This is a genomic window from Marinococcus salis, from assembly GCF_054971365.1.
Map to the genome: position 1 here is coordinate 1 of NZ_JBQOJB010000005.1, position 212,564 is coordinate 212,564.

The 212,564-nt window shown below is 47.6% G+C and carries 211 protein-coding genes, 7 tRNA genes, 1 pseudogene and 2 riboswitches; of the genes and pseudogenes, 64 read left to right on the forward strand and 155 right to left on the reverse strand.

The genetic code is table 11. From position 1 onward, the window contains the following. Positions 1-314 precede the first annotated feature (314 nt). Positions 315-1,064: a GNAT family N-acetyltransferase gene (locus ACTTK6_RS06065; protein ID WP_462832952.1), complete on the forward strand. Its 750-nt coding sequence runs from the start codon at positions 315-317 to the stop codon at positions 1,062-1,064. A gap of 47 nt (positions 1,065-1,111) precedes the next feature. On the opposite strand, the gene ACTTK6_RS06070 is transcribed toward ACTTK6_RS06065, so the two are convergent. From ACTTK6_RS06070 to ACTTK6_RS06090, 5 genes are read right to left on the reverse strand one after another with little or no spacing between them, the layout of a single operon-like run. Continuing rightward, on the reverse strand, positions 1,112-2,578 hold the full coding sequence (locus tag ACTTK6_RS06070; RefSeq protein ID WP_462832953.1) for a YjiH family protein: 1,467 nt from the start codon (positions 2,576-2,578) through the stop codon (positions 1,112-1,114). 42 nt (positions 2,579-2,620) lie between these two features. Beyond that, positions 2,621-4,360: an allophanate hydrolase gene (atzF, locus tag ACTTK6_RS06075; protein ID WP_462832954.1), complete on the reverse strand. Its 1,740-nt coding sequence runs from the start codon at positions 4,358-4,360 to the stop codon at positions 2,621-2,623. Further along, positions 4,357-7,989, reverse strand: a complete 3,633-nt coding sequence (uca, locus tag ACTTK6_RS06080) for an urea carboxylase (protein ID WP_462832955.1) — start codon at positions 7,987-7,989, stop codon at positions 4,357-4,359. The genes atzF and uca overlap by 4 nt, the downstream gene beginning before the upstream one ends. Positions 7,990-8,012: 23 nt before the next feature. After that, positions 8,013-8,657: an urea amidolyase associated protein UAAP2 gene (locus tag ACTTK6_RS06085; RefSeq protein ID WP_462833067.1), complete on the reverse strand. Its 645-nt coding sequence runs from the start codon at positions 8,655-8,657 to the stop codon at positions 8,013-8,015. A 19-nt stretch (positions 8,658-8,676) separates the two neighbouring features. Beyond that, complete coding sequence (locus ACTTK6_RS06090) at positions 8,677-9,381, reverse strand: urea amidolyase associated protein UAAP1 (protein WP_462832956.1); 705 nt, start codon at positions 9,379-9,381, stop codon at positions 8,677-8,679. Between the two features lie 62 nt (positions 9,382-9,443). Beyond that, a riboswitch (guanidine-I (ykkC/yxkD leader) is annotated at positions 9,444-9,550 on the reverse strand. Between the two features lie 231 nt (positions 9,551-9,781). Between ACTTK6_RS06090 and ACTTK6_RS06095 the strand changes: the two genes are divergently transcribed. Then, positions 9,782-10,099: a DUF3243 family protein gene (locus tag ACTTK6_RS06095; protein ID WP_079475368.1), complete on the forward strand. Its 318-nt coding sequence runs from the start codon at positions 9,782-9,784 to the stop codon at positions 10,097-10,099. A 66-nt stretch (positions 10,100-10,165) separates the two neighbouring features. Here ACTTK6_RS06095 and ACTTK6_RS06100 read toward each other — a convergent pair whose 3' ends face one another. The 4 genes from ACTTK6_RS06100 to ACTTK6_RS06115 all read right to left on the reverse strand — a co-directional run bounded on the left by ACTTK6_RS06100 (position 10,166) and on the right by ACTTK6_RS06115 (position 12,388). Next, positions 10,166-10,312, reverse strand: coding sequence for a hypothetical protein (locus ACTTK6_RS06100; RefSeq protein ID WP_158219098.1), 147 nt, complete (start codon positions 10,310-10,312; stop codon positions 10,166-10,168). A 182-nt stretch (positions 10,313-10,494) separates the two neighbouring features. Beyond that, a complete protein-coding gene (locus ACTTK6_RS06105; RefSeq protein ID WP_079475367.1) occupies positions 10,495-11,010 on the reverse strand; it encodes a DoxX family protein in 516 nt (171 codons plus the stop codon). A gap of 668 nt (positions 11,011-11,678) precedes the next feature. Then, positions 11,679-11,873 carry a hypothetical protein gene (locus ACTTK6_RS06110; RefSeq protein ID WP_462832957.1) on the reverse strand — a complete coding sequence of 65 codons (195 nt, stop codon included), beginning with the start codon at positions 11,871-11,873 and terminating at the stop codon, positions 11,679-11,681. A 248-nt stretch (positions 11,874-12,121) separates the two neighbouring features. Next, positions 12,122-12,388 (reverse strand): hypothetical protein, encoded by a 267-nt coding sequence (locus ACTTK6_RS06115; protein WP_462832958.1) that lies wholly within the window; start codon positions 12,386-12,388, stop codon positions 12,122-12,124. A 213-nt stretch (positions 12,389-12,601) separates the two neighbouring features. On the opposite strand from ACTTK6_RS06115, the gene ACTTK6_RS06120 reads away from it, so the two are divergent. Next, entirely contained in the window at positions 12,602-13,726 is a 1,125-nt protein-coding gene (locus tag ACTTK6_RS06120; protein ID WP_462832959.1) for an NADH-dependent flavin oxidoreductase, read from the forward strand. 149 nt (positions 13,727-13,875) lie between these two features. Here the strand turns inward: ACTTK6_RS06120 and ACTTK6_RS06125 are convergent, their stop codons facing one another. Together ACTTK6_RS06125 and ACTTK6_RS06130 are read right to left on the reverse strand one after the other, a co-directional pair. Next, positions 13,876-14,277: a type II toxin-antitoxin system death-on-curing family toxin gene (locus ACTTK6_RS06125; RefSeq protein WP_462832960.1), complete on the reverse strand. Its 402-nt coding sequence runs from the start codon at positions 14,275-14,277 to the stop codon at positions 13,876-13,878. After that, positions 14,278-14,487 (reverse strand): hypothetical protein, encoded by a 210-nt coding sequence (locus ACTTK6_RS06130; RefSeq protein WP_462832961.1) that lies wholly within the window; start codon positions 14,485-14,487, stop codon positions 14,278-14,280. 117 nt (positions 14,488-14,604) lie between these two features. Here ACTTK6_RS06130 and ACTTK6_RS06135 point away from each other — a divergent pair, with 117 nt between their 5' ends. After that, positions 14,605-14,880, forward strand: coding sequence for a hypothetical protein (locus tag ACTTK6_RS06135; protein ID WP_462832962.1), 276 nt, complete (start codon positions 14,605-14,607; stop codon positions 14,878-14,880). Between the two features lie 37 nt (positions 14,881-14,917). Here the strand turns inward: ACTTK6_RS06135 and ACTTK6_RS06140 are convergent, their stop codons facing one another. The 4 genes from ACTTK6_RS06140 to ACTTK6_RS06155 form a co-directional block, all read right to left on the reverse strand. Then, positions 14,918-16,024: a pyridoxal-phosphate dependent enzyme gene (locus ACTTK6_RS06140; protein ID WP_462832963.1), complete on the reverse strand. Its 1,107-nt coding sequence runs from the start codon at positions 16,022-16,024 to the stop codon at positions 14,918-14,920. A gap of 276 nt (positions 16,025-16,300) precedes the next feature. Continuing rightward, positions 16,301-17,818 (reverse strand): succinate CoA transferase, encoded by a 1,518-nt coding sequence (locus ACTTK6_RS06145; protein ID WP_462832964.1) that lies wholly within the window; start codon positions 17,816-17,818, stop codon positions 16,301-16,303. Between the two features lie 110 nt (positions 17,819-17,928). Next, complete coding sequence (locus ACTTK6_RS06150) at positions 17,929-18,579, reverse strand: LytTR family DNA-binding domain-containing protein (RefSeq protein WP_462832965.1); 651 nt, start codon at positions 18,577-18,579, stop codon at positions 17,929-17,931. A 108-nt stretch (positions 18,580-18,687) separates the two neighbouring features. Next, positions 18,688-19,836, reverse strand: coding sequence for a M14 family metallopeptidase (locus ACTTK6_RS06155; protein WP_462832966.1), 1,149 nt, complete (start codon positions 19,834-19,836; stop codon positions 18,688-18,690). 104 nt (positions 19,837-19,940) lie between these two features. Here ACTTK6_RS06155 and ACTTK6_RS06160 point away from each other — a divergent pair, with 104 nt between their 5' ends. Further along, complete coding sequence (locus tag ACTTK6_RS06160; protein ID WP_462832967.1) at positions 19,941-20,567, forward strand: uracil-DNA glycosylase; 627 nt, start codon at positions 19,941-19,943, stop codon at positions 20,565-20,567. 45 nt (positions 20,568-20,612) lie between these two features. Here the strand turns inward: ACTTK6_RS06160 and ACTTK6_RS06165 are convergent, their stop codons facing one another. From ACTTK6_RS06165 to ACTTK6_RS06185, 5 genes are all read right to left on the reverse strand, one after another. Further along, complete coding sequence (locus ACTTK6_RS06165) at positions 20,613-21,212, reverse strand: short chain dehydrogenase (RefSeq protein WP_079475356.1); 600 nt, start codon at positions 21,210-21,212, stop codon at positions 20,613-20,615. 82 nt (positions 21,213-21,294) lie between these two features. Beyond that, positions 21,295-22,734, reverse strand: coding sequence for a glycoside hydrolase family 32 protein (locus ACTTK6_RS06170; protein WP_462832968.1), 1,440 nt, complete (start codon positions 22,732-22,734; stop codon positions 21,295-21,297). A gap of 10 nt (positions 22,735-22,744) precedes the next feature. Then, positions 22,745-24,184, reverse strand: a complete 1,440-nt coding sequence (locus ACTTK6_RS06175; RefSeq protein WP_462832969.1) for a sucrose-specific PTS transporter subunit IIBC — start codon at positions 24,182-24,184, stop codon at positions 22,745-22,747. A gap of 207 nt (positions 24,185-24,391) precedes the next feature. Beyond that, complete coding sequence (locus tag ACTTK6_RS06180) at positions 24,392-25,228, reverse strand: PRD domain-containing protein (protein WP_079475353.1); 837 nt, start codon at positions 25,226-25,228, stop codon at positions 24,392-24,394. Positions 25,229-25,368: 140 nt separating this feature from the next. Beyond that, positions 25,369-26,487 (reverse strand): glycerol dehydrogenase, encoded by a 1,119-nt coding sequence (locus tag ACTTK6_RS06185; RefSeq protein ID WP_079475352.1) that lies wholly within the window; start codon positions 26,485-26,487, stop codon positions 25,369-25,371. Between the two features lie 157 nt (positions 26,488-26,644). Between ACTTK6_RS06185 and ACTTK6_RS06190 the strand changes: the two genes are divergently transcribed. From ACTTK6_RS06190 to fdhD, 3 genes are all read left to right on the forward strand, one after another. Continuing rightward, positions 26,645-27,163 (forward strand): sigma-70 family RNA polymerase sigma factor, encoded by a 519-nt coding sequence (locus ACTTK6_RS06190; RefSeq protein WP_094908197.1) that lies wholly within the window; start codon positions 26,645-26,647, stop codon positions 27,161-27,163. Positions 27,164-27,275: 112 nt separating this feature from the next. Next, positions 27,276-28,715, forward strand: a complete 1,440-nt coding sequence (locus ACTTK6_RS06195; RefSeq protein ID WP_462832971.1) for an alanine/glycine:cation symporter family protein — start codon at positions 27,276-27,278, stop codon at positions 28,713-28,715. Positions 28,716-28,855: 140 nt separating this feature from the next. Next, positions 28,856-29,665, forward strand: a complete 810-nt coding sequence (gene fdhD / locus ACTTK6_RS06200; RefSeq protein WP_462832972.1) for a formate dehydrogenase accessory sulfurtransferase FdhD — start codon at positions 28,856-28,858, stop codon at positions 29,663-29,665. Positions 29,666-29,681: 16 nt separating this feature from the next. Here fdhD and ACTTK6_RS06205 read toward each other — a convergent pair whose 3' ends face one another. The 9 genes from ACTTK6_RS06205 to ACTTK6_RS06245 form a co-directional block, all read right to left on the reverse strand. Continuing rightward, entirely contained in the window at positions 29,682-30,338 is a 657-nt protein-coding gene (locus ACTTK6_RS06205) for an MOSC domain-containing protein (protein WP_462832973.1), read from the reverse strand. Positions 30,339-30,405: 67 nt separating this feature from the next. Then, a complete protein-coding gene (locus ACTTK6_RS06210; RefSeq protein WP_079475347.1) occupies positions 30,406-31,326 on the reverse strand; it encodes a DMT family transporter in 921 nt (306 codons plus the stop codon). Positions 31,327-31,441: 115 nt separating this feature from the next. Further along, positions 31,442-32,086 carry a DUF4396 domain-containing protein gene (locus ACTTK6_RS06215; protein ID WP_079475346.1) on the reverse strand — a complete coding sequence of 215 codons (645 nt, stop codon included), beginning with the start codon at positions 32,084-32,086 and terminating at the stop codon, positions 31,442-31,444. A 110-nt stretch (positions 32,087-32,196) separates the two neighbouring features. After that, a complete protein-coding gene (locus tag ACTTK6_RS06220) occupies positions 32,197-33,429 on the reverse strand; it encodes a CynX/NimT family MFS transporter (RefSeq protein ID WP_094908201.1) in 1,233 nt (410 codons plus the stop codon). Positions 33,430-33,554: 125 nt separating this feature from the next. Continuing rightward, complete coding sequence (locus tag ACTTK6_RS06225) at positions 33,555-34,079, reverse strand: 5' nucleotidase, NT5C type (protein ID WP_079475344.1); 525 nt, start codon at positions 34,077-34,079, stop codon at positions 33,555-33,557. Positions 34,080-34,138: 59 nt separating this feature from the next. Next, positions 34,139-35,230, reverse strand: a complete 1,092-nt coding sequence (locus tag ACTTK6_RS06230) for an NAD(P)-dependent alcohol dehydrogenase (RefSeq protein WP_079475343.1) — start codon at positions 35,228-35,230, stop codon at positions 34,139-34,141. 53 nt (positions 35,231-35,283) lie between these two features. After that, complete coding sequence (locus ACTTK6_RS06235) at positions 35,284-36,507, reverse strand: dicarboxylate/amino acid:cation symporter (RefSeq protein WP_462832974.1); 1,224 nt, start codon at positions 36,505-36,507, stop codon at positions 35,284-35,286. A gap of 86 nt (positions 36,508-36,593) precedes the next feature. After that, the gene (locus tag ACTTK6_RS06240) at positions 36,594-37,112 is read right to left on the reverse strand and encodes a GNAT family N-acetyltransferase (protein WP_079475341.1); all 519 of its coding nucleotides are present in this window, start codon (positions 37,110-37,112) and stop codon (positions 36,594-36,596) included. Between the two features lie 5 nt (positions 37,113-37,117). Continuing rightward, positions 37,118-37,891 (reverse strand): NAD-dependent epimerase/dehydratase family protein, encoded by a 774-nt coding sequence (locus ACTTK6_RS06245; protein WP_094908203.1) that lies wholly within the window; start codon positions 37,889-37,891, stop codon positions 37,118-37,120. A 140-nt stretch (positions 37,892-38,031) separates the two neighbouring features. Between ACTTK6_RS06245 and ACTTK6_RS06250 the strand changes: the two genes are divergently transcribed. After that, the gene (locus ACTTK6_RS06250; RefSeq protein WP_462832975.1) at positions 38,032-38,493 is read left to right on the forward strand and encodes an OsmC family protein; all 462 of its coding nucleotides are present in this window, start codon (positions 38,032-38,034) and stop codon (positions 38,491-38,493) included. Between the two features lie 27 nt (positions 38,494-38,520). Here the strand turns inward: ACTTK6_RS06250 and ACTTK6_RS06255 are convergent, their stop codons facing one another. The 23 genes from ACTTK6_RS06255 to ACTTK6_RS06365 all read right to left on the reverse strand — a co-directional run bounded on the left by ACTTK6_RS06255 (position 38,521) and on the right by ACTTK6_RS06365 (position 64,334). Then, positions 38,521-39,093, reverse strand: coding sequence for a thioredoxin family protein (locus ACTTK6_RS06255; protein ID WP_079475338.1), 573 nt, complete (start codon positions 39,091-39,093; stop codon positions 38,521-38,523). Between the two features lie 45 nt (positions 39,094-39,138). Continuing rightward, on the reverse strand, positions 39,139-39,888 hold the full coding sequence (locus ACTTK6_RS06260) for a sugar phosphate isomerase/epimerase family protein (RefSeq protein ID WP_079475337.1): 750 nt from the start codon (positions 39,886-39,888) through the stop codon (positions 39,139-39,141). A 103-nt stretch (positions 39,889-39,991) separates the two neighbouring features. Further along, the gene (locus ACTTK6_RS06265; RefSeq protein ID WP_462832976.1) at positions 39,992-41,482 is read right to left on the reverse strand and encodes a rhamnulokinase; all 1,491 of its coding nucleotides are present in this window, start codon (positions 41,480-41,482) and stop codon (positions 39,992-39,994) included. Further along, entirely contained in the window at positions 41,479-42,699 is a 1,221-nt protein-coding gene (rhaI, locus tag ACTTK6_RS06270) for an L-rhamnose isomerase (protein WP_079475335.1), read from the reverse strand. Before rhaI ends, ACTTK6_RS06265 begins: the two co-directional genes overlap by 4 nt. A 124-nt stretch (positions 42,700-42,823) precedes the next feature. Next, positions 42,824-44,911 (reverse strand): bifunctional aldolase/short-chain dehydrogenase, encoded by a 2,088-nt coding sequence (locus ACTTK6_RS06275; RefSeq protein ID WP_079475334.1) that lies wholly within the window; start codon positions 44,909-44,911, stop codon positions 42,824-42,826. Between the two features lie 130 nt (positions 44,912-45,041). Continuing rightward, positions 45,042-47,078 carry a beta-galactosidase gene (locus ACTTK6_RS06280; RefSeq protein ID WP_079475333.1) on the reverse strand — a complete coding sequence of 679 codons (2,037 nt, stop codon included), beginning with the start codon at positions 47,076-47,078 and terminating at the stop codon, positions 45,042-45,044. A gap of 18 nt (positions 47,079-47,096) precedes the next feature. Then, the gene (locus tag ACTTK6_RS06285; RefSeq protein WP_179124058.1) at positions 47,097-47,921 is read right to left on the reverse strand and encodes a carbohydrate ABC transporter permease; all 825 of its coding nucleotides are present in this window, start codon (positions 47,919-47,921) and stop codon (positions 47,097-47,099) included. Next, positions 47,918-48,868, reverse strand: coding sequence for a carbohydrate ABC transporter permease (locus tag ACTTK6_RS06290; protein WP_079475332.1), 951 nt, complete (start codon positions 48,866-48,868; stop codon positions 47,918-47,920). The genes ACTTK6_RS06285 and ACTTK6_RS06290 overlap by 4 nt, the downstream gene beginning before the upstream one ends. An 18-nt stretch (positions 48,869-48,886) precedes the next feature. Beyond that, on the reverse strand, positions 48,887-50,224 hold the full coding sequence (locus ACTTK6_RS06295) for an ABC transporter substrate-binding protein (RefSeq protein ID WP_462832977.1): 1,338 nt from the start codon (positions 50,222-50,224) through the stop codon (positions 48,887-48,889). Then, entirely contained in the window at positions 50,208-50,864 is a 657-nt protein-coding gene (locus ACTTK6_RS06300; protein WP_462832979.1) for a YesL family protein, read from the reverse strand. The genes ACTTK6_RS06295 and ACTTK6_RS06300 overlap by 17 nt, the downstream gene beginning before the upstream one ends. Positions 50,865-51,077: 213 nt before the next feature. Beyond that, positions 51,078-52,385, reverse strand: coding sequence for a TRAP transporter large permease (locus tag ACTTK6_RS06305; RefSeq protein ID WP_079475329.1), 1,308 nt, complete (start codon positions 52,383-52,385; stop codon positions 51,078-51,080). After that, positions 52,376-52,882 carry a TRAP transporter small permease gene (locus ACTTK6_RS06310; protein ID WP_079475328.1) on the reverse strand — a complete coding sequence of 169 codons (507 nt, stop codon included), beginning with the start codon at positions 52,880-52,882 and terminating at the stop codon, positions 52,376-52,378. Before ACTTK6_RS06310 ends, ACTTK6_RS06305 begins: the two co-directional genes overlap by 10 nt. Positions 52,883-52,905: 23 nt before the next feature. Next, on the reverse strand, positions 52,906-53,946 hold the full coding sequence (locus ACTTK6_RS06315; RefSeq protein WP_079475327.1) for a TRAP transporter substrate-binding protein: 1,041 nt from the start codon (positions 53,944-53,946) through the stop codon (positions 52,906-52,908). A gap of 188 nt (positions 53,947-54,134) precedes the next feature. Then, positions 54,135-55,166: an aldose epimerase family protein gene (locus ACTTK6_RS06320; protein ID WP_462832981.1), complete on the reverse strand. Its 1,032-nt coding sequence runs from the start codon at positions 55,164-55,166 to the stop codon at positions 54,135-54,137. Positions 55,167-55,192: 26 nt separating this feature from the next. Continuing rightward, positions 55,193-56,383 (reverse strand): Gfo/Idh/MocA family protein, encoded by a 1,191-nt coding sequence (locus ACTTK6_RS06325; protein ID WP_462832982.1) that lies wholly within the window; start codon positions 56,381-56,383, stop codon positions 55,193-55,195. A 16-nt stretch (positions 56,384-56,399) separates the two neighbouring features. After that, positions 56,400-57,479 (reverse strand): Gfo/Idh/MocA family protein, encoded by a 1,080-nt coding sequence (locus ACTTK6_RS06330; RefSeq protein WP_079475324.1) that lies wholly within the window; start codon positions 57,477-57,479, stop codon positions 56,400-56,402. A gap of 71 nt (positions 57,480-57,550) precedes the next feature. Continuing rightward, positions 57,551-58,369 (reverse strand): sugar phosphate isomerase/epimerase family protein, encoded by an 819-nt coding sequence (locus ACTTK6_RS06335; RefSeq protein ID WP_079475323.1) that lies wholly within the window; start codon positions 58,367-58,369, stop codon positions 57,551-57,553. Continuing rightward, positions 58,369-59,553 (reverse strand): dihydrodipicolinate synthase family protein, encoded by a 1,185-nt coding sequence (locus tag ACTTK6_RS06340; protein WP_462832984.1) that lies wholly within the window; start codon positions 59,551-59,553, stop codon positions 58,369-58,371. The genes ACTTK6_RS06335 and ACTTK6_RS06340 overlap by 1 nt, the downstream gene beginning before the upstream one ends. A 14-nt stretch (positions 59,554-59,567) precedes the next feature. Then, on the reverse strand, positions 59,568-60,719 hold the full coding sequence (locus ACTTK6_RS06345; RefSeq protein WP_079475321.1) for a Gfo/Idh/MocA family protein: 1,152 nt from the start codon (positions 60,717-60,719) through the stop codon (positions 59,568-59,570). Positions 60,720-60,828: 109 nt separating this feature from the next. Further along, positions 60,829-61,650 carry an AraC family transcriptional regulator gene (locus ACTTK6_RS06350; protein WP_079475320.1) on the reverse strand — a complete coding sequence of 274 codons (822 nt, stop codon included), beginning with the start codon at positions 61,648-61,650 and terminating at the stop codon, positions 60,829-60,831. A gap of 132 nt (positions 61,651-61,782) precedes the next feature. Next, a complete protein-coding gene (locus ACTTK6_RS06355; RefSeq protein WP_079475319.1) occupies positions 61,783-62,157 on the reverse strand; it encodes a PH domain-containing protein in 375 nt (124 codons plus the stop codon). A gap of 61 nt (positions 62,158-62,218) precedes the next feature. Continuing rightward, the gene (locus ACTTK6_RS06360) at positions 62,219-63,445 is read right to left on the reverse strand and encodes an ABC transporter permease (protein ID WP_462832985.1); all 1,227 of its coding nucleotides are present in this window, start codon (positions 63,443-63,445) and stop codon (positions 62,219-62,221) included. Next, complete coding sequence (locus ACTTK6_RS06365; protein WP_462832986.1) at positions 63,438-64,334, reverse strand: ABC transporter ATP-binding protein; 897 nt, start codon at positions 64,332-64,334, stop codon at positions 63,438-63,440. The genes ACTTK6_RS06360 and ACTTK6_RS06365 overlap by 8 nt, the downstream gene beginning before the upstream one ends. A 249-nt stretch (positions 64,335-64,583) precedes the next feature. Here ACTTK6_RS06365 and ACTTK6_RS06370 point away from each other — a divergent pair, with 249 nt between their 5' ends. Continuing rightward, a complete protein-coding gene (locus tag ACTTK6_RS06370) occupies positions 64,584-65,771 on the forward strand; it encodes an MFS transporter (RefSeq protein WP_462832987.1) in 1,188 nt (395 codons plus the stop codon). Positions 65,772-65,807: 36 nt separating this feature from the next. Here the strand turns inward: ACTTK6_RS06370 and ACTTK6_RS06375 are convergent, their stop codons facing one another. Both ACTTK6_RS06375 and crcB read right to left on the reverse strand, forming a co-directional pair. Further along, positions 65,808-66,158 (reverse strand): fluoride efflux transporter FluC, encoded by a 351-nt coding sequence (locus ACTTK6_RS06375; RefSeq protein WP_079475315.1) that lies wholly within the window; start codon positions 66,156-66,158, stop codon positions 65,808-65,810. Then, on the reverse strand, positions 66,158-66,532 hold the full coding sequence (gene crcB, locus ACTTK6_RS06380) for a fluoride efflux transporter CrcB (protein WP_079475314.1): 375 nt from the start codon (positions 66,530-66,532) through the stop codon (positions 66,158-66,160). The genes ACTTK6_RS06375 and crcB overlap by 1 nt, the downstream gene beginning before the upstream one ends. Positions 66,533-66,582: 50 nt before the next feature. After that, positions 66,583-66,646, reverse strand: a riboswitch (Fluoride riboswitch). Between the two features lie 71 nt (positions 66,647-66,717). On the opposite strand from crcB, the gene ACTTK6_RS06385 reads away from it, so the two are divergent. Beyond that, entirely contained in the window at positions 66,718-67,008 is a 291-nt protein-coding gene (locus tag ACTTK6_RS06385; protein ID WP_462832989.1) for a hypothetical protein, read from the forward strand. A gap of 19 nt (positions 67,009-67,027) precedes the next feature. Further along, positions 67,028-67,399, forward strand: a complete 372-nt coding sequence (locus tag ACTTK6_RS06390; protein WP_462832990.1) for a DoxX family protein — start codon at positions 67,028-67,030, stop codon at positions 67,397-67,399. 46 nt (positions 67,400-67,445) lie between these two features. Here the strand turns inward: ACTTK6_RS06390 and ACTTK6_RS06395 are convergent, their stop codons facing one another. From ACTTK6_RS06395 to ACTTK6_RS06410, 4 genes are all read right to left on the reverse strand, one after another. Next, entirely contained in the window at positions 67,446-68,054 is a 609-nt protein-coding gene (locus tag ACTTK6_RS06395; protein WP_079475311.1) for a VanZ family protein, read from the reverse strand. Between the two features lie 121 nt (positions 68,055-68,175). After that, on the reverse strand, positions 68,176-70,161 hold the full coding sequence (locus ACTTK6_RS06400) for a penicillin-binding transpeptidase domain-containing protein (RefSeq protein WP_462832991.1): 1,986 nt from the start codon (positions 70,159-70,161) through the stop codon (positions 68,176-68,178). 68 nt (positions 70,162-70,229) lie between these two features. After that, on the reverse strand, positions 70,230-70,550 hold the full coding sequence (locus ACTTK6_RS06405; RefSeq protein ID WP_079475309.1) for a YrhK family protein: 321 nt from the start codon (positions 70,548-70,550) through the stop codon (positions 70,230-70,232). A gap of 339 nt (positions 70,551-70,889) precedes the next feature. Continuing rightward, positions 70,890-71,630: an alpha/beta hydrolase gene (locus tag ACTTK6_RS06410; RefSeq protein WP_094908222.1), complete on the reverse strand. Its 741-nt coding sequence runs from the start codon at positions 71,628-71,630 to the stop codon at positions 70,890-70,892. 231 nt (positions 71,631-71,861) lie between these two features. On the opposite strand from ACTTK6_RS06410, the gene ACTTK6_RS06415 reads away from it, so the two are divergent. Beyond that, positions 71,862-72,629 (forward strand): alpha/beta fold hydrolase, encoded by a 768-nt coding sequence (locus tag ACTTK6_RS06415; RefSeq protein ID WP_462832993.1) that lies wholly within the window; start codon positions 71,862-71,864, stop codon positions 72,627-72,629. 47 nt (positions 72,630-72,676) lie between these two features. Here the strand turns inward: ACTTK6_RS06415 and ACTTK6_RS06420 are convergent, their stop codons facing one another. Together ACTTK6_RS06420 and ACTTK6_RS06425 are read right to left on the reverse strand one after the other, a co-directional pair. Next, on the reverse strand, positions 72,677-73,531 hold the full coding sequence (locus tag ACTTK6_RS06420) for an NmrA family NAD(P)-binding protein (RefSeq protein ID WP_462832994.1): 855 nt from the start codon (positions 73,529-73,531) through the stop codon (positions 72,677-72,679). A 12-nt stretch (positions 73,532-73,543) separates the two neighbouring features. Then, positions 73,544-73,873, reverse strand: a complete 330-nt coding sequence (locus ACTTK6_RS06425) for a tRNA-binding protein (RefSeq protein WP_079475304.1) — start codon at positions 73,871-73,873, stop codon at positions 73,544-73,546. Positions 73,874-74,036: 163 nt separating this feature from the next. Here ACTTK6_RS06425 and ACTTK6_RS06430 point away from each other — a divergent pair, with 163 nt between their 5' ends. Beyond that, positions 74,037-74,372 (forward strand): hypothetical protein, encoded by a 336-nt coding sequence (locus ACTTK6_RS06430; protein WP_462832995.1) that lies wholly within the window; start codon positions 74,037-74,039, stop codon positions 74,370-74,372. 240 nt (positions 74,373-74,612) lie between these two features. Continuing rightward, positions 74,613-75,353 carry an SDR family oxidoreductase gene (locus ACTTK6_RS06435; protein WP_022793291.1) on the forward strand — a complete coding sequence of 247 codons (741 nt, stop codon included), beginning with the start codon at positions 74,613-74,615 and terminating at the stop codon, positions 75,351-75,353. A gap of 46 nt (positions 75,354-75,399) precedes the next feature. Here ACTTK6_RS06435 and ACTTK6_RS06440 read toward each other — a convergent pair whose 3' ends face one another. Continuing rightward, entirely contained in the window at positions 75,400-76,044 is a 645-nt protein-coding gene (locus tag ACTTK6_RS06440) for a YqjF family protein (RefSeq protein ID WP_462832996.1), read from the reverse strand. Positions 76,045-76,257: 213 nt separating this feature from the next. Here ACTTK6_RS06440 and ACTTK6_RS06445 point away from each other — a divergent pair, with 213 nt between their 5' ends. After that, a complete protein-coding gene (locus ACTTK6_RS06445; RefSeq protein WP_079475300.1) occupies positions 76,258-76,551 on the forward strand; it encodes a hypothetical protein in 294 nt (97 codons plus the stop codon). A gap of 53 nt (positions 76,552-76,604) precedes the next feature. Here ACTTK6_RS06445 and ACTTK6_RS06450 read toward each other — a convergent pair whose 3' ends face one another. From ACTTK6_RS06450 to ACTTK6_RS06470, 5 genes are all read right to left on the reverse strand, one after another. Beyond that, complete coding sequence (locus ACTTK6_RS06450) at positions 76,605-77,354, reverse strand: hypothetical protein (RefSeq protein WP_462832997.1); 750 nt, start codon at positions 77,352-77,354, stop codon at positions 76,605-76,607. A gap of 99 nt (positions 77,355-77,453) precedes the next feature. Further along, positions 77,454-80,042: a YfhO family protein gene (locus ACTTK6_RS06455; protein ID WP_462832999.1), complete on the reverse strand. Its 2,589-nt coding sequence runs from the start codon at positions 80,040-80,042 to the stop codon at positions 77,454-77,456. A 15-nt stretch (positions 80,043-80,057) separates the two neighbouring features. Then, positions 80,058-80,432, reverse strand: a complete 375-nt coding sequence (locus ACTTK6_RS06460) for a GtrA family protein (RefSeq protein WP_462833001.1) — start codon at positions 80,430-80,432, stop codon at positions 80,058-80,060. Continuing rightward, positions 80,429-81,364, reverse strand: a complete 936-nt coding sequence (locus tag ACTTK6_RS06465) for a glycosyltransferase family 2 protein (RefSeq protein ID WP_094908226.1) — start codon at positions 81,362-81,364, stop codon at positions 80,429-80,431. Before ACTTK6_RS06465 ends, ACTTK6_RS06460 begins: the two co-directional genes overlap by 4 nt. Before the next feature lie 103 nt (positions 81,365-81,467). Continuing rightward, positions 81,468-82,151: a spermine/spermidine synthase domain-containing protein gene (locus ACTTK6_RS06470; protein WP_462833003.1), complete on the reverse strand. Its 684-nt coding sequence runs from the start codon at positions 82,149-82,151 to the stop codon at positions 81,468-81,470. 162 nt (positions 82,152-82,313) lie between these two features. Between ACTTK6_RS06470 and ACTTK6_RS06475 the strand changes: the two genes are divergently transcribed. The 3 genes from ACTTK6_RS06475 (at position 82,314) to ACTTK6_RS06485 (ending at position 84,997) form a co-directional block, all read left to right on the forward strand. Further along, positions 82,314-83,195: an ROK family protein gene (locus tag ACTTK6_RS06475; RefSeq protein ID WP_094908228.1), complete on the forward strand. Its 882-nt coding sequence runs from the start codon at positions 82,314-82,316 to the stop codon at positions 83,193-83,195. Between the two features lie 76 nt (positions 83,196-83,271). Further along, complete coding sequence (locus ACTTK6_RS06480; RefSeq protein ID WP_244897359.1) at positions 83,272-83,814, forward strand: M15 family metallopeptidase; 543 nt, start codon at positions 83,272-83,274, stop codon at positions 83,812-83,814. 115 nt (positions 83,815-83,929) lie between these two features. Continuing rightward, entirely contained in the window at positions 83,930-84,997 is a 1,068-nt protein-coding gene (locus tag ACTTK6_RS06485) for an SDR family oxidoreductase (protein WP_462833004.1), read from the forward strand. Positions 84,998-85,048: 51 nt separating this feature from the next. Here ACTTK6_RS06485 and ACTTK6_RS06490 read toward each other — a convergent pair whose 3' ends face one another. After that, positions 85,049-85,987, reverse strand: coding sequence for an alpha/beta hydrolase (locus tag ACTTK6_RS06490; RefSeq protein ID WP_462833005.1), 939 nt, complete (start codon positions 85,985-85,987; stop codon positions 85,049-85,051). Between the two features lie 155 nt (positions 85,988-86,142). Between ACTTK6_RS06490 and ACTTK6_RS06495 the strand changes: the two genes are divergently transcribed. Further along, the gene (locus tag ACTTK6_RS06495; RefSeq protein ID WP_094908231.1) at positions 86,143-87,075 is read left to right on the forward strand and encodes an ATP-binding cassette domain-containing protein; all 933 of its coding nucleotides are present in this window, start codon (positions 86,143-86,145) and stop codon (positions 87,073-87,075) included. Positions 87,076-87,092: 17 nt separating this feature from the next. Next, a complete protein-coding gene (locus tag ACTTK6_RS06500) occupies positions 87,093-87,917 on the forward strand; it encodes an ABC transporter permease (protein WP_079475290.1) in 825 nt (274 codons plus the stop codon). 8 nt (positions 87,918-87,925) lie between these two features. On the opposite strand, the gene ACTTK6_RS06505 is transcribed toward ACTTK6_RS06500, so the two are convergent. The 11 genes from ACTTK6_RS06505 to ACTTK6_RS06555 form a co-directional block, all read right to left on the reverse strand. Next, on the reverse strand, positions 87,926-88,789 hold the full coding sequence (locus ACTTK6_RS06505) for an alpha/beta fold hydrolase (RefSeq protein WP_462833007.1): 864 nt from the start codon (positions 88,787-88,789) through the stop codon (positions 87,926-87,928). Between the two features lie 16 nt (positions 88,790-88,805). After that, positions 88,806-89,669 (reverse strand): alpha/beta fold hydrolase, encoded by an 864-nt coding sequence (locus ACTTK6_RS06510; protein WP_462833008.1) that lies wholly within the window; start codon positions 89,667-89,669, stop codon positions 88,806-88,808. A 117-nt stretch (positions 89,670-89,786) separates the two neighbouring features. Continuing rightward, a complete protein-coding gene (locus tag ACTTK6_RS06515) occupies positions 89,787-90,527 on the reverse strand; it encodes an SDR family oxidoreductase (RefSeq protein ID WP_079475287.1) in 741 nt (246 codons plus the stop codon). Between the two features lie 121 nt (positions 90,528-90,648). Further along, complete coding sequence (locus ACTTK6_RS06520; protein ID WP_462833010.1) at positions 90,649-91,635, reverse strand: beta-ketoacyl-ACP synthase 3; 987 nt, start codon at positions 91,633-91,635, stop codon at positions 90,649-90,651. A 173-nt stretch (positions 91,636-91,808) separates the two neighbouring features. Then, positions 91,809-93,311 carry a phytoene desaturase family protein gene (locus ACTTK6_RS06525; protein ID WP_094908236.1) on the reverse strand — a complete coding sequence of 501 codons (1,503 nt, stop codon included), beginning with the start codon at positions 93,309-93,311 and terminating at the stop codon, positions 91,809-91,811. An 18-nt stretch (positions 93,312-93,329) separates the two neighbouring features. After that, positions 93,330-93,890, reverse strand: a complete 561-nt coding sequence (locus tag ACTTK6_RS06530; protein WP_094908237.1) for a methyltransferase family protein — start codon at positions 93,888-93,890, stop codon at positions 93,330-93,332. Positions 93,891-93,995: 105 nt separating this feature from the next. Beyond that, the gene (locus tag ACTTK6_RS06535) at positions 93,996-95,303 is read right to left on the reverse strand and encodes a (Fe-S)-binding protein (RefSeq protein WP_462833011.1); all 1,308 of its coding nucleotides are present in this window, start codon (positions 95,301-95,303) and stop codon (positions 93,996-93,998) included. Beyond that, complete coding sequence (locus ACTTK6_RS06540; protein ID WP_079475282.1) at positions 95,296-96,699, reverse strand: FAD-binding oxidoreductase; 1,404 nt, start codon at positions 96,697-96,699, stop codon at positions 95,296-95,298. Before ACTTK6_RS06540 ends, ACTTK6_RS06535 begins: the two co-directional genes overlap by 8 nt. A 119-nt stretch (positions 96,700-96,818) precedes the next feature. After that, positions 96,819-97,208, reverse strand: coding sequence for a tautomerase family protein (locus ACTTK6_RS06545; RefSeq protein WP_094908239.1), 390 nt, complete (start codon positions 97,206-97,208; stop codon positions 96,819-96,821). 22 nt (positions 97,209-97,230) lie between these two features. Beyond that, positions 97,231-98,097, reverse strand: coding sequence for a class II fructose-bisphosphate aldolase (locus ACTTK6_RS06550; RefSeq protein WP_462833012.1), 867 nt, complete (start codon positions 98,095-98,097; stop codon positions 97,231-97,233). 160 nt (positions 98,098-98,257) lie between these two features. Then, entirely contained in the window at positions 98,258-98,833 is a 576-nt protein-coding gene (locus ACTTK6_RS06555; RefSeq protein ID WP_094908241.1) for a hypothetical protein, read from the reverse strand. A gap of 196 nt (positions 98,834-99,029) precedes the next feature. Between ACTTK6_RS06555 and ACTTK6_RS06560 the strand changes: the two genes are divergently transcribed. After that, complete coding sequence (locus ACTTK6_RS06560) at positions 99,030-99,965, forward strand: aldo/keto reductase (RefSeq protein ID WP_462833068.1); 936 nt, start codon at positions 99,030-99,032, stop codon at positions 99,963-99,965. 46 nt (positions 99,966-100,011) lie between these two features. Here the strand turns inward: ACTTK6_RS06560 and ACTTK6_RS06565 are convergent, their stop codons facing one another. The 5 genes from ACTTK6_RS06565 to ACTTK6_RS06585 form a co-directional block, all read right to left on the reverse strand. After that, positions 100,012-100,290 carry a peptidoglycan-binding domain-containing protein gene (locus ACTTK6_RS06565; RefSeq protein WP_158219103.1) on the reverse strand — a complete coding sequence of 93 codons (279 nt, stop codon included), beginning with the start codon at positions 100,288-100,290 and terminating at the stop codon, positions 100,012-100,014. A 187-nt stretch (positions 100,291-100,477) separates the two neighbouring features. Beyond that, positions 100,478-101,713: a C40 family peptidase gene (locus ACTTK6_RS06570; protein WP_462833013.1), complete on the reverse strand. Its 1,236-nt coding sequence runs from the start codon at positions 101,711-101,713 to the stop codon at positions 100,478-100,480. Positions 101,714-102,022: 309 nt separating this feature from the next. Then, positions 102,023-103,096 (reverse strand): tartrate dehydrogenase, encoded by a 1,074-nt coding sequence (locus ACTTK6_RS06575; protein WP_462833015.1) that lies wholly within the window; start codon positions 103,094-103,096, stop codon positions 102,023-102,025. Positions 103,097-103,295: 199 nt separating this feature from the next. Continuing rightward, complete coding sequence (locus ACTTK6_RS06580; protein WP_462833016.1) at positions 103,296-105,785, reverse strand: rhamnogalacturonan lyase; 2,490 nt, start codon at positions 105,783-105,785, stop codon at positions 103,296-103,298. 165 nt (positions 105,786-105,950) lie between these two features. Further along, on the reverse strand, positions 105,951-106,970 hold the full coding sequence (locus ACTTK6_RS06585; RefSeq protein WP_462833017.1) for a hypothetical protein: 1,020 nt from the start codon (positions 106,968-106,970) through the stop codon (positions 105,951-105,953). Between the two features lie 81 nt (positions 106,971-107,051). Here ACTTK6_RS06585 and ACTTK6_RS06590 point away from each other — a divergent pair, with 81 nt between their 5' ends. After that, complete coding sequence (locus tag ACTTK6_RS06590; protein WP_079475269.1) at positions 107,052-107,285, forward strand: hypothetical protein; 234 nt, start codon at positions 107,052-107,054, stop codon at positions 107,283-107,285. 157 nt (positions 107,286-107,442) lie between these two features. Next, positions 107,443-108,474, forward strand: coding sequence for an LLM class flavin-dependent oxidoreductase (locus tag ACTTK6_RS06595; RefSeq protein WP_079475268.1), 1,032 nt, complete (start codon positions 107,443-107,445; stop codon positions 108,472-108,474). A gap of 46 nt (positions 108,475-108,520) precedes the next feature. Here ACTTK6_RS06595 and ACTTK6_RS06600 read toward each other — a convergent pair whose 3' ends face one another. Next, the gene (locus ACTTK6_RS06600; protein ID WP_079475267.1) at positions 108,521-109,138 is read right to left on the reverse strand and encodes a flavin reductase family protein; all 618 of its coding nucleotides are present in this window, start codon (positions 109,136-109,138) and stop codon (positions 108,521-108,523) included. Between the two features lie 142 nt (positions 109,139-109,280). Between ACTTK6_RS06600 and ACTTK6_RS06605 the strand changes: the two genes are divergently transcribed. Beyond that, complete coding sequence (locus ACTTK6_RS06605) at positions 109,281-109,643, forward strand: VOC family protein (RefSeq protein ID WP_462833018.1); 363 nt, start codon at positions 109,281-109,283, stop codon at positions 109,641-109,643. Positions 109,644-109,673: 30 nt separating this feature from the next. Here the strand turns inward: ACTTK6_RS06605 and ACTTK6_RS06610 are convergent, their stop codons facing one another. Together ACTTK6_RS06610 and ACTTK6_RS06615 are read right to left on the reverse strand one after the other, a co-directional pair. Then, a complete protein-coding gene (locus tag ACTTK6_RS06610) occupies positions 109,674-110,210 on the reverse strand; it encodes a GNAT family N-acetyltransferase (protein WP_462833019.1) in 537 nt (178 codons plus the stop codon). A 14-nt stretch (positions 110,211-110,224) separates the two neighbouring features. Beyond that, on the reverse strand, positions 110,225-111,235 hold the full coding sequence (locus ACTTK6_RS06615; protein WP_079475264.1) for a S66 family peptidase: 1,011 nt from the start codon (positions 111,233-111,235) through the stop codon (positions 110,225-110,227). A gap of 129 nt (positions 111,236-111,364) precedes the next feature. Between ACTTK6_RS06615 and ACTTK6_RS06620 the strand changes: the two genes are divergently transcribed. Continuing rightward, entirely contained in the window at positions 111,365-112,309 is a 945-nt protein-coding gene (locus ACTTK6_RS06620; protein ID WP_462833020.1) for a DMT family transporter, read from the forward strand. Between the two features lie 35 nt (positions 112,310-112,344). Here ACTTK6_RS06620 and ACTTK6_RS06625 read toward each other — a convergent pair whose 3' ends face one another. From ACTTK6_RS06625 to ACTTK6_RS06645, 5 genes are all read right to left on the reverse strand, one after another. Further along, entirely contained in the window at positions 112,345-113,178 is an 834-nt protein-coding gene (locus ACTTK6_RS06625; protein ID WP_094908247.1) for a 1,4-dihydroxy-6-naphthoate synthase, read from the reverse strand. Next, positions 113,175-113,831 carry a futalosine hydrolase gene (locus ACTTK6_RS06630; RefSeq protein ID WP_462833021.1) on the reverse strand — a complete coding sequence of 219 codons (657 nt, stop codon included), beginning with the start codon at positions 113,829-113,831 and terminating at the stop codon, positions 113,175-113,177. The genes ACTTK6_RS06625 and ACTTK6_RS06630 overlap by 4 nt, the downstream gene beginning before the upstream one ends. Positions 113,832-113,968: 137 nt before the next feature. Further along, positions 113,969-114,505 (reverse strand): GNAT family N-acetyltransferase, encoded by a 537-nt coding sequence (locus ACTTK6_RS06635; protein ID WP_079476974.1) that lies wholly within the window; start codon positions 114,503-114,505, stop codon positions 113,969-113,971. A 119-nt stretch (positions 114,506-114,624) separates the two neighbouring features. Next, entirely contained in the window at positions 114,625-115,467 is an 843-nt protein-coding gene (locus tag ACTTK6_RS06640; protein ID WP_462833022.1) for an arylamine N-acetyltransferase, read from the reverse strand. Between the two features lie 256 nt (positions 115,468-115,723). Then, positions 115,724-116,902: an MFS transporter gene (locus ACTTK6_RS06645; RefSeq protein WP_462833023.1), complete on the reverse strand. Its 1,179-nt coding sequence runs from the start codon at positions 116,900-116,902 to the stop codon at positions 115,724-115,726. Between the two features lie 101 nt (positions 116,903-117,003). On the opposite strand from ACTTK6_RS06645, the gene ACTTK6_RS06650 reads away from it, so the two are divergent. Beyond that, positions 117,004-118,341 (forward strand): dihydrolipoyl dehydrogenase family protein, encoded by a 1,338-nt coding sequence (locus ACTTK6_RS06650; protein ID WP_462833024.1) that lies wholly within the window; start codon positions 117,004-117,006, stop codon positions 118,339-118,341. Here the strand turns inward: ACTTK6_RS06650 and ACTTK6_RS06655 are convergent. From ACTTK6_RS06655 to ACTTK6_RS06695, 9 genes are all read right to left on the reverse strand, one after another. Continuing rightward, positions 118,326-118,838, reverse strand: a complete 513-nt coding sequence (locus ACTTK6_RS06655; RefSeq protein WP_462833025.1) for a metallophosphoesterase family protein — start codon at positions 118,836-118,838, stop codon at positions 118,326-118,328. The two genes, ACTTK6_RS06650 and ACTTK6_RS06655, sit on opposite strands and share 16 nt — an antisense overlap. 50 nt (positions 118,839-118,888) lie before the next feature. Beyond that, entirely contained in the window at positions 118,889-119,332 is a 444-nt protein-coding gene (locus ACTTK6_RS06660; protein WP_079475256.1) for a DUF4064 domain-containing protein, read from the reverse strand. Between the two features lie 72 nt (positions 119,333-119,404). Next, positions 119,405-120,364, reverse strand: a complete 960-nt coding sequence (locus ACTTK6_RS06665; RefSeq protein WP_079475255.1) for an ABC transporter permease — start codon at positions 120,362-120,364, stop codon at positions 119,405-119,407. Continuing rightward, positions 120,361-121,287, reverse strand: a complete 927-nt coding sequence (locus ACTTK6_RS06670; protein ID WP_094908253.1) for an ABC transporter ATP-binding protein — start codon at positions 121,285-121,287, stop codon at positions 120,361-120,363. Before ACTTK6_RS06670 ends, ACTTK6_RS06665 begins: the two co-directional genes overlap by 4 nt. 150 nt (positions 121,288-121,437) lie before the next feature. Next, on the reverse strand, positions 121,438-123,147 hold the full coding sequence (locus ACTTK6_RS06675; protein WP_462833026.1) for an FAD-dependent oxidoreductase: 1,710 nt from the start codon (positions 123,145-123,147) through the stop codon (positions 121,438-121,440). A gap of 19 nt (positions 123,148-123,166) precedes the next feature. After that, positions 123,167-123,628 (reverse strand): GNAT family N-acetyltransferase, encoded by a 462-nt coding sequence (locus ACTTK6_RS06680; protein WP_462833027.1) that lies wholly within the window; start codon positions 123,626-123,628, stop codon positions 123,167-123,169. A 560-nt stretch (positions 123,629-124,188) separates the two neighbouring features. Beyond that, a complete protein-coding gene (locus ACTTK6_RS06685; RefSeq protein WP_462833028.1) occupies positions 124,189-125,652 on the reverse strand; it encodes a catalase in 1,464 nt (487 codons plus the stop codon). Positions 125,653-125,924: 272 nt separating this feature from the next. Next, positions 125,925-126,701 carry an alpha/beta fold hydrolase gene (locus ACTTK6_RS06690; RefSeq protein WP_094908300.1) on the reverse strand — a complete coding sequence of 259 codons (777 nt, stop codon included), beginning with the start codon at positions 126,699-126,701 and terminating at the stop codon, positions 125,925-125,927. A gap of 77 nt (positions 126,702-126,778) precedes the next feature. Beyond that, the gene (locus tag ACTTK6_RS06695) at positions 126,779-127,048 is read right to left on the reverse strand and encodes a hypothetical protein (protein ID WP_462833029.1); all 270 of its coding nucleotides are present in this window, start codon (positions 127,046-127,048) and stop codon (positions 126,779-126,781) included. A gap of 53 nt (positions 127,049-127,101) precedes the next feature. Between ACTTK6_RS06695 and ACTTK6_RS06700 the strand changes: the two genes are divergently transcribed. Further along, positions 127,102-127,737: a YIP1 family protein gene (locus ACTTK6_RS06700; protein ID WP_462833030.1), complete on the forward strand. Its 636-nt coding sequence runs from the start codon at positions 127,102-127,104 to the stop codon at positions 127,735-127,737. A gap of 18 nt (positions 127,738-127,755) precedes the next feature. On the opposite strand, the gene dinB is transcribed toward ACTTK6_RS06700, so the two are convergent. Then, positions 127,756-128,874 carry a DNA polymerase IV gene (gene dinB, locus ACTTK6_RS06705; protein WP_462833031.1) on the reverse strand — a complete coding sequence of 373 codons (1,119 nt, stop codon included), beginning with the start codon at positions 128,872-128,874 and terminating at the stop codon, positions 127,756-127,758. A gap of 219 nt (positions 128,875-129,093) precedes the next feature. On the opposite strand from dinB, the gene ACTTK6_RS06710 reads away from it, so the two are divergent. Beyond that, entirely contained in the window at positions 129,094-129,363 is a 270-nt protein-coding gene (locus ACTTK6_RS06710) for a glutaredoxin family protein (RefSeq protein WP_158219110.1), read from the forward strand. A gap of 307 nt (positions 129,364-129,670) precedes the next feature. Here ACTTK6_RS06710 and ACTTK6_RS06715 read toward each other — a convergent pair whose 3' ends face one another. The 5 genes from ACTTK6_RS06715 to aroD all read right to left on the reverse strand — a co-directional run bounded on the left by ACTTK6_RS06715 (position 129,671) and on the right by aroD (position 132,553). After that, positions 129,671-130,111, reverse strand: a complete 441-nt coding sequence (locus ACTTK6_RS06715; protein ID WP_179124049.1) for a PH domain-containing protein — start codon at positions 130,109-130,111, stop codon at positions 129,671-129,673. Positions 130,112-130,124: 13 nt separating this feature from the next. Then, the gene (locus ACTTK6_RS06720) at positions 130,125-130,487 is read right to left on the reverse strand and encodes a hypothetical protein (RefSeq protein WP_143745409.1); all 363 of its coding nucleotides are present in this window, start codon (positions 130,485-130,487) and stop codon (positions 130,125-130,127) included. Between the two features lie 111 nt (positions 130,488-130,598). Continuing rightward, complete coding sequence (locus ACTTK6_RS06725; RefSeq protein WP_462833032.1) at positions 130,599-131,213, reverse strand: hypothetical protein; 615 nt, start codon at positions 131,211-131,213, stop codon at positions 130,599-130,601. A 61-nt stretch (positions 131,214-131,274) separates the two neighbouring features. Continuing rightward, positions 131,275-131,619, reverse strand: a complete 345-nt coding sequence (locus ACTTK6_RS06730; RefSeq protein ID WP_158219112.1) for a nuclear transport factor 2 family protein — start codon at positions 131,617-131,619, stop codon at positions 131,275-131,277. Positions 131,620-131,776: 157 nt separating this feature from the next. After that, entirely contained in the window at positions 131,777-132,553 is a 777-nt protein-coding gene (gene aroD, locus ACTTK6_RS06735) for a type I 3-dehydroquinate dehydratase (protein WP_094908263.1), read from the reverse strand. Positions 132,554-132,658: 105 nt separating this feature from the next. On the opposite strand from aroD, the gene ACTTK6_RS06740 reads away from it, so the two are divergent. Both ACTTK6_RS06740 and ACTTK6_RS06745 read left to right on the forward strand, forming a co-directional pair. Next, complete coding sequence (locus ACTTK6_RS06740) at positions 132,659-134,008, forward strand: hypothetical protein (protein ID WP_462833033.1); 1,350 nt, start codon at positions 132,659-132,661, stop codon at positions 134,006-134,008. A 90-nt stretch (positions 134,009-134,098) separates the two neighbouring features. Next, positions 134,099-134,647: a shikimate kinase gene (locus ACTTK6_RS06745; protein ID WP_079475241.1), complete on the forward strand. Its 549-nt coding sequence runs from the start codon at positions 134,099-134,101 to the stop codon at positions 134,645-134,647. A 51-nt stretch (positions 134,648-134,698) separates the two neighbouring features. Here ACTTK6_RS06745 and ACTTK6_RS06750 read toward each other — a convergent pair whose 3' ends face one another. The 14 genes from ACTTK6_RS06750 to ACTTK6_RS06815 all read right to left on the reverse strand — a co-directional run bounded on the left by ACTTK6_RS06750 (position 134,699) and on the right by ACTTK6_RS06815 (position 142,662). Continuing rightward, positions 134,699-135,154: a YkvA family protein gene (locus ACTTK6_RS06750; protein WP_079475240.1), complete on the reverse strand. Its 456-nt coding sequence runs from the start codon at positions 135,152-135,154 to the stop codon at positions 134,699-134,701. A 97-nt stretch (positions 135,155-135,251) separates the two neighbouring features. Beyond that, positions 135,252-135,479, reverse strand: coding sequence for a hypothetical protein (locus ACTTK6_RS06755; protein ID WP_462833034.1), 228 nt, complete (start codon positions 135,477-135,479; stop codon positions 135,252-135,254). Positions 135,480-135,490: 11 nt separating this feature from the next. Further along, on the reverse strand, positions 135,491-135,817 hold the full coding sequence (locus tag ACTTK6_RS06760; RefSeq protein ID WP_198951236.1) for a gas vesicle protein: 327 nt from the start codon (positions 135,815-135,817) through the stop codon (positions 135,491-135,493). 73 nt (positions 135,818-135,890) lie between these two features. Then, positions 135,891-136,196, reverse strand: a complete 306-nt coding sequence (locus ACTTK6_RS06765; RefSeq protein ID WP_079475237.1) for a gas vesicle protein K — start codon at positions 136,194-136,196, stop codon at positions 135,891-135,893. A gap of 16 nt (positions 136,197-136,212) precedes the next feature. Next, on the reverse strand, positions 136,213-136,446 hold the full coding sequence (locus ACTTK6_RS06770; protein WP_079475236.1) for a gas vesicle protein: 234 nt from the start codon (positions 136,444-136,446) through the stop codon (positions 136,213-136,215). Next, positions 136,427-137,287, reverse strand: a complete 861-nt coding sequence (locus tag ACTTK6_RS06775) for a GvpL/GvpF family gas vesicle protein (RefSeq protein WP_079475235.1) — start codon at positions 137,285-137,287, stop codon at positions 136,427-136,429. Before ACTTK6_RS06775 ends, ACTTK6_RS06770 begins: the two co-directional genes overlap by 20 nt. Positions 137,288-137,302: 15 nt before the next feature. Continuing rightward, on the reverse strand, positions 137,303-137,560 hold the full coding sequence (locus tag ACTTK6_RS06780) for a gas vesicle protein GvpG (protein ID WP_079475234.1): 258 nt from the start codon (positions 137,558-137,560) through the stop codon (positions 137,303-137,305). Next, positions 137,557-138,306 (reverse strand): GvpL/GvpF family gas vesicle protein, encoded by a 750-nt coding sequence (locus ACTTK6_RS06785; RefSeq protein WP_233133271.1) that lies wholly within the window; start codon positions 138,304-138,306, stop codon positions 137,557-137,559. Before ACTTK6_RS06785 ends, ACTTK6_RS06780 begins: the two co-directional genes overlap by 4 nt. Positions 138,307-138,320: 14 nt before the next feature. Continuing rightward, complete coding sequence (gene gvpN / locus ACTTK6_RS06790; protein ID WP_079475233.1) at positions 138,321-139,397, reverse strand: gas vesicle protein GvpN; 1,077 nt, start codon at positions 139,395-139,397, stop codon at positions 138,321-138,323. A gap of 5 nt (positions 139,398-139,402) precedes the next feature. Further along, positions 139,403-140,014 (reverse strand): gas vesicle protein GvpO, encoded by a 612-nt coding sequence (gvpO, locus tag ACTTK6_RS06795; protein ID WP_462833035.1) that lies wholly within the window; start codon positions 140,012-140,014, stop codon positions 139,403-139,405. A gap of 6 nt (positions 140,015-140,020) precedes the next feature. Next, positions 140,021-140,335, reverse strand: a complete 315-nt coding sequence (gene gvpO / locus ACTTK6_RS06800) for a gas vesicle protein GvpO (RefSeq protein ID WP_307725195.1) — start codon at positions 140,333-140,335, stop codon at positions 140,021-140,023. A 27-nt stretch (positions 140,336-140,362) separates the two neighbouring features. After that, a complete protein-coding gene (gvpA, locus tag ACTTK6_RS06805; RefSeq protein WP_022794406.1) occupies positions 140,363-140,632 on the reverse strand; it encodes a gas vesicle structural protein GvpA in 270 nt (89 codons plus the stop codon). A gap of 13 nt (positions 140,633-140,645) precedes the next feature. After that, positions 140,646-141,638, reverse strand: a complete 993-nt coding sequence (locus tag ACTTK6_RS06810) for a hypothetical protein (RefSeq protein ID WP_462833036.1) — start codon at positions 141,636-141,638, stop codon at positions 140,646-140,648. Positions 141,639-141,663: 25 nt separating this feature from the next. After that, positions 141,664-142,662: a hypothetical protein gene (locus ACTTK6_RS06815; RefSeq protein WP_094908270.1), complete on the reverse strand. Its 999-nt coding sequence runs from the start codon at positions 142,660-142,662 to the stop codon at positions 141,664-141,666. A gap of 635 nt (positions 142,663-143,297) precedes the next feature. Between ACTTK6_RS06815 and cobA the strand changes: the two genes are divergently transcribed. The 4 genes from cobA (at position 143,298) to ACTTK6_RS06835 (ending at position 148,954) form a co-directional block, all read left to right on the forward strand. After that, positions 143,298-144,473 (forward strand): uroporphyrinogen-III C-methyltransferase, encoded by a 1,176-nt coding sequence (gene cobA / locus ACTTK6_RS06820; RefSeq protein ID WP_079475228.1) that lies wholly within the window; start codon positions 143,298-143,300, stop codon positions 144,471-144,473. Positions 144,474-144,524: 51 nt separating this feature from the next. Further along, on the forward strand, positions 144,525-146,954 hold the full coding sequence (gene nirB / locus ACTTK6_RS06825; protein WP_462833037.1) for a nitrite reductase large subunit NirB: 2,430 nt from the start codon (positions 144,525-144,527) through the stop codon (positions 146,952-146,954). A gap of 18 nt (positions 146,955-146,972) precedes the next feature. Continuing rightward, positions 146,973-147,299 carry a nitrite reductase small subunit NirD gene (gene nirD / locus ACTTK6_RS06830; protein WP_462833038.1) on the forward strand — a complete coding sequence of 109 codons (327 nt, stop codon included), beginning with the start codon at positions 146,973-146,975 and terminating at the stop codon, positions 147,297-147,299. 113 nt (positions 147,300-147,412) lie between these two features. Further along, a complete protein-coding gene (locus ACTTK6_RS06835; protein WP_462833039.1) occupies positions 147,413-148,954 on the forward strand; it encodes an MFS transporter in 1,542 nt (513 codons plus the stop codon). 187 nt (positions 148,955-149,141) lie between these two features. Here the strand turns inward: ACTTK6_RS06835 and nasC are convergent, their stop codons facing one another. Together nasC and nirB (ACTTK6_RS06845) are read right to left on the reverse strand one after the other, a co-directional pair. Then, positions 149,142-151,295 (reverse strand): assimilatory nitrate reductase catalytic subunit NasC, encoded by a 2,154-nt coding sequence (nasC, locus tag ACTTK6_RS06840; protein ID WP_462833040.1) that lies wholly within the window; start codon positions 151,293-151,295, stop codon positions 149,142-149,144. Then, complete coding sequence (gene nirB, locus ACTTK6_RS06845) at positions 151,288-153,651, reverse strand: nitrite reductase large subunit NirB (protein ID WP_462833041.1); 2,364 nt, start codon at positions 153,649-153,651, stop codon at positions 151,288-151,290. Before nirB (ACTTK6_RS06845) ends, nasC begins: the two co-directional genes overlap by 8 nt. A gap of 238 nt (positions 153,652-153,889) precedes the next feature. On the opposite strand from nirB (ACTTK6_RS06845), the gene ACTTK6_RS06850 reads away from it, so the two are divergent. From ACTTK6_RS06850 to ACTTK6_RS06885, 8 genes are all read left to right on the forward strand, one after another. Further along, positions 153,890-154,765, forward strand: a complete 876-nt coding sequence (locus tag ACTTK6_RS06850; RefSeq protein ID WP_462833042.1) for a Cof-type HAD-IIB family hydrolase — start codon at positions 153,890-153,892, stop codon at positions 154,763-154,765. A gap of 298 nt (positions 154,766-155,063) precedes the next feature. Then, on the forward strand, positions 155,064-156,002 hold the full coding sequence (gene cyoE, locus ACTTK6_RS06855; RefSeq protein WP_094908276.1) for a heme o synthase: 939 nt from the start codon (positions 155,064-155,066) through the stop codon (positions 156,000-156,002). Positions 156,003-156,162: 160 nt separating this feature from the next. Continuing rightward, a complete protein-coding gene (locus tag ACTTK6_RS06860; RefSeq protein WP_094908277.1) occupies positions 156,163-157,011 on the forward strand; it encodes a DegV family protein in 849 nt (282 codons plus the stop codon). 77 nt (positions 157,012-157,088) lie between these two features. Beyond that, positions 157,089-157,922, forward strand: a complete 834-nt coding sequence (locus ACTTK6_RS06865; protein ID WP_079475219.1) for an STAS domain-containing protein — start codon at positions 157,089-157,091, stop codon at positions 157,920-157,922. A 238-nt stretch (positions 157,923-158,160) separates the two neighbouring features. Beyond that, on the forward strand, positions 158,161-159,210 hold the full coding sequence (desA, locus tag ACTTK6_RS06870; protein ID WP_094908278.1) for a Delta(5) desaturase DesA: 1,050 nt from the start codon (positions 158,161-158,163) through the stop codon (positions 159,208-159,210). 83 nt (positions 159,211-159,293) lie between these two features. Next, positions 159,294-160,415: a sensor histidine kinase gene (locus ACTTK6_RS06875; protein ID WP_094908279.1), complete on the forward strand. Its 1,122-nt coding sequence runs from the start codon at positions 159,294-159,296 to the stop codon at positions 160,413-160,415. Positions 160,416-160,429: 14 nt separating this feature from the next. Further along, positions 160,430-161,023 carry a response regulator transcription factor gene (locus tag ACTTK6_RS06880; RefSeq protein ID WP_079475216.1) on the forward strand — a complete coding sequence of 198 codons (594 nt, stop codon included), beginning with the start codon at positions 160,430-160,432 and terminating at the stop codon, positions 161,021-161,023. Positions 161,024-161,124: 101 nt separating this feature from the next. After that, the gene (locus ACTTK6_RS06885) at positions 161,125-161,337 is read left to right on the forward strand and encodes a DUF896 domain-containing protein (RefSeq protein WP_079475215.1); all 213 of its coding nucleotides are present in this window, start codon (positions 161,125-161,127) and stop codon (positions 161,335-161,337) included. A gap of 54 nt (positions 161,338-161,391) precedes the next feature. Here ACTTK6_RS06885 and ACTTK6_RS06890 read toward each other — a convergent pair whose 3' ends face one another. Together ACTTK6_RS06890 and ACTTK6_RS06895 are read right to left on the reverse strand one after the other, a co-directional pair. After that, complete coding sequence (locus tag ACTTK6_RS06890) at positions 161,392-162,594, reverse strand: Bcr/CflA family efflux MFS transporter (protein WP_079475214.1); 1,203 nt, start codon at positions 162,592-162,594, stop codon at positions 161,392-161,394. Positions 162,595-162,763: 169 nt separating this feature from the next. Then, entirely contained in the window at positions 162,764-163,138 is a 375-nt protein-coding gene (locus ACTTK6_RS06895) for a DUF1516 family protein (RefSeq protein ID WP_462833043.1), read from the reverse strand. Between the two features lie 176 nt (positions 163,139-163,314). On the opposite strand from ACTTK6_RS06895, the gene ACTTK6_RS06900 reads away from it, so the two are divergent. Continuing rightward, positions 163,315-165,495 carry a malate synthase G gene (locus ACTTK6_RS06900; protein WP_462833044.1) on the forward strand — a complete coding sequence of 727 codons (2,181 nt, stop codon included), beginning with the start codon at positions 163,315-163,317 and terminating at the stop codon, positions 165,493-165,495. 142 nt (positions 165,496-165,637) lie between these two features. On the opposite strand, the gene ACTTK6_RS06905 is transcribed toward ACTTK6_RS06900, so the two are convergent. Together ACTTK6_RS06905 and aceA are read right to left on the reverse strand one after the other, a co-directional pair. Next, on the reverse strand, positions 165,638-165,772 hold the full coding sequence (locus ACTTK6_RS06905) for a protein YhfH (RefSeq protein WP_462833045.1): 135 nt from the start codon (positions 165,770-165,772) through the stop codon (positions 165,638-165,640). 29 nt (positions 165,773-165,801) lie between these two features. Next, the gene (aceA, locus tag ACTTK6_RS06910; protein WP_079475211.1) at positions 165,802-167,085 is read right to left on the reverse strand and encodes an isocitrate lyase; all 1,284 of its coding nucleotides are present in this window, start codon (positions 167,083-167,085) and stop codon (positions 165,802-165,804) included. 450 nt (positions 167,086-167,535) lie between these two features. Here aceA and ACTTK6_RS06915 point away from each other — a divergent pair, with 450 nt between their 5' ends. The 6 genes and pseudogenes from ACTTK6_RS06915 (at position 167,536) to ACTTK6_RS06940 (ending at position 174,143) form a co-directional block, all read left to right on the forward strand. Further along, positions 167,536-169,110: a BCCT family transporter gene (locus ACTTK6_RS06915; protein WP_462833046.1), complete on the forward strand. Its 1,575-nt coding sequence runs from the start codon at positions 167,536-167,538 to the stop codon at positions 169,108-169,110. A gap of 80 nt (positions 169,111-169,190) precedes the next feature. Next, a complete protein-coding gene (locus tag ACTTK6_RS06920) occupies positions 169,191-170,240 on the forward strand; it encodes an EAL domain-containing protein (RefSeq protein ID WP_462833047.1) in 1,050 nt (349 codons plus the stop codon). A gap of 351 nt (positions 170,241-170,591) precedes the next feature. After that, positions 170,592-170,714, forward strand: coding sequence for a hypothetical protein (locus tag ACTTK6_RS06925; RefSeq protein ID WP_425320079.1), 123 nt, complete (start codon positions 170,592-170,594; stop codon positions 170,712-170,714). A gap of 77 nt (positions 170,715-170,791) precedes the next feature. Next, positions 170,792-171,164 (forward strand): annotated as a pseudogene (locus ACTTK6_RS06930) (aminotransferase class III-fold pyridoxal phosphate-dependent enzyme); the annotation flags it as partial. A 17-nt stretch (positions 171,165-171,181) separates the two neighbouring features. Next, complete coding sequence (gene pruA, locus ACTTK6_RS06935) at positions 171,182-172,729, forward strand: L-glutamate gamma-semialdehyde dehydrogenase (RefSeq protein ID WP_462833048.1); 1,548 nt, start codon at positions 171,182-171,184, stop codon at positions 172,727-172,729. Between the two features lie 181 nt (positions 172,730-172,910). Continuing rightward, entirely contained in the window at positions 172,911-174,143 is a 1,233-nt protein-coding gene (locus tag ACTTK6_RS06940) for a dicarboxylate/amino acid:cation symporter (RefSeq protein ID WP_462833049.1), read from the forward strand. 39 nt (positions 174,144-174,182) lie between these two features. Here the strand turns inward: ACTTK6_RS06940 and ACTTK6_RS06945 are convergent, their stop codons facing one another. The 3 genes from ACTTK6_RS06945 to ACTTK6_RS06955 all read right to left on the reverse strand — a co-directional run bounded on the left by ACTTK6_RS06945 (position 174,183) and on the right by ACTTK6_RS06955 (position 175,519). Beyond that, positions 174,183-174,506: a 2Fe-2S iron-sulfur cluster-binding protein gene (locus tag ACTTK6_RS06945; RefSeq protein WP_079475207.1), complete on the reverse strand. Its 324-nt coding sequence runs from the start codon at positions 174,504-174,506 to the stop codon at positions 174,183-174,185. 105 nt (positions 174,507-174,611) lie between these two features. After that, the gene (locus ACTTK6_RS06950; RefSeq protein ID WP_079475206.1) at positions 174,612-174,917 is read right to left on the reverse strand and encodes a hypothetical protein; all 306 of its coding nucleotides are present in this window, start codon (positions 174,915-174,917) and stop codon (positions 174,612-174,614) included. 11 nt (positions 174,918-174,928) lie between these two features. Beyond that, a complete protein-coding gene (locus ACTTK6_RS06955; protein WP_462833050.1) occupies positions 174,929-175,519 on the reverse strand; it encodes a protein-L-isoaspartate(D-aspartate) O-methyltransferase in 591 nt (196 codons plus the stop codon). A gap of 201 nt (positions 175,520-175,720) precedes the next feature. Here ACTTK6_RS06955 and trxA point away from each other — a divergent pair, with 201 nt between their 5' ends. Beyond that, positions 175,721-176,035, forward strand: coding sequence for a thioredoxin (gene trxA, locus ACTTK6_RS06960; protein WP_022794304.1), 315 nt, complete (start codon positions 175,721-175,723; stop codon positions 176,033-176,035). Positions 176,036-176,086: 51 nt separating this feature from the next. Here trxA and ACTTK6_RS06965 read toward each other — a convergent pair whose 3' ends face one another. Beyond that, positions 176,087-177,049 carry a bile acid:sodium symporter family protein gene (locus tag ACTTK6_RS06965; RefSeq protein WP_079475204.1) on the reverse strand — a complete coding sequence of 321 codons (963 nt, stop codon included), beginning with the start codon at positions 177,047-177,049 and terminating at the stop codon, positions 176,087-176,089. Positions 177,050-177,288: 239 nt separating this feature from the next. On the opposite strand from ACTTK6_RS06965, the gene ACTTK6_RS06970 reads away from it, so the two are divergent. Continuing rightward, a complete protein-coding gene (locus tag ACTTK6_RS06970; RefSeq protein ID WP_462833051.1) occupies positions 177,289-178,107 on the forward strand; it encodes a YwaF family protein in 819 nt (272 codons plus the stop codon). A 154-nt stretch (positions 178,108-178,261) separates the two neighbouring features. On the opposite strand, the gene ACTTK6_RS06975 is transcribed toward ACTTK6_RS06970, so the two are convergent. After that, the gene (locus ACTTK6_RS06975; protein ID WP_462833052.1) at positions 178,262-179,563 is read right to left on the reverse strand and encodes a phospholipase D family protein; all 1,302 of its coding nucleotides are present in this window, start codon (positions 179,561-179,563) and stop codon (positions 178,262-178,264) included. A gap of 757 nt (positions 179,564-180,320) precedes the next feature. Here ACTTK6_RS06975 and ACTTK6_RS06980 point away from each other — a divergent pair. Next, positions 180,321-181,304, forward strand: a complete 984-nt coding sequence (locus tag ACTTK6_RS06980) for a C40 family peptidase (RefSeq protein ID WP_462833053.1) — start codon at positions 180,321-180,323, stop codon at positions 181,302-181,304. Positions 181,305-181,380: 76 nt separating this feature from the next. On the opposite strand, the gene ACTTK6_RS06985 is transcribed toward ACTTK6_RS06980, so the two are convergent. Next, positions 181,381-182,229, reverse strand: coding sequence for a Cof-type HAD-IIB family hydrolase (locus ACTTK6_RS06985; protein ID WP_079475200.1), 849 nt, complete (start codon positions 182,227-182,229; stop codon positions 181,381-181,383). A gap of 181 nt (positions 182,230-182,410) precedes the next feature. On the opposite strand from ACTTK6_RS06985, the gene ACTTK6_RS06990 reads away from it, so the two are divergent. Then, on the forward strand, positions 182,411-182,854 hold the full coding sequence (locus tag ACTTK6_RS06990) for an ASCH domain-containing protein (protein WP_094908288.1): 444 nt from the start codon (positions 182,411-182,413) through the stop codon (positions 182,852-182,854). A 45-nt stretch (positions 182,855-182,899) separates the two neighbouring features. Here the strand turns inward: ACTTK6_RS06990 and ACTTK6_RS06995 are convergent, their stop codons facing one another. Then, a complete protein-coding gene (locus ACTTK6_RS06995) occupies positions 182,900-183,187 on the reverse strand; it encodes a putative quinol monooxygenase (protein WP_079475198.1) in 288 nt (95 codons plus the stop codon). A 175-nt stretch (positions 183,188-183,362) separates the two neighbouring features. On the opposite strand from ACTTK6_RS06995, the gene ACTTK6_RS07000 reads away from it, so the two are divergent. After that, positions 183,363-185,036, forward strand: a complete 1,674-nt coding sequence (locus ACTTK6_RS07000) for a M20/M25/M40 family metallo-hydrolase (RefSeq protein ID WP_462833054.1) — start codon at positions 183,363-183,365, stop codon at positions 185,034-185,036. Positions 185,037-185,121: 85 nt separating this feature from the next. Beyond that, a complete protein-coding gene (locus ACTTK6_RS07005; protein ID WP_462833055.1) occupies positions 185,122-185,586 on the forward strand; it encodes a VOC family protein in 465 nt (154 codons plus the stop codon). Between the two features lie 79 nt (positions 185,587-185,665). Here the strand turns inward: ACTTK6_RS07005 and ACTTK6_RS07010 are convergent, their stop codons facing one another. From ACTTK6_RS07010 to sigW, 11 genes are all read right to left on the reverse strand, one after another. Continuing rightward, positions 185,666-187,366, reverse strand: a complete 1,701-nt coding sequence (locus ACTTK6_RS07010) for a methyl-accepting chemotaxis protein (protein ID WP_462833056.1) — start codon at positions 187,364-187,366, stop codon at positions 185,666-185,668. A 144-nt stretch (positions 187,367-187,510) separates the two neighbouring features. Then, entirely contained in the window at positions 187,511-188,038 is a 528-nt protein-coding gene (locus ACTTK6_RS07015; RefSeq protein ID WP_094908292.1) for a cupin domain-containing protein, read from the reverse strand. A gap of 19 nt (positions 188,039-188,057) precedes the next feature. Beyond that, positions 188,058-188,927, reverse strand: coding sequence for an SDR family oxidoreductase (locus tag ACTTK6_RS07020; RefSeq protein WP_079475195.1), 870 nt, complete (start codon positions 188,925-188,927; stop codon positions 188,058-188,060). A gap of 142 nt (positions 188,928-189,069) precedes the next feature. Next, positions 189,070-190,026: a calcium/sodium antiporter gene (locus ACTTK6_RS07025; protein WP_462833057.1), complete on the reverse strand. Its 957-nt coding sequence runs from the start codon at positions 190,024-190,026 to the stop codon at positions 189,070-189,072. A 90-nt stretch (positions 190,027-190,116) separates the two neighbouring features. Then, positions 190,117-190,848, reverse strand: a complete 732-nt coding sequence (locus ACTTK6_RS07030; RefSeq protein WP_462833058.1) for a hypothetical protein — start codon at positions 190,846-190,848, stop codon at positions 190,117-190,119. A 385-nt stretch (positions 190,849-191,233) separates the two neighbouring features. Further along, positions 191,234-193,036 (reverse strand): glutamine--fructose-6-phosphate transaminase (isomerizing), encoded by a 1,803-nt coding sequence (glmS, locus tag ACTTK6_RS07035; protein WP_079475192.1) that lies wholly within the window; start codon positions 193,034-193,036, stop codon positions 191,234-191,236. Positions 193,037-193,585: 549 nt separating this feature from the next. After that, positions 193,586-194,932: a phosphoglucosamine mutase gene (glmM, locus tag ACTTK6_RS07040; protein WP_462833059.1), complete on the reverse strand. Its 1,347-nt coding sequence runs from the start codon at positions 194,930-194,932 to the stop codon at positions 193,586-193,588. 46 nt (positions 194,933-194,978) lie between these two features. Next, positions 194,979-196,541: a CdaR family protein gene (locus ACTTK6_RS07045; RefSeq protein ID WP_462833060.1), complete on the reverse strand. Its 1,563-nt coding sequence runs from the start codon at positions 196,539-196,541 to the stop codon at positions 194,979-194,981. Further along, positions 196,534-197,352, reverse strand: a complete 819-nt coding sequence (gene cdaA / locus ACTTK6_RS07050) for a diadenylate cyclase CdaA (protein ID WP_022794289.1) — start codon at positions 197,350-197,352, stop codon at positions 196,534-196,536. Before cdaA ends, ACTTK6_RS07045 begins: the two co-directional genes overlap by 8 nt. 186 nt (positions 197,353-197,538) lie before the next feature. Beyond that, the gene (locus ACTTK6_RS07055; RefSeq protein ID WP_079475189.1) at positions 197,539-198,180 is read right to left on the reverse strand and encodes an anti-sigma factor family protein; all 642 of its coding nucleotides are present in this window, start codon (positions 198,178-198,180) and stop codon (positions 197,539-197,541) included. Positions 198,181-198,195: 15 nt separating this feature from the next. Further along, the gene (sigW, locus tag ACTTK6_RS07060) at positions 198,196-198,762 is read right to left on the reverse strand and encodes an RNA polymerase sigma factor SigW (RefSeq protein WP_079475188.1); all 567 of its coding nucleotides are present in this window, start codon (positions 198,760-198,762) and stop codon (positions 198,196-198,198) included. A gap of 232 nt (positions 198,763-198,994) precedes the next feature. On the opposite strand from sigW, the gene ACTTK6_RS07065 reads away from it, so the two are divergent. Further along, entirely contained in the window at positions 198,995-199,219 is a 225-nt protein-coding gene (locus tag ACTTK6_RS07065; RefSeq protein WP_462833061.1) for an aspartyl-phosphate phosphatase Spo0E family protein, read from the forward strand. A 129-nt stretch (positions 199,220-199,348) separates the two neighbouring features. Here the strand turns inward: ACTTK6_RS07065 and ACTTK6_RS07070 are convergent. From ACTTK6_RS07070 to ACTTK6_RS07115, 10 genes are all read right to left on the reverse strand, one after another. Further along, positions 199,349-199,424, reverse strand: a tRNA-Ala gene (locus ACTTK6_RS07070). 25 nt (positions 199,425-199,449) lie between these two features. Next, positions 199,450-199,523: transfer RNA gene (locus ACTTK6_RS07075), tRNA-Gly, on the reverse strand. A gap of 61 nt (positions 199,524-199,584) precedes the next feature. Continuing rightward, positions 199,585-199,659 (reverse strand) — tRNA-Gly (locus tag ACTTK6_RS07080). A gap of 24 nt (positions 199,660-199,683) precedes the next feature. Further along, a tRNA-Lys gene (locus tag ACTTK6_RS07085) sits at positions 199,684-199,759 on the reverse strand. An 8-nt stretch (positions 199,760-199,767) separates the two neighbouring features. Continuing rightward, positions 199,768-199,852, reverse strand: a tRNA-Tyr gene (locus ACTTK6_RS07090). A gap of 3 nt (positions 199,853-199,855) precedes the next feature. Continuing rightward, positions 199,856-199,931: transfer RNA gene (locus tag ACTTK6_RS07095), tRNA-Thr, on the reverse strand. 44 nt (positions 199,932-199,975) lie between these two features. After that, positions 199,976-200,050 (reverse strand) — tRNA-Glu (locus tag ACTTK6_RS07100). A gap of 165 nt (positions 200,051-200,215) precedes the next feature. After that, a complete protein-coding gene (locus tag ACTTK6_RS07105) occupies positions 200,216-201,427 on the reverse strand; it encodes a D-alanine--D-alanine ligase family protein (RefSeq protein ID WP_079475186.1) in 1,212 nt (403 codons plus the stop codon). Between the two features lie 20 nt (positions 201,428-201,447). After that, on the reverse strand, positions 201,448-203,040 hold the full coding sequence (locus ACTTK6_RS07110; protein ID WP_462833062.1) for a Mur ligase family protein: 1,593 nt from the start codon (positions 203,038-203,040) through the stop codon (positions 201,448-201,450). Beyond that, entirely contained in the window at positions 203,033-203,815 is a 783-nt protein-coding gene (locus tag ACTTK6_RS07115; protein ID WP_462833063.1) for an alpha/beta fold hydrolase, read from the reverse strand. The genes ACTTK6_RS07110 and ACTTK6_RS07115 overlap by 8 nt, the downstream gene beginning before the upstream one ends. A gap of 321 nt (positions 203,816-204,136) precedes the next feature. Between ACTTK6_RS07115 and ACTTK6_RS07120 the strand changes: the two genes are divergently transcribed. From ACTTK6_RS07120 to prpB, 5 genes are all read left to right on the forward strand, one after another. Next, positions 204,137-205,522, forward strand: a complete 1,386-nt coding sequence (locus ACTTK6_RS07120; protein ID WP_462833064.1) for an MFS transporter — start codon at positions 204,137-204,139, stop codon at positions 205,520-205,522. A gap of 83 nt (positions 205,523-205,605) precedes the next feature. Then, on the forward strand, positions 205,606-206,262 hold the full coding sequence (locus ACTTK6_RS07125) for a GntR family transcriptional regulator (protein ID WP_079475182.1): 657 nt from the start codon (positions 205,606-205,608) through the stop codon (positions 206,260-206,262). A gap of 115 nt (positions 206,263-206,377) precedes the next feature. After that, positions 206,378-207,496: a citrate synthase gene (mmgD, locus tag ACTTK6_RS07130; protein WP_462833065.1), complete on the forward strand. Its 1,119-nt coding sequence runs from the start codon at positions 206,378-206,380 to the stop codon at positions 207,494-207,496. Between the two features lie 14 nt (positions 207,497-207,510). Further along, positions 207,511-208,938 carry a bifunctional 2-methylcitrate dehydratase/aconitate hydratase gene (locus tag ACTTK6_RS07135; RefSeq protein ID WP_079475180.1) on the forward strand — a complete coding sequence of 476 codons (1,428 nt, stop codon included), beginning with the start codon at positions 207,511-207,513 and terminating at the stop codon, positions 208,936-208,938. A 14-nt stretch (positions 208,939-208,952) separates the two neighbouring features. Further along, the gene (prpB, locus tag ACTTK6_RS07140) at positions 208,953-209,870 is read left to right on the forward strand and encodes a methylisocitrate lyase (protein WP_462833066.1); all 918 of its coding nucleotides are present in this window, start codon (positions 208,953-208,955) and stop codon (positions 209,868-209,870) included. A 25-nt stretch (positions 209,871-209,895) separates the two neighbouring features. On the opposite strand, the gene ACTTK6_RS07145 is transcribed toward prpB, so the two are convergent. Further along, positions 209,896-210,720 carry a M15 family metallopeptidase gene (locus tag ACTTK6_RS07145; RefSeq protein WP_233133493.1) on the reverse strand — a complete coding sequence of 275 codons (825 nt, stop codon included), beginning with the start codon at positions 210,718-210,720 and terminating at the stop codon, positions 209,896-209,898. Positions 210,721-210,891: 171 nt separating this feature from the next. Here ACTTK6_RS07145 and motA point away from each other — a divergent pair, with 171 nt between their 5' ends. Together motA and motB are read left to right on the forward strand one after the other, a co-directional pair. Next, positions 210,892-211,704: a flagellar motor stator protein MotA gene (motA, locus tag ACTTK6_RS07150; RefSeq protein ID WP_094909040.1), complete on the forward strand. Its 813-nt coding sequence runs from the start codon at positions 210,892-210,894 to the stop codon at positions 211,702-211,704. Further along, entirely contained in the window at positions 211,697-212,455 is a 759-nt protein-coding gene (gene motB / locus ACTTK6_RS07155; RefSeq protein ID WP_079475176.1) for a flagellar motor protein MotB, read from the forward strand. Before motA ends, motB begins: the two co-directional genes overlap by 8 nt. The last annotated feature ends 109 nt before the right edge of the window (positions 212,456-212,564 follow it).

Consider the following 212,564-nt stretch of genomic DNA (forward strand, 5'->3'; position numbering starts at 1 on the left):
GGTTGGATGATATTGGATATAATTTCCAATATTTACTTCTATGACCAACATTTGTTTTCAAACCTGCAACTTAAAAGTAACAATAAAGTAAATTCCATTTATTGACACATTAACCGAACAAAGCGAACGGGAATTCGGGGAAATAAGCAGCAAAAGCAGAGCGCGAGCTCGAAAAAAATATTCATGGAGGGAAACTTGTGGAAGGTACATTTACCGACTGGAATTTTGCCAAGGACAAAAGTACAATAATTACCGTAACAGCTCCCGTAAAATAGTATCTTTTCTTTATTATATTACTGAAAGGCCTGATACCATTGCTTCCTATTACGTTTCACTATGTCCATACCCCGGGACGGCTCATCGAGGACCGCAATGAGTTTCGCCACTACCATTCTTTAGAATGGAAGCATCATTTCGACAGCAATTTTATTTCCTTTAAACAAATGCCGACGACTGATTACTTTCAGAAAATCGAAGCCCGTCTACGCGACTTTCACAGAGTCCGCGGCCAAAATCACTTAAAATTTCATTTTCCGCCAAATACAGAACTCCCGCAGGCGTTAAACCAGTACCTGCACAGCTCCCTCTACGATGTGAGCGTTATGGAGCTGTATGCCATCCAGCCCGCTGAATTTCCCCGGGAGGTGCTACCTGAGGGATGCAGCATCCAGCGCGTTGATGTGGAGAGCCTTCCCGCTTTTCTCGCTATGCAGCTTGAACAGGACCTTCCTTTCGGAGAAGCATACGCTGCCCAAAAACAACAAATGCTCGAGCAGCAGTTTTATGACGCTTCATTTATTCAACTGATCGCTTATTACCACGGCCGCCCTGCCGGCTTTGTTGAACTGATTGCCAGCGGTCACGCTGTGGAAATGGATAATCTGTTCGTCCATGATGATTTGCAGCGCAAAGGCATTGGCCATGCCCTGCAGCAATTCACCATGAATCTGTTCCCCGATAAGGCAGTCTTTCTCGTGGCAGACCAGGAAGATACACCGCGCGATATGTACCGGAAACAGAACTATGAGCGCCTTGGCTTTCAGTACACCGCTATTTTCCAATAAATACGGTCCTATGCAAAAAGACGCCCGCGAAAGGCGTCTTTTTTTAATCAGTACATCATATGCATAAACAAAGCAATAATGGGAATGGCGATTAAGGTACGCTGAAAAAAACATACAACCAATTCCCAGAGTTTTACTGGCATTCTCGTTGCTTTAATAACAACAATCGATTCAGAAAAGAACACAATTTGTACTAACGAGAGCGTCGTTACAAAATAAACCGCTCCTGCTTCAAGTGCTGCTAAATCTCCTGCAATCAAAAGAACCGGCAGAAACATTTCGGCAATACCTACGGGGATCGATGGTGCAATCATTGCCGCATTAGGCACGCCGAGAATATTTAAAAGCGGGATGAATGGCATGCCCAGCCAGTTAAACAACGGAGTATACTCAGCGACAATCAGGCCGGTAATACCAATAGAAGCAAGCATTGCCACTACCCGCGGAAGCACACCGAGTGCCCCCGTCACACTCGCCTTCACTTCTGAGCCAAGCGGCCGGGCTGTTTCAGCTCTTTTGGCCGCACGCTGGAAGCCACGAGGAACAATGCCAAGCTCAAACTTTGTCTCCCCCTGTCTTTCTTCTTCTGTCTGCTCCCGTCCGTCAAAATAAACGTCTGGCTGCTTCGACAGAGGTGGAATCCGAATCATAAAGAAAGAAATAATAAACGCAATCAGCATACCGGAAAAATATACCTGCAGAAAATCCTGACTCAGTCCTGCTGTGTTAATGACCAGCACGGCAAACCCGACACTGACTGCACTAAAGCTTGTAGCAATAGCCACGGCTTCGCGTTTTGTGTAAACATTCATGCGATACAAACTGCTTGTAATCAAAATAGCTACAGACGAAGCACTGACAAACGAAGAAATAGCATCGATTGTGCTTTTACCGGGCACTTTAAACAACGGACGCATAACCGGCTCCAGTATCGACCCGATAAAATCAAGTGCTCCGTAATTTAAAAGCAGCGGCATAAACACAGCGGCCAGCGGAATGATCCAGCCAACGGTAAGCACAATCGAAGGGATAATCGTGCCGCCTGTATCCGGACCGACCATCCACTCCGGACCGGTGAATCCAGCCAAGCTGTCGTGAAGAGCGTAGACTGACATAAAGACTGCACCCAGCACGTAAAAGAAAATGTGTACGCCCGTGTCTCCCCCGTAATAGTTTAACAGTCGCCCGCTTCTTTCCGGAAACAACTTCACGTATATACTCATGACGGCATTAGCGAGTACCATTACCGTAAAAAGCCACAAACTAAAAGGCACAGAAAGGTTCAAAAGAAAGTTATACAAGTAGCCAAAAACGACATCAGTTTCCCCGTCCACTACTACCGGAACAAAGAAAACAATTACAGCAATGGAGGTCAGCAGAAATGATTTGATCAATCCTTTTCTCAGCTGTCCCCGGCTGATTTTCTGTTTATCCAGTTCCTTCCCCTCGAGCGGTGCTGTGTCTCCAGGATTTTTTTCCATATGGTCCAAATCCTCGTCAGCTATATTCTTCATTTACATACTCCTTCCTGCGAAACATTTTACCTGATTAGCTTTTTACATCGTTGATTTGGCCGCCTCTGCGCTTTTCCATCCTTTAAAGGAGCTGATGTCTTCTCCTTTAGCACTGCTTTCGCAAATAAACCCCATCACGTCGCGTCCATCGTTTAGCTTGATCGTGCCGATTCCTAACGGAGCAGGAATCTTTGCGGCAAACTTTCCTATCTCTTCGATTGGCATCTGCCATAGTTCAACGTCGATTTCTTCTCCCGCCTCTTCCCGTATTAAGCCGGGCTTGGCCGGTTCGCTGTTTAGGCGTATCAGTTTATATTCCGGAGCCGTCGATGCTTCTTCCACGAATTCAGCACGATGTTCGGTCATCTGTTTTTCAAGTGGAAAACCTCTCATGTGAAGCCCGCATACGGCGATCAGCTTTTCGGCTGGTTCTTCCGGCAGAGAAAGCTTTTTCCGCTGCCAGCTTTCTGCTGCCCCCATTAGCAGGTTTTCGGCATCTGAACGGCTGAACAGCGTTACGCCAAAAGGCACCTCTGGTGCTGCTTGCCCGGCTGGCAGCGCGATTGCACTCATATCAAGCAAATTGCAGTGATTCGTATATTTGCCCATATCGCTGTTTGTCTGTACCGGGTCTTTTTGGACCTCTTCTCTTGTCCACGTTCCTCCGCATGTCGGAAGCACGAGCACATTATTTTCGAGCCACCGGCCGGTGTGGTGCTTAATTTCCTGCAGCCGGTGCATCGCTTCAAACAGCTCTGCTGCCCCGTATGCTCTGCCCTCTCCTTTAGAAAGTACTTTTTCGGTTACCGGGAATACGTCGCCGCGGTGCTTTTCTACAAATGAGCCGAGTGCCGCCCAGCGTTCAGCAATCCAGGGGCCATCGTACAGCACCGATGCCGCTTCACTTAGTATGGACGTATTTACATAGGACACTTCCTCTGGCCCTTGTTCAAGTTGCTCGACTGTTTTTTTCCATGCCTGCCGGTACTCCTCTTCATATGGCCCATAAAATTCCGGTTCTTCTTCCGGCAGCAGCCATTTTTTCGGCTTTTGCTTTTGTAAACTTTTAAACGGCTTCGACCAGGGATCACCTGGGTCCACGCCCCGGGCTATCCGATCCACCAGGTGAATATCATTTATCTCCCAGGTGAATACTGTCACACAATCCAGACTTTCACATGCCGGCACGACGCCGCTGATCGGCCAGGCACCAAGCGAGGGTTTCCACCCGATCAGTCCATGCAGCGCAGCCGGGACCCGCCCGGAGCCTGCAGTATCTGTACCGAGGGAAAAAGCAGACAGACCGCACGCTACCGCTACGGCAGAGCCTGCACTCGACCCACCGCTGATCAGTTCATCCTTGTGTGCGTTATGCGTTTCTCCATAAGGGCTCCGCGTACCGACGAGCCCTGTTGCAAACTGATCCAGGTTCGTTTTCCCAACCGGTATGGCGCCGGCGTCGACGAGACGCTCCACTACGGAGGCGTGCTTGTCCGGGGTATAGGTGTATGCTTCGCACCCAGCCGTCGTCGGCCATCCCGCTACGTCGATATTGTCCTTCACGGCGAATGGTACGCCCCACAGCGGCAGCTCCTCCGGCGAAAACGCAGCCAGCCGGTCAATATACGGCTGGATCCGCTCCTTGGAAGGAGGGTAGAGCCAAATGTTTTTGTGTTTATATTTCACGGCCCTTTCGAGAATGCTGTCTACCACTTCTTCGGGGTCTATACTTTTGCTTCGGTAAGCCGTTAACAGCTCCTGCACTGTCAAATGCTCTATCATGTAACCGACACCCCGCTTTCTTTCTCTGCACGCAGGCCGACGATCAACTGACCGGCCTGCACTTCATCTCCGGGCTCCACATGTATGGAAGCCACATAACCCTCTTCCGGAGCCTGCTGCGGAAATTCCATTTTCATACTTTCTTCAATGACCAGCACGTCGCCCTTTTTCACGTACTGTCCCTCTGTCACTTCGACCTTCCATACACTTCCCGGCATGGAACAGCGAACAGCCGTCTCATCTGTTGGCAGCTTTTCTTCAGGCGCCCCGGCATTTCCGTTGTCATCCTCTATATGCTCTGCAATGCCCTGCTCTTTCCAACGTTCACGCTCTGCCTGAAAGGCTGCCTGCTGATTTTCTTTAAACGCTGCGGCACTTTCCTGAATCGATTCTTGAAATGCCAGGTATTCGCCCAGATCGAAGGTGGTTTCTGTAATGTCTGCTTCAAACCGGCCGCGCAGGAAATCCTCCCGCAGTTCCGTCAGTTCTTCATGCGAAACCGCGTAATATTGAATCTGGTCAAAAAAGCGAAGCAGCCACGGTTTTCCAGGTTCAAAACTTTCCGTTGCCTGCAGCCGGTTCCACATCTGGATCGTCCGGCCGACGAACTGATAGCCTCCCGGCCCTTCCATGCCGTACACGCACATATACGCTCCGCCTATGCCTACAGCGTTCTCCGGCGTCCATGTCCGTGCCGGGTTGTATTTGGTCGTGACAAGCCGGTGTCTCGGATCTGTCGGTGTGGCAAGCGGCGCCCCGAGGTACACATCGCCAAGGCCAAGCACCAGGTAATTTGCGTCGAATACTATCTGTTTTACGTCGTCAATACTTTCCAGACCATTGATTCGCCGGATAAATTCCAGATTATCCGGGCACCACGGAGCATCCGGCCGCACGTTTTGCTGGTAACGTTCGGTGGCAAGCTGCACAGACGGGTCGTTCCATGAGAGCGGCAGCTTTACAATACGGGAAGGCACCTGTATCGACTCCAGCGGCGGAAGATTCTCATCAATGCGAAGTACATGATCCGAAGCCTCCTGGACTGTCATCTGCAGCGGATCAATATGAATCTGCAGAGACCGCACCCCTGGAGTCATTTCAATAACCGGGAGCACGCCTTCTTTTTCAATCGCCTCCATGAGCACCTGAACCTGAAAACGAAGCTTTAGATCCAGTTCCATTTCGCCGTATTCCACTAGCAGATACTCATCCCCGCTCATGCGGACTGTGATAGGAAAACGGCGGCCCTGTCGTTCATTGACGAGTAACGGATATTCCGGATCCAGCACATCATTTTCCTTTGGCAGCGTAATGGCTTCTGCTTCCCGTCCCGCTCTTACACTTTCGATCAGCCGCTCCTGCGTTTTTCGAAGATCATTAGCTTGCTCAATCGTCAGCAGCTGAAAATGCACCTTGTCCCCGGGCTGCAGCTGGCCGATTTTCCAAAATTCTGCAGAAGCAGTTGTCACCGGGCAGACAAAACCTCCCAGGCTTGGCCCGTCCGGACCGAGCAGAATTGGCATATCGCCTGTCAAATCAAGCGTTCCAACTGCATAAGCGTTATCATGAATATTGGATGGGTGCAGGCCTGCTTCTCCCCCGTCTTCACGGGTCCAGGATGGTGCAGGTCCAATCAGGCGCACCCCAGTCCGGGAGCTGTTAAAATGCACTTCCCATTCTGCTTCTGCCAGCTGCTGCAAATATTCCGGCTGCAAATATTCCGGCGTGCAGTGCGGGCCGGGGATCATGCCAATTGTCCACTCGCTCTTTAATTCCGGGCGCGTATCCGCAGCAAGCGACTGCTGCTTTTGGCTATCCGAACTTCCGCGGACACCGAGGATGTCTCCCGGGCGCAGAGCTCTTCCGGCATGGCCGCCAAATTCTCCAAGGGTAAACGTGGAGGAACTTCCGAGCACCTTCGGTTTGTCAAATCCCCCTTCAACCAGCAGGTAGGTTCTCATGCCTTCGGTGGTTTTTCCAAACGTCAGTGTCTGTCCTTTCTTTGCTTTCACCGTTTCGTATAAGGCCACGGCTTCTCCTTCAAGAGCAGCGCCCATGTCACTGCCAGTGATACAGAACATGAGATCATCCCGGAAAATGTAGGACCCTCCCTGCAGGGTCAGCTCCAGACCGCTCGCGTCTTCCGCATTGTTCAGAAGTGCATTGCCAAGCCTGAAAGCGAAAGGGTCCATCGGGCCGCAGGGCGGAACGCCGACGTCCCAGTGACCGGTTCTTCCCGGCACGTCCTGCACAGTCGTCTGGATCCCTCCGTCCAGCACCTCCAGTGCTTTTTCCGCTGGGTCAAAATCATTCAGCAGACGGGTGAAAACATGTCCTTCCCGTACACGGGAATCCTGCAGAAGCCTACGGACGTACTGACGGTTTGTGGTGACTCCGTAAAAACGGGTTTCTCCAAGCGCCTCATACAGCTTATCAAGCGCAGCCTCCCGGCTGCCGGCGTGCACAATGATTTTGGCAAGCATCGGATCATACAGCGTCGTCGTCTCCACGCCGTTTTGAATCCATGTCTCATTTCTTGCGTTATTCGACAGCAACACGTGGTCGATATGGCCGGCGCTCGGGCGAAAATCGCGGCCGCAGTCTTCAGCGTACACCCGGGCCTGAATGCTGTGGCCTGACGATGCCGGCACTTTCGCCGCGAGGTTCTGCCAGCTGCCGGCCGCTTCTTTTACCATCCATTCCACCAGGTCAATGCCGAGCACTTCCTCTGTTACTCCGTGCTCCACCTGAAGCCGCGTATTTACTTCCAAAAAGTAAAATGTACATTCGTCCGGATCATATAAGAATTCGACCGTGCCGGCACTTCTGTATCCTGAGGTTTCTGCAAGACGTTCGGCTGCCTGCCACATCGCTTTTCTTGTTTCCTCCGTAATATTTGGGGCGGGCGTTTCTTCCACCACTTTTTGATTTCTCCGCTGCAGCGAGCAGTCCCGCTCCCCTAATGCGACAACCTCCCCGCTTTCATTGCCAAAGATCTGAACTTCAATGTGACGGGCGCTTGGAATGTATTTTTCCAGAAACATACCGCCATCGTTAAAGTTTGCCTCTGCCAAATGCTTGACGTTTTCATACGCTTCATGAAGCGACTCTTCATTTTCACAGATCCGCATGCCGATGCCACCACCGCCGGCCGTACTTTTTAAAATGACCGGGTAGCCGATACCCGCTGCCTCTGCCATCGCTTCCTCCCGGCTATCCAACAGATCTGTGCCCGGAAGCAGAGGGACGCCCGCTTCTTTCGCAGCAGCACGGGCCGTGTGCTTCAGTCCGAACAGCTCCATCTGCTCCGGCTCCGGGCCAATAAACGTAATGTTCTGCTTCGCACATTCACGCGCAAAATCAGCATTTTCACTCAAAAAGCCGTACCCCGGGTGGATGGCATCTGCTCCTTTCTCAAGCGCTGTTTCCAGGATCTTTTGTTCATTCAGATAGCTCTCCTGCGGTGCCCCTTCACCGATATTTACTGCTTCATCGGCGTATGCCACGTGCAGACTATCGCGATCCGCCTTCGTGTATACAGCCACAGACGGAATATTTAATTTATTTAATGTTCTTTCAATTCTGACAGCAATCGCTCCACGATTTGCAATGAGTACCTTTTGAAACATTCAGCCTCTCTCCTTTTAGTAATCTATTTATCCCAGATGAGTACACGAAGTGGCGTTGGATTAAAACCGCTGCACGGATTATTCAACTGCGGGCAGTTGCTTATGAGTGCAGTCACTGCGCACTTGGCTGTCATTTCCACATAGCAGCCGGGCCCTGAAATTCCGTCATCAAAATCCAGGCCGCCCTCCGGCGTAACCGGCACATTCATGAAGAAATTGATATTCGGCGCTATGTCGCGCTTACTGTAATCATGACCATATTTGGCCAGCTGGTACATGAAGGTGTCACGACAGTTGTGCATCGACTCCCGGTCATGGGCGTAGCGGACCGTGTTGCTTTGAGACGAGCAGGCTCCCCCAAGCGTGTCGTGCCGCCCGACCGTGTCGGCTGTGATTTCAAGTAAATCCTTTCCGGATTCGGCTTTTAGTACTGAACCAGTCGTTAAATAAATATTGTTTTGTGCATTAATAGTGTTAATCGCACTGTAATGATCTTCCGGGTGCTGCGTATCAAAAAAGAGTGTATCAGCTGCTTCGTTTCCCTCCACGTCTTCAATCCGGAACACTTGGCCGGGCTGCAGTTCTTTGATCCAGCCTTCGCCGGCCGGAATCAGCTGTTCATATACGGCTGTGTCCGCGGTTCTTTCACTTTGTACCTTTGCTAGCATATTCATGTTAAACTCCCCTTCATACTAGTAATGAATGATATTCCCATGTATTTTCGAACGCCCGTCTGTTTTCCGGATGATAGTTAACGCAATAGTCCTGCCCGTCTGCTTCCTTCACGTCATATACTTCCATTTTCACCGGTACTGACGGAAAGTCTGTTGCCGGATCCTGAGGGTTTGGCGTATTTGAGATGATCATTAAGCTGTTCATTTCCAGACGGATCACTATCGTGTCCCCCGCTTTGGCATGCTCCGGATCAAAATGCATACTGCCGGCTTCGTCGGCATAGATCTTTGAAAATAAATTGATGTTTGGCACCAGGTCTCTTTTTGTTAAGCCGTGACGCATCAGCTCCTTGACGAAGTTTTCTTCACTGCTCCGGTAATAATCGTTCAACAGCTTTTGAAACGTGGTTTCACCGTACCGGCTGTCGGTCCCTGCTCTTGTTGAATAACCGCCGATAGGATCATGCCATCCGGAGCTGTCTTCAATAATGCTTGCCATGGCACGGCCGTTATCAGTCATCAGAATGTTTCCTTTCGTAAATTTCGATGTGTGCTGCGCTTTTAACGAATCGGGCATATTGTAACGGTCTGTTGTATTTTTGGCGTTATACAGCAGAAGTGAAATGTTAGCCCCGTCTTCAAGTGCGGTAAACCGGACTGCTTTTCCCTTTGCCAACACATTCGACCATTTGCTTCCTGCTTCAATTATTTTTTCCATCATGGAGCCTCCTTTAGTAATATAAGCACCTAAAATAAATAAAAAGCCCGGAAGAGTTTTCACTCTCCCGGGCTTTTGTCCCTCCGTGTATACAGGCAACAATGCCTGTACCGCTTTCTCTCGGACCTGCCCTTCTTTTTCAAGAAGCGGAACCCTAGAAAGCATTAGCGTTTCCAGCTGGCGGAAACCTATATACTGTTTTTGCTGTTGATTTGTAGTCTAATCAACATTCCAGCAGAAAACAATCTTCACGTAAGCTTATCTAACATATTAATTTTCAGATTTATTTTTAATTGCATCTTTCACCTGTGAATTATGACTTATCTTTTTTCATTTTTGTTTACTTTATCTTTGAAAAAGGAAACCCTTTACTATTACTCAATCTAAAGGAGAGATACTAATGGCGGAAGATCCAAAAAAAGCAGAACAGTACGTCGATAAGCTGGACCAGGAAGACAAAGACCAGATCATGCAGAACTTTAATACATTTAAAAATTATCTGGGCGACCAGGTGAAAAAAGGCGAAAGCATTGGTCTCGGAGAAAAAGGACTGGCGAAAGCAACCAAGCGTGTGGCCGAACACCTTTCCAAGCATGAAGAGCCTCGCAACCGGGAAGAAAAAGTATTAAACGAGCTTTGGCAGAATGCCGAAAAAGATGAAAAAGACGCTATTGCCAAAGCGCTTGTCCGCATGGTCGATCAAACGAACAAAGACTAAAAAGAAGCACAAAAAATCCCGCTTTTTCAGCGGGTGCTGAAAAGCGGGATTTTCATTTAATCATTGTCATCCGCCCTGTATGGCGTTATAAATAAAGTAAGCAATCACAAGTACTATGGCCACCGGCAGGATAAACTTAAAGAAACAGCCGGCCATACGAATAACCAGGAAAACGAATACGATGAGCAGCAGAATACCTATAATAAATTCCATGAATGCAGCCTCCCTTCCAACCACAGCTATCTATCAAACATTATTAAATAATTTCTGCTTTAATACTGCTAACATATATCTTTCCACCGCTCCTGTTTCGTAAACGTTTCTCCGTATTATTTCGATATTATTACATATTCGTACAAGCAAAAAGCCCTCCTGTAAGGGCTTTTTATTTACTACTATGCGGCTTTGGGCGTTTCATGCGCTTTTGGTTTACGGCCGATTTTTTCTGTTACAGCTGGAACGAAGCGATCAAGTCCGATTTTACCGGCGTTGCCTTTTCCAACCAGGATGAGAATTGCAAGAATAAGCATGATCGGATTAGTCGACACTGTACCTGCCAGCAGAAATGCCATGTTCATCGTTCCTCCGAAGAAGGCGGCAGTGGTGGTAAACAAGCCAACAATTAAGCCGGCACCTACCAGTACTTCCCCCCACATGACGAGAAAACCAAACAGTCCGGCATTTGGAATAGCGACGTTTTCCAGGAAAGCAGTGTACCAGGGATAAGCTGCTGCCGTTTCCCCGCCCTGCATAACCGGTTCAGCGACAGCTCCCTGCAGAAACCCGCCGGGGTTGAAGCCTTCTGTAATTTTTCCCAGTCCTGAGGTGAGCCATGCCCAACCTAAGTACATACGAGCCAGCAGAAACACTACCGCCGCAATCGTCGACTCCTTCAAGAAACGAATAATCATTTTGACCCCTCCTTTTTGTGAATCTATTCACATATTTCTTATCTTTAGTATACCGCATTTTAAATTATTGTGAATATTTTCACATGAATGGACACAAAGTATTCATAAACGTTAAAGAGAAGTCTTCAAAAATAAAAAAGAAAATAAATTTCAAACGTTCGCTTGTGGCGTCTTCCACTATTCAAAAGCATAATATACTATGATTTCTTTTAGGGCTTAGGCTTTGGTATAATAGGATTTATCGCCTGTTCACCTTCTGGCGAAATGTGTCAGAAGGGAGGTGAAAAAATGGTAGCAGAACTTTTATTAACGCACTTTCTTTTTCCTTTCGCATCTACCGTGTTAGGAATCGTATTTGCTGATATGTTGCTAAAGCTAATACGTAAGAAATGCAGGAACAGGCGATGAAAGCAACAAAAAGAGCCTGGATGTCACCAGCATCCAGGCTCTTCCTTTTGGTGAAAAAATGATAGAGAACTTTTATATGCTTATCTTATCATGGCATATACCTCATGTAAACGTTATATGCACTAAGGGCGAAAGACTTTGAAATAAGTAATAAGCAGTCAGGATAGTCTAAAGTTCTTTCAATCTTTTACTGACTTCAGTGAAGTATATCAAACCGTTATCAGAGACCTTCCTCTTAGGCTTTTATTTAGCAATAAAATTTATGGCCTTGGCGGAAAGAAGAAGTAATACATACCGATGCAGCCGCTGGAAAAAATAATTAGATTAACAATATAACCCAGGATATACCATTCACCATTTCTAATACCTACTGCTATAAACACGATCGTAAGAATAATAAAAATACTTCCTACTACACGTTTCATTACTTTTTTCATCGTCTCTCTATCTTTCATAGTTCCCTCCTCAATTAGTTTTTTACAGGAAATGTCCAGGAAACCAAATCATAATTCCAGGGAACAGCCCCAGTCCTACACCGTTTTCAGTGCGCCCGGTCCACTGGTGCCAAAACGCCTGTTCAGTTATTAAGTTTTTCACTCCGTTGATCCATTAGCTGAAGAACGATGGTCAGTATCCATATAACGATACCTGCACCGCTCATAACTTACAGCCTTCTCAGCCGCTCTCATTCCTAACCTTTCAGTTATGATATCAGATGAAACGAACTTATTAGGATGATAATTCCTGCTCCCAACAGTAACCGCCAATAAAATGTGGGAATCCCATCGCTCCATTCCAGCACTGCACGGGCAATGAGCTGAACTCCTACTCCGTAAAAAAGGAGAAGCAGCCCAACGCGGGTGTAGTAGTCCAGGGCAAGCATAACAAGCACGGCGGCCATCAGCAGCACCCCTGAGGCTGCTAATGAATATAGCTTTGATTTCGATAACGTTGTTTGCTGAGTTTTCATTACTATTCTTCCTTTTACCCCTGATTAGTAACAAATATTTCCTTTATTGGTATACCCTTAGGTTCAACTTTACATGTATTCGTTCGTATTAAAAGTAATATCATTCTCTTTACTCCCTCTGTTGAAAATTTTAACTGTATAACGCTAAGCAACATTTTCGCGAAGACCTTTTGGATCGTGCTATAGTTTATTGGCAGAAGGAGGGCTTATGCAATGAATGAAAAATATAATCCACTATTTCAACCATTAACATTACCGAATGGTACAATATTGAGAAATCGCTTTGTGTTAGCGCCGTTAACCCATGTTTCCTCCAATGAGGATGGCACTATATCTGACCGCGAACTTCCATATATTGAAAAACGCTCGGAGGATGTCGGCCTGGCTATTACGGCAGCAAGCAATGTGACAGCTTTAGGGAAAGCATTCCCCGGACAGCCGTCCATCGCCAGAGACTCGGATATCGAAGGCCTGCGCCAGCAAGCTGCTGTCATGAAAAAGAACGGGGCAAAAGCCGTCGCCCAGATTCACCACGGCGGAGCCCAGTCTCTGCCTAAATTGACTCCCGGGGGCGATGTAGCCGCGCCAAGTGAAATTGAACTGGCAAGCTTTGGCGAGCCACAAAAGCATCAGGCTCGTCCTATTTCAAAAGAAGAAATCGAAGAAACAATTCGGGCGTTCGGGGAAGCGACGAGACGTGCGGCCCAGGCAGGCTTTGACGGCGTGGAAATTCACGGGGCCAACCACTATCTCATTCAACAGTTTGTGTCTCCGTACTATAATCGCCGGGATGACGAGTGGGCCGATCCATTCAAGTTTCCACTGGCTGTTGTTGAGGAGGTAACCGCCGCAGCCAGAGAATATGGCGGCGATGATTTTATTGTAGGTTACCGCTTTTCCCCGGAAGAAGCCGAATCTCCAGGGATTACGATGGAGTTGACGAAGGAATTGATTGATAAGCTGGCTGATCAGCCGCTGGATTATTTCCATGTGTCCCTGATGGATATTCATTCCAAAACGCGGGAAGGTCCGTATTATGGACAGAAACGGATTCAACTGATCCATGATTGGATTGACGGCCGTGCTCCGCTAGTCGGCATCGGCTCCATTTTCACGGCAGATGATGCCTTGAGTGCTTTGGAGACGGGCACGGAATTGGTCTGCCTCGGACGGGAGCTGCTGCTCGATTATCAGTTTGTGCGAAAAATTCAGGAGGGTCGCGAGCACGAGATCAATGCCACGTTTGACCCTGAAGAGCCGACGAAATACCATCTTCCAGAGCCGCTATGGCAGCAGCTCTACAACGGATTCTATCCGCTTCCCAGAAATGATGGCTGATATCGTTTAACAGCTAGAAAAGAGAAAGCAATCAAAAGAAAAAGATTAAATTGGAAACCTCAGCCGGATACGTGCTTAAGGTAGTTTTCAAACTCTATATAATAACCAAAGGCCTCCGATGTCGATTCTCGGAGGCCTTTCTCTATCGTTTAACGTTTTCTGCTATGATTGACTATCCATTCAGCTATCTCTTCTACGGTCATTGCTGGCTTCCCGGCAACCATTTGAACCGTAAAGTCTTCAGCTACTTGCTCACCTGCCTCTAGTACATAACCGTTCAAGCCTAAAAACACGTACATTGCCAGGAAAGCTGTTCTTTTATTAGCATTATGGAAAGCGTGATTAAGAGCCAGACTTTGAAACAGGGATGCTGCTTTTAATTCAATAGTTGGATAAGCATCTTCGCCAAATACTGAGTGCTTTGGTCTGTTCACTGCACTGGCAAGCATGTGGTGATCTTTAACTCCCGAAATTTCTTTAGGAGAGTAGCGCTTTATTACCTGTTTGTTCAATTCTGTCACTTGATGGACGGATAAATAATTGACGCTCATCTAACGATCAACCAAGTTTTTGAACGTGTTATCATATTTATTAAAAGCTTCATTTATGAGCGTATTCATTTCATCCTTCGAATCAATTTGAACAGTAACATTTTCTTCTTCATGCAGATCTTTTGTTTCTTCTTGATTGGTAAGAGCTATCATCTTAACACCATCTACAATTACGACCTTACCTTTATATTCTTTGATCTTCTCACTCATAAACTAACACCTCCGTTCGTTAAATTGATTGTAGCCAATACTTATAATATTAGCAAACTGCTGTACTTTTACAGCATGGTATTCTATTCCCGGAAAAATTTAAAGGAGCTGAAATAGATGCTCACCAAAATTGGTTACTTTTTCAACTGGCTTCTCATTCTTGCCGGAGTGATGGTGCTGCTCCCTCTTATTTTCTCAATTGATTTCTGGCAGGCATATTATCCGTATAAAACAGGATTTGGGATCCTTGGACTCTCCGCTTCGGCTCCGATTTTCAGCCTGTTGGCACTGTTTTTAGCTATCGCTCTACAAATTGAACATCTTGTCATTATCGCTGCCTGCGTAACAATCCCTCCCTTACTGCCTGCCGCTTATTGGGCATTGTTTGCCTGAACTTCTCTACCAACAGAAACATTTCACATATATTCTACTACGAAGATTTGATCCCTGCTCCGCAGAGAGGAATAATTACGGTTTCGTTTTTTCTGCGCTTATACTGCAGATATCCCGCGTAGTTTATAGCTGAAGTAATTTCTACGTAAAATCCTTTGCCGGCCAGGGCCTCCCTTGCATGCAATATTTCTTCTTCCGGAATCCGGATGAACGTGCCGTCGGTTTGACGAACAGCCTCTAAAATTTGTGCCGAGCGCGCTGGAGCAGCAATTGCGATACCTTCTGCAAGTGTTGGTTCCATGGCCGCTGATGCCGCTGTTTCAGCTCCCTTTTCATACGCCTGGGCCAGCGGTGCACAGTTGTCGGCCTGCACTGCCACAATTTTTGGCATATGGCTAATCAAATTGTTAACGAGCAGCCCCTGAAAACCATAGTAAATTCCCAAAAGAAGCGTCCCGTTCCCTACCGGAACAATTACGTTTTCAGGTGCACCTCCGAGCTGTTCATATGTTTCATACGCATACGATTTTGTGCCTTCAAAAAAATACGGGTTATACACATGACTTGCGTAAAACACCTGCTCCTGTTCGACTGCGCGCTGGGCGGCTGCCGCTACATCCCCCCTCGTCCCCTGGATTTTCTGAATTCCGGCTCCGTGTGCTTGAATTTGATCTATCTTTTTCGGTGACGTCTTCGCGCTGACGTATACGTCGCAGGCAATACCTGCCCGTGCAGCATAGGCAGCTATGGCGGTGCCGGCGTTCCCGCTGCTGTCCGCGATCACTTTCTCTGCGCCCAGCTCCTTTGCTTTTGTTATCAATGCCGCTGCTCCGCGATCTTTAAACGATAACGTCGGCATCATGTAATCTACTTTAACGTATACTTCAGGATCCTCCGGAAATAATGGAATCAAAGGAGTCTGGCCTTCTCCCATGGACACGGCTTCCCATGGTCGTGCTTCCTCATCAAAAGGCATCGTTTCCGCATACCGCCAGACGGAAAACGGGTAGTCCTTCCACGATTCTGGATTTACGGAAGGCGTTTCTTTTAAAAGATCCAGCACTCCTCCGCATACCGGGCATTTCCAGATAGCCAGGGTAATCGGATGAATCTCTCTGCACTCACTGCAAATATATTGGTACATCACTTCCGCACTCCTTTCGAACGCTTTAATGATGTTCAAACTGCTTTTCATTACTTTCCCACACTTAAACGAAATTGCCAATACCAAAAGCAAAAGCTGAAGCCGGAGCAACCGCCCCGGCTTCAGTTAAATTAATGTTTACAACTCTTCCCCTTTTGTCTGAATCACGTTCTGGTACCAGTAGAAGCTGTCTTTTTTGCTGCACTTATTGAAACCCTCTACGTAATCACCCGGCCCACTTACACAAAGCCGATGTTTAGGCTGCGCTTTCTGACTCTAGATTTTCGTCGCAGCTTCCCGCATTGTCCCTTCCTTCTGCATCTGTACGTGCCAGGTGAGGGCTTCTTCCAGAAGATGCGGTGTCTGGCCGCCGGCTTCCTCACAGGCGCGCTGAAAATAACTCCACAACTGCTCCTTATACAGCGGATGCACACATTGCTGAATAATTTCTGCAGCTCTCTCCCGCGGCGCAAGCCCCCGGAGGTCGGCATAGCCCTGCTCTGTCACTAGAATATCAACGTCGTGCTCCGTATGATCCACATGGGAGACAAACGGCACCACGCTGGAAATGTCACCGTTTTTGGCAATTGATTTAGTTACGAAAATGGCTGTGCGGGCGTTGCGGGCGAAGTCTCCGGAGCCGCCAATGCCATTCATCATATTTGTGCCATTTACGTGAGTGGAATTAACATTGCCGTAGATGTCTGCTTCGAGGGCCGTATTAATGGAAATCAGGCCGAGGCGCCGGATGATTTCCGGGTGATTGGATAGTTCCTGCGGACGCAGGACCAGCTGATCCCGGTAGTCTTCAAGCTTTGGAAAAACTTCGTTCATTTTCTCTCCGGAAAGAGTAATCGAACAGCCTGACGCAAACCGGACTTTGCCGGCGTCCATCAAATCGAACACGGCGTCCTGGAGCACCTCGGAGTACACCTCCAGATTCGTGAATTCCGAATCCAATAGCCCGTGAAACACAGCGTTCGCTACTGTGCCGATGCCGGACTGCAGCGGAGGGAGCTCTTTTTCAGCATTTCCGTGAGCGTATTCATTTTTCAAGAAATCGATCAGGTGTCCGGCCATCGCCTTTGTTGTTTCATCCGGGCTTGTAACGGTCGACGGTGAATCCAGCTCCTTCGTGACGATAATCCCCTGGATTTTTTCCGGATTAACTGGAATGGCGGTAGTGCCAATACGGTCCTCTACGTCCCTTAACGGGATCGGCCCTCTTTCTCCCTGCCGGCCCATATGGTAGATGTCGTGCATCCCTTCCAGATCGGCAGGCTGGGCCATGTTCAGTTCCACAATAATCATATCAGCCTCTTCTGCAAAAACTGCCGAATTGCCTACCGAGGTGGAAGGCACGATCCATCCTTCTTCGGTGATTGCCACTGCTTCTATGATCGCTGCATCAATACGGTTGAGCGACCCGTTCCTTACACTTTCTGCCGTGTGGGACAGATGCTGGTCAATAAACGAAATATTTCCCTGGTTGATCTCTTCCCGCATCCGCTGGTCCACCTGAAAAGGTAATCGCTTACAAACAATGCCGGCATCAGTCATGATCTGGTCAGTATCCGAACCAAGCGAAGCCCCGGTATAAACGTCAAGACAGAACTCTTCCTGCTTCGCTTTTTCTACGAGAGCCCCGGGCATAGCTTTCACGTCTCCTGCTCGTGTAAAACCGCTCAGGCCCACAGTCATTCCGTCCTTGATCCATCCTGCTGCTGTTTCACTGTCCACGATGCGTTCCTTTAAACCGTTGTGCCGGAGCATCTGCTGGAGTTTATTGTTCACGGTAAACCCTCATTTCTTTTTGTACAGCGTAGCAGGATGTGTCATAAGATTCTTTCAATTATGCACAAACGACCGGTATTCATGAATAAACCAGCATATTTGCGGATGAATCAGAATTGCAGCCGCCACCGGAAGGTGCTCGCATACGTCTGGCCAACCGGCACCCGGGACCCTTCATCCATAATGAGCATAAAGGTGGAATGCGAATCCGGCTGAATGTCCCGGATTTTGTTTATATTCACGATAAATGAACGGTGGCAGCGGATGAATGTATCCTCCGGCAGCAGCCATTCCAGCTGATGCAGCGTGAATTTGTTTGTGCCCCTTCCTGCACTCGTCTGCATCCACGTTTTCCGTTCGTATGCTTCCATGTAAGAAACGTCGCTGTAGGGAACAGGTTTCCAGCCATTTTCATGCTCCATCGTTAATATTTTAAGCTCTTCCGGAGCTTCGCCGGGCACGGTAATTGCGGTCAGACAGCCGACAAGTTCATTTTTTTGAATAATTGGCACCGACGTTCCGTAGTAAGGGATACCGAAGACGTGTCTGCTCACGTGCCGGGACGTTTTCTTCTTGCTGGCCAAAGAATGGTAGCTGACCGTATCCTGTACCACCCTGTCGCCCGGGGTAATTGACAGGTCGACCGACCGGCTCGGCTTATAGTAAATGAACGCATCTGTACTTGCAGCAGCGAATGAGGTCTCCTTCGGGAATAATTCTTTAAAGCTGTCGATCAACGGCGCAATAGATGATTGATCCATACTTTTCCTCCTTTTGTTTAAAAATTCCCTTCTTATATTATACAGCCGGCTGCTGCCGCAAATGATTCTGTTTTCGAATACGCTGCATGCTCTACTTCTATGCCAAGGTTATTTTTTAACGATTTGCACGCCCGCTTCTTTTTCAAGCACAAGATTGAAACCGGCCTTGCCCTTCTTCAGCACGGCCTGTCTCCAGCTTTCCTCAGGCGGGTCGAACAGCTGATGAAATTCCTTCTGCAGCTCTTTAGCATCTTTTTCTTTCTTTGCTCCGTACCAGTAATACTGGTTTTCATGTACCACTATATCGAGCGCCCTCATCTGGTCAGGCAGCCGGTTGCCGATCGTGCCAAACTCGAGCAGACAGGAGAAGATGTACTTGTCCGGATGCTTCCGGCTGTAGACGTCCTTCACGTATTCTGCATCCTCGCCTTTAATTTCCCGTACGTCTGTCTTTTGCACGTCGTTGACCTCCGGATGGCCGAACTGCTTTCGGAGCTGCTTTTCTTTCCTTGGATCTGAATGCGGTACCTGCAGCCACAGCTGTTCGGCAGGACCAAGTCCGGTATGAATATCAATATGGACGACCGTTTCGTACTCCTTTACCCATTCATCCATGTGCGCCAGAAGCTTTTCCACCGGCTCTTCATGAGCTGCGCCGCCGTAAAAAATACCGGTCGGATACTGATACTGTCCCATCGTTGCTGCTTTTTCCAACCCGGATACGCCGCGTTTAAACACCTTTGCCCCAAGTGCTCCCAAAAGATTTTTCCGCTGTTTTTTCCAGCTTTTCACTGGCCCCTCCGGCAAAAAGTGCTTTTTTTCTTTTTCAAACCGTTCGTTCAATGAAGCAGGTACGCTGTTCCAGTCTTTGATAAAATTACGATTCAGGTCAACATTGTTTTCACTCACCCGCCGCCGGTTTTTCATTCCCCACGGATTTACCGCATGAACGAGCCGTAGGCCAGTCGTATTTGGATTCAGCTGCGTCAGATATTCATCGATAAACAGCTGCAGAAGCGCCGACCCTGCATATCCTTCAATTCCGTGTACGCCGGTGGTGACTACAATCAGCGTGTTTGAATGGTATTTGGCGTCCGCTGCAATAATATCGGTGGTGTTATTGTTTTCCGGTTTTCCAACAGCGTACTGGGTCAGCGAAGCCTCAGGCCAGACCGCCGCTACGTCGGTGCTTCTTTTCCGGAAGGCTCTTCTTGCTTCCTCGTAGGTCGGGAAAAAGTATTGATCTGACGGTTTCATATTGCTTCCTCCTTCATCAAAATTACTCTTACGCTCATTATTCCTCGCCATTTCGGGTACAAACCTATTAGCGGCAAAAAGAAACTACAAAAAGGATGATAATTATGCAGCTGCCTTCTTCTTTAGTACACCTAGCCAACGAACGGATTGAACCTTTCGATTGTGAAGGGTTTCTGCCGGGCGCCGGGCCGGCCGATGCCACGATCATGTTTGTTGGGGAAGCCCCGGGCGAAACTGAAATTCACAATGGCATTCCCTTCAGCGGCAGAGCAGGAGTCATTTTCGACTCGTATCTCGACGATTTGAACATCAAACGAGAAGACATTTATGTCACCAGTGCCGTGCGCAGCCGCCCCTATAAATGGGGACAGACCAGGGCCGGTGTGCGCCGGAAATACAACCGGACCCCGAACCAGAAGGAAATCCTCGCCCACGCGCCCGTATTGGATTACGAAATAAACCGGGTGCAGCCGCAGTGGATCGTGCCGATGGGAAAAATCGCTTACTGGCGGCTTCTTGGGACCAGCCCCAGACTGGGTGACGTTACTGGCAGAATACAGACGCATCCGATCCGACAGTGGGAGGAAGCGAACGAAGCGTACATTTGGACTGCCAGAAACTATAATATTTTTCCGATTTACCACCCAGCCGCGATTTTGTATAACCGCAGCCTCGAGCAAACGATGAAGGAATACCTGAACACGCTCGCCGCCCATGCGCTTCATATCTAAAAAGCTCCGGAGTACAGACATTTGCCTGTGTTCCGGAGCTTTGCATTAATAGACTTCGTATGTCTGGCCGGTCTGCTGCCCTTCGACACTTTTTTGATATGCCAGGGAAACCTTATCTCCCGGTACGGGATCGAAACCGCGGAAAAAGCTGCCAAGCTTATCTGCCGATTCGGCCAGCAGGTTCGGACTGATGTTGTTAATACGGATGTCTCTTGGCAGCTCAATGGCTGCAGAGGTGACAAAGCCTTTCACGGCGCCATTTGCCATCGCAGCGGAAGTCCCCTGAGGGATCGGGTCATCCATCATGATTCCGGATGTAAGCGTGAAGCTGCCGCCGTCGTTTACATATGGAATACCGAGCAGCACCAGGTTGATCTGGCCCTTCATTTTACTGTTGATGGCCGTCTGGTTCTTTTCCGGAGTGAGCTCGGTGAGCGGAGCAAAACCGGCGCTCCCGGAGGCCGTAATAACTGCGTCCACACGGCCGGTAGATTCATACATTTGACGGATACTTTCTTCATCTGTAATATCCACCTGCACGTCTCTTCCGTTTCTCCCGGCACAAAGAATGTCGTGGTCATCCTTTAAGCGTTCATATACCGCACTTCCGATCGTGCCTGAAGCTCCAACTAATAATATGCGCATGAAAATCTTCCTTTCTGTTTGCAAAATTCTCTACGCTATATTGTTCCTCTTTTTTCCGGCTTACAAACACCAGCACGTTCCATCATGCCCATTGCAGAGAATGAAGCTCCCACGCATCGACATGAAAAACAGCCGGCTGTTCTGCTGAAAATTGAAGCTCTCCTTCTTCCTGCTCCGGAAACAGGCGGGAGGTAGAAACGTATTCCCCGTCATTTACGAAAACTTCTGCAGAAGAGCAGTCAAACAGGCAGCGAAGCGAACGCACACCGTTTACCCGGCTGGTTCGGCGCACCGACCCGCCAGTGACCAAATCCGGCCGTTCAAAGGTAAGCGTCTGATCATCGGCGTCATAGGAAATATGAAAATAACGGCGCCAGGAGACGGTCCAGCTTTTATCTTTCTCCACTTCCAGATAAATTTCTGCTACTGGGGCATCCCACGACTGCCATACCAACGCCTCATCATTTACAGCAACGACCGCCGAGGCGTTCCTCCTGCGCAGCTGCCGGCACTCTTCAATCGGCTGCTGGTACAGATGTCCGTTTTGCATCGTCAGCTCCCGGGGGACCGTCAGACAGTGAACCCAGCCATCGGCAATCGTCGGATGCGCCTGTTCCTGCTGGTCCGGGACGCCCATCCAGCCAATCAGCAGACGCCGGCCCTGCTCATCCAGAAACGACTGCGGGGCGTAAAATTCAAAGCCCAGGTCAATTTCACGAAACTCCCCGTGGGAAAATGTGCCCGCTTCCGGGGCGAATTCACCGGTAAAAATGCCGGTCTGATACTGATTCTGGTACCGGTACGCTTCTGCTTCAAGTCCCTGTGGAGACACAAGCAGCACCCGGGAGCCACCCAGCTCGAAAAAGTCCGGGCATTCCCACATATAGCCAAAGGAAGCACTCAGCGTAACGTCCTTTCCGGCTAGCGGCCCGAGAAACTCCCATTCCCGCAGGTCCCTCGAGCGGTAAAGCAGCACCTGTCCTTCCAGGTCAAGACGCTGGGCACCGATTACAAGCCACCACACTCCGGCTTCAAACCATACTTTTGGATCGCGGACGTGAGCGGTATAGCCTTCCGGCTGATAAATCACCGGACCGTGCTTTTCAAACTCCACTCCGTCGCTTGAAACCGCAAGACACTGGTAGCTCGTCCGGTTCCCGTGTTCATCCTTGACGTTTCCGGTATAAAACAAGTATAGAAAACCCTCATGTGCTACCGCGCTGCCGGAATAGCAGCCGTTTTTTTCAAAATCATATACCGGTGCGAGCGCTGGGGGCAGAAGCTCCCAATGAACCCAATCCCGGGTCACCGCGTGTCCCCACCATTTGCTGCCGTGACCGGTATGAAACGGCATCCACTGGTAAAACACATGATTCACTCCCTGCCACTGCACAAGTCCATTCGGATCATTCATTAAGCCTGCTGGAGGCATCAGGTGAAACTGCTGTCGAAAGGGACCTGCCGCTTCGACCGTTTGCACTATTTGGTCTGCTTCTTTTCGAAGAGCGTGCTCCTCTTTCATTGCTTCCTCCCTATACAGCTTTTTCTTCACTGTCTTTTTCTGTTTTTGTCTCTTCTTTCTTCGGCTGCTGTTCTTCTTCCTGCCAGCCGAGCAGCCACGCTGCTGTAAACGCGCCGCCCACAGCAACCAATATACCGATGGCATAGTTAATTGGGTCATTTGCGATCGCAAACATTGGAAGCCCGGTCACCCCGATACCGTTTGCTGTAACGTTTGTAATCGTCACGTACGCACCACCAAGAGCGCCACCAATTGCAGCACCGATAAACGGACGGCGGTAGCGGAGGTTAACCCCGAAGATGACCGGCTCCGTGATGCCCAGAAAGGCCGCGAATGCTGACGGACCAGCAATTTCCTTCATTTTTTTGCTCTTCGTCTTCACCCATACGGCAAGACCGGCTCCGCCTTGGGCGACGTTAGCCATCGCCCATATAGGGAGGAGGTAGTTAAAGCCGACCTGGCCGAGAATTTCTGCTTCGATCGCGTGAAAGCTGTGGTGCACGCCGGTTAAAACGATGAGCGAATACAGGCCGCCAAACACGAGACCGGCAAAACCGGCACCAGAATCATATAAAAACGACAGCGACGTGGTTACACCTTCACCGAGCAGACGGCCAACCGGACCGACGACCATCAATGCTACAAAGCCGGTGGTCATGATTGTTAAAAAAGGTGTCACAAGCAGGTCGACCATATTCGGAACAACCTTGCGGAACAGCCTTTCGAGCCAGCACATCACGTACACCGTCAGGAGCACTGGTATAACCGTTCCCTGATAGCCAAGCAGCTCGATATTCATGCCCGCAAAATTGAGCATTTCCGGCTCGACGCCGCCTTCCTGAAGTCCCCACGGATTCAAAAGAGTCGGGTGGGTCATAATCCCGCCGACCACAGCTCCTAAATACGTATTCCCGCCGAATTCACGTGCAGCGCTGTAGCCGATCAAAATCGGTAGAATAATAAAGGCAGCTGAGGAAAACATATCAAGCAGAATGTATAGGGAACTGTCTCCATCCGCCCACCCGAATCGGTTCATAAGATTTAAAAGGCCCATCAGCATGCCAGCGGCGACAATCGCCGGAATAATTGGTACAAAAATATTGGAAAGTACTTTCGCAAATCGTGAGACCGGATTCATTTTCTTTTTTACAGCTTCATTATGATCCATTTGCTTTTGTTTATGCTCTGCGGACTCGTCATCAAGGCCAATTTCTTCGGCAAATGGCTGAAATACCTTATTAACCGTGCCGGTCCCAAAGATAATCTGAAATTGGCCGGAGCTTGAAAAGGCTCCTTTTACGCCCTCCAGATCTTCAATTTCCTGCTTATTGATTTTGCTCTCATCGTCAATAACCAGCCGGAGCCTCGTGGCGCAGTGGCTGGCACTGATAATATTATCTTTTCCGCCAAGGAGCGGTACCAGTTCTTTTGCTATTTGTTTATGATCCATCAGGAAACTCCCTCCGCTAAACTAACGGAAGCTGTTTTTAGACATAAAAAAGACCCAAAACGAGAAGGGTCAACGTGTGCCTAGGATACACGTGTCCTGTTCTCATTTTGGGTCTTGCCTGCCCGTAGCAGTAACAACTCCCGATATGTGTAATGTACAGAAAGTATACAAAAAGAAAAGATTCATGTCAACGCTTTCTTTTCATTTCTATGAAATCGACTGGTTCGATAAAATTCGCTGAATATGAAGCGCAATATAGCCGATTTCCGGCAGAGGAAACGGCAGTCCCGCCTCTTGTTTAACGTAATCAGCCAGCTCGTATGCAACAGCATAGGCTTTTTCATATTTCGTCTGGATCAGCTCGAGCATTTCGGGATCCATATCATCAAACACTTTGCCGTCCTCTGCTCTTGAGAGTGCGAAGTTTAAATGAACGACGAGCCGGTGATACGACATACCCCGATCCGCAAGCTCGAGTCCGGCACGGTCTTCTACAATTTGAATCAGCTCCTGGATCAGTGAGGTTCTGTGCATCGTCTCCTCCATCGATCCGGTCTGCAGCTTCGCCGTATGCAGATGCAGCGCAATGTGCCCTGCTTCATCCTCCGGCAGCTCGACTCCCAGATCTTTTTTGATCTTCTGAATGGCCCAGACACCGATGCTGTATTCTTCCTGATAAAGAGCCTTAATTTCATGGAGGAGCTTATTTTCTATAGTAAACCCTTGCTTAATACGCTCGAGTGCAAACGCCAGGTGATCAATGATGGAAATATGAATATGGTCACTGAGCGGCAGATGCATTACCCCTTCCGCGTAGCTGATAATTTCTTCCCCAACTTCAATAACTTCAATTGGCAGAGTCTTCAAAAGCTGCTCAAATTTTGGCGTCTCTTCTTCCATACTGAAAATCTTTTCAATCTTCTTTTGATTAACGGGATCATTTTTGCCTTTTTGAAATCCAATCCCCGGACCGAAAATGATCTTCTCCCGGTCACCGTGATGGACGACTACCGCATTGTTGTTCAGTACACGCAGGATCTTCATGCACCGGCCTCCTTTCCTTCGATACTATATCACCCTCCGGCCGAGATTTCACGCGGGGGACATACGTCTTTCCCGGAAAAGTTAACACAAAAAGCCGCCGGACGTATAACCCGGCGGCTTTTAGGACTATGCAGATACATTTATTTTAAGCCGTGCTCTTTTTTGTACGCTTTCGCGTATTGGTCGGCTGCCTGCATGGCGCTTACAACGTCATAAGGCGTTAGCGCAAACGGCATATTGTGGCTGCTTTCCCCTTCAGTTAAAGCCGCTTCCGCCACTTTCATTAATTCATCCTCCGAGGCATCTCCGAGGTGCAGATCCTCAAGCGTAATCGGCAGCTCCAGTTGGTAATACAGATCCACATACTTTTCAAACTCTTCTTTCGAACGGTTCTCAAGGGTCAGCTGGCTCAGGGTGCCAAAGGCTACCTTTTCCCCGTGCGTCATATGATGCACCTCTCCGTCGAGAACGGTAAATCCATTGTGAATCGCATGCGCAAGCGCAAGGCCCCCGCTTTCAAAACCAAGGCCGCTCAACAGCGTATTTGCTTCAACAATCTGCTCAAGGGCATGGGTAACAATCTGTCTTTTGTTGGATTCATATGCAAGAAGTCCATACTGAAACAGCGTTTCTTCACATTTTTCTGCGATTGCTGCGCCGGCAATCGTGGAAAGCCCACCGGACATGGCATTGGCGTTTGCCTGAATAGCCATGCGCGCTTCCACCCATGTAGCCATCGCGTCCGCTATACCGGAGGCGAGAAAACGAGGGGGTGCGCCGGCAATGATTTTGGAATCCATTACAATCAAATCCGGATTTTTTGAGTAAAAGCGGTACGATTCAAATACGCCTTCATCCGAGTAAATGACAGAAAGGGCGCTCGTCGGAGCATCGGTAGAAGCCGTCGTCGGAACAATGACGCAGTAAGCATCCGGAATCTGGTCGCGCACCCCTTTGGCCGTGTCGAGCGTTTTGCCGCCGCCGACAGCAACGATCATTTCTGCCCCAGCCGATTTGGCTTCCTCAGTAATCCGGTTGATTTCCCCAGTGGACGCTTCACCGTTAAAGGTAATGTTTACAGCGTCGATGCTTTGTTGCTTGAGGCTTTCCACCACACGGTTACCAGCCAGATCCCATACAAATTCATCTGCAATAACAACTGCTTTACTGCCCATTCCTTTTACATAGGAGCCTACTTCATCGACTACGTCGACGCCCTGCACGTATTTATTTGGACTGATAAATACTTTATTTCCCATTTTGGATTCCTCCAGTTTTAATTTTTTATTCACTCGTTGTCTTCCCTAATACGCGTTATTTTACGCATCAATATTTAAGAACTTATGTTCGATTAAAGGTTGTCATTTTTTACATTAACTGCCTTTTGTACATACGATCTACAAGGAGGTATGCGCATTGACAATAGCATTTCATCAGCAAAAGCTCATTCAGCATTTTTTTGACTCCCCTGACCATCAATACCTGTGGAGTAACGGCGACACACATCAACTCGACGAGGCATTCCGCGACTTTTTTCTGGATGTTAAAAAGCGGGTCTTCATGCAGAAAACGATTTACTGGGCGGCCGTGCACTATGATAAACGGGAGAGAAAGCACCGGGAGCGGTTTCCGCTGGCTGTAGATAACGATGAGGAAGCGTCCGCCACACCTCTTCCAGCTGTTTCTTTCACAGACCAGTACCGCAGCCGTTCACGGGAGCTTGCCGGCCATATTGAAAATCCGGAGCTTTATGACATTATTCAGCAGAGGCCGGAAAAGGAACAAGCCGTATTATACGCCTTATTTATTGAAGGCCGTACAATAACAGAAACAGCCAGGGCAATGAGCATATCCCAGCAGGCCGTTTCGAAAATTAAACAAAAATCTCTCCGCATCCTGAAAACTCAGCTCGAAACCATTCGTAGCTTCCCTTGATAAGTAAATCTTGTTTGTTCTTATCTCTATTTACAGGAATTCCTTGAAAACAGTGTCGGACAGGCCCTGAAAAATGTATAATAGATACAACCTTACTTGAAGGAGGATACATATGGGAAATTGGTTAACAACTGATACATGGTTTTATAACCTTGTAGGCTCTCTCAGTGACGTTATCTGGAGTTATTTGTTAATCGCACTTTTACTTATTTTAGGCGTTTATTTTACCATCCGCACCGGCTTTGTCCAGTTCCGGATGCTTAAAGAAATGTTCGTGCTTTTATTCAAGGAAGGAACCGACCGTTCCGGCTTTAAAGACAGAAAGGGCACGAGTGCTTTTCAGGCATTTGCGATCAGTACCTCTGCCCGTGTCGGCACCGGAAACCTCGCCGGGGTGGCCCTTGCCATCAGTGCCGGCGGACCGGGCGCCATTTTCTGGATGTGGGTCATCGCTATTATCGGTGCCGCTACCGGATTCGTGGAAAGCACGCTTGCACAAATGTATAAAGTAAAGGATAAGGACGGGTTCCGCGGCGGTCCGGCCTATTACATGGAACAGGCGTTGAATGCCCGCTGGCTCGGCATTGTCTTCGCTGTTTTGATTACGCTCTGTTTTGGATTTATTTTCAACGGCGTACAGACTAACACGATCGCCCAGGCGTTCAATGGTGCTTATAATATCCCATCAGTTTACGTCGGGATTGCCATTATGCTTTTGATTGGTGTCATTATTTATGGCGGCATTCGTCGTATTGCTGTAGTAGCTGAAATTATCGTTCCAATTTTTGCTTCGCTTTACGTTATTGCGGCCGTTGTCATTATGATCATTAACATTGCAGATGTCCCACAGGTATTTGGGCTTATTTTCGGCCAGGCCTTCGGGATTCGTGAAGTCGCCGGCGGTACTATTGGGGGCGCTCTCATGCTCGGCATTCAGCGCGGCCTCTTTTCCAACGAAGCCGGTATGGGTAGCGCGCCGAACGCAGCAGCCACTGCTTACGTTAGCCACCCGGTCAAACAGGGGCTCGTCCAGTCCCTTGGGGTTCTCACAGACACGCTGATTATATGCAGCGCGACAGCATTTATTATTCTGCTTTCTGGTACGTATGCGGACGCCGGGGCAAATATTGAAGGGATACAGCTGACTCAGGATGCTCTTGCCTTCCATCTGGGCGGCTGGGCACAAACCTTCGTCTCCCTTGCTATTTTCTTTTTTGCCTTCAGCTCCCTTCTCGGGAATTATTACTACGGCGAAGTAAACGTGGAGTTTATCTCTCCAAAGCGCATTTACGTCCAAATTTTCCGTGTCTGTTTCCTGCTGTTTGTTCTTCTTGGAGCAGCAAGCGGCCTCGAGCTTGTATGGGCCATGGCAGATCTGTTTATGGGCTTAATGGCGGTCGTCAACTTAATTGCGATTGCACTGCTCGGCCACATAGCTGCTGCCGCACTCAAAAACTACCTGGATCAGCGCAAACAAGGCATCGATCCAGTATTTTACAACGACAGTATCCCGGGATTGAAAAACTTAAAAGCCTGGGGCAAAAAACGATAATTACGCAATATCCGGCCTGCATTTCCTTTAGAGGATGCAGGCTTTTTGTGCATTTTTTTCTATCTCAGCCGCTTCTCATGATAAGATAAAAGTACAATTACACTCCCGTGCCGGGCACGGATTTTGAAAGGAGTCCCACTATGCCGGACCGCTCCACCGCCATTCAGCCCATCGTCTCCTATTCACCTGAACAGGGCCTTTATGCCGCAGAAGACCAGGTGGCCCTGGAAAAACCAATGACGATTGTCGTAAACGAGGAAGAATTCGCAACGCTTGTATGCACTCCCACGCATGTTGAAGAACTTGTTGTTGGATTCCTCGCATCCGAGGGCGTTATTTTATTCCGCCGGGAAATTGAATCAATTTCGCTCGACGATGATCTAGGCTTTGCTTACGTTTCCATCAATTCCAACCGGGTCAAGGAAGCTTCTTTTTACTCAAAACGCGTGATCGGCTCCTGTTGCGGAAAAAGCCGCCAGTTTTATTTTCAGAGCGACGTCCAGACAGCTAAAACAGCTGTTACGAAACGCACGCTGACACCGGAGCAGTGCCTCGGATTTATGAAGGAGATGCAGGATAACAGTCTCGTATTTAAAAATACCGGCGGCGTTCATAACGCTGCCATCTGCGATACAGACGGCATTATCGTTGACCGCTCTGATATCGGCCGTCATAACGCTCTCGATAAGCTGTACGGATACTGTTTAATGAACGGCATCCAGGTGCGCGACAAGGTGCTCGTTTTCAGTGGACGTTTAAGCTCTGAGGTACTGACAAAGGCAGCTAAAATGGGCATGGGGATTATTTTATCCAAGTCCGCTCCGACCAACCTTGCGATCCGCCTCGCAGATGACTTAAATATCACCGCCGTCGGTTTTATCCGTGGCTCCACCTTCAACGTTTATGCTCACGCCGAACGTATCAGCGCTGACGTTCCTGTCACAAAATAAGCACCGGCCCTACGGGTCAGTGCTTATTATTTAACTTATTCAGCTTTTTATGCAGAGAACTTTTCCATTCCTCCGATAGAGCTGCACACTCCAGCGCTTCTTCAATCTCCCCCGGGTCTTCCGAATGGTATGTGATCCGGTTCACTTCCGCAACACTCAAAGATGTCGTTCTCGCTTCGAGACGAAGCGGCTGGTTTTTTTCCACGATACCCGCCTGCCGTACCCGCAGATAGTAGCCGGAATAGCCGGTTTCCCGAACGTAGAGGGGCAGCTTTTTAATGCCGTGGCGTTTTGCAATCTTATAGCAGGGCTCCCGGGGCTGGCTTATTTCCACGACTGCTTTTCCCCAACGGAAAACATCGCCGACCATTACGTCCTCCTCCACCCCGCTCTGCACTGTCAGGTTTTCCCCAAAACTGCCGTGCGGCAGCGGTTCCTCAAGCGTCCTGCTCCAGTACGCATAATGCTCCCACGGATAGACACAGACCGCTTTCTCTGCTCCCCCGTGATTTTTCTGATCTCCCTGTTCATCCCCTTCCAGGCCTGTCTCCGACAAATACAGGGACTCCTCCCGGCGCTTTGTTTTATTAATAGCCGAAAATATGGGCTTTTCTTTTTCAGCTGATATGTCTTCGGGCCTTCCCGTAAACCATTCCATTACGCGAATATTCATATGCCCCCTCCTTTTCTCCAGTGTACCGGGGGGCACCCGTTCTGCCAATACGCTCTCTGATTATTATTTATGACTGACGGTTCAAGGACGTTTTTCCGAGCAATTTGCCAAGCAGCGTATCACCGTATACTGTAGCAATAATGGCTGCAAAGACGAGCACAATGCCAAAAGTCTGCCAGAGTGTAAAGGAATCCCCGAAAACAGCTACGCCGATCACGATCGCCACCACCGGCTCGATGATGGAAAGGATCGATGCACGCGAGGATTCCACGTGGGTCAGGCCGGCTGTATATGCTACGTAAGCGACCGTGGTCGCTGCTACCGCAAGCCCGATACCGTTCCACCATACTCCCGGCTCTGTAAAAGCTTCTGCTTTTTCCCACAGGCGGCTTGTAGGCAGTAAAAACAGGCCGCCAAGGATCATGGAATATGTCGTAATCGTCAGCGGATGATACCTTCCGCTTAAAAATTTTCCAAAAATGCTGTAGAGCGCGTAAAAGAAACCAGAAGCGATGCCAAATAGGACAGCCGCTGCTGCGACACTGTCTGATCCGAGCGGGATCAGCCCGACCGCGTACATGCATCCGGTAATCATAATGACGAGTGCCGCTATCTTTCCTGCCGTCAGCGTTTCCTTGAAAATAAATTTGGCAATAATAGCCACAAATAACGGACCCGTGTAAAGCATCACCACTGCCAGAGAAATTCCGGACACCTCCATGACAGAAAAGAAGAAGAAATTAAAAAAAGCAATGCTGATAATACCAGTGCCGACGAACAGCGGCAAATCCTGCCAGCGGATGCGCAGCAGGCTTCTCTCCACAATACTTAAAAACAGGGTAATAATAACCGCCGAAAAAAGCAGGCGAATGCCTACGACCTCCCACGGCGTAAAACCATATGTATATAAATTTTGCACAAACAGCCCTGTCGTGCCCCAAAGAGCTGCTCCCGCCAAAACAAGCAGATACGCTAACCGTGCCGGCATGATTCTCTCTCCTTTTCGCGCTTTACTGTATTATTTATACAAATTAAGCTTATCATACCTCTCAGCCCAACTAACAAAATCTGCATAAAAAACAGAAGACCATATGGCCTTCTGCTTACATCGCGTGCTTAATGCCTTTGTCGACAAGCCACCAGTTTACCGGATAGCTGGTTAAAAATCCGATCACCATCGCGATCTGCATCATAAACCAGAAAGTCGGGCCGGCCGGACTCGGCGGAGTAGCAAAGAACACAAAATGAACAAGCGCCATAAAACCAAACATGCCGACCTGGTAAGCCACAAGGGACAGCGTGTCCGCCTTGGCGGCCTGTTTGACCGCATGGCTTTTACTCATGTGTTCATGCATCGGCAGGATGGATGCCAGCTGAAAGAAAATCCCAAACGTATAGGCGAGGATAAATTCTACGATATAGTCGGCAAACAGTCGCGTGCCTGCAATCGTCCAGCCAAGCGCTACGACAATCGGAATGCCTACCATATCCCCAAGTGCACACCCGGCGCCGCAGTGGCTGGTCGAAGCGACGGTCGACTGCCACATCGGCTTGTCGCCGTGCCCCTTCCGGCCGATATAATAATAGAAAAACAGGCCGAGCGGCCCGGAGTACAACACGGTGAGCGGCCAGACAATATTCATGACCATCATCGGCTGGGGGTTTCTTCGCACATCTACAATAACGATCGCCGTAGAAAGAAATGCGGCTGCCAGGGAAACGACCGCAATAATAGAAATCGTGTCCATCGTATCCTCCTTTTCTTTTTATTCCACTAATAGCGATACCCCGTATCCGTATATTTTACACCTCCCCTATACATTAAAGAAGACTTCCCCCGGCGGAAAGTCTTCTCTATTTATACCTCTTTATTCCGGCCGGCGCCCATACCGGCTACTACCTGAAGCACTGAAACTATCATCAAAATAAGCAGTGCCGGCATCCATGTCTCCCAGGCGTCAAAGGAAGCGCCTACGAGGATTGGCCCGAGCGCAGCCATAAAATAACCTACTGACTGGGCCATTCCGGACAAATCCGCAGCCCGCTGCGGCGTCGAAGCACGTATGCTTAACAGTGCGAGCGCCAGGCTGATGCTTCCACCTTGAGCAAGTCCGATAAACAGCACCGCAATAGTGAGCATAAACGGCGATGTGTTTGTCATGAGCAGCAGCAGACCAAGCACAGCAACTACGCCAATCGCAGCAATTATGCCACGTTGGTGGTGGAACCTGCCGGCAAGAATTGGTGTGAAGAATGTAGCCGGGAGGCTTGCGACCTGCATTAATGCTACAAGCCAGCCTGCAGCTGCAAGCGGCATATTCCCAAGATTATTTAAAATATCCGGCAGCCAGGTGATGGTCACATAAAATCCGATGGACTGCAGACCCATAAACAGTGTGACCTGCCAGGCAAGCGGGGACCTCCAGATCGACCCTTCCGGCTTGCTGCGCTCCACTGCTTTCACGCGGCCGGGCATTTGCAGCTGCCGGTTTTTCAACACAAAACCCCAGCAGGCCATCGCCGCAATTGCCGGCACGATCCAGAACAGAAGCGACCATTGCCATCCCAGCCCGGCACCGGAGGCAAGCGGTACTGAGACCCCTGACCCGACTGCAGCCATTAATACCATCGTGGTCGTATAAATACTGGTCATCACACCGACATTATGTGGAAACGATTCTTTTATAACCCCGGGCAGGAGCACGTTGAGCATCGCAATGCCCGCTCCTACAAGCAGGCTCCCGGCAAACAGAAATACAGCTTCCGGTATATAGCGCATGGCAATACCCGCAATGAGTACCACTACCCCCACCATTAAAGCCCGCTGGTGTCCAATCTTCGCCCCGATCTTCGGAGCCGCTGGCGAAACCGCTGCAAATGTCAGCAGCGACAGAGTCGTAATTAACCCCGCCGTCCCCCTTGTGAGGGAAATATCTTCCCGGATTAACGGGATGAGTGGCCCAACGCTTGTTAGCGCCGGCCTGAGATTGACTGCGAGCATAATGATACCGGCAAACAGAAGGGCAAGCTGCGCTGTTGATAAATGCTGGCCCCGCTTTCGCAGTCGTTCTCCAGTTTGTTCATTCTGCATACTTCTCTCTCCTACGAACGCTTTTCATATTGATTTACTTTACATTCTTTTTTATTGTACAACAACCTTTCTCCCCTATTCTTCCTGTCAGCGCCAAGATTCTCAATTTCAGAACAAAGAAGCGTTTACGTTAAAAAATAACGCCGAATGTCGTCCCAGTGATCGACTCTTGTATAAACTGTATCGTAAATATTGTGCGGGGCGGTGTACAAAATCCCTTTGCCGGAAAAGCGCTCGAAATGTCTGGCATTATCATCGATTAAATAATCCGCATGAATAATACTTTTATCTCCGCAGAACACAAAATTCATATCTCCCAGAAAGGAAAGATGTTCCTTCAGCCATTCATATTTCGCAGCAAACGAGGGTGGAAATTCCATCGCAGCTGTGGTGATAAATACTTCGTATTCACCGGCAAGCTGCTCAATCACTTCAGGAGCTCCGTCCATGACCTTTAGATGCCGAAAAAAAGCCGGCTCATAGAAATAAGCTTTAATCTCGTCATGAAGCTCCGGGTGCAGTGCTTCAAGCTTCATACCTTTGAGATCTTCCGCAGTCACTTTATGCCCGTAATCCCTGTTAAACCTATGTAACAGCGTTGGAAGCGTATTTACCGTCACTTCATCCATATCAATCGCTATTCGTTCCATGTGAAACCTCCTTTTTCAAAGTAAGAAGAAGCCGCGCATATTTGCGCAGCTTCTACCCGCTATTCAAATGTAATTACTGGCTTGATCGTTTTGCCGGCTTTCATGTCTTCGAGGGCCTGCTCCAGTTCTTCAAAGGGATACGTCGTAATTAATTTATCAAAAGGAAATTTGCCCTGTTTATAGTATTCCACAAGCATTGGAATGAAGAGCTTCGGTACAACATCTCCCTCTACGACACCTGACATGGTAGCGTTTGGCACGATGAAATTCTGGTGCACGTGAAATTCGGTGTCCGCACCGGCGCCGACGACTGCCGACTCCCCTTTATAGCGGAGCACGTCCATCGCCTGCTTTGCCAGGGCAGCCACTCCCGTGGATTCAATCGCAAAATCTGCCCCGCCGCCGGTCCACTCTTTTACTTTTTCAACGGCATCTTCGTTTTTGCCATTGATGGTATGGGTCGCTCCGAGCTCTTTTGCCATTTCCAGACGCTCTTCGTTAACGTCTACTGCGATGACCTGCAGAGCGCCAGCAAGATGTGCGGCCATAACGGCGCTCATTCCGACCCCTCCGCAGCCAAATATGACTATCGTATCACCGACGCCTACGTTCAAACGGCTGAGAACCGTGCCTGCCCCGGTCTGGACTCCGCAGGCCAAAGGGCCGAGCATACGAATATCTACGTCATTGCGGACTTTTACCACATTATTAACGGGGGTGACAGCGTATGTGGCAAGCGATCCTTGTCCGAATAAAGAAGAGACTTCCGTGCCGTCACTTTGCAGACGGTGGGTGCCGTCGTTCATGGTACCTCCGAAATTTAAGGCATTAAAATTTTCGCATGCTCCGGGATGCCCTTCCCGGCAGTTGCGGCAGGTGCCGCAGTGTGAAAATGTGATAACCACATGATCGCCGGGTTCGACGTCCTGGACACCGTCACCGACCTTTTCCACCACGCCTGCTCCTTCGTGGCCCAGCGCAATTGGAAGAGGTGTCGGAATTTCCTGCTGCTGCACCCCGAGATCAGTGTGGCAAATACCGGCTGCAGCAACTTTCACCCTCACCTCTCCTGTTTTCGGTTCGTCGAGTTCTGCTTCTGTATGCTGAATGGCGCCAGCTTTTTCACTGACTACCGCCGCCTGGATTTTCATTGTTATCCCTCCTGCTTCGTTCTTCCCTATAAAATAAAAGGGAAAACCGAGAACTAGAAGTGAACGTTCATCCAATTCCTTCCTTCCAGAAATCTCGCCACAAGCATACTCGAAACATTGTCTCCTGCCACGTTTACAGTTGTCGCCGGAGGATCAACAACAATTCCAATAGCAGTAATAATAGGCAAAGCTTCGATAGGCAGACCGTAAAGCGTAACAATCATGATTTCTCCAATAAACCCTCCTCCGGGGACCCCGCTCATCACCATTCCGCTGAGCAACGCGATTCCAATAGCAGTTAAGTATGTATCTAACCCGGTAAATTCCATTTGGAACACCCCGAAGACAAAAGCTATTTTTAATATGGCTGAGAGACAGGAACCGTCCATATGAATGGTCGCTCCAATAGGAAGTATTGTTTCCCTTATGTCTTTAGGAACACCAGCATTTCTGGCTGCGTTTAAATTCACTGGCAGAGATGCCACGCTGCTGGCTGTACCAAGTGAAGTTACCGCCGGCGCAAAGATATTTTTCCAAAAGCGGCTGAACCCCTGCTTCCCTCCAGCTATCCAGGCATAAAAAGAAAAACCAAAAACAAAATATAAAATAGCTACCGGGTAATAAACTGCTACTGCTTTAGCATATTCCCCGATCAATTGAGGGCCGTATTCTCCTACCAGAGCTGCAAAATAAGCGCCCAGCCCGATTGGTGCATAATAAAGAACCAGAGCCACTATTTTCATGAATACTTCCGAGCCGCTCTGTAAAAAGCTGGCGAATGGCTTTCCCGCTTCTCCTGATAAGCCTGTAGCTACGCCGACAAGCATTGCAAAAACAATTAAAGCAAGCATATTCTCAGTAGAGAAGATATCTATAAAATCAGACACGGTAAACGTTTCTACAAGCTGATCGGCAAACGAGCCTTGTTCTTCCTGCTGGGCGGGCTGCTCTTCGTTTACGCTTACGTTTTCTGCAGGCGGAAAGGCTATAACAGCCGCCAGCATCAGGCAGGAAGAAATAATGCCGGTTACAATAAAAACGATCATCATTGAACCCAGAATATGGCCGAGCCGCTTTACTGAATCCATAACCGCTACCGCTGAAGCAATAGAGAAAAACACAAGCGGCACTACAATAGTAAACATCATATTTAAAAATAAATCACCGAGAGGCTGGACCGCCATGGCATCCTCGCCCCAAATAAAACCCGCTATGCTACCAATAATGATAGCAGCAAGCATAATGACTGGAAACCGGTACGCTTTCCAGGATCCCATGCTTTCACTTCCCTTCCTTTTAACTTTTAAGATAATAAATATTATTATTTATTATACGGAAAGTTGAAGTGGAAAACTATGGAACTTTAAACATTTTTCAAGAAACGAACCATCCAGTGCTCGTCGTTGTAGCCGTCCGCTGTTTTCATCGCTTCTTTTTCTGTCGAAAAAATAGAAAAGCCGCAGGCTTTGTACAGGTGGAGCGCATGCTTGTTTTCACTCACGACGGTTAACTGCACCTGTTCGATCCCGTTTTTATCTGCCTGCTTCAATGCAGCTTCTACGAGTCTGCCTCCAAACCCGCATCCCCTGAATGCAGGCTTTACATACATAGCCAGAATTGTCGCTTTGTGCTGAAGCTTCTGCATCTGCATAGGGAGCAGGGTGATGACACCCGCAAGCTCGTTTCCGGCTTCGATGCCCCATGTAAAAGACTGGCTTCCCTCCAGTCTTTCTTTATATTTTCGGACCAGACCTGAATTCTGTCTTTCCTCCTCCAAGGTTGAAGCAAAAGCCTCCGGGCTCTCCTCCAAAGCCTGCATCCTAAGCTCTTTGTAAGCTTCAGCATCTTCGCCTCCTAAAATCTTCAGCTCCGCTTCCTGCATACGTTTCACCGCCCGTTTTCTTTTCCAAAGTCTTTCGCCGTAAACTCTCCTCCTTTTTTCGGAGAGCCTCCTCCCTCCACTTCACCGGCGTAATCTTCTGCATTATCCTGTGGCTCGTATCCAATCTCTTTTGCCCGGGTGTTTTTAAATTTTGCCCGGGTGTTGTTTGAAATACCGTAAACAATCAGGTACTCGGGCACCGCACAGGTGAGCGCTGCTTCAAATAAGCGCTCTGCATCACGGGGACTGAACCAGTTTTCTAAATCGTATCCGGACGCCGGCCGCTCCTGAAAATTACAAATGCGCACCCCGATGCCTTTTAACCCAAATTTATCGTGATAATAACGTCCGAGCGCTTCCCCGTATGCCTTACTGACTCCATACAGCGTGTCAGGCCGCACTGGTGAGGCTTCGTCCACCCATTCGTCCGCCGGATAAAAGCCGACAGCATGGATACTGCTTGCAAAAATCAATCGTTCCACGCCTGCCTCGGCTGCTGCCTCCATCATATGAAACGTACCTGTTATGTTCACCTGCTCAATTGATTCAAAGTCCGTCTCAACCGGGATACCTCCCAGATGAATAACCGCATCCACCCCGTGCATCAGCTCGCGGACCTCCGCTTTGCTTGTAATATCTGCTTCCATGAATGTTTCTTCATTTGTTAAACCCTCTGGAGCTTTCGTGTCTGTCAGCACGAGTTTAAATCGTTTCGACAGATAGCTTCTGAGCACGGTGCCGATTGTGCCCGCCGCTCCCGTTAGTAATACTGTCTGCATGTGTAAACCTCCCGTTTTATAGCATACTCTTCCATAGACCTTTTTCTTGTATTTGAAACGTGCTGCAGGCACTTTTTTTGCTTTTCGTTCCTTTATTTTTTATCCTCAGGGAAAGACTTTATATAAAGAAGGGATCCCTTATGGCTATTGAACATTTTCATTTAACGGCAGAATGGCCCGGTGGCCGCAATGCCGTCGGCTCTATTGATGCCGGACAGCTGAAAACAAATATTTCAATTCCGCAAGAAATGGACGGCCCGGGCATTGGCACAAATCCTGATGAAATGCTTCTCGGTGCCGCAGCCACGTGCTATATTATTACGCTCGGTGCCATGCTTGAGCGGGCGGAGCTTCCCGTTGCCTCCATGGAGCATACAAGCGAAGGCCGTGTAGATGTCACAAACGGCGTGTTTACGTACAAAGAAATTATTCATCGTCCGGTAATCACCCTGGAGAAGGACGCATCTGAAAAGCAAATAGAAAAAGCACAAAAGCTGATCGAAAAAGCGGAAACGGCCTGCATGATTTCCCGGGCCATCCAGGGGAATGTGGCTCTTACCCTGGAGCCAACACTCCGCCGCACAGAGAAAGCCCGCACCTGAAAAAGGCGCGGGCTTTTTTGATAGCCGTCAGCTCTGCTCCAGCAGATTAGTCAGTTCATAAACGACCAACCGCTGATAGTCTGCATCGTCTCCGTATCTGGAAAAAATATTTTCATATGCTGCCGAGCGTTCATCTGCATACGATTCATCATTTTCTGTGAGCCCAAGGCTTTTAAAATGCTTCATTGGCTCCTGCACAAAAGCAGGCCTTGGTCCCCAGCTGAAATAAACCTTTCCGTGTTCATCAGAAACGATCACTTTCGGCACTGAAGTGCCGCCAAGGGTGCGGAATTGATCGATAAAATCGGGATGGTCTTCCTGAATAAACACTTCCACCGGAATACCGGCTTTTCGCATTACTTCCACGATCACCGGGAAATTTCGGTGCACATCCCCGCACCAGTCGGATGCGAGGATAGAGCAGTGCAGATCCTCCCGCGACTGCAGGGCGAGCAGCTTGTCTTCCGGGTGATGGTTCCAGGAGAAAGCGGCCTGCCACGGCTCCATTTTCTCCCGGTACGTTGGGCGCATGCGTTCAACAAAATCGTCTACGGCCAGACCCTGGCCTGTTTTATCTGAAATATCAAAAGCGGATGGCATAATTATCGTCCTCCTTGATAGTTCTCTTCCTCAGCTGCCGTTTCTTTAAACAAACGTATTCTGAATGTAATCCATGCTTATACGGACGCTTTCCAGCGGCTTCCGCCGCGAAGCATCCTGCTCCACAATCTGCCAGGAAGCCCCGGACTCCTCTGCTTTTTTCATAATCGCCTTAATATCCATTTTTCCTTCACCGAGTTCTGCAAAAAATTCCTCGCCGTCTGCAGTCATATCTTTAATATGCACAAGTGAAAGCCGGTCCCTGAGCCGGTCCATCCAGGCAAAAGGGTCTTCCCCCGCCTTCTGTACCCAGTATGTATCAAGCTCCACCTGCACGTGCTCCGGTTTCATTTCCTCAAGCATCACTTCAAACGGCAGTCGCCCTTCGAGCGGGAGCAGTTCAAAATCATGGTTATGATACGAAAATGTGATGCCTTCCTTCCGGCACGTTTTTCCAATCCTGTTTAGTTCCTTTGCCGTCTGCTTATAGGCCTTCAGACTCGAACGTCTCTCTTCATCGAGGTAGGGGCAGACAATGTGGCGGCATCCAAGTGCCAGATGCTTTTCTATTACCCCGCCCAGGTCATCCTGCAGCTCCTCCAACGGCACATGGCTCGATACTGCCTGAAGGCCAATATTCTTCATAGTCCCTGCGAGCTCCTCCGTACCGAAGCCGCCGTTCTGGCCGGCCAGCTCCACCGCTTTGTACCCCATGGTCCTCACCTGCTGGAGCGTGCCAATAAAATCCTCTTCAAGCTCGTTTCGAAGCGTGTAAAGCTGCAGCGCAATATTCATAGCTTCATCCCCTTTTGGTAAACGTTTACATATAGTATAAACGTTTTTACTGCTCTATACAAAAATGACCCCCGGGGTGAGCACCCGGAGGCCATTTGTTTCACTATGCTCTTTTAGCTTTGGACAAACCGTTTCCAAGCCCTGTCTTTTCACAGAATGACTCATACTCCGTGTTCCAGGAGGTATGTTCTTCTGGAGAAAAGGCGCTTACTTCTACTGCTTCGCGAATATACCTGCGTGCTTCGTGCCGGTCTTTGATTTTCCCGGCAGCGGTCAGCTGTACTGTAATATTGCCAAGAGCACTCGCTTCCTTCGGCCCTGTCCATACGTTACGCCCAAGGGCATTTGCCGTAAACTGGGAAAGGTACGTATTTTTAATACCGCCCCCGACCATATACAATCCGGAAAAAGACTGGCCGGAAAGCTGTTCCGTACGCTCGAGAACGTGCCGGTATTTCATGGCCAGACTTTCCATGATACACCGCACAATCTCCCCTTTTGTTTCAGGAACCTTCTGTCCGCTCTCCCGGCAATACTGCTGAATTTGGGCAGGCATATCCACCGGGTGCAGGAACTGGAGGTCGTCCGGATCAATATATGACTGAAAAGCCGGCGCTTCTTCCATTTGCGCAAGCAGCGCTTCATGGGAGACATTATCGCCGCGCCAGGCACGTCGGCACTCCTCGAAAATCCAAAGCCCCATAATGTTTTTCAGCAGTCGGAAGGTCCGTTCTACACCGCCTTCGTTCGTGAAATTCCATTCAAACGCTTCTGGAGTGGTATTGGGTTCTTCAATTTCCGTCCCCATCAGCGACCACGTGCCACAGCTCAAATAGGCAAAGGAAGAAGATGCTGCCGGGACGCCGGCCACTGCTGCTCCTGTATCATGCTCGGCGCTGGTGTAGACAGGAACCGCCGGCACCTGCAGCTCCTGCTGCAGATCCTGACGCAGCTCTCCTACCCGGGTACCCGGCATCACGACATCAGCCATCCACTCCCGTGGGACTCCAATCGCCTTCAACAGTTCTCCGTCCCAATCCATCGTTCGCGGATTAAACAGCTGAGTGGTAGTTGCATTTGTAAATTCGCTTTTCATTTCTCCCGTTAAAAAATAGCGCAGCAGATCGGGAATCATTAAGAGTGTCCGTGTTTCCTTTAAAACCGGGGAATCAGCTTTTACCATAGCTTCTAGCTGATAGATTGTGTTAAACGGCAGAAACTGGATACCTGTGCGTTCAAAAATAAATTTTTTGCCGATACGCTCCGTTACCTGCTCCATTACTCCATCTGTGTGAGCATCACGGTAATGGTACGGATGACGCAGCAGTTCCCCGTCCTGGCCCACACAGCCGAAATCGACTGCCCAGCTGTCGATGGCGATGCTTTCAATGTCCTGGCGCTCTTCGTAAGCTGCACGAATGCCTTCCTTCAACTCATGAAAAATGCGGTAGATATCCCAGTGAAATCGTCCGTTCACCCGTACTGGTTCATTTTTAAAGCGGTGCACGTCCATCGTTTCGAGCCTCCCGGCTTCGATCCAGCCAAGCACGGCTCTTCCGCTGCCTGCCCCTAAATCGAACGCGAGTACACTCACCAGCTGGCACCGCCTTTGCCGCGGGAAAGAATTTTCTCTCCATAGCCGCTGGAATAGTAAGCGTCCATCGGCTTCACGGAAGCGCCCGTTTCTTCCCGGAAAGCTTCAAGAAGCGGCGTAACGTCCGCCTCAAAAGCGGAACGGATTGCACGCTCTGCTCCGAGAACATCCTGTTTTTCCTGAGCAGTCCGAAGCTCTTCCAAATTCACCAGGCACGCTTTAGCGTACATTGTCTGAACGTTTTCAATCGAGCGGATCATAGCTGGAATTTTCGGCTCCAGATTGTGGCACTGGTCGAGCATATAAGCAATATTTTCGGCATTTTTGCGAACTGCCGGATCCGGATCTTCCTCCGCCTGTACAATCTGCTGAAGAATCAAAAATACTTCATACGGATCGTGGGCGCCGACAATAAGGTCATCGTCTGCATACTTGCGGCTGTTAAAGTGAAATCCGCCGAGCTTCTGTTCATCAAGCAGATACGCCACAATATGCTCGATGTTAGTCGCCTGTGGATGATGGCCGGTATCTACCAGTACTTCCGCTTGACTGCCGAGCTTGTTGGCTGCGTTAAAAGCCATCCCCCAGTCTGCAAAATCAGTGTGATAAAATCCTGGTTCAAAAAACTTGTATTCAATCAGCATGCGCATCGAATCGTCCAACGCGTCATACATGCTTTTCAGCCCTTCAAACATCCAGTTTTTCCGTTTTCGAAAGTCTGCCTGTCCCGGGTAATTGGTGCCATCGGCAAACCAGAGGCTTAATACATTGGAGTCAACTTTCCTCGCAATATCAATGCATTCAAGCAGGTGGTCAAGCGCCTTCCGGCGGATCGCCGGGTCCGTATTGGTTAAGCTGCCAAATTTATAATCATCATCCTGAAACAGGTTCGGATTCACTGCTCCTATACTCACTCCGAGACTTTCCGCATGCGCTTTCAAATCGTTGTAATTATCAACTTTATCCCACGGGATGTGAATCGCCACTGCTGGACTTGAACCCGTATGCTTGTGCACCTGGGCCGCATCCTCCAGCTTTTCAAAGGGATCCCGCGGTATGCCTTCTTGCTGGAATACTTTAAAACGGGTGCCGGAATCGCCAAAGCCCCAGGAAGGTGTTTCAACCTGCAGCTTCTGCAATTTCTTTTTTACCGCTTCAAGGTCAATACCCCTTGCCTGCTGCTGTTCTTCGAATAATGTATAATGACGGTCGCTCATGTGTCATCCTCCTATCTCTATTTCCAACGCGGTCCGCACCAAGGCAGTTCCGCTGGCTCTCTGCTTTGTTCAGGAGGGGCAGGCCCGCCGGTACCTACCGGCAGGCAGCTCCTTGTTTATTTACTTAGCGTGTAAAGGCCGCTGGTACACCACCGTCTACGGTCAGCATGCATCCGGTCGTTTTTTCTGATTTCGTTGAAGCGAAGAAAGCGATCGCTTCCGCAATATCCTCCGGATAAATATTAACGAGAAGCGTTGTACGCTTACGGTAGTGCTCATCCAGCTCGTCGGGGTCAATTCCGTAGGCTGCCGCCCGTTCTTCCTTCCACGAAGATGACCAGATTTTCGATCCCTGCAGCACGGCGTCCGGCAGAACAGAGTTCACACGGATGCCGTACTCGCCGCCTTCTGCTGCGATGCAGCGTGCAAGATGGGTTTCAAGCGCCTTTGCCGAGCTGTAGGCCGCTGCATTTTTTCCGGCATATACCGAGTTTTTAGATCCCACAAAAACCATGTTTCCTCCCGTTCCCTGTGCTTTCATCTGCGTGAATGCTTCACGCGCCACCAGGAAGTAGCCGGTACCAAGTACGTCCATGTTCAGCTGCCACTGCTTCAGCGTCGTTTCGTCGAGCGGGCTTGAAGAAGCCAGGCCGGCGTTATTCACGATGATGTCCACGCCTCCGTACTGCAGCGCTGCTTCCTTGAAAGCAGCTGCGACAGCTTCTTCAGAAGTGACATCCATTGCCACGTCATATGCCCGTTCTTCTCCGTAGGCTTGCGTATATTCGTCGGCTTTTTCTTTTGCTCCGTCGGCGTTTAAGTCGGCAATTACGACATGAGCGCCGTCCCCGAGCAATTCACGGCAGGCCGCCGAACCGATCCCGCCGGCTCCTCCGGTAATAAATGCAACCTGTCTCGAGAATTCTGCTTCCGGCGGAGCAAGAGAAAGCTTATACAGCTCGAGCGGCCAGTACTCCACATTGTACGATTCGTTCTCTGACAGGGAAACAAATGATCCAAGAGCCGTGCTTCCTTTCATGACAGCAATCGCACGGTGATAAAGCGCTCCACTTACGTTGGCCATCCGTTTGTCCTTACCGGTATTGACCATGCCTACACCTGGAATCAAAATAACGCGGGGCGCCGGCTCAAACATCGTGTCGCCTTCATTCTTGTTTCGTTCAAAGTACTGGGTATATTCCTGCTTGTATGTCTCCACCCCTGTTTTTATTTTTTCAATCAGGGCGTCTTTACCTTCCGATGGTTTCCAATCAACAAACAGAGGCGTTCTTTTCGTGTGCACAAGGTGGTCAGGGCAGGCAGCGCCCACCTGGGACAGTTCAGGTGCGTCTTTACTGTTCACAAATTCAAGCACCGCTTCGTCATCGGAATAAGAGAGAATCATTTTTTTATGATCACTCACCGCTCCCCGGATAACCGGCATAACTTCGGCAAGCAGTTCCTTGCGTTCTTCTTCCGGCAGCGCCTTTGTATCTTCCCCTCCAAAAACGGTTTGTTGGCTTTCCTGTGTTTTTACAATATAGTCTTCTGCTTCCTGAATTACCTCAATGGTCTGGTCATAGCTTTCTTTCGATGTTTCTCCCCATGTAACCAGGCCGTGTTTTTCCATCAACACCATTTCTGCTTTTGGATTCTCCTGTACACCTTCAGCAATCATTTTCGAAAGAGTGAATCCAGGGCGGACGTACGGTACCCAGACAAAACGGTCCCCGAATATTTCCCGGGCAATATCTTTACCGTTGTCTGCGCAGCAGATACTAATAATGGCATCCGGGTGGGTATGATCTACATGTTTAAAAGGCAGAAAAGCGTGCAGAAGTGTTTCAATGGACGAACGTGGATGACCCGGGTCGATCATGCAGTGACGCAGGTATGCCACCATTTCCTCATCCGGCATCTCTTCACGTTCCATTAACGGACGAATATCCTCCATGCTCAAAGCAGTAAAGTGTTTTTCTTCCATAGTCGCAAGGTCCGAACCGCTTCCTTTCACCCACATTACTTCGATGTCCCTGCCCCGGAAGTCTTTTTCTGTGGTCTTTAATGACGTATTCCCACCGCCCCAGTTGCATACGGAGCGGTCCTGCCCCAGCAGGTTGGAACGATAGCGAAGCTGCTCTACGCCGGTTTTGAACTTGGATGCTTCGTTCTCATTCCAGAGGTTTTTCACCTTTTTAACGTTTGTAATCATTATTCACCCTCCATTTAATCTTCTTTAAGCGTTTTCATACACCTATCCTATCATAAATAACAGCAAAAACAAACATAAAACAAAATAAAACAAATGAAATTCACTATTATTTTCCTTGCCGCCTTCGGCTTTACTCTTTGTGCTCTTTGCGGAGAATACGAGCGTCATTTTTTTCTAAATTACAATGGAAAGCAAGCAATTCATCTGTTAGCAGATCCGTATATCTTCCGTTCAGTTCCGCCTGCGCCGGCACCCTAGAGTGATTCAGCAAAAATAAGTACTGCTCTCCGTTTTTAACTCTTTCGGCTGCTTCCACACCCTCAGAAGCCCACGGGACCAAAGGGGAAATATTTTTTCCCTCTGTGATTGTTGCAATTAAATCATGCAGAGCCTGGGATTCCATATGGGAAGCGATGTACCAGGCCTCGCCTTTACCGAATTGGTTTTTCGTTATCACAGGCATGCCGGCGTAAAAATCATTTTCGTAGACCGCTACCACTTCCGCCCCTTCAGAATGAAGCAGATCAAACAAATACCGGCATTCATACGCCCCTTTCAGCTGGCCGACAGGGAGCGTAACAGCCGCTGTGTTCGTATAAGCTGGCGGCAGTGCGTCGATTTCTTCCACCCATATCCCGAGCACCTTTCGAAGCGGACCCGGGTAGCCTCCCAGGTGCACCCGATCCGATTCGTCCGCGACGCCGCTGAAATACGTGGTCACAAAGGCGCCTCCCTGAGCCGTGAAGCTTTCCACCCGTTTGGCCCATGCTTCTTTAACCATATACATCATTGGGGCAATGACAATGTCGTAGCCGCTCCAGTCCTGCTCCGGGTGCACTATATCCACCGGAATATGCTGGTCAAAGAAGGCCCGGTAATAGGCATGAACTTCCCGCACATAATCAATCTCCACCGACGGCCCACTGGAAAGTTCAGCCGCCCACCGGGTTTCCCAGTCATAAAGAATTGCAGCACGGGCGCGGCTCGTGCTGTCTGTCAACACGTCCCCGAGCTTTTGAAGCTCCTCTCCGAGCGCAGCTGACTCCCGAAAGACACGTGTATGTTCATGGCCGGCGTGCTCAATAATAGCGCCGTGAAACTTTTCAGTCGCTCCAGGCGAACGCCGCAGCTGAAAGAACTGTACTGTATCTGCCCCGTGGGCCACGGCCTGGTAGCTCCACATCCGCATTACGCCCGGACGTTTTAAAGAATTATACGGCTGCCAGTTTTGCTGGCTCGGGGTCTGCTCCATCAGCATAAACGGCTGCCCCTGCTTCAAGCCCCGCATCAGGTCATGGGTCATGGCGGTTTCGCTCGGAGGTGTTTCCATCCCGGGATAGTTATCCCAGGACACCACATCCAGGTAAGGCGCCCACTGAAAATAATCAATCCCTTCGTATGTCCCCATGAAATTAGTGGTGACCGGAAGATTCGGTGTATAGGTTTTAATCGCTTCGTATTCCTTATAGTAGCAGGCCAGCAGCTGATCACTCATGAACCGTCGGTAATCCAGCGAAATCCCCTGATTGTCCGTTTCTCCTCCTTCCCGCTCTTCGCTCAGCGCATTCGGGACCACGATTTCGTCCCACTCATAAAACGTATGGCCCCAGAATGCAGTGTTCCATGCATGGTTGAGGGCATTCAACGTGCCGTATTTTTGCTGCAGCCATTCACGAAAGGCCTGTTCACAAAGGCTGCAGTAGCATCGCCCCCCGTATTCATTAGACACATGCCAGGCAAGCACTGCCGGGTGGCCCTGGTACCGATCCGCCAGAAAGGCAGCCATACGCCCCGCGTATTCCCGGTAGACCGGACTGCTCGGACAAGAATTATGGCGGCCGCCGAATTTTCGTTTCCGTCCGTAAAAGTCCACCCGCAGTACTTCCGGGTACTTTTTGGCCATCCACGCCGGGTGCGCCCCGGTCCCTGTTGCCAAGCACGTATAAATGCCGGCTTCATATAAACGGTCAATCAAACGATCCAGCCACTCTGCTTCATAGCTGTGATCATCGACCTGAATTTTTTCCCAGGAAAAGACGTTTAAGGTCACCACATCAATGCCCGCCAGCTGAAACATCCGAATATCTTCCTCTATCGTCTCATCCGGCCACTGTTCCGGATTGTAATCCCCGCCGTACCAAATTTTCGGTAAACTTTCATGAATCATCTTAATTCCCCCGTTCGGTTATTCTTTTACGGAACCACCAATAATTCCGGAAATAAAGTATCTTTGTAAAAATAAGAAAATAATAAATATAGGCAGAATCGAAATAGCGGCTCCCGTCATTAACACCCCGTAGTCAATCGAACGCTGGCCGGCAATTGTAGCGAGAGCCACCGGCAGTGTGTACATGTCTTCAGAAATCAAAGCAATCAACGGCCATAAAAAGTTGTTCCACTGGTGCGTGAATAAAAAGATGGACACTGCTGCAATGGCCGGTATCATGGTCGGAAGAGCGATCCGGAAGAAAATATACAACTCGCCCGCCCCATCTACTCTTGATGCTTCAATCAGAGAATCCGGTATCGACTGCATGTTCTGCCGCATAAGGAAAATCGCAAATGGATAGGCCAGCTGGGGCAGTATAATCGCCGCGTACGTATCGAGCAGGCTAAATGAAGCAAACAGTTCAAACTGCGGAATGACGAGAGCCTGGTAAGGCACCATCATCGACAGAAGAAAAATGCCGAAAATGAGCTCTTTTCCCTTGAATTGATATTTTGCGAAAGCAAATCCGGCAGCCGCACTGATAACTCCGCCAAGTACTGTGTAAACGATCGTAATAAATGCTGAATTAAACAATGCCTGCCATATGTCAATCTGGCTTAATAAGCTTTGAATATTTTCAATCAAGTGTCCACCCGGAATGAAGTTAGGGGGAATACTCAGTGTCTCTCCCGACGGGTTAGTGGCGCCGACAATCATCCAATAAAACGGCCCTACGGTTAAGATGACCCCGAACGTGAGTACAATATAGAAAGCTATTTTTTGCAGTTTCACTTCTGTCATTTTCGTTCACCGCCCAATCTGAACTGCAGGAATGAAAGAATTGCTATGATAACTACGACTACGTAGGCAATCGCAGAAGCGTATTCAAAGTCAAAATACTCAAACCCGTTTTCATACAAGTACATGGTAATAGTAGTTGTCGCATTCACCGGCCCTCCGCCTGTCAGGGTGTACGGCTCGTCAAACAGCTGCAGCGTACCAATTGTAGAAATGATGGCTGCAAATAAAATCACCGGACGAAGCTGCGGTATAGTAATGGAAAAAAACTGTCGTACCTTTCCTGCGCCATCGATACGTGCCGCTTCGTATAAATCGTTGGAAATATTCTGCAGTCCGGCGAGGAGAATGATCATGTTGTAGCCGGTCCACCGCCACAGCATCACGAGTACTAACGATACCTTAGCCCAAAACGGATTGTTCAGCCATCCTACGGGTTCAAGTCCTACCGTCGTCAGCAAGTAGTTGATAAGCCCATAATCCGGATTCAACAGCAGCAGAAAAATTACAGATGCTGCTACCAGGGAAGTAACTGCCGGCGTGAAGAAAGCCACCCGGAAAAACCCTTTCATTTTCAAAAACGCTGAATTCATCAACACCGCTAAAATAACTGCCAAAAAAATCATAATCGGCACCTGCAGCACAAGTAACAACAGCGTGTTTCCTAAAGCCTGGTAGAAAATTGGGTCCTGAAATAAACGTACATAGTTGTTCAGGCCGACAAATACGCGCTCCCCGGCCTCCGTTGTTTGAAAGCTCAGCCAGAATGAAGCAATAATCGGATAAGCCGTAAAAATTAAAAACAAAAGCACAGCTGGGAGTAAAAGCACGTATGGAGCTGTTTTTACTGTAAACCATGTTCTTTTCACCGGTCTCCCTCCAGGGTCCGGTGAAGACCCTTTTTCCTCCGTTTCTGTCTCCCAGTTCGTTTCTTCGGATGGATAACTCATATTTACCGCCCCCTTTGTTTATTCTTTCTCTGTCTCTGCCACATCTCTTCCTGTACCTGCCTTCAGCCGTTGTTCAATTCTGTCTACAACGTTTTCGGGGTCTTCATCGTACAAATACATGGAAACAATCTCTTCGTTAAAAGTGTTGTCGGCTCTAGCATAGTCACTCGTATACGTTACTTCCGGTATTTGTGTAGCAATATCAGCAAAGTCGGCATAAACTGACTGGCCATCGAAGTATTCCTGGCCTTCCTGAAAAATAGGGGCATCATATGCTTCAGTCAGCGACGGAAACAGCCCCTGGCTTTCCAATCCCTCCAGTTGGGCCTCCAGGTTTGTTGAAACAAACTCACCAAATAAATAAGCTGCTTCTTTCTGGTCGGAAACTTGAGGGATTGCATAGCTTGAACCACCGCTGTTTGCTGCACGGACGCCCTGCTCTTCAAACTTTGGAAGTGGGAACATTCCCCATGACCCTGACAGCTCCGGCATCTGGTCCACCATTGTTCCGTACCACCAGACCGCATTCGGAAGCGTAGCCACTTCACCATTTTTCAGGCCAGCCACCCGGCCATCCCAGTTCGTAACATTCGACATAATATCTTTATCTTCAAATTCCTTCATCAAATCTGCAGCCCGTCTGGTTTCTTCCGATCCAACAGTCAGCTCCCCGTCACTGTTAAAATAAAAGGCATCCTGTTGATGAATCATAAAGCGGTTTAACGGAACAGACTCGTTCAAGGTCAGGCCGAGCATATCGGCTCCGGTTTCATCTTTAATAGTCTCCCCAGCTTCTACGTAATCGCTCCAGGTTTCAATGGACTCTGCCTCTACACCTGCTTCTTCAAAGATATCTTTTCGGTAAAATACGCCCACCGGGCCAACGTCCCTTGGAAAAGCAATTACATTACCGTCTTCATCTTTGATGGATTCTTCCTTGGTCGGAGTAAAGGAGCCCATATGTTCTTCAAAGCCCGATTCCGAAAGGTTCACAAATGTATTTGGAAAATCATTTTGAAATGACGGAAGCCTTTGGTCCTCTACCTGTACCAGGTCCGGAAGCTGCCCGCCCTCCCCAGCTGCAAGGCCTGTAATCAGCCTTTGATATACCTGATCCGGGCCTTGTTTATTAATGTTTACCTCTATATTCGGGTATTTCTCATTAAAAACAGGCACCATTGTTTCCAAAAAATCTGCTTCAAGTGCCCAGGCCCATACGGTGATTGAACCTGAAACACTCTCCGGGTCTTCCGGCTTTTGTACTTGGTCTGTGGAAGCTGTATTTCCGCCGCATGCGGAAAGAATTAATGAACTGCCAAGCAGAAGCGCAGCTGAAGCTTTAAGGATTCTTTTCATATATGCCCCCGTCCTTTCTGTTTTGGACTGTTTTATTTATTTTTATATTATCCTGCACCCCCTGGTGCAGGCGCTGATACCAATGGGCCAGCCAGACAAAGTAGAAGATTGGTACACTCGCCCCGAAAAACAATGTAAGTCCTGGTACGAGCCATACTAAGTACAGCCAAACCCCGCCTCCAGCAATAAACCCGATTGACAAAGGAAGTCTGCCAATACTAAGCAGGAACGCCTGTCCAAGTTCACGCGAGAGCGGACGCGGAAGAGCTTCGCTGAATATCAATAAGTATATGAGCATGACTGTCATTACAAATGCCGCTGTTCCCGCCAGGCCAATAATCAGAGTCTGGAAACCGTCTCCAAGGCTTTGCAGCATTAACGGCTGCATACCTGCTGCTGTCATAAAAACTAATATGCCAGTGGCCCTCAGGTTCATTTTCCAGAAAAATTGTTTATAAAATTTAAAGTACATACGCAGCGAAGTACACTCCTGGGCCAGCTCCTTTTTCCATATTTCTGAAACGGCTGCGGTGGCCGGCGCCCATCCAAATATGACCCCTCCCGCCACCGTGCCTGCCAGCCAATAAAGGTTTAACCTGGCCGCCCTCACTACCCACTCCATCAATCGGAGCACTTTCATCTTTTTGCCTCCTTTTAATTGAAGTAAAAATTTAAGTAAAATGTTAACGTTTTCATTTTATCTTAGGCTGTTTTCCTTTCAACGTCTTATCAAAAGCAGAACTCTCTTACTACATTTGGAACAAAGAATCCATCTCATTCTCATTTTGTTTACGGCGTTTCTATTGAGCGTAAAAAAGCAGCTCTGCTTTACGCAGAACTGCTTTACACGCTGTTATTCCACCAGGCCAAACAGCCTTGGCAGAAACAAGCTGATTTCCGGAATAAATGCCACTAATACCAGTGCTGCGACAAGCGGCACATAAAACATCATCAGCTTTGGTATAATCTTTTCAATTGATACTTTGCTGACACTGCTGCCGATAAACAGCACAGTCCCGATTGGAGGCGTCGTGACCCCGATGGCAAGCGCCATGGCCATAATCATCCCAAAATGTACCGGATGGATCCCCATTTCTGTAGCCACCGGGAACATGATAGGCGTGAAAATCAGCAGGGCCGGCGCGACATCCATAAACGTGCCGACGACTAACAGAATCAAAAGCATTATAAGTAATAAAATAATAGTGTTATTGGTCACGGACAGCATCGCATTAGTGATTGACTGCGGAATCTCCGCATAGGCAAGCACCCAGCTCATCGCCGTCGACGCCCCAATCAACAGCAGAATAATGCCCGAATAGGAGACAGTTTCCTTTAAAATCTTTGGAAAATCAGAAAGTGAAAGACTACGGTAAATTAAGCAAAGCAAAAGCGCATAGAATACTGCTACTGCAGCACCTTCTGTGGCTGTAAATATTCCCCCGGCAATACCGCCGATGACGACTACAATTAAAAACAAACTCGGAATAGCCTGCCAGACGATTTTCACCGCTTCGCCGCCTCCGGTTTTATCAGCGACAGGATACTTCGCCCGTTTGGCAAGAATATAAGCCACAATTATCAGCAGTCCGACCATCAGAAGTCCCGGCAGATACCCGGCGATAAATAAAGCACCGATAGATGTGCCTCCTGTTAACAGGGAGTAAATAATTGGCATACCGCTTGGCGGGATAATCAACCCAGTCGGTGCCGAAGCAATATTAACCGCGGCGGAATAAGAAGAAGAGTAGCCTTCTTTTTCCTGTTGGGGATGCATGATTCTTCCCATCGAAGCCGCAGCGGCAATTGCCGAGCCCGAAATGGCCCCAAACATTGTGTTACCGATAATATTTGTATGAGCAAGCGCTCCGGACATTCGTCCGCCGATCAGCTTTGCCAGGTTAATCAGCCGGAGAGCAATTCCCCCATTATTCATAATGCTTCCCGCAAGCATAAAGAAAACGAGTGCCAGAAGCACAGTGCTGTCCACGCCTGTAAGCAGCTGCTGTGATACTGCCAGAAGCGAAGCGTCAACTGATAAAACCAGCAGCGCAGCGGCAAATGTCGCTGCCGCGATACTTACCGCGATCGGCACGCCGATAAATAAGAATAAGAAAAACAACCCAAATAATATTATGCCTGTCCAAACTGCTACATCCATTTATGATCCCCCTTTTCTTCAACACGGGGCGTTTCCACTTCCCGGCGGTGCATCATATTATAAATCTGATAGAAAATAACGATAACACCGCTGACCGGAAGTATGCCGTAAATCAATCCCATTGGAATTCTTAAAATAGGCGAGAGTTCAGCCATCGTTGCGCTTGCGATCGTATAGCCGCCAATCACAAGAACAAATAATGCAAAACCGATGACGATCAGGTCAATCAACCACCGGAGCCCGAGGTGGGCTTTTCCAGTAAGTTTGTCCCTTAAAAAGGCAATGGCCAGATGCTCGTCCTGGCCAAACGCATAGGCGCCGCCTAAAAAGGCAATCCATATCAATGAAAAACGGAGTACTTCTTCTGTAATAATACTCGGATCTCCAAGCACAAACCTCGTAAATACCTGCCATATCGCTGCTACAGTCAAAAATATAACCAGGGCGCTCGTAATAACTAAAAGCACCATATCGATACTCTTTTTTACTGCCTGCATGTTCTCACCCCTCACCTGTCCACTTATTCTTCCATTGCTTCAATTTCGCTGATTACCTTATCAACATCCGGGTTTTCCGACCGTCGTTCTTCGATAAGAGGCTCTACTTTTTCCCGGAATGGTTCCTGATCAGGATAAGAGAATTCTACGCCCATTTCCTCTTCTGCCTGCTGCATACTTTCTTCAATCATTTCGTCCCAGCGTTCGTTGTGCGTTTCTGTTGTCTCTGCCCCAGCTTCCTGAACTGCAGCTTGCTCTTCTTCACTTAACTCCTGCCACGTGTTGTCACTCATAATAAGAAAGTCCGGTATACGCGTATGCTCGTCAAAGGAAAACTGCTTTGCCACTTCACCATGATTGGCGTCTGTTAAGGCAATTGGGCTGCTTTCCGCCCCGTCAATGACTCCCTGTTGCAGAGAGGTGTAAACTTCAGTTGCTGAAAGCGGTGTTGGCGAGGCACCGAGCATTTCCATTGTCTCAATCGAAGTTACGTTGGTCATTGTCCGGATTTTCATTCCCTGGAGATCTTCCGGGCTTTCTATTTTTGTATTTCGTGTATAGAAGCTCCGTGCCCCGGCATCGTAATAAGTAATTCCGCGGAGCTGAGCCTCTGATAAATCGTTATACATATTATCAATTGTATCCGTTTCCATAAATGAACGGAATTGTTCGTTGCTCGAAAATATATACGGCAGGCTGAAGACAGAGAACTGCTGATCAAAGCTTTCCACGACCCCGCCGTTCACTTTGGCGAAATCAATAACCCCGTTCTGCACAAGCTCCATTACTTTTGTTTCCCCACCAAGCACCCCTTCAGCGTAAATATCAACCTGAACGCTTCCATCGGTTTTTTCTTCGACTTTATCAGCGAAGTCTTCAAGACTTTGATATACAGGACTCGCATCATTGTGAATGTGTGCGAGGGTAAGTGTCTGCGTTTCCTCTGCGCTTGCTTCTGTTGTTTCCGGTGAAGAACTTTCGTTTCCACCACAGCCGGCAAGTGTTAACAGTACCGAAGAAGTTACTGCTACCGTTCCGGCCCGGGCCCATTTCCACTTTTTCATATAAGAAACCCCTTTCTATTTTTTCAGCAATGAAACATCTGATCTCTACTGCTTTGTTACTATTTTAAGCGCTTTCAAATCGTAAGTCTTATTAAATTAAGAAATTCACTCTCAATTTCAGAATAAACCAAAAATACTATGCTTAAATTCAGTAAAAAACAACTCCAGGAGAGTTGTTTTTTTCTTGATTATTGGGTGTTCAAACGAAAAGTAGTAGAACTTTGGAAATATGTTTCTGCATTTAAATATGCTGTCGTCTTTCCTAAATGGGAAAAATCGACCGGCAGCTGCTGGGTTTCGATGCAGATACCACGGTGCTTTTCTTTAGGTCCTGCTTCGAAATCCTGCTCAGGAATGTTGTTCGATGTGTACACGACCGCACCGGGGGCGCTCGTGATGATATCAAGGCTTCGTCCGGAAGCCTCGTCCCACACCCTTGCCTGTGGCCCTTCAGATTCTTTGAGAATAAAGAAGTGGTCAATGCCGCCTGCCACCTCAAGCACCTGCTCATGCGAACTGTCGATATGGCTGCCGAGCGGCTTGCTTCCGTTTAGTTCAAAAGGCGTTCCTGCTGTTGGGATCAGCTTTCCTGTCGGAATCAGCTCCCTATCGAGCTCCAGAACTTGCTCCGCCTGGACTTTGGCATACTGTTCAGTGATTGGGCGTTGGTTGTTTCCGCTCAGGTTTATGTACATATGCTGGGTCGGACTGAACCAGGTATCGGTGTCTGACTGCCCTCTGTATTCAACCTTGAAATCACCCCCGGCTTCCACTATGTACGTGACAGACGCCTCCACTTCTCCAGGATAGCCGTCAGTACCGTTCTTTCTATGAGTAGAATACCGCACCCAGGCCTGCTGGTCATTTTCGCCGGCAGCTGCTTCCCAGTACACATTGCTAAAACCGCCGCTTCCCCCGTGCAAATGATGCCTGCCTTCATTTGCAGTCAAGGAATACTCTGTACCGGCTGCTGTCAGGCGTCCCCGGGGAATACGGCCGGCTACCGGGCCGACGACTGCACCGAGAAAAATGCTGTCGCGCTCGTACTGCTCCGGCCCTGCGTAGCTAAGCAGAATATTTTCTTCGATGCCGTTACGGTCCTTTGCCCATATCCGCTGTATTCTTGCCCCGAAGTTTAACAGTTCCACCCGCGGGCTTTCTCCTTTTTGAATTATCCATTTTTGCATCTTTTCGTGCTTTAGTTTTTCTTCCTGAAGCATGCTTCTCCTCCTCACACTACTTGTGATCAATACGGATAGCGGCTGTCGTCAATACTCGTCCTTTTCGTCCCCCGTGCCCAGGAGGCTGTCGTTTCCCCGGGAAGCTTCCGCTCAGCGTAACAGGTTTCAAGCACCTCTGCGAGCCCGGGAATGTATGTTAAGCCAAGGGAAGCGTCCACCTGCTTTTCTTCTTCCCCAAACACATAGCTTTCTGGAAACATCTGATGCACGCTTTCGATGGTTAATAAATGGGAGTAAGACGCTTCGATACCGCAGCGGATATCCTGGGAATGCCCGAGCACCGCATCGATACACACGTTGAGTTTATGCATATGTTCGCTCTCAGGATCATTATAGCTTTTTTCGGTCCCGTTGTGCCACACTGCTTTCATCGGCTTCCCCCATTCGTAGGAAACCACTGCCTCTTCAAATTCCATATAAAAAGAAGGATTTACTTCTTTTTCAACCGCATGTGAAGCAAAAAATGCCAGATCCACTCCTCTGTCGGTTATTGCCCGTAGTGCACACGTATCAAATGTTTCAATCGGATTGGCACGGTACACTTCCATTTCCAGAGTGTCTATTTTTGCGCTTTCGTTTTTCGTGTCCCCGAGCACGTAAAACAAATTATGCATAAAGTGAGCCGTCGCGTTATTTGCTACGCTGTCAAAAATCGGTGCGCCGCCTGCGCCAAGCTTTTTACCTGCCCAGCTGGAGCGGGCATAATAAGCATCGTTCCGGGGCCAGAGCACCAGGGCACTGCCGTGAAGCGGCCGGCCGAATCTTCCTGCCTGGATATCCTCCTTGAACTCGAGCACGGCGTTACTAAACGACCAGTTAAAGCCTATCGCTAAAAATTTTCCGGTTTCATCGCGAACCCGGCGCATTTCTTCCGCTTCCTCCCACGATGCTGACGCTGGTTTTTCGCAGAGCACGTTGCTTCCCGCTTTCATCGCTGTTACCGCCTGCCCGGCGTGCAGATGGATAGGAGTAGCAATAACTGCCAGCTCCGCTTCCCTTTCAGCATAAAAAGCCTCCATCGATTCGTATACCGGAACGCCTGCTGCCTGAATATCCTGGTAAAAAGAGCTTTTTTCCGGGAAAATGTCGATTACGCCCTCAAGCCAGGAAAGACGATTTTGTTCTTTTAATGTCTGCAAATATAGTTCTCCGTAGCCTGCTGTTCCTGCCAAAACTATCCGGCATGACTGTTCCATTACTGCCAACCTCCTGCTACCGTTTAATATTCACTGCCTGGTCTTGTGCTTTCAGGCTTAATTCCGCCGCTTTAAATGCATGCCTTTGCGGCATGGCTGTCGCTGTGCCGTGCACTACGTCCTTTGCCAGCCGGAAAAAGTAGGGGAAGCCTACCTTGCCTTCTACATCGTATTTTCTTTCGCCTCCCTGGTTAACCAGGTAAAGCCGCTCGCCGCGCGAGCTGTCTGTAAGATCCACATATTTTCTGAGCTCTATATACCCTTCCGTGCCCAGGATTATTGTCCGGCCGTCCCCCCAATTACTTAGTCCGTCCGGCGTAAACCAGTCCACGCGAAAATAGTGTACCGCTCCGTTGTCTCCCCGGAAGTGGGCGTCGCCGTAGTCTTCAAATTCCGGATGCTCCGGGTGCGCCATATTCGCCGCGGTACTGCTGAGCACCTCGGCATCCTGCGCTCCGCTGAACCAGAGAAACTGTTCAATCTGGTGGCTCCCGATGTCGCACACAATGCCCCCGGTCGGCTCCTGTTGAAAAAACCATTCCGGACGCGAATCTATATTCAATCGATGCGGCCCGGTGCCAAGCACCTGAATCACTTCGCCAATCGCTCCCTGTTCGATCAACTGTTCTGCGAAGCCGGCGCACTCCACCTGCAGCCGTTCGCTGTAAAAAACAGCCCAATGCAGCCCGGTGGCTGCTGCTTTCTCTTCCGCTTTCTGCAGTTGCTCAAGGGTAGTAAACGGGGCCTTGGCGGAAAAGTAATGTTTCCCATGATCCATCACTTCAAGCCCAAGCGGACCTCGCTCCACCGGTATGGCGGCACTAGCCACGAGCTGAACCTCTTCGTCCCGCAGCACCTGCGAAAGCGAACCTGCGGCCTTTGCCTCCGGAAAGTTCTGCTGAAACACGCGCACCTTTTCCGGATCGCTGTCCCATACCCATTTCACTGTAGCACCGGCGCTTTTCATCCCGTGGCACATAGCGTAAATATGTCCGTGTTCGAGACCAACGGCTGCCATTGTGAGTGTTCCTTTTTCTACGGCAGACTCTTCGTGGTGCACCGGTTCAAAATTTGTGTGTTCGGACGGCTTCGGCATTAAAACATCGCTCCTTTTGTTTCTTAACATACGACAATAGCGGCAAGCCTTCCGGCCCCGCTATTATCTGTTTAAACGTGTATATGATAAGCTTCTTTCATTTGCTTTAAGGTCTGGTCCCCAGGCTGATCCCAAATAGCCTGGTTGATAATCTCCACCTCTATCGGGCCATTGTAGCCCTGTTTCTCGACTGCGCCGCGGATACGCGGAATATCAATCACGCCTTCTCCCATCATACTGCGGCCTTTAAACATATCCGGCAGCGGCACACTCCAGTCTGATACGTGAAAGCCCAGAATGGTGTCTCCGGCGTGTTCAATTTCCCTGTACAAAAATGGGTCCCACCAGACGTGAAACACATCCACGACGACGCCAAGATGGCTGCTCCCCACCTGCTGCTGCAGCTGATTGGCTTCTCCAAGGGTGGTAATCACCGAACGGTCTGCTGCATACATGGGATGGAGCGGTTCAATACCAAGCTTTACTCCGTGCTGCTCTGCAAATGGGAGTACTGCTTCAATGCCTTCGCGCACCCATTCCCTGCTACGAATAAGATCCTTATCAGGTGATGGGCCGCATACGAGTACAAGTACGTCTGTGCCTAGTTCTGCAGCTTCTTCTACTGCCCGTTTGTTATCATCGATGCGCCGGAGGCGTTCTTCTTTATCGACGGCCGGAAACATGCCGCCCCGGCAAACACTCGAAACCTTCAGCCCGTTGGCGTCGATGATTTTTTTACTTTCCTTTAAGCCAATTTCTTCAATTTTATGCCGCCATACAGAGATCCATGGAATGTCCTGCGCTGAGCACCCCTCGGCAGCCTCCTTAAGAGACCAGTTTTCGGTAGTGATCTGATTCAGGCTTAGAAGGTTCATATCAGGAGAAGCCATTATTTATAAACCTCCTTTGCCTGCAGGCCGGCAAGTTCAAGCATCGGCTTCATGCGTGCTGCAGCAAGCTCGGGGTCCCGGAATACGTTGGCTTCATCGGCCAGACGGAATAATTCGCTGAAATGGAGCACGGAGCGGGCGCTTTCGGCGCCTGCAATCATGCGGAAATGCGGCTGATGGCCGTTCAAATAGGCGAGAAACACTACACCGGTTTTATACGCAAACGTCGGGTGCTGGAAAATATGACGGGCAAGCGGCACCGTCGGGTCCATAATGTCATGGTACTTCTGCATATTGCCTGCATCCAATTCTTTTAGGCCAGCGGCAGCCGCCGGAGCGATCGCATCAAAGATGCCCAGAAGCGCGTGGCTGTACCCCTGCTCATCCCCTTCAATCAAATCTGGGTAGTTAAAATCGTCACCTGTATACATTCTAACGCTTTCCGGCAATCTGCGCCGCATCTCGATTTCTTTTTGGTCATCCAAAAGCGAAATTTTGATGCCTTCAATTTTATCAGCGTGCTTATGAAGAACACGCAGGCAGACTTCCATCGCCTCATCGACGTCGTTTGAGCCCCAATAGCCGGCAAGGTTCGGGTCAAACATATCTCCCAGCCAGTGCAGTATGACCGGTTCCTTCACCTGGTTCAGAATTTTACCGTACACATATTCATAATCCTCTGCCGAGGATGCAGCTTTGGCAAGGGCCCGGCTTGCCATCATAATGATTTTACTTCCGGCCTGCTCCACGAAGGAGCACTGCTCCTCGTACGCCTGCACAACGTCTTCAATGGTTACCTCCGGTCCAGGTTCCAGATGATCGGTTCCGGCGCCGCTCGCGATATTGCCGTTAACGCTTTTGGCTTCCCGGACTGAACGGGTGATCAGCTCTTTCGCATCCTCCCATACCAGACCCATGCCCCTCTGGGCAGTGTCCATTGCCTCTGCAACCGACAGGCCAAGAGACCACAGGTAATGGCGGTACTCCATCGTTTTGTCCCAGTCGATAGCGGGACGGCGGACGGGATCACTGCTGCCAAATGGGTCCGCTGTCACGTGAACGGCAGAATAAGCTACCCTTGAGGTAAATTCGCTTTTCGAAGGAGCCGGGAGCGCTTCTGTCTGCGTCAATTCATACCTGTACATACTTCCGTCTGCGTTCGGTAAATAAATAAAGTTTGTCATCAGCTGCGCCCTCCTTATATATTCAGTTCCGGCACGTCCAGCCAGCGGCGTTCTTGGGATGACTGCAGGCCAAGATCAGCCAGCTGCATGCCTTTTGCTCCTTCGAGCAGATCCCACGGGAAAGCTTCGTCCTGATGCACGTGCTTTAAAAACATTTCCCACTGGATTTTGAATGCATTTTCAAACAGCTGATTGTCCGGCACTTCCTCCCATTGGTTCTGAAAGTCAATCGTGTTTTCAAGGTCCGGATTCCACACAGGCTTTGGCGTATTCACCCGGTGCTGGGTCTTGCAGTTTCTAAGGCCGGCTACAGCACTTCCCTCTGTTCCATCGACCTGGATCGTCAGCAGATCATCGCGGTCCACCCGTACCGCCCAGGAAGAGTTAATTTGGGCTGTAATGCCTCCTTCAAGCTCCATCGTCGCATATGCAGCATCATCTGCCGTTGCTTTATACGTGTTCCCTGCCTCGTCCACACGCTCTGGAATATGCGTTTTCACCGAAGCCGAGACCGATTGCACAGAACCGAACAATTCATCAAGCACATAGCGCCAGTGCGGGAACATATCCACAACAATACCGCCGTCTTCTTCTTTTTTATAGTTCCAGGACGGGCGCTGGGACTCCTGCCAGCCGCCTTCAAACACCCAATAGCCAAACTCCATGCGGACCGAAAGTATTTCCCCGAAAAATCCGGCGTTGATCAGTCTTTTCAGCTTCAACACCCCTGGAAGAAACAGTTTGTCCTGTACGACCCCGTTTTTAACCCCTGCTTCTTTAGCAAGACGTGCTAATTCAAGCGCTCCTTCCATCGATGTGGCTGTCGGCTTTTCACAATAGATATGCTTGCCTGCTTCTATTGCTCGTTTTATGCCTTCGGCGCGCCTTGATGTTGTCTGGGAATCAAAATAAATCACATTATGTTTGTCCGCGAGAGCTTCTTCAAGACTGGTTGTCCAACGGGAAATATCATGGTCATTCGCAAGCGCTTTCAATTTTTCTTCATTTCTGCCTACTAAAATAGGATCTGGCATAATGTATTCACCCTTGTCGATCTCGACGCCTCCCTGCGCACGGATAGCTGCAATCGAGCGGATAAGGTGCTGCCTCGTTCCCATTCTTCCAGTTACCCCGTTCATAATAATTCCAATAGTATGTTCTGCCACCTTTATCCTGCTCCTCTCTAAACTGATTACTCCCAAGTCTAGAGAGAAATGTATGCGCTGTCTTATTAGTTACAGTCGTTTATTCTCATATTCGGAAATGATTTAGTGGTTATTCTGATGCCCCGTCTCGATTTCTTTGTGTCGTCCGGTACATATTTGGCGGCACCCCAACGTGTTTTTTAAACAAACGGTAAAACGTGGATAATGATTCAAACCCTACCTCAAAGCAGATGGAGACGATGTCTTTATCGCTTTCTACAAGCAGCTGTTTAACGAGCCCAAGACGGACTTCGGTCAAATACTGCATCGGTGTACGCTCATAGTATTCTTTGAAAATTGTCTGCATGTATCGTTTACTCATGCCCATACGCACTGCAATATCCTCTGCACTCTCAATGTCATAATAACGTGTCTCGATGTATTGCCGAAGGCGATCGACCCGTAGTTTGTTTGTATCTCCCGGGCCAATTTCCTGATTTGAACGGGCTAGCGTACACAGGAGTTCAGCAATATGAATCTTAAGCGCCATCCGCCACAGCTGATCGCCATGCGACTGCTCGTAAAGCATCTTCCGCATAATCTGTCGGAGTTCACTGCTGTCAATAGCACTGAAGGACTGCACACGGGCGGCACCGAAAACATTTGGGATCAGCTGTGTACGCACGTCCTGGCTCAGTTTCCCGGCATCGAATTCGAGCACCAGGACTGTCATGTGGGAATCCGCACGAATCGAATGCCTGGTCTGTGGAGGCACAATAAGAAAAGAATCTGTTGTAATATCATACACACTTTCAGCAAGTTCGCAGGCGCCGTCACCGTCAAGGACGTATAACAGTTGATGGGTTTCATGAGCATGCGTGGCAACGGTATCCTTTTCTTTATGCTTGCTTTCATACAAAGAGATAACTGCCGAGTGTTCCTTATTCTGCATCGTAGCCTTCCACCCCTGTGAAATTTTTGGTATTGTTCGACTCATGTGGATTTACTTTTGTTCATCATAGCATATGTATTCTTCTGTTTTAAAAAGAATCCGGATACCTGAAACGGTATCCGGAAAATTTTATCAAAGCACATACTTGCTTAGCGCGCGCTGTACGTCAAAAATGTTGTCATCGTTGCGAAAGGTTTTGGAAACAGGCTCTGCCGTGCTACTGACCCATATTTTTAATTCGCTGTCCAAATCAAACGTACCGGCGGTTTCTACGCTGTAATGAGTGATGCTTCGGTACGGAACCGTATGATATTCCACTTTCTTTCCAGTCACGCCCTGCTTGTCGAGCATAATCAGCCGTTTGTTCGTAAATACCATTAAATCCCGGTACAGCTTAAATGCACTTTCCACCTGTTCTCCTGCCGTTAACCATTCCCGCATCTCTTCTTCTACTTTTTTTGGATCTGCTTCTGAAGCGTTCCCCATCAATGAATCAAACAGTCCCATAGTGCGATCGTCTCCTTCTGCTTATGAGCATAAGCTAAATAGATGGTTCAGCTTTAGTTTATCATTTTTTGCGGGCAAGTTCCCGTGCCTGCTTGACCCTTCTGCTAAATGAATCACCGCTGTAAACGAGGACACTGCCCCGGTAAAGACGGACGCTGAACCAGGCTGCTGCTGCCACCAAGGCCAGAGTCAGGCCAATGCTTATACCTATCTGCCACCACGGCACGTCGAGGGCGTTCGTTCGTACAAACATCGTAAAAGGAGTGAAGAATGGAATAAAAGAACTTGCAGTTACAAAAATATTTCCCGGCGCTGCCAGGCCGAAGTTCGACAAAATAAACGCCCCCACCAGCAGAAACGTAAGCGGCTGGCTGAAGTTCTGGACTTCCTCCGTTTTGGCTGCCATCGATCCGACCATGGCATATAGCGTGCCGTAAAGCACAATTCCCAGGAGCAGAAACACTACAGCATATATCCAGGTGGAGACAGCGGCCCCGCCAGTCGCACTGATAAGCGAAGTAATATTATCCAGCCCGGTAACATTCACGTATATTACCGCTGTTACTGCTACCAGAGCCATTTGGAAAAGCCAGATGGCGGACACTCCAAACGCCCGGCCAAACAAATGCTGGACAGGAGAGGCGCTCGAAATCAGAATTTCCATTACCCGCTGCTCCTTGTCCTTGGCAATCTGCATGGCAATCATAATTCCGCACATCAGCGAATAAATATAAATCACAAAGACAACTGCATAGGAAAGAAGATTAAATCCTTCTTCAGTGGAAGAACCCCCGCTCCCTTCAGCTTCTTCTGTGCTTTCCGCTATTTGTACAGGAGCGGTAATGTTTTGCACTTCTTCCCCGCTGATCCCAAGCTCTTCTGCGTATTGAGAAACATGGGTCTGCTGAATACCAGCTGAAAGGGCCTGAACCGTCTCTCCCGCTTCTTCATCGGTATATAAACTTCCGAGGTATTCACTCCCGTTGTTTTCAAATAGCAGATAACCATCTGTTTCTCCGCTATTCCAGGCTTTTTCTGCCTGATCCTCCCGGGCATACGTATGAAGCTCTATACCGGCTGCCTCTTCCGGAAGCTGCAGTGATTCACTCTGATTGACAACAGCCAGGCTGTTGATATCAGCTTCACCGCTTCCAAAAAAGTCAATAATTCTAGGCAGGCTGAGCGCAGCAAGCACAACTATTAGCATGATAGCCGTTGACACAATAAATGATTTTGCTCCCGCACGTACCCGGAATGTATGGGCAAAAATTCTCCACATATTACGCATGGGCCTCACCTATTTTCTCTTTGAAAATTTCTTCGAGTGACGGAGGTTCCATTCGAAATATACGGACATCTCCATATGTAAAAAGCTGCTGCAAAATGTCCCTGGACCTTGCTTTTGTATCCGTATAGATATGTAGTCGTTCTCCAGCCTCGCGTACTTCCTGCACTCCCTCCCATGTTCTGATATCTTCCGGCGGGCAGGAAGCTTCGGCAACAATCCGGTTGCGATCCATGCGTGTCTTGATTTCCCCGAGACGTCCGCTCAAAATGTTTTTGCCGTTTTTAAGCATAACGAGCTTGTCGCAGATTTCTTCCACGTGCTCCATGCGATGACTTGAAAAAATAATGGTCACTCCTTCCCTGCGCAGATTTTGGATAGCTTCCTTCAAAATGTCCGTATTCACCGGATCAAGCCCGCTGAATGGCTCGTCAAGAATAAGAAAATCCGGACGGTGAACGAGCGCCGCAATCAATTGGATTTTTTGCTGATTGCCCTTGGAAAGTGTGTTTAATTTCTGCTTTTTTTCCTTTTCAAGCTCAAACACGTCGAGCCAGTAAGCCATCGAAGCTTTAGCTTCTTTTTTATTCATGTTTTTCAGCCCTGCAAGAAACAGCAGCTGCTGTTCCACCTGCTCTTCTGCAAATAAGCCCCGCTCTTCCGGCAGGTAGCCTACCCGGTCAAGCGGCAGATGATGGGCTTTTCGCCCCTGCCATTCTATCGTTCCGGCTGTACGCTCCATTAGGCCGAGCAGCATGCGGAATGTGGTCGTTTTCCCGGCCCCATTCTGGCCGATCAAACCGAGACTTTCTCCAGGCTGAATCGAAAATGAAAGCTCATCGACAGCCTGCTTTTCTAAAAAACGCTTTGACAAATGATCTACTTCAAGCATATACAGCCTCCTCCCCAAAAATAAAAATCCTCTTCCATGATAAACATTATAGCATCCATTTTATACCATAAACCCCTCTTATTTTAATGGAAGCCACCGGCCTTAAAATATTCGAAAACAAAAGCCCAAACCCTTTTCCGCATTTGACGGAATTAAAGGTAAGCGCTTATCTTTTGGAAAGAATTAGTTTATGATGGATACATCTGCTTTTTATCTCAATAATTGATTTTCTACATAAGGATGATAGCTATGAAAATTACAAAACGTGATCATGCCCTGTTTTTAACCGCTGTTTTTTGTTTTTGGTTCGCCACCTACGTGTACGTGCCGGTATTTAGCCTGTATTTGGAAAACAGCAGCTTCACCTATACCGCGATCGGCGTTATTCTCGGTGCCTACGGGGCTACGCAGGTGCTTCTGCGTTATCCGCTCGGCATTCTTTCTGATGCTTTGAAGGGCTTGTTGAAAAAACTGCTGATTGCGGGATTTGTCAGCGGATTCATCAGTGGTGTGCTGCTCGTCTTCTCAGATTCTTTTGCGGCGGTTTTTACTGCCCGGCTGCTTGCCGGGGTAACCGCCTCGATGTGGGTAATGGCGACGATTATGTATTCCCGCTACTTTGCTGCCGACCAATCCTCGAGAGCAATGGGCATCCTGCAGTTATTAACAGTTTTCACTCAGTTTATCAGTATGATGTTCAGCGGCTATCTCGCTGACCTGTTCGGGTTTGAAGCGCTGTTCTGGATCGCCGCCGCCTTTTCTCTCATAGGCATTGGGTTTACGCTCTTCACAAAAGAAATACCGGTGCAGACGAAAGCAGAGCCATTGAAAATTCGTTCGTTAATCACACGCACTTTACGGCTGCATGACCTGCGCTGGCTTACGTGTGCTAGCTTTATCGGCCATTCTATTATTTTCATGACCATTTTCGGATTCACCCCGCTGTACGCATCTTCAATCGGCGCTACCGAGCGGACATTAGTCGTCATTTTCATTGCCTTTTTTGTTCCGCACCTTCTGGCCTCTTTGTTTTTATCGTTTTATACCGTATCGGTCCGTCTGCACAAACCTCTTCTTTACGGTTCCTTTCTTACCGGAGCAGCAGCGCTTGTATGGATGCCGTCGACTGCTTCTTTATGGGAGCTGAGCCTGAACCAGGCGGTACTCGGACTCGCTCTTGGCATTGTGCTTCCGCTGCTTTTAGGAATGGTCGTGCAGGTGAGCCCCGGGCCGCTGAAGGCAAGCGCAATGGGATTTTATCAGTCGTTTTATGCTGCAGGGATCCTGCTCGGCCCGGTCGTCGCCGGCTCTGTCGCCGAACAGGTTTCCCTCCCCAGTGTTTTTTATTTCGGTGCACTGCTTTCCCTCACCGGGCTTTTGATTACTTGGCTGATTCGTTTTCATGTTCAGACTGACGGAGAGAATTCTCCGGGGTAAATAAAAAGCTGTTTCCTAATCCCGGGAAACGGCTTTTTACCCCCAAAAATACCCGGCTGCTGCTGCTAAAATACCCAGGGTATAGCTTCCGCCCCCATACAATAAAGCATGTCTTCCTTCGCCGGCTTCAATTTTTTGAATGATTTCCATATTAAAGGTCGAAAAGGTGGTGAAGGCACCTAAAAAGCCGATGCCAATGCCCACTGTTTCTGTCATGCCGGCCCCCCGCGCCACGACCAGGCCGAGCATAAACGATCCCAATACATTTACAAACAGCGTGCCAAAAGGCAGCACCCGGTGCCAGCCATTCTCTTTGGACCATGACACCAGCGCCGCACGGGCAGCAGCCCCGAAGGCACCGCCAAGAGCGACAAGCAGCCATGTCATCAGTTTTTCCTCCTTCCTGCACGGTAACCAATGCCCGCAGTTACAAGTCCGCCGGCAGCACTGACTAAAACATATATCCCTGCTGCAGGCAGAGCACCGTTTTCGATTAACTGAATGGTTTCCATACTAAAAGTGGAAAAGGTGGTGAAAGCACCAATAACCCCCGTGCCTACTACGGCCTCCCACATGGACGGCCACGCTTTACGCTGTATAACCCTCGAGGTAAACCATCCAAGTAAAAAACATCCAGCAATGTTTGCCGTCATCGTTCCCCATGGAAACACTCCGGGAGCTGCTGCAAACGCCCGGTCGACAAGGTAACGCAGCAGGCTGCCGAGCGCTCCGCCGACTGCCATCCATACATATAGTTTCATTTTTCTCCTCCTTGTTGAACGCAAAAATCCTGTCTGCACACGTATCCCGTGAACAGACAGGAGTCATCAGCTCTATTTAGAGCGGTTCCGGCGAACTCCATCGCCAGCTATTCTTCGCCCAGTATACCATAATCTTACACCCAGGATTGACTTTTTTATGAACAGGGAACACAGGAGGGAGGAGCGTGGTGGCTATGTTTATTGTTTTTCAGCTCATTTTAGTTTTTCCTTTTCTGCTGCTTTTGTTTGTAGCATTAATGATCAGCCTGAAAGAAGACGTTCATACGCTAACCTTTACCAGGCAGCAGGTAGAAGAAGACACTTCCGGCATCATGTTTGTCTTTCATAAGTTTGAAAAACAGGTGCACCGTTGGACAAGCAGCCTGTCGCCTATATGGCGGAATATCCTTCGCCGCCTCGTTTTTCTTTTATTCGCTCTTCTTTGTGCAGCATGTATATATTTCATTTTATTTTAATACAGAAAGGACACTTATCATGAAACGATGGTTTCTCGCAGCAATTCTTTTTCCTGCCGGGATCCTGCATTTTATTTCTCCGGCTAAATTTGAACGAATCCTGCCGCCCTGGGCTCCGTGGAGACGGGCCGCCGTATATATTTCCGGAGCAGCAGAACTGCTTTTAGGTATTGCGTTTGCCGTACGTCAATGGAGCAGCTATGCCGGTAAGCCGGCAGCCGCCTTTTTCGTACTTGTTTTCCCGGCTAACATTTACATGGCTGTCAAAAAGATCCCTTTACGCCCAAACGGCCGGGCCTATCCGCTTTTATACTGGCTGCGCCTCCCGTTGCAGCTGCCGCTCATTCAATGGGCGCTTGAATGCAGCAGAAATTCAGCAAATGCACGCTGATATATAGAAGAAGCCGCCGTCTCCTTATAGGAGACGGCGGCTTTATTTACAATTTTGTAGCCGTTGCTGAGCGGTCTCTCGGAGCAATAGCAGCCGGCAGCACTGGTTTATTCTGCTTGCGCCGTGACTTGCGGTAATACTTAAAGATGGCATAGCCGATCATCGCGCCGATCGTATTCAAAATAATTGAATCAATGTCGGCCACTCTCGTCGGGTAGCCAATAATTAAGTTAATCCCAAACTCCATCAGCTGTATGGAAAAGGATAAAAGCGTACCGATAGCAAAAGCCCAGATAAAGTGAATATCGTCACTGACCAATATGCCAAAAAAGATCGGCAACAGCAGGTATAGTCCAATCTGTCCTACTACCACGCTGAGCCATGTGCCCTCCTGGAACGATTCTACAATCGTGTAGAAAGGAAGAAATTGATAGTACTCCCCAAGCTGAAGACCTGGACCAAGCGAACCTTCATAAGGTGCCGGAATCAACGTGAAACGAACGATCGTCGCCAGGTAGATCATAAATACCGCGGCAAGTATTTTCCGTCCAAGTGGGTCATGACTGCGCCGGAACCAGAAAAACAAAAATGTTATTACAATCAAAATTAAACCAATCGTGATCCATAAAAACGGATCAATAAACAGTCCTGTCATTCTCTCACCCCCTCATCTGACATACAAAGAATCCTTTTCTATACATACCCGTAATTCACCGGATGTATGAGAAAACAACTAAATTTTTTCTTTGCACTCCGATGACAATTCAGTGAAAAGGTTACTCTTCAAACAGCGGCTTTGTCTGTTCTACCACGTAGCTGCTGCCGCCACGCTCTTCGACGTTCTGGATCATCGACGCGATCAGTAAATCCTCGTCTTCATTATCATAAGCCACAAACCAACCGTTTTCTGTACCTTCTTCTTCTCCGGCCTGCTTCAGTTCAGCCGTCCCGGTTTTGCCTGAAATCGAGATGTTTTCGTTCACTGGCTCATATGCCGAACCACGTTCGTCCTCCACGACCCCTTCAAGGCCTGCCTCAATTGCTGAGATTCCGCTTTCCGGCACGACATTTTCCTCCCACACCTCCCGGTCAGAAGAAGCGAGAAGCTGCGGAGCCAGCATATCTCCTTCATTTACAAAGGCTGTAAAAGCTGAGGCCAGATGAACCGGAGACATTTGCATCTGCCCCTGTCCATAGCCGGTATCAGCAAGCAGCACCTCGGAGTCCAGGCCGTCCGAGGCGATGGAGGAATTCTCTATAGGAAAATCATACGGCATTTCCTGATTGAAGCCGAAGCTTTCCAAACCAGCTGTGAAGTCTTCCGCACCGGTGTTTAGCGCCGTCCGTGCAAAGTAAATATTATCCGACGTAATTAACGCCTCGCGCAGATTAACCTCGCTTAACTCATCATCTACCCGGGTTACCGAATAACCGCCCCAGGAGCTGTCGGGCTGCCACTCGAGGCCTTCGATCGTCATTTCCTCATCCGGGGTGATCGCTTCGTTGCTCAGCCCGATCGAAGCAGTGATAGGCTTCACTGTCGAACCCGGGGCATAGGTGCTGTTAAATTTAGCAGCGCGCGGACGATTGTCGCTTTCATTAAATTCATTCAATTCGTCTTCCGGCCAGCCGTAAATATAATTATTCGGGTCATAGGACGGAGCGCTTACCAGTGCCAGCGTGTTCCCGTTCTGCGGATTCAGCGCCACGGTTGCTCCTGTGTCCTCCTGTATTTGCTCATAGGCACGCTCCTGCAGCGAAATATCGATCGTCGTCTGCACATCTTCACCAGCAACCGCTTCTTGTTCTGCAACCACATCATCCTCTGACGTGGAGATCAGCATGCCGGGCTCACCGCGCAGCCTCTCTTCATAAACATATTCAAGTCCCGCTTTGCCGATTTGGGAGGACTGCGTATATGTGCCGCCCCGTTCTTCAAGCTCCTCCCCAGAAATATTTCCGATATATCCCGTTAAATGAGCAGCGGCCTCTTGTTCCGGGTAATACCGCTGGTTTCCGACTTCAGAAAGCTGTACGCCTGGTAGATCCTCTACCTCTGAAGCTGCTGCTTCTTCGTCAGGAGAGAGTGTTTTCACCGGCACCGCACTTTCGTCTGTAACCCAGTCCTGGTCGAGCGCTTCATCAATATCCTCTTCCGGTATATTCAACTCATCTGCGATTGTGGAAATTGTGTCCTCCCTCTCTTCCCCCAAACTGCCGGGCACGAGGCTCACCCTCGTTGTTTCCATATTCGTCGCAAGCGGCTCGCCCCCCTCTGCCAGAATTTCTCCACGTGCCGGCTTCGTCCGTTCGACGTTTATAGTCTCTTCCCAGCCCAATTCTTCAAATATGTATGAAGGAGACCAGTCCAGCTGCCATTCCTCCCCATCCTCTGTCTCTTCGAGCACCCAGGCAGCTTCCTGCTCAAAAGAAACATCGCCGGCGCTCGTGGTCATGCTTACTGAGAACGGAAGCGCCGTTTCTTCTTCACCCTCATTATTTTCATCGGTTTCGCCTGTTTGAATCGTCAGGTCTTCAGCATTTGTGTCTTCATAAATTGTTTCGTGCCGGTTGATAAATGTTTCCTTGTTGATCTGCGCTCGTGTATCGGAGCTTAAATACCCGTACATTTCTTCAAAGTTTTGGTTGTTCCATGCCTCCGTAAATTCCTGCATTTTGTCTTCCGCGCTTTCCCGGTTGTTGCAGGCGCTGAGCCCCCCGATCAGTGCTATAGCTCCTGCTGCTGCAGCCGTTTTTTTCATGCTTCCCCTCCGTTCTCCATTTCTTCAGCCATATTTTAACATAAGTACGTTTCGCGCGCCGGGTCTCGCTACAGCTTATAGGACTGGCTCCCTTTCCGGACACGGACAGCCCGGGCACCCCGCTTTCTGGCATTTTCCTTTCTCTGCTTTCTTACTTTGCCCACGTGAATCTGATGCGTCATTGCTATTATGGGACGGATGAACATCTGCAGGCTTCCGATCACAAACAGCCACGTACCGTAAAACGTAGTAGTTTCCGAAAAAAATAAAAAACTGCCAATTAAAAATATAAGGGCTAGCAGCAGATCATTTATATGGTAAATCAATTGGTACACCTTTGTGATGCGCAGTTCATAGCCCCCAAATACGAGATCGATATTTTTCCCCAACTTTTATCCTCTCCTTTGTCTCACTTTATCTGATACTCATCTTTAATCCGCTTAGACGACATAAAAATCACCTGCAGTCTTGCAGGTGATTAAATATAGAGCGAGAGAAACCATATAAAAGCAAGAAAACCTGTTAACACAAACCCATTACGAATTATTTTTGCCTGCCGTGCATTTTTATTTTCACTTCGGCTGAACTTTCCTCTTTGATGCATCCAAAGAAGCATCAAATAAAAAATCAGGCAGAAAATAATTACTGCCGGCATAAGTATGGACCGAAAGAAAAACTCTGCTTCCATTCTATACTCCTCCGTATGTGCCATATCTATTACTATACCGCTAATGCAGGGGCGGAAACAACCACGTGCAGGCGGCAGGGAACTGAGAAACGAAATACTTTCTCTCATGCATCGCCTTTGGTTTTATATGAAGTGCCACCTGGTTTTCGAGCTGCTTTCGAAGCATATCATACATTAACTGTGTTCTTGGCACCATGTAGGGTTCGATAAACGGCTGACCGTTCCCTTCCCATTCTCCTACATACAAATATACGTAATGGCGCAGGGTAAGCGAGAGCCGGTCTTTAATAAAAGTGTCCATTCCTTTATACCACAGCGAAGCAGAAAGCAAGCCAATTTTATGAAACACATGGGGATACAGATCAGCAATATAAATGGAAACAAGCCCTCCAAGTGACGCACCAATCAATCCGGTATGGGAGGCCTCTGTTCTTACCCGGTATTTTTCATTGATATAGGGACGGATGCCGTTGGTCAGTATATATGCATACTCTGTGCCAAGGCCTTTAAAATCCGGCAAGTGCAAAGAAATTGCTTTTGACGGCCACGGGGTGTACTCATGAATACGGCTTTTGGGCTCCACTCCGACCATCACTACCGGCTGCATATATCCGGCTTCCATCAAATCCTCCCACACACTGCTCGAATCCCGGAACAAATAAGCTCCGTCCTGGACATAAATAACAGGATAGCGTTTCTGAGTGCTCCGGCTGTAATTTGGAGGCAGGTATACATATACGTCCCGGTCCATAATCTGGTGATGGATGATTGTGCCTTTCATAGCCTGGCTCCTTTTTACTGCATTGTCTCAATTATTTCTTTTTCTTCAATGTCTTTAGTCTCATCAGCAACAGATTAATTGAAAAAGATTATCATTGTCAAATAAAGCGCCCAGAGTTTATCGCAAAGCAAACAAGGGTAAACTAAATATTCTAAATACTATATTTATTAGTGGGGAGGATTTACCTATATGGGGCATTATGTTGCTGTAGAAGAAGACGTGCATCTCTAAGTGGAGGATATCGGTGAAGGGAAGCCAGTTGTATTCATACACGGCTGGCCGGTAAACCACAAAATGTACGAGTACCAATTCAATGAGCTTCCAAAGCACGGGTACCGGTTTATCGGCATCGACCTCCGCGGCTACGGACAGTCCGACAAGCCATGGAGCGGATATGATTATAATCAAATGGCAGACGATGTTAAAGGAGTCGTTGACGCCATGGAGCTGGACAATTTTGTCCTCGCCGGTTTTTCCATGGGAGGCCCGATCGCTCTTCGGTATATGGCCCGTCATAAGCAGCAGGGAGTTTCTAAATTACTTTTGCTCGCACCGGCAGCTCCAAGCTTCACGCAACGGGAAAACTTCCCATACGGCATGGAGAAAAAAGACGTCGACGGAATTATTGACAACCTGAATACCGATCGCCCTAAAATGCTCGAGGATTTCGGTGGCATGTTTTTTGGCAGTGATGATGTTTCCGATGTATTTAAAACGTGGTTCCATGGCCTCGGCATGGAAGCCGGAAGCTATTCGACCATCCATTCAGCGGAAGCGCTCCGGGACGAGGACTCCTTTGAAGACCTCTCCTCTATTACAGTTCCGGTAGAAAGCTTTCACGGGAAAAACGATCAGATCTGCCCATACGAATTTTCCGGGGAGCTTCAAAAAGGAATCAACGGCTTAAAGGTCGTTCCTTTTGAAAACAGCGGCCATGGCCTGTTTGTTGATGAAAAAGAAAAGTTCAACCAGGAACTTCTACGTTTTCTCGGAGAGTAATGAGGCAATAACGATTAAAGGACACGCATGCCAGCGTGTCCTTTTTTCTATAATAGATGCCGTTCGAGGTATGACCGCAGCATTTCCGGCGGTTTTCCTGTAAGTTTTTCCACGTCTGGAGTGACCTCGCCCATCAGTCCCATGGAGACTGCTTCATACAAAGATGCATTCACCCTGCCGAAGCCGGAGCCATCATCGTAGGCCCGGGCAAATTCCTGGACTTCCATCGGTTCATAACGAATGCGTTCTCCCATAATATTGGAAAGCAGCTCACCCAATTCCTCCATCGTATAAGCCTGCATCCCTGTCAGCGTATAGAGACCCCCGTGCCTGTCAGGCCCAGCAGCCACAGCGGCTATGGCCTTAGCCAGGTCTCTTCGCGTAATAAAAGAAACAGCGCCTCTTCCTGCCGGGTAAGGCAGCCTTTTAGTCCGGACCAGCTCCTCCGTATAAGGAATCAGCGGGTCCGCATATACTCCGTTGCGAATAATAGTGCCAGACATCGAACTCATTGCAATACGCCGGACAGCATAGCCGAAAAACGGGCTCATATGAAAGGGGTTGTTCCAATGGTCCGCCGTAAAACCGATAAAAATAAAGTGTTTGACGCCAACCCCCTCTGCCGCTTCAACTGAGGTTCTAAATTCCGTGATTCGCTGTTCAGATGGGTGCGTAATGCTTGGAATGTAAAGCACCACGTCTGCTCCCCGAAAGACTGCCGTCTGCTCATCAAACGAATAGTAATCCATTTTTTCTATGTGAACATTCTGCTCTTTGAACACCGCCGCTTTTTCAGGGCTGCGCACGCCAAGGGTCACCTGTTCTTTGGGGACGAGTTCAAGCAGTTCCTCTGTTACCTTTTTTCCAAGATGGCCTGTAGCGCCCGTAATAACGTATTTCATATATTCACCCTCTCAGCCGATTCTTTCCCCGATTTTCGTTTCGTGGTCTGTTTGCAGAAGAGTCACTCCTTCATCAGTATATACGCCTAAAATCAAGCATTCTGAAGTGAACGATGCAATTTTCATTGGAGGAAGGTTCACAATGCCAATCACTGTTTTACCCTCCAACTCACCTTTTTCATACAACTCAGTAATCTGGGCGCTGGACTGCTTTACTCCCACTTCTTCTCCAAAATCCACCCACGCCTGATACGCAGGCTTTTTTGCCTCCGGAAACTCTTGTATCTGTACAATCTTTCCTACTCTAATATCCAGGTTGTGAAAGTTTTCAATAGAAGCCATCGAAATACCCTTCCTTTCTCTACTTTGATTATGTATCATCGTATCATAAGCGCTTATATTATTTGTAATATCCTGGTACCTTTTTGGCCGGGAAACTCATTTGAGGTGAATTGACGTGCGGCGTTTTCTAACATTTTTGCTCGGAATTATTTTAGGTGCCGCCATGAATATACCTATTATCAGCATTGCCCGCTTTTCTGCCGAGTTATTTATCGGGCAGGGGTACTGGTTAATCGGCATCGGGGCCCCGCTTGTGCTTTGGCTTGTATTTAACCTTCCATTCATTCAATGGTTTGCCGCATTTGCTGTGCGCTGGAGATGGATGAACCGTATCGGCATCGGCCTGCTGATGATCGGGGTAGTTACTATGTTTCAGTTAAACAGCGGCGAACTGTTCTGGTATTATATAGAAATCGGTATCATTATGGCCGCTTCTCTCTGCCTTCTGGTGCAGATTATTCTCACTCCTAAAAAACGTCCCCCGCATGTAAAATCATAAACTTCCGGCGTGAATCCGGGAGTTTTTTAGTTTCCGGACAACCAGCTTAAAAAATTTTGTTCGCGGGCCCACGCGCTATCCCCGCCATATAAGCATTTCTATTAAATTCTTCCCTTTTAGCAAAAATTGGATGATTGAATTAAGTCACAAAGGGTATCATACACCCCGATGCCACTTATTATTTTAAAGTAACTAACGTTATGGCATAAATAGCTTACAGAAAAAGGAGCGATACACGTCATGACAGAACTTCAAGGCAAAACGTTTATTATTACAGGAGCAAGCAGCGGCATTGGGAGAGCCACCGCTAAAAAACTCGTCGAAAACGGCGCTAACGTAGCACTTGCCGCCCGCCGTCTCGAACGCCTGAACGAAATTAAAGAAGAGCTTTCCGATCAGCCTGGCGAAATTATCGTCAAAGAGACCGACGTTACTTCCCGTGAACAGATGGAAGAACTCGGACGCGAAGCAGTCAATCACTTTGGCAAAGTATACGGCCTTTTTAACAACGCCGGCTTAATGCCGCTATCATTACTGAAAAATCAAAAGGTCGATGAGTGGGACCAGATGGTGGATGTGAACATTAAAGGTGTTCTGTACGGCATCAATGCCATCCTTCCGCATATGATCGAAAATAATGATGGCCATATTATTTCCACTTCCTCTGTTGCTGCCCACCAAATCTTCCCTGGCAGTTCCGTATACAGTGGTACGAAATTTGCCGTAAAGGCAATTATGATGGGCCTCGAACAAGAAGTAGCCCAGACTAACATTCGTACGACTGCCATTTCTCCAGGCGTGGTGAATACAGAGCTGACTGAAACCATTACGGATAAAGAAGTAATGGAACAATTCGATTCCGTATTGAATGTGCAGCAGCTGAATTCAGAAGATATTGCAGAAGCAGTATACTATGCACTTACCCAGCCGGCACACGTGGACGTCAATGAAATTGTTGTTCGTCCGGTGGATCAGCCATAAATGCCGAACGTATTTAAGCCTCTGCTCCGTATCCGGGAGCAGAGGCTTATTTTTTTCGTAGTCTTACAGCCCCCACATCCACGCCCGGGCTGACCATAACATGAACGGGGCGTCCGTCTGAATGGTTGAAACCGCCTGCTGCGAGTAGTCCGTTTTCTTCCTCTGCATACTCACCGCGATACAGCTTCCACGGCTTATGTATGACATCTCCGTACCATATCTGTCCATCTTTGGCTGTGTAAAAACGGTATCTTTCTGCAAGCCAGTTTTCGAGCGATCCTTCTGCAGCCGGCAGCTGTTCTCCTGTCGTCCGGTACTTTGCACGAAAACGAACGTTTCCGGACCTCCGGTGGTGATTCCAATACGTCCAGCTTTGATAATGGCGGATCGAAAAGCGTGCCTGATAATACGGAATAGCAAAATTCCGTCGCGCAATCCATACACCAAGCGGAGAAGAAGCATCTAAATTATAAAAATAAATCCCCGGTTCCCCGTCCACGCAGACATATGTACGCAGATTCAATTCCGGAAAATGCAGGCCTGTCTGTTTTGGAAAAAAAGACGGACGGATGTCGTGCATTGAAAACGAAACTACTCCTACATACGCTCTCCCCTGAAACGTATCTACCTCCATATGCTCCGGCAGGCTGCGAGCTACTTCCCCAGGAGTTTTTTCCCAATGTGCAAACAACGCGTTTCTTCATTTCATGCGTATCAGCTGCCGCTCTCTCATCTCTGCTCCCTCTTCCTCAGTGTTTTATCCCAACCAATATACTACGATTTTCAACTGCTTTAAACTTAAATGGCTTCGAATATACTATTTTTTCCTGCTTCTTATTTTCCTCTTCAATAAGGTTTGTGATACATTGAAGAAAGGTTATTCTTCGCAAAGGAGCTCATATATATGGAAGACGCCAGAATGAAAATGTTCAGCAGTATGCTTTTAGCCATCTCCCTGTTACTCGTCATTACCACTGATATTCTTCTGATTGTGACAGCCATCGTAGTGGGCGGCGGTATTTCATTATACGTCTATGCCGGTCTTGTAATTACCGCTCTGTGGGGTGTCGGGCTGGCAGCTCATTTTAAAGCCCAGAGCCGGATAAGCTTTATTATCTTTTTTATTTTAACAGTGCTTCTTTTGATCAACTTGTTCAGCGGCATTTTAACCGGGCCGGCAGTAGAATTTTCATCCTAAAAAGAAGGCCGTACGCACGGCCTTCTTTTATTTCCCGGGAAATGTACGAACAGCTAATCCGGTCTATCATCCGGCTTTAAACTCAGGATAATACCGTAGGCAAATGCACTGCCTACAAGCAGGACACCGGCAATAAGATTGTATGGAAATGGCAAAAGATCCACCGCAGAAATCACCAGCCATACCGCAATCAATAAACCAATAATTGCTGCGTACGCTGGTAAAAAGTCCTTCTGGAAAACCCAAACCGCCAGGGCAGTGGCCATGATTGCTACAGGCACAAACCACCACTTAAATGCTGAGGAAAAAATCAGGCTCCCCTCGGGAACATTTGTTATGAGATCACGAACGGGAATGACCAGAACAAACATTGCCGCTTGAGGAAGATACTTCAGGTTCTGCTTTATCGAACTTGAACGAAAGGCCTGAAGGGGTTTGCCGTAAATCATTAAAAAACTGACTATTAAGGCCCCTGGACCTAAAATGCCAAAATACCAGAAAGAAAAATTTGTCACACCCCGCAGCAAATCCCACAACCATAAAGCTAAAAATAGAACCCAGGCGACCAGCAATAAAAATGATAGATGCCCTCCTATAGCAGGAGGTACCTTGTGTTTGATTGCTCCACTATATACCTTCGGATCCTTCGGCATAATTTCATACATAGATCCTCCAGCTTTTTCCCGGGCCTCTACCTTTTCTTTATCCCCCTGGATGTAAAACTCCGTTTCTCTTTTCTTTCTGCCATGTAAATAAAGATAATCCCCGACCTCCTGAAAATAATCTTCTGCTTGTTTGGACAAAGACATAGGCTCTCCTTTCATCCTTATTTTTCCATTCCATTATTTCCATTGTCAATCCATATAAAAAGCCTGTCCCGACGAACGGAACAGGCTCTGTCACTATTTTTTTCTTCTTTTAACGCCCCATAACACTGCTGCCAGCAGCGAGAGCACCGAAATCCCAGTCATCCACCAGAAATACGGAGGATAGTACGTAAGAGAAAGGTTGTTTTCCCCATTCTCAAGCGGCACAGCGGTAAACGCTCCGTTTGCTTTCTCTATTGGCACCCGTTCACCATTCACCTTGGCTCTCCACCCTTTTTCATATGGAACAGGCATGACAGCGTATGCGTCTCCTGCGTCGTTTTCAACGACAGTATCGACTTCATTGCCGTCCACTTCTACATTCCGGGTAATATCCTTTGCCTGTTCGCTGGCTTCATTTAATTGTTCATACGTTTCCCCGTATACAGCCAGATCCTCAAGATGGTACTCTCCTTCAGGCAGCCGGATTTCTATAACATTATCCGCTGGATTTTCCACCCGGATCGTTAAATCATTTTCGTTCGTGCGGTACAGCGAGTCTCTCGCTTTTCGCGTTGTCTCAAATTCGTTCACGTTCATCCGGAAATAGCCGACACCGGGCTCCTGGCGGAGGAGAAAGTCTACGTAATAGTCCTCCACGTCTTCATCCCCGGGCACTGTAATATTGAGTCCGCCCTCTTCTCCGGTAACCGTAAGCATCCCGTTGTCGTAAGTCCCGTTTACGGCTTCAACATCCTCTCCGGTAGTGACCGAATTTTCCTGTGGAAAATCGGCCGCTGTCTCTGGATTTTCGAGGATTACACCGTTTAGCATCGCATGCTCCTTCGCGAGCGGCGCGGCTTCTTCAGCATCTTCATAGGCGTATATTTGATTGGTGGTCCGTACAAACGGCAGCACGTTTTCATTTTGATAAATAATATAATTATCATTTTCTACAAATGGAGTAAACCCGTACGGCACGTTTTCATCCCCGTCTTTTTCAAACATGGCGTACTCTCCGCGCAGCAGGCTGTAGATATTTGCCCTACGGCCGAAATCTGAATACCGGCTAATGCTTTCCCGGCCCAGATCGATCTGAAGGTCATTGTAATAAAACATGAGTATCTCTTCATTCAAAATGCTTGAATAGGCGCCAGCCCCGTAAAAATCCAAATACAGCGGCGTATTTGTACGCTGCGGGTCCTTAACCCAGGTCGTGCGGGATAGAGCATCGGGATCTTCCTGAGCCACTTCATTTAACAATTCAATCTGATCGGCATCCATGTAATCCTCACTCATGAGAAATTCCTGCGTGGTTTCGCTGATGCTCCCGCGTTCAAACAGCTTTGCATACTGATACTGATTAGCAATTACCACGCTGGTCATAATGGCAAAAACGGCAGTGATAATCCTTTTCCCGCGTACATCTGTAAGCGTGGTGATGACAAAGGCTCCCAGGGAAATAACAATCATGCCCGGCGTCAGCCAGCCGCTCCAGTGATCAATGGAAAAATCGTCATCTAATAGGTAAAACAGGATGTACATGCCTGTTGCAAAAACAAGTGAAGGCACCAGTTCCCGCCAGTCGAGCTTTCGGATATGCTGAATGCCCGCTGCCACTGCGCCGGCGAGTAGAAAAGCAGCGATGTACTCAAAACGGTTCCTTGGCGCAGAAAAGCCGTTAAATGCGCTTCCTACCAACGGGCTATAATGAAATACAATGAATAAAAGCGACAGAATCGTAAAAAGCACAAACCGCGGATCCCTGTACAGCTGCTTCCAGGCTGCAAACACTAAAAAGATGGTCGGCACAATGAGAAAGCGGCTGTCGAGCAGGATATTGCTTGTACTATCAAATAACACGATCTCCTGTTCAAAGTCTGGCCGGTAATTGTTAAAGTAGCCGTACACGCCAGCGAAAAAGCCGGTCAGGCCGAGGCCGAACCCGAGCAGGGAGCTGCCCCCAAAATAAAGTATCTGCTTTCCTATTTTTGTTTCCTGAGGCACAAGACGGATCAGCCATCTGGCTAATATATAAATACCGATAAAAATAAGCACGATATAAGAAAAGTAGAAGTTGGAAAATACGGTTGCTGCAAGCGCAAAAATAAACAGCAGCGGTTTTTTCTCCCGGATAATTTTTTCTACTCCGTACACGAGCAGCGGAAGCCAAATGAAAGCGTCTGCGAAAAATTCCCAAAATGCCGCGTGACGAAAATACATTACACACGTGGCATATAAAAGTGCCCCGGTCAGAGCAGGCAAACGGTCTAGCTTCATGTAGCGGAAGCAGGCGTACGTCAAAAAGGAAACGAGCGTCATACGGGCCATGCTGATAAAAATGACAGCCTCGGTCCAAAAGGCTGCGTCGGGCTCACGAACCAGCCCCACAAGCTCCAGTATATAAACGACTAACATCTGAAGGTAGAAGAACAGGTTTGTCGAGTAATAGTATCCGAGCTGGGTAAGCATACTGCCGCCAAGCCCCAGTTGAAAGGAATAAAAAAATTCTCCGCTCGTATAATGATCGTACAGCAGCTGCTTAAACGGCCCCATCTGGTTCAATCCGTCATTCGGACCTGCCATATACGTATCATTGGTCCATTGGTAGAAGAAAAATGCGTGTGCTGCAATGACAGACAGAATGATTGCTGCCGCAATTCCCCATATATGCTTGTGTTTCAATATTCTCTCCCCACGCTATCTTTTTAATATTTTCCCAGTGACAATGAATGTGATCGGTATGGTAAAAATCACCGCTCCCAGAGGGGCGATAGTGCTGTTAACGTCCAGCCATTCCACAAATATATAAGCAAAAACAGATGAAGCCCCTACGTTTACCACCTGGGTCAACGGAAATTGGAAGAATTTTTTCCATGTCGGCCGCACCTGGTAGGTAAAGTATGTATTTAAAAAGAAAGAAATGACAAAGCTGATAAAAAAACCGGTGATATGGGCAACCATATAGGGCACCGAAAGTACAACGTGAAGCAGTAAGTAGGCGGCATAGTAGTTCAACGTATTCATACCGCCTACTAAAACAAATCTAGTAAACTCATTATCCAACTGTTTCATGCATCTCGCCTTTTCGTATTAGATTCCTGCACTAAATAATGCGGGCGCCTTTTCGTTTCATAGTAGATGCGGCCAATATATTCCCCAAGCACGCCGAGGCTTAACAACTGCACGCCTCCTAAAAACAGGATAGCAGAAATTGTCGTAAAGTAGCCCGGCACTTCTATTCCCATCCGCAGAATCTGGACAAATGTAATACCAATGTAAATCAGCGCAAGCAGCATAACAGCAAGGCCGGTATACAGACAAACACGCAGCGGACGGTTATTAAAAGAAATCATGCCGTCCACGCCGTAATTCAACAAGCTCGAAAACGACCACTTGGTTTCGCCTTCCTGGCGCTGCACATTTTCATAGTAAACCGTTTTGGAAGGAAAGCCGATCCATGAAAAAAGCCCCTTCGAGAATCGGTTGGCTTCACTTAACGACAGCAGGGCATCGAGCGCCCTCCGGCTTAACAGGCGGAAATCGCCGACACCGTCTTCAAGCTTTACATCCACCATTTTATTAATAAATTTATAATACATCGTCGCCATACCCGAACGGAATTTTGAATCCCCTTCCCGGTTCCTCTTCGCGATAACCTGGTCGTAGCCTTCTTCGTAGCCTTCAATTAATTCTAAAATGACTTCGGAGGGGTGCTGCAGATCAGCATCAATAATCACTACAGCATCACCGTCCGCATGGTGCAGCCCAGCAATGAGTGCTGCTTCTTTTCCGAAGTTACGGGTAAACGATACATAGCTCACATTTTCATGCATCCGGGCAAGCTCTCTCATCTTCGCAAGCGTCTGGTCCGAGCTTCCGTCATCTATATACAGTGCTTCTATTTCATAGGGCAGATGCCCTAAATGATTCTGCAGTGATTCATATACAGAGAAAATGTTGTCCTCTTCATTGAACGAAGGGATGACGATTGTTATCTTTTTCATTTTATTTCCCCCCTGGCCCCTTTATCTCCCATTGTTTACACAGTACTTTCATATCGTACCCTTCTCTATATCATTTGTATCACTGTACAGAGGTGAAAAATTCTCAAAAATTGTGGGATGGATGCGTGCCTGCCGCTTTCCGGGCATAAAAAATAACGTCCGGGCCGCCTCGTCCAACCTCCACTTCCTCGGTCCATACAGCATCGAATATCGCTTCGAGGCTGCTTTTGAAAGCCGTAGAATAAGAAGCACTCCAAAAAGCAGCCACACCTCCGCTGCGGAGTACGTTATAAACCACCTGCAGACCTCCCGTTTCATACATATGGGAATTCCCTTCCCGGACGAGCCAATCAGGCCCGTTATCGGTATCCATACATACAGCATCCCAGCGTGCGCTTGTTTCTTTCTCTAAAAATGCTAGAAGATCCGCCTCAATGATTCGTGCTTTCTCATTCTCGGGAGCCCGTCGGTTCCATTCCTTAAAATAGGAACGGTTCCACTCAATAATATGCTTCTCTAATTCTACAACAGTTACGTGCACTGTATCTGCATGATTTACCGCTTCATCGAGTGAAAAACCGACACCAAGACCTCCAATCAGCACCGACTCTGCTGAAAAAGCATGTTGCAGCGCAGTCTTTACCATTCGCCGCTCTGAATCTCCATTATGGGTAGCCATTAAAAACGTTCCATTACTAATAACTTCATAATGCCCGTCGCGCCGCTGAAGCTGCAGCTCCCCGCTTTTTCCCTGAACCTTTTTTATTACTTCCCTGTCACTGTTCATTCAAGACCACTCCTTTCCTGTACGGCAAGTATATTTCATATTTGCAAAACCAGAAAAAAAAGGTACGATTAAAAAGTATGCAGAATTTTATCAACATGAGTATGTTTATTTATTTTATAATATTTTGTTAACTATTTTAGAAAAGACCAGGAGGTTGTTTATATGCTCGGCGCCATTGAAGCAGGAGGGACCAAATTTGTCTGCGCGGTCAGTGAAAACGGCCGTGATATTAAAGAACGCGTTTCTATTCCAACTACGACGCCCGCAGAAACCATGCAGCAGGTGTACGATTTTTTCCGTTCCTTTTCTATCGAAGCCGTGGGCATTGGCTCTTTTGGACCGATTGATATTAATACAAAAAATGATACATACGGCTACATCACTACCACGCCAAAAACAGCATGGCAAAACTTTAACATTCTTGGCGACGTGCAAAAACATCTGGGGGTGCCGGCAGGCTTTACAACCGACGTCAATGCAGCAGCGCTAGGAGAATGGAAACACGGTGCCGGCGCCGGAAAAACGAGCTGCCTGTACATGACAGTTGGCACTGGTATCGGCGTGGGAGCCGTGATTAATAATCATATTCTCGAGGGGCTGAACCATCCCGAAGCCGGACATATTATTGTCCGCCGGCATCCCGAGGATGATTTTAAAGGCACATGCCCTTACCATAGCGACTGCCTCGAGGGACTTGCTTCAGGGCCGGCTGTGGAAAAGCGCTGGGGAGAAAAAGGCAGCGAGCTGACTGCCCGCCCTGAGGTATGGGAGCTTGAATCCTATTACCTCGCTCAGGCCATGATGAATTACATTCTAATTCTCACTCCCGAGCGGATTATTATCGGCGGCGGCGTCAGCAAACAGCCTTCCCTGCTCGCAAAAGTACACGAAAAAACACAGCAGCTTCTGCAGGGGTACGTCCAGGACTCAATGATCACTCAACACATTGACCAGTATATCACCACCCCGGGTCTTTATGATGATGCCGGCATCACCGGAGGCTTTGTTCTCGCTGCCCGGACTCTCGAGGATACCCCCAACTAAAAGCAGGCGCAGCCTCAAAACACCTACTCGTTTACAACTCCTGGGCGCAGGTAAAAAAAGAAAGGAAATCAGCTGAGTGAAAAGACATGTCTTGTTACTGATGACCGGTTTACTTCTCATTCTCGTTGTACTGGGGTGGAACAGCAGGCAAAATCCGCTCCCCCAGGTGGAAGCAAGCGAAGTCGTCGCACAAAACGCCCTCCACCCTGTCGTAGAAGAACGAAAAAATGAATGGATCCAACGTGCAGAACAGCAGGGAATCCAGGTTGTTGTAACGGATGGATACCGTTCTGTGGAGGAGCAGAATGCTTTATACGCCCAAGGACGGACCACGCAGGGAGAAATTGTAACGCAGGCAAGAGGCGGCGAATCGTATCATAATTACGGCCTTGCCATTGACTTTGCTTTACGCACACCGGACGGAGAGCTCGTCTGGGATATGGAACGCGATGACAATGGGAACGGTAAAGCAGATTGGACGGAGGCCGTAGAGATCGCTAAAGAACTCGGTTTCAACTGGGGCGGGGACTGGCCCGGTTTTAAAGACTATCCCCATCTCGAGATGACCTTTGGCCTCAGCCTTGAAGAGCTCCAAGCTGCGGAACAGCAGAATACCTAACTACCAGCGTCCGGCTAGTTATCCGGACGTTTTTCTTTCCCACGGCGAGGTTAAGCTTCTGGCAGTTTGTGGTATACAGCTGTAGTACCCTCTATTGTGAAAGGAGTCCTCTTTAATGACTAAAACAGCCCTGGTGGTAGGAGCTACCGGTATTATAGGCAGCAGCATTCTAAAACATATTGCATCTCTGGAGGATTGGGAGGCTGTGGGCATTTCCCGGCACCAGCCGGAAGACACCCACGGAGCTGATTATTACGTAGAGGCAGACCTCTTAAACGAGGAAGAAATCACTAAAGCCCTCCATGACGTGCCCGCAGTCACGCACATCTTTTATGCCGCCTATCAGGATTATGATCCCCTTTCCAAGGAACAAATTACGGTTAATACTACCATGCTTCAAAGCGCTGTCCAGGCTGTGGAAGCGACGTCCAGCCAGCTCCAGCGCGTGGTGTTGATGCAGGGGGCTAAAGTGTACGGAGCCCATATCAGCGCCTTTAAAACACCGGCACGGGAAAGCGATCCGCGCCATATGCCACCAAACTTTTATTACAACCAGGAGGATTACCTTCGTAACCACCAGGCGGGGAAAAACTGGTCTTGGACCATTTTGCGCCCTGATGTCGTGTGCGGCTATTCGGTAGGCACTCCGATGAATTTGAGCATGGTCATTGCTGTCTATGCCTCTATCTCTAAAGAACTCGGCCTTCCACTTCGTTTCCCGGGAAAAGAAGTAACCTACCGGTCGCTCGCCCAGGTTACCGATGCCGGCCTGCTCGCCCGCTGTTCGGTCTGGGCTGCCCTGCATGAGCCATGTGCATTTGAAACGTTCAATATTACTAACGGGGATTTCTTTCGCTGGGAGCACATGTGGCCGGTTATCGCCGAGGCATTCCAAATGGACACCGGGCCGGTGCAGACGATCACACTTTCTGATTTTATGCCGCTGCAGAAGGGGCTCTGGGAGGAAATGCAGGAAAAATACAGCCTCCAGGCTATCCCTTTCGATAAATTAGCTGCCTGGCCGTTCGGTGACTTTATTTTTAATGTAGAATACGATGTGATGTCTGACACTAATAAGGTAAAACAGTTTGGTTTTACTGAAGTGGTAAACAGTGATGACATGTTTCGGCAGCTGCTTCGCGAATTTCAGGAACAGCGGTTGATTCCAAAATTCTCAGGCTGATTCCGCACACATCCGAAACACCCATTCAGCTTCTGCCAGATGGGTGTTTTGTTATTTTCCAATATGCTTGTGTACAAATGCCCGCATGTAGTGCATCGCTTCCTGGCCGTCCTCTTCAAGCGGAAACTGGTTGATAAACCCGTGAATTGTCCCATCCACCTGATGATGATGAACGTCTGCATTTGCTTCTTTCATCTGTCTTGCCAGCTCCTCGCCTTCATCACGCAGTACATCATATTCCGCTGTAATAATAAGGGTCGGAGGATTTTCCCGTTTATCCGTATCCCGCATCGGCACAGCCAGTGGATCCCTGCGTTCATCCCATGAAGACAAATAATGCGCCCAGAAGTCACCTACGTTTTTAGCCGTCAGTCCATAGCCTTCACTAAAACGATGATAGGATACGTAGGCGGGGTCTTCGTCCCGGTTATAAAAATCAGCAACAGGGTACAAAAGCATCTGCCCCTCAAGGTATGTCTGTTCCTTTCGAAGCAGCGTAGAAGCTGCGTATACAATATTTGCGCCGGCGCTGTCCCCGCATAGATAAAACCGGTCCTCTGTGTTTGCCCAGTCCCGGTATTCAGAAAGCACCCAGCGCACAGCATCCAGGCAATCGTATACCCCGGATGGAAACGGATATTTCGGGGCAAGCCGGTAATCCACTGCTACAACGTATGCCTCCAGTTCATTGGCCAGCACCCGGCAGAAAGCATCGTGGGTTTCAAGGCTGCCAACGGCAAACCCGCCTCCGTGAAAGAAAATCACGGTGGGAAGCGGCTCTTCGGATATGGGCTTATATCGTCGAACAGTTAACGTGCGTCCATCTAAATCGATATCTTTATCCAGCACTTCAGCTACTGCCGGGCGAGCTGAAGGCTCCGGCGCCATTTCGTTTCTTCGTCTCCGCTCATCGACTACTTCCTCCACCGTTTCCACTTCGAAGGATATATTTTGGTTTAGGTATTCCTTTACATGGTCTCGAAGTTCCATTGTTCCTTCCCCCTTCTATCTATTAATCCATACCCTCAATTTTGCCCGGTTACCCTTCATTCCACTCTGACCTGCTTCGTATACATTGACGTTAACTCTCTGAAGTTATATAGTTACGCTAACATAACGACTATGGCTAAAGTAGGGGTAAACATATGGAATCTATCATTCAAGTGCACGAACTGCGAAAATCGTTTAAAGATATGGAAGCGGTCAAAGGCATTCATTTTGACGTCGCCCAGGGAGAAATATTCGGCTTTCTCGGCCCGAACGGGGCAGGAAAAAGCACAACTATCAACATGATCTGCACGATGCTCGCGCCCACTTCCGGAAGCGTTACCATTAACGGCTATGATGCGTTTAAGCAGAAAGCAAAAGTCCGGGAGAGCATTGGTATCATTTTTCAGGAAAATACGCTCGATGAAAAATTAAGCGCCCTTGAAAACTTGAAGCTTCACTGCCGATTTTACCGGGTCCCTAAACATAAACGAACGGAGCGCATTCAAGAGGTTCTTGAAATCGTAGACTTAACCGACAACCAAAAGAAAAAAGTGGAAGAATTCTCCGGCGGGATGAAACGAAGGCTTGAAATCGCCCGGGGGCTCCTTCACTATCCGAAGGTACTGTTTCTGGATGAACCGACAGTCGGCCTTGATCCTCAGACCCGCGCGCATATTTGGGAATATATTCTCCGTCTGAAGGAAAAAGAAAATATAACCATTTTTCTAACTACGCATTACCTGGACGAGGCGGAAATCAGCCACCGCATTGCCATTATGGATAAAGGCAGCATTATTGCCCTCGATACACCCAAACGGCTGAAGCAGCAGGTTGGCGGGGACGTGATTGAACTCGGCACCGAGGATAATAATGCAGTAGCCACGCAGCTGCAGCATGATATGCCGGAGGCAGAAATACAGGAGGAAGCAGGTGTTCTGCGCATTAAGGTACCAAGCAGCGACCAGTTTATTTCTACGTTTCTCCAACAGATCCGCATACCTATTACGAGCCTCAACATACGCCGGCCGACGCTTAACGACGTGTTTTTATCCTACACAGGACGCAATATTAAAGCCGGCCCCGCTTAAGAAAGGAGAACACACATATGGAAGGTATTTTTGCTATCTGGCAGCGGGATTTAATGAAATTCATCCGGGACCGCGCCCGGCTTCTCGGCTCATTTGCGATGCCTATTTTATTTTTAATTATTTTTGGCGGCGGGTTCAGCGGCACGATGGAAAACCTGGTAATGAATCAAACCTCTGAAATCGAGAATTTTAATTATCTTACCTTCATTTTCCCGGGCATTGTAGCCATGACCCTTTTAATGACTTCAATTTTTTCATCCTTGTCAGTCATCCAGGACAAAGAATTCGGCTATATGAAAGAAATCCTCGTTTCGCCGGTGTCCCGGGTGAATATTGCGATCGGCAAAATGCTCGGGGCCTCCACAGTTGCTTTTATGCAGGGAGTACTGATGTTTATCCTTATTCCGGTCCTCGGCGTAACCTACGAATGGAGCAACGTCCTGGCCGTGCTGCCGATTATGTTTCTGCTTTCGTGCACCCTTGCTTCCCTTGGCCTGCTAATAGCAAGCCTGCTTCGGTCGACACAGGGATTCCAGCTGATTGTGCAGGTTCTCGTGTTCCCCATGGTCTTTCTTTCAGGAGCTTTGTTTCCAGTAACAAACATGCCAGCCTGGATGGATATCCTTGTTAAAGTTAATCCTGTCACCTACGGTGTAGACGCTATGAAAAAAGTAATGACCGGCGCCGGAGACCTGCCCGTCGCTGCCCAGAACGCGCTCGGGCTCAACCTGCAGCTGTTCGGGCGTACAGTGACGGTGGCGGAGGAGCTGCTGTTTTTAATTATTTTTACTTCCATTTTGATCGCCCTTGCCACCGTGAGCTTCCGAAGAGCCAACGCCTAAGCAACCGGTCACGTTTTTTCCATAAATTCTGTGACCAGCCGCTCCACAATATCCGGCTGCTCATGAACGACCCAATGCGTCGCATCAGACACAAAAATCAATTCTCCATCGCGACAGTATTCAAGGCTCGTCCGGGCGGAAGCCTTCGACAGAAAGGCGTCCCCAACACCCCAGATGATTCGTACCGGCGGAGTCACATAGCTTGATTCCACAATATCCTTCGGCCCTTTTCTCATTCCTCTGTACCAATTGATCATGGTCGTGACCGCATTCGGCTGAGACCATGCTTCTTTGTATCTTTCTACATCTTCTTCAGTAAACGTTCCAGGTTTGCTTGTTTTTACGAGACCATTGGCAAACTCTTCAAAGTCATTATAGGCAAGCAGTTTTTCCGGAAGTCCGGGAAGCTGAAAAAACAGCATGTATGAGCTTCTTAGAAGCTGGGTCGGATCTTTTTTCATGCTTGCCGGCATAGCCGGCAGATGCGGAATATTAATGGCAACAAATTTTTCCACGTATTCAGGCCTCGAAGCTGCCGTGTACCACCCTACTGCTCCGCCCCAGTCATGACCAATGATTACTGCTTTTTCCCGTCCCATCGCTTTGATCAGCTCCGTTACATCATTACGCAGTTCATCCAGAGCGTATGCTTCAATCTCAGGCGGCTTGCTGCTTTGATTGTAGCCGCGCTGGTCCGGAGCCGCCACCCGGTAGCCCCGCGCTGCAAGCGGGCCGATCAAATGCCTCCACTCGTACCAAAATTCCGGAAAACCGTGTAACAGTATGACCAGTGGCCCGTTCTCCGGACCAGCCAATGCGGTGTGTAAAGAAATTCCGTTGACTGTTATCGTTTCAAAGCTGATATCCTGCATATCTGGTGCCTCCTAGTTATTTTTCCTGAATGAAATTTTTAATGGACTGTGTGACAAGCTCCGGCTGCTCATGATGCACCCAATGCGTCGCTTCTTCAATAAAAATTCCGTCTCCGTCGCTGCAGTATTTCAGACTTTCCTTAGCAGCTGCCCTGCCTAAAAACCAGTCATGCATCCCCCAGATCATGCGTACAGGCACATTGATTGTTTCCGTGCTCATCGCTTCCGCCGGCCCGAATGGGATGGCCCGAAACCAATTGAACATAGCCGTTACGCTGCCGGGCTGTGACCAGGCAAACCGGTACTGCTCCAGCTCTGACTTTGTAAACGTGCCTGGGCAGCTCGTTACAGACAGATGGGCCTTTAATGCGGCGTACTGGAACATCGCAGCCGCTTTATCCGGAAGGCCGGGGAGCTGAAAAGCCGCCATATAATATCCTTTTATTATGTCCATAGGATGCATGAGCATCGTCTTTGGCATGGCGGTTAAGTGCGGCATATTCACCGGGATAAACAAAGAAACGTATTCCGGCCGCGTAAGTGCCAGATACCAGCCTACAGCCCCGCCCCAGTCATGGCCGGCAACTACAGCCTTCTCTCTTTTAAAGTGAAAAATCAGCCCGGTGATATCATCCCGGAGAGCATCCATGGAATAAGATGCTTTTTCAGGAGGCTTCGAGCTCAGATGATACCCCCGTTGGTCAGGCGCTACTACAAAATAGCCTTCCTCCGCAAGGGCATGCAGCTGCTTCTCCCAGGCACGCCAAAATTCCGGAAAGCCATGCAGGAGTATGACCATCTCCCCTTCCTTTGGTCCTGCGGTGGCCACATGAAGGCGGAGGCCATTCACGTGCACATATTTAAATGATAGTTCTGCCATCGAAAACCTCCTCGGTTCTGTTAGTTTCTTTTACCCGGAAATGGCCTGCTTCAATGATGAATTTCCACAGCAGCTAAAAATAACAGCACCTATCCATGTGGACAGGTGCCGTTTCTTTTACATTTGTGCTGTCGGACGAACGACGATTTCATTAACCGATACTTCCGCCGGTTCTTCAATCGCGTAACGGATCGTGCGGGCAATACTTTCTGAAGAAATTGCGTTTTGATACAGCTCATCCACGCGTTCTTTCACCTGATCGTCCGATATAGTCTCGGTAAGCTCCGATTCAACAGCCCCCGGCGATATAATCGTTGATCGAATATTGTTTTCCGGTGACTCTTCTTTGCGGAGCCCTTCCGAGATCGCGCGCACCGCATATTTCGTTCCGCTGTAGACAGCTCCGCCCGGAGATACCTGATGGCCTGCCACCGAGGAAACATTAATAATGTGCCCTTCTTTTCTTTCCCTCATGTAGGGGAGAACGGAACCAATACCATAAAGCACGCCTTTAATGTTCACATCGATCATCTGGTTCCAGTCTTCGAACTGCCGGTTCCGCAGCATCGAGAGCGGCATCAATCCGGCATTGTTTACTATAACGTCAATTTGGCCGTACGTTTCATTGGCAAACTGGGCGAGTTCGTCCATCTGCTCCTGGGAGGTGACATCCACTACTTTATAGGCAGCCGTACCGCCGACCTGTTCAATGTCTTTTTGAAGCTGCTGCAGACGCTCCTCCCGGCGGGCAGCCAGCACTACTTTAGCCCCTTTGCCAGCTAATTCTTTAGCTGCTGCTTCACCAATACCACTTGAAGCACCAGTCAGTATAACTACTTTTCCTTCAACTTCTGCCATGTTATATCCTCCAATGCTGTTCTGAATTGATTACGTACTCTCTATACCCGCCGCACTATAATCATAACCTTTGCTGCTCATCAAAAAAGAGCCCCCTGCTCCGGGAGCTCTTTCAATTCAATTATTCTGCATGCCAGCGGACTAATAACGCAGACTGCGCCAGACCGCCGCCAAATCCGTAAATAAGCACGAGGTCGCCGTTGCTTAAACGGCCGTCCTTCTGCGCTTCCCGGAGAGATAACGGAATTGTAGCGGATGATGTGTTGCCGTAATATTCGAGACTCGTCAGCGTTTTTTCCACTGGAATGCCGGTACGCTCGCAGATCGATTCGATCATTCTCATGTTCGCACTGTGCGGGGCAAACCAATCGATGTCCTCAATTGCCACTCCTGCATCATCCAAAAGCTTGTCGATCCCCTGAGGAACTGTTTTGACTGCCCATTTGTAAACTTCCCGGCCGTTTTGCACAACATAGCCGTCTGAATCCACTTCCTGTCCGCCAATTTGGTTGGACAGATCGGTGCAGTAAAGGTATTCGCCCTTTTTCCCGTCTGAATCCGTGAAAGCGGCCAGAAAAGATGGATTGCTTTCGTCTGCTTCTACTAGAGCTGCGCCTGCGCCGTCCCCGAACAAAATACATGTCGCCCGGTCCGTATAATCCGTAATTTTAGAGAGCGTTTCAGCGCCGATCACAAGCACTTTACGATGAAGACCGGAACTGATCATGCCGTCTGCCACGTGCAGCCCGTAGGAAAAGCCGGCGCAAGCAGCGTTTAAATCAAAAGCTCCAGCCCCGGAAATACCAAGGCTGGCCTGCACCAAAGAGGCGACGCTTGGTGTTTTGTGGTCGGGCGTCAGCGTGCACACAATGATAAGGTCCACGTCTTCAAGCGTTTTTCCACTTACCTGCTGCAGCTCCTCCGCTGCTTTTACGCAGATCGTGCTGGTGAATTCGTCATCTGCTGTAATCCGTCGTTCTTTAATGCCGGTACGGGACGTAATCCACTCATCGTTTGTTTCCACCATTTTTTCTAAATCATCATTTGTCAGCCGCTTCTCCGGAACAAAGGACCCTAATGCTGTAATTGAAGCTTTTGATTGTACCATCGGTATGTAACCCCCGTTTTATGTATAATTATCGCCTATGCGCTTTGATTTTCGTTGAATCTCATACTTATTTATATTATCACAAAATAAAGGGTTATGCTTCCTTTGCTTTACGCATATCAAAAGTACCGGAGCAGGCAAAAACCCTTCCCGGGCCGGGAAGGGCTGTTAAGTTATTTTTTCATATCTGCCTGCTCGTGTTTTTGAATCAGATCTGCCGTCAGTTGGCCGGACAGTGTAACCATTGGCACACCACCGCCAGGATGCGTGGAACCGCCGGCAAAATAAAGGTTATCGTATATTCGGCTTTTTGCCGGCACTTTAAATCCTCCGTTTACTTTCTGGTCGGAGGCCACTCCGTAAATCGAGCCTCCGTTGGCGCCGTAAAGTTCCTCAAGTCCTTCCGGAGTAAAACGGTACTCAAACTCGATTGACTCCCGCAGGCCCTCCATTCCGTTTCTCTCTAATTTATCCAGAATCGCCTCCTGGTATTTATCCCAGTCAAAAGATTTTTTCTGTTTAGCATCCATTGGCGGCACGTGTGTCAGTACGAATAAATTGTCTTTACCTGCCGGCGCCTGGGTTTCGTCCGACCGGGCCGAGATACCAATATACACGGTCGGGTCGTCGGCTGGAACCTTTTCCTCGAATACCTGCTTAAACTCAAGCTCAGGATCCTCAGAGAAAAAGAAGTTATGGTGATGAAGCCCCTCGAATTTTTTATTCACCCCAAGCAGCAGCACGACGCCCGAAACTGTCGGAATAAACGTTTTATTTAGTTTCTTGGCTTCTTTTTTCGCCTTCGTTTCCGGAGGGGCAATCGTATTGTAGGCCGGGATGGCCTCAAGGTTCGATACGATAACATCTGCCTGGTGCGTTTCCCCACTCTCTGTTTCCACTCCGGTCACCCGGTCGTTTTCTACGAGCAGACGGCTGACGGGGCTGTTCAGATGAACGTCGACCCGAAGCTCCTCCATCAGCCGCTGCATGCCCTCGGCAATTTTGTACATGCCGCCCTTCACGTAATGAATACCGAGCCCGAGCTGTACATAGACGAGCTGGTTTAAAATGGCCGGGGCGGCGTACGGATTGGATCCAACGTACATAATGAAAAAGTTGAACATCTGCTCGAGGTATTTATTGTCAAACTGCTTATGGGTCGCCTTCGCCACTGTGTTCAACGGATCCATCTTCATTAAATCGCCTAACGTATGGTGGCTTTTTAAGTCTTTCAGATCTTCGATGCTGTATTTATAAAAGCTTTTCATGCACAGTTCATACATTTCTTCTGTATAGGATAAAAACTCCGTAATTTTACGGCTCGGCTGATCCGTAACTTTCGCCGCTTCTTCAATCATGCCGGGCAGATCGCTCGTCACGTTCAGCGAGGTTCCGTCCTCGAAAAATGTTTTCCACTGCGGTTCCACCCGTTCTACCTGTATGTAATCATCAAGGTAGCGGTTTGCGCTGTGAAACAGCTGTTCAAGCACCCATGGCATCGTCAGAATAGATGGGCCGGTGTCGAAGGTGAACCCTTTCCCGCTGCGGCGGTTCAATTTTCCGCCAAGATTTTCATTTTTCTCCAGTAACGTTACCTCATATCCATCCGTCTGCAGCCGGATCGCTGCGGACATGCCTCCAAGGCCTCCGCCAATGACAATTGCTTTTTTCTTCAAATAGCACACCTCCGTGAATTAGTACAAAAATGGGATTAGCCGGTTTCTTCGCTGGCACCATATACGATACGTTTCTCCGTGTGTCTGGCGCAGCATTTCTTCTTCAATACGGATACGGTAAAGAAGTGCCGGCACCATGACTCCTGTACTTATGACTGCTGCCCCGGGGCTATTCATGAATAAGCAAAAGCCAAGTACAATAAAAAGTAAAGCGGTATAAAGCGGATGGCACAAACGACGGTACGGTCCGCTGCTTACGAGGCGGTCGCCGTTCCGGACAGACACGTCCCTGCTGAACTGGTCCCGTAAATGAAGAATCCCCCAATACCTCAGGCCAATACCGGCTCCGTACAGGCAAAGACCGGCGATCTGAAGCCGGGCTGAAGAGAGGCTGAGGAAACCGCTCTCGCCAAATACCACTGCGGTTCCCATCGACAGAATGACAGCTGCCAGTATCCAGCGGAACGAGCGGCTCTCCGTACGCTCCGGTTCCTTCGAGGGAGCTTTCTGCCTGAATAAAAAAAATTCAGCGATCCAGAAGAAGGTAACCACCACAAATATTGTATCAATCAACACCATGGTTTTACCTTCTCCCTTCATGCCTCATTTCTTTTTACACTCGTTACCAATTCCCCCATCTATGCTGCCGCTAAACCAAAAGCCCTCCCTGTTTTTTATTATCTTTTACGCCTCCACCGCTTTTATAGCCACCGGCTTTGCTTTCATTAAAAGATCCACAATATGCACCGTATCAATTTCTTCTTCGAGGTCTTCCCGCTGTACGCCCAATTTCATTTGGAGCATACAGCCCGGGTTGGTCGTAACAATACCTTCCGGGCACTGCCGCTTAACGTCTTCCATTTTCACATCCAGAATATCCATGGCATCTTCATGCTGTGTAATATTGTAAATACCTGCTGAACCACAGCAGAAGTCGGGCCGGTCAAGCTCTTTAAGCGTCACTCCGGGCACAGAGCGAATCAGCTGCAGCGGCGGTTCTTTTACCTTCTGTACATTTGTCATATGACAGGAAGGCTGATACGTATAAGTTTCTTCCACCCTTTCGGTAAACTCCAGGCCGTCAAGCTCCACCAGTATTTCGGTGATATCTCTGACTTTACCAGAGAAAGCTCTCGCCCGCGGCTCCCACTCCGGATCTCCGGCAAACAGCTCTCCATATTTATGCAACTGGGCCCCGCATCCTCCAGCATTGTTCACAATGTAGTCCACCGGCTTCTCTTCAAATGCCTGTATATTTTTCTTGGCGAGTGTTATGGCTTCAGGCTCTTTGCCGGCATGAGCATGCAGCGCCCCGCAGCAGGTCTGCGTTTTTGGCAGCTGCACCTCTGCTCCGGAAAGCCGGAGCAGCTCCATCGTTTTTTCATTTTGTTTAAAAAATACGCTGTCCATCACACAGCCAGTAAAGAAAGCAACTACCACTTTCGGCGGACTATCCGGATGCAGGCGATTTTTTCTCGCATGCCTCTCTTTCGGCGAAGGTGCCGGGGGCAGCACCTGTTCAAACTTATCGAGATGAAGCGGTGCCGCAGACATTAATTTCAGCCCCCGTGCTGCTTTTTGCAGACCGCTCACCTGGTACAGCCAGGTCGCGTTTCCAAGCTGGTCCATCCATCCTGTAGAAGGAAAAAATGAATGAAATAAAAAACGCTCGGTTTTTTGCTGTATGAACGTTTTTTCTTCATACTCATCAATCACATGCTTGGCACTTTCAAACAGCTGCCCATATTGCACATCAGTCGGGCACACGGTTGTACATGCCATACACCCGAGGCATTTGTCGATTGGCTGCTTTAAATCCTCCACGGCTGCTTTTCCTTCTGCAACCATTTTGATTAAATTAATACGGCCGCGCGGGGAATGAGTCTCGCGCTCCATTGTTTCATAAGTCGGACACACAGGAAGACAGTAGCCGCACTGCACACAGTCAAAGGTCAAATCGTAGCGGAGCATGTCTTTTAATGTATCAGCCATCACGCAGCACCAGCTTCTGCCCTTTTTCTGCGAAGATTTTCCCCGGGTTCATAATGTTGTTTGGGTCCCACGCTTCCTTAATCCGCTTGAGCATCGCTACTCCCACCTCTCCCATTTCCTGTTCCATAAAAGGAGCTTTCATCGTACCGATACCGTGTTCTCCGGACAGCGTACCACCCAGATCCAGGGCTGCACGGAAAATTTCCGCCACCGCCTTTTCGGCACGTATCATCTCTTCTTCATCGCGCTGGTCGCACATAATATCCGGATGGAGGTTGCCATCACCAATATGGCCAAACACGACGAGCTCCACCTGATATTTTTCTTTGATCTGCTTCAGGCGCTCCATCATTTCTGGAATCCGGCTTCTTGGCACTGTAGCGTCTTCCGAAATCTTCGTCGGCTTGATCGTAGCAATTGCCGGCGAAACAAGCTTTCTGGCGCTCCAGAGCTTCTGGGCTTCTTCCTCGCTTCCGGCTGTAATAACCGGATCCGCCTCCAGGGATTCCAGAATTTTTTTCACTTGCTCCGCTTCTAATTTAACAGTCTCCGGGTGGCCATCGAATTCAATTAAAAGAAGCGCTTCCGATGCCGTGGGGAGACCCGACGGCCGGTACCGCTCCACCGCTTCGATACAGGCACGGTCCATGAATTCCATTTTTGCCGGCAGAACTCCTGAGGTGAGTGTCTTTGAAATAGCCTTACCGGCTGTCGCCATATCTGTGAACGCGGCCATCATTGTTTGTTTAGCTGGAGGCTTCGGAACCAGCTTGAGCGTAGCTTTTGTAATCACGCCAAGCGTCCCTTCAGAGCCAACAAGCAGCTTTGTCAAATCGTAACCGGTTACATTTTTAATCGTACGTCCGCCAGTATGCATAACTTCACCCTCAGGTGTGACAATCTCAAGGCCTATCACAAAATCCTTCGTCACGCCGTACTTCAACCCCCTCGGGCCACCGGAATTTTCAGCCAGATTTCCACCGATCGTCGACACGTGGGCGCTGCTTGGGTCCGGCGGATACATTAAGCCGGCGTCTTCGGCCGCAGCATGAATATCAGCCGTCAGTACACTCGGCGTCACGACCGCGATCAAGTCATCGGCAAAAACATTAATCTCCCCCGGCCACTGGGCCATATCCAAAAGTATTCCCCCGTGGACCGGCAACGGCCCTCCACTCAGGCAGGTCCCCTGTCCTCTCGGCGTCACGGCGAGGGTGAACCGGTTGGCGATTTTCATAATCGCCTGTACTTCCTCTGTCGTTTTTGGCTGCACTACCACTTCGGGCAAGTGCTCGCCAAAAGAAGCATCAAAGCTGTAGCTATACCGGTCGGCAATCTCTGTAAATACCCGTTTGTCACTTAAAAGAGCGCGCAATTGTTCTTCCCATTCGTGCAATAAAAGCAGCTCCTTTCTCTCTTCCTATTGCAACTTAACATTATCGTACTCCCTCATACGGGCGAATGCAATATTTTGCCAAAAGAAGGCTGGAGCCGTCCGCAAGCAGCCTCCAGCCTTTACAGTTTTCCATTTAAAAACTGGGCTTCCCCCATTCCAAAGCTCCAGTCTGCCTCTGTGTTGTCTGTGATCGATATCATCACGTCTTCGGAATTGATGTGGCACCGGCTCTGCAAATGCCCGGCAACATTTTTATACAGTCGCTTTTTCTGCTCTGCTGTACGTGTTTTGCTGATTACCTGAATTACCACAATATTATTTGTACGGCCAAAGCCGAGCCCGGTATCTTCAATATACATTTCGTACGGCTTATGCTGGTTAATCGTCTGGTAACGATCATTTTCCGGCACTTCAAAACTCTCTACGACTGCGTCATGCACAGCGTCCGCGAGCAGCTGTAATTCCTCTTCCGTCCGCCCTTCGATAACATCGATTCTAATTAATGGCATAGTAGCTCTCCTTTCACGGGATTTATTTAATCTGGACTGCAGAAGCTTTGCCTGCACTTCCAAAAATGTTCATATGCTTTAGCACATTCGCTTTGGCGCCTTTTACCTCGTCCTGGTGCAGGTCAAAATAGTTCTGGTAAGCTCCCGTCGCGACAAAGGCTTCGTTTACCTGCTCTGTTACTTTGTTAAATGTCGACGTTGCTACGTTAATTTTCCTTACTCCGGCTTCGATGCACTGCTGAAACACTTTTTCGCTGATGCCTGAGCCCCCGTGCAGGACAAGCGGCGCCTCAGTGCGGGCATCAATCTCCCACAGACGATCCACTCTGATATCCGGCTCTCCCTTATACATGCCGTGAGCATTCCCTATAGCTACCGCCAGGGCATCCAGACCGGTTTCTTTTTCCATCCGCTCTGCATCTCTAACACTTGTCAGCTGCATTTCAATATCTTCGGATCCGTCTTCACTCCCGCCTACTCTTCCTATTTCAGCTTCCACAGTGGCTCCGTACTTTTCAGCCATTTGAACAACCCCGGCCGTATTGCTAATGTTTGTTTCCAAATCATGATGAGAGCCGTCATACATCACAGAGCTGAACCCAATCTCCAGGGCCTGCGCAATAACTGGTGTACTCATCCCATGATCAAGATGCACTGCAACCGGTACCTCTGATGCCCTGGCGGCTGCCACCATTAAAGGACCGAGAAGATGAAGCGGGGAGTGATTCAGACGCACTTCAGCGACCTGCAAAATCAACGGGGATTTCAGCTCTTCTGCTGCCTGCACAGCTCCTATCACCATTTCCATGTTGGCCACGCTGAATGAACCAACCCCGTAATTTCCTTCCTCCGCCTGGGACAGTATCGTTTTCATTGGCACTAAGCTCATTGATTCACATCCTCCAATGTAGTTATTTTGATTTTGATATCGCTTTCAAAATTAAACAAAAAATATAGTTAAGCGCTTAACTTATTATAAACATATTCAGTTGGCGTTTCAATCCTCTCCGGCATAAAAAGACTCCGAAGGTCGCTTCGGAGTCTTAGTGTTATTCTCTTGCGGATTTATTAATATCGTCGTCCATGTTGCCGGTGGACCCGATCGTTGGAAGATCGCTGTCGCTGTACTTCGAAGCATCGGTAGCGCTCTGATACTCTTTGGTTTTAGTATCATCGTCGTCAGAGCCAGCAACTTCATCTTTGGCTTCCTTCACCTGGCTGCCGGCTTCTTTCAGTTCTTCTCCAGCATCCTTTGCCGTATCGCCTACGCCCTTCAACTCCTCGCCGGCTTCCTTCGCCGTGGATACGACTTCTTCTGACTCGTTCTTCACTTTTTGAACCTGGGCGATCAGATCCTTTCCGTAATTATTGTACACATCTTGAAGCTGGGTACCGATTGTTTTTGCCAGCTCTGTAGCGTTCTGGATACGCTCCATAAAGTCATCTTTATTCACTGCATCGCTGTTTTTGGCATTTTCTTTGTACTGGCTGGCTGTTTCTTTTGCTTCTGAAGACTTTTCCTTCACTGTATCACGCGCTGAACGGTTTAAAAATACTGCGCCGATCCCTGCAATGATAACAGAAGCTATAATAATAGGTAATTTACTGTTCTGCTGTTCTGGCATATGTCTCTCTCCTTTATTCTCAGTGTACTTCGAAATAGAGCCTATCTACTCCTTACCTTTATCTTTCCTTGGATAAACATGAATTTCTATGGAAATATACGCTTTTCCACATATGCTAAAGGATGTTTAGCTTTTGGTTACAGGTGAAATATGAATGAATGTGCTGAAATTACAAAGGAGTGACGTTTAAATGGCAATGAACCGAGTAACACTTGGAAATTCGGAAGTCACTGTAAATCCTCTTGGTCTTGGAACTAACGCCGTGGGCGGGCATAATATTTATCCCAATATGCTCGATGAGGAGCAAGGGAAAGCCCTGACAGCCACGGCCATCGATAATGGCGTGGAGCTTCTCGATACCGCATTTATTTACGGTCCGCGCCGTTCAGAGGAACTTGTCGGTGAAGTAGTAAAAGAAAAAGGCGCCCGCGATCAGGTGGTAATTGCCACAAAAGCAGCCCATAAATTTCTCGATAACGGGGACACGGTCATGGATAACTCCCCCGAATTTTTAAAACAGTCCGTCGATGACGCACTTCGACGTCTCCAAACGGATTATATTGATTTATTTTATATTCATTTCCCCGATGAACAGACGCCGAAAGATGAAGCCGTCGGCGCTCTGCAGGAAATGAAAGAGGCTGGAAAAATCCGTTCTATCGGCGTTTCCAATTTCACGCTGGACCAGCTGAAAGAAGCGAACAAGGACGGGCACGTGGATGTTGTACAGTCGGAATATAATCTGTTGAACCGGGAAGTTGAAAAAGATATTCTTCCATATACAGCAGAAAACAACATTACTTTCGTCCCTTACTTTCCGCTTGAATCCGGCCTGTTAGCTGGAAAATATGATGAAAATACAACGTTTAATGATATTCGCGCTCAAAAGCCGAATTTTCAGGGAGAAACATTCAAAGAAAATCTTCGTAAAGTAAACGAAGTGAAAAAAATCGCTGAACAAAAAGGTGAAGAAACCGCTCACGTCGTACTTGCCTGGTATTTGCATCAGCCATCAGTGGATGTTTTGATTCCTGGAGCCAAAAGCTCCGATCAAGTGCTGAATAACTTAAAAACCGCCAATGTAAACCTGACTAAAGAAGAAGTCGACCACATCAGCAGCATTTTTTCTTAAAAATACAAAAGGAGCTGAAGCCAACGCGGCTTCAGCTCCTTTTATATCAGGAAAGCTTTTCGACAGTGTTTTCTCCAGCAACACCATCCGGGACTAATCCCTCATATTTTTGAAAAGCTTTTACTGAGGACGTGGTAACTGAACCGTACACACCGTCAGTCTTTCCACTATGAAACCCTTCCTGCTTCAGAGCTTCCTGAAGCTCTTCCACCTCTTCACCCCGGTCCCCAGGACGAATCGTTTCGCCGCTCAGAGCGGCATCGGCCTGGGCAGGCACAAATAATAACAAAACAGCGAGCATGAACGCTGGCAAGCTTCTTTTCATAGTAATCCCACGCTTTCTATCTAATGCTTCCCTGTTATTGTAAGCACGGGGTACAGACAGAACAATGGCTATTACAAAGTTGTAACCAACACGTAACCCCCTGTTCATCCGTGTAATCTTTTGGTTCCTTCCTGGCAGACTAAAAAAGCACGCCGTTTCTGCTGAACAGCGTGCCCCTAAGTATAGATTAGAAGCTTCCAGCTCCTATATAGCGAGGAGCCCAGTATGAATTGCTCATGCTGCTGATAGTCACACCTGTTGAGGACCCTGCGTGAATGAACTGATTATTCCCAATGTATATGCCGTTATGCGAGGCACCAGCTTTGTAGGTGGTGAAAAATACCATATCACCTACCTGCGGGCTTGATACTTTTTTACTCGCAGCATATTGCTGGGCTACCGTGCGTGGAAGGTTTGTGCCATTTTGCTTGTACACATATTGCGTAAACCCGCTGCAGTCGAAGCCTCTCGTCGTTGTCCCTCCCCAAACATAAGGAACGCCTATAAACTGCTTCGCTGTGCTTATCAGTCCTGATACGCTTCCCGAAGAGCCTGAGCTGACCTTTTCCGAAGATGTGCCGCTCCCGTTTTTCACCGAAGAGTCGCTTAACGCTTTCCATGTATTAGGGCCGACAACTCCGTCAGCGCTTAAGCCGGCTGCGCGCTGAAGGGCCTTCACGGCGCCTGCAGTCTGCGGGCCGAACTGGCCGTCCGCCGGTCCTGAAAGAAATCCCTTGCTTTTAAGTGTCTGCTGCACGCTTTTTACATCGTTGCCCGTATGTCCCTGCCGGAGCGTTTTGGATCCAGTTTCAGAAGCAGAGCTATCTGGTTTGGCAGTACTTGAATTATCTGTTTTATCAGATGCTTTGAAGCTGTTTAACGCTTTGAACGTGTTCGGGCCGGCCACACCGTCGACGCCGATTCCAGCCGCACGTTGAAATGCGGTAACTGAAGATTTCGTCACAGGTCCAAAATCCCCGTCCAGCGCCCCGCTATGAAACCCTTTGCTTTTCAGCTTGGCCTGCAGGTCACGGACATCACTGCCTGAAGCACCTATTTTCAATACACTTGAAGACGCGCCTGAAGAGCTTTCAGAGGCTTTAGAGCTCTGAGGGAACGAAGCTTTTTCCCCACCTAGATTCATCTTCGAAAACGTGTTTGATCCGGCTATGCCGTCAGAGGTGATTCCCGCCGAGCGTTGAAAAGCCTGGACAGAACCTGCTGTTGCTGGCCCGTATATCCCGTCAATTGCTCCATTGTGATAGCCGTTTCCCTTTAACCATTCCTGCAGTTCTTTGACTTCCGAACCCTTCGAACCTTGACGCAGTGTTTGATCTCCTAACGCAGCATCCGCTGTAGCAGGAACTGCAAAAACTACCGTGGCTGCAGCAACGATCGTTGCTGGATATGCATAATTTTTCATATACCTTCGCCTAAAGCTTCGGCACCATAATTTACCATATGTGTGATGCAAAAAGCTTCAGCGAATACACCCCCTAATTTGATCATGTGCTGCGATGTCTGATTCTTCTGTTGTGTACAAGTAGTATATAAGTGCCAGGGGGTATAGACAATATACTCAATACATTTGTATCAAAACTGTAATATTGGCTTTAATAAGAATAAAATGTAAATTAAAAGGGTCTTTAGTTTCAATAAAGCTATTTACCAAGACTTTTGAATGTTTTTATTTTTCACCACTGTACTTCTTCTAATAACAATTACCTATCAACTAATACCTATTTTCAATTTCAGATGTTAAATATTCTTCGACTGCTTTCACTACTTCTTCGGTAGAGGCATTGCCTCCAAGGTCTTTTGTAACTATTCCGTCTTTGATTACATGTTCAATAGCGTTCATTAATGTCTCCGCTGCCTTGTTTTCTCCGAGGTGCTCAAGCATCATCTGAGCTGTCCACAACTGGCCGAGGGGATTAGCCAGTCCTTGGCCTTCAATATCCAGCGCGGACCCGTGCACCGGTTCAAACATTGACGGATATTTTCCGTTAATATTAATGTTGGCTGCCGGGGCAATGCCAATGCTTCCCATTAAAGCAGCTCCGATATCTGTTAAAATATCCCCAAATAAATTGCTCCCGACAACAACATCCATTTTCTCCGGCTTAGTAACAAAAGCCGCGGCCAAAGCATCAATGTGTTCTGCCTTTGTCCCAATCTCCGGATAGCGCTCTTTTACTTCGTTGAACACTTCATCCCAAAAGGGCATAGAAAATACGATGCCATTGGATTTTGTCGCAGAGGTGACGTGACCCTTGCGGGCTTCAGCCATTTGAAAAGCATAATCCATAGCTGCTTTTACTGCTTTTTTGGAAAATACATTGTTTTGAATCGCAATTTCATCCTCACCGCTGTACATCCTACCGCCAACTTCGCTGTACTCGCCTTCACTATTCTCCCTGACCACCATTAAATTAAACTGGTTCGGATTTGCGAGCGGAGAAGCAAGTCCTTCAAACTGACGGGAGGGCCTCACGTTAATCTGCTGCTCAAAGCCGCGACGAATGTTAATCAAAAGCCCCCATAAAGAAATATGGTCCGGTACAAGACTGGGATTGCCTACCGCTCCTAAAAACACGGCGTCAAATGCTTCAAGCTGCGACAAACCATCTTCCGGCATCATTCGACCATGTTCAAGGTAATAGTCACAACTCCAGGGAAAATCTGTCACACGCAGCTCGAAGTCTCCCTGCACTCTCTCAAGCGTTTTCAATACTCTCCAGGCAGCCGGAACTACCTCTTTGCCTATGCCGTCTCCTGCAATTGATGCAATAGTATATGTATTCATTCTGTCATCTCCTTTTTAATGTATGCACTTTCATTTTTCCATTTCTTTTTGTATTTGTCATCTTTTTTTATTTACTTTACGCTTTCAGTAGTAAATATTCATGGTGAACAAAAATAAACCCATAAGCAGTTTTGCAGCACACGAGGCGGGCAAAAAGCTTATGGGTTTTCATTTGTTTCGTTGACTAAAAAATCTCTGCTTAATTTTCTTCCAAAAGGCTTTCTGCCTGTTCAGTCAAATTCTCCGCAGCATCATCGGACAGATGACTTTCCTGTTTAATGAGCTTCTGTTTAAATTTTTTTAGAAAATCCAGCGCTTTATCTTCCCTGCCTTTTTCCTGGTGATGGACAGCCTGTTTCAATGTATTTGATAGCTGCTTGGCCACCGGGCGTCCCGCTTCATCATTCTCTATATACTGCTTCAGCGAGGCCTGCAGACTTTCGTATGAAACAGAACTGCTTTCGGCTAGAGGGACCTGCTCCCAGTCCATGTCCGAGCCAAAATAAAAGCTTGGATAGGCGGGCTGATTATAGGCAGTATTCTGCCAGGCGATGCCGGTACGGTACTGCACATCCTCCATCAGGCTGTACATTTTCGTATCCGTCAAGCTGGTGTTGGTATAAATACGCACGGCAGAGCTGTCCTCTGTTCGTACAAGCAATTCTTCACGCCAGTCCCCGTAGACGTCAGCCACCAGGCCCGGGTTTCCTTTCGTACCATTATTTGTTCTTGTTCCTTCCGCTTCCAGCACTGTTTCCCCGTTTCCATCCACGATCCTTGGCGCCTCTTCTCCGGATCCTTCAATGATCTGGGTGGTACCGTCGCCTGCCCATTTAATATTCATATTTGTACCAGGGATATCGTCATCCAACACTTCGCCATCCGCAGCCCGGAGATCCACGGCCCATGTTTCCATTCCTCGAGAGCCAGGCACTATATCTCCAATCATTCCACGACCGGTATCTTTTCCGGTATATTCCCCGTACAGCACTTCTCCATTTTCCGCTGCACGCAGAGCATAGCCGTAGGGAGCATTAGCAGCCCCTTCAAATACAGAAAAAATTTCAAGACCATCACGTTCCGGGTCGATATCTGCCACATGCATCGCATCCCCGTGTCCAAACTTCGCTTCTGCTCCCGGATCTGCACTCCCCTCTGGAAGCTCGGCGGAAGAGCTGTATAATAGTGAACCATCATTGTCTACGGTTGCTCCCCCGTAAATGATTTCCTGGCTGCCGTCACCATCAACATCGGCAGTGCTGAGTGAATGGTTCCCCTGCCCGGCTAAAGCTCCCAATTCTTCATCGGTACCGTCCGTGCCGTGCGGGGACGCATTAAATGGATTATCCATCGGTGTAAAGCCGCTGTCTGCCTCCCAATGCTTCGTTAAAGAACTGCCATCCCATTCATATGCGGTAATTCCTGTCCGCGTATAATAGCCTCTGGCAAATACGGCGTAAGGCTTGTCCTCTTCTAAATAAGCTGGAGCCGCCAAAAACCGGTCCACACGGTTTCCCGGTTCAATACGCTCCATTGCATAATCCCCCCAGCGCAGCCCGTCATCCTCGCGTCCAGGTTCATAATCGACAGTATCCATTTCTTCTCCCGTTTTTCCATTAAATACAGTTAAGTATTCAGGCCCGTCTACAATAAAGCCTTCAAATTTCCGTAAATTATTCCGGTCGCTTCGCTCCGGAGCATATTCATCCATGAAATAGTCTGCCAGTTCTTCAACTTCTTCACGTTCGAGCGGATAATCGTACCGCTGCTCAATACCGAAGGCTTCTTCAAGTGTTTCCGGCCACTGGCCGCTTTTTACTTCTTCATACTCCGGCCACTCCATAAACATGTCCACCACGTGTTCATAATAATCTTCACTGCTCAGCCGGTAATCATCTTCATGGGAATAACCGGCCTCTTTGTCCTTTTCCGGCATAGTAATAAATTCCTCCGAGACCTGGTTTCCATCTTCATCGTACTGTAGCACCTTGGTGCCAGGCGCTGTCTTCATCATCAGCTCGGCCTGGCCGTTTTCATCAAAATCGTATGCCAAAAACTGCGTATAGTGGGCCCCCGAGCGGATGTTTTTCCCCAAATCCACACGGTAAAGCAACTTTCCTTCCATGGTGTACACGTCAATGTATGTGTTGCCAGTATATCCGTTCTGTGACACGTCCTTAGAATTGGTAGGATCCCACTGAACCACGTATTCATTTTTCCCGTCATTATTCATGTCAGCTACGGCCATATCATTGGCTGTGTATTCATAATCCTCTCCGGCCGGAGTTGTTCCCCCTTCCGGTTTTTGCAGCGGAAGCTCATAGTATCTTTCATTTTCAGGGACGACCGCTTCGCTCTTTTCATCTGCAGCTTCTGCTTTCACTCTATATTCAGCATCGCTGCTTCCTTGTTCATCAACAAAATTAGTGCTGTTTTTCACTTCCGCGATTTTTTCACCGTCGCGGTATACAATAAAATTTTCGCCCTCCAGGCCGTTTTCAGCTGCAGCTGTAGCTTCTTCCTTAAACAGTCTCCAGCTTAAAAAGACTCCTTCTTCCGTTTCGTGGGCAATCAACCCCCGGTCTGTGCTTTGAATTTCCTGCGTGTCCTTCGCAGAGGCTGTTTCTCCATCTGTAAAGGCTATAGCGCAGACAGTGGCCGCTGCAATTCCTAATACGCGAAACTTCATCTAATCCCCCCGTAAAATTTGTAATCGCTTACATTATTTATCTTATAATTTCTCCGGAGGCGAGTCTTATTATTTAAAGAAATTATTTCTCAATTCAGGAACGATATTCCTCCTATTACTTATAGAGGGTTTTTCAGCCATTTGGGAATAAAAAAGAGCCTTTACTCAGGCTCTTTCGCGTGCAAGATGAATAACGTCTTTCCAGGCGGCAGCGGCTGCTCCTGTTGGTGATGATGCTCCGCCGGAAACGAGAACTGTGCCCATCGTATCCGTGGAAAAAAGCACCGCCTTCTCGGCTCCATCCACGTGGAAGAAAGGATGCTCCGCTGTCAGCAGCTTCGGCTCGACAGACACTGTAGTCCCCTGCTCTGTTTTGCGTGCTTTTCCGACTAATTTCCACTTTGTTTTCCCTTGTTCTGCCTGCTTCCATTCCACAGCGGAGAGCTGGTCCAGACCGCGTATTGTAATACTTTTCCAGTTTATTTCTGGTGTGAGACAGGCTTTTGCCAGAAAATACATTTTCAGCGCCGTATCTTTTCCTCCAATATCCTCAGAAGGATCTGCCTCAGCTTTGCCTTCTTTTTTTGCTGTTTCCCACGCTTTTTGCAGCGTGATATTTTCAGCTGCGACCCTTGTCACAATCAAGTTGCTTGTCCCGTTCAGCAGCCCTTCGATGGTGTGTACTTCCGCCCCGGCTAAGCTATACAGAGCTGTGTCCACGGCAGGAAGAGCAGCAGCTGCCGCTCCGCTGTATTTTATTGTTCTTCCACACGCTTCAGCGAGCTCATGCAGGTCATCCCAGGCGTAGGCAAGCGCTCCTTTACTGACGCAAACCACGTCCAGCCCGTGCTTTAATGCCGACTGTATTAGCGGCAGCCCGGATCCTCCGGTTAGTGTATTTGTTTCTGCTGCATCAATAAATATATCAGCCCGGCTGTCCACCCACAGCTGATCCACATTTCTCGGGGGAAGCGCCCCGTTATCCACCCCGCCGGTTTCCGCTTTCATCTGCAGCAGTTGTTTTAGATCCAATCCGCTGCTATGCACTACTGCCCCGCTGCGGTCGAGCACGGCAGTAATTTTTATATGGATTCCATACGTGCGCTCCCATTCCTTTGCTTTATTCATTAATACATGGGCTGCTGCCTGTCCGACAGCCCCGAACCCGGATAATACAATATTCATGCATTTGCACACCTTCCCTGGTTTTAAATAAGGTAATGACGGAAACATAAAAGTATCGAAGCATAAAGGAGACTATTAATTATGGACATGAAAAGCGCCGGCCTGGCTGCCGTACTCAGTTTTTTCATTACCGGGCTGGGCCAGATTTACAACGGACAGTTTATGAAAGGCATTATCTTTATTGTTATTCAATTCATTAATGGTTTGCTTTTATGGGTGGTCATCGGATTTGTTACGATGCCGGTTATGTGGCTGATTGGCATTATTGATGCCTATAAATCAGCTGAAAACCACAATAAACGGCTGACCAGATGATAAGTTCAGGCGCTCTGCTTTTACTGGCAGGGTGCCTTTATTATACTAGAAAATTTTTCGGTATTGAGCACCTTTTTTGAATAACAGCATAAAGGAGGCGTATAATTTTCTATGATTCAATTACCAGCAGGACGTGTCATATAAAGGAGAGATATTCATGCCAGCATTTAAAGATATGCCGCTTTCGGTATTAAATTTGTCCCCAGTAAATGAAGGAGAAACACCTGGGGATTCGTTCAAAAAAAGCCTGGAATTGACCCAGCATGCCGAGAAACTCGGCTACAACCGCTTATGGGTGGCAGAACACCATAACATGGAAGGCATCGCAAGTTCGGCTACATCTGTATTAATCAGCTATCTGGCCGGAGGTACATCAAGCATCCGTCTCGGTTCCGGCGGCATTATGCTTCCCAACCACGCTCCGCTCGCAATTGCTGAACAGTTTGGCACACTCGAAAGCCTCTATCCCGGACGCATTGATTTAGGACTCGGCCGGGCACCAGGCACTGATCAAACGACAGCGGCAGCTCTTCGCCGTCATGTAAACAGCGGAGAAGACTTCCCAGCCCGTCTTGAAGAGCTGCAGAGATATTTCCAGGACCCAGCCAGCATGGCCGTGCCCCCGCAGGTAAAGGCCGTGCCGGGCGCAGGCCTGGATATTCCTATTTGGCTGCTTGGCTCCAGCGGATTCAGCGCCCAGCTCGCCGGACAGCTCGGCCTTCCGTACGCCTTCGCCGGCCACTTTGCGGCTGAGAATATGAAGGCAGCCCTGCAGCTGTATCTGGATTCATTCCAGCCGTCTGAAGTGCTTGATGAGCCTTACGCCATGACCGGCATCAATGTGATTGCCGGCGAAACAGACGAGGAAGCCGATTACCTCGGCACTACGATGAAACAGCAGTTTCTCAGCTTGATCCGCAACCGCCCGGGCAAAATACAGCCGCCGGTTGAAGATATGGACGCGCTTTGGACGTCGCAGGAAAAAGCGATGATGGCACGCTGGGAGGCCGGCACGATCCAGGGTGGGCCAGAATCAGTACGCCAGCAGCTTGAAGAATTTTCGTCGAACGTTCCGGTTCACGAAATTATGATTAGCGGCAGTGTGTACGACCAGACTAAACGCCTTCGTTCCTATGAACTTATTAAAGAAGTACAAAAGCAATCAACCGCCACTGCAGCTTCCCTCTAATAAAAAGCCGCAACTGTTGCCTTAAAGCAACAGTTGCGGCTTTTTTCTATTTTGGCCGTTCGAGCGTAAATAACTCCCCCAGCTTTGAATAATCATTTCCAGCCAGGCGGGCTACCGGCTTCAGCTTATCAGGCAAAATATAATTATGTTCCCTGTCATATACACCTTCTGAAACATGAATACATACAATTTCTGCAAATATAACATCCTGGGTAATATTCCCGCCGGCATTTTGAAGCGGCACGTGCTTGTGCAGGCGGCATTCAAAGCGGATATTGGCCTCTTCAATTCCCGGCACTTTCACCATTCTGCTTGGCACCGTATGTAACACAGTATGCTCGAGTTCATTTTCCTCCGGCGGAAGCGTTGCAGCCGTAATGTTTAAATCCTCTACAATACCTTCATCGCTTATATGAACTACTAATTCTTCCCGGTCTAAAATATTTTTCGCGCTGTCCTTTAGTTTCCCGTCCTTTCTCGTGATCGATATCATTAATACTGGAGGATCGGGACTCACTGCATTAAAAAAGCTGAACGGTGCTGCGTTTAATGTTTCGTTCTCTGCCATTGTGGTAACAAAAGCTATCGGACGGGGAATGACCGATCCCGTCAGCAGCTTGTACACTTCTTTTACCGGCAAGTCGCCTGGATGCAGTTCATGCATAGTACGCAGTCTCCTTTTTTCGAATATTTTATATTTATTCCCAGCCTTGCTCCCTTTCAAAAGAACAATTGCAAAATATTTCTTTTGGATTTTTATGCGCAGTTGATATAATGAAATAATGCGCCTAAAGGAGAGTATAAAAATGATAGGAAAAATTGCCTCTACAGCTGTATATGTAGAAGATCAGCAGCGGGCAAAAGAATTTTGGACAGAAAAAATAGGATTTGAGATCCGCAGCGAGGACCCGCTTGGGCCGAATGCCTACCGGCTGGAAGTTGCGCCCCCCGGAGCGGAAACAGCGATCGCTATTTACCCTAAATCCTATGTCCTGAACTGGCAGGAGCTTAAGCCATCAATTGTTTTTGACTGCGACAATGTGCATGCCTCCTACCAGTGGATGAAAGCCCAGAACATTGTTTTTGACGAAGAACCGACAGAAATGAACGGCATTACCTATGCCAGTTTTCGCGATGAAGATGATAACGTATTTCTGTTAAAAGGCTGAAAGGCGCTGCCATATCCGGCAGCGCTTGTTTTATGCCTGGCCCCATTCGGCTGCAAGCATGCCGTACATATCTACATCCTCATACCGGCTCCATTTCCATACGTCCTGGCGCAGAGTGCCTTCGTAACGCATTCCAATTCGCTTTACTACCTGGACTGAAGCCTGATTTTTACTCATCACGGGGGCAATCAGCCGGTGTGCTTCCAATGAACGGAAACTGAAGTCCCTTACCAGCTCTGCTGCTTCACTCATATAACCGCTGCCCCAGTAGTCCGTGCCGAGCCAGTAGCCAAGCTCACCGCGCTGGTGTTCAGGCTGCATGCGCACCGTAATGTTTCCCATTAATTCGCCTTCACCTTTTTTAGTGACAGCAAACGGAAAGCGGGAACCCTCTTCAATCCAGCCTGGATGATGGCCAATCCACCACCTTGCATCTTCTTTTGTATAAGGGTACGGGAGCTCGATGGTGGTTTTCGCAATACGGTAGTCATTTGCAAGCGCCGCTAACTCATCTATATCATTTTCTAAAAATGGCCTCAAAAGCAGCCGGCTGCTCTCTAACTGCACGGTGCTCCCCCCTTCTATGCTTTCCTCATGGTCATCTCGGCCTCGCCGCGGTCAAAACGAAGATTCGCAAACGCCCCGTTAATAAATGTCCACTGCGGAGGCATGTGACCAATATCAGCGTCGTACCACACTGGGAGACGTCCGCCGAATAATTCCCGCAGGCTGTCTTCCATGGTAAAGTCTTCTGTATCGCTATATCCTTCAGGGCGTCCGATAATTAAGCCTGCCGCATTGTCCAGCCAGCCCGCCTGCTGCAGCTGCCACAGAGAGCGATGGATTTCAGCTGCATCCATGCCTGTGGATTCCAGGTACCAAATGAGCTTCTCTGAGCGCCACTGCTGCACCCGGTCCAGAGGAGTACCGACAAGACGTGTCAGCGTATTCAGACATCCTCCGAGCAGGCGCCCGCTCAACTCATCTGTATTCGCTCCCTCTAGGTGTTTCCAGGACGTTCGTGTATCCAGGGCAAAACCCGACCCTGGCTGTTCAAACGCCTTATCCCAGGATGATTGATAATAGGGGCTTGAATGCTGATAAATGGCTTCTTCCAGGGGAGCTTTTAAAGCCTGTTCCCATTTCTTTGTGGTATCATCCCAAATAGGTGCGGCCAGGTCAAACAGGTTTGTGCCATGGGCGGAAGCTGTTCCGGTCATCATCGTATAGGCAAAGGCAAGCGTACTCGTATCAGAATAACCAATGATCCAGGTAGGCGGCAGCTCACGCAGCCACTCCCATTCGAGCAGCGGCAGAATGTCTACGATTCGTTCCCCGCCCCACGGCGGCATCACTACCCGAATCTCCGGGTCTGCAAGGGCCATCATCAGCTCCTCGGCCCTTTGAAAACGATCGGCGCTTGCTGCTTTGTGCTGCATCCATGCTGTTTCCCCCACCCGAACGTGAAACCCTCTCGTTTTAATTCTTTCAACGGCCTGTTGAAGCACCCCATGTAAAGATGCAGGCACTCCGCTCGATGGCGCTGTTACGTAAATTGTATCTCCTTTTTTCAGAGCTTCAGGGTACTTCATGCTCCACCTGCTTTCCTTACTGAATTTTTCAGAACCACTGCGGACCGTCGTCTTATTCAACAGAATATTGGGAAAAATTTTTAGCTGTGATACAATAATCAGATATTGTATCGAAGGGGGTCCACTTAAATGAAAGCTATTTTACTGGGTCTTACAGCTGCCCTCTTCTTTTCCGTAACATTTGTTTTAAACCGCTCAATGGAACTTTCCGGCGGCCACTGGGCCTGGAGTGCGTCGCTTCGTTATTTTTTTATGCTCCCCATGCTCATAGTGATCGTGGCAGCCCAAAACCGGCTGCGTCCTGTTTTCCATCACCTTCGCAGCCGTCCGGCAGAATGGCTTCTTTGGAGTACTATCGGCTTCGGGCTGTTCTATGCACCGCTTGCCTTTTCCACCGTTTACGGTCCCGGCTGGCTTGTTGCTGCCACTTTCCAGATTACTATCATTGCCGGATCGCTGCTTGTGCCTTTCTTACATAAAACCCCGGGACTTAAGCAGCGTATTCCACTGCAGAGCGTCCTGATCTCTTTAGTGATTTTGGCAGGAGTGTTTATTATGCAGGCTGAACATGCTTCGGCCGTTCCGCTTTTAAACGTGTGGCTCTGCGTGCTGCCACTGCTTCTGGCTGCCTTTGCCTATCCGCTTGGCAACCGGAAAATGATGCACATAGCTGGAAACGGGCTCACTACTTTCCAGCGGGTGCTTGGCATGACGATTGCGAGCATGCCCTTTTGGGTTATTTTAGCATTGTATGGGGCTTCCGTACACGGACTTCCCGGCAGATCCCAGATTTCGCAGTCTTTTATCGTAGCTGTTTCTTCCGGCATTATCGCTACAGTGCTGTTTTTTTACGCCACCGAGCTGGTTAAAAACGATACTGCCAAATTAGCCGGCGTCGAAGCCACACAGTCAGGTGAAGTGCTTTTTGCCCTTATCGGTGAAATGCTTCTGCTTCATACCGCAGCACCTTCAGTGTTGACCTTCTCTGGTATGGCGCTCGTGCTCGCAGGCATGATTCTTCACAGCCTCCGTGCTGCTTTAGCCGCAAGAAAAATAAAAACCGCAGATATTTAAGAAGCTTCGCCTGTTTCCAGGTGAAGCTTCCTTATTTAATACAGCCTGATTTTTTTAAGATCAAAGGAAGGGATTAATTCTTCTTCCATCGCCCGCCCGAGCAGCGTCTCTACAGCGGCGTACCCGTCTTCACCGAGATTGCGCGTGAATTCATTGACATACAGCTCGATATGGGACTGGGCCACCTCCGGTGACATTTCCTGGGCATTTTCCATGACAAAATCACTTGATGCCTCCGGATGCTCCCATGCATATTCCACGGAGCGACGGGCATTATCTGCAAGTGCCTGCGTCTCTAAATGACGGCGGGCAATAATGGCTCCAAGCGGAATCGGAAAGCCCGTGTCTTTTTCCCACCAACTGCCCATGTCTTCTACGAGCGACAGGCCGTAATTATGATACGTAAATCTAGCTTCATGAATGACAAGGCCCGCGTCTATTTCGCCGTCTCTGACCGCCGGCATAATATCCTCGAAGGGCATCACTTTAATTTCTCCGACTCCTTCAGGGATCACTTTGGATGCCCATAAACGAAAAAGCAGATAAGCCGTGGACCGTTCACTCGGCACCGCTACCGTTTTACCAATCAAATGTTCCGGCGTTTTTTCCCCTTTAGTTAACACTAGAGGCCCGCAGCCGTATCCAAGAGCTCCGCCGCTTGGAAGAAGAGCATAATCTTCAAGCACCCACGGAAGAGCCGCGTAAGAAATTTTCATCACTTCCGGCCCTTCTTTGTTCGCTGCCCAGTGGTTGGTAATATCAATATCTGCAAATGTAACCCCCGGAGCGGGAGTATCTTTTAACAATCCATGCGTCCAGGCATGAAAGACGAATGTGTCGTTGGGACACGGAGAAAAAGCTATTTTCATGATGATATAACCTCCTGCAATATAAGTACAGCCGACCGCAGGGACCGCAGGGCTCCCGGGATGTCCCAGGCGTCCCTGTCCCTCGGCCCGACTTCATTTGAGATAGCGCGCAGTTCCATTACCGGAACATTGAAATAGCTGGCGGCTGCAGCCACACCATAGCCCTCCATTGCTTCTGCCGCTGCGTCTTCATACAAAAAAGCCCGTTGGTTGACCGTCGCCTGGGTGCCAGTGACAGTAGACACCGAAAGCACGGGGGCTTCCACAGCCGAAACTCCCTGTTCCACAAGCTTCTGGAGTAACTCGGGCGTATACGTTTTTTCTGTCGTAAAGTGTGTCGGTCCCAGGCCGAGCTTTTCAAGCGGCGCAAAGCCTTCTTCCGTTTCTGCACCCATGTCTGCTGCAATAATTTCGCTGGCCGCCACAATATCACCCAGCCAGGCTTTATCCGGAAATGCACCTGCAATGCCGGCGCTTATAACTAAATCATAGTCGCGTTCCGCAAGCAAAAGCGCTGTCCGGGCACTCGTCGGTGCTGCCCCCACGCCGCCTACCTGTATGTTCCAGGAATCCCGGGCTTCTGCTGCTGCCATCAGAGCCTCTTTTTCCGCCTCTACAGAAACCATTATCAGTACAGATGGTTCTTTTCCCATACTTTTCCCTCCAAGCCGTAGTCAAGCCGTTACTGCTCTTCATAAAAAAGACAAGAGCACAGCCGGCCCCTGTCTTTTTATTATGAACCTTCCCCTGTAAAATTTCCAGAAATGAGTGTAACAGCTGCCCCCAGCGATCAGCGCAGCTTCTCCCATTCATCTTCGAGCATACTCATCTCCACCAGGGACCAATACGTGTTACCTACGAGACGGAGGTCTCTTTTCAACCCCTCCCGTTGAAAGCCCGCCCGCTCATAGCAGCGCAAAGCGGAAACATTAAAGTCAAAAACTCCCAGCGCCACCCGGTGCAGCTGTAATTCATCAAAAGCGGTGCGGCATACCTCCCTGACCATCCACTGTCCGAGCCCCGTACCGCGCATCTTCTCATCTCCGACGAGCACCTTGCCTATCCGGCCGGAACGATCATGATAATTAATAACTCCAAGTGATATATGGCCGACCGGCTCGCCCGTCGCCTGGTGCAGCGCAGTATAAATGAGCCGTTCAGGCTTATCCCCCTCCTGCTGTTTTCGGTACTCATCGAGCTGTTCTGCAGTCAGTGGGTATGTAAAAGCTTCTCCGCTCCACTGTTTTAAAAAATCAGCCGTTGGCACCCATTCGATTAACTTCTCATAATGTGCCTGTTCAAAGGGAACCAACTCCACCTCAGCCATTGCATTATTCAATTCAAACACCTGCCCCGTGGTAATGTTATCTGTCTATCATATGCGATACAGATAACAGCCCGCAACCATGTCCAGACAAAAACCAGCGCACATAGCGCCGGTTTCATTTAAAAAGCTTCTTCTTTGTTTAAGGAGGCGAATACGTCTATCCCCCTTGCCTCGAGACACTCAATTGCTTTTCGTACAGGCAGTTTTTCGAGCCCGAATTCATGCTGCACCACTTCCTCGATCTCTTCAATCGACTGCAGCTCTCTTTTTTCTGTAGTTCCATCGGGGTGATAAATGCGCACCCGATTATTTTTCAGCGTAATATTTCGCGTCGGCTGCCATATCTGCAGCCTCAACAGTGACATAAACATAGCGCCTTGCTGGTGGGAACGGGCAACCATTTCATCAAGATAGCTTTGGCTTCTTGGCAGCCCGGCGTCGAATACCCACTGGTCTTTTGTCAGCGTTCCTTTGATATACCGTTTAAATTCATACAGATTGTTTTCCTTATCCATTGGGCTGATCACAATTTTTTCGTCATGATATATATAAATATTCCGGTCGGATCTTTCCAGGCGCACCGGCGAAAAAATCGGTGCTGAAACGGCACAGTCCACGAGAATATGCTCGCTCTGCAGCCGGACAACAGTCGCGATATGCTCTGGCCCCATATTAATGTTATAAGCATCAAAGCCTAAATCCTGAAGTATAGCCGCCACCTTTTGATTAACGGTAAAGCACGTTCCGCCAAACTTGTATTTTTCAAAGTTATCGACGAAGCTCTGTGTGTCCGGGGTATAATTTTCCCAGGCATTTTCCTGGTAGTATATTAATTTGCTCACATTTTCAAACGGCAGAGTAAATAAATGAGCGTTCATGATTTTTGCCAGATAAGAAAAAGAAGGCTCCTCCACCGTCAAACGCAGGGCATTCAAATACCGCTTCGTGCTGTTTTTAACCATGTTCACCACTCCCATTTATCTGGATTATCTAAATATAATTTCTCTTGTCCGCCTATTTAGATGTTTATCATACCATTGTTTTCTGAAAATTTCGAGTAATCCAGCGACTCAAAAAGAAAAACTTTGTTAGGTTTTCTCTTATTTTCTTCTTTTAGCTATATTATCCCTACGCTTTTTTCCGTTGAACCCTGCTTTAAAGAAAGAATATGTAAGGTTAAATTACATTAGCGTAAAAAGAAGCCGTTCGCCGGCTTCTTTACTGGTCAGGCACTCGGATCCCCAAAGCGGTGACAAAGCTGATGGCATAAATTAAGGCCAGCACCCCAAAGGCCCATTCAACAGATACGGTTTGACTGACCGCGGTGCTAAGCACCGGGCCGATACTAGCACCGATAAATAAAATAAATGTATACAGCGAAGTCGCCACGCCTCTCACTTCAGCACCAACCTGATTGATTAGCGCAATAATAGCAGGCACAATTAACCCAGCACCGACCGTAAACAGCACGCTCCACGTAACCAGCAGCCACAAGCTGCCAGACACGACCATCAAGAGAAGCGACAGCGCCCCCACGCCAAGGCCGGCACGGAGAATAAACGGACTGCCCACCCGCCTGCTCCATCTGCCGGTAAAAAAAGCAACACTAATGCCGATCAATCCAGCTGCGCGAACATATAGAATATCGCCCTGACTTAACTCAAACGTTCCCTGCAGGTACTGGCCGAGCGAAGAATACATTCCGACAAAAACCATAAGCACAGAGAGCGTGACTAAAAAGCAGAGCATCAGGCTTTTATTTTTGACTGCTCTCTGCAGCTGAGAGAGGAAAGATGGTTTTCCGCCCGTTTTTCCTTTGGATGGGTCTACCGGAAGCAGTCGCCACATCAGCACGAAGGTGAGCACATAGACGAGGCCAAGCAGCAAAAAGGCCCAGTGCCAGTTGGCAGCCTGAACGGCAGCACTGCTCCACGTCTGGCCGAAAATCCCTGCAATTAAAAAGCCAGCACTGATAAAACCAATAACGGAGCCTCTTTTAGCCGGGGCAAACATATCTCCAATATATGCAAGCGCCACCGGCGAAAAGGAAGCAGCCGCGAGTCCCTGGAAGGCCCGGCCGATGAGCAGAGCAGAAAAGGTCGGCACCATACCGAGGAGAAGCGTTACAACGGCAAGTACGAGCAGGCCCGCCACAATAGTCCGTTTCCTTCCCACTCTTTCTGACAGTGGACCGTACACCAGGCAGCCAGCCGCAAAAAAGATTGAAAAAATACTACCCGCCCAGGCTGCTTCTCCAGCAGAAACTTGAAAGGCATCTGAAAATGTAAGTATCAGCGGAATGGTCATATACAAACTCGACATCACAATCAGCCCTGACCAGAATAAAAGCCCCGTCGTCAGTCGTTCTTTGCTAAATTCACTTGTTTCATACTGCATGCGTTGTTCCTTCTTTCCAGTAATAGTTTCCGGCGTGATGCTCCGTTTTATTTCTTCCATCAAAAGGAATAGTAACGAAGAGATCAAAGGAGGTAAATACTATGTATGACGTTATCGTAATCGGAAGCGGGTCGGCGGGCATGACCACTGCTGGAAGTTTAAATGAGGCCGGGTGGAAAACAGCGATCATAGACGAACGTCCTTTCGGCGGCACCTGCGCCCTGCGCGGATGCGATCCGAAGAAAGTGTTAATCCACGCGTCAGAGGTCCTCGAGCAGGCCCAGCGCCTGAAGGGCCTCGGCCTCGAAGGCAGTTTATCCATTCACTGGGAGGATTTAATGAATTTCAAACGTACTTTTGTCCAGGAAGTACCCGAAACAATTGAACAAAGCCTAAAAGACAGTGGTATTGATACCCTGCACGGGCGCGCCCGTTTCATCGATCGTGAAACGATAGAACTGGACGGCCGGCAGATTAAAAGTAAAAAATTTGTGCTCGCCACCGGGGCCAGTCCGGCGGAGCTTCCAGTTGAAGGAGCCGGGTACATGCTCAGCAGTGACGATTTTCTTGAGCTTGACCATCTCCCGTCAAGCATTGTTTTCATCGGTGGCGGTTACATTTCTTTTGAGTTTGCCCATCTTGCTAAACGGGCAGGCGCCGATGTTCATATTCTACAGCGCGGGGGACGTGCTTTAAAAGGATTTGATACTGAGCTTGTAGAAAAGCTGATCGACTACTCTGAATCTATCGGTGTTCATGTACATTTATACACCGAAGCAGCAGAAATAATTCCCGAAGGCCAGGGCTATAAAGTTCATGCTGAAAAGGAAGGAACTGCCGAAACGTTTTACGGCGATATTATCGTTCACGGCAGCGGCCGGACGCCAAATGTAAAAGCCCTGGAGCTGGAAAATGCCGGAGCTGCCTATGATGAGAAACACGGAATAACCGTCAACGAGTACCTTCAAAATACGACCAATGAAAATATTTACGCTGCAGGCGATTGTGCTGATACTTCCGGGAGCCCGTTAACCCCGTTAGCCGGATTTGAGGCAGGGTATGTTTCCACTAATCTGCTCGAAAACAACAGCACCCCCGTTCACTATGGCCCAATTGCTTCTGCAGCATTCACTGTGCCTGGCCTGACTGCAGTTGGGATGACCGGAGAAAAAGCTTCAGCCAATGGTTTGTCCATCGTCACCGAGGATGTCAGTTCCTGGTTTACGTACAAGCATAAAAACGAAAAAACGGCTTTTGTAAAATTGATTATTGATAAAGAAAGAGACACCGTGGTTGGCGCGCACGCATTGAACAGCGACGCAGCCTCCTTCATCAATTACATGACACTTGTCATTCAGCATGAAATCCCGGCGAGCTCCTTATCCCAAACGATGTTTGCTTACCCTACAAATGCTTCCGATCTTCAGTATTTCGTTTGACCTCTTTTGGGGAAAAATATATGCCGGGCTTCAACGTGGCCCGGGCTAAGATCAAGCAGCCCGTAGGAAAACATGGCCGCTTTTCGCTTATCCGTCGGCGACCCCGGGTTAAACATCAACGTTTTTCCGGCATAGCGCAGATAGGGAATGTGAGAATGACCGAAAATGATAATGTCTTTTTGGCCCGGGGCGAAGGCTTCCCCGGCCCTTTTTTCCGTCGTCCCCTTTTCACCATGACCGTGTACAATCCCTATACGCCATCCTTCCAAAACAATTTCCACCCTATCACTCACGAGAGCTTTGATATCCTCACCGTCAACATTTCCGTACACGCCGGCAACCGGGGCATACTGCTTTAATTCTTCCCATACTTCCGGGCTCTGCCAGTCTCCGGCGTGGATAATATAGTCAGCTGCATTGAATTCCGGGCGCAGCTGCCCGGGCCACTCTTTGGCCTTTTTCGGCATATGGGTGTCTGCAATTACCAGTACCCTCATCCAATCCTCCTCATAAAAAAGAGCTCCGAAGGTCTCGGAGCCCGTTTCTGTTATTCTGGATATTCCTGAACGTCTGAAGAATTATCCGTCGGCTCGGCCGGCTTGCGGACAATAGCCATGACGCCTGCCACAACGAGCAGAATAAAATGAACGATGGCAAATATATTGACTGCTATAAATCCCGCGATCGCCGCAAGGAAAAACAAAATGCCTGAAGCGACAGCACGTTTATTGCGTTTAAGCATAAAGACGCCCACCACTGCAAGAATCGTTGCGATCGCTGAAAAGATAATCAGGCTAATACCAATGGCAGTAAATTGAGCAGCCATATCTTGAGTATTCAATGTTTCTCCACCTTGCTCTTGAACCATCTGATTTGCTTCCTCCAAGGCAGAAGCATCTACAAATAGAAAAACAATTCCTAAAATAACCCCAAGGCCGCTTAAGACAGCCGCAATAATTCCAAGCGCTTTTTCTGCCGTACGTTTCACCATAGACGCACACTCCTCTTCATTTACTCTCAATATTTTTGTTCCCTGTCTACACTGGGATTCAAACAACTTTCCTTAACCGGTGACGCTGATTTCTCTCTTTTTGAACATCCATACTGCAAAACCCATGAAAATCAGCCAGTACACAATCAGGACGGTAACGGAAAAACCAAGCGTCATGCTTTCCACCGGCGGGCCGCTGCTGGTGAAATACTGGTTTAGATTCGTATTGGCAAACAGCAGATATTTCGGCCAGTTGTAGGCGATGGCCAAGGTGCTTGTTACACCCGCTCCCACCACATACAGCAGAACGCTGATAGCAATCGCCATTGCTTCACTGCGGAAAATGGCTGAAATAGCAAATGCGAGTGTGGCAAGCATGACGAAATTTACCGAGCCTGTCAGGTAGTCGATTGCAAGCGCAAGCACCTGCGGCCGTTGTTCGACCTCTCCGTCCGTGTAGATTAACTCTGTGGACGGCTCGCCAAATCCAAAGAAGAGGGCCCCCAGGACAAACGAGGCCCCAAACAGCAGCGCAAGCATACCTACAGCATACAGGATAACCGTAACGTATTTGGACATCAGTATCTTGATCCGGGACGGCGGACGCACCAGCAGAAGCTTAATCGTTCCGCTTTTAAATTCTGAGGAAATAATGGTCGCTGCTACGATGATAACGAAAATACTCAATAGATCGAGTAAAGCAGTATTTGTGCTCATGAACGACCAGACGCTTTCTCCAGTTGCGCTCTGCGGCGGCAGATCATTTTGAATGCGGTATTCGTTCTCCGCGATCCTCTGCTCGTAAAATCCCTCTGCAGCACCGCTGTCCTCGAGTGCCTGACGATCTTCAACAATTTGCTGCTCCAGCTGAGCCTTCCACTGCGCTTCCGACGGCAGCTCATCCGCAGATGGCTGGTTGGTGGCGGCATAGATAAGAACGCCTACTACTCCAACAAGCAGAATGGCTGCCATTACCCACGTACTGATGCGCCAGAAGAGCTTCATCCATTCGTTTTGAATCAAACGGATCATGAGGAATCCTCCTTCGACGTTGCCTGAAGAAACCGGTCTTCGAGCGTTTGTCTATCTTCTTTTGCTTCATACAAGTCAAACCCGGTTTCCATTAAATAGCGCAGAAGAGCAGGCACTTTCTCTTTTTCTATGTATACCGTCAGCCGCTGGTCTGCTTCTTCTATTTTCAGATCGGGATAAGCTTCTTTTATTATCTGCACAGCCGCTTCCGTTCTTTCCGGCCCAACGTCAACCCGGTACGGCAGCAGGCGTCCTTCCCCTTGCGAGAAACGCTGATCTTCAATGTTAATCAATTGACCGTCCTGAATAATCGCAAAACGGTCGCACATGAGCTCCATCTCCGACAACAAATGACTCGAAACAATTACCGCAAGTCCTTCCTCCTCCGCAAGCCGGCGCAGATAAGCCCTCACCATTCGAATCCCTTCCGGGTCCAAACCATTCGTCGGCTCATCCAAAATCAACAGCTTCGGCCGGTGAAGAAGAGCCTGGGCGATACCAAGACGCTGCTTCATTCCTAAAGAAAACGTCCGTACTTTTTTCTTTTTCACGTGCCCGAGCTTTACCAGATCAAGCAGCTCGTCAATGCGCCCGTGAGATACTTTTCCATTCATGCGGGCAAAATGAATCAGGTTTTTTTCTGCCGACAAATGATTGTACATTTCCGGGTTTTCCACAATGGCTCCAACCTGCTTAATTGCCTTCGCATATGATTTCTGAATACTGTGACCGTCAATAAGGATGTCTCCCGACGTAATGGGGGAAAGCCCTACCATCATACGAATTGTGGTCGTTTTGCCAGCGCCGTTCGGCCCAAGAAAACCAAACACTTCACCCGGCTCAACAGAGAACTGCAGTCCCTGAACAATTTCTTTACCGCGAATACGCTTATGTACGTCATTCACTTCTAAAATCGATGACATGGTTTCCTCTCCTTAATTATCTGCATTCAACCCGTTCATTTTCCTATTTTTGGAACGAAGGTGTCAATGTTTTCTTTCAATTTTACGTGAAAGATATACATACGTTTCAAAAAAGCCGGAAACCACTGGGAGGGCTCCGGCTTAAAAAATTTATCTGCTGAACGTCAGCTGCTTTTTCCATCTGCGGCTGATCGATTTGATGCTTTGGCGCCACTTCCCGGTCTCTTGCTCTTCCAAATTCCACTCAGCCCCGGCTGCAAGGAACAGCTCCACCGCGTCCTTCCAATCGCTCCAGCCTGCAGCATCGCTGTGAAAAAGCAAATAACCATCCGGCCGCACAAGCATAGACTCCCCCGGTCCGATTAATCGGCGGAAATCCCTGCTTAAATATCTTTCACTCCAACACAGAATATCATCAGGCTGCCCCATTGTTGGTGTCGGTGCCACTAATGCAGGCTGTACCATGTCACCAAAATACGGGGCAGATTTGCGGAGCCAACGCTTGATAAACGCGTATTCTTTATCAATCCGGCTGCCGCTCGTCCGCATCACAAATAAAAACTTCCCTTCCTGCAAATGTTCATATAATCTGGTTGTTTGGTTTTCAAAATCTGTCAGTACTGCATCCGGCACCCGGTCTCCCGGGCGCAGAACCCCTTCACGCCTGAGCTCTTCTTTTAGGGCCGGCGCAGATGCCCGGTATCGTACAGACAAATGTGACAGCCGCCGGATAAAGGCTTCGGGGAGCCGTTCGATCATTTCTACTATTTTCAGCGTACGGTCTCTTGCCTGTACAGCGACAGGCTTATGAACGGTCAGGCTCCGGATCGTCCAATCTGTTGTGCGGTTAACTTTTTTTGCGACCGGAAGCCGCTCGGCTTCATATGAATCAAGCAGTGTTTCCGGGCATGCCCGGACGCATACCATACCAAGCTTCCAGCTTAAATTAATACTATCCTGAATACCGAGGTTTACACTCTGGCTAGTCATCGGGTGATGAGCATGGGCAGCTTCACCTACTAAAAAGACATCCCCTGCACGAAATTCTTTCGCCTGATGGAAAACAGCCTGCTTCGACTGCATATTTACTGTCGTTTGCATTGGAAGGATATGTCCGGTGATTTTCTGGTAAAGTTCCTGCAGAGAGACTTCCGTATTCTCCCGTCGGGCATTGGGCTTGCCACGGTCGACCATCATAACCCTTGCCTGATGACCGGGAAGGTCTACAGCAAACATAATCCCTCTTTTATTAAATGTCATGGTCGGAGCATTATTTGTCAGCTGCTGCTTTGTTTGAACATCCGCCATCATTAACTCCGAGCCTTTATCCATTTTGCATTTAATGGCAGCCAGCTGCCGCACAGCGCTTTCAATTCCATCAGCTCCAACAATATAATCAGCCACCACCCGCTCGTCCATATTGTTTGATTCAATTATCGCTTCTGTTTTTAATCCGTTCTGTTTTAGGTGCGTAATGCGCGCCCCCCATTCCACAGACGTTTTCAGCAGCGCACGCCGCAACACACGCTGCATATCACAGTTAGCCATCGATAGTACTAACGGATAATACGATTCTTTTTTTAAAAAATCAAAGGCAGGGGTAAAAATCTTTTTTCCTTCGTAATTGAATTCCAGGGAACGATAGGCCGCCCCTGTCTCCATTAATGGTTTTGCCAGGTTAATACTATCGAGCAGTTCAAGCGTTCGTGCATACAGGAGCAGCGCTTTTGGTTCATGGGCAGGAGCTTTCTCTGCTTCAAGCAGCCGGACGTCTACATCGTAGCGCTCCAGAGCTCGTGCCAGCACAAGTCCTTCAATACTTGCTCCGACGATAATTATATTAGTATGAGTCGTTATCATTTCCCCGGACCCCATCCTTTCAAAGCTCCTTATGCACAGTTACCCGTTTTGATTCATACCCGATTTTCTTATAAAAAGCTTCCGCTATATAATTCTGCGCCAAATAGTCCAGCTCAAGCCTGTCTGCCCCGTAGTCACGCGCTACGTATTCCGCTTCTTTCATTAAAAAAGCTCCAATGCCCTGGCCCTGATGCTGCTCTTTCACTACGATCTGGTAAATATAGCCGTAATGTGAAGGTCTTTTAAAATCATTTCCTTTTTCTTTGCGTAATTCAAGCCAAACGTAGCCGAGCGGCTCTTCGTCTTCGACAGCAATAAAAAACATGTGGCAGTCGTCCGCCAGCTTGTTTTCAAAATACACCTGGGCTGAAGGCTGATCGTAAGGAAAAAACAGTTCAGGATGAAGGTTTACGTGCCATTCATGCAGCGATTGGTTCAGCCGGCTGAGCAGCGCCGGGTCTTCCGTTCTTTTAATATACATAACCACGCCTCCTTTTCAGTATCCTACTTATCCTTTTCCATTACTACCTTCTTTCCGGACTTTTCCATATCCTTCTCCTGCCAATAAAAAGGATCCATGGGCACGACCAATGTATGATTTTTATACATATCTGGAGAAGGCTGTATGAATAGATTACCATTATTATACATAATTCTGTTCGCCATGTTGGCATTTACAATATATTATTTTTGAATTGGAATAGATTAAACTTTTCTCCCGGCCAGTGGCGGGAATAGGAGAAGCATTTTTGAAAAGCAAAAGCCGCTTAGCTGAGACTGAATACGCCGCAGCCATTGAAATCACCGGGACCAATAATAACCATGGGATTGTAGAAAATCTGTGATGTGTATGCTTGACACTCTTTCGCTGTCTTTATCATACCATGCGCTCAGACACTTTCGTCTGGTTTTTAAAATATGGAAGCTGGGTCCCGGGATTTTTTACATAAAAAAATCCCGTGCCTAAAAGGCACGGGAGCAAGTTGTGAGTGGATGATGCATAAAATTGAAATCGGTGATTGCGCAAAACGCTGGTACTGCTTACGCTTCTTCTTGTGGTACTTTATAGCCAAGTCCTTCTGCAATACGACGGCCGTAATCCGGGTCCGCTTTGTAGAAGATTTCCAACTGGCGTTTAATAATTTCTTCTTTACGGACTGGTTTCATGTGGCCTACAAATGCATCAACGAGACGTTGCTTTTCGTCTTCGCTCATCATGCGGTACAAGTCGCCAGCCTGCGTATAATGATCGTCGTCAGGATAAGGAGTGCTTGCCACCTTGCCTTCTACGTCAAACGGGCTGATTTCGGCTGCAGCGTCTTCAGTCGGTCCGCCGTAGCTGTTCGGTTCATAGTTTTTCGAACCGCCGCCGTTGTCGTCTGTACGCATGAAGCCGTCACGTTGGTAGTTGTTTGTGCCGCTTACTGGTTTGTTAACCGGAATTTGTTCATGGTTGGCACCTACGCGGTAACGGTGGGCGTCAGAGTATGAGAACAAGCGTCCCTGCAGCATTTTGTCCGGAGAAGCCTCGATACCAGGAACGAAGTGTCCAGGTGAAAACGCAGCCTGCTCTACTTCTGCGAAGTAGTTTTCAGGGTTTTTGTTTAATGTCATACGGCCGACTTCCACACGCGGATAGTCTTCTTTCGACCAGATTTTTGTTACGTCAAACGGATCCCACTTGTACGTAAGCGCGTCTTCGTAAGGCATAATTTGTACATACAGCGTCCAGGAAGGGTAGTCCCCTTCTTCAATAGCGTTGAATAGATCTTCTGTATGATAGTCCGGGTTTTCTCCTGCCATCTGATTTGCAGTTGGCTCGTCCAGGTTTTTAACGCCCTGGTCACTGACAAAGTGATACTTTACCCAGAATGCTTCTCCCTGATCGTTAACCCACTTGAACGTGTGACTGCCGTAACCGTTCATGTGGCGCCATGTTGCCGGAATACCACGGTCACCGTGCAGATACGTGATCTGGTGCAGCGATTCTGGAGAAAGGGACCAGAAGTCAAAGGCCATATCCGGATCTTTCAAGTGTGTCTGCGGATCACGTTTTTGGGTGTGAATGAAATCCGGAAACTTAATAGCGTCACGGATAAAGAAAATCGGTGTGTTGTTACCTACGAGGTCGTAGTTACCTTCTTCTGTATAGAATTTCACTGCAAAACCGCGCGGGTCACGTACGGTGTCTGCTGAACCGGATTCGCCCGCCACTGTAGAAAAACGGATGAACATTGGTGTTTCTTTGCCTTTTTCACTTAAGAAATCAGCTTTAGTATATTTGGAAATTTCGTCGTTTGTCACTTCAAAAACACCATGCGCGCCGCCGCCTTTTGCGTGTACAACACGCTCAGGGATACGCTCACGGTTAAAGTGAGCAAGTTTTTCTAAAAGGTGTACGTCCTGAATAAGAGTAGGACCTCTAGTACCTGCTGTCAACGAGTTCTGGTTATCTCCTACAGGAGCACCTGAACCGGTTGTTTGTACATTTTTACGATCAGCCATGCTTTCATCACCTCTTAAGTATTTTCATATTCCATATGATAACATAACCCACATAAAAATCAATATTATTTTATAACAATTTTAATCTGGAGTTTAACTCTTTTACTATTTTATACTTTAAAAGCAGCTTCAAGCCTTTGAATACCGGCTTTTTTATCGACTCAATTGAATATCTACTTTCTTAATTGAAAATGAGAGCGGCTCTCGAACTCTCTGGGCGAAAGAGCAAGCTTGTACGTTGGGTAATCGTGTTCTGCTCTTTTTACTTACCTTTATTCCAGAAATTCTCTGATTTCTTTGACGAAGCGTTCATGTTCTTCAACATTTATGCCATGGCCTGAATGTTCATATTCCACGAAACGGCAGGCAGGAATAAGGTCAGCTATTTCTTTTCCATATTCCGGAGGGTTTAACCCGTCATATTTCCCGCTGAGCACGAGCGATTCTGCCTCTACAAAAGGCAGCTGGGCACGAAAATCGAACCCCTTCAAAGCATCGGATGCCGCCTGCTCCTGCTCAGCATTCAGCTCAACCGCCCGGCCCTCGATCTGCTTTGACCAATCCCGCACTTTACCAATATCGTGATAGATATACATCGAGGCTTTCTCTAATTTTTCCTGGTGGGAAAGACCGCTCAATTCAGCTTCGTGCTCCGCAAACAAACGGGCAGTGGACGATGTTCTACCGTGTGCTTTAGGTGCTGTTAAAACGAGTTTTACTACTCTTTTCGGAGCTTCGACAGCTACGCCCTGAGCAATATAGCTGCCCATTGAAACACCAACGAGATGAGCTGATTCAATATTAAGCTCATCCATCATTCGCAGCACGTCCTGTATGTGATCTTCCAATGTATACACTTTAGGCTTGTCCGACCTTCCGTGCCCTCTCATATCCAGGGCTATAACACGGAATTGTCCTTTTAACTGATTCATTTCACGTTCAAACATTGTATGGTCCCCAGTCAGGCCGTGCAAAAAAATGACAGGAAAGCCCTGGCCGGCTTCTTCATAATACAGAGTAACTTTGTCCGCACTGCTCATCGTCGCCATTTCTTCCATCCCTTCTAACTACTACATTGGGAAAATTGTACCATAGGACATTTCCGGAGTGGTAGCTCGAAGCGCTTTTATATCCACTCCTTATCGGCAAAATAATTATCCTCCAGTGCTGGTTCCCACCAGTAATTAAAGACCCCCTCGGCCGCCAAACTGCTTCTTTTCCATGTCCGGGCCCGCGCTGCCACCTCCCCCGGCTGCACATTATCCACCCTCCAGGAGGCGCCTCCGATAAAAATATTCTGTCCCGTCGCCTGCCTACGGTTCAGAGAGCGGGCAAAGTCTGCTTCAGGACTCGCCCCCTTTTCAAACTCCTTATGTATTCTGTTTTCTTCCTTCAAACTATTGTACACTAATGACAGATGGAAAAAAGATGTATAAATGAAAGCGGGGAATGACTATTATGAACCCTATGCGGCTGTTACCTTTGTTTACTTCGCCACGAAAAACGTACAAACAATTAAGCGATGACCCCAGGCTCCACCTCACAGCTCTGTTAGTCATTATTATCGCAGGGCTTTCTCAAGCCTTCGCCCAGAACACACGCGACATGTCTCCGCTCGAGACCAATTCTGCCCTGTATACCACCTTGGCAGCTGCCGGAGTAATTGCCGCCTTCCTTCTATTTCAAATCATCACCTTTTACTTGAACGGACTGATTTTAAAGCTTGTTATATTAATGTTCCAGGGCAGAATAAAAGCCCGCGAAGCCCGCACGATTTACGGGCTCTCCCTTTTTCCTCAGGCCTTTATTTTTCCGCTCATTTTTTTGCTTTTTCTTGGCCAGCTGGGAGGCGGCAACGACACAGTCACCATGCTTACAGGAGTCGCAGCGGCCCTCGTTACGGCAGCTTCTGTTTGGACTGTTGTTATCCAGGTGAACTTAATCTCCGCTGCATCCGGCTTCTCCGGCGGCAAATCTTTCGGGGCATTTGTCGTTTTCGCCTTGTTATTAACTCTTCTTATTTTTATTATTGTCCTGCTCTTAGCCGTAACCGCCATCTTCACTTTCGGCGTCTTTTCCGGTTAAACTACAAAACAGCTGCGCTTAAAAAAGACGCAGCTGTTCGTAATTCACTGTTTTGTAAACTTTACCTCTTCCTCCTGTCACCTCTCCCGGGCCGTAAAATTCCGAGGCGGTGACTCCGAGCAGACGGACAGGCTCTCCTCCGGAGGCGCCTTCTTCGAGCAAAAGATGAAGGGCTTCAAGCAGCTCCGCACGATCATTGCTTGCGTGCTCAAGAGTGGCCCGGCGGGTAATTTGCTGGAAATTCGCAAATTTTATTTTCAATACGATACATTTAGTCCTGATGCCGTCTTTTGTCAGCCGCGCAAGCACCTGATCAAGCAGCTCTTCAATGACCGGAAGCATATCCTGCACAAGCAGAAGATCCTGGGAGAGCGTGGTTTCTTTTCCGAGCGACTTTCGCTCTCTCTCCGGGTTTACCGGACGTTCGTCGAGCCCCCGGGCCTGACGGTAAAAAACGTGGCCCTGCTTATGAAACAATTCCACGAGCCGCTCTTCGCTCAGCTGCTGTAAATCTTCTCCGGTCTGAATGCCGAGCGAATCGAATTTCCGTTTGGTCACTTTTCCCACCCCCCGGAAATCCCCGATGGGAAGAGCTTTCACAAAAGCATCTGCACGATCCGGAGTAATTACCGTCAGGCCGTCCGGCTTATTGTAATCTGAAGCGGTTTTTGCAAGAAATTTATTGTATGAAACACCGGCTGAGGCAGTGAGACCGGTTTTTTGATAAATCCTTCTCCGTATTTCCTTCGCTGCGTGCGTAGCAGACGGCATGTTCCAATGGTTTTCCGTCACATCCAGATAAGCTTCATCAAGGGAAAGGGGCTCCACTAAATCTGTACAGTCGTGAAATATGCCCATGAGTTCACGTGAAACTTCCCTGTATTTTTCCATATTTCCTTTAATAAAAATGGCTTGTGGACATCTTCGGTATGCTTCATAGGAAGACATGGCTGAGTGAATACCATATGGCCTGGCTTCATAAGAGCACGTAGCCACCACCCCTCTTGACCAGGGAGAACCTCCAACTACCAGGGGCTTGTTTCGCAAATGGGGCTGATCGCGCTGTTCAATAGATGCAAAAAAAGCATCCATATCAATATGAATTATTTTTCGGAGTTTTTGTCTTTCCTTCTTCATTTCCTACGCCCCCTTATGCGCGCAGCTTTCTGTTTCTTCTATTATACCGTTTCCCAACGCCTTTCACAAACGTATGTTCTTGTTTGATGCCGAGTAAAAAGTTTTCCTGAGGCAGGCTACAGGCCTTTCCATTGCGTTCTAAGGCACTTTGATATACTATCATAACCGTACAAACACAACGGCGTCGTACTACAAGCATGCCCGATTGGAGGAATGTATATGAATTATGAAGTTCAGATTTTCACCCAGCCCAACTGCTCCTCCTGCGCTAAAGTCAAAGGCTGGTTTCAGGAAAACCGCATTTCTTATATTGAGAAAGATATTGTAAACGACCCTCAGGCGAACCAGGAATTCGGCGCATTAAATGAAAAATTTGTTCCTATCACTATTATTACTGCAGATGACAAAAGACACCAGGTTGTTGGCCCAAATCTTAAAAAAATAAAAACGATTGTCACAGCTACAGGCATTTCCGGCCAAAGCCACTAATGCCATTAGCGTACTGCGCTGGTTTTTACGCCAGTGCTTTTTTATATTATCGAGGATGAAAGCATACAAACCTCTTTTCGGCACAGCACAGAATTAAACCCTCCTGTGCCACCGTTTAAATAAAGAGGCTTGCCAGTTTATTCCCGGGGGTAAACAACAATAACAGGGAAAATCTGTGTAGAGGGGGAGTGAGATTTGTGCCTACAGTGCTTTTTGTCCTGACAGTAATTGTTGCCGGCATAATCCTGGCTTCTATTGGTTTTTATTTCCTTCGTAAATTTTATGACAAATTATAAAGAAGGACCGTTCACTGGATGAACCGTCCTTCCTTTGGCATTTTAATATTTTTATTTTTAGCAGCCAGCTTTTCCAGAAATAATGCTTCGTCCTTCGGCGTTATATGCTGGTGACGGGCCCCTTCCTGGTAAACCACCTTCAGCCTCTCCGGTGTCGCTCCTTTAATCCATCCTGGCACTTCCTCCACCCGCTCAATTGAATCGTAAGGAATTCGCAGGCGTATCAGAAGAGATGCATGAACCGCCAAGTGCTCTTTACGCAGTTCATATTTTGTGAAAAACACAATCTGGGTAATTAAAATAATAATAACTGCGTCCACTATAGCCCGCAGAATAGTCCCCGGACCGCCGTCGTACATAAACAGGGCCTGAAAAATGGAATAACCCAACAGTACGATGGCTATGACCGCAAACGCGGACAACAGTCTGCTTCCTTTCGCTCGAAACACCATTCGCTGGTCTCCTCTAATTTTTTTTATCAGTGTCATTCGGTTTTAATCCATACTTATAAACAATCGGCATCAAAATTATTAAAAGCATCGAATTCGTGAATAACGGCAGAGAAATCGCGTGCGCTTCTGTTACGACTCCAATAAACGAAACAATCAATACCGGAGCTGTCGCTACCAGAATAGTGATTAATTCGCGTTTTGCGCTCCATAACTGTCTGCTGTCCGCTATCGATAAAATAAGCATCCAGTACACCATGAACGCAAGCGGCATCATAGCGTCGATAAGCGGCTGGTCCAGCACAAAAAAGAAGACCAGGCGCACAGTCGAAAGTATGGATAAAATGACAATAATCAGTTGACGAAATGACGACTCCACGATGTATTCGCTCCCTATTTCCTGCTTTTTGCTGTTCTGGGCTTCGCAGCAAACAACGCAAGGCCCAGAACGGTCCCCATCACACATTTCACTCTGCTATTCTTCCTTCCATTACGTGCGGAATTCCAAATAGACTCCATTTGGGTCCTGCACCGTCTCTGTATTTTCCGCTCCCTGAATAACCACTTTTTCAAGCTCGAATGCACGCTTTTCCTCCCAGGAAGGCACCACCGCTTCTGCACCCAGAACAGTCAGCCAATCATCTGAATCATACGGCTCGGGGCTCGTAATGACGACGGACTGCAGTTCTTCTTTTCCGCCGATAGGGAGCTCTTTAGCCCAATCCAGCTGAATCTTCGGGCCGGTGGACGGCTGCAGAAAGGTTCTGCGTTCTTTTTTGTTAACGCCCCATCCGTGTTCTTTTGCACGCTGAAGAACGCTGGCATGCTCTTCGTTGTTTACACGGTAGCCAAAGTAGCCGAACGTATTTATCCTTCCCGCACCGAAGGTAACCCGGACCTGGCCAAGACTCATTTCTATCATCCGAAACGTTAACCCTTTATGACGGAAATCATCCCACATAAGCGGAGGGTCGTAACGCTTGATGCGGTAATTTTCCAGCGCAAAGCGTCCCACTACTTCAAACCCGTGGCTGCTGTAAAATGATTCTGTTTTTTCTATTTCTGTCGTCCAAAAATGGTAATGGAACAGTTCCATATTGTTCACCTCTAATGTCCTTCTGCAAGCCGGCTGTGCTCGTGCTGGAAATAGTTTTTGTATTTTGATTTTAAGGCTGGTTCGCTTTTTTCGGCGTTCCCTGATGAAACACAAGCTCCCAGCCTGAATTCGTCTTTCGCCATATAGAGCTCCGCAGCGAGGTGCCCAGTTCGCTCGTTACCGTATAGGTCGCTAAATATAAATGTTCCGAAAGCGGTTTTGTTTTATAGTCAGCTACTGCTCTATGCACGGGACGCTCCTCCTCCAGGCCGAAAATCACATCCTCCCGGGTGAAAATCCGGCCGGACGCTCCGATTTCCTGGAAGTCTTCTGCCAACAGCCGGCTCACTTCCACCGCTGACCGCCGAATACTCGGCTTTAATAAGTCTTCCTCGAGCTGGCGTATGTCTTCCATCCATTTCCACCCTCCTTGTCGGCACGATCTGAGCACACGTAAAACCCGCATCTATATCAAATGATACGGGTTTTTCCACAAACTTTTCAACTTTTATTACCGATTCATAATGATTATTTTGGTTTTCAGCTGATGAAACCGATGAAAAAGCTGCCCGTTATGAATATTTATTAACGATATCAATTACCAGGCGTGCTTCCTCGAGCGGGATTTGTCCCGGGGCGGAGCTCTCTTTTCCAGAAGCAAATATCATCATAGAGCCAAATGAATGCCCAACCAGGCGGGAAGCGATCCCAGCAGGGCCCATGGCCATTGCTGCGGTACAAATAGTCAACTTTTCGCTCAATTCAGCAAGCACTCCTAAAAGATTCAATACGTCTGATTTACGGTTTGGCATAACCGCCATTTTTACAATGTCCGCCCCGTTTCTTTCAGCCTCTTCACCCCAACGATTCATTTCACGGGCTGCCGGCGTTCTTGAGAAATCATGATGTGAAATTAACATTTTCACTCCGCATTCCCTGGTTTTTTGATAGACAGCTGCTATATGTTCACTGCTCATTCTGCCTTCTATATCCACTATGTCTGTATTTTTTGAATGTACTGCCTCTAAAATTAACTCTATCGTTTCTTCATCAGTCAGGCGGCGGTCAGCACCGCCTTCCTGGGCAGATCGAATAGTAAATAAAAGCAGGCACCCCGGAGCTTTTTGCTTCAGGATCTGCAGCACCTGACGCACAGCTTGTATGTCTTTTAAATTCTTAAAATGGTCAGCGCGCCATTCAATGGCATCCGCCTGCGCTAAGTTTATCGTTTGCAGCTCTTCAACTAAATTTTCTGTCGTCTCTCCTGTTAAAGGCACGCAGATCATCGGCCGAGAAGCACTGTAGGATTTGTTTCCTATTTGCAGCGTTTGATACTTTCGATTGGTCATATGCTCCCCCACTCAAATGATAAATGTTTAGATCGTCTCCATATATGTAACTAATATGCTATCATACTCTTGCGTGTCATCAACTGGAAATTGGAGGAACAGCATTTGCGCTTATACATATATTCTTTATTAATCTTCGTATATATTCTTTCACAGTTTTTGTCTATACCGGGCTTTTCTTTATTTACCGGTATACTTGCAAATATTGTTATATTTATTTCCCTGTTTTTTGCGAAAGGGCTGTTCTTTTATTCCGGTATTGCCTTCTACGCCATCGGGACTATTTTATTTTTTCAGACCGGCGCTTCCTGGCAGGATTATTTTCTGTCGTTTCAAACAATGCTCGGCATTCTTTCATTCTTTTTCATGCTTCCCTTTCTCAATTCAGTCATACGGGTAGGGAAGTACGATCACGGCCTTCGAAAATTTATGGAACAGGGCGCAGATACCGTTACTCAGTTGTACAGGCGGAGTTTCTTTGTATGCCATGTGCTCGGGCTTTTTTTAAATATTGCTACATTTGCTGTATTGATGCGCACATTGGACCGGACCTTCACCTCGATTCCTCAAAAAGTAAAAGCAAAGTTTTATACACAGAACCTGCTCCGGGCTTACGCCCTTTGTCTCGCCTGGAGCCCCCTGGAAATCATGGTTATTACAGCTTTAAATATAACCGGACAAAGTTACATTTACATTTTCCCATTTATTATTACGATCGTTATCATAGTCATTTTGTTTGATATTCTGACAGCTTCTTTTAAGTATCCTAAATTGCGCCTCCAGTCTGAAGATGATCAGGCTGATCACTCCGGCACCACTGGCAGAAAGATCAAACAGTTGATCGTTTTGCTTTTGCTTCTCGTCACCTGTGTCAGTATTGTTAATCAGTGGTCCGGTTTTGATTATTTATTTACTCTCGTTTTGTTTATTGCTCCTGTATCTTTTTTATGGGCAGCTTTCATTAAACGCCTGCGCCGATACGCCTTTTTTGCTTTTAACCAATGGAAGACAAGAACCAAAGGGATGGCGAATTTCTTTTTCATGTTTTTGAGTGCCGGACTATTCGTTCAAATGCTTGCAGGGACTTCTCTATTTGAGCTACTGCAGCAGCTGTTCACGTCCATGCATCAGCAGGTTTTTATTTTTTACCTGCTGGTTGGTGCTTATTTTCTCATTTCAAGCTTTATCGGCTTTCACCCGCTTGTGTCTGTTATTCTGCTGGCAGAAATTATTGCTCCTTCACTTGCAGACCTCCAAGCGATCCCACTGGCTCTTGTTCTCATTGTCTGCAGCTTAAGTCCTGTCATGTTCAGCCCGTTTAATATTTCTGTTTCCATCGTCGGTTATCATCTCCATACCAACCCGTACCGGCTGGGCTTGTGGAATCTGCCGTTTGTGATTGGATACATGCTGTTTACGATGAGCTTCGCCTATATTCTTCAGCTCCTCATGTAGTGCCTGGTTTTTACTTTTGCTGAAAACTGTATTATAATCACGGTACATTTCGCTGACTACCTCATTTTATTAACGAAAGAGTGCAGACATATGATGATAAAAGAAAAATCTTTACGGGAAAAAAGCATAGTATTTATAGGCTTTATGGGGGTTGGTAAAACAACCATTGGAAGATTGGTCGCTCAAAATCTATACAGATCCTTTATTGATATCGATGAACAGATTGAAAAAAAGTTCCAAATGCCTGTGCCGGATGTATTTAAATTGCTCGGGGAGCCTGCGTTCAGGGAGAAGGAGAAAGAACTGGTGAATAAATATGCCAATCAAAGCTTGAAGGTTATTTCTCTTGGCGGCGGAGCTTTCATGCAGGAAGAAATTCGGGATGTTTGTTTAAACAACTGCACTGTTTTTTATCTGGATATGCCGTGGGATTCCTGGAAAGAGCGCATTCACCTGCTAATGGCGGACCGCCCAGTTCTTCAAGGACGTTCGCTCGAAGATATTGAAGAATTATTCTATAGCAGGCAGGCGGCTTACGCCAGCCATCATTCCAAAGTGACTATCGGCAAAGACTCCCCAGAAGAAATAGCAGATTATATTACTAATTCCTTAAAAACAGCCTGGAAATTATACGAATAAACAAGCAAAGCTCCAGCCGACGATTTAAATGCGGCTGGAGCTTTTTGACTGCTATTCATCTGCATCAATCGTATTATCACGCTGCAATTTCCACTCTTTAAAGTCCTCCAGGTCCTTTTGCACCTGTTTAAAGACAAACGAGATAACGGCGGCATCATCAATCAGGCCGCCTGGAAGAAAGTCCGGCACCAGGTCAATTGGAGATACAAAGTATATGAGACCCGCAATAATGGCTACAATCGATTTGTACGGCACATGCTGGTACTCTTTTTTCCACCAGGCACGGAGCATTTCGAGCATCAGCTGCAGTTCCTGCCATACGTTTTTCAGCGGACTCTGGTTTTCATCCGCTTTTTCTCTCGCCTGACGCAGCAGTTTCTCCGTCTCTTTTGGGTTCTTCGCGTATTTTTTTGCCCGTGGATTCAAGCGCCTTAAACGCTCCTTCAGCGTTGATTCGTCAATATTTTTCTTTCTTAAAAAGCTCCGACGCTTTTTCTCTTTTGCCATGTCCCAAGCTCCTTTATTAGTTAATATGGATATGTACCGCTTCTCCGGAGAGGAACCGGCGTCCCCGGAGGAAGCTTTCCTGCAGGATATCGCCTGTTTATTCCAGGCGGTCCTTATCCCGCTGTTTGATTTCTTTTCGGTATTCTTCCATTTCTTCCTTCGATGGCAGCGTTCGTGCTTTCATATTATATTCCATTTGAAGCTTCGGTGCGTTTTCGCCTTTTCCAAACGTTCGTTCTTCTGTACGCTGAACCTGCGACTTCTCCTGGTTCTGCAGGTCCTGTACCAGTTGGCCGATATCTTTAGACAGATCACGGAAAATCACGTACGTTCACCTCACTTTTCGGCTTTGTTTTTATTCTGTGCTGTCGCCTGCTGCTCTTCGCTTTCCGTCTGCTGGTTATCTTCGAGCTGCTCGACCCGCTCAAGCAGACGCTGGTTTTCTTCTTCGAGCCTTTTAGCATTGGAAGAATAGTGCGGGTCTGTTTCCCACCAGTCGATGCCCATTTCTTTTGCTTTATCCACCGAGGCGACGACCAGCCGGATCTTAATTGTCAAAAGCTCCACATCTGCAATATTTACTTTAATGTCCCCGGCAATGACGACGCCTTTATCCAGTACTGTTTCCAAAATGTCTACGAGACCGCCTGACGGTCTTTCCATTTGCTCGGGCACTGAGCGTTGTACAGGTTTTTCAGCCATAACATAATCCCTTCTTTAAACCATATTTTGAAGCCTACAGTAAGTTTCCTAAAGGTCCAAGATCAATGTTCAAATCTTCTGTCGTAAGGCCAAAGATTTCTTTCATTTCTTCCATCTTGTCTTCCAGCTGCATGAGCGCTACACCAAGCTGCTCGACTTGCTCCTCTGTTAAATCGCCGCCTTCGACTCTTCGCATCGCTTGGCGCTCCACCAGCTCACGCAGCAGCTCCACTACCGTCATCACCAGCTGTGTGAGACCTTCTTCTGCTTTGTCTGGATCTAATGATATGCGCCCGGTCGGCTGCTGGGCTTCCGTTACTTGCGGATTATTATTTTCCATCTGTATTCGGCCTCCTTTATTCGACTTGGGAAGGTTCTGAAGAATTAGAAACAAATTCTTTCTGCGTCTTCAATTCCGACTGTCGCAGGGTTTCTACAGAAGCGATTAGTACGCGTAAATCCAAATAAACAAGGTCAATCCCTGCAATGGATATCGTTAAATCGCCTTGAAGCACAACCCCTTTATCCAGCACGGAGTCCAAGACGTCGAGCAGGGAAACTTCCCGGTTTTTAAGAGTGTCCTGGGGCATTTTGTTCCCTCCTGTCTGTCAGGCCTGAAAAATGAAATGCTGGCCATGGGCCTGTACACTCTAAATCCATTCCGGTCTCTTCTGCTTCTTCTTTTTCCTGACGCTTTTCAATTAATTGAATAAACGCCTCCCGGTCTTTCGAGTGAATCAGATATACGGCGTTCCATGCCATTTCTTTTTCCCGGTCTGTGACGCGTTTTTCCCAATTCTTTTTTATTTCCGTGCCTTCGCTCCGGGCGGCTAACTCATCATGAAACGATTGGCAGTGCTTCTCAATCTGTTCGTCTGCCTGCGCTTCAATAAACTGGTCCATTTTCTTTTTTTCAAAAAAGCGCCGGCCAGCCGGCATCGCTTCAAGCTCTGCTTCCTTCGCCTGAATTTCTTCGCTGTTCTGCACGACGGCTTCAGTGAACAGCTGCTGATCAGCGTAAGTTTTGACGTTCCATTCTTCTTTGCCCTTCAAATAAGAAAGCTGAGCCGTTACGCTCTCGTGATATTTTTCAATCATTTCCGCAAGGTTTGCTTCCTGTTCAAAAATCGTGCCGAATTTTAACGGGATCGTGGTATAGCGATCATGCAGCTGGTTCATCGTTTCATGATGGTGAAAGGCTTTTGCCTGCAGCCATTCCATTTTTTCTACATTCTTTTGCAATTTTTCCTGGGAAAATTCTTCTTCCGGAACATGGGTTACTACTGCAGTAATACTGCCATGTTCAATAAAGCTGATATTATTGCCCGGCTCCATGCCTTCCATTGGCTCCATAGGAGCTTCCTCATATTCGCTTGTGGGAATCAAGGCATACAAATACAAAAGAGCCGGTGCGCCCGAGTTTGTCTGCACTGCCGGTTCACTCCTTTAATCCTTTTCCTCTAACTCTTCCCGTAATTCTTCCTGTTCAATCTGCTTCGCTCTGCGATACCGTTGCAGCAGCTCTTCCTCCTGCTCTGTGAAGGCATCTTCAGATATTTCTTCCATTTCATACATGATCTGCAGATTGGCGAGTTTTTTTTGAATTTGGCGGACATCGAAGTATTCTTTATCCGCCTCTTCTTTTACCTTTTTACCAGCCCAGACGACCGTATCGAGCGGCCAGGTAAATAATTTATGAATCATACGCTGTTCCCTGCCTTTATTTTCAGGTCAATGAAGTTGTATGCCGGCCATGGACCCGTATACTTGAAATCAGCGTGTTCGTTCCAGTTATTAAAAATTTCGTTTACTTTTGCATCAAACGCTTCTTCGTTTTCTTTATCTATTAAAAAGGCGGCATTCAACAGCATCCGCTCATTAATTACTTCGTTGCTTTTGGCTGCGTTAGCGATTTCTGCGAGCGGCTGGAAAACTTCTTCCTCAAAGCGCTCGTGCAGCCGTATCATGAATTTCTGCGCCGATTCTCCGAGCTGCATGCGCTCGTAATAGCTGGCGTTTTTACCTTTCGTATCCGTTTTTTTGCGCAGGTCTTCCATCCCCGGCTCCTGACGGATTTGTTCATTCAGCCATTCTTTCTTTCCGATAATTTTAAGCCCAACTTCCATTTTGCCGCGTATCTTCGGAAAAATTTCTTCAAATTGATCCTGCAGCTTTTCCATTAAAGCAAAAACTTCTTTTTGGTCCTCAAGGACGTTCCCAAAACTCATCGGAATGACATCGTATTCTTCCATTACTCTGGCCACTGTATCTTGATGAGCCCGCAGGTTTTTCCTCGTTGGATCATAAATCTGCATCGGAGCTTCTGCTACCACCATCGCCTCCTGCCCGCGCTGGAGGGTATAAATTTTTCGCTCTTTGCCCTCGAGTTCCACGGTACCGAAGGTTGGTTTTTCCGTAGTTTCAATAACCCCAAACATATAAATTCCCACGGTTACTTTGCCTCCTAGACCTTTTTCAACTCTTCCTTCATTCTTTTTTGTGCTTCGCTGACATCTTCACCCTGAATATTTTCCAGGAAATAATGCCCCATCACATCAAAAAACAGCTGTTGAAAATCGTCGTTTTTTACATCTATTTTAACCTCATGCTCCGAGCTTAACATCGCGGTCATAACAGCGAGACGGAAGCTTGGCACATGCGTATCATTTTCCCTGCTCGTGGATTTCGCCCAATCCAATGCTTTAATAATGGTTTCGGCTTCTTTTTCACTGATGGATGCTCTTTCAGTCAGAATAGAAACCTGGGCTTCCTTATTAGGGTCCTCCACCGGAATTGTGATCATTCTATCAAGTAGGGCATCCTGGGATTTATGCACACCAGCATATTCCTCCGGATTGCTTGTGAAAATTGCTTTAAAATTCGGGTGCACGGTAATGAAGCTTTCATTACGCTGCGTGCCATAAAGAGGCAGTATACCTTCTTCAAGCACGGAAAGAAATAAATTATTCGTAGACGGCAGCGAACGCGTAAATTCATCATAAATAAGCGTGTGGCCATTTTTTACTGCTTCAAGCAGACGGCCGGTGCTCCACCGTTCTGTAATATGATCTTCACGTTTGTACACTTTCCGGACATAATTGTCGATTAATTTGTCACTCGTATAACCGATTCTTCCACCAAGAAGATCCGTGTTCGAAAGGCTTTCATTTCCATTAAGCAGCGTCACAGGCTGGTTAAAACGACGTGCAAGCTGAAACGAAAGAGTGGTTTTCCCCACCCCGGCTGCGCCTGTGAAGTGTACAGGGTACCCGGAAGTTAAATACTTTTCGGAACGCTCTAAAATCGACTGCATCTCGTCAGTCTCTACGATTTTATTAATGGTGCTGATTTTTTGCTGTTTTGACTGCCCTTGTTCTTCAGAGGTCGTTTGCTTCGATTTCGTACTGGCAGGTGCATTGATTTTTTTCGACTGGCCTCTGTTATTTTGGGAGCTGTTTTTTTGCTGGCTTGTCCGGGAGTTCCCCGACGTGTTGGATGACTTTTTCTGAGTCTGTTGCTTTCTTCCGTTAGTAGTCGCCATGTTTTTTACCTCTCTTTTTTCTCAAAAGGAGTACTTCTCGGACGGGTGTTCATCCTTTGATAGGAAGTGATCTTTTGATCTTTATTCATTGTCGCCTTATAAATCCCGATCAATTGGTCTCGGCCGTATTTTTGAGTATATTCTTTTTCTTCCACTAGTTCCACTTCAATATCCCATCCATCTTCTGCATCCATGATAGCCGTAATACGGACGGGAGAATTCATCGTTTCTTCGAAAAACGAACGGATGGTTTCAAACATGTCACTTGTGATAGGCGCAAACGACTCTTCGCCTTGCTCTTCTTGCGGAGCTGTTTCTTCATTAGCTCCTTTTTTTGTTTGCCTCGATTTAGCTGTATTATTTTTACTGGCAGCCGTCGTAGTATTCACTTCGTCATTTCCTCCCTTATCGTCCGCTTTTTCGTTCTCCCCGGAGGATTTCTGTGAAGATGCACTCGAAGAACCCGATTTCGCTGGACCTTTAATCTGCTCTTTCGGCTGCTCTTCTTCATCAGAAGAGAAAGGTTTATACGAGCCGCTTTTACTATTTTTCAGCTCCTGGTCCTGGTTCTCTTCTGTTTTTTCTTCTGTTTTGGTCGTTGATTGTTTGGCCGCCATCAATATCTATCTCCTTTCTGCTGTTTCTACATGAGCACTTCTCGGTCTCAAATTCACACGTTCAAAGGATCCTACCTGCCGATTGTTGTTCAGCTTTACTTCATATACACCCAGAAGCTGATCATGCCCGTACTTCTGCATATACTCATCTTCTTCGATAACTTCCACTTCCGCAAACCAGCCGTACTCTTCTTCGGAAACCGAAGTAATTCGAAACGGAGGCTTTACGTTCTCCTCAAAAAACTCATTCAGTGACTTCATTACTTCCTTCATCGTATCCCCCGCTTTCTTCTTACAATAGAAATATATCCCGCCATGCAGTCATACGCATGACGGGATTAGAGAAATTTAAGCAAAGTTTAACTGCCCGGCACGCTCATTAGAGTCTGCATCCTCATCGATTTCGCCCTGGACATCGTCACGGAGCAGTCCGACTGCTTCAGCGTAACGGAGCCAAGTATCAACACTTGCAATAACGATACGTGCTTCAATTGTAATCAGTTCGATTCCTACCACAGAAATACGGGCGTACAGGTCGATAACAATACCTTTGTCCAGTATACGGTCAATAACCTCTGCCAAGCTGGAAGAATCTGTACTTTTTTCAATTGTTGCCATAATCTTTCACTCCTTAATCATAATGCTTAATATTTTCTGTTCCTTTAATGGCGCTGATACCTTTAATATCATCGTAGCTTTTCAGCTTCGATTCCTTGTAGCTCTTGATGTCAGATAAGCCTTTTAATTCGCTTATACCCTTGATATCATCAACGCCCTTAACCTCATCATAGCTTCTTAACCTGGACTCGCTGTAAGTCTTGATGTTCGACGGTCCTTTAATATTTTCCATTCCTTTTAGATCGCTCAACCCTTTTTCAGGCAGCGAGCGAAGGATTTTACCGCCCCCTTTCCCGGACTTCTTGGAGCCGCCCTGGACATTTTCCTGCAGCTGTCCTGTAGCTTCCCCCAGTTTTTCCTGGGCTTCCTGGCCTTTTTCTTTGGCCTGCTCGACAGCGTCCTGTAGCTTTTCCTGGGCTTCTTCTCCTTTTCCTTCCAATGCCTGCTTGGTTTCCTGTACTTTTTCCTGTGCATGTTCCTTTGCCAGCCGGGCGCTCTCCAGGGTGTTAAAAAACTTTTTGCCCATATAGGCTGCAGCCACAGCATTGGCAGCCTGAGGATTATTCTTCACCCCTTCTGTAGCGGTTTTCATCAGCTCTTCTTTAGCATTTCCCTGGATCATATTTTTCGTTGTTTCCACGGGGTTCAAGTCAGCAATTTCTTCTGCCGTGTCTTTAACAGGCTCAATGAACGTATCTTCTGTCTGCTCATCGAGGACTTCCTTCGGTTTTTTAAAGGACGCCCATTTAGCGGCTTTTTGACCACCGCCTTTTACTTTATCCAAAAATGATTCTTCATCCGTGGAACTCTTTTTTTCCTCATTATTGGAATGTTCTTCACTGGATTGCTCACCGGATGATTTGTCCCCGGATGACCCTCCTTTAGAATAGGAGGAAAAGTGAGTTTTCTTCCAGGCTTCGTCCGGAACGGAGAATGTTTTTCTTACCTTTGGCTTTGAACCATCAACATATTTTCCGCCTTCAGTTAATAAAATCTTTTTTGCCATAATTTGATCTCCTCAAACCGAAGCATTATTTATTTTCGTCTATTCGCTTATAGGAGGTTACCTCTAACTGATCATCCACCTGCACCTGATACGTTTCTTTTTTCGACTTTCTGCCTTCTTTATTCAACGCTTCAATTTCTACCAGCCACTGGCCTTTCTGTTTTTCCGTAGAAGTAATCCGCTGGGGCTCAGCCACATAGTTCTCAAAGAAATCGTTCACGGTATCCATTACGTCGGTCAGGCTATGGTTCATTTTGCCTCCATTTTGCTTCTCGGATTGGTAGGCATTAACTTCAGCTTCATCCACTTCTTCCGGCCGGCGCTCTATTTCCTGAGTTAACGTCGACTCTTCTGCGTTTTCCATCCCCGGCTCTGCTGAAGCTGCGCTCTGTTCAAGGCCGGTCGCATCCGTCAATCGTCGTGAAGATTTTTTAGAAACCCTTTTCGCCTTTTTTGGAGCACTATCTGCTTTCCCGGTTGACAGTTCTGTCTCTTCTTCGTCTTTATTAGTAATGCTTTGAGCATTTTCTTGATCTTGTATTTTCCTGCCGGTTTTTTCTACCTTTTCACCAACAGTGTTTTTAACTCCATTTATCCTGCCTTTTGTTTCTTTTACCTTTTTGTTTCCTTTATAAACAACTTTACTCGCATCAGCTGCCTGCTTGGCCCCTTTAGCTTTTCCCGAAACAGCTTCTTTAGCCTGTTCTCCTGCTTTTTTTGTGTTATTTTCAGCACTTTTCGTCTTGTTTTCCACGGTGCCTTGCAGTTGTTTTCCCGATTCCTTTACATTGTCTTTCGCCTGCTTTGCTTTTGTAGCAGGCTTTTTAACTGTCTGTTTGAGCCGGGGAGCTTTTTTTTCTTTTTCCTGGCTCTCTGTGGACTCAACAGCATTTTCTTCGCTGGAGGAGTCTTCCGAAGAATGGAGTTTATTTTTCGTGCCTTTAGTAATTAGAGGGAGCGCACCGCCAATAAGGCTGCCGGCGGCCATCAATCCGTACGTAACTTTATCTTTAGCGTCGGTCACTGTACCTCACCTTTCTTATGTGAAAATTAATCTATACGCAAAAACCCTCACCCGGCCGGAAGCTCTCATGCTTTTCCAATAAATTGTTTTGGAAGTAAACAGTCATGAATTCGCTGGGCTGGAGAGGGCCTTTTAATGTAATCATTTAAGCAATTTCTTTTAAATTAGATTAGGGAGAGGATTGCTCCAATTACAACAATAGCTCCAATAACCATCAAAATAGTACGAATCATGACTAACACTCACTTTCTAACTCTAAATTTAATAACTACTTTAATTCGTTTTACCTTTTACCTACCGGGTTCAAACTTTTTATTGCGTTTATTTTTAAATAAAGTTCTAATTACCTATATTTCCGATTCATATTTTTAACAATCTCTTGAATTTTTCTTTCCCCACCGGTATTCAACACGTTACTGTCAGATTTACTTACAGAGGTAATGCGGTTTTCGTACTATTATTTATGAAATTTTCGCCAGCGTGCGTATGAATAAGTCCGATAGTACGAAAAGAGAAAAAAGTACGTTAAGTTTTCTTTCACATATACTGCTTTGCCCTCTAGCTTTACCTAGAATAAAACTCGTAATCAAGAAAATAACTACTTCCTGTACATATTAAAAGGAAAGAGGTGCAGCATGGGCAGCAATTATACTGGAATCGTTTCATTTGTAGGCGCCGGTCCAGGTGATCCTGAATTAATCACCGCTAAGGGGCTGCGTAAACTACAGCAGGCAGACGTAGTCATTTACGACCGCCTGGCTCACCCCGGGCTCCTGCTGCAGGCTTCTCCCGATGCAAAATTTATATACTGCGGTAAACAGCCGTGCCGGCATACGCTCCGGCAGCATGACATTCACCACGAGCTTCGGGTCCATGCCAGACACGGCAGCCGGGTCGTCCGTTTAAAAGGAGGAGATCCGGGAGTCTTTGGAAGAGTCGGAGAAGAAGCCGAGGAGCTTCAAAAGCATCAGATCCGCTTTGAAATCATCCCCGGCGTGACTTCCGGAAGCGCCGCCCCGGCTTATGCCGGTGTTCCTTTGACCCACCGGGAACATTCCCGCTCTTACACCGTGGTGACCGGCCACGGCAAACAGCAGGACGGCATGCCCGACATCCAATGGCACGGGCTTGCTGCCGGCTCCGATACGATTGTTTTTTATATGGGCGTCAAACACGCCGGGTGGATTGCAGAGCAGCTGACCCAGCACGGCCGCTCCCCCGAAGAGCCGGTGCTTATTGTGCAGTGGGGCACTTACGGTAAACAGCAATCAGCCGCCGCTTCGCTCGCCAGACTTGAAGAAACAGTTAACAAAGAACAGATTGCAAATCCTGCCATTATTGTGGTTGGCTCTGTTACAGCAATGCATGCCCGGACGCAGTGGTTTAACCCAGGCAGAAAGACCGTCCGAAACATTGCAGCCTTCACCGACGGGGCCCCGGGGCTCCAGCAATTTACGGATTATCTGCAGGATGAGCAAACCGCTATCTGTCATACGGAGCAGCCCATTGACGCTGGATGCCTTTCATCCAACGCTGAACACGCTCTTTGGCGCCTGCTTGAAGAAGAGCTTGTCGATACCATTTTTGTTCCCAATTATGCATCCTGCAAACGGCTGAAGCCGAACGTCAACCGTATGATCAGCGAACTGCACACCACCGCTTCTCCTGTTTACATTATTTTTGATAAGGAGGCTTTCCCTTCTGATGAAGAAGACGTGTTTTATATAGATCCTTCATTATCATTTGAAAAAATGACGGAACAGTTAAACAGCCTTACTTCTTTTCCTGTAAAAACTCCGGCTGGTATTTAACACGACGAAAAAAATTCAGAATTATCTAAATTATATGAGGAGGTTTCATCTATGAATAAAGAACGTCTCGTTTTAATCGGCAACGGCATGGCTGGCATGTACACCATTGAAGAAATTTTAAAGCAGGAGCCGGACCGTTTTGAAATTACAGTTTTCGGCAAGGAACCCCACCCAAACTACAACCGCATTCTTCTTTCTTCTGTCCTCCAGGGGGACAGCGAATTAAAAGATATCGTTTTGAATGATTATGACTGGTATGAAGAACATAATATCACCCTTTACACAGGCGATGAAGTCACTCGTATTGATACGAATAACAAGCAGGTGGAAAGCGCCGGCGGGATTGTATGTGCGTATGACCATCTGATTGTTGCTACCGGTTCCAACCCTTTCATGCCTCCTATTCCCGGATCTGATAAAGAAGGGGTCATTTCCTTCCGGGACATAAAAGATACTGAAACGATGATTGAAGCTTCCAAAAAGTATGAAAAAGCGGCCGTTATCGGCGGCGGCCTGTTGGGACTTGAGGCCGCCCGGGGCCTGCTGAACCTAAACATGGAAACAGAAGTGATCCATCTCCAGGATCAGTTAATGGAACGCCAGCTCGATCCTAATGCCTCCAAAATGCTGAAGCGTGAACTTGAAAACCAGGGCATGCGGTTCCATATGGAAAAGCAGACAGAGCAGATTTTCGGCCGCAAACGCGCACAGGGTCTTCATTTCAAAGACGGCGAATCGCTTTACGCCGACCTTGTTGTTATCGCTGTCGGCATCCGTCCAAATATCGGCCTTGCAGAAAACTCCGGCCTGAAGACAAACCGCGCGATTATCGTGAACGACTTTCTTGAAACGAGCGCTCCCGATGTGTACGCCGTTGGCGAATGCGCAGAGCATAACGGCATCGCTTACGGACTAGTAGCTCCCTTGTATGAACAGGGAAAAATTCTGGCTGAACGGCTCGTATCCAAAGAACCCGCAGGAACCGGCTACCAGGGCTCGCTTACATCAACCAAATTAAAGGTTTCAGGCGTCGACGTGTTTTCTGCCGGTGAATTTGGCGAAGCGGACGATTTAAAATCTGTGCTCGTCCATGACGATTTTGACGGCGTTTATAAAAAAGTAAACATCCGTGATAACAAGGTGGTCGGAGCTGTTTTATTCGGAGATACCACTGACTCGCCGAAGCTTTTAAACCTTATCAATAAAAAAGAAGACATCTCCGAGGTTGGTAAAGGGATCATTCTTCCTTCTGAAAGCAACGCCCCGATGGAGAGCCCGGTGGTGGATATGGCAAACGAAGAAACAATCTGCGGGTGCAACGGTGTCTGTAAAGGAGAAATCGTTTCTGCTATTAACGAAAAGGGCCTTACCTCCGTCAACGAGGTCAAACAGCACACGAACGCTTCCCGCTCCTGCGGCGGCTGTAAACCGCTCGTTTCCGACCTGCTGAATGCCACGCTCGGCGACGGGGCTGCCGTCAATGAAGTGGAGCCACTGTGCGGGTGCACCGACCTCTCCCACGAGCAGGTTATCAAAGAGATAAAAGCCAAACAACTTTCCCATACACGGGAAGTGATGAACGTGCTGGGATGGAAGGAACCAGAAGGGTGCTCCAAATGCCGGCCGGCCCTGAACTATTATCTAAGCGTATCAAAACCGGAAGAATATGAAGATGACTATGCCTCCCGCTTTATCAATGAACGCGTGCATGCCAATATCCAAAATGACGGTACCTATTCCGTTGTACCAAGGATGTACGGGGGAGTCACTAATTCAGACCAGCTTCGAAAGATTGCCGATGTAGCAGAAAAATATGAAGTGCCTCTCCTTAAGCTGACAGGCGGCCAGCGTATTGATCTGCTCGGTGTCAACAAAGAAGACCTTCCGGCCATTTGGGGAGACCTTGACATGCCTTCCGGCCATGCCTATGGAAAATCAATACGTACCGTAAAGACATGCGTAGGTGAAGATTTCTGCCGTTTTGGCACCCAGGATTCCATTGGAATGGGAATGACCATCGAGCGAAAATACGAGCGGCTTAACACCCCCCACAAGGTAAAAATGGCGGTCTCCGCCTGCCCGAGAAACTGTGCAGAATCCGGCATCAAAGATATTGGAATTGTCGGCCTTGAAGGTCACTGGGAAATGTATGTCGGTGGAAATGGCGGCGTGGATCTCAGGGGCGGTGAACTGCTTGGAAAAATGAACAGTGACGACGAACTGTTGGATTCTATCAGCGCTTTTCTTCAATATTACCGGGAATCCGCCCACTACCTCGAGCGCACCTCTCACTGGATCGAACGGGTCGGTCTCGATCATGTAAAAGCGGTGGTTCTTGAAGATGAAGAGGAACGGGCAAACTTAATTGAGCGCATGGAAGTGTCCCTCGAGCATAAGGGCGAAGACCCGTGGAAGGAACTTACCTATAACGAAAAGAAAAAACAGGAGCTGTTTGAACAGCGCAAAGTAGAGCTTGTTTAATATGAGGGAGGCACAAAGATGAATAGTATAAATAAGCAAAAAGAAATAGCAGTAGCCACCATTGATGAGATTGCAGTGGACATTCCTAAAGAGGTAATTATTGAAGAAACCTCGATCGCTATTTTCAAGACGAAAGACAGCACTATTTTCGCCCTGGAGAACAAGTGCCCTCATAAAGGAGGGCCCCTTTCCCAGGGGATAGTCAGCGGGGAGCACGTCTTCTGCCCTCTCCATGACTGGAAAATCAGTTTACACGACGGGCGGGCCCAGGGGGCGGACGAAGGCTGTACCGCCTCCTATGGCACAAGAGTGGAAAACAATACGGTTTATCTGCTTTTAAAATAAAGCTTTTTCTGCCGCACCGGCGAACTTCCTGAGAAATAAGTATGCGTGCGCGAACTTTCCAATGTTTTTTGAATAAACCAAAAATAATTACCCAACCTTAGGAGGTTCCCCTTTTGACTATTAAAGATCTTTTCCGCTTTAAGGATGAACGCATTAAGATTCTCCATTTCTGTTGGTTTGCGTTCTTTATCTCATTTTTTGCCTGGTATAACATGGCTCCACTTGCCACTACCATGATGGCTGACCTTGGATGGCTTACGACAGAACATATTGCCGCTCTCGGAATTATGAACGTCGCTTTGACTATTCCGGCCCGGATTATTATCGGGTCTCTCCTTGACCGCTTTGGCCCGCGGGTCGTCTTTTCCACCCTACTGATTATTATGGCTGTACCTACTTTTATTTTCGCCTTCGGAAGCACCTGGGCGCAGCTTGCCATCAGCCGGCTTGTGCTCGGGAGTATTGGCGCAAGCTTCGTAGTCGGTATCCGCATGATCGCAGAATGGTTCCCGCCCAAGCACGTAGGCTTTGCTGAAGGGATTTACGGCGGCTGGGGCAATTTTGGTTCGGCAGCGGGGGCTATCGTTCTTCCATGGCTCGCCATCACCCTTATCGGCGGCGATGACAGCTGGAGATACGCCGTCGCTTTCACCGGGGTTGTCTGCTTTATTTATGGTATTGTGTTCTACTTAAACGTTCGCGATACGCCGGAGGGCCATACGCTTATCAAACCGAAGCGTTCCGGCGCCATGGAAGTGAGTTCCTGGAGAGATATGGCTCAATTGATGTTTTGGACTCTACCTATCGGTGGCGCCGTGGCTCTCAGTGCCTGGAGGGTGTTCGACATGGGCTTTATCTCTCCTTCTGTTGTGTACGGCATTTTTATAGCTGTAGGATTCGTATTGATTTACCAGATGTATATGATTGTGAAAATAAACGTTCCTATTATTAAGCAAGGTGTAGCAAAGGACGACCAGTATAATTTCAAAAACGTCGGAGCTCTGAATAGTACGTATTTTGCCAACTTCGGCGCAGAACTTGCGATTGTGTCTATGCTTCCGATGTTTTTTCAGCTCACCTTTTCCCTTACTCCGGCCACAGCCGGGCTTATTGCGGCATCATTTGCTTTTGTGAACCTGCTCGCGCGTCCACTTGGCGGGGTACTCTCTGACCGCCTCGGAAGCCGCCGGAAGGTGATGCTCGTTTATATGTCCGGCATCGTGATCGGCATGTGCGGTATGGGCATGATTAACTCCGGCTGGCCGGTAATACTGGCTGTGCTCATGACGGTACTCACTTCATTATTTGTGCAGGGAGGCGAAGGCGCCACCTTCGCAATGGTTCCAATGGTAAAAAAACGGGTCACCGGGCAGGTGGCCGGTATGACCGGAGCATACGGAAGCATCGGCGCAAGTGTATATTTAACATTATATACGTTTGTCACCCCAAACCAATTTTTCTTCATTTTGGCCGGAGGAGCTTTTGTAAGTTTTATCATATGCTATTTCACCCTCGAGGAACCGGAGAATTCCTTCGCTGACGACTATTATCTCTCCAAGGAGGACCAACTGCTTAAAGAAAAAGCAAAAGAAGCCGCGTTCCGTTCAAGGAAAGCCGTTTCCTACGTTAGCCAGGCTTCTGAGAAAGACCGCTGAGCCGCGGCCCTGGACCTGTTTTGACAGGCTCCTCGGGCTGCAGAGGCCATCGCCTGCCATGTCAGCCATAAACCCCGGCCAGCCCCCGTGCCTTTTACAACCAGGTCAGGGGCTGGTTTTTTTATTTTTCAAACGACCCTTCACCGCAAAAAAACACTGCCAATGCCGGCAGCGTTCATTATATCTGTTATATTTCTTGTTTTTTAGCTTCTGCCGGCTTCATGGAGACAGCTGCCAGCTTGAACCCAGGCATCTGGCAGACTGGGTCCAGGGTGCCAGCAATCAGCCGGTTTACGTTCTGTTTGCCAGCCCAGTGAAAAGGCACGAAAATGGTGTCCTTCCGGATATTTTCCGACCACTGGTTTCTAACCACAATAGATCCTTGCAGAGATTCCAAAGTAACAAGATCGTTTTCTTTAATGCCATACTTGTCTGCTGTTTCAGGATGAATTTCGACAAATGATTCAAAATAACGGGCATTTAACCTCGCGCTTTTTCCTGTCTGCACCCCTGTCAAATAATGAGACATAACCCTGCCGGTCGTTAAATACAGCGGTCTCGCTTCCGACAGCCGTTCTTTGATAATTTCTTCCCCGTGTTCTGGGGTAAAGCAGTGGGCTCTACCGTTACTGTGTACAAATGACTCGTCAAACAGGCGCTGCCTTCCTTTCTCTTCCTGGGAAGGGCATGGCCAGAAGACACCATTTTCCTGTTTAATCCGTTCATACGTGATTCCGTAATAATCAGCCGGCCCTCCCTTCGAAGCAAGACGCAGCTCTTCGAAAATTTCTTCTGCTGAGCGGTAGCTGAACCACTCTCCTTTGCCAAGACGTGAAGCTATCAGCGATAAAATCTCCCAGTCATGCTTTGCCTGGCCGGGTGCCGGGCGGCCTCCCTGTCTCCAGGTGACCCGTCCCTCCATATTTGTGAGTGTTCCTTCGTCTTCAATATAAGCAGTCGATGGGAGGACCAGATCAGCATATTCGGCTGTTTCGGATATGAATAAATCCACGACCACTAAAAAATCAAGTGCCTCAAGTCCCTCCTTCACAATAGAGGCATTCGGATTGGAAGCAATTGGATTCGAACCTACTAAAAACATTCCTTTAATTTCCCCGTTCTTTGTTTTCTGCATCATTTCGTAGGCGGACACACCTTTGCCGGGCATATCCTTCTCATTCACATTCCAAACCGCAGCCACGTGCTCCCTGGCTTTTGGGTCTTCAATTGAGCGGTACCCCGGAAGCTGGTCAGATTTTTGACCGTGTTCCCGGCCCCCCTGGCCGTTTGCCTGACCGGTAATCGCTCCGTATCCTGCACCCGGCTTGCCAATATGGCCGCAGACTAGAGCTATATTAATAAAATGGCGGACAGCCTGGTGCCCGTCAATCTGCTGCTCCACTCCCCGCGCAGTAAATATCATGCCTGTCCCCGCTTCGGCGAAGATTGTAGCCGCCTGATCAATATCACCCCGGGGCACGTCTGCCCGTTTCGCCAGTTCCTCTACGCTGTACTGGCGCACGTAAGCTTCAAGCTCTTCCGCGCCTTCCGTACGGTTCTGCAAAAATTCTTTATTCTGCAGATTTTTATCAAAAATCACTTTTAAAAGCGCGGTCGTCAAAGACCAGTCTTCGCCGGGCTTTAGCTGCAAATGCAGGTCTGCCATTTTAGCCGTTTCTGTCACTCTTGGATCAATCACAATAATAAAGGACCCGTTCTGCTTCGCCTGTTCAAAATAAGGCATAATAGTCGGCTGGCATTCGGCAATATTAGTACCGGCGAGTATGAGGCATTTTGCGTTTGGAATCTCTTCTATGCCGTTGGTAAAACCGCGGTCAACCCCGAACGTCTTTGTCGCCGCTGAAGCAGCAGAAGACATACAGAACCGCCCGTTGTAATCGATGTATTTTGTCTGCAGCCCCACCCGGGCAAACTTACCGAGCAGATAGGCTTCTTCATTTGTAAGCGAACCGCCGCCGTATACCGATAAAGCATTTTTGCCGGAGGTCTCCTGAATTTCCTTCGTCCGCTGTTCAATAATATCCAGCGCTTCGTCCCATTCAATGGGCTTAAAACGCCCACCCACTTTTTTCATCGGGTTGGTGATCCGGTCTTCATGAATCACGTGCTGATAGGCCGAGTGGCCTTTGACACATAACCGGCCATGCGTGGTGGGATTATCCACGCCAACGGTTTTATATTTAACGCCTCTTGTAGTAATCTGCTCCACTACTTCCTTTTTACACTGCATGCTGCAGAAAGGGCACTGAGCCTGGTGCCGGTTTTCTTCGAGCACCGCCGGCTCTATCGTTTGTCCGTAATTGGATCCGAAATCATTCATGAATTGTACTCCCTTCTGGAACCGAAAAATGATACGGCAGCGGTTTTTTCAAACAAGCACTTAACTGGTGGAGCAGCTGCTCTCTTGTCTCCGGATCGAATATTCCTTCCCGTATATGGATGATGGTCATACGTCCGCACCATCCGGCAAATGATTCCTTAAAAAACGCGGTTTCCCGGTAATATTGAAGAAGCGCCCAAATGTACTCTTTTATCTCCATAAAAGTGGGAGTTGAAAACAGCAGCACGGGCTTTTCCTCAAAGTAAATATGGAACTCCCACTTATCTTCCATCCTTAGCAGTCCTGCATCAACGTGATTGCCTTCAAGAATTGAAAAGCCCTCCAGCATGACAAAACGAAGTGTGTCGGGAAAAGGAACGGCTTCTACCGGTTCCTCGAGCTCCAGAGCGTACGGGACCATCCCAGGGTGGTGACGCTCCCGGATCTGGTCTTTAAACACACTCTGCACTGCCGTCATTTGAAAACCTGGAAAGTTGAGAAGAGGGATATCCAGGCTGTCACATACTTCCACCACATCTTTGTCTTCCACATAGGGGAGCTGTATGCGTCCGCCCGCCGTAATGTGAAAATTGCTCAATTGGTGTTTTTCAATAACGGTATTTAGATTTTTGATTAGAGCTGGGGAAATAATTCCTGCTTTCATGATTGGCTGCAGGGTGTAGGTGCCATCTGCTTCCAAAGAAATGTACGGTGAATAGGTGAATGGCATCGTTTCATTGCTGGAGAGCTCTCCTTGCTTCATCTGAATCATATAGAGATAATACGCGATGGCAGGCCGGCACATTCCGCATCCTTCCGGCGTTTTCCAATTCAATGCCTTCATCGCTTCTTCCGGCGTCGATGGTTTTACTTCCATCAACCGGCTAATCAACGCAGGGTGGTCAAGCCCCGTGCAGTCGCACAGCGCTTCTGTTTTGTTTTCTGCCTCCACCTTCCCTTCACAGGCAAGCTTCAGCAGTCCCTCTGCCATACTGCTGCAGCCCCCGCAGGAGGTAGAAGCCCCCGTACAGGTTTTAACTTCCTGCAGCATGGTCAGTTCTTTTTCCTGTACGGCCTGAATAATCGTGTTTTTATTTACATTATTACAGGCACATACCGTGTCAGAGCCCGGCATTTCCAGCAGAAAGCCGGACGGCTCACTGCTTGCTGACAGCAGTTGTTTTTTCTCTGAGGCGTTGATCGGTTTATCCGTCATCACCAAACTCTTTAGCAGATCGCTGTTGGACGTATTACCGTAAAGTACAGCTCCCTGCACTGTTTTATGACGAAAAACAATTTTTTTATAAAGCTCGTTTTCTTCATCGTGAAGTACCCATGACTTTGTAGCTTCATCTTCGATCAAAGACCCTACAGAAAACAATTCCACTCCAGATATTTTCAGCTTTGCCGAAGTACTTGAACCTTTGTAGTAGGCTTTATGCTCGCCGCTCAAACGCCTGGCCAGCACATCTGCCTGTTCGTTCACCGGCTGCATCAGGCCATAGGTCCGTCCGTCATGTTCGATACATTCGCCTATCGCATATATGTGCTTTTCACTCGTTTCCATTCGGTCGTTCACGATTACCCCGTGGTTCGTCTTAATACTTGACGCTTCTGCAAGCTTCAGCTGCGGACGGATGCCAATAGCAAACACCACCATATCTGCCTCCATGTGTGTCCCGTCGCCAAAACTAATCCCCGCTACCTTACGGAGCCCCAAAATGGAAGTAACGGCCTTCCCCAGCAAAAATTTCACCCCGCGCCGCTCCAGCTTTCCCTGCAGCATAGCAGCAGACTGCCGGTCAAGCTGCCGGTCCATAATATTGTCCGCCCGCTGTATTACCGTTACTTCTGCCTCGAAGCGGCTCAATCCATTCGCCGCTTCCAGTCCGAGCAGACCACCGCCAATGACCAGTATCCGGCGCTTATGCTCCGCCGCGTCTACAAGTCTCCGGCAGTCCTCCAGCGTGCGAAAAGGAAATACCCCCTCTTTTTCTACACCTTCCACCGGCGGAATCAGCGGTGATGAGCCTGTAGCAAAAACTAAGTAGTCATAGGAATGCTCCCCCCCACCTGCTGTAATAATTTTCTTTTCTTCCTTTAATACTTTCTCTACCGTTTCTCCCGGATGAAAGGAAACATTATTCTGGTGGAACCATTTATTTGTATAGGTGGTTAAGTCCTCTTCTGTTATTTCTCCGTTTAAATAGGATGAAAGCTGGATCCGATTATATGGGAGCGTTTTTTCTTTACTGAAAATAGAAATATGCACCTGGGCAGACCGTTCACGCAGCTGTTCCATCAAACGGATAGCTGCAGGCCCTCCTCCAATAATGACTACATGCTGTTTTTTCATGTCAGACACCTCCCTCCCGCAGAGCGAAATATGTTTTCCGAACTCTTCACAAACTACTCTCATTTTGTCGAAAAATTACGAATTCTTCAATTACCTTGTAAGATAAGCTGTCGATGTTTTTCCTTCTTCCACGCTTCTGCTGCAGTTAAAAAAGTTGATGACTTGGAAAAAGTGTTCGATAATAGAAAGTAACAATTAAAGAGGCTAAACAGATCGAGAGCATATCGGAGGAAAAGAAATGAAACTAATTGCAACGGATATGGACGGAACCTTACTGGATCAAAACGGAGAAATCAGCAAAGACAACGCCGAAGCACTGCAGGCAGCTTCGGCACAAGGCATTGATATCGTCATCGCTACCGGGCGGACATATGAAGCCGCAAACAGGCCGTTGAAATCGGCAGGACTCTCTTACCCAATTATCAGCATGAACGGTGCGGTTACTTACAAAAACCGACAAGAAGTACAACGCTCTGCCCCAATCACAGAAAGCTCCTGTGAACGAATTTTAACTGTACACCATGCTGCCGGTTCCTACATTGAATTATTTACCAACCAGGGCATTTTTGCCCCGTCAAGAGAAGCATATATGAATGTCGTCGTAGGGATGCTGCAGACAGCCCACCCAGAGCTGACGACAGCTGCAGCAGAACAATATGCTGCACGCAGGCTCGAGGATGAAAACTTTCAGTTCGCAGATGATTTCTTTTCAATTCTCGACTCCAAGGACCTCGAAGTGTATAAAATGCTCGCCTTCTCTTCGGACGCTTCCGTACTCGAGCAGATGAAATATGAACTTCGGGACGACAACGAGCTGGCCCTTACTTCTTCAGGGATAGGAAATCTCGAATTAAACCACGTACGGGCTCAAAAGGGCTTCGCTCTTCAGGAGTTTGCGCTCGAGCTGGGAGTTTCCCTTGAGGATGTTATGGCCCTGGGGGACAATTTTAACGATTTAAATATGCTCCAGATGGCAGGCCGGAGCGTTGCCATGGGTAATGCTGTCTCGGAAGTCAAAGAGGTCTCACGCTTTTCTACAAAAACAAATACCGAACACGGCGTCGCTCACGCTGTGCATGAAATGCTCCATGAATTAAAAACAAAACACAGCTGATCCCCAGCCGCCCATCATTTGGGCGGCTTTTATGACGGCAGGGCAGAGTATGAACAATTTTCTTTTTTTACATTTGCCTCCGCTGCTGAGCAGCCGGTAGGTAACACTTGCCAATATGCAGTTAATGTGAGAATATAATTTTGTTTGCTAAAAGTACGAAGTACGTATCACAGGGATGAATTTGTCATGAATCGTTCACAAACAATTGACAAGATAGCGAACTTTTTCGCCAATATCTCTAATTTTAACGATATATGTGGTACATTAGTATCGGATGAACACGGTTGGGGGGAATAAAATGAAATCGGAAAATATCGAACGAACTGTTCAACAAGGAACCCTCGCTGCCCCGAAACAGGCACTTCGTAAAGTACTGGCGGAAACGATTAAAACAGGGATTATTAAATCCAATTTAATCGTTATGTTTGCAGGGATTACCCTTGCTTTATATATTCACAATATCGCTTTTTTCGATAAAATTGGAGCGATAGTCCTTGCCACACTTGGCTCGGGTCTCGTTATCGGTGCTGCCGGCACGTTTAACAACTTGTACGACCGCGACATTGATAAAATTATGGACCGGACGAAAAACCGCCCTACGGCAACTGGCCGGATGCAGCTGAAAAATGCACTTATACTGGGAAGTGTTATGACACTTACGGGGTTAGGATTTTTATATGCAGCTTCACCGCTCGCAGCTTTTTTTGGTTTTATTGGATTATTCTTTTATGTTGTCCCTTATACGATGTGGAGCAAGCGACGCACGATTTATAATACAGAGATCGGAAGTATTTCCGGAGCAGTGCCGCCTCTTATCGGCTGGGCTGCTATATCCAATGATTTTTTCCATCCGGCAGCTCTCGGGCTTTTCGTTATTATGGTTTTATGGCAAATGCCGCACTTCTATGCTATCGCTATACGCAGGCATGATGAATATAAAGCAGCAAGCATTCCAATGCTTCCGGTAGTTAAAGGGAACCGCAGAACCTATATACAGACAAACGTCTACCTTGTATTGTTAACCCTCTCGAGTTTTCTTTTTCTCCCCGTCAGCAGCTTTATCGTCGGTGTTTCCTTCGTATTAAGCGCAGCCTGGCTTGCAGCAAGCTTTATATGCTACCGGCGGATGGACAGCAAAAAATGGGCCACTACAATGTTCATCTTTTCGCTGAATCATATGACGGTTTTATTCACCGTCGTAATTGGCTTTTCTCTATTCGCCCTGCTTTTTAACTAAAACATGTCCCGGCACCTGTATGGGCCCGGACATGTTTTTCTTTGCCGTTATTTTTACACGGGCACTGGGATTCATTCGAATTCCTGCCCATAATTCTGTATAATGCTTCAAAGAATAGTGAGAACGCTATCAAATCAATATGGATAAAAAGAGGTGAAGAATGACACAACGCATAGCCCTTATCACAGACAGCACCAGCTCTATCGATGCAGAAACAGCCGCGAGGTACAATATACATATCGTTTCTTTATCCGTAGTTTTTGATAATGAAAGCTACAAGGAAAATATTGAAATTACAACGGATGAATTTTACAGGCGCCTTCCACATGAAGAAGTTTTCCCAACGACCAGCCAGCCGTCTGTCGGCAGCTTTGCCGAGCTGTTTGAACAGTTAAAGGGTTCTTACGATGCAGGAATTGCTGTACATATTAGCAGCCATTTGAGCGGCACTCTTCAGACAGCGGAACTTGCAGCTGAGATGGCCGGCTTCCCGCTTTTCACGGTAGATTCAAAAATGGGGGCCGGGAGCATTCGCCCCCTGCTGGTGAGGGGAGCCCAATTGGCAGACGAAGGCAGCACGCCAGGGGAAATACAGGAACAGTTAAAAGAGATGGCCAGCCATGCCAGGGGTTACTTACTGCTTGGAAGTCTCGAACAGGCCCATAAAGGAGGCAGGATCTCCCGGGGGAAACTGATTCTTGGTACTCTTTTAAAAATCCATCCTCTTCTCACCTTCGATGGAGGACAGATTATCCCCTTTGAAAAAATTCGCACCCGAAAACGAGCGGAGAGCAGGCTTCTACAGATTGCTGAGGATGCCATAACCTCCTTCCGTGTCGAAAATATGAGCATTATTTATACTACAACGAAAGAAAAAGCCGAAGTATGGAAAGAAAAGATTCAGGAACTGTCCCCCGGCCTCTCGATTCACCTCTGCCCTCTCAGCCCGGTGATCGGTGTTCATGGCGGAGCCGAAACGATGGGAATTATGTGGTATGAATACGGATAGATAACTTGTGACTTTCCCCTCAAAGCTCTATAATTAGACTGTTCGGCACCATACTTTTATTTTGGAGGACAACGCCCGTGCAATTTAACCAGGAAAAAGCTGACGACTCCTTATACGATTACTTGATCGAACATATAGATACCATGCGTGACTCATCATCCGGGAGTTCTTCTGACAATATTTCCGGGGAATATACAAACCAAAAGCTCGAAGAAATGAAAAAAGTTTTTGCCCAGGAACTTATTCATGTGTTCCGGGAGGAAGAAACCCAGTTTTATGAACATTTTGAAGAAAAAATAGGTGCTATTGTTGAAGAAAATAAAGAAATGTGGCAGCCGATGCTGACTATTCAGGAAGAATTCACCTATTACCGTAACGCTATTTTAGAGCAGATCCGCCTGTTTGTGCATCAATACGAGGAATCAATTCCAATCGATCATGTGCTCAACTGGCAGCGCAAAGCCCTGCAGGCTTTCGACTATGCCGGACGGGCGTTCATGAAAGAAGCCATTTATCATATGAACGAACAGATGCAGCTGAAAGAAGCGATGATCTTAGAACTTTCCTCTCCGATCATCTTAATTCAAAAGAAAACCGGACTTCTTCCGCTTATCGGCCACATTGACGAACAACGGGGGCAGGTTATTGTAGAGCATACGTTAAAGCAATGTACAGAAAGCGAATTAACGCGCCTGTATATTGACCTTTCGGGCGTTCGCGATATTACTACCTTCGTCGCGCAGCGCATCATGCAGCTCGCCACTGCTTTAAAGCTGGTCGGTGTAAAAACTACGCTGTGCGGTATGCGGCCGGAAATGGCCCAAACCGCTGTCCAGCTTGGTATCAGCTTTAAAGATATTGATATTGTTTCTGAACTGACTCACGCCCTTCGTTCAAACTACGCTTTATAAAAATGCAAAGCCTCTGAACCACTGTATGTTCAGAGGCTTTGGTCTGCCCAGGATGCATTCGCCGTGAGACTTTACTTTGCCCGCTCATTTTTGAACATATTTTATTTCCTTCCACATATTTCAACTCGCATATGACACTTGTCATTTTTTCCTCCTGACGTCTATGACTTACAGACAAAGCCTAATTTTTATATCCTATTCATAGATACATAACCCATACAGCAGGGAGCAATCAATCATGAGCAGACAAGAACAAATGCAATTAAAAAAGAGCGCTGCGCCGTATGCACGTTCTGACCATAAAGCCAGTATTATACAGTTATGCAACTCTATCCTTCCTTTATTGGCCCTTTGGGTGCTTGCGTACGCAGCGTATTCCATATCTCCACTGATAACTGTTGCTCTTGCAATCATCGCCGGAGGCTTTATCGTCCGTACCTTTATCATCTTTCATGATTGTACGCATGGTTCATTTTTCAAAAGCAGTAAAGCGAATGACCGTGTCGGCACGTTAACCGGCATCATTACCCACTTCACCTATGCTAAATGGAAAAGAAGCCACATGATCCATCACTCCACGAGCGGCAATCTCGACAAACGGGGCACCGGAGACGTTTGGGTAATGACTGTTGATGAATACCAAAATGCCAGCAGGTGGCTCCGACTCAGCTATCGTTTATACCGCAACCCATTCGTGCTTTTCTTTTTAGGCCCATTTTACTTATTTCTTATTGAAAATCGCTTCAATCGTAAAAATGCAAAACGAAAAGAACGGCTGAACACGTATTTTACGAACATTTCCCTTGTCGTGATTTACACTTTGCTGATCTGGCTTGTTGGCTGGGCTGCTTTTTTCGCTATTCAAATCCCAATGCTGTTCACCGCAGGATTTCTCGGCATTTGGCTTTTTTATGTTCAGCACCAGTTCGAAGATTCCTACTTTGAAAACGAAGACAAATGGGACTTTGTAAAGGCTGCAGTAGATGGAAGCTCTTACTACCAGCTGCCGAAAGTCCTGCAATGGATCACCGGCAACATTGGCTATCATCACGTCCATCACCTCAGCCCGAGAGTGCCAAACTATAATTTAGCAAAAACCCACGAAAATATTGAACCGTTGCAGCAGGCGACCACCATCACTTTATGGACAAGCCTGACCTCCATTCGCTTCCGCCTGTATGATGAAACAAACAAAACATTTGTGAGCTTCAAAGAAGCAAATATTCGCAGCAAAAGACAAGCAAAGGATGCGTTAGCTTCCCCTGTGCCGTCGGATAAAAAATCTTAAACACAAACCCTTCTCTATAACGGAGAGGGGTTTGCTATACTTTTATAAAGAAATGCTACGTCTCATGAAAAAGGAGCCCGTTTATGCATCACTGGTTCGACATATTTCCAAAAAGCACGGGCCTCAGCTTATACGCATGGATCATTTTCTGTTTGCTGCCGTTTTATTTTATTATTCGCTCTGCCGCCTACTTTGAAATCATACTCGGCGTATGTATGATTCTGCTATTCTTTACCACCTATCGGTTATCCTTCATTAAAAAAGGCTGGACGGTTTATTTATCTGTGAGCATTGAAATGATCATCAGCATCGGCATGACCCTTTATTTTGGTTATGTTTATTTTTCCCTGTTTTTAGCCTTCTTTATTGGAAACATCCAGCATAAAGCCGGCTTTATTACCCTGTACATTCTACACCTTATTACTACTCTGGCCGCGGTTATTACCGGCTTTTACGTTCAAAATGAGTTGTTTATGATGCAGCTTCCTTTTATTGCTATCAGCGTTATCGGAGTTATTCTTCTTCCTTTTAACATATACAACCGAAACAAACGCGAAAAGCTTGAAACTGAGCTCCAGGAAGCGAACCAACGTATCTCCCAGCTTGTCGTTCTTGAAGAACGTCAGCGTATTGCCAGGGACCTTCACGACACTCTTGGACAAAAGCTTTCGTTGATTGGTTTAAAAAGTGAACTCGCCGGAAAATTAATCGATACGAAACCTGAACGAACCCAGGCAGAATTAATAGACATTCATCAGACCGCCCGCACCGCCTTAAAAGAAGTTCGGGAGCTTGTATCAAATATGAAAGGCGCGAAGTTGAGCGACGAGCTTTTGCGTGTGGAGGAAATTCTCCAGGCCGCAGGCATTAATCTTCATGTAAAGGGCAGCGCCGCCTTTAACGAAGCGCCGCCTCTCATTGAAAACGTGCTCAGCATGTGTTTAAAGGAAGCCGTGACCAATGTGGTAAAACACAGTGAAGCAGTAAACTGTTATATTACGATCGAGCAATCAACAACCAGCCTTTCCCTTACAGTCGAAGACGACGGCAAGGGCATCTCTTCAGACCAGAAATCCTGGTCCGAAAGCGGGCTCCAGGGCATTAAAGAGCGCCTCAGTTTCATCAACGGCCAGTTGAGCTGCTATTCTTCCAGAGGAACAAAGCTTGCTATTCAAGTACCCCTGGTGGTGCAGCAAATTAAATAAAGGAGCCGTCAGCCATGATAAGAATTGTAATTGTGGAGGACCAGCAGATGCTTTTAGGAGCGCTTGGTTCTTTACTGGATTTAGAGGAAGATATGGAAGTCGTCGGCAAAGCGGAAAATGGACAGGAGGCTTTGGCCCTCATTGAAGAGGAACAGCCCGATATATGCATTATGGATATTGAAATGCCTGTAAAAAGCGGACTGGAGGCAGCTGAAGAACTAAAGGACAGTAGCTGCAAGATTATTATTCTCACCACCTTCGCCCGCAGCGGCTATTTCGAACGGGCCCGAAAAGCAGGGATCAGCGGCTACCTTCTGAAGGATAGCCCAAGCGAAGAACTGGCTCAATCCATCCGTATTATTATGAGCGGCAGAAAGGTTTATTCCCCTGACTTAGTGGACCTGGTTTACGATACAGCCGCCACGCTTACTAAACGTGAAGAAGAAGTACTTACGCTAATCGCCGAAGGAAAAAGCACTACAGCCATAGCCCGGCAGCTATCTCTTACCAACGGTACTGTGAGAAACTATATTTCTGTTATATTTGATAAGCTTGAAGTAAGCAATCGTGTGGAAGCCGTCACCAAATTTCAGGAATTGAAGCATTAAGAATCCCGCCTGTTGCCCCTGGGTTGCATATGCAGCAGGCTTCTGCTATACTATTTTTATACCATATACATGTAGGGGTATAAAACGAAAGGGGAATTCACATGATCGCAACGCTTCCTCGCATTAACGAACTGGCGCGAAAAAAAGTAAACCAGGGACTTACTGCACGTGAACAGCAGGAGCAAAAACTGCTTCGTGAAGAGTACCTTCAAATGATCCGCGGATCGATGGAAGCAACTCTTCTCACCACTACCGTCCAGGATCCCGAAGGTAACGATGTAACACCGGAAAAATTAAAAAATGTTCAATCCTAAAATGCCATGATATAAAAAGCCGGTACGCTTCCAACACAGCGTACCGGTTTTGTTTTATCCTTTTTGCGGACGTTCACTGAGCGTACTGAAAGCCGTCAGTCCAAATACGGTCGTAATAAACATAATAGCTCCCATTGGCACAGCTGTTGTTTCATCAATACCCGCTAGCGGCGAAACAATGGAACCGATTAAAAGCGGCAGCATGCCGAGGAGGGCACTTGCACTTCCTGCCCGGTGACCCTGCTTGGCGATCGCCAGCGTAAATGAACTTGTCAGCACCATCCCCATCGCTGTCATATAAATGAATATAGGTATAACCAGAAGGGCGAGCGGGCCTTCAATGATTGTCATTGCCAGCAGAAAAGAACTCGCACTGACAGCTGTGATCACCGCTGTGCGAAGCAGTTTGCGTTCAGCAATAATACCAGCCAGACGGCCGATTAAAAAACTTCCGGTAATAATCGCCAGGCCGTTAATGCCGAAAAGCACACTGAACACCTGGGCAGAGACACCGTAAATCTCCTGATACACAAACGGTGTGCCGGAAACGTAGGCGAAGCTGCCCCCATGTACGAAGCCAAGCGTTAATGCGTAGCCGATAAAAGATCGATCCTTCCACAAATCGCCAATGGTGCGGATCGTGTATTTAAGTGAGCTCGGCGTTCTTTTTTCTTCCGGAAGAGTCTCTTCAAGCCGAAAACCAATTGTAATTACGATGGCAAGCCCGACGACCGCGAGGAAAAGGAAAATCGTCGACCACTCTGAAAATGGGAGGAGTAAAATAGCGCCCCCAATCATCGGGGCTGCCATAGGGGCGATAGCGTTAATGACCATCAATAATGAAAAGAACTGAGTCAGTTCCTTTCCACTGAAAATATCTCTTACCACTGCCCTTGAAACAACAATCCCGGCAGAAGCGGTTAGGCCCTGCAGCAGTCTCGCAGCAATCAATATGTATATATTTGGGGCAATCGCACAGACAAACGAAGCGGCCGCAAATAGCGTGATAGAAACTAAAAGCGGCTTTCTTCTTCCCTTTGCATCACTAATTGGCCCAACAATTACCTGACCGACGGCAAGACCTACAAGACAGGCGGTCAAACTAAGCTGCACCATTGAAGCGCGGGCATTCAAATCTGCCGCTATTCCCGGGAAGCTTGGCAGATACATGTCAATATTAAGCGGTCCTAGTATCGCAAGCATACTAAGCATCAACGCCAGGCCGATCCGCTCTTTTCCTTTGGGGTTTTGAATCATAATAGAAGGAACACCTTTCTGCTTGAAGTAGAAAATATCCATTCAAATGCTATTTCAAAATTTTTGCATATGTTAGTTATTTTATCCTGTTTTCTGCCCGATGTATACTCGTTTCGCTTCAGGCTTCTATCTCCATTTCGCATCTCTACAGGTGTTTCTAATTTTATTCCTAAACAGATATTCCTAAAGGAAAAACCAGCCCTAGCATAAGTGTAAACACGATCATAAAATACGTAAGAAAAGCGAACTTCGGGCGACGCTCATGACCGATTATATGATTGAGATGAATTTCCATAAAAATAAGAGTCAGCAGGCCAGTGGCAGCCTTTAAAAATATAGCAGGAAAATCCGGAGTCAGGCCTATTAATAACCCACCGGAAATCAATCCCGGCAAGTAAGCGCCCCGCAGGGCGTAATGTATTCCAGAAGCAGGTTTTTTTCTCCCCTTCTTATAAAAAATATTTGCAGAAGCGAACAATATCAGCAGGATGACCACCATTGAAAGATGTGCCGTCACAAGGAATTGTACTATTTGCGGAGTCATTGTATTTCCCTTTCTATTCTTTAGTTCTAACGCTTCCACTATACTAAAGAAAATTTTCTTTGACGAACCTTTACAATTTTATATAACAGTATTGATATTTATATAACTGTTATAATACAATAAGGTTATACCGTGGGAGCATTTTTTCTGCTCTCTTACTCTAAAGGAGGAATAGCATGGTTACGTATCGATCTGCAAGCAGGCTTTTTGTTCACCCTTCTTTATACCAATTTATCAATGAAGAAGCACTACCCGGCTCTGGTCTGGAGGAAAAACAATTTTGGGAAGACTTCAGCCAGCTTATTCACGATTTAACTCCGGAAAACGAGGCTCTTCTTCACACGAGAGATAACCTGCAGAATCAGATTCACGAATGGCATCAGGCTCACCCCCGCTGGGAGCCGGAACAGTACCGGACTTTTCTTGAAAGCATTGGCTATCTTGAGCCTGAACCGGAGGATTTTCAAATTGCGACTGAGAATATAGACAAAGAGATTTCCGTGCAGGCCGGCCCGCAGCTTGTGGTTCCTATCAGCAATGAACGATTCGCCATTAATGCTGCTAACGCCCGCTGGGGAAGCCTTTATGACGCTTTGTATGGAAGCGACATCATTAATGAAGAAAACGGAGCTCAGCAGCAGAAAGCCTACAATCCTGTACGCGGAGAAAAGGTCGTTGCTTACGCTAAACAATTTTTGGACGAATATTTCCCTCTGCGCCACCGCTCTCATAAGGAAGCTTCCAGTTACTCCATCGAAGGCGGACATCTTGAAGTCTCTTTTCAAGATGGCAGTAAAGACAAGCTTCAGCACCCTGAGCAGTTCGCAGGTTACCAGGGCGCAAGCGCTCAGCCGGTAGCTGTCCTTCTCAAGCATCACCGTTTGCACATCGAGATCCAAATTGACTATGGGCACCCCATCGGCAAAACTGATCCGGCAGGAGTAAAAGATGTTGTCGCCGAATCAGCACTTACGACCATTATGGACTGTGAAGATTCTGTAGCCGCTGTGGACGCAGAAGATAAGACAATGGTGTACCGCAATTGGCTGGGCCTCATCAAGGGAGATATTAATGCCTGGTTTCAAAAGGGCGATAAAACGATGACACGTGTCATGAACCCCGACCGCAGCTTTACTTCTCCTAAAGGAGAAGAATTTGTCCTCTCAGGCCGTTCTCTAATGCTAAACCGAAATGTCGGCCATTTGATGAGCACCGATGCTGTATTAAATGAAAATGAAAAGGAAATTCCAGAGGGCATCATGGACGGCGTCATTACGAGCCTTATTGCCAAACACGACCTGCTTGGCAACGGGAAATACAAAAACTCCCGCCGCGGCTCTATCTATATTGTAAAACCAAAAATGCACGGTTCTAAAGAAGCCGCCTTTGCAAACAAACTGTTTGACCGGATTGAAGACATGCTGGACTTAGAACGTCACACTTTAAAAATAGGCGTCATGGATGAGGAACGAAGAACCACAGTTAACCTAAAAGCCTGCATCAAGGAAGTAAAAGACCGGGTCATGTTCATCAATACGGGCTTTCTGGACCGGACCGGAGATGAAATTCACACCTCTATGGAAGCAGGCCCGATGATCCGCAAAGGGGAAATGAAAGCCTCTGCCTGGCTCGGAAGCTACGAGAAATCAAACGTCCAGACCGGCCTTACTGCCGGCTTCGAACAGCGTGCCCAGATCGGTAAAGGCATGTGGGCGATGCCCGAACAGCTGGCCGCTATGATGGATCAGAAGGACGGACAGTTAAAAGCCGGAGCTTCCACCGCCTGGGTCCCGTCACCGACTGCTGCTGCCCTCCATGCTCTTCATTACCACAAGGTAAACGTGCTGGAGGTTCAAAAAGATTTAAAACAGGCGTCTGAGTCACACCTTGCTTCTATTTTAACTATACCTGTGGCTGCTAAAGAAGACTGGTCCCCGGCTGAAATCCAGGAAGAACTCGATAACAATGCCCAGGGCATCCTTGGATACGTCGTACGCTGGGTCGAGCTTGGTATCGGCTGCTCAAAAGTGCCGGACATCAATAATGTAGCTCTTATGGAAGACCGGGCCACCCTCCGTATCTCAAGCCAGCATATCGCTAACTGGATTCACCACCATGTATGCTCCAAACAGCAGGTCATGGATACCTTCAAGCGCATGGCAGCTGTCGTGGATGAACAAAACGCCCACGATCCTGGATACCGTCCGATGAGCCCAGACTTTGAACAATCGACTGCCTTTCAAGCCGCCTGCGATTTAGTTTTTCAGGGGTACCATCAGCCTAATGGCTACACCGAGCCCATCCTGCACCAACGCCGCAGGGAAGCTAAAAGCCGCTTAAAGGCAGAAATCAAATAGTATTGCCCCCTGCCCGGGGGCTTGCCATAACACGGCAAGCCTCCGGATATTTTATGGCTGGACTGAGAGCTTTCTTATAGAAACATAGACAGTAAAAAAGCCGGCATTCTGCTGTTTCGCAGGATGCCGGCTTTAATAATTTTTATTCTTCCGTTTTGCTTAAGCAATGATCACATTGAATCATCGGCGTTTCCTGGTGCTCTGTGATTTCGCCTCCGCAGTCGCTGCAAATCATTGTCGGCATTTCGCTTTGATACTCCGTCATTGTCTCCCTCACCGGAAAAACCTCCTTATAATTTTATATACTTAGCGGCTGAACTGACTCGATTCGGTAGAGCCTTTCATTGCTGTCGTTGATGATTTTCCACTTGAGATAGTAGTAGCTACCTGGTCGAAATATCCTGTACCAACCTCCCGCTGATGGCGGGTTGCTGTGTAGCCATGGTCTTCGTTGGCAAACTCTTTTTGCTGAAGCTCGGAATAAGCTCCCATGCCCCGTTCCTTGTAGCCTCCAGCTAGTTCAAACATACTGTTATTAAGAGCGTGGAAGCCGGCCAGAGTAACAAACTGGAACTTGTAGCCCATCTCGCCCAATTGCTCCTGGAAGGTTTCAATTTCTTCATCGCTCAGCTTGGCTTTCCAGTTAAAGGAAGGTGAGCAATTGTAGGCAAGCATTTTTCCTGGAAATTTTTCATGGATCGCATCTGCAAACTTCTGTGCTTCCTCCAGATTGGGTTCAGAGGTTTCACACCAAACCAGATCGGCATACGGAGCATAAGCAAGTCCTCTGGCAATTGCCTGATCCAGACCATTATTTGTGCGGTAGAAGCCTTCCTCGGTCCGTTCATTGCTTCGGATAAATGAGTGGTCATAGGCGTCAATATCACTTGTAAGCAAGTCTGCCGCATTCGCGTCCGTTCTGGCGACAATTATCGTCGGTACGCCCATTACGTCTGCTGCAAGTCTTGCTGAAATAAGATTTTGTATAGCCGTGCTTGTTGGAATCAACACTTTTCCGCCCAGATGGCCGCATTTCTTTTCAGACGCGAGTTGGTCTTCAAAGTGTACACCGGCTGCTCCCGCTTCGATCATCGATTTGGTTAATTCGAACACATTCAGACGGCCGCCAAATCCTGCTTCCCCGTCAGCTACAATTGGAGCAAAGAAGTTCGTTTCATCGTTTCCTTCAAGGTGCTCTATCTGATCCGCCCGCTGCAGTGCCTGGTTGATACGCTGCACTACGTGGGGAACACTGTTGGCGGGATATAAGCTCTGATCCGGATACATATGGCCGGAGAGGTTAGCGTCAGCGGCCACCTGCCAGCCGCTTAAATAAATCGCTTTCAATCCTGCTTTCACCTGCTGCACGGCTTGATTTCCGGTAAGTGCCCCGAGTGCCCGGACGAACGGGTCCTCCTGCATTAAATTCCAAAGACGATTCGCTCCCATCTCAGCGAGTGTATATTCTACTTTGATCGAGCCGCGAAGCTTCAGCACATCCTCCGCCGAATACGGGCGTATAATTCCTTTCCACCGTTCCTCGTTCTCCCAGGCTTCTTCCATCTGCTTTACATCTTCCTGACGAATCATGTGTCTCTCTCCTTTTTCTTCAGATTAACAAATTGGAAATTCAGCTGCCTTTTCTGTTATAGTACAATTTGTTTGTTTGAGACTATATTATAACAGTAATCAGAATGAGTCAACTGTTTTATAATAATTTTTTGAATTTTTATTATCCTCTATCTTTTAGAGGTTCAACGCCATTCGTTATACTATTTTTTCCTTTAATCGAATTATCTTTCATCATGTTCTTCTGTATTAATACAGAAGAAACCATTTCTTTTAACAAATATTATGTATTTTCAAAGCCTTATCACAGACCGAAGCTTTTGGGGGCACGGGCTTTTTTCATTGACGAAGGCTTCCGGTTCTACTATGATTTACTTTTTGTGTCCGGCTGCCAGAAACGCGTTTAATTATACCGCCTTTTCTACATCCGCATAAATTATTACTTCATTTTAAAAGAAAGTAGGAATATTCGTGTCTTCACCATCCCCTAATCATTGGAAGAATAATGATTGGCCGGTCACGCTTCTAAGCGGTGGACTGTTGATTTTATTTGTTGTCTTTTCTCTTATTAATGCTGAAGCTGTAGGCCAGTTTGTCACTACCACCTTTAACTGGGCCGTTACCTTTTTCGGAGCTTTTTGGCAGATTCTTTTACTTGCCACCTTTTTTATCGGACTCTACATTGGCTTTTCAAAATACGGACGCGTGCGCCTTGGTAATCTAGCAGAACCGGAATTCAGCTATTTTAAATGGCTCTCCATCATCATGTGTACCCTGCTCGCCGGCGGTGGTGTTTTCTGGGCCGCAGCGGAGCCTATTTATCATTTCATGGATCTTCCGCCGGTATTTTCCGGGCTTGAGAGCAGTTCCTCTGAAGCAGTACAGCCTGCGCTCGCTCAAAGCTTTCTACACTGGGGCTTTCTCGCCTGGGCTATTCTTGGAACACTGAGTACTATAGTGTTAATGCAGGCTCATTATGATAAAGGAATGCCTCTTCGTCCGCGGACGCTTCTTTATCCAGTGTTTGGCGAAAAAATCGCCGTTCATAGCCCGCTTGGCACTATTGTGGACGTTTGTTCTATTGTGTCGGTGGCTGCCGGTACTATTGGTCCTATTGGATTTTTAGGCACTCAGGCGGGCTATGGCTTTGAGACCCTCATGGGAATCCCTAATAATTACCCGACCCAGTTTATAATTATTGCCGGTCTTGTAGCTATTGCTTCTATATCCGCAGTCACCGGTATTCATAAAGGGATCCAGCTTTTAAGCCGGTTTAATGTATGGTTTACGATTGTTTTGATTTTATTTATTTTGCTTATCGGCCCGGGCGGTTTTATCCTGGACGCCTTTATCTCTTCATTCGGAGTTTATACGCAGGAATTTGCCCAAATGAGCAGCTTTCGTGGAAATAATGAATGGCTCGGTTTATGGACCGTTTTTTTCTGGGGATGGTTTTTAGGCTATGGCCCGATGATGGCTATTTTTATCACGAGAATCTCCCGGGGCAGAACAATCCGGCAGCTGATCCTGGCCGTATCTATCATTGCCCCGCTCGTAACAAACTTCTGGTTCACTATTGTTGGCGGCTCCGGTATATTTTATGAATTAAACAATCCGGGCTCTGTTTCTAACGCCCTGTTCGAAGCAGGCATGCCTGCTTCGATGATGGCAATCGTCCAACAGCTGCCGCTTGGCACTGTTATCGCTTTTTGCTTTTTATTGGTTACCATTCTTTTTGTGGTTACTACAACAGATTCCATGTCTTACACAATTTCAATTGTAGTCAGCGACAGCGAAGAACCTCATCCTGCCATTCGTGTTTTCTGGGTGGTTATTATGGGGGCTGTGGCTGCCTGCCTATTGTTCATCGGTGAAGGCAGCGTGGACGCTCTCCAGTCATTTATTGTTGTTACCGCTGTGCCTGTTTCCCTAATTCTGTTGCCAACACTTTGGCTTGCGCCGAAGGCAGCCAAAGCGATGGCACGAAATCAAGGTATTACAGCCTCTTCTTCGATTGAACATGAAGCAAAAAAAGAAGCACAGTAAATAATTTCTTTTGGTATCCGATAAAATGGATAGTAATAGAGTCTTACAAGCGTACGTTTTGAATAGGAGGATGTAAGATCATGAATCAATGCTCCAACTGTACGGCCCTGCCTGATCTGGAATCTTCCGGGTATCTCGTATTCTCCCATAAGTCGTTTAAGGTGCTTCGTGATCTCCATGGCCGCCTGCTGCAAAGCGGCTATATTTCCTATATGCAGGGTACAACACTTCATTATGGCTACTCTGCTGTGCAGAAACTAGGCCCCTTTCTTGATTTCATTGAACGTGTATTCCCTGGCGACCCGGCAGATTTACAGGGAACCTGGACAGGGAAAGACCAGCAATCCCACGCGAATATGATTAATTTCCATCAACTGAAAGAACGGCTGACCCGTCCTTCGTTTATGACGATTATTAACGAGCAGCAATTCACTCACCACATGCAGCCGATTACCCAACTGAGTACCGATAAGGTGATAGGGTACGAATTCCTTATGCGGCCGAAGACCGATGCTACTCAGTTCCAGCCGGACCAGCTGTTTTCTTTTTCCCAGCAGAGCGGCCTTCAACCGCTTCTGGACCACCGGTCACGCATCGCATCCATTACCACAAGCGCCAAACATCTAAAGCCTGGCATTAAACGTTTTATTAACTTTTTGCCTTCTTCGGTTTACGACCCGGACCACTGTCTTCTTTCCACATTTGTCAAAATAAGGGGACTAGGCATTTCTATGAAGGACATTGTGTTTGAAGTAGTGGAAACAGAAAAATTTGATAACCTTAGTCACTTGCTCCGTATTTTTCAGACCTTTAACTCGCGCGGTGCACGTGTTGCTCTAGACGATCTTGGAGCAGGCTACTCCACAATTGACGTTATGGAAGAATTGCAGCCGCACTACGTAAAAATCGACCGTTCGCTGGTAGATCATTGCGACCAGGACATTAAAAAACAGCAGCGGCTGGAGAAAATTGTTTCACAAGCAGGCAAATACAGGATCACCACACTGGCGGAAGGAATTGAACGGCCTGAAGAATTAACCTGTGTCCGTGAACTGGGCTTCGGTTTAGCACAAGGGTATTTACTTGGAAAACCAAAAGCGGTGCCTGAGGCTCCAACGCTTTTCAGCTAATTAGAATAAAAATGGTTTATTACCCGGGAAATATAAAAGGACCGAAGCTGAAAAGCCGGTCCTTTTTACTGTATTTTTTTATTTTGCCAAACCGCTTTTAACGAATGAATAGACTCAGCCCAAAGGTTCACAGGCAGACACATAGCAGCAGGCACAAGCTATACCTGAGCGTCATTTTCATTAATTGCTACATTTGAACTTTCAAAAAAGTGCAAAAAAATTAGTCACTGAGCGCAAAATTTCTTTCATTTCTTTCCTTTTTTAACCGGCACTTTCCCGCTATAACCCTTTGCTAGTGTTGGCATAGTTTTTGCAACCTTTACGGTAACCTTACTTTAAGAGTGGGTATGTATGTCAGAAACAATGTCTTCGAGGCAGATTATCAATCAGAACGATAAACACGGCGCCCATAATTACACACCGCTTCCCATCGTTATTACTGAAGCGGAAGGCGTATGGGTGAACGATCCGTAAGGCCGCTCCTATATCGATATGCTGAGTGCTTATTCGGCTGTCAATCAGGAACACCGCCATCCTAAAATTATTCAGGTATCTTCACCCCGGGAGCCCACGACTCTGCATTTAGCGGCCTCCCTCTGGCCTGCGCAGTAGTGATTGCTTCTCTGGAAGTGATCGAAGAGCAGCAGCTTGCCTCCCCGTTCACTCGAACTCGGAGAGTATTTTAAACGAAGGCTTGCTGCTATCACAAACCCTCATATTAAAGAAGTAAGAGGCAGAGGGCTGTTTATCGGCATCGAGCTCGACATTCCGGCGCGTGCCTGCTGTGAGCAGTTAAAAGAAAAAGGAATTCTCTGTAAAGAAACACATGAAACTGTTATCCGTTTCGCCCCGCCGCTCGTTATTTCAAAGGAGGATCTCGACTGGGCGGCTGAACGAATTGAAAAAGTACTTGCTGAACTTTAATAATAGGAGGCTTTTACATGTATACCACCTACCGGCATGAACCCTTCACCGATTTCACCGATGAACAGAACCGCCAGGCATTTGCGGACGCGATCAAGGACGTCGACAAACAGCTTGGCCAGGACTACCCGCTGATTATTGGCGGGGAGCGGATCATCACGGGCGAAAAGCTGGCGTCCACCAACCCGGCCAATAAAAAAGAAGTGGTCGGCCGGGTCTCCAAAGCCAATCCCGCCCTGATTAATCAGGCCTTCGAGGCGGCCAGCAAAGCGTTTCGGTCCTGGCGGACGACCAGTGCCGATGCCCGGGCGGAAGTGATGTTCCGGGCCGCCGCCACCATGCGCCGCCGGAAGCATGAACTCTCGGCCACGCTCGTCAAAGAGGGCGGCAAACCCTGGAAGGAAGCCGATGCGGATGTGGCCGAAGCCATTGATTTCGTGGAATATTATGCCCGCCAGATGCTCGAGCTGAAAAACGGCAAACCCATCAACAGCCGCGAGGGAGAATACAACCAGTACATCTACCAGCCGCTCGGGGTGGCGGTGACGATTCCCCCATGGAATTTCGCCTGCGCGATCATGGTGGGCACCACGGTCGCTCCACTGGTGACCGGCAATACCGTGCTGCTAAAGCCGGCCGAGCCGACCCCGGTGATCGCGGCAAAGTTTGTCGACATTTTAATCGAATCCGGCGTGCCGGACGGCGTCATTAACTTCGTCCCCGGGGACCCCGAAGCCATCGGCGGCCACCTCGTGGATCATCCCCAAACCGCGCTGATCAGCTTCACTGGCTCCCGGGCCACCGGTACCCGTTTGTATCAAAAAGCCGCCGCTATTCAGGAGGGCCAGCAGCACCTGAAGCGGGTCATTGTGGAAATGGGCGGCAAGGATACGGTGGTCGTCGACAGCGACGCAGATCTTGATACGGCTGCGGAAGCTATTATTAACTCTGCTTACGGCTTTTCCGGCCAGAAATGCTCGGCCGGCTCCCGGGTCGTCGCTCACGAGGATGTGTACGACGAGGTTCTAAGCAAAGTGGAACAACAGGCGAAAGCGTTGGCGGTCGGGGACCCGGCGTCCTATGCGACCTACATGGGCCCGGTCATCAACCAGAAAGCCTTTGACAAAATCACCGGCTATATCGAGATCGGCAAACAGGAGGGCCGGCTGGTGGCCGGCGGAACGGGCGACGACTCCAATGGATACTTCATTGATCCGACCATCTTTGCCGACGTGGACCCGAACGCCCGTCTGATGCAGGAGGAGATCTTCGGCCCGGTCGTGGCGTTTACGAAAGCCTCTTCCTATGAAGAAGCCATCGACATTGCCAACAATACGGAGTACGGCTTAACCGGGGCCGTCATTTCCAATACCATCGACCATTTGGAGTACGCCAAGCTCCATTTCCACGTCGGCAACCTGTATTTCAACCGCAACTGCACCGGCGCCATCGTTGGCTACCATCCCTTTGGCGGCTTTAAAATGTCCGGCACCGATGCCAAGGCCGGCGGTCCGGATTACCTGATCCAGCACATGCATCCAAAAACAATCAGTCAGATGCTTTAATATTGCTGTCGGTAATGTAGTATATTTTACAAAGGAGTTTTCCCCAAGGAGGGAGAACTCCTTTTTATCGTTGCTCTCTTCTCTTGTCCTGAGCGTTCATTTTGACAATAGCGTCTGTTTCCTTTAGTTTTATCATGTTGATTAAACCGATAAGAATTCATTAATAAAGGAGGTCCAGCTGTTGAAACACTTGATGAAGCGTTACTTTGATGTGTCACTGATTGCCAAAATTACCACCGCCCTTATTGCTGGCATCGCTGTAGGGTTTATTTTCGGTGAAGATGCCGCCGTGCTCGCCCCTGTCGGCGACCTTATGCTTCGACTGCTTCAATTTATTATAGTTCCACTGATTTTATTTACGCTGATTGTAGGGGTTAACCAGACTACGGTCGGCGGGCTCGGCCGGATGGGAGGTAAAGTATTCATTTATTATCTTCTTACCTCTGCTATAGCAATCGTGGTGGGCACCTCTGTCGCGAGCCTTTTCAACCCTGGCACCGGTACTACACTGGATGGGAGCGAAAGCTTTCAAACTCCTGATAATCCCGGGGTCACAGAGGTTATATTAAATATCGTCCCGGATAATATTGCCGTAGCTTTTACGGAAATGAACCTTTTAGGAATTATTTTTACCGCCTTTGCTTTCGGCATTGCTTTAACCTCTCTGCGTTCATCATCAACCCATAAAGAAATGGGAGAGCGTCTGTACCGCGGAGCAGAAGCCCTAAACGAGCTTACACTCACCGTTATGAAAGGCATTTTACAGTTTATACCGTTCGGCATCTTTGCCATTATCGCTGAAATTGTAGGCAGCCAGGGAGCGAACACACTTCTCTCCCTTGGTAATTTTATACTCGTGCTGTACATTGCCCTTGCGGTGCAGCTTGGCCTTTATATTGTCTTTCTTTTAGCCGCCAAAACTAATCTCGGTGCCTTCTTCCGGGAAGCGCGCACTCCGATGCTTACAGCCTTTGTCACCCAGAGCAGCTCAGGTACGCTCCCTCTCACATTAAACGCTGCCCGTGACCTTGGGTTAAAGCAGAGCCTCTACGGCTTCAGCCTGCCTCTTGGAGCGACAATTAACATGGACGGTGCCGCCATCCGGGTCGCTGTTTCCGCCGTTTTCGCAGCAAACGTTGTAGGTGAGCCGCTCAGCTTTGTTGCTATTCTTCAAATTGTAATTGTCGGTACTCTGGCAACGGTCGGTACTGCAGGGGTTCCCGGCGCCGGCATTATTATGATTGCCACAGTATTTTCTCAGGTCGGCCTTCCGATGGAGGCAGTAGCGCTTTTAACCGCTGTTGATGTACTTGTCGGCATGGGAGCAACTGCTTTAAATGTCACCGGAGACCTCGTTGGAACAACACTGATTAATAAAACAGAAAAAACAGGCAGCACCACTGCTGAAAAATGACAAAAAGCCGCGGCCTCTTAATGAGACCGCGGCTTTTTGTTAATCCACCGGGCGCCTTCCCGGCTCCATATCAGAATTGGAGGCCGTCATGACTGGCGTTACCGTCAGGTCGGAATACACCCGGTTTTGACAGGAGAGTCTGATATTTTCATCGGTAATGTCTTTGTTTTCGAGAACCGCGGCTTCCGGAGCTTCCTTTGGTCCAAGCTCCCCTTCGTTCACCTCGCACCTGCAGGTAGTGCATCTGGCATTCCCACCGCAGCGGTGCAAAATGTCGACGCCATTATCTTCAAGCGCAAGTACAAGTTTCTTTCCTTCTTCCACTTCAAATGAACCGTATCCTTTTACATGAATCGTTGGCATATTGATCCCCCTTGTAAAATGAAATGCACGTAAAGCGTAACACTTGAGTGTTTTATTGTATAACTGTTCTCAATGAAAAGGACCGTAGAGGGCTGGGGTTTATTACTATGAGCTACTGTCTTTTTCTAATGGCACAGCTTTTATAACAGTTAATAAACCGATCATCACTATAACTAATAAAACGAAATTGCAAATAAAGGTCAGCCAAAAATCTTCAACTACAGTGGTTATTAAAGCAGATAACGAAATAGCGGCAGCGATTATCACAAAAGTCCAATTCTGTGTGCTCCGGGAAAGAAGGTAGCCATGCCCACAGCAAGGACAGGCTATTTTCTCATTCAGCTGCTTAAATAGAAATTTTTTGATTGGTATTATTTTTTTGCAATAATTACATCTTCTATTTTCTTTCATCTTTATTCTCCTTATGCCTCCTCATCTTCCTCGAGCGGTACAAATGCTACATATTCGACTATGGTGGAATTCACTTCTCCCTGACTATTTTTTTCAACGAGCAGCAGTTCCTGCCCCATACGGCCGCCTACGGGCACCATCATTTTTCCGGGAGCTGCCAGCTGCGCCACTAAGGAATCCGGCACAGTTTCAGCTGCCGCTGTCACCATAATGCGGTCGTAAGGCGCATGCTCTGCCCATCCTTTGCTCCCGTCGCCCAGCCGGAAATTAATGTTCGCAAACCCTGCTTCCTTAAGACGCGTCTGGGCCCTTTCCTGCAGCGGCGGGATTCGTTCGACCGTATAGACATGGTCTGAAAATGCTGCTAATAGTGCCGTCTGGTAGCCGGAACCGGTGCCAATCTCAAGAACCCGGGAGGACGGATTCACGTCCAGCTCCAGCGTCATTTTTAACACGAGTGACGGCTGGGAAATCGTTTGTCCGTGCCCAATCGATAAAGCCTGGTCCCAATTAGCAAGGGGCTTGTCTGTATCCATATAAAAGCTGCGATCCATGGTCCGAAAATAGTTTCTTATCTCTTTATCCCTATCATTTTTCGACATAAGCCTTCTCCTTTCTTATTATTTTCCGAATGCTGGCTATTTAGAGTTTTGCTATTAATATTCTTTTCCCGTCTCTTTTCTTTTCCATTCCTTTCCCTTGAAAAAATCGAATGAACCAAGCATACTTTTAGACAAATAGGGTTATTCGTACTACGATTACTCTATACTCGCAATGAGGCGAAATGAAGGAGGCACTCTTAAATGGCTATTGTACACGTATCAGACCAGGATTTTTCCCAACAAATTTCCGAAGGGGTCGTTCTAACTGACTTTTGGGCACCTTGGTGCGGACCCTGCAAAATGATTGCTCCGGTTCTCGAAGAAATTAACGAAGAAATCGGCGATAACGTCAAAATTGCTAAATTAAACGTGGATGAAAATCAGGAAACTGCCGGTAAATACGGTGTTATGAGCATCCCGACGCTCATGATTTTCAAGGACGGCGAAATGGTAGAACAAATCGTCGGCTTCCAGCCAAAGGATCAGCTCCAGGGTCTGCTTGAAAAACACATGTAATTTTTCTTTATTAAAAATCCCACGCTCACAGCGAGCGCGGGGTTTTTTCTTTTACTTATAGTGCTCCCATTCCTTTTCCTGGATCGCTTCATTCTTTCTTTGGCTTTTTCTTCCCCACCAGGATACAAGCAACGGGCCGGAAATATTATGCCAGACGGAGAAAACAGCGCTCGGAAGCGCAGCGAGCGGCGTGAAGTGGACCGTAGCCAGCTGGGTGCCAAGTCCCGAATTTTGCATTCCGACTTCAATTGACACCGCCCGGCGTTTTGTTTCATCCAGGCCAACCATTTTCGCCGTGCCGTAGCCGAGAGCCAACCCAAAGCTATTATGGAGCACTACTGCCACAAAGACTAACAACCCTGTCGCAGCAATATTTTCCTGATTTGCTCCAACAACTCCAGCTACAATAGCAATAATGGCTGTCATAGATACAACCGGAAGTACCTGGACGCTTTTTTCCACGGTTTGTGGAAACAGTTGTTTAATAAATAAACCAAGGGCAATAGGTATGATAATCACCTGAAAAATGGATAAAAACATTGCCAGAGGATCCACCGGCAGCCACTCATCGGCAAGCACTAAAAGAGCAAGCGGTGTCAGAAGCGGCGCAAGCAGTGTCGAGACGGTCGTCATAGCAACCGATACCGGAAGATCCCCTTTCGCGAGATACACCATAACGTTTGATGCCGTTCCGCCCGGACACGCGCCTACAAGAACGAGACCTGCCGCTATTTCGGGCGGAAGCTGCAGAATAAGGGCAATAATAAAGGCCGCAAGCGGCATGATCACAAACTGCGCAATGACCCCGGTCAGTACTGGAAGGGGCTTTTTTGCCACAATGCGGAAATCGGACAGGTTCAGCGTAAGTCCCATTCCAAACATTATGATTCCAAGTAAAATAGTTATGTATCCAGTAATCCCTACAAATACATCCGGCAGCAGATAAGCAATAAATGCAACAATTAAAACAAAAACAGCAAAATATTTATTTACGAATATATTCAGGCTGTTCATTCTCCCACTCCTTTATTTTCTCTAAATTATGAAATATTTAGCATTTTAACGCTATTGTATTTATATTTCAATGCTTTAACGGGAAAAAGAAAGTGGACAGCTTTGTTTTCTTTTATATATTACTTCATTGAATCTGGCTCTTATTAAAAGCCATCTGTTTGAAATTGAGAATCTTTGGGCACGTTTTGCCAACACATTTATACTATAATGGAAAGAAATTTGTTAGGAGGCGGTTAAGTATGTGGTGGTGGAATTTCAATCATGATGGCCCGGCTTTCGAGTCTTTTGGCATCGACCAGTTAATGGTGTGGCTCTGTCTTGCACTCGCCTGCTTCAGCATAATTCTTTTTCAAAAATACCTCCGCCGCTCGCCCTTAGCCAGCCAGACAATTAAGTGGCTCATTGTTTTCATTTTCCTGCTCGGCCAGCTGTCTCTGCAGCTTTTTTATATTACCAACGGCATCTGGGATCCACGTTTTTCGCTGCCGCTTAAGGTCAGCGACCTGGCCTGGATAGCGGTCGTTATTATGCTTATAACCGGCAGCCGTTTTTGGACTGCCTTCGCGTTTTATGCCGGTACCTCCAGTGCTTTACTTACTATAGTATTTCCAGATATAGAAAGGTACGGTTTTCCTCATTTCCGATTTCTTCACTTTTTTATTACGCATGCACTGATTGTCGTGGGAGTTGCTTATCAGGTGGTTGTACGGCGCGTCTTTATCTCTTTTCGTTCTTTGTTTACCGTTTGGGGAGCTCTGAACGTTGCTGCTGCTTTGGTATTTTTGGTAAATCTCTATTTCGGCGGCAACTACATGTATTTAATGGAAAAGCCGGCATCTCCTTCGCCATATGATTTCTTTGGTCCATGGCCGTACTATTTACTCACGCTTCAAGCAATTGCCATGTATTTAATGGAAAAGCCGGCATCTCCTTCGCCATATGATTTCTTTGGTCCATGGCCGTACTATTTACTCACGCTTCAAGCAATTGCATTGGCTGCATTTGTATGCCTGTATGCAGCCTACCGCTTCATCCTGAAGAAATTTCTGCTTTTTTAATTTTCTTGTGCTTAAAACGAAGACATCCCACTCCACTCCTGCAGCCGGTAACGCCAATAAAGAAGATGGGAACTATTTTTATACTTTCTGTAATCCAGCGTATGTGTGCCATCGGAATTATTCCACAACCGTTGATAATAATTTCGCACTTCTTCTACAGCCTCCGAGTTCGCACTTCTTCTACAGCCTCCGAGTCATTACTGCCGGTAATAACCATATCGGTTTCTAAATTGTAATTGTCCAAATTTCTTCTCGTCATATTCGCCGAGCCGCCAATTACTACTGTCTCCTGCTCTTTTTCCATCATCATCATTTTGGCATGATATTGTACTTCCTGAGCATGATACCACCGGATATTAATATGGCCATTTGATTTCTCCACGAGCTCGTAAGCTGCCGGCTGATTAGGAATGCCTATTTTTTCGTTCCCAAAAGCCTCTTCATTAATATCCAAAATAATATTAATGTGGGCTCCCCGGCCTGCCGCGTCGATGAGTGCTTCAATGACATCACGGTCCGCTAAATAAAACATCCCCATGCGTAATTTTTCTCCCGGGGAGAGGTCGTGGATTTCCCTCAGCACACGCTCTTTGATTTTACGTTCCGTTAAAAGCTGCACTTTATACTCTCCAGTGCCCTGGGGCACCTCCACTTTAGAGATAAAAGAGTCAAATCTTTCTCCTGAACGGCCTGCCATTTCCGCTACCGCTTTTTCCGTTTTCAACAAATCCTTCAGTACAGCGCCCCTGACTTCAAATCCTGTGTTCGCATGATACCCACTGGCATCATGAGGATTCGCTGAAGTGACCATGCCTGCCTTCTCTGTAATCAGCGTTTTCCGGTGATTGGCTTTAAAATTTAAAATTTCTAAATAAGAATGAATTGTCACATCCGGAGCATCGCTGCTGAAGAAGTTAGGAAGCCACCCTCTTCGATGGTTGTCGAACCACTGCACAAAGGTCCGGTAAAACCACGAGTATATCGGATTCGAATCTCTTAGAGCAGTCAGTTCTGTGAAAATAACTTCAATACCGTTTTCTTCGAACCGCTGAAAATGTTCCGGCATATAAGCTCCGTAAAAGGTGTTCACCGGATCTGTTAAAACTATTATTTCTATATTAGGATCCGATTCCTTTTTTTGGATTAAAGCTTCCGACAGACGCCTCGTCAATGGCGGAAAATCCGCTTCTGCATCCTGCTCGCTGTTAAAATAGAACATATCCATTACGATAAACTGTTCTGCTTCTTCAATGGTCTCTATTGCTTTATCGAATATTTCTTGCTCTACTATTTTTGATTCCGCAGAGGACAGGTAGGTATGGTCTTCAAGAAAACGAACATGGGCTGTGTGGTACTCTTCACCCTCATAGGAGACATTCGCAGGCAGAGGTTTATTATTTCCATAAACAGCAATCACGATGGCAGCTGAAATAATACCAAATAAAGCTGCCAGCATCCACTTCCTTCTAAGATATTCTCTTTGAAATATCTTCGGGATTTTCTTTTCCATAACAGTGCCCCTTCAATGGTTGTGTCTTTCTGCTTTTTTCTTCACCCAAAGTAACGGACGCCACTGCTCTCTCCGTTTCAAACCATCCTGATAGTGCCCTATTCCCGCTGGATTTAATTAGTAAAATTTTGATCTCATTATGCTTCACAAAATTCACCTGAATAGTCACTGAGTTATTGCAGCAAAATATGTATAATTGAAACTTATTATGATTTATTATTTTATATTACAAAATTGTTACAAGTATATTACTGTTAACCTTCAAAGGAACTACTTATTACCCTTAATATTTGAATAGAAAACATCCTATTTCAGTTCACTGCCATTTTTATACATAGTCTTTTTTACCTAAATGACAGCTTTTTTAATCTTTTATCAAATATTCAAACTATTAATAATTTATTTAGATTTTATTGCTTAAATTATTTCAATAACGCTTTCATGAAAGTATTTTTATTAAAACTATATTACAAAACTTCCACGTTATTGAATTGTTTTTCACATTCTTATAGAATTGGATTTGTAGAAAAACACATACTAAAGACTCACAAAAATACATTTAGGAGGTGCAGCTTCACTTCGCTTTATCCATCAATCTGTCTGCCATTTACACTTATAAAATCTAGTATTCCCATCGAAAAACTTATCATTATACTCCTACATATATAAGACAGCGGATAGCAAATGCAAGTGAACATACATAATGAAAAAATATTTATTTGGAACAGCAGTAACAGCAGGAGTACTATTCGCAGGCCCCCAGGCTGCGGATGCAGCAATCAATGACCATGGTTCTTTATCCTACGGGGACGTAAATTCTTCTGTAAATGACCTTCAGGAAGCATTAAAAGAAGAGGGGTATTTTGAAGGATACACCGGCTCCCGCTTCGGCCCTAAAACATTGCAGGCTGTAAAAGATTTCCAATCAGCAGAAGGAATTTCATCACCAGCCGGTAACTATTATGGAGTAGCAGGACCTTCGACCCAGAGCGCGCTAATGGATATAATTGGCTCTAGTTCATCCTCAAACACCTCGGGCAGTTCGGGCTCCACTTCCATTGGAAGCCATGGCTCTTTGTCCTACGGTGATGTGAATTCTTCCGTAAACGCCCTGCAAAAGAAATTAAAGGAGCATGGCTTTTTCGAAGGGTACACCGGCTCCCGCTTTGGTCCTAAAACGCTCCAGGCTGTTAAGGATTTTCAGTCAGCAACAGGCATCTCTTCTCCGGCTGGAAACTACTACGGTGTAGCAGGACCGTCCACGCAGAGCGCCCTGATGGATTACAACGGGTCTTCTTCAAACGATGATGAACTGGTAGGAGGCCTCTCCACTGGCACTGGCTCAGACATTGTCAGCACTGCGAAGCAGTATTTGGGAACCCCTTATGTTTGGGGCGGCGAGTCGCCAAGCGGTTTCGATTGCAGTGGATTTGTTAATTACGTATTTGATAAACACGGCAAGAGCATGCCTCGTACTGTGGCATCTATTTACCGTGCAAGCACAAAAGTATCCAGCCCGTCCGTAGGAGACATTGTTTTCTTTGATACAAGAGGCGGCGCTTCTCACGCTGGTATTTATATGGGAGATAACAAATTCATTCACGCAGGTGCTTCCACCGGCGTTACTATCTCAAGCATGAACAGTTCCTACTGGGCTCCGCGTTACATGGGAGCAGGCGAAATTTAAACAATCTCAGCAAAAAAGCCAGGAGCTCCTCTAATGAGGACTGCTGGCTTCTTCTGTATTTTCGCTTCCGGTTTATTTACAAGTAATGTTCGAGCGCATAGGCGACACCGTTTTCTATATAGCTTTTGGTCACATGATCCCCGGCCTCTATCACTTCTTCCACCGCGTTTCCCATGGCAATGCTTGTACCGGCAACATCAAACATGGATAAATCATTCAAATTGTCTCCAATCGCCGCTGTATTTTCGAGCGGCACGCCCATTTCTTCAGCCATACGCCGCAGCGCATATCCTTTGCTGACGCTTTGATGCGCGATCTCAAGCTTTGTAATGCCAGAGGAGGTCAAAGAGACATCTGTACGCGGCTCCAGCCGCTCCCGAAGCTCTTTTAATTTTTTCTGATCGAAGGACAACACGAATATTTTATAAATTTCTGCAGTTGCCGGATCCACATCCCGGTAGTCTTTCATATAGCCCGTGCCGTGCTGGGCATATTGGATGCCCATTTCTTCCTCTGACCATGCTTCTGTTACTTCTCCGCCTTCTTCCTGTATCTTCTGCACTTCTGTCCTGAGCCTGTCTTTGCCGCCTTCAAGCAGTATAACTCCCTGATTCGTATATATCTCGTAATACCATCCTTCATTTTCAAGCTCGGGAAGCAATTCATTGGTGATCCCTTCTGGCATAACGAGCTGGTCAATACTCTCTCCATCTTGATAGGTCCAGGCCCCGTTTCCGACCATCATCGGACAGTCCAGGCCAGCAAGTTTTAAAATATCTTCCGTATCCTGCAGTGATCTTCCTGAGCAGACGGCTACTATATCTCCTTTTTTCTGTGCGGCCTTTATCGCTTTTACATTTTCTGAACTAATGGAACGATCTTTTTTAATAAGTGTTCCGTCTAAATCAACAGCTATTAGCTTCATTTCTGGTTTCCTCCTATGGTAGTAACGATATGAACCTTACTTATTTACTTTTATCATAAACTTTTGCCGATGTCGCGAATAAATTTCCAGCAGGAGCCCATGAATATGCTATTCCAAGTTATATAACCTGTGGAAGTATGTTTTAATAAAAGAAAGACCTTCATAGAAACGGGGAATTGCAATGAACCAGGCAGCGGACACTTATTGGAAACATTTTTGGCAGCAGCGAAACGAAGCCCCTCCCGAACAGGTAACAGCATGGTCCTTTGGCGTGGACCCCGACGAGCTTGCTGAGCTCGTCGTTTCCGGCGTCAAAACGGCTACATGTTCTGCTTACATGTTCTATGAGATAGAAAACGAACCTCTCCCTTCTATAGGAGATTACAGCATCATTTTAAACAAAGCTGGCGACCCTGTGTGTATTATTCAAACCACCAGTGTCAAAATTATGCCGATGAACGAAGTCCCTGAAGAATTTGCCGAAGCTGAGGGGGAAGGCGACCGTTCATACGAATATTGGTGGAATGCGCACGAACAATTTTTCACGGAAGCACTCGAAGAAGTTGGGGAAATATTCCGGGAGGATATGACAGTCGTCTGTGAACGGTTCGAAGTAGTGAAATAAGGAAGGCTCTATGAAAAAGAAGCTGCCTGCAAGCAGCCTCTTTTTCTATTCTACCGGTTGTAATTTATACACTTCTCTTGAAACAACAAGGTCCTCTGTATTTTTGCGGTAGGCCTGGTAATGTTCGGTCTGAATATGCTGTTGAACAGCTTCTTCATCTTCCCACTTTTCTGAAAAGATAAATACTCCGTCCTGCGCCTCCGATTCATACAAAACATATTCAATGCATCCCGCTTCTTCCCGCGACGGAGGCAGGGCCTTCTTAAGCTCTGTTTTTAAAGCTTCTTCTTTTCCGGGCTCTGCCTGCAAAAATGCTTTAATGGTTACAGTCATTCATCTTCCTCCTTTATAAATTAATTATACGGCGTTACGTTCTTTTAATGCACGCTTCACGATTCCACATAATAAAGCAGCCATAGACAGAAAAAATTCACTTCTTTGCTTACTTTGGCATATCCATACAGTAGAATAAGGAACAACAGCAATTATTGAGGCGGGGTGATCAGCAGTGTACGAGAAATTACAGTCTCTTACAACGGCAGAACAGGCGGAATATATTACCGAATACCTGGTGGAATGGAACAGCGTGAATGCTTCAGATGGGGAGGTGTCTATTGCCCGGGAGTTGCACCGCATTCTGCAGACCTTTCCTTATTTTCAGCAGTATCCGGACCGTACCTGGATAGAACCGATTCCCGGAGACCCTCACGGACGCCAGAATGTGTTTGCCTTTATCAAAGGACCCTCCTCTTCAGCTCAAACGGTTCTTTATCATTCCCATATCGATACCGTAGGAATTGAAGATTATGGAAATATTAAGCATCTGGCCTGCTCTCCGAAAGAACTGCTTTCTTATTTTCAAAGCTACGCCAATGACCTTGAAGCGCAGGCAGATGCAAAAAGCGGAGACTGGATGTTCGGACGCGGATCCGTGGATATGAAAAGCGGTATCGCCGTGCATTTAGTAAATCTGCTTTATTTTTCTGAGCATACCGAGGAGCTTAATGGCAATATTCTGCTTTTATTAAATCCAGATGAAGAAAGCGAGCACTGCGGCCTTATCGGCGCCCTTCCTGTTCTTCGTGATTTGAAGCGTTCCCACGACCTTCAGTACCTTCTCGCGATTAATAACGACTTTATCGCTCCTCTATACGAAGGAGATACAACAAAATACATTTATACAGGGACTGCCGGAAAACTGCTGTCTGCCTTTTTTGTCTTTGGGCGTGAAGTCCATGTTGGCGATACGCTTGCTGGTGTAGATCCTAACTTCGTTGCTGCCAAACTGACAGAACGTATTCACAATAATTATGATTTAACCGAACATATCCCTGGAGAGCTGATTCTTCCTCCTACTTGTCTGTATCAGCGCGATACAAAAGAAAGCTATACTGTTCAGACCGCTTCAGGAAGCCGGCTTTATTTCAATTACTTTTTATACGAAACCACCGCCGAGCAGGTGACCGGACAAATGCTTCAGGCAGCGCGCCAAGCAGCGGAAGAAGCAGAGCAGTACTTTGCTGCTCAATATGACAGATACATTGAGGTTACCGGCATGCCTCCGAAAAATATTTCCTGGGAAATAGACGTTAAAACATATGAACACTACCGCCTTGAGCTCGAACAAAAGGGCCTTGATACACAAACAGCCATTCAAAAAAGGCTTTCTGAAACCACCGGCATGGATCTCCGGCTTCGAAGCTTTGAATTAGTGCATGCCCTGCGTGAGCTTGATCCGGATAAAACACCGCAGATCATTTTCTTTTACGCTCCTCCATTTCTCCCCCACAATTATTTAACGGAGAACAACCGCCGGCACCGGAAGATGAAGGCCTCCCTTTCTGCCATCCTGCAGGAAGCCTCGGCCGTTACCAAGGAAACATTTGAGATGCGTAACTTCTTTCCCTATTTGTCCGACGGCAGCTTTTTATCTATCCAGGAGTCGGATGCAGAGCTGCAGCCGCTTCTGAAAAATTTACCCGAGGGGGAGACACTTTATCCTGTACCGGTAGATGCGATAAAACAACTGAACATCTCCTCCATTAACATGGGTGTGTACGGAAAGGATGGCCATAAATGGACCGAGCGGGTCTACAAGCCTTATTCCTTTCACGTGCTTCCCCGCTTAATTCGCAACACCACTACTCGTGTCCTGCATGAGTACGCCGCTGTAAAAGAATAAAAGTGGTGCTGTTTAATAACGCAATTGAGAAGAAATACCGCCTCCTGCTTTGCAGTATGATGAGTGTATAAAGAGGCGAAAAGTAATGGCCCAAATCCAAAAAATCACGCCCAGCCTTTGGTTCAGTTATAATGCTGAGGAAGCGGCATACTTCTATACCGGTATTTTTCCTGAATCCAAAGTGAAACGAACAGCCTATTACGGAAAAGAAGGCCGTGACATTCACGGTATGCCCGAAGGCACCGTTCTGACAATTGAATTCGATTTGGCCGGCCAGGAATTTGTCGCTTTAAACGGTGGGAACCAGCCATTTACCTTTGATGAGTCGATTTCATTTATCGTCAGCTGCATCGACCAGGAGGAAGTGGATTACTACTGGGCACACCTTTCTGCCGGAGGAGACGAAAAGGCGCAGGTGTGTGGGTGGTTGAAGGACAAATACGGCGTTTCCTGGCAGGTCGTCCCTGAAGTACTAAGCAGGTACTTGACCGATGCTGACCCTGCCAAAGCTGCAAATGTAATGAAGGTAATGCTTCAGATGAAAAAATAGATATTTCCGCTTTGCAAAAGGCTTATGAAAATGCATAAAAGCACCGGGAGTTTAAAATCCGGTGCTTTTTTTGCAAATGTTAAATCTTGAATGAGCGTACGGACCGCCCAAGCTCCTCTGCCATGTGAGCAAGGGTGTTCGATGCAGAGGATATCTCTTCCATCGAAGCATTCTGCTCTTCAGAGGAAGCTGCGACACTTTGTGTATGCTCCGTGGACTGATCGGCAATGTCAGCGACAGTCTGGACAGTTTGCATCAGCGCTTCTGTCCGGTGCGTCATCTGGTCTACCGCTGCTGACGATTCTTCAAGATGGCTAGCGATATCTTTGGCCGACATTGAAATCGACTGAAAGGCTGACTCCGCCTCTCTTACCTGACGGATGCCTCCCTCCACGGCTTCTCTCCCATCCTCCATAGACGTGGCCGATTCCTCGATATCTCCCTGGATATCCTTAATCAGTGAACCAATCTGGCTTGCAGAACTGCCGGACTGTTCCGCAAGCTTTCGAACTTCCTCAGCCACCACCGCAAAGCCCTGACCGCTTTCTCCGGCGCGCGCAGCTTCAATAGCTGCGTTTAACGCGAGCAAATTGGTCTGGTTGGCGATATTGGTAATTAACGAAATAATATCGTTGATCTGCCCGGATTTGTTCTCGAGCTGATGAATAAACATGGCAGTATGGTTTGTTTTATCCTGAATCAATGACATCTGGCCAAGCGTCTTCTGAATAACCTGCGAACCGTTTTCTGCCATTTCGACGTTTGCCGAAGAAGATTCATTGATTGCCTGAATATTTTTTGATATACGCTCCATTCCCCCTGAAAGGTCAGCAACTAGTGATTTTGTTTCTCCCATGCTTCGGGCCTGATTTTCTGCTCCGCTCGACACCTCCTGCACTGCCCGGGCTACTTCATCAGCCGCTGAGCTTGTTTCCTCCGCACTCGCACTGAATTGTTCGGAGGAGGCCGCGACCTGCTCGGACGTATCCAGAATCTGCTTTATCAATGCGTTCAGGCTTTCCCGCATTTGATTGTATCCCGCTGTTAGACGGCCAATCTCATCTTCTGAAGGGTCAGAGAGCTCCGTGGTAAAATCCCCCTGACCAGCTGCTGTCAGAGCCTCAGTAATCCGCCCGAGCCTTCTCGACATTCTGCGTGAGAAGAAAAACACACCTCCCATCGCCGTAATACCGGCGGCCACTAGAGCAATCAAGAATGTAACCAGAGCATTCCCGGTGATTTCATCAAGTATTTCCTGCGAAGCTCCTACGTACCACATGCCAATAGGCTCTCCCGCTTCGTTGTAAATAGGTTCATAGGCTGTTTGATAGCTTGTTCCCACTACGTCTGCTTTTCCTGTATACATCGCTTCGTCCTGCAATACCGTCTCTACCACTTCATCTGAAGCCTGGGTTCCGACAGCACGTTCTCCGTCGAGCATTACGTTGGTTGTCACACGTGTATCGTTCATAAAAATTGTTACTGTGCCCCCGGTCATCTCCCCGACGAAATCAACAATTTCCGTATTTCCACTGATGGTCGTCCCTCCTTTCATCAGATTTCCATCTTCGATACGCCACTGACCGGGGTATTCACTGTTTATGTATTCATATCCTAAATTTAAATCGGAAACTGCTTTTTCCACAGCCGTTTCCTCCACACCCTTTTTTATCTGGTCAAACGTAATAAAACCAATTACAATAGAAAAACTAATCAGAACTGCAGCCATAAGCATGTTCAGCTTTGTGCCAAGCGTAAGCTTTTGTATTAACCTTTTCACCCTTCTCCTCCTTTAATCGATGTCTTACTATTACTATCGTAATAATCAGCACATGATTAATAGAAAAAATGGATTTTTATGGATTAACAGAAAAATAAAATCCCTCCAAACCAAACGGCTGGAGGGAATAGATATTGCGTTCGTTTAAATATCTTTATGCGTGAAAATATCGTGCTCATCAGTGCTCGTAGAAGAGTATTCCGCGGTAACAGCCCCCTCTTCGCCTGCCTGAAACCAATGCTTTGTGTTTGGAGGGATGGTGTATTGATCCCCTGCGGTCAGTATCACTTCGTGTGCTGCTGTAAACTGGTCCCTGTCCCGTTCCGGGGGATGCGCCTTAGGATTTGAAGTCGCTTCTCCCTCCACATACAAATAGACCGTTCCAAACTTGCAGCGGAATGTTTCCTGCTTGCCCGGGTCTCCTGATTCCACTGGCGGATGAAGGTGTTCCGGGCACGTCTGGCGCGGAAAAAGCACCCATTCTTTGGCACAGTACCGCTCCGTATTAATATACATAAACAACTGCAGACCCAGGTCATCCAGGCGTCCGAGACCGAAATCATTAACCTGGATCTCCCGGATTTCTTCGTCTTTCAGCGTAATATCTGCCAAGCGGAAGTATTCGTTTACCTTTCTTTGAACTTCAATTTCTGTTAAATCATTCAGCTTCATATGACTCCTCCTGTTCTTCTTAAGATGACGTGTACATTCCGCCGTTCACGTGAATACACTGGCCGGTCATATAGGAACCTTCGTCTGATGCAAGCAGAACGTAAGGCCCCATCAGCTCCGACGGTTGGCCCGGGCGCCCCATCGGCGCCGTAGTTCCAAATTCCGCTACTGAATCTTCATCAAAGGTCGAAGGGATTAACGGTGTCCAGATTGGCCCCGGTGCCACCATATTCACCCGTATGCCTTTACCGACGAGATTGGCTGCCATGCTTCGGGTAAAGCCGTTAATGGCTCCTTTGGTAGACGTGTAGTCAATCAGATTCGGGTTGCCTGTGTACGGATTAATAGAAGTAGTGTTAATGATGGAACTTCCTTCTTTTAAATGCGGAATTGCAAATTTGGTCATATGAAAGACCGAGTATAAATTGGTTTTGAACGTCTTATCCCACTGTTCCAGAGAGATGTCCTGTAAATCGCTCGTGGGAAACTGAATCGCGGAATTATTTACCAGGATGTCGAGTTTGCCGAACTCATTCACTGTCTTTTCAATTAACGATTTACACGTTTCTTCCTCCGAAACATCCCCGGGCAGCAGCAGGGCCTGCACGCCTTCGTTTTCAATCAGTTTTTTCGTTTCATCGGCGTCGCTCTGCTCTTCGTCAAGATAATTAATAACTACATGAGCGCCTTCTTTTGCGTAGGCAATCGCCACCGCACGGCCGATTCCGCTGTCACCACCGGTGATCAGCGCCACCCGGTCTTTCAGCTTTTCGCTTCCTTTATAATCGAGCGGCTGGATCGGGAGAGGCTCCATTTTTGATTCAATACCTGGCTGCTCGGGCTGGGTCTGCTTTGGCTGGCCATTTTGCTGCTGTTTATTAATATCCATTTATTTCATTGCCCCTTTTCTTATTAGAGTAATACTTCTTTTAGTTACCTGATATTGGGAAACAATAAACATATGTAACCGGATGCACTTGATAATAGTACAAAAAAACTGCCCGAAGACCCGGGCAGTTCAATAACTACATTTAGTTTCGCAGTATAATATAGATCAGGTAAATAATATATGCCGCCGCAAGAACGCCGCCTTCCCGGCGGCCGATTCTGAAATTGGTTCTCGAAAAAACGAGCAGCAGCAATGTCAGGATAATCATAAGCGAGATATCCATAAATATTTTGCTTTCTACAGCAAGCGGCGAGATGACAGAAGCGGCACCAAGAACAAAGAAAATATTAAAAATATTACTGCCGACAATATTGCCGATCGCTATGTCTGTTTCTTTTTTTACTGCGGCTGTGATTGATGTAATCAACTCCGGCAGTGAAGTCCCAATGGCCACGATCGTAAGACCGACAAGAGTCTCGCTCATGCCAAACGAAAGCGCAATCTCAGTTGCACTGTCAACCACCAGGTCGCCGCCAAAGATAATAGCCGCAAGTCCTCCTACTGTCAGCAGAATGTTTTTTGTCCAGGGCGCAGCCGGAGCACTCGTCTTGTCGTTTAGCTGCGCGGCCCGATTTCTGCGTGCCACTTCAAATATATAATATAGAAATACAGTAAAAAACAGCAGAAACACAAAGCCATCACTGCGCGTAATTACATTTTCACTAAGTGCCTGAAGAGCCGTGTCACTCATTAAAATAAAAAGTGCTACTCCTGCAAGCAGTGTAAATGGAATCTCTTTTCTCACTGTTTCATTTTCAACAGCGAGCGGGGCGATTAATGCCGTTACACCGATTACAAGCGTGATGTTGAAAATATTACTTCCAATTACATTTCCGAGGGCTACGCCCGCGCTGCCATCCAAAGCAGCAAGAATACTCACCGTCGCTTCTGGAGAGCTTGTTCCGAAAGCAACAATCGTCAGCCCGATTAAAAGAGGGGAAACCTTTAAATTGCCGGCAATTTTTGAGGCGCCATCCACAAAAAAATCGGCTCCTTTAATCAAGAGTGCAAAACCAATGAGTAAAAACAAATACGCCAACCGCTTCACCCTCACTTTAACGACTTGATAAAAACCTACTGTATTGTCTGGAAGGAATTTTCTGCTCTGTCCTCCGGACGCAGGCTGCTTTTATTTTCCTGGAAAAAGGCGTTCCATTTCTTCATTCCATTTTTCATACCGAAAAGCTTCTTCCCCTTCAGCTTCCATCATATCAAATGCCTCCGTCACATTCTCAGGAAATACATTGTTGACCACATAATACTCGAGCAGCTCGGCGTCCAGGCCGTAATAGTACTCTTCCGCTGCAAAACTCAGCTGATCCGAGTAGTCCAGCAGCTCTGTCAGCGTATACTGATACGACAGCTGAAATTGTTCATAGCCCTGCGGCTCGTACAGGAGTTTCTGTGCTTTGTTTAAAGCTGCATCGAGGGACAGTAATTCTTCATTCGCCCGGCGCCAATATTCCGGGTTATTATTTTGATTTAATCCCGCCAGTGCTTCCATGGTCGACGATAGCTGCACACTAATATATTCCATTGCCTGTATGATTTCCTTCTCATATGCTTTAGCCATTTCCGGTTTATTCAAAGCCGCTGATTCTACAGCAGCAGTTTTAATGGTCTCTTGTTCACTTCTTTTTGGGCGAAGCTCTGCCGTTTCTGCTTCCGGTTTTTCTTCCAGGGACGCTGAGGCGTCCTGCTGAATTAAGTAATACATGCCTGAACCGCCCATCAAAAGTCCCGCTGTCATTATAACCCCAACGATTTTACCTTTTACTGCGATCAGCAAAACAATGCTGAGTGCAACTAACATGAAGCCAATGGCCGTACCAACGACCGGCAGTATTGAGGTTATTTCCACAGTGCTTCCTCCTGAATATGATATTTTCCAGTCAAACAACGCCTGGACCGTTCCCTGTATTGCATTCACAGCAATAGTTTAAGTGCTGCGATCAATCTTTATTATACTCAACACCGCTGGAATTTCCTACAATTTATATTTGCTCATTCAAAACTGTTTATGGATAATATTTCCATTTATTCTTTGATATATTTTAAATTAACTCTAGCTTTATACCGCGTTCTATAGCGACAATGAAAACCATAATTGAAAAGCTGATACAGATAACGCTGCTAGCACGAGCGGTTAAACAAAAAACCCACGCCCGATTACAAGTAGAGTAACCGGATGTGGGTTTTTGAAAAGCTTTATTATTAATAGTACTTACCGCTCCGCTAAACTTAGTCTATTCAACAGTAACGCTTTTTGCCAGATTACGCGGCTTATCCACGTCGCAGCCGCGGTGCATCGCTGCATAGTAAGAGATAAGCTGCAGTGGAATGACCGAAACAATAGGCGTCATTACTTCGTGCAGGTCTGGAAGAATGATATTATCGCCTTCCTGGTGGTTTGTTTCGGAGGCAATAACGCACGGATTGGCCCCGCGGGCTACCACTTCCTGCAGGTTCCCCCGCGTATTTAAGTTAACATGGTTCTGCGTGGTTACGGCAATGACCGGCGTTCCCTCTTCAATCAAGGCAATAGTGCCGTGCTTCAACTCGCCCCCGGCAAAGCCTTCAGCCTGAATATAAGAAATCTCTTTCAGCTTTAATGCTCCTTCAAGTACGACGTGATAGTCGAGCGCACGTCCAATAAAGAAGCAGTTGCGCGTTTCACTCAAATATTCTTTCGCAATGCCTTCCATAATGTCTTTTTGATCACAAAGCGTTTCCATGGCATTGGCTGCCAGCCCCAATTGCTGAATCGCGTTAAAGCTGGACTCAATACCACGTGCCCGGGCGATATCCATCGCAAGAATCGACATTACAGCCATCTGAGCGGTGTAGGCTTTCGTTGAAGCAACCGCAATCTCAGGGCCTGCGTACGTATGCAGCGTAAAATCAGCCTCACGGGAGAGCGTAGAGCCGGGTACGTTCGTAATCGTGATCGAAGGATGGCCCTGTTTCTTTACATTGACGAGCACACCACGGCTGTCCGCAGTTTCTCCGCTCTGGGAAATAAAGATAAACAACGGCTTTTCGGAAAGAAGCGGCTGGTTATACAAAAATTCGCTCGCAATGTGTACTTCCACCGGCTTCTGTCCGATTTTTTCAATCATTTCTTTGCCTACGAGGCCGGCGTGATAGCTTGTGCCAGCTGCCAAAATATAAATGCGGTCGGACTGGTTGACTGCCGCCCGTATGTCTTCTTCAAGCTTAATGTCTCCGTCTTCATCCTGATATTTCTGGATGATATTGCGAATTACAAACGGCTGCTCATCAATTTCCTTTAACATAAAGTGTTCGTACGTGCCTTTTTCAGTATCCGATTCGTCAATGTCTGTTACAAAAGGCTCTCGGGATCTTACATTTCCTTCCAGGTCTTTAACCTGAACAGAATCACGAGTCACAATAACGACTTCTTCATCCATAATTTCGATGAACTGCTTCGTCGTGTGAAGCATTGCCATTGCATCTGAAGCAATAACGTTCTTACCTTCTCCCAAACCAACGAGGAGCGGACTTTTATTTTTTCCGACATAGATGGTTTCTTCATCATTATTGTCGATTAATGCTAAAGCGTAGGATCCTTTTAGAAGAGCCAGAGTACGCCGGAAGGCTGCTTCTGTGTTAAGCCCTTCCTCGCTGAACTTCTCTACAAGCTGCACGATAATTTCCGTATCAGTTTGGCTGCGCAGAGACACTCTGTCAAGGTAATGCTGCTGGAGCTGCTGATAATTCTCAATAACACCGTTGTGTACAAGCGTAAAGCGGCCGCTAATGCTCTGATGCGGATGCGCGTTGTCCCGGCTCGGTGCTCCGTGTGTCGCCCAGCGTGTGTGGCCGATACCGATCGTCCCGGAGGCCTGGCCGTTTACCGTTTCTTCAAGAGCGGCAATACGTCCTTTTTCCTTGTATACACTGACACCGTCATTGTCTACTATCGCAATTCCTGCAGAATCATACCCCCGGTATTCGAGTTTATGAAGCCCCTTTAACAAAATGTCCGACGCCTGCTCATTCCCAATATATCCTACAATTCCACACATACGTGGATACCCTCCTATAACCGGCGGGGCATAAGCATATGCCGCGGGACAATTACTGATGCCCCACTCGTCTCGTTTAATTTTTACTGCTGCTTTTCTCAAGGATGTCTTTTCACAATTATATTTGTCTAACAGTACTGCTTTTATGCCTGTGTCCTGGCCTTTAGCCACAAAGTCGCCTTCATGATTTAAGCCAGCACTTTCAGCTGAGACATGCAGCCGGGAGGCATCCGCCGATTGCTCGATAAACCCCCACCTCGTCAACTGTTTTGTTTTCGCTCCAAAACAGTCCTAGCGCTTTCAATAATGAAACTTTTCTCCTGCTCCTTTCTTCACCAGATTTATACACAATGATACTCTATATACGCATTGTAATCAATTGTGAAATTGTGAAATTTTTTCATGCAAATATGTATGCTTCCTATTTTTAAGAAACACCTACTGTTAGTCGCAATCTGCCTAAAAAAGTTACGCACCAGTTGCACGTTACCGAAATTATTGTATTTTAAACATAAAGAAAGCCGGGCTTAGCCGCCCGGCTTTCTTTACTTATTTATCCAGGCCCAATTCTGCCTGAACTACATCGGCAATTTCTGTTACGTAATTGTTGCACATCTCTTCTGTTTCCGCCTCTGCCATCACGCGGACGAGCGGCTCGGTGCCGGAAGGACGTACAAGGATTCTTCCTTTATCCCCTGTTTCCGCTTCGATCCGGTCTATTACTTCTTTGACCTTCGGATTATTTTCCACCTGGTGTTTATCTGTTACACGAACATTGACCAGTTTTTGTGGAAACGTCGGCATTTCAGCAGCAAGTTCCGATAGTTTTTTGCCTGATTTTTTTATCATATCCACCAGCTGCAGGGCGCTTAACATCCCGTCCCCGGTAGTGGTTAAATCAAGGAAAATCAGATGCCCGGATTGCTCTCCGCCCAGGCTGTAGCCGTTTGCCCGCATTTCTTCCATGACGTGGCGGTCGCCTACCTTCGTCTGTACAGTTTCAACGTCAATTTCCTTCAATGCTTTGTGCAGGCCTATATTACTCATAATGGTCGTTACTACTGTGTTTTTATTCAGCATCAGCTCCTGCTTTAGATGCTTTCCACAGATGTACATAATCTGGTCTCCATCAACGATATTTCCGTTTTCATCTACAGCAATCAGTCGATCCGCATCGCCGTCAAAGGCGAGGCCGAGGTCTGCTCCTTTTTCAACGACAAAGGCAGCCAGGGCTTCCGGATGTGTCGACCCGACACCTTCGTTAATATTTATGCCGTCCGGATTGTTTCCGATAGTAGAAATATCTGCCTCAAGGTCTGCCATCAAATGCGGTGCTAACGAGGAGGCTGCTCCGTTTGCACAATCAAGGGCAATATGAAGGCCTGAGAAATCTTCGCTGACTGTATTCTTTAAAAACTGAAGGTACTTCTGGCGGCCTTCAAAATAATCATTAACACTTCCAAGCTGGCCGCCTACCGGACGCGGCATTTGGTCATCTCCCTCGAGGTGACCCTCAATTTCAGCTTCCTGCTCGTCATTTAGCTTAAATCCATCCGCACCAAAAAATTTGATGCCGTTGTCCGCTACCGGGTTATGCGAAGCGGAAATCATAATCCCTGCCTGTGCACTGACTGCCTTGGTTAAATAAGCCACTCCCGGCGTAGTAATCGTCCCAAGACGCATTACTTCAACCCCAATGGAAAGAAGTCCGGCGACCATGGCCCCTTCAAGCATTTCCCCACTGATGCGTGTATCCTTGCCTATTAATACTTTTGGATGTTCGTGATCCTTTGTTAACAAATAGCCGCCCGCACGCCCTAGCCGGAAAGCAAATTCCGGCGTCAGTTCCGTATTGGCGACACCCCTGACTCCATCTGTACCAAAATATTTCCCCATGGTTAAACCTCTCCTTTGTTCTTACACAATTCCTTGATGGCTTTTACTACTGTTCATTATTCGTTTCGCTATTTTCTTCCGCTGGAACTTCTTCGTTTTCTGCAGGAGCATCTTCGGCGCCCCCGGAGCCATTTTCTTCAGTATCTCCAGTGTCTGCTGGCGGGGCTGTTTCTGTGTCATTCTCCTCTTCGCCTGAGCCAGTCCCGTCTTCTTCACTTTCTGTGGAACCATTCTGATTAGAAGAATCTCCTTCTCCGTCATTTTGGCCAGAGTCTTCCGGTTCTTCTGTATTTTCATTTTGCTGCTCTTCCGGAACTTCACTTTCCGGTTCTGTTTCTTCTTCCGTTCCTTCTTCTGTTGTTTCTCTGCTTTCTCCCTGCTGGAGCGTCACTTCCACATTTTCTCTGGTTGGAGAAATCTGTACCCCTTCTGGGCCGCTCGCTTCCACAGGAAGAATGTAGGATTCTTCATTTGAAGAGCCACTGTCGCTCCAGAGCGCTTCTAATGTAATATCTTCCGCGCTGACACCCTCAAGAGCGCCGGCTCCACCGTATATTTGTACATCCATTTCTCCGGATGAAGGATTCACCCAGCTGGTGGAAGAGCCTGAAGGCAAGTTCACGATAGATATAGGCACGTTCTCAAGCGTAGTCTGCTCTTCGCCCTGTATCGTTACAGAAGCACTTAAGCTTTCGGGGTTTGTTCGCTGAATACCGTCAGGCAATTGGAGATTTAATTCATATGTTCCGCTCTCAGTGACTTCATTTAAATTGAGAGCGGCATCGATGCTTTCTGTATTCTGCACCGCTCTTTCACTGCCATATATGGTCACTTCTTCACTGGAAGCGATAACTTCACTGATCGCTGTGCCCGCATTTAAACTCCCCGTTTGCTCTACGTTCACCGGCACTGCTTTTGAAGGAGCATCAGCAGACAATTCCACTGATGCTTCCTGCGGTTCGATATTCACATCCAGCTCATTGCCTTCGGCATCCAATGCCGCTATTGGGAAAGTTCCGTTAATATCCCCATCTGCTTCCGAAACATCCACCTGGGCGACCACCCGGTCAATTTGGTCGATAATAGTGTCAGCTCCGCTTACCGTTACTTCCTCCGGGCTGACGGTGGGGTTCCCAAAAGAAAATTCTTCGTTTTGTTCTTCATTCAAAATCTGGGTTTCGAGCGGAAATGTTGTTTCTTCCTTTTCTTCAAGTGTCACCGTGGCGTACTCCGGAGAAGGAGTTACTTCCAGATCCGTCGGGAAATCACGGTGGCTCACCTGAATGTTATGAGTACCTGCGCCTAAATCCTGCATATCCAGGTACAGCTCATAGTTGTCCGACCGGGAAAGACGAAACAGCATGATAGCCGTCTGGGAACCAGCCAGCGTAACATCCGCATCTTCTGTCATACTTGTAATAGCGTACTCTTCCTGATTATATTCCGGTGTAATCTCCACATCTTCAATTGTATATGTCTGGTCTTCCCCATCCGGCACGACGCCGGCATTATTTACCGTAGGGTCCATATTAACGATTAAGTAAAGCATGACGGCAAAGGCAAGAGAGATAAAGCGGACAAACCACTTGTTTGCAAAAAGTTTATCCATCTTTTTTCCCTCCCCACTGCCAGATACTTGATGAATTATTTTCTGCCATCAAATCTTTTTCAAGCATTTTACGGAGAGTCTCTTCATCAACATCACGGTGAAGGTCTCCATTTTTTGTAATAGAAATGCTCCCAGTTTCTTCTGATACCGCCAGCGTAAGAGCGTCTGTCACTTCGCTCACCCCGAGAGCGGCGCGGTGCCTTGTACCCAGTTCCTTTGAAATAAAAGGATTTTCTGACAAAGGGAGGTAGCAGGCGGCGGCGGCTATTTTGTTTTCCCTCATCACCACTGCGCCGTCATGAAGCGGGGTGTTTGGAATAAAAGTATTAATAAGCAGCTCCGAGGTAATGTTTGCGTCCATAGAAATGCCGGTCTCAATATAATCGTTCATCCCTGTTTCGCGTTCGATGGAAATCAGCGCCCCGATGCGCCGCTTTGCCATATATTTTGTTGATTTCATAATGGCGTCAATAGTTTTTAACGTTTCATCTTCTTCTACGTAAGAAGCACGCCCAAAGAGCCTTCCCCTTCCAAGCTGCTCAAGGGCCCGCCGTAGTTCCGGCTGAAAAATGATAATAATTGCAAGCAGTCCATATGTAACCGAATTCCCCATAATCCATTGAAGCGTCCGCAGACCAAAAAAACTGCTTATAAACCAAACAGCCAGAATAACAGCAATGCCTTTTACCAGCTGGACGGCCCGAGTGCCCCGGATAATCGTGATCGCTTTGTAAATGACATACGCCACCAGCGATATGTCTACGACAATTCGTATGATGTTAAGTAAATCGAAATCTTGTCCAGCAAACATGGCACTTCCTCCAATTGGTTCTATCCCGTAAGCAAAGTAACGGTTATATTATATCACAATCACTTCTATATCACTGCGTGCTTTATTCGGATTTCAGGCAAATTTTCTTATACAATTTTTGTTGAAATAATAGACAAATAGCAGCACGCTCTGCTTAAAGCCTGCTGCTGTTTATAAAGGACTGTATTATGCCGCCTCTTTTTCATCATCCATATGCCAGGCTTCCTGGCTTATTCGCTTTGTATGGTACCAAATCCATTCGAGCACCTGGTCCACTTCCTCAATATCTCCGGAAACGCTTCCGGCCGAAGCCATGTAAGGATCCCCATTGATTACCGTAAGATCGCCATTTACTTTCCCATGTACATCAACTTCCCCATTTCGAACGGTTAAGTCTCCCTGAACTATTTCATTCTCCGGAATGATTACAGCGTTGTTGTCGTAATCAATATTTACATTCGCCTGGTCCCCGGTAACCGTCATTTCCGCTCCTGACTGGTCGTTCCAGGCAAACAGCACGCTTGAAGCCATCAGCACAATAAACATAGAAACTGCCACCAGCACTGGGTGCTGCCTGGACCATGATTTCCAGGCTGTCCGTTTTCTTTTTTTCGGCAGTTCTTTCATAATGCTGTCAGTAAACGTTTCCGGGGCCCAGACGTGCGACGTTCCCTGGACCATTGTTACTGTACGCTTAAGTTCCTGGAGCCGGTGCGCACATTCAGGATTTTCTTTTATATACGAACGGAACTCTTCTTTTTCATGTTCATCCATATCACCGTCGATGTAGCGTTGGATGTACTTTTCCTCCTGTTCCTTTAACGCCATGGTCCCACCCCCTGTTCACGTGTTTCCCAAATGCTTTCTTAAAGCTTCACGCCCCCTGTGCACGTGCGTTTTCACCGTATTTTCCGGAAGTTCCAGTATGTCGCTGATTTCCTGTATCGAAAGGTCTTCGATATAACGCAGGACAATAGCTGTCCGGTATTTAGGAGGCAGCTTCAATATTCCTTCTTGCACCCATTCCTGCATTTCCATCGTCACTACCTGCTCATCGGGCAGTTTGTCCGGTGAAGAAAGCTGGGAATATCCATCAAGTCCTTCCGCCCCGGGTATTTCTGCGTCCAGGGAATAGTCTGGCTTTTTCTTACGGAGACGGTCAATACAAAGGTTTGTCGTAATACGGAAAAGCCAGGTGGAAAACTTTCGTTTTTCATCATAGCTTTCAATATTGGCATATGCTCTTAAAAAAGCCTCCTGGGCCATATCCTGCGCTTCGTAGGCATTACCGACCATCCGATAGGCGATTTGATATACCTTATCCTTATATAAATCAACCAATTCCCGGAAAGCGTCCTGATCACCATCTTTTTTTACTTCTTTCACTAGCCGTTTTACCGTTGCATCCATTTGGCGACCTCCACCTCGTGGGACTATACATACGTTCAATGAATCTTTTTCGTTTCATTTATTTAACAGCTTGATTTGGCATGACTCACTTTAACTGGTAATATTTTCAATCCAATCAATTGTAACACGGTTTTCACCTTCAATCTTTACCCATATTACTATTTATGCACCCTCTAGAACCATAGTCACATTTTGGAAAATTTGGCATAAATACCTTTGAAAATGCGTTAAAATGGGTAATAATGTAAACATTAACCAAACAGGAGGTGAAGAACGTTTGTCTCAACAATATTTACGGCAGGAGATAGAACAAACGAGAGACAGACTCCATCAACTGACTTCCGGCCATACGGCTTCCCTGATCTCTGATGATGTTTTGGCTTTAAGTAAAGAGTTGGATGTTCTTTTAAATAAATATGAGCTTATGTCCCGTGGAACTCTTATGCACTCTTCGTAAATGCATAAGAGTTTTTCTATGCCCGCGTATTCTACCATGATTCTTCTGGACATTCATCCCCAGAGGATAAAAAGCCTTAAAATAGACATAAAAAAATCAGCCCGGCAGGCTGAACATGTGCATCTTGTTTGGTGGAGCCTAGCGGGATCGAACCGCTGACCTCCTGCGTGCAAAGCAGGCGCTCTCCCAGCTGAGCTAAGGCCCCCTGCGTATGTTTAAAATATTAAAAATGGAGCGGGTGATGGGAATCGAACCCACGACATCAGCTTGGAAGGCTGAGGTTTTACCACTAAACTACACCCGCACAATCTATATACAAATCAATGTTTCCAATACTATCATTGCTTGCCCGGCTCGTCAAATAATGGAGCGGAAGACGGGATTCGAACCCGCGACCCCCACCTTGGCAAGGTGGTGTTCTACCACTGAACTACTTCCGCAGTTCCAAACCAGGATAATGATAATGGTGAGCCATGGAGGATTCGAACCTCCGACCCTCTGATTAAAAGTCAGATGCTCTACCAACTGAGCTAATGGCTCGTATTAAATGGTGGAGGGGGACGGATTCGAACCGCCGAACCCGAAGGAGCGGATTTACAGTCCGCCGCGTTTGGCCAACTTCGCTACCCCTCCACGTGGTGCCGGCCAGAGGACTTGAACCCCCAACCTACTGATTACAAGTCAGTTGCTCTACCAATTGAGCTAGACCGGCGTGTGGAAAACTCTTATACCTATAGGTGAAAACAGCTTTATGTATGGTGACCCGTACGGGATTCGAACCCGTGTTACCGCCGTGAAAGGGCGGTGTCTTAACCACTTGACCAACGGGCCGTAAGCTGCAGTGAGTTTTATCTTTAATTGCTACAGTAAAGTATTTTAAAGCATTTTTTCCTTTCTTGCAACCAAATTACTATATTCAAAAAAGTTTGATATTTCCCTCTGCTACCTCTATTTCATATAAAAAACCGGCCCTATAATACCAGGCCGGCTGAACACTTATTGGCGATTTGATGATGCCCCTGTTTTTGTGCCGCCTTTGCTTCCCTGACCGCTTTGTAGGGAAAACAGGTTGGAATCGATTGAGAAAGTCAGTCGCTCTCTCTCCCGCTTTCGTTTTAATGCTAATTGAATCAATTGGTGAATCAGTTCGCTGTAGCTTTTTCCAGCCGGGTCCCATAGATAGAAAGAAAGTGAACCTGGAATCGTATTGATTTCATTAACGAATACCGTGCCGGTGTTGTCTTCAATCAAGAAATCAATCCGGGAAACGCCGCTGCATCCCAAAATCTGGAAGGTGTCTTTAGCCAGCTCCCTTACCTCTCCGGCTTTTTCCTCTGTGATAGGTGCCGGAATCTCCCGGTCCGTTGCTTCCATTCCTTTGGACGAGCTTCCGTTTTTGCCGCCCTGATATTTATCTTTGTAGCTCAGTATTTCGTCTGTTTTAAGTACCTTTTCAATTACTGAAGCTTCAACATCCTCGTAATCCCCTACAACAGAGCAGTTCACCTCGGTCATGCCTTCAAGCATTTTTTCCACAAGAATCTTCCCTGCAAATTCGGTGGCCTCCTCGACCGCCTGTTCCAGTTCCTCACGATTTTTTGCCGTACTGATACCGACGCTTGAACCTAAGTTTGCCGGCTTTACGATTACCGGATACGGAACACTTTCTTCAATCATGGCAATGACGCTTTCAGTATCCTCTGCCCAGTGGTTGCTGTAGAACCAAACGTCGTTTAATACCGGCAGGCGGGAGTCTCTTAATATTTGTTTCATCATTACTTTGTCCATCCCTACTGCCGAAGAAGCTACATCACAGCCGACGTAAGGCAGGCCGTATAATTCGAACAATCCCTGAAGCGCCCCATCTTCGCCGAACGTTCCATGCACAATTGGAAAAGCAACATCAATTGCAGCTACTTCTTTTTTCCCGAACTTAGGCGCAGGTTTTTTCTGGAGCACCACGTTGTCTTCTTCCCCGTACGTAATCAACACCTGCTGAGCCTCGTTCAACAATTTTGTCATATCTTTATAGGCTTCAATGTCCCGTAAGACATCTCCGGTGTACCATTTGCGTTCTTTGCTTATATAAATCGGGACAATTTCATACCGGTCTTCGTCCATCGATTCCATGGCCTGTACAGCTGAAATGACAGAAACCTCATGTTCGACAGAAATACCACCGAAAAATACTCCTATTCTTGTCTTCATACTATCCGCTCCCTATGTCTTTACTCGTTGAATGAATCCGGAAGGTCATTTTCAAGTAGCACCACGGATGGCTGCGTCGCAATTTCATTCATTTTAGCCAGGGCGTCCTGCAGGTCGGAAGCAACATACAGCTGCGATTCCGGATAATTTTTTTCTTTTAGCCCATCCTGAAGCGGCACGGTCTGTTTTTTCCCTACCAGTATAATGAAATCACATGCATCCGCCATATACGTACCCAACGCTTTATTCAATTCGTACTCTTTTTCGCCAAGCTCAATCATTCCAGGCGTTATGGCAATTTTATATTCCGGCATATGGCTTAATACTTCCATAGCCATCCTGGAGCCAACCGGATTGGAGTTAAAGCTGTCGTCCACAATCGTAATGTTTCCATTCGTTTTTTTCAGCTCCAGGCGGTGTTCCACCGGCTGTGCTTTCCGCAGCGCCCTCGCTATTTTTTCAAACGAGATGCCCTTCTCTGAGCCTATGGCTACGGCAGCTAAAATATTATAAATGTTGTGGCGGCCAAGCAGCCTGGTCTGGATTTCTGCGGTAGTTCCGTCATATTTAACCACGGTAAATGATGTCCCTTTAGAAGAGTAACCAATATTTTTTGCCCGGTAATGCAGATCTTCGGCATCGATGCCGTAGTAAATTGTCCGGCACTGGTTCTGCTGCTCATAGCTCATAATATTTTCATCGTCTTTATTTACAAAAGCAGTACCTTCCTGCGGAAGTGTTTCAACAATTTCAAATTTGGTTTTTTTAATATTATCGAGCGTTTTGAATGTTTCTAAGTGCTGCTCTCCTACCGCAGTCAAAACACCATACCTCTGGTGCACAATATCGCAGATTTCTTCAATGTCTCCCGGCCTTTTCGCGCCCATCTCAGCAATAAAAATTTCGTGATAAGGCCTGAGCATCGTCCGGATCGTTTTTGTCACTCCCATCGGCGTGTTGTAGCTTTCCGGGGTCATCAGCGTATTAAATTCTGAGGAAAGAACCGTTTCAAGCATGTGCTTAGTGCTTGTCTTCCCGTAGCTTCCTGTAATGCCTATCACTTCAAGGTCCGGCATCGATTTAATAATTCGTTCTGCATCATTGACGTAATGCTGACTGATTTTTCGTTCCATCGGATAGTTAATATAGTTCGCGGCCATCGTTATGAAATACGTAAGAATCGTCGCAATAACTGTTAAAAATACGAGCCATCCATAAGTATAAAACAGAGCGGTGTTACCGAGCAGCAGCCCAATAATAGTAAATAGCGCAAAAAGGACCCCGATCGTAATAAACAGCCGCTTTACTCGGGCCGTGATGACCAGCGCCTTTTTCTCTTTCAGCTGCGGCATCGTCAATGCCATAAACAGAAAATAAAGAAAGCCAATAATCAGTCCTAACGCTTCTGCTCCGAAAAGAAACGGCACTACGGCTGCAAGGCCGATAGTGTTCCGGATCGGGAAGGCCCTCGACATATGGCTTTTAATCCATCCCCAAAAACGTTCATTTTTGTAGGAGTTCTGCTGAAGCATATGTGTGCTTCGTTTCGTAAAGCGCACAGTGTAAAACGCCCAAGCCGCCAAATACAAAATCGCTAATATGGTGTTAATCATGCTGTGCGGCCTCCTGCTCTTCATTTCTTAAAAAGTGATCAATAATGATTAAAAATTCGTTTAGGTTGTCAATGTATGAATAATGACCGGCCCCGCGCAACACGACCAGGCCCGCGTTCGGCATCTTTTGTTCCATGATCCTGGCGTCTGATACAGGCGTTGCCTCGTCATTTTCTCCCCACACGAGCAGCACCGGAGGCGTAACGTGCTCAAAATGGTGCTGCAGATCTTCATTAACTACCTTCACCATCGTCTGCTGCATTACTCCGGAGACGTTTTGATAATCTGCCGAACCGACCCAGCCTTTAACTTTGTCGAGAATTTCCTGTTCACGTTTCTTTAACCCCGGAAGCTTTAGCAGCTTCTTAAAGGTTTTATAGGTATATACTTTCACATAATATTTCAGCTTTCGTTTTGGCTTCACACCCGCGCTGTCTACTAAAATAATCTTTTTCACCGGGTTGTCTGCGGCGTACTTAATCGACACCCGGCCGCCGAATGAGTGCCCGATAAGAATCGGGTTGTCTATGCCGGTTTTTTGCAGCCATTTTTTTAACATTTCGGTATAATCACCAACTGTCCAGGATTCGGGAGGCTCTCCGCTCTGGCCAAAACCCGGAAAATCAATCGACCAGACCCGAAAATTTTTTTCCAGTGATTGATGCACCGGGGCAAATGCTTGAATGTTTGCGCCCCATCCATGCAGCAGGACCACATCTTCTCCTTCGCCGGACACATGGTAGTTCACGTTAACCCCATCTATATCTATATACACAGCGTGACTCTCCTATTCTAATTTTTCTATATTCTGCGCGCTGCAGAAGTACCATATATAGCTCTTCCCTATGTAATAACTCTCTATAACACAGTAAAAATATAAGCTGAGACATGCTTCCCATTGTTTTTTCATATACACAAATCCACCACTTTATATTATCACATAATCTTAAAGACGAGAATGACGACTTTATGATTCTTCAAAGCGCCTGAACACTTCATTCATTATATTTGTTTCCGGGTTTTGTTTCAGTTAATATATGATAGTTCCATTCAAAACTAATTTCCCTGAAACTAATAATAGAAAGCGTGAATTTTTATGACAAATGAGTCCGTACACGTCGGCCAGTCTCAAAAAAAGAAACTGATCTTTCTAGTGGCTTTGATTTTAACTATAGCAGTAATGAACGGCACTATGTTTAACGTGGCGATTCCGGATATCCAGTCTTATTTCGGCATCCCCGCCTCCCAGGTCAGTTGGGTACTTACCTCGTACATTATGGTTTACGCTATTGGAGCGTTGATGTATGGAAAATTAGCAGATTTTTATTCTATTAAATCCCTGCTCACTTTTGGGATCATCCTGTTTGCCGCAGGCGCAACACTTGGCCTTTTTTCTCAAAGCTTTGCCATGCTTCTTGTTGCCCGGGTGCTCCAAGCAGCAGGCGGAGCCACAATTCCAGCGCTCGGTTTTGTAATACCGGCCCGGTTTTTCCCGGAGGATAAAGGCCGCGTCTTTGGATTAATTTCTTCAACAGTCGCCTTCGCTTCGGGCGTCGGGCCTATTGTCGGCGGGCTGCTCGGCGGTTGGCTCAGTTGGCGTTATCTGTTTTTATTTTCTATCCTATCGCTTTTAGCCCTGCCATTTCTTAGAAAATGGCTGCCGAATGAAGAAAAACGTTCCGGGTTTATCGATTATTTAGGCGCTGCGCTCTTCGGAGCAGCAATCGCCGGGATCTTATTGTTCGTTACTACTCTTCAATGGATTTTTCTACTTGCATTCATCGTCTTTATGGCTGTTTTTGCTTTTCGGACTGCAAAGGCGGACGACCCGTTTATCCGTCCGTCCCTTTTGAAAAACAAATATTATACCGTCACCATTTTAACGAGCTTCCTCGGCGTCTGCAGCATGTTCGGGCTTTTGTTTATCATTCCATTGATGATAAGGGAATTATATGAACTTTCTACTACTCAGATCGGGCTCGTTATCTTTCCTGGAGCAATCCTTGCCGGCTTTCTCGGACGCGCTGGCGGAGATCTTGCGGACCGTCACGGCCCGAAAGTAGTCGTTATCGCCGCTCTGGCTTTCATTGCTTTTGGCACAGTGCTGCTTTCCGGCTTTGCCGGTGTTTCCGCAGTAGCTGTCTCTGTTGTTCTGGTCATTGCCTATATAGGTTTCCCTCTTATCCAAAGCTCCACCGCTAATATTCTGTCCTCCGTCCTTGAAGAAAATGAAACAGGTGTTGGAATTGGCATGTTCAATTTGATGAACTTTATGGCGGGGGCTTTCAGCAGCGCAATCTTTGGAGCTGTGCTCGAAATTCAGGGCGTGACCAGTTCATTGAACCCTTTTGCTTCCGGGGGCAGTAGTGCTATTTATTCTAACGTTTACCTCGCCCTGACATTGATTTCTCTTTTTGCCCTTGCAATGTTCACATACACTTTCCGTTCCTTTCAGGTAGCCCCCAGGGCGGGCAGAAATTAGGAATCCTGGATTAAGAGGCCGGCCCGGTGCCGGTCTCTTTTTTGCTATAATAAATAAAATTAAACTAAAAGGAGTGATGGTTTATGCAGAGACGCCGGGTATCCGTAAGCGATTTAGCCTATGAAGCTTTAAAACAAAGTATTATTGAATTTCATTATTTCCCGGGGCAGGCGCTTCGTGAAGAACAGCTGACCGAAGAAATCGCAGTAAGCCGCACACCGCTTCGCCAGGCGCTTTACCGTCTCGAGCTCGAAGGACTGATTGTAAAGAAAGCAAACGGCCGCATGGAGGTCCAGAAACTCAGTATCGAAGAAGCCGTCGATATTTTTACTGTACGGGAAGCGCTCGAGGGGCTTGTCGCTAAAGAAGCAGCAGTGCGGGCCTCACCTGAAGCGACAGCGGAGATGAAAGAGGCCCTTTTGCACATGGCTGAAGCAGGTGAACGGTTTACTTCCATTACGTATGGCAGCCGCTTTCATCATTTATTGTATGAGCATGCCTCCCCTACAGCCGTCCAATTTTTAAACCAGTTGAACACCCGGCTCGAAAGATACCGCCGCCTTAGTGGCTACCGGCACCCTGATTATACGATCGCCACCCCGTTATCTGAGCACGAAAAAATTCTATCCGCTATCGAACGTAAAGACGGACCAGCAGCCGAGCATTACATGCGTGCCCATATCCGCCGGAGCCTGGCGTCAACAAAGGAAACCCTCGAGCTTCATATCTCTTCTTTCTAGCGTACCAGTAAAAGGGTTTTGCCTTTTCCCAAAAAAATGTATACAATTATACAAAGAAAGAACTTATATTTTTAACCGTTTTTGAAAACGCTTTAAAAATAAAGGAGGCATCAGCATGTCTGCAAAAAAAGAGTACAGTCCTGGCCTTGAAGGAATCATTGCTGCCGAAACATCGATTTCCTACCTTGATGTCGAGCAGGAGCAAATTGTTATACGCGGATACGATCTTATCGAATTAGCGGAAAATCGACACTTTTTAGACGTTGCTTATCTGCTTCTTTACGGCTCCCTTCCGGACGCTGCTGAGAAGGAATCGTTTCATCATCGTCTTTACCAACAACTGGAGCTGCCGGAAGTCCTGACTACTTCCTTTTCGTTGTTTCCTGCTTCGATGAGTGCGATGGATATGCTCCGTACAGGTATCTCTCTGCTTGCCGGTTCGGAAACAAACATGCATGACCTTTCGGCGGAAGCCAACCAGAAGAAAGCAGTCAATCTGCTAGGAGCGATACCGGCTATTATGGCCGGCAGCTACCGTACGCAGCAAAACGAATCACTGGTTTCCCCGGACCCTTCAATGTCCTTTAGCGCTAACATGCTCTATATGCTCACCGGGAAAAAACCTGGCGTTCTGGAAACAGAGGTGTTTGATCAGTCGCTTGTGGCTTATATTGAGCATGAAATGCCAAACTCTACCTTTGCAGCCCGGGTGATTGCCTCCACGCAGGCCGATATGTATGGTGCCTTTACGGGCGCAGTGGCTTCTCTGAAAGGACCGCTGCACGGGGGCGCCAATGAAGCTGTTATGCATCTGCTGCTGGAAGCCGGCACTCCGGACGGAGTTGAGCGGCTCTTCCAGGAAAAGCTGGCCAACAAAGAAAGAATCATGGGTTTTGGCCACCGGGTGTATATGAAAAAGATGGACCCGCGTGCCCAGCTGATGAAAAAATCGCTGCACCGACTCGCAGAAAAGCAGGATCGCATGGACCTGTATGACATGTGCGTGCGCGGGGAAGAGCTGATTGCAGAAGAGAAAGGACTGCATCCGAACCTCGACTACTACGCAGCGCCGGTGTATTATCTGCTCGGTATCCCGATCGATCTGTATACGCCTATCTTTTTTGCATCGCGGGCCGCCGGACTCGGAGCTCATGTAATCGAACAACACAGCAATAACCGGTTATTCCGCCCCCGGGTCGACTACACCGGCCCACGAGGTATTACGTTAACCTAGAGGAGGAAATAAGAATGAATCAAACGATGCAGCAGACAGATGCTTTACTGACCGACATTGCAGACTATGTATATGGCCATGACATTTCAAGCGACGAGGCGTATGAGACCGCCCGCTATGTATTAATGGATACGTTAGGGGCTGGCATTCTCGCTTTACGGTATCCGGAGTGCACCAAGCACCTGGGGCCGATCGTCCCGGGCACAGTCGTTCCAAACGGCGCACGCATGCCTGGCACCCAGTTCGAGCTCGACCCTGTGCACGCTGCTTTCAATATCGGATGCGCGATCCGCTGGCTCGATTATAATGATACCTGGCTTGCCAAAGAATGGGGGCACCCTTCTGATAATCTCGGGGGCATTCTTGCGACCGCTGACTATCTAAGCCGGCAGCGCGTGGCGGAAGGAAGAAAACCTTTAACGATGTACGACGTGTTAACTGCTATGGTCAAAGCCCATGAAATTCAAGGATCCATCGCTTTAAATCACAGTTTTAACCGGGTGGGGCTCGATCACGTGCTTCTTGTAAAAGTGGCTACAACAGCGGTAGTGACCCATATGCTCGGTGGAAGCAGGCAGGAAATGATCAACGCGGTTTCCAACGCCTGGGTGGACAACTCGAGTCTCCGTACCTACCGTCACTACCCAAATGCCGGCTCCCGTAAATCCTGGGCTGCTGGCGACGCTACCAGCCGCGGCGTCCGCCTTGCTTTAATGGCTGTCCGGGGAGAAATGGGCTATGCTACAGCTCTTTCTGCGAAAGGCTGGGGCTTTCAGGACGTGATGATGAATGGGGAAGAGCTTTCTGTGCCGAAAATGGATTCCTATGTGATGGAACACGTCTTATTTAAAGTTTCTTTCCCGGCTGAATTTCACGCCCAAACCGCTGTCGAAGCGGCCATCGAGCTGCACGGAGACGTGAAAGCACGGCTTCAGGATATTGAACGCATCGATATTGTTACTCATGAAGCTGCCATTCGCATTATCGATAAAACAGGCCCGCTGCAAAACCCTGCGGATCGCGATCATTGTCTTCAGTATATGACAGCCATCGGCTTGATCTTCGGCCGGCTTGACGCTGATCACTATGAAGATTCCGCTGCCGCAAACCCTGTCATTGATCAGCTCCGGAACAAGATGATCGTTAAAGAAAATAAACAGTACACCGAGGATTATCTGGACCCATCCAAGCGCTCGATTCCCAACCAGGTGCAGGTCCGCTTTATGGACGGCACAAGCACGGATCCCGTAGAAGTCGAGTACCCGCTAGGCCATCAGCGCCGCCGGGAAGAGGCCAAGCCGCAGATTATCGAAAAATGCCGGCAGAACTTGAATGCTCATTATCCACCGAAGCAGGCGTCCCTGCTTCTTGAACAAATGCTTGATCATGCCCAGCTGGCAGAAACTCCTGTTCATCATTTTATGTCAGCCTGGGTTTACTAAAAGGAGGAAATACATTGAGCTGGTTAACCGAAGAACCCGTCTCCCAAAAAGAACTCGCCCGATTATTTCACGACCGCATTCAGCAGAGACCGGCGGTGAAAATCCCAGGCGTCCACGACAGCATGTCTGCGCTCCTCGCCAGAAACACCGGCTTTGATATTTTATATTTATCCGGAGCTGCCTATACAGCGAGCCGGGGGCTTCCGGACCTTGGTATTATTCATTCTCATGAGGTTGCCGAACGGGCCCGGGATATTGTCCGTGCAGCGAAGCTTCCTCTGCTTGTTGATATCGATACCGGCTTTGGCGGCGTGCTTGACGTGGCGCGAACCGCTAGGGAAATGACCGAAGCCGGAGTGGCCGCTGTCCAGATTGAAGATCAGGACCTCCCCAAGAAATGCGGCCATCTAAACGGAAAAAAATTAGTCCTCGCCGAAGAAATGGTGCAGAAAATTAAAGTTATTAAAGAAGTCGCCCCTACGCTCGCCGTTATTGCCCGCACCGACGCCAAGGGCGTAGAAGGTATAGAAGCAGCTATGGAACGGGCGGCACTCTACCGGGAAGCCGGCGCAGACGGCATTTTCCCAGAAGCACTTTCCACAGAGGAGGACTTCCGCCGTGCCGGGAACAGCCTCTCTGGTACACCGCTGCTTGCGAACATGACCGAGTTTGGCCGCACCCCGTATTACCACGCGGATCAGTTTGAATCATGGGGATTTAATATGATCATTTATCCGGTTACCTCAATGCGGGCCGCCGCCAAAGCCGTTGAACGGGTATTTCAGGAAATTCACGATAAAGGTACCCAGAAGGCTATGCTCGAAGATATGCAGACACGCGAAGAGCTGTACCGGACCATTTCTTATTACGATTACGAAGCTCTTGATGAAAAGATCGCAAAAACAGAACTACCGACAATCGATGAAGATTAAAAATAAAGCCCGGGGCGCCCGGGCTTTATTTGTTTTCCCTGTAATACTCTTCCATTACTAAATCATTTTCGTGCAGCTTTTCAGCCAGGTCTTCTCCCACATACCTCACGTGCCACGGTTCATACTGGTAGCCGGTAATCTCCGTTTTGTCCTCTGGGTAGCGAACTACAAAACCGTATTCATGGGCGTTTTCCTCAAGCCACTTTCCTTCTTCTGTGTCCCCAAGTTCCGTCGTTAACGAATAACCGACAGAGGACGCACTCACATCCATCGCCAGGCCGCTCTGATGCTCACTTTCCCCCGCTCTGGCACTATATTTGTTTGCTTCTTCTTCTCCGTCTTCCTCCGCGTTAGCTGCGAATATGCTTGCCTGCCGGTCATACGAACGATAGCCCGACACAGCAGAAAGCTCAATTTCTTCCTCTTCAGCCTCTGCGAACATGCTTTCAAGCTGCGCTGCCGCTTCCTCTCTCATGTATTTTTTCTGAAGATCTCCCTCAAATGGGAAAGCTACATCCGGTATGACTAAGTTTTCTGGTTCATAGTCTGCAGGCAGGTGATACTCCCGGTTGATTAATGCGTCGATAGCCGAAGGGTTCTTCAAATCCCCCTCTTCACTCGTCTCCGGCGGAGCCTCTCCTGGCTCTGTCTGACCGTCATTTTTATTTGCATCTGTCGTTTCTTCTGAACCGTTTTCTGGATCTTCCTGACTTTCTTCGGTATTTTCCTCTGAGGAGCCTGAAGAGGACTCCTCATTTCCACCAGCTCCGTTCTCCCCGCTCTCATTATTTGCACAGCCTGCGCTGACCAGCAGCCCCAGCGTTCCAGCAGCGATCATCCATTTTTTCATTGTGCGCCTCCCTCTCCTGCCGTTTAGGACAGCGTTCATGCTTTTAGTATTTATGAAACTGCACGTCTAGTTAATTATTCCTTACTTCCTCACGATTTTTCTTTCCTTCTTTATGTTAGCATCCCGAGTGCCGATATAAACAGTAGAATCAAACATAAAGGATTGATACGTATGGATAAAGCATCAATCATTGGTATTATTATAGCCTTTGCAGCTATTATGAGCGGTATTGCCATTAAAGGGATGGAGCTCGTTTCTTTGCTTAACCCGGCCGCTTTATTAATTATTTTCGGAGGCACGATTGCTACCGTAGTGATTGCTTTCCCTGGTGACGAATTAAAAAACGTGCCGAAGCTTTTCGGCGTTTTATTTAAAAATCAGAGTGAATGGAGTGTCGCTCAGCTTGTTCCTATGTTCTCCAGCTGGGCCCAAACCGCTAGAAAAGAAGGTCTTTTGGCCCTCGAAGGTGACGTTCAGGACATCCAGGATCCCTTTCTTCGTAATGGTATGACAATGGCTGTGGACGGCCAGAACTCAGATTTCATCCGTGACATCATGAGTGAAGAGCTTGAAGCAATCGAATCCCGTCATCAAACTGGGGTGTCCATTTTCACCCAGGCAGGAACCTACGCTCCCACACTTGGCGTTCTGGGCGCTGTGGTCGGCCTTATTGCGGCGCTAGCTGATATGTCCGATATCGATAAACTCGGAGAGGCGATCAGTGCTGCCTTCGTCGCCACTCTTCTTGGTATTTTCACCGGCTACGTCCTCTGGCACCCTTTTGCCAATAAACTTAAGCGTAAATCCAAGCATGAAATCCATGTGCGCAGTGTCATGATCGAAGGCGTATTATCGGTTCAGGAAGGACAGCCTCCAAAAACGATTGAACAAAAACTTCTAATGTATGTTCCGGCAAAGGATCGTGAAAAAATTATGGAAGCGGCCCAGGAAACAGAGTGGAAGGAAGGCACCGAAAATGGCTAGGCGGCGGCAGCGGAAAAAAGAAGAGGAGGAGCATGTCAGCGAAGCATGGCTTCTTCCCTACGCAGACCTGCTGACCCTGCTGCTTGCCCTCTTTATTGTTTTGTTTGCCTCAAGCGAAGTAGATGCCAGGAAATTTGACCAAATCTCCGAATCGTTTAACTCTGTTTTCACTGGAGGAAGCGGCATTAATGAATCCGGAAGCTCTGTCGAAGAGCTGAATGCCGAAGATAACGTTGATGAAAGCCCGCCCACCGTTACCGAAGAAGCAGAAGATCAAAACGAACTTGCCGAGCTTCAGGAGAGGGTCGAAGGATTTATTGATGAACGCGGCCTTGAAGGCCAGTTTACGACCCGGCTCTCCGACGACGGCCTGCTTCTTTCCATCAAGGACAATATTTTATTCGAGGTCGGTGAAGCAGAAATACGCGATGAAGCTCTTCAAACGGCCGAGGACATGTCTGAATTGCTTGTACTAAACCCCCCGCGCAATATTATTATCAGCGGTCATACGGACGATACTCCTATTGCAAATGCAGACTTCAATACAAACTGGGAACTCAGCGTGATGAGAGCGGTGCATTTCATGGAAATTGTGCTCGAAAATCCCGACCTAGATCCAAGAGATTTCAGTGCCAAGGGGTTTGGAGAGTTTGAGCCGGTTGCTTCGAATGACACTGCAGAAGGCCGGGCCCAAAACAGGCGTGTAGAGGTATTAATCCTTCCACGTAATCAAACTGAGTCCTCCGAATAAAAAAATTCAAACGAAAACTGGCTGCCCTTGCCTGAAGTGACCTAAATAAATGAGACAGATAAAAGCACCTCTCACGTCGTATTCGTAGTAGGATCGACAGATGGAGGTG

What these genes read in the sequence shown, in the direction of transcription:
- ACTTK6_RS06495 (WP_094908231.1), top strand. Translation starts at nt 86,143, where the DNA reads ATGGAATCTATCATTCAAGTGCACGAACTGCGAAAATCGTTTAAAGAT.
- ACTTK6_RS06810 (WP_462833036.1), bottom strand. Translation starts at nt 141,638, where the DNA reads ATGGCAAAAAAGATTTTATTAACTGAAGGCGGAAAATATGTTGATGGT.
- cobA (WP_079475228.1), top strand. Translation starts at nt 143,298, where the DNA reads ATGGGCAGCAATTATACTGGAATCGTTTCATTTGTAGGCGCCGGTCCA.
- ACTTK6_RS06410 (WP_094908222.1), bottom strand. Translation starts at nt 71,630, where the DNA reads ATGAAAGGCACAATCATCCATCACCAGATTATGGACCGGGACGTATAT.
- ACTTK6_RS06370 (WP_462832987.1), top strand. Translation starts at nt 64,584, where the DNA reads ATGAAAATTACAAAACGTGATCATGCCCTGTTTTTAACCGCTGTTTTT.
- ACTTK6_RS06900 (WP_462833044.1), top strand. Translation starts at nt 163,315, where the DNA reads ATGGTTACGTATCGATCTGCAAGCAGGCTTTTTGTTCACCCTTCTTTA.
- ACTTK6_RS06275 (WP_079475334.1), bottom strand. Translation starts at nt 44,911, where the DNA reads ATGATTACAAACGTTAAAAAGGTGAAAAACCTCTGGAATGAGAACGAA.
- ACTTK6_RS06320 (WP_462832981.1), bottom strand. Translation starts at nt 55,166, where the DNA reads ATGCTTCAGGAAGAAAAACTAAAGCACGAAAAGATGCAAAAATGGATA.
- ACTTK6_RS06875 (WP_094908279.1), top strand. Translation starts at nt 159,294, where the DNA reads ATGCATCACTGGTTCGACATATTTCCAAAAAGCACGGGCCTCAGCTTA.
- ACTTK6_RS06990 (WP_094908288.1), top strand. Translation starts at nt 182,411, where the DNA reads ATGAACCAGGCAGCGGACACTTATTGGAAACATTTTTGGCAGCAGCGA.
- ACTTK6_RS07055 (WP_079475189.1), bottom strand. Translation starts at nt 198,180, where the DNA reads ATGGCGTTAAAGGAACAGGAGGAAAAGTACATCCAACGCTACATCGAC.
- ACTTK6_RS06295 (WP_462832977.1), bottom strand. Translation starts at nt 50,224, where the DNA reads ATGAAAAGAATCCTTAAAGCTTCAGCTGCGCTTCTGCTTGGCAGTTCA.
- ACTTK6_RS06300 (WP_462832979.1), bottom strand. Translation starts at nt 50,864, where the DNA reads ATGAAAGTGCTCCGATTGATGGAGTGGGTAGTGAGGGCGGCCAGGTTA.
- ACTTK6_RS06185 (WP_079475352.1), bottom strand. Translation starts at nt 26,487, where the DNA reads ATGGGAAATAAAGTATTTATCAGTCCAAATAAATACGTGCAGGGCGTC.
- ACTTK6_RS06975 (WP_462833052.1), bottom strand. Translation starts at nt 179,563, where the DNA reads ATGCTGGCAGCTTTATTTGGTATTATTTCAGCTGCCATCGTGATTGCT.
- ACTTK6_RS06780 (WP_079475234.1), bottom strand. Translation starts at nt 137,560, where the DNA reads ATGATTCATAAATTATTTACCTGGCCGCTCGATACGGTCGTCTGGGCT.
- ACTTK6_RS06340 (WP_462832984.1), bottom strand. Translation starts at nt 59,553, where the DNA reads ATGACAAACTTTATTTATTTACCGAACGCAGACGGAAGTATGTACAGG.
- ACTTK6_RS06235 (WP_462832974.1), bottom strand. Translation starts at nt 36,507, where the DNA reads ATGGGATCCTGGAAAGCGTACCGGTTTCCAGTCATTATGCTTGCTGCT.
- ACTTK6_RS06860 (WP_094908277.1), top strand. Translation starts at nt 156,163, where the DNA reads ATGACACAACGCATAGCCCTTATCACAGACAGCACCAGCTCTATCGAT.
- ACTTK6_RS06375 (WP_079475315.1), bottom strand. Translation starts at nt 66,158, where the DNA reads ATGACATGGCTGCTTGTCGCTCTTGGCGGTGCCTTCGGGGCTGCTGCC.
- ACTTK6_RS06470 (WP_462833003.1), bottom strand. Translation starts at nt 82,151, where the DNA reads ATGAACAGTGACAGGGAAGTAATAAAAAAGGTTCAGGGAAAAAGCGGG.
- ACTTK6_RS06965 (WP_079475204.1), bottom strand. Translation starts at nt 177,049, where the DNA reads ATGAACAGCCTGAATATATTCGTAAATAAATATTTTGCTGTTTTTGTT.
- ACTTK6_RS06240 (WP_079475341.1), bottom strand. Translation starts at nt 37,112, where the DNA reads ATGCAGGAAGCGGAGCTGAAGATTTTAGGAGGCGAAGATGCTGAAGCT.
- ACTTK6_RS06205 (WP_462832973.1), bottom strand. Translation starts at nt 30,338, where the DNA reads ATGAATATTCGCGTAATGGAATGGTTTACGGGAAGGCCCGAAGACATA.
- ACTTK6_RS06100 (WP_158219098.1), bottom strand. Translation starts at nt 10,312, where the DNA reads ATGGAATTTATTATAGGTATTCTGCTGCTCATCGTATTCGTTTTCCTG.
- ACTTK6_RS06560 (WP_462833068.1), top strand. Translation starts at nt 99,030, where the DNA reads ATGAACCGAGTAACACTTGGAAATTCGGAAGTCACTGTAAATCCTCTT.
- rhaI (WP_079475335.1), bottom strand. Translation starts at nt 42,699, where the DNA reads ATGAGCGACCGTCATTATACATTATTCGAAGAACAGCAGCAGGCAAGG.
- ACTTK6_RS06115 (WP_462832958.1), bottom strand. Translation starts at nt 12,388, where the DNA reads ATGAAAACTCAGCAAACAACGTTATCGAAATCAAAGCTATATTCATTA.
- ACTTK6_RS06365 (WP_462832986.1), bottom strand. Translation starts at nt 64,334, where the DNA reads ATGCTTGAAGTAGATCATTTGTCAAAGCGTTTTTTAGAAAAGCAGGCT.
- ACTTK6_RS06895 (WP_462833043.1), bottom strand. Translation starts at nt 163,138, where the DNA reads ATGACTCCGCAAATAGTACAATTCCTTGTGACGGCACATCTTTCAATG.
- ACTTK6_RS06425 (WP_079475304.1), bottom strand. Translation starts at nt 73,873, where the DNA reads ATGGCTTCTATTGAAAACTTTCACAACCTGGATATTAGAGTAGGAAAG.
- ACTTK6_RS06435 (WP_022793291.1), top strand. Translation starts at nt 74,613, where the DNA reads ATGACAGAACTTCAAGGCAAAACGTTTATTATTACAGGAGCAAGCAGC.
- ACTTK6_RS06290 (WP_079475332.1), bottom strand. Translation starts at nt 48,868, where the DNA reads ATGAGTTATCCATCCGAAGAAACGAACTGGGAGACAGAAACGGAGGAA.
- sigW (WP_079475188.1), bottom strand. Translation starts at nt 198,762, where the DNA reads ATGGATGCAACGGTAAAACGGCTAGTGAAAGAAGTAAAAAAAGATGGT.
- ACTTK6_RS06655 (WP_462833025.1), bottom strand. Translation starts at nt 118,838, where the DNA reads ATGAGGGTACTGGTAATTGCAGACACCCATATGCCGAAAAAGGCCAAA.
- ACTTK6_RS06125 (WP_462832960.1), bottom strand. Translation starts at nt 14,277, where the DNA reads ATGAGCGTCAATTATTTATCCGTCCATCAAGTGACAGAATTGAACAAA.
- ACTTK6_RS07120 (WP_462833064.1), top strand. Translation starts at nt 204,137, where the DNA reads ATGACAAATGAGTCCGTACACGTCGGCCAGTCTCAAAAAAAGAAACTG.
- ACTTK6_RS06350 (WP_079475320.1), bottom strand. Translation starts at nt 61,650, where the DNA reads ATGCAGAATAAGGAACACTCGGCAGTTATCTCTTTGTATGAAAGCAAG.
- ACTTK6_RS06550 (WP_462833012.1), bottom strand. Translation starts at nt 98,097, where the DNA reads ATGAGCTTAGTGCCAATGAAAACGATACTGTCCCAGGCGGAGGAAGGA.
- atzF (WP_462832954.1), bottom strand. Translation starts at nt 4,360, where the DNA reads ATGATAGAGCATTTGACAGTGCAGGAGCTGTTAACGGCTTACCGAAGC.
- ACTTK6_RS06745 (WP_079475241.1), top strand. Translation starts at nt 134,099, where the DNA reads ATGATGATAAAAGAAAAATCTTTACGGGAAAAAAGCATAGTATTTATA.
- ACTTK6_RS06180 (WP_079475353.1), bottom strand. Translation starts at nt 25,228, where the DNA reads ATGAAGATCCTGCGTGTACTGAACAACAATGCGGTAGTCGTCCATCAC.
- ACTTK6_RS06660 (WP_079475256.1), bottom strand. Translation starts at nt 119,332, where the DNA reads ATGGTGAAACGTACGGCAGAAAAAGCGCTTGGAATTATTGCGGCTGTC.
- ACTTK6_RS06765 (WP_079475237.1), bottom strand. Translation starts at nt 136,196, where the DNA reads ATGGAAAATAATAATCCGCAAGTAACGGAAGCCCAGCAGCCGACCGGG.
- ACTTK6_RS06135 (WP_462832962.1), top strand. Translation starts at nt 14,605, where the DNA reads ATGCTCACCAAAATTGGTTACTTTTTCAACTGGCTTCTCATTCTTGCC.
- motB (WP_079475176.1), top strand. Translation starts at nt 211,697, where the DNA reads ATGGCTAGGCGGCGGCAGCGGAAAAAAGAAGAGGAGGAGCATGTCAGC.
- ACTTK6_RS06970 (WP_462833051.1), top strand. Translation starts at nt 177,289, where the DNA reads ATGTGGTGGTGGAATTTCAATCATGATGGCCCGGCTTTCGAGTCTTTT.
- ACTTK6_RS06070 (WP_462832953.1), bottom strand. Translation starts at nt 2,578, where the DNA reads ATGAAGAATATAGCTGACGAGGATTTGGACCATATGGAAAAAAATCCT.
- ACTTK6_RS06645 (WP_462833023.1), bottom strand. Translation starts at nt 116,902, where the DNA reads ATGCAGTATGAAACAAGTGAATTTAGCAAAGAACGACTGACGACGGGG.
- ACTTK6_RS06085 (WP_462833067.1), bottom strand. Translation starts at nt 8,657, where the DNA reads ATGCTAGCAAAGGTACAAAGTGAAAGAACCGCGGACACAGCCGTATAT.
- fdhD (WP_462832972.1), top strand. Translation starts at nt 28,856, where the DNA reads ATGCCGGACCGCTCCACCGCCATTCAGCCCATCGTCTCCTATTCACCT.
- ACTTK6_RS06120 (WP_462832959.1), top strand. Translation starts at nt 12,602, where the DNA reads ATGAATGAAAAATATAATCCACTATTTCAACCATTAACATTACCGAAT.
- ACTTK6_RS06090 (WP_462832956.1), bottom strand. Translation starts at nt 9,381, where the DNA reads ATGGAAAAAATAATTGAAGCAGGAAGCAAATGGTCGAATGTGTTGGCA.
- ACTTK6_RS06955 (WP_462833050.1), bottom strand. Translation starts at nt 175,519, where the DNA reads ATGTCGAAAAATGATAGGGATAAAGAGATAAGAAACTATTTTCGGACC.
- ACTTK6_RS06760 (WP_198951236.1), bottom strand. Translation starts at nt 135,817, where the DNA reads ATGGAAAGACCGTCAGGCGGTCTCGTAGACATTTTGGAAACAGTACTG.
- ACTTK6_RS06445 (WP_079475300.1), top strand. Translation starts at nt 76,258, where the DNA reads ATGGAAGACGCCAGAATGAAAATGTTCAGCAGTATGCTTTTAGCCATC.
- ACTTK6_RS06390 (WP_462832990.1), top strand. Translation starts at nt 67,028, where the DNA reads ATGAAACGATGGTTTCTCGCAGCAATTCTTTTTCCTGCCGGGATCCTG.
- ACTTK6_RS06165 (WP_079475356.1), bottom strand. Translation starts at nt 21,212, where the DNA reads ATGCGCATATTATTAGTTGGAGCTTCAGGCACGATCGGAAGTGCGGTA.
- ACTTK6_RS06680 (WP_462833027.1), bottom strand. Translation starts at nt 123,628, where the DNA reads ATGTATATTAAAAGAACGGAAGACCCGGCGCTGCTCAGCCGGCTGAAC.
- aceA (WP_079475211.1), bottom strand. Translation starts at nt 167,085, where the DNA reads ATGATTCGTCAGGAAGATGTAAAGCAGATGGAAGAAGCCTGGGAGAAC.
- aroD (WP_094908263.1), bottom strand. Translation starts at nt 132,553, where the DNA reads ATGACCAATCGAAAGTATCAAACGCTGCAAATAGGAAACAAATCCTAC.
- ACTTK6_RS06430 (WP_462832995.1), top strand. Translation starts at nt 74,037, where the DNA reads ATGAATATACCTATTATCAGCATTGCCCGCTTTTCTGCCGAGTTATTT.
- ACTTK6_RS06690 (WP_094908300.1), bottom strand. Translation starts at nt 126,701, where the DNA reads ATGGCGACGATGAGCAGTGCGGACAAAGTTACTCTGTATTATGAAGAA.
- ACTTK6_RS07005 (WP_462833055.1), top strand. Translation starts at nt 185,122, where the DNA reads ATGGCCCAAATCCAAAAAATCACGCCCAGCCTTTGGTTCAGTTATAAT.
- ACTTK6_RS06880 (WP_079475216.1), top strand. Translation starts at nt 160,430, where the DNA reads ATGATAAGAATTGTAATTGTGGAGGACCAGCAGATGCTTTTAGGAGCG.
- ACTTK6_RS06360 (WP_462832985.1), bottom strand. Translation starts at nt 63,445, where the DNA reads ATGCGTAATATGTGGAGAATTTTTGCCCATACATTCCGGGTACGTGCG.
- crcB (WP_079475314.1), bottom strand. Translation starts at nt 66,532, where the DNA reads ATGAAACTATATGTATGGATGGCAGTCGGCGGAGCGCTCGGCAGCCTG.
- ACTTK6_RS06590 (WP_079475269.1), top strand. Translation starts at nt 107,052, where the DNA reads ATGGACATGAAAAGCGCCGGCCTGGCTGCCGTACTCAGTTTTTTCATT.
- ACTTK6_RS06770 (WP_079475236.1), bottom strand. Translation starts at nt 136,446, where the DNA reads ATGCCCCAGGACACTCTTAAAAACCGGGAAGTTTCCCTGCTCGACGTC.
- ACTTK6_RS06195 (WP_462832971.1), top strand. Translation starts at nt 27,276, where the DNA reads ATGGGAAATTGGTTAACAACTGATACATGGTTTTATAACCTTGTAGGC.
- cyoE (WP_094908276.1), top strand. Translation starts at nt 155,064, where the DNA reads ATGAAATCGGAAAATATCGAACGAACTGTTCAACAAGGAACCCTCGCT.
- ACTTK6_RS06985 (WP_079475200.1), bottom strand. Translation starts at nt 182,229, where the DNA reads ATGAAGCTAATAGCTGTTGATTTAGACGGAACACTTATTAAAAAAGAT.
- ACTTK6_RS06155 (WP_462832966.1), bottom strand. Translation starts at nt 19,836, where the DNA reads ATGAAACCGTCAGATCAATACTTTTTCCCGACCTACGAGGAAGCAAGA.
- ACTTK6_RS06995 (WP_079475198.1), bottom strand. Translation starts at nt 183,187, where the DNA reads ATGACTGTAACCATTAAAGCATTTTTGCAGGCAGAGCCCGGAAAAGAA.
- ACTTK6_RS06215 (WP_079475346.1), bottom strand. Translation starts at nt 32,086, where the DNA reads ATGGACACGATTTCTATTATTGCGGTCGTTTCCCTGGCAGCCGCATTT.
- ACTTK6_RS06130 (WP_462832961.1), bottom strand. Translation starts at nt 14,487, where the DNA reads ATGAGTGAGAAGATCAAAGAATATAAAGGTAAGGTCGTAATTGTAGAT.
- ACTTK6_RS06890 (WP_079475214.1), bottom strand. Translation starts at nt 162,594, where the DNA reads ATGATTCAAAACCCCAAAGGAAAAGAGCGGATCGGCCTGGCGTTGATG.
- ACTTK6_RS06475 (WP_094908228.1), top strand. Translation starts at nt 82,314, where the DNA reads ATGCTCGGCGCCATTGAAGCAGGAGGGACCAAATTTGTCTGCGCGGTC.
- ACTTK6_RS06325 (WP_462832982.1), bottom strand. Translation starts at nt 56,383, where the DNA reads ATGGAACAGTCATGCCGGATAGTTTTGGCAGGAACAGCAGGCTACGGA.
- ACTTK6_RS06260 (WP_079475337.1), bottom strand. Translation starts at nt 39,888, where the DNA reads ATGAATATTGCGCTGCAGCTTTACACGCTTCGAAACGAGCTTGAAGAG.
- ACTTK6_RS06230 (WP_079475343.1), bottom strand. Translation starts at nt 35,230, where the DNA reads ATGAAAATCCAGGCGGCGGTAGTCAGTGAAAAAGCTGGCGCCATTCAG.
- ACTTK6_RS06605 (WP_462833018.1), top strand. Translation starts at nt 109,281, where the DNA reads ATGATAGGAAAAATTGCCTCTACAGCTGTATATGTAGAAGATCAGCAG.
- ACTTK6_RS06630 (WP_462833021.1), bottom strand. Translation starts at nt 113,831, where the DNA reads ATGGGAAAAGAACCATCTGTACTGATAATGGTTTCTGTAGAGGCGGAA.
- ACTTK6_RS07015 (WP_094908292.1), bottom strand. Translation starts at nt 188,038, where the DNA reads ATGAAGCTGAATGATTTAACAGAAATTGAAGTTCAAAGAAAGGTAAAC.
- nirB (WP_462833041.1), bottom strand. Translation starts at nt 153,651, where the DNA reads ATGAAAAAACAGCATGTAGTCATTATTGGAGGAGGGCCTGCAGCTATC.
- ACTTK6_RS06750 (WP_079475240.1), bottom strand. Translation starts at nt 135,154, where the DNA reads ATGGCAAAAGAGAAAAAGCGTCGGAGCTTTTTAAGAAAGAAAAATATT.
- dinB (WP_462833031.1), bottom strand. Translation starts at nt 128,874, where the DNA reads ATGAAGAAGGAAAGACAAAAACTCCGAAAAATAATTCATATTGATATG.
- ACTTK6_RS06285 (WP_179124058.1), bottom strand. Translation starts at nt 47,921, where the DNA reads ATGACAGAAGTGAAACTGCAAAAAATAGCTTTCTATATTGTACTCACG.
- ACTTK6_RS06650 (WP_462833024.1), top strand. Translation starts at nt 117,004, where the DNA reads ATGTATGACGTTATCGTAATCGGAAGCGGGTCGGCGGGCATGACCACT.
- ACTTK6_RS06105 (WP_079475367.1), bottom strand. Translation starts at nt 11,010, where the DNA reads ATGATTATTCGTTTCTTGAAGGAGTCGACGATTGCGGCGGTAGTGTTT.
- nasC (WP_462833040.1), bottom strand. Translation starts at nt 151,295, where the DNA reads ATGAATGATTTCGGATCCAATTACGGACAAACGATAGAGCCGGCGGTG.
- ACTTK6_RS06980 (WP_462833053.1), top strand. Translation starts at nt 180,321, where the DNA reads ATGAAAAAATATTTATTTGGAACAGCAGTAACAGCAGGAGTACTATTC.
- ACTTK6_RS06575 (WP_462833015.1), bottom strand. Translation starts at nt 103,096, where the DNA reads ATGAATACATATACTATTGCATCAATTGCAGGAGACGGCATAGGCAAA.
- ACTTK6_RS06920 (WP_462833047.1), top strand. Translation starts at nt 169,191, where the DNA reads ATGAATCAATGCTCCAACTGTACGGCCCTGCCTGATCTGGAATCTTCC.
- ACTTK6_RS06095 (WP_079475368.1), top strand. Translation starts at nt 9,782, where the DNA reads ATGGCGGAAGATCCAAAAAAAGCAGAACAGTACGTCGATAAGCTGGAC.
- ACTTK6_RS07065 (WP_462833061.1), top strand. Translation starts at nt 198,995, where the DNA reads ATGGGTAATAATGTAAACATTAACCAAACAGGAGGTGAAGAACGTTTG.
- ACTTK6_RS06945 (WP_079475207.1), bottom strand. Translation starts at nt 174,506, where the DNA reads ATGCCAACGATTCATGTAAAAGGATACGGTTCATTTGAAGTGGAAGAA.
- ACTTK6_RS06635 (WP_079476974.1), bottom strand. Translation starts at nt 114,505, where the DNA reads ATGGCTGAGGTGGAGTTGGTTCCCTTTGAACAGGCACATTATGAGAAG.
- glmS (WP_079475192.1), bottom strand. Translation starts at nt 193,036, where the DNA reads ATGTGTGGAATTGTAGGATATATTGGGAATGAGCAGGCGTCGGACATT.
- ACTTK6_RS06355 (WP_079475319.1), bottom strand. Translation starts at nt 62,157, where the DNA reads ATGGGACTGTTTGATTCATTGATGGGGAACGCTTCAGAAGCAGATCCA.
- ACTTK6_RS06885 (WP_079475215.1), top strand. Translation starts at nt 161,125, where the DNA reads ATGATCGCAACGCTTCCTCGCATTAACGAACTGGCGCGAAAAAAAGTA.
- ACTTK6_RS06570 (WP_462833013.1), bottom strand. Translation starts at nt 101,713, where the DNA reads ATGAAAAATTATGCATATCCAGCAACGATCGTTGCTGCAGCCACGGTA.
- ACTTK6_RS06330 (WP_079475324.1), bottom strand. Translation starts at nt 57,479, where the DNA reads ATGCCGAAGCCGTCCGAACACACAAATTTTGAACCGGTGCACCACGAA.
- ACTTK6_RS06400 (WP_462832991.1), bottom strand. Translation starts at nt 70,161, where the DNA reads ATGAAAAAAACGGCTGCAGCAGCAGGAGCTATAGCACTGATCGGGGGG.
- ACTTK6_RS06665 (WP_079475255.1), bottom strand. Translation starts at nt 120,364, where the DNA reads ATGATCCGTTTGATTCAAAACGAATGGATGAAGCTCTTCTGGCGCATC.
- ACTTK6_RS06500 (WP_079475290.1), top strand. Translation starts at nt 87,093, where the DNA reads ATGGAAGGTATTTTTGCTATCTGGCAGCGGGATTTAATGAAATTCATC.
- pruA (WP_462833048.1), top strand. Translation starts at nt 171,182, where the DNA reads ATGTATACCACCTACCGGCATGAACCCTTCACCGATTTCACCGATGAA.
- ACTTK6_RS06335 (WP_079475323.1), bottom strand. Translation starts at nt 58,369, where the DNA reads ATGGCTTCTCCTGATATGAACCTTCTAAGCCTGAATCAGATCACTACC.
- mmgD (WP_462833065.1), top strand. Translation starts at nt 206,378, where the DNA reads ATGTCTGCAAAAAAAGAGTACAGTCCTGGCCTTGAAGGAATCATTGCT.
- ACTTK6_RS06555 (WP_094908241.1), bottom strand. Translation starts at nt 98,833, where the DNA reads ATGCCAGAACAGCAGAACAGTAAATTACCTATTATTATAGCTTCTGTT.
- ACTTK6_RS06280 (WP_079475333.1), bottom strand. Translation starts at nt 47,078, where the DNA reads ATGATTCATGAAAGTTTACCGAAAATTTGGTACGGCGGGGATTACAAT.
- ACTTK6_RS06220 (WP_094908201.1), bottom strand. Translation starts at nt 33,429, where the DNA reads ATGCAGAATGAACAAACTGGAGAACGACTGCGAAAGCGGGGCCAGCAT.
- ACTTK6_RS06685 (WP_462833028.1), bottom strand. Translation starts at nt 125,652, where the DNA reads ATGGCTGATCGTAAAAATGTACAAACAACCGGTTCAGGTGCTCCTGTA.
- ACTTK6_RS06225 (WP_079475344.1), bottom strand. Translation starts at nt 34,079, where the DNA reads ATGGAACGAATAGCGATTGATATGGATGAAGTGACGGTAAATACGCTT.
- ACTTK6_RS06600 (WP_079475267.1), bottom strand. Translation starts at nt 109,138, where the DNA reads ATGCATGAACTGCATCCAGGCGACTTGCCGGTAAAAGAAGTGTACAAG.
- ACTTK6_RS06465 (WP_094908226.1), bottom strand. Translation starts at nt 81,364, where the DNA reads ATGAAAAAGATAACAATCGTCATCCCTTCGTTCAATGAAGAGGACAAC.
- ACTTK6_RS06175 (WP_462832969.1), bottom strand. Translation starts at nt 24,184, where the DNA reads ATGGATCATAAACAAATAGCAAAAGAACTGGTACCGCTCCTTGGCGGA.
- ACTTK6_RS06150 (WP_462832965.1), bottom strand. Translation starts at nt 18,579, where the DNA reads ATGGATCAATCATCTATTGCGCCGTTGATCGACAGCTTTAAAGAATTA.
- ACTTK6_RS06700 (WP_462833030.1), top strand. Translation starts at nt 127,102, where the DNA reads ATGACTATTATGAACCCTATGCGGCTGTTACCTTTGTTTACTTCGCCA.
- gvpO (WP_462833035.1), bottom strand. Translation starts at nt 140,014, where the DNA reads ATGGCGGCCAAACAATCAACGACCAAAACAGAAGAAAAAACAGAAGAG.
- ACTTK6_RS07110 (WP_462833062.1), bottom strand. Translation starts at nt 203,040, where the DNA reads ATGATTAACACCATATTAGCGATTTTGTATTTGGCGGCTTGGGCGTTT.
- ACTTK6_RS07105 (WP_079475186.1), bottom strand. Translation starts at nt 201,427, where the DNA reads ATGAAGACAAGAATAGGAGTATTTTTCGGTGGTATTTCTGTCGAACAT.
- trxA (WP_022794304.1), top strand. Translation starts at nt 175,721, where the DNA reads ATGGCTATTGTACACGTATCAGACCAGGATTTTTCCCAACAAATTTCC.
- ACTTK6_RS06580 (WP_462833016.1), bottom strand. Translation starts at nt 105,785, where the DNA reads ATGAAGTTTCGCGTATTAGGAATTGCAGCGGCCACTGTCTGCGCTATA.
- ACTTK6_RS06510 (WP_462833008.1), bottom strand. Translation starts at nt 89,669, where the DNA reads ATGGCAGAACTATCATTTAAATATGTGCACGTGAATGGCCTCCGCCTT.
- ACTTK6_RS07020 (WP_079475195.1), bottom strand. Translation starts at nt 188,927, where the DNA reads ATGGATATTAATAAACAGCAGCAAAATGGCCAGCCAAAGCAGACCCAG.
- ACTTK6_RS06160 (WP_462832967.1), top strand. Translation starts at nt 19,941, where the DNA reads ATGCAGCTGCCTTCTTCTTTAGTACACCTAGCCAACGAACGGATTGAA.
- ACTTK6_RS06310 (WP_079475328.1), bottom strand. Translation starts at nt 52,882, where the DNA reads ATGCAGGCAGTAAAAAAGAGTATCGATATGGTGCTTTTAGTTATTACG.
- ACTTK6_RS06620 (WP_462833020.1), top strand. Translation starts at nt 111,365, where the DNA reads ATGAAAGCTATTTTACTGGGTCTTACAGCTGCCCTCTTCTTTTCCGTA.
- ACTTK6_RS06595 (WP_079475268.1), top strand. Translation starts at nt 107,443, where the DNA reads ATGCCAGCATTTAAAGATATGCCGCTTTCGGTATTAAATTTGTCCCCA.
- ACTTK6_RS06675 (WP_462833026.1), bottom strand. Translation starts at nt 123,147, where the DNA reads ATGATAACGACTCATACTAATATAATTATCGTCGGAGCAAGTATTGAA.
- ACTTK6_RS06545 (WP_094908239.1), bottom strand. Translation starts at nt 97,208, where the DNA reads ATGCCATTAATTAGAATCGATGTTATCGAAGGGCGGACGGAAGAGGAA.
- ACTTK6_RS06245 (WP_094908203.1), bottom strand. Translation starts at nt 37,891, where the DNA reads ATGCAGACAGTATTACTAACGGGAGCGGCGGGCACAATCGGCACCGTG.
- ACTTK6_RS07045 (WP_462833060.1), bottom strand. Translation starts at nt 196,541, where the DNA reads ATGGATAAACTTTTTGCAAACAAGTGGTTTGTCCGCTTTATCTCTCTT.
- ACTTK6_RS06530 (WP_094908237.1), bottom strand. Translation starts at nt 93,890, where the DNA reads ATGGTGTTGATTGATACAATATTTGTGGTGGTTACCTTCTTCTGGATC.
- ACTTK6_RS06315 (WP_079475327.1), bottom strand. Translation starts at nt 53,946, where the DNA reads ATGAAAAAGTGGAAATGGGCCCGGGCCGGAACGGTAGCAGTAACTTCT.
- ACTTK6_RS06950 (WP_079475206.1), bottom strand. Translation starts at nt 174,917, where the DNA reads ATGAAAGAAAATAGAAGATGTAATTATTGCAAAAAAATAATACCAATC.
- ACTTK6_RS06170 (WP_462832968.1), bottom strand. Translation starts at nt 22,734, where the DNA reads ATGAAAGAGGAGCACGCTCTTCGAAAAGAAGCAGACCAAATAGTGCAA.
- glmM (WP_462833059.1), bottom strand. Translation starts at nt 194,932, where the DNA reads ATGGGGAAATATTTTGGTACAGATGGAGTCAGGGGTGTCGCCAATACG.
- ACTTK6_RS06490 (WP_462833005.1), bottom strand. Translation starts at nt 85,987, where the DNA reads ATGGAACTTCGAGACCATGTAAAGGAATACCTAAACCAAAATATATCC.
- ACTTK6_RS06485 (WP_462833004.1), top strand. Translation starts at nt 83,930, where the DNA reads ATGACTAAAACAGCCCTGGTGGTAGGAGCTACCGGTATTATAGGCAGC.
- nirB (WP_462833037.1), top strand. Translation starts at nt 144,525, where the DNA reads ATGAATAAAGAACGTCTCGTTTTAATCGGCAACGGCATGGCTGGCATG.
- ACTTK6_RS06520 (WP_462833010.1), bottom strand. Translation starts at nt 91,635, where the DNA reads ATGGTACAATCAAAAGCTTCAATTACAGCATTAGGGTCCTTTGTTCCG.
- ACTTK6_RS06505 (WP_462833007.1), bottom strand. Translation starts at nt 88,789, where the DNA reads ATGCAGGATATCAGCTTTGAAACGATAACAGTCAACGGAATTTCTTTA.
- ACTTK6_RS06670 (WP_094908253.1), bottom strand. Translation starts at nt 121,287, where the DNA reads ATGTCATCGATTTTAGAAGTGAATGACGTACATAAGCGTATTCGCGGT.
- ACTTK6_RS06715 (WP_179124049.1), bottom strand. Translation starts at nt 130,111, where the DNA reads ATGGTGTTTCGAGCGAAAGGAAGCAGACTGTTGTCCGCGTTTGCGGTC.
- ACTTK6_RS06730 (WP_158219112.1), bottom strand. Translation starts at nt 131,619, where the DNA reads ATGGAAGACATACGCCAGCTCGAGGAAGACTTATTAAAGCCGAGTATT.
- uca (WP_462832955.1), bottom strand. Translation starts at nt 7,989, where the DNA reads ATGTTTCAAAAGGTACTCATTGCAAATCGTGGAGCGATTGCTGTCAGA.
- ACTTK6_RS06140 (WP_462832963.1), bottom strand. Translation starts at nt 16,024, where the DNA reads ATGTACCAATATATTTGCAGTGAGTGCAGAGAGATTCATCCGATTACC.
- motA (WP_094909040.1), top strand. Translation starts at nt 210,892, where the DNA reads ATGGATAAAGCATCAATCATTGGTATTATTATAGCCTTTGCAGCTATT.
- desA (WP_094908278.1), top strand. Translation starts at nt 158,161, where the DNA reads ATGAGCAGACAAGAACAAATGCAATTAAAAAAGAGCGCTGCGCCGTAT.
- ACTTK6_RS06615 (WP_079475264.1), bottom strand. Translation starts at nt 111,235, where the DNA reads ATGAAGTACCCTGAAGCTCTGAAAAAAGGAGATACAATTTACGTAACA.
- ACTTK6_RS06925 (WP_425320079.1), top strand. Translation starts at nt 170,592, where the DNA reads ATGTCAGAAACAATGTCTTCGAGGCAGATTATCAATCAGAACGATAAA.
- ACTTK6_RS06110 (WP_462832957.1), bottom strand. Translation starts at nt 11,873, where the DNA reads ATGAAAGATAGAGAGACGATGAAAAAAGTAATGAAACGTGTAGTAGGA.
- ACTTK6_RS06850 (WP_462833042.1), top strand. Translation starts at nt 153,890, where the DNA reads ATGAAACTAATTGCAACGGATATGGACGGAACCTTACTGGATCAAAAC.
- cdaA (WP_022794289.1), bottom strand. Translation starts at nt 197,352, where the DNA reads ATGTTTGCTGGACAAGATTTCGATTTACTTAACATCATACGAATTGTC.
- ACTTK6_RS06535 (WP_462833011.1), bottom strand. Translation starts at nt 95,303, where the DNA reads ATGGCTGATACATTAAAAGACATGCTCCGCTACGATTTGACCTTTGAC.
- ACTTK6_RS06250 (WP_462832975.1), top strand. Translation starts at nt 38,032, where the DNA reads ATGGCTATTGAACATTTTCATTTAACGGCAGAATGGCCCGGTGGCCGC.
- gvpA (WP_022794406.1), bottom strand. Translation starts at nt 140,632, where the DNA reads ATGGCAACAATTGAAAAAAGTACAGATTCTTCCAGCTTGGCAGAGGTT.
- ACTTK6_RS06210 (WP_079475347.1), bottom strand. Translation starts at nt 31,326, where the DNA reads ATGCCGGCACGGTTAGCGTATCTGCTTGTTTTGGCGGGAGCAGCTCTT.
- ACTTK6_RS06625 (WP_094908247.1), bottom strand. Translation starts at nt 113,178, where the DNA reads ATGAAAATAGCTTTTTCTCCGTGTCCCAACGACACATTCGTCTTTCAT.
- ACTTK6_RS07145 (WP_233133493.1), bottom strand. Translation starts at nt 210,720, where the DNA reads ATGAAAAAATGGATGATCGCTGCTGGAACGCTGGGGCTGCTGGTCAGC.
- nirD (WP_462833038.1), top strand. Translation starts at nt 146,973, where the DNA reads ATGAATAGTATAAATAAGCAAAAAGAAATAGCAGTAGCCACCATTGAT.
- ACTTK6_RS06420 (WP_462832994.1), bottom strand. Translation starts at nt 73,531, where the DNA reads ATGAAATACGTTATTACGGGCGCTACAGGCCATCTTGGAAAAAAGGTA.
- ACTTK6_RS06565 (WP_158219103.1), bottom strand. Translation starts at nt 100,290, where the DNA reads ATGAAAAGAAGCTTGCCAGCGTTCATGCTCGCTGTTTTGTTATTATTT.
- ACTTK6_RS06585 (WP_462833017.1), bottom strand. Translation starts at nt 106,970, where the DNA reads ATGAATATTGTATTATCCGGGTTCGGGGCTGTCGGACAGGCAGCAGCC.
- ACTTK6_RS07125 (WP_079475182.1), top strand. Translation starts at nt 205,606, where the DNA reads ATGCAGAGACGCCGGGTATCCGTAAGCGATTTAGCCTATGAAGCTTTA.
- ACTTK6_RS06395 (WP_079475311.1), bottom strand. Translation starts at nt 68,054, where the DNA reads ATGACAGGACTGTTTATTGATCCGTTTTTATGGATCACGATTGGTTTA.
- ACTTK6_RS07135 (WP_079475180.1), top strand. Translation starts at nt 207,511, where the DNA reads ATGAATCAAACGATGCAGCAGACAGATGCTTTACTGACCGACATTGCA.
- ACTTK6_RS06255 (WP_079475338.1), bottom strand. Translation starts at nt 39,093, where the DNA reads ATGCCATCCGCTTTTGATATTTCAGATAAAACAGGCCAGGGTCTGGCC.
- ACTTK6_RS06460 (WP_462833001.1), bottom strand. Translation starts at nt 80,432, where the DNA reads ATGAAACAGTTGGATAATGAGTTTACTAGATTTGTTTTAGTAGGCGGT.
- ACTTK6_RS06710 (WP_158219110.1), top strand. Translation starts at nt 129,094, where the DNA reads ATGAATTATGAAGTTCAGATTTTCACCCAGCCCAACTGCTCCTCCTGC.
- ACTTK6_RS06305 (WP_079475329.1), bottom strand. Translation starts at nt 52,385, where the DNA reads ATGGATGTAGCAGTTTGGACAGGCATAATATTATTTGGGTTGTTTTTC.
- ACTTK6_RS06515 (WP_079475287.1), bottom strand. Translation starts at nt 90,527, where the DNA reads ATGGCAGAAGTTGAAGGAAAAGTAGTTATACTGACTGGTGCTTCAAGT.
- gvpN (WP_079475233.1), bottom strand. Translation starts at nt 139,397, where the DNA reads ATGGCGACTACTAACGGAAGAAAGCAACAGACTCAGAAAAAGTCATCC.
- ACTTK6_RS06640 (WP_462833022.1), bottom strand. Translation starts at nt 115,467, where the DNA reads ATGGTTAAAAACAGCACGAAGCGGTATTTGAATGCCCTGCGTTTGACG.